This is a genomic window from Martinezella lusitana (genome assembly GCF_010668395.1).
GTDB lineage: Bacteria > Pseudomonadota > Alphaproteobacteria > Rhizobiales > Rhizobiaceae > Rhizobium > Rhizobium lusitanum_A.
Genome location: NZ_WUEY01000001.1, coordinates 394914 through 615187, shown reverse-complemented (window position 1 = coordinate 615187; position 220274 = coordinate 394914). Strand labels below are relative to the sequence as shown.

The 220274-nt window shown below is 62.1% G+C and carries 227 protein-coding genes, 3 tRNA genes, 1 pseudogene and 1 riboswitch (2 of these 232 cut by a window edge); of the genes and pseudogenes, 122 read left to right on the top strand and 109 right to left on the bottom strand.

Features of this window, described 5'->3' with window-relative positions; genetic code table 11:
- A protein-coding gene (locus tag GR212_RS03040) for a hypothetical protein (protein ID WP_163984964.1) crosses the window boundary here: on the top strand, window positions 1-177 show its end. 264 nt of this gene lie to the left of the window's left edge; only the last 177 of its 441 coding nucleotides appear in the window; its start codon lies beyond the left edge, outside the window; its stop codon occupies window positions 175-177.
- Between the two features lie 92 nt (window positions 178-269).
- Here the strand turns inward: GR212_RS03040 and guaA are convergent, their stop codons facing one another.
- From guaA to GR212_RS03025, 3 genes are all read right to left on the bottom strand, one after another.
- Window positions 270-1832, bottom strand: a complete 1563-nt coding sequence (gene guaA, locus GR212_RS03035; RefSeq protein ID WP_163984963.1) for a glutamine-hydrolyzing GMP synthase — start codon at window positions 1830-1832, stop codon at window positions 270-272.
- Window positions 1833-1935: 103 nt separating this feature from the next.
- A complete protein-coding gene (locus tag GR212_RS03030; protein WP_163984962.1) occupies window positions 1936-2577 on the bottom strand; it encodes a 5'-methylthioadenosine/S-adenosylhomocysteine nucleosidase in 642 nt (213 codons plus the stop codon).
- The gene (locus GR212_RS03025) at window positions 2574-3035 is read right to left on the bottom strand and encodes a PaaI family thioesterase (protein WP_163984961.1); all 462 of its coding nucleotides are present in this window, start codon (window positions 3033-3035) and stop codon (window positions 2574-2576) included. Before GR212_RS03025 ends, GR212_RS03030 begins: the two co-directional genes overlap by 4 nt.
- A gap of 163 nt (window positions 3036-3198) precedes the next feature.
- On the opposite strand from GR212_RS03025, the gene GR212_RS03020 reads away from it, so the two are divergent.
- Complete coding sequence (locus GR212_RS03020; RefSeq protein ID WP_163984960.1) at window positions 3199-4275, top strand: DUF2252 family protein; 1077 nt, start codon at window positions 3199-3201, stop codon at window positions 4273-4275.
- A 16-nt stretch (window positions 4276-4291) separates the two neighbouring features.
- Here GR212_RS03020 and GR212_RS03015 read toward each other — a convergent pair whose 3' ends face one another.
- Entirely contained in the window at window positions 4292-5089 is a 798-nt protein-coding gene (locus GR212_RS03015) for an alpha/beta fold hydrolase (RefSeq protein WP_163984959.1), read from the bottom strand.
- On the opposite strand from GR212_RS03015, the gene GR212_RS03010 reads away from it, so the two are divergent.
- Together GR212_RS03010 and GR212_RS03005 are read left to right on the top strand one after the other, a co-directional pair.
- Complete coding sequence (locus GR212_RS03010) at window positions 5013-5438, top strand: hypothetical protein (protein WP_163984419.1); 426 nt, start codon at window positions 5013-5015, stop codon at window positions 5436-5438. The genes GR212_RS03015 and GR212_RS03010 overlap by 77 nt on opposite strands.
- Window positions 5419-6099, top strand: coding sequence for a GntR family transcriptional regulator (locus tag GR212_RS03005; RefSeq protein ID WP_163984958.1), 681 nt, complete (start codon window positions 5419-5421; stop codon window positions 6097-6099). The genes GR212_RS03010 and GR212_RS03005 overlap by 20 nt, the downstream gene beginning before the upstream one ends.
- A 115-nt stretch (window positions 6100-6214) precedes the next feature.
- Here GR212_RS03005 and GR212_RS03000 read toward each other — a convergent pair whose 3' ends face one another.
- The 9 genes from GR212_RS03000 to GR212_RS02960 all read right to left on the bottom strand — a co-directional run bounded on the left by GR212_RS03000 (window position 6215) and on the right by GR212_RS02960 (window position 16602).
- Complete coding sequence (locus GR212_RS03000; protein WP_163984957.1) at window positions 6215-7300, bottom strand: DUF1513 domain-containing protein; 1086 nt, start codon at window positions 7298-7300, stop codon at window positions 6215-6217.
- 5 nt (window positions 7301-7305) lie between these two features.
- Window positions 7306-8415: an imelysin family protein gene (locus GR212_RS02995; protein WP_163984956.1), complete on the bottom strand. Its 1110-nt coding sequence runs from the start codon at window positions 8413-8415 to the stop codon at window positions 7306-7308.
- Complete coding sequence (locus tag GR212_RS02990; protein WP_163984955.1) at window positions 8415-9974, bottom strand: di-heme oxidoredictase family protein; 1560 nt, start codon at window positions 9972-9974, stop codon at window positions 8415-8417. The genes GR212_RS02995 and GR212_RS02990 overlap by 1 nt, the downstream gene beginning before the upstream one ends.
- A 45-nt stretch (window positions 9975-10019) precedes the next feature.
- Window positions 10020-11309: an imelysin family protein gene (locus GR212_RS02985; protein ID WP_163984954.1), complete on the bottom strand. Its 1290-nt coding sequence runs from the start codon at window positions 11307-11309 to the stop codon at window positions 10020-10022.
- 196 nt (window positions 11310-11505) lie between these two features.
- The gene (locus GR212_RS02980) at window positions 11506-12795 is read right to left on the bottom strand and encodes an RsmB/NOP family class I SAM-dependent RNA methyltransferase (protein WP_163984953.1); all 1290 of its coding nucleotides are present in this window, start codon (window positions 12793-12795) and stop codon (window positions 11506-11508) included.
- A gap of 207 nt (window positions 12796-13002) precedes the next feature.
- Window positions 13003-13371 (bottom strand): septal ring lytic transglycosylase RlpA family protein, encoded by a 369-nt coding sequence (locus GR212_RS02975; protein WP_163984952.1) that lies wholly within the window; start codon window positions 13369-13371, stop codon window positions 13003-13005.
- A 398-nt stretch (window positions 13372-13769) separates the two neighbouring features.
- Window positions 13770-14642: an SDR family oxidoreductase gene (locus tag GR212_RS02970; protein ID WP_163984951.1), complete on the bottom strand. Its 873-nt coding sequence runs from the start codon at window positions 14640-14642 to the stop codon at window positions 13770-13772.
- Complete coding sequence (queG, locus tag GR212_RS02965) at window positions 14642-15799, bottom strand: tRNA epoxyqueuosine(34) reductase QueG (protein ID WP_163984950.1); 1158 nt, start codon at window positions 15797-15799, stop codon at window positions 14642-14644. The genes GR212_RS02970 and queG overlap by 1 nt, the downstream gene beginning before the upstream one ends.
- Window positions 15800-15909: 110 nt before the next feature.
- Window positions 15910-16602: a glutathione S-transferase family protein gene (locus GR212_RS02960; RefSeq protein WP_163984949.1), complete on the bottom strand. Its 693-nt coding sequence runs from the start codon at window positions 16600-16602 to the stop codon at window positions 15910-15912.
- 150 nt (window positions 16603-16752) lie between these two features.
- Here GR212_RS02960 and GR212_RS02955 point away from each other — a divergent pair, with 150 nt between their 5' ends.
- Complete coding sequence (locus GR212_RS02955) at window positions 16753-17550, top strand: undecaprenyl-diphosphate phosphatase (protein WP_163984948.1); 798 nt, start codon at window positions 16753-16755, stop codon at window positions 17548-17550.
- A 538-nt stretch (window positions 17551-18088) separates the two neighbouring features.
- Here the strand turns inward: GR212_RS02955 and GR212_RS02950 are convergent.
- The 6 genes from GR212_RS02950 to dnaN all read right to left on the bottom strand — a co-directional run bounded on the left by GR212_RS02950 (window position 18089) and on the right by dnaN (window position 22770).
- A complete protein-coding gene (locus tag GR212_RS02950) occupies window positions 18089-19069 on the bottom strand; it encodes a complex I NDUFA9 subunit family protein (RefSeq protein WP_163984947.1) in 981 nt (326 codons plus the stop codon).
- A gap of 112 nt (window positions 19070-19181) precedes the next feature.
- Complete coding sequence (locus GR212_RS02945) at window positions 19182-19469, bottom strand: DUF1330 domain-containing protein (protein ID WP_015338538.1); 288 nt, start codon at window positions 19467-19469, stop codon at window positions 19182-19184.
- Between the two features lie 27 nt (window positions 19470-19496).
- A complete protein-coding gene (pyrF, locus tag GR212_RS02940) occupies window positions 19497-20189 on the bottom strand; it encodes an orotidine-5'-phosphate decarboxylase (protein WP_069611075.1) in 693 nt (230 codons plus the stop codon).
- A 1-nt stretch (window position 20190) separates the two neighbouring features.
- Window positions 20191-20778: a histidine phosphatase family protein gene (locus tag GR212_RS02935; protein WP_163984946.1), complete on the bottom strand. Its 588-nt coding sequence runs from the start codon at window positions 20776-20778 to the stop codon at window positions 20191-20193.
- 8 nt (window positions 20779-20786) lie between these two features.
- Entirely contained in the window at window positions 20787-21380 is a 594-nt protein-coding gene (gene pmtA / locus GR212_RS02930; RefSeq protein WP_163984945.1) for a phospholipid N-methyltransferase PmtA, read from the bottom strand.
- 271 nt (window positions 21381-21651) lie between these two features.
- The gene (gene dnaN, locus GR212_RS02925; protein ID WP_163984944.1) at window positions 21652-22770 is read right to left on the bottom strand and encodes a DNA polymerase III subunit beta; all 1119 of its coding nucleotides are present in this window, start codon (window positions 22768-22770) and stop codon (window positions 21652-21654) included.
- Window positions 22771-23022: 252 nt separating this feature from the next.
- On the opposite strand from dnaN, the gene rsmI reads away from it, so the two are divergent.
- From rsmI to gshB, 5 genes are all read left to right on the top strand, one after another.
- Window positions 23023-23931, top strand: a complete 909-nt coding sequence (gene rsmI, locus GR212_RS02920) for a 16S rRNA (cytidine(1402)-2'-O)-methyltransferase (RefSeq protein ID WP_163984943.1) — start codon at window positions 23023-23025, stop codon at window positions 23929-23931.
- Window positions 23924-24304: a YraN family protein gene (locus GR212_RS02915; protein ID WP_163984942.1), complete on the top strand. Its 381-nt coding sequence runs from the start codon at window positions 23924-23926 to the stop codon at window positions 24302-24304. Before rsmI ends, GR212_RS02915 begins: the two co-directional genes overlap by 8 nt.
- A 102-nt stretch (window positions 24305-24406) precedes the next feature.
- On the top strand, window positions 24407-25402 hold the full coding sequence (locus tag GR212_RS02910) for an endonuclease/exonuclease/phosphatase family protein (RefSeq protein WP_163984941.1): 996 nt from the start codon (window positions 24407-24409) through the stop codon (window positions 25400-25402).
- A 96-nt stretch (window positions 25403-25498) separates the two neighbouring features.
- Window positions 25499-26005: a cupin domain-containing protein gene (locus tag GR212_RS02905; RefSeq protein ID WP_204326227.1), complete on the top strand. Its 507-nt coding sequence runs from the start codon at window positions 25499-25501 to the stop codon at window positions 26003-26005.
- Between the two features lie 93 nt (window positions 26006-26098).
- Entirely contained in the window at window positions 26099-27046 is a 948-nt protein-coding gene (gene gshB / locus GR212_RS02900; RefSeq protein WP_163984939.1) for a glutathione synthase, read from the top strand.
- Window positions 27047-27101: 55 nt separating this feature from the next.
- Here gshB and GR212_RS02895 read toward each other — a convergent pair whose 3' ends face one another.
- Window positions 27102-27503, bottom strand: a complete 402-nt coding sequence (locus GR212_RS02895) for a hypothetical protein (RefSeq protein WP_163984938.1) — start codon at window positions 27501-27503, stop codon at window positions 27102-27104.
- Between the two features lie 136 nt (window positions 27504-27639).
- On the opposite strand from GR212_RS02895, the gene GR212_RS02890 reads away from it, so the two are divergent.
- Together GR212_RS02890 and GR212_RS02885 are read left to right on the top strand one after the other, a co-directional pair.
- A complete protein-coding gene (locus tag GR212_RS02890; RefSeq protein ID WP_163984937.1) occupies window positions 27640-29172 on the top strand; it encodes a YifB family Mg chelatase-like AAA ATPase in 1533 nt (510 codons plus the stop codon).
- 93 nt (window positions 29173-29265) lie between these two features.
- A complete protein-coding gene (locus GR212_RS02885) occupies window positions 29266-29718 on the top strand; it encodes a hypothetical protein (protein WP_163984936.1) in 453 nt (150 codons plus the stop codon).
- A gap of 66 nt (window positions 29719-29784) precedes the next feature.
- Here GR212_RS02885 and cysK read toward each other — a convergent pair whose 3' ends face one another.
- Window positions 29785-30753 (bottom strand): cysteine synthase A, encoded by a 969-nt coding sequence (cysK, locus tag GR212_RS02880; protein WP_163984935.1) that lies wholly within the window; start codon window positions 30751-30753, stop codon window positions 29785-29787.
- Between the two features lie 136 nt (window positions 30754-30889).
- Complete coding sequence (locus tag GR212_RS02875) at window positions 30890-31507, bottom strand: LysE family translocator (protein ID WP_163984934.1); 618 nt, start codon at window positions 31505-31507, stop codon at window positions 30890-30892.
- Window positions 31508-31636: 129 nt separating this feature from the next.
- On the opposite strand from GR212_RS02875, the gene GR212_RS02870 reads away from it, so the two are divergent.
- The 3 genes from GR212_RS02870 to GR212_RS02860 are packed head-to-tail and all read left to right on the top strand — an operon-like array spanning window position 31637 to window position 33484.
- Window positions 31637-32194, top strand: a complete 558-nt coding sequence (locus GR212_RS02870; RefSeq protein WP_163984933.1) for a cysteine hydrolase family protein — start codon at window positions 31637-31639, stop codon at window positions 32192-32194.
- Window positions 32195-32216: 22 nt separating this feature from the next.
- Window positions 32217-32849: a LysE family translocator gene (locus GR212_RS02865; RefSeq protein WP_163984932.1), complete on the top strand. Its 633-nt coding sequence runs from the start codon at window positions 32217-32219 to the stop codon at window positions 32847-32849.
- A complete protein-coding gene (locus GR212_RS02860) occupies window positions 32849-33484 on the top strand; it encodes a hypothetical protein (protein WP_163984931.1) in 636 nt (211 codons plus the stop codon). The genes GR212_RS02865 and GR212_RS02860 overlap by 1 nt, the downstream gene beginning before the upstream one ends.
- Before the next feature lie 3 nt (window positions 33485-33487).
- On the opposite strand, the gene GR212_RS02855 is transcribed toward GR212_RS02860, so the two are convergent.
- Window positions 33488-33790 (bottom strand): NIPSNAP family protein, encoded by a 303-nt coding sequence (locus tag GR212_RS02855; protein WP_163984930.1) that lies wholly within the window; start codon window positions 33788-33790, stop codon window positions 33488-33490.
- Entirely contained in the window at window positions 33787-34701 is a 915-nt protein-coding gene (locus GR212_RS02850) for a DMT family transporter (protein WP_163984929.1), read from the bottom strand. Before GR212_RS02850 ends, GR212_RS02855 begins: the two co-directional genes overlap by 4 nt.
- Window positions 34702-34809: 108 nt before the next feature.
- On the opposite strand from GR212_RS02850, the gene GR212_RS02845 reads away from it, so the two are divergent.
- Window positions 34810-35274: an Lrp/AsnC family transcriptional regulator gene (locus GR212_RS02845; protein ID WP_163984928.1), complete on the top strand. Its 465-nt coding sequence runs from the start codon at window positions 34810-34812 to the stop codon at window positions 35272-35274.
- 98 nt (window positions 35275-35372) lie between these two features.
- Here GR212_RS02845 and GR212_RS02840 read toward each other — a convergent pair whose 3' ends face one another.
- A complete protein-coding gene (locus GR212_RS02840) occupies window positions 35373-36266 on the bottom strand; it encodes a GNAT family N-acetyltransferase (RefSeq protein ID WP_163984927.1) in 894 nt (297 codons plus the stop codon).
- Window positions 36266-36736, bottom strand: coding sequence for a dUTP diphosphatase (dut, locus tag GR212_RS02835; protein ID WP_163984926.1), 471 nt, complete (start codon window positions 36734-36736; stop codon window positions 36266-36268). The genes GR212_RS02840 and dut overlap by 1 nt, the downstream gene beginning before the upstream one ends.
- A gap of 90 nt (window positions 36737-36826) precedes the next feature.
- Between dut and GR212_RS02830 the strand changes: the two genes are divergently transcribed.
- From GR212_RS02830 to tsaA, 3 genes are all read left to right on the top strand, one after another.
- Entirely contained in the window at window positions 36827-38410 is a 1584-nt protein-coding gene (locus GR212_RS02830) for a peptide chain release factor 3 (RefSeq protein WP_163984925.1), read from the top strand.
- 111 nt (window positions 38411-38521) lie between these two features.
- Window positions 38522-39547, top strand: coding sequence for an iron ABC transporter substrate-binding protein (locus GR212_RS02825; protein ID WP_163984924.1), 1026 nt, complete (start codon window positions 38522-38524; stop codon window positions 39545-39547).
- 23 nt (window positions 39548-39570) lie between these two features.
- Window positions 39571-40095 carry a tRNA (N6-threonylcarbamoyladenosine(37)-N6)-methyltransferase TrmO gene (tsaA, locus tag GR212_RS02820; protein WP_163984923.1) on the top strand — a complete coding sequence of 175 codons (525 nt, stop codon included), beginning with the start codon at window positions 39571-39573 and terminating at the stop codon, window positions 40093-40095.
- Between the two features lie 57 nt (window positions 40096-40152).
- On the opposite strand, the gene GR212_RS02815 is transcribed toward tsaA, so the two are convergent.
- From GR212_RS02815 to GR212_RS37485, 3 genes are all read right to left on the bottom strand, one after another.
- The gene (locus GR212_RS02815) at window positions 40153-40362 is read right to left on the bottom strand and encodes a TOBE domain-containing protein (protein WP_004108310.1); all 210 of its coding nucleotides are present in this window, start codon (window positions 40360-40362) and stop codon (window positions 40153-40155) included.
- A gap of 74 nt (window positions 40363-40436) precedes the next feature.
- Complete coding sequence (betC, locus tag GR212_RS02810; protein WP_163984922.1) at window positions 40437-41951, bottom strand: choline-sulfatase; 1515 nt, start codon at window positions 41949-41951, stop codon at window positions 40437-40439.
- Window positions 41952-41971: 20 nt separating this feature from the next.
- Window positions 41972-42100, bottom strand: a complete 129-nt coding sequence (locus GR212_RS37485) for a hypothetical protein (protein ID WP_281411015.1) — start codon at window positions 42098-42100, stop codon at window positions 41972-41974.
- A gap of 99 nt (window positions 42101-42199) precedes the next feature.
- On the opposite strand from GR212_RS37485, the gene GR212_RS02805 reads away from it, so the two are divergent.
- Complete coding sequence (locus GR212_RS02805) at window positions 42200-43126, top strand: choline sulfate utilization transcriptional regulator (RefSeq protein WP_163984921.1); 927 nt, start codon at window positions 42200-42202, stop codon at window positions 43124-43126.
- Here the strand turns inward: GR212_RS02805 and otsA are convergent.
- Together otsA and otsB are read right to left on the bottom strand one after the other, a co-directional pair.
- Window positions 43113-44489, bottom strand: coding sequence for an alpha,alpha-trehalose-phosphate synthase (UDP-forming) (otsA, locus tag GR212_RS02800; RefSeq protein WP_163984920.1), 1377 nt, complete (start codon window positions 44487-44489; stop codon window positions 43113-43115). The two genes, GR212_RS02805 and otsA, sit on opposite strands and share 14 nt — an antisense overlap.
- A 49-nt stretch (window positions 44490-44538) precedes the next feature.
- A complete protein-coding gene (gene otsB / locus GR212_RS02795) occupies window positions 44539-45333 on the bottom strand; it encodes a trehalose-phosphatase (protein ID WP_163984919.1) in 795 nt (264 codons plus the stop codon).
- Window positions 45334-45944: 611 nt separating this feature from the next.
- Between otsB and GR212_RS02790 the strand changes: the two genes are divergently transcribed.
- A complete protein-coding gene (locus tag GR212_RS02790; RefSeq protein WP_163984918.1) occupies window positions 45945-46760 on the top strand; it encodes a class II glutamine amidotransferase in 816 nt (271 codons plus the stop codon).
- Here the strand turns inward: GR212_RS02790 and coaBC are convergent.
- On the bottom strand, window positions 46747-47958 hold the full coding sequence (gene coaBC / locus GR212_RS02785; RefSeq protein ID WP_163984917.1) for a bifunctional phosphopantothenoylcysteine decarboxylase/phosphopantothenate--cysteine ligase CoaBC: 1212 nt from the start codon (window positions 47956-47958) through the stop codon (window positions 46747-46749). The two genes, GR212_RS02790 and coaBC, sit on opposite strands and share 14 nt — an antisense overlap.
- Window positions 47959-48194: 236 nt before the next feature.
- Between coaBC and GR212_RS02780 the strand changes: the two genes are divergently transcribed.
- Window positions 48195-48641 carry a nuclear transport factor 2 family protein gene (locus GR212_RS02780; protein ID WP_204326255.1) on the top strand — a complete coding sequence of 149 codons (447 nt, stop codon included), beginning with the start codon at window positions 48195-48197 and terminating at the stop codon, window positions 48639-48641.
- A gap of 88 nt (window positions 48642-48729) precedes the next feature.
- Here the strand turns inward: GR212_RS02780 and GR212_RS02775 are convergent, their stop codons facing one another.
- A complete protein-coding gene (locus GR212_RS02775) occupies window positions 48730-49479 on the bottom strand; it encodes an SDR family oxidoreductase (protein ID WP_163984915.1) in 750 nt (249 codons plus the stop codon).
- A gap of 124 nt (window positions 49480-49603) precedes the next feature.
- Here GR212_RS02775 and GR212_RS02770 point away from each other — a divergent pair, with 124 nt between their 5' ends.
- Window positions 49604-50506 (top strand): LysR family transcriptional regulator, encoded by a 903-nt coding sequence (locus GR212_RS02770; protein ID WP_163984914.1) that lies wholly within the window; start codon window positions 49604-49606, stop codon window positions 50504-50506.
- Window positions 50507-50567: 61 nt separating this feature from the next.
- Here GR212_RS02770 and GR212_RS02765 read toward each other — a convergent pair whose 3' ends face one another.
- Window positions 50568-51443 carry a LysR family transcriptional regulator gene (locus tag GR212_RS02765; RefSeq protein ID WP_163984913.1) on the bottom strand — a complete coding sequence of 292 codons (876 nt, stop codon included), beginning with the start codon at window positions 51441-51443 and terminating at the stop codon, window positions 50568-50570.
- 97 nt (window positions 51444-51540) lie between these two features.
- Here GR212_RS02765 and GR212_RS02760 point away from each other — a divergent pair, with 97 nt between their 5' ends.
- From GR212_RS02760 to GR212_RS02740, 5 genes are all read left to right on the top strand, one after another.
- Window positions 51541-52824, top strand: coding sequence for an MFS transporter (locus GR212_RS02760; protein WP_163984912.1), 1284 nt, complete (start codon window positions 51541-51543; stop codon window positions 52822-52824).
- Between the two features lie 14 nt (window positions 52825-52838).
- Window positions 52839-53225 carry a VOC family protein gene (locus GR212_RS02755; protein WP_163984911.1) on the top strand — a complete coding sequence of 129 codons (387 nt, stop codon included), beginning with the start codon at window positions 52839-52841 and terminating at the stop codon, window positions 53223-53225.
- Between the two features lie 125 nt (window positions 53226-53350).
- On the top strand, window positions 53351-53692 hold the full coding sequence (locus tag GR212_RS02750; RefSeq protein ID WP_163984910.1) for an ArsR/SmtB family transcription factor: 342 nt from the start codon (window positions 53351-53353) through the stop codon (window positions 53690-53692).
- Window positions 53676-54158, top strand: a complete 483-nt coding sequence (locus GR212_RS02745) for an SRPBCC family protein (protein WP_163984909.1) — start codon at window positions 53676-53678, stop codon at window positions 54156-54158. Before GR212_RS02750 ends, GR212_RS02745 begins: the two co-directional genes overlap by 17 nt.
- 5 nt (window positions 54159-54163) lie before the next feature.
- On the top strand, window positions 54164-54568 hold the full coding sequence (locus tag GR212_RS02740; protein ID WP_163984908.1) for a GFA family protein: 405 nt from the start codon (window positions 54164-54166) through the stop codon (window positions 54566-54568).
- On the opposite strand, the gene GR212_RS02735 is transcribed toward GR212_RS02740, so the two are convergent.
- From GR212_RS02735 to ubiE, 11 genes are all read right to left on the bottom strand, one after another.
- A complete protein-coding gene (locus tag GR212_RS02735; RefSeq protein WP_163984907.1) occupies window positions 54565-54969 on the bottom strand; it encodes a PIN domain-containing protein in 405 nt (134 codons plus the stop codon). The two genes, GR212_RS02740 and GR212_RS02735, sit on opposite strands and share 4 nt — an antisense overlap.
- Window positions 54966-55208, bottom strand: coding sequence for an antitoxin (locus GR212_RS02730; protein ID WP_163984906.1), 243 nt, complete (start codon window positions 55206-55208; stop codon window positions 54966-54968). Before GR212_RS02730 ends, GR212_RS02735 begins: the two co-directional genes overlap by 4 nt.
- A gap of 65 nt (window positions 55209-55273) precedes the next feature.
- Window positions 55274-55948 (bottom strand): hypothetical protein, encoded by a 675-nt coding sequence (locus GR212_RS02725; RefSeq protein ID WP_163984905.1) that lies wholly within the window; start codon window positions 55946-55948, stop codon window positions 55274-55276.
- A 126-nt stretch (window positions 55949-56074) separates the two neighbouring features.
- The gene (locus tag GR212_RS02720; protein WP_163984904.1) at window positions 56075-57736 is read right to left on the bottom strand and encodes a urocanate hydratase; all 1662 of its coding nucleotides are present in this window, start codon (window positions 57734-57736) and stop codon (window positions 56075-56077) included.
- Between the two features lie 169 nt (window positions 57737-57905).
- The gene (locus GR212_RS02715; RefSeq protein WP_163984903.1) at window positions 57906-58235 is read right to left on the bottom strand and encodes a TfoX/Sxy family protein; all 330 of its coding nucleotides are present in this window, start codon (window positions 58233-58235) and stop codon (window positions 57906-57908) included.
- Between the two features lie 18 nt (window positions 58236-58253).
- Window positions 58254-59354 (bottom strand): DUF917 domain-containing protein, encoded by a 1101-nt coding sequence (locus tag GR212_RS02710; protein ID WP_163984902.1) that lies wholly within the window; start codon window positions 59352-59354, stop codon window positions 58254-58256.
- A gap of 3 nt (window positions 59355-59357) precedes the next feature.
- Window positions 59358-60632 (bottom strand): Zn-dependent hydrolase, encoded by a 1275-nt coding sequence (locus GR212_RS02705; RefSeq protein ID WP_163984901.1) that lies wholly within the window; start codon window positions 60630-60632, stop codon window positions 59358-59360.
- The gene (locus tag GR212_RS02700; protein WP_163984900.1) at window positions 60632-62014 is read right to left on the bottom strand and encodes a dihydroorotase; all 1383 of its coding nucleotides are present in this window, start codon (window positions 62012-62014) and stop codon (window positions 60632-60634) included. The genes GR212_RS02705 and GR212_RS02700 overlap by 1 nt, the downstream gene beginning before the upstream one ends.
- 27 nt (window positions 62015-62041) lie before the next feature.
- Complete coding sequence (locus GR212_RS02695) at window positions 62042-63625, bottom strand: aromatic amino acid lyase (RefSeq protein WP_163984899.1); 1584 nt, start codon at window positions 63623-63625, stop codon at window positions 62042-62044.
- 239 nt (window positions 63626-63864) lie between these two features.
- Complete coding sequence (ubiB, locus tag GR212_RS02690; RefSeq protein ID WP_163984898.1) at window positions 63865-65439, bottom strand: 2-polyprenylphenol 6-hydroxylase; 1575 nt, start codon at window positions 65437-65439, stop codon at window positions 63865-63867.
- Window positions 65440-65501: 62 nt separating this feature from the next.
- On the bottom strand, window positions 65502-66278 hold the full coding sequence (gene ubiE, locus GR212_RS02685) for a bifunctional demethylmenaquinone methyltransferase/2-methoxy-6-polyprenyl-1,4-benzoquinol methylase UbiE (protein WP_163984897.1): 777 nt from the start codon (window positions 66276-66278) through the stop codon (window positions 65502-65504).
- A 247-nt stretch (window positions 66279-66525) separates the two neighbouring features.
- On the opposite strand from ubiE, the gene mutM reads away from it, so the two are divergent.
- The 4 genes from mutM to dnaA all read left to right on the top strand — a co-directional run bounded on the left by mutM (window position 66526) and on the right by dnaA (window position 71100).
- A complete protein-coding gene (mutM, locus tag GR212_RS02680) occupies window positions 66526-67416 on the top strand; it encodes a bifunctional DNA-formamidopyrimidine glycosylase/DNA-(apurinic or apyrimidinic site) lyase (RefSeq protein WP_163984896.1) in 891 nt (296 codons plus the stop codon).
- Window positions 67417-67432: 16 nt separating this feature from the next.
- Window positions 67433-68206 carry an enoyl-CoA hydratase gene (locus tag GR212_RS02675; protein WP_163984895.1) on the top strand — a complete coding sequence of 258 codons (774 nt, stop codon included), beginning with the start codon at window positions 67433-67435 and terminating at the stop codon, window positions 68204-68206.
- A 193-nt stretch (window positions 68207-68399) separates the two neighbouring features.
- Complete coding sequence (rpsT, locus tag GR212_RS02670; protein WP_163984894.1) at window positions 68400-68675, top strand: 30S ribosomal protein S20; 276 nt, start codon at window positions 68400-68402, stop codon at window positions 68673-68675.
- A gap of 874 nt (window positions 68676-69549) precedes the next feature.
- Window positions 69550-71100 carry a chromosomal replication initiator protein DnaA gene (gene dnaA, locus GR212_RS02665; protein ID WP_163984893.1) on the top strand — a complete coding sequence of 517 codons (1551 nt, stop codon included), beginning with the start codon at window positions 69550-69552 and terminating at the stop codon, window positions 71098-71100.
- Between the two features lie 134 nt (window positions 71101-71234).
- Here dnaA and gcvA read toward each other — a convergent pair whose 3' ends face one another.
- Complete coding sequence (gene gcvA / locus GR212_RS02660; RefSeq protein WP_204326225.1) at window positions 71235-72131, bottom strand: transcriptional regulator GcvA; 897 nt, start codon at window positions 72129-72131, stop codon at window positions 71235-71237.
- 156 nt (window positions 72132-72287) lie between these two features.
- Between gcvA and GR212_RS02655 the strand changes: the two genes are divergently transcribed.
- Window positions 72288-73211, top strand: coding sequence for a DMT family transporter (locus GR212_RS02655; RefSeq protein ID WP_163984892.1), 924 nt, complete (start codon window positions 72288-72290; stop codon window positions 73209-73211).
- A 14-nt stretch (window positions 73212-73225) separates the two neighbouring features.
- Here the strand turns inward: GR212_RS02655 and hemW are convergent, their stop codons facing one another.
- The 4 genes from hemW to rph are packed head-to-tail and all read right to left on the bottom strand — an operon-like array spanning window position 73226 to window position 76239.
- A complete protein-coding gene (hemW, locus tag GR212_RS02650; RefSeq protein ID WP_163985168.1) occupies window positions 73226-74401 on the bottom strand; it encodes a radical SAM family heme chaperone HemW in 1176 nt (391 codons plus the stop codon).
- 36 nt (window positions 74402-74437) lie between these two features.
- Entirely contained in the window at window positions 74438-75082 is a 645-nt protein-coding gene (gene rdgB / locus GR212_RS02645) for an RdgB/HAM1 family non-canonical purine NTP pyrophosphatase (RefSeq protein WP_163984891.1), read from the bottom strand.
- Window positions 75083-75093: 11 nt separating this feature from the next.
- A complete protein-coding gene (locus tag GR212_RS02640) occupies window positions 75094-75510 on the bottom strand; it encodes a VOC family protein (protein WP_163984890.1) in 417 nt (138 codons plus the stop codon).
- A gap of 12 nt (window positions 75511-75522) precedes the next feature.
- A complete protein-coding gene (gene rph, locus GR212_RS02635; RefSeq protein WP_163984889.1) occupies window positions 75523-76239 on the bottom strand; it encodes a ribonuclease PH in 717 nt (238 codons plus the stop codon).
- A 172-nt stretch (window positions 76240-76411) separates the two neighbouring features.
- Here rph and hrcA point away from each other — a divergent pair, with 172 nt between their 5' ends.
- Window positions 76412-77500, top strand: a complete 1089-nt coding sequence (gene hrcA / locus GR212_RS02630; protein ID WP_163984888.1) for a heat-inducible transcriptional repressor HrcA — start codon at window positions 76412-76414, stop codon at window positions 77498-77500.
- Window positions 77501-77644: 144 nt separating this feature from the next.
- Complete coding sequence (gene grpE / locus GR212_RS02625) at window positions 77645-78286, top strand: nucleotide exchange factor GrpE (RefSeq protein WP_163984887.1); 642 nt, start codon at window positions 77645-77647, stop codon at window positions 78284-78286.
- A 167-nt stretch (window positions 78287-78453) separates the two neighbouring features.
- Here grpE and ptsN read toward each other — a convergent pair whose 3' ends face one another.
- The 6 genes from ptsN to lptC all read right to left on the bottom strand — a co-directional run bounded on the left by ptsN (window position 78454) and on the right by lptC (window position 83748).
- Window positions 78454-78918: a PTS IIA-like nitrogen regulatory protein PtsN gene (gene ptsN / locus GR212_RS02620; RefSeq protein WP_015338601.1), complete on the bottom strand. Its 465-nt coding sequence runs from the start codon at window positions 78916-78918 to the stop codon at window positions 78454-78456.
- Between the two features lie 88 nt (window positions 78919-79006).
- A complete protein-coding gene (gene hpf, locus GR212_RS02615; RefSeq protein ID WP_163984886.1) occupies window positions 79007-79582 on the bottom strand; it encodes a ribosome hibernation-promoting factor, HPF/YfiA family in 576 nt (191 codons plus the stop codon).
- A 250-nt stretch (window positions 79583-79832) separates the two neighbouring features.
- On the bottom strand, window positions 79833-81392 hold the full coding sequence (gene rpoN / locus GR212_RS02610; RefSeq protein WP_163984885.1) for an RNA polymerase factor sigma-54: 1560 nt from the start codon (window positions 81390-81392) through the stop codon (window positions 79833-79835).
- A 193-nt stretch (window positions 81393-81585) separates the two neighbouring features.
- Complete coding sequence (gene lptB / locus GR212_RS02605) at window positions 81586-82365, bottom strand: LPS export ABC transporter ATP-binding protein (protein WP_163985167.1); 780 nt, start codon at window positions 82363-82365, stop codon at window positions 81586-81588.
- A 46-nt stretch (window positions 82366-82411) separates the two neighbouring features.
- Window positions 82412-83065, bottom strand: coding sequence for an LptA/OstA family protein (locus GR212_RS02600; protein ID WP_163984884.1), 654 nt, complete (start codon window positions 83063-83065; stop codon window positions 82412-82414).
- Window positions 83062-83748, bottom strand: a complete 687-nt coding sequence (gene lptC / locus GR212_RS02595) for an LPS export ABC transporter periplasmic protein LptC (protein ID WP_163984883.1) — start codon at window positions 83746-83748, stop codon at window positions 83062-83064. The genes GR212_RS02600 and lptC overlap by 4 nt, the downstream gene beginning before the upstream one ends.
- A gap of 325 nt (window positions 83749-84073) precedes the next feature.
- On the opposite strand from lptC, the gene sppA reads away from it, so the two are divergent.
- The 3 genes from sppA to GR212_RS02580 all read left to right on the top strand — a co-directional run bounded on the left by sppA (window position 84074) and on the right by GR212_RS02580 (window position 85862).
- Window positions 84074-85030, top strand: coding sequence for a signal peptide peptidase SppA (gene sppA, locus GR212_RS02590; protein ID WP_163984882.1), 957 nt, complete (start codon window positions 84074-84076; stop codon window positions 85028-85030).
- Window positions 85031-85056: 26 nt separating this feature from the next.
- The gene (locus GR212_RS02585) at window positions 85057-85362 is read left to right on the top strand and encodes an integration host factor subunit beta (RefSeq protein ID WP_004120746.1); all 306 of its coding nucleotides are present in this window, start codon (window positions 85057-85059) and stop codon (window positions 85360-85362) included.
- A 167-nt stretch (window positions 85363-85529) separates the two neighbouring features.
- Window positions 85530-85862, top strand: coding sequence for a LapA family protein (locus GR212_RS02580; RefSeq protein WP_163984881.1), 333 nt, complete (start codon window positions 85530-85532; stop codon window positions 85860-85862).
- On the opposite strand, the gene GR212_RS02575 is transcribed toward GR212_RS02580, so the two are convergent.
- Together GR212_RS02575 and GR212_RS02570 are read right to left on the bottom strand one after the other, a co-directional pair.
- Entirely contained in the window at window positions 85854-86312 is a 459-nt protein-coding gene (locus GR212_RS02575) for a GNAT family N-acetyltransferase (RefSeq protein WP_163984880.1), read from the bottom strand. The genes GR212_RS02580 and GR212_RS02575 overlap by 9 nt on opposite strands.
- Before the next feature lie 35 nt (window positions 86313-86347).
- Complete coding sequence (locus GR212_RS02570; RefSeq protein WP_163984879.1) at window positions 86348-86800, bottom strand: SRPBCC family protein; 453 nt, start codon at window positions 86798-86800, stop codon at window positions 86348-86350.
- A gap of 115 nt (window positions 86801-86915) precedes the next feature.
- On the opposite strand from GR212_RS02570, the gene GR212_RS02565 reads away from it, so the two are divergent.
- The 5 genes from GR212_RS02565 to GR212_RS02545 all read left to right on the top strand — a co-directional run bounded on the left by GR212_RS02565 (window position 86916) and on the right by GR212_RS02545 (window position 92862).
- The gene (locus GR212_RS02565; protein WP_348643436.1) at window positions 86916-88037 is read left to right on the top strand and encodes a class I SAM-dependent methyltransferase; all 1122 of its coding nucleotides are present in this window, start codon (window positions 86916-86918) and stop codon (window positions 88035-88037) included.
- Window positions 88034-88885, top strand: coding sequence for a TrmH family RNA methyltransferase (locus GR212_RS02560; RefSeq protein WP_163984877.1), 852 nt, complete (start codon window positions 88034-88036; stop codon window positions 88883-88885). The genes GR212_RS02565 and GR212_RS02560 overlap by 4 nt, the downstream gene beginning before the upstream one ends.
- A 9-nt stretch (window positions 88886-88894) precedes the next feature.
- Entirely contained in the window at window positions 88895-89413 is a 519-nt protein-coding gene (gene lspA, locus GR212_RS02555; RefSeq protein ID WP_163984876.1) for a signal peptidase II, read from the top strand.
- 55 nt (window positions 89414-89468) lie between these two features.
- On the top strand, window positions 89469-91754 hold the full coding sequence (locus tag GR212_RS02550) for a hybrid sensor histidine kinase/response regulator (RefSeq protein ID WP_163984875.1): 2286 nt from the start codon (window positions 89469-89471) through the stop codon (window positions 91752-91754).
- Between the two features lie 229 nt (window positions 91755-91983).
- Window positions 91984-92862 carry a GNAT family N-acetyltransferase gene (locus tag GR212_RS02545; protein ID WP_163984874.1) on the top strand — a complete coding sequence of 293 codons (879 nt, stop codon included), beginning with the start codon at window positions 91984-91986 and terminating at the stop codon, window positions 92860-92862.
- A 6-nt stretch (window positions 92863-92868) separates the two neighbouring features.
- Here the strand turns inward: GR212_RS02545 and GR212_RS02540 are convergent, their stop codons facing one another.
- Window positions 92869-94278, bottom strand: coding sequence for an adenylate/guanylate cyclase domain-containing protein (locus GR212_RS02540; protein WP_163984873.1), 1410 nt, complete (start codon window positions 94276-94278; stop codon window positions 92869-92871).
- A gap of 70 nt (window positions 94279-94348) precedes the next feature.
- A complete protein-coding gene (locus GR212_RS02535; protein WP_163984872.1) occupies window positions 94349-96637 on the bottom strand; it encodes an NADP-dependent malic enzyme in 2289 nt (762 codons plus the stop codon).
- 197 nt (window positions 96638-96834) lie between these two features.
- Between GR212_RS02535 and mutS the strand changes: the two genes are divergently transcribed.
- The 20 genes from mutS to trmB all read left to right on the top strand — a co-directional run bounded on the left by mutS (window position 96835) and on the right by trmB (window position 118508).
- Window positions 96835-99498 carry a DNA mismatch repair protein MutS gene (mutS, locus tag GR212_RS02530; protein ID WP_204326253.1) on the top strand — a complete coding sequence of 888 codons (2664 nt, stop codon included), beginning with the start codon at window positions 96835-96837 and terminating at the stop codon, window positions 99496-99498.
- Window positions 99499-99517: 19 nt separating this feature from the next.
- Complete coding sequence (locus GR212_RS02525) at window positions 99518-99814, top strand: hypothetical protein (protein ID WP_246725662.1); 297 nt, start codon at window positions 99518-99520, stop codon at window positions 99812-99814.
- Between the two features lie 159 nt (window positions 99815-99973).
- Window positions 99974-102889 (top strand): [protein-PII] uridylyltransferase, encoded by a 2916-nt coding sequence (locus GR212_RS02520; protein ID WP_163984870.1) that lies wholly within the window; start codon window positions 99974-99976, stop codon window positions 102887-102889.
- Window positions 102886-104487, top strand: a complete 1602-nt coding sequence (gene murJ / locus GR212_RS02515; protein WP_163984869.1) for a murein biosynthesis integral membrane protein MurJ — start codon at window positions 102886-102888, stop codon at window positions 104485-104487. The genes GR212_RS02520 and murJ overlap by 4 nt, the downstream gene beginning before the upstream one ends.
- 66 nt (window positions 104488-104553) lie before the next feature.
- Complete coding sequence (locus GR212_RS02510; RefSeq protein WP_163984868.1) at window positions 104554-104946, top strand: VOC family protein; 393 nt, start codon at window positions 104554-104556, stop codon at window positions 104944-104946.
- A 111-nt stretch (window positions 104947-105057) separates the two neighbouring features.
- Entirely contained in the window at window positions 105058-106122 is a 1065-nt protein-coding gene (trpS, locus tag GR212_RS02505; RefSeq protein ID WP_163984867.1) for a tryptophan--tRNA ligase, read from the top strand.
- Window positions 106123-106197: 75 nt separating this feature from the next.
- Window positions 106198-106689, top strand: a complete 492-nt coding sequence (locus GR212_RS02500) for a universal stress protein (protein WP_163984866.1) — start codon at window positions 106198-106200, stop codon at window positions 106687-106689.
- A 117-nt stretch (window positions 106690-106806) separates the two neighbouring features.
- On the top strand, window positions 106807-107373 hold the full coding sequence (locus GR212_RS02495) for a NifU family protein (protein WP_163984865.1): 567 nt from the start codon (window positions 106807-106809) through the stop codon (window positions 107371-107373).
- 24 nt (window positions 107374-107397) lie between these two features.
- Complete coding sequence (gene tsaB / locus GR212_RS02490) at window positions 107398-108054, top strand: tRNA (adenosine(37)-N6)-threonylcarbamoyltransferase complex dimerization subunit type 1 TsaB (RefSeq protein ID WP_163984864.1); 657 nt, start codon at window positions 107398-107400, stop codon at window positions 108052-108054.
- Between the two features lie 2 nt (window positions 108055-108056).
- The gene (locus tag GR212_RS02485; protein WP_163984863.1) at window positions 108057-108551 is read left to right on the top strand and encodes a GNAT family N-acetyltransferase; all 495 of its coding nucleotides are present in this window, start codon (window positions 108057-108059) and stop codon (window positions 108549-108551) included.
- Between the two features lie 39 nt (window positions 108552-108590).
- Window positions 108591-109019, top strand: a complete 429-nt coding sequence (locus tag GR212_RS02480; RefSeq protein ID WP_163984862.1) for a Fur family transcriptional regulator — start codon at window positions 108591-108593, stop codon at window positions 109017-109019.
- A gap of 30 nt (window positions 109020-109049) precedes the next feature.
- Window positions 109050-109847, top strand: a complete 798-nt coding sequence (locus GR212_RS02475; protein ID WP_163984861.1) for a lysophospholipid acyltransferase family protein — start codon at window positions 109050-109052, stop codon at window positions 109845-109847.
- Between the two features lie 60 nt (window positions 109848-109907).
- Window positions 109908-111320, top strand: coding sequence for a tRNA (N6-isopentenyl adenosine(37)-C2)-methylthiotransferase MiaB (miaB, locus tag GR212_RS02470; protein WP_163984860.1), 1413 nt, complete (start codon window positions 109908-109910; stop codon window positions 111318-111320).
- 30 nt (window positions 111321-111350) lie between these two features.
- On the top strand, window positions 111351-112403 hold the full coding sequence (locus GR212_RS02465; protein ID WP_163984859.1) for a PhoH family protein: 1053 nt from the start codon (window positions 111351-111353) through the stop codon (window positions 112401-112403).
- A gap of 18 nt (window positions 112404-112421) precedes the next feature.
- Window positions 112422-112928: an rRNA maturation RNase YbeY gene (gene ybeY, locus GR212_RS02460; RefSeq protein WP_163984858.1), complete on the top strand. Its 507-nt coding sequence runs from the start codon at window positions 112422-112424 to the stop codon at window positions 112926-112928.
- A 25-nt stretch (window positions 112929-112953) separates the two neighbouring features.
- On the top strand, window positions 112954-114120 hold the full coding sequence (locus GR212_RS02455; protein ID WP_163984857.1) for a hemolysin family protein: 1167 nt from the start codon (window positions 112954-112956) through the stop codon (window positions 114118-114120).
- A 78-nt stretch (window positions 114121-114198) separates the two neighbouring features.
- Window positions 114199-115800 (top strand): apolipoprotein N-acyltransferase, encoded by a 1602-nt coding sequence (gene lnt / locus GR212_RS02450; RefSeq protein ID WP_163984856.1) that lies wholly within the window; start codon window positions 114199-114201, stop codon window positions 115798-115800.
- Between the two features lie 151 nt (window positions 115801-115951).
- Window positions 115952-116368, top strand: a complete 417-nt coding sequence (locus tag GR212_RS02445) for a helix-turn-helix domain-containing protein (RefSeq protein WP_163984855.1) — start codon at window positions 115952-115954, stop codon at window positions 116366-116368.
- 188 nt (window positions 116369-116556) lie between these two features.
- Complete coding sequence (gene metK, locus GR212_RS02440; RefSeq protein ID WP_163984854.1) at window positions 116557-117810, top strand: methionine adenosyltransferase; 1254 nt, start codon at window positions 116557-116559, stop codon at window positions 117808-117810.
- On the top strand, window positions 117807-118508 hold the full coding sequence (gene trmB / locus GR212_RS02435; protein WP_163984853.1) for a tRNA (guanine(46)-N(7))-methyltransferase TrmB: 702 nt from the start codon (window positions 117807-117809) through the stop codon (window positions 118506-118508). The genes metK and trmB overlap by 4 nt, the downstream gene beginning before the upstream one ends.
- 163 nt (window positions 118509-118671) lie before the next feature.
- On the opposite strand, the gene GR212_RS02430 is transcribed toward trmB, so the two are convergent.
- Window positions 118672-118929: a DUF1150 family protein gene (locus GR212_RS02430; protein ID WP_163984852.1), complete on the bottom strand. Its 258-nt coding sequence runs from the start codon at window positions 118927-118929 to the stop codon at window positions 118672-118674.
- Between the two features lie 45 nt (window positions 118930-118974).
- The gene (locus tag GR212_RS02425; RefSeq protein WP_163984851.1) at window positions 118975-119406 is read right to left on the bottom strand and encodes an Hsp20 family protein; all 432 of its coding nucleotides are present in this window, start codon (window positions 119404-119406) and stop codon (window positions 118975-118977) included.
- A 228-nt stretch (window positions 119407-119634) separates the two neighbouring features.
- Between GR212_RS02425 and GR212_RS02420 the strand changes: the two genes are divergently transcribed.
- Complete coding sequence (locus GR212_RS02420; RefSeq protein WP_163984850.1) at window positions 119635-120579, top strand: nucleoside hydrolase; 945 nt, start codon at window positions 119635-119637, stop codon at window positions 120577-120579.
- Window positions 120580-120645: 66 nt separating this feature from the next.
- On the opposite strand, the gene GR212_RS02415 is transcribed toward GR212_RS02420, so the two are convergent.
- The 3 genes from GR212_RS02415 to GR212_RS02405 form a co-directional block, all read right to left on the bottom strand.
- Complete coding sequence (locus GR212_RS02415) at window positions 120646-122991, bottom strand: methyl-accepting chemotaxis protein (RefSeq protein WP_163985165.1); 2346 nt, start codon at window positions 122989-122991, stop codon at window positions 120646-120648.
- A 194-nt stretch (window positions 122992-123185) separates the two neighbouring features.
- Entirely contained in the window at window positions 123186-124085 is a 900-nt protein-coding gene (locus tag GR212_RS02410; protein WP_163984849.1) for a ribokinase, read from the bottom strand.
- A gap of 102 nt (window positions 124086-124187) precedes the next feature.
- On the bottom strand, window positions 124188-125366 hold the full coding sequence (locus GR212_RS02405) for a DNA recombination protein RmuC (RefSeq protein WP_163984848.1): 1179 nt from the start codon (window positions 125364-125366) through the stop codon (window positions 124188-124190).
- Between the two features lie 186 nt (window positions 125367-125552).
- Between GR212_RS02405 and def the strand changes: the two genes are divergently transcribed.
- The 6 genes and pseudogenes from def to GR212_RS02375 form a co-directional block, all read left to right on the top strand.
- On the top strand, window positions 125553-126068 hold the full coding sequence (def, locus tag GR212_RS02400) for a peptide deformylase (RefSeq protein ID WP_163984847.1): 516 nt from the start codon (window positions 125553-125555) through the stop codon (window positions 126066-126068).
- A gap of 65 nt (window positions 126069-126133) precedes the next feature.
- On the top strand, window positions 126134-126424 hold the full coding sequence (locus GR212_RS02395) for a FitA-like ribbon-helix-helix domain-containing protein (protein ID WP_163985164.1): 291 nt from the start codon (window positions 126134-126136) through the stop codon (window positions 126422-126424).
- On the top strand, window positions 126421-126840 hold the full coding sequence (locus tag GR212_RS02390; RefSeq protein ID WP_163984846.1) for a type II toxin-antitoxin system VapC family toxin: 420 nt from the start codon (window positions 126421-126423) through the stop codon (window positions 126838-126840). The genes GR212_RS02395 and GR212_RS02390 overlap by 4 nt, the downstream gene beginning before the upstream one ends.
- A 61-nt stretch (window positions 126841-126901) precedes the next feature.
- The gene (fmt, locus tag GR212_RS02385) at window positions 126902-127849 is read left to right on the top strand and encodes a methionyl-tRNA formyltransferase (protein WP_163984845.1); all 948 of its coding nucleotides are present in this window, start codon (window positions 126902-126904) and stop codon (window positions 127847-127849) included.
- A complete protein-coding gene (gene truA / locus GR212_RS02380) occupies window positions 127849-128655 on the top strand; it encodes a tRNA pseudouridine(38-40) synthase TruA (protein ID WP_163984844.1) in 807 nt (268 codons plus the stop codon). The genes fmt and truA overlap by 1 nt, the downstream gene beginning before the upstream one ends.
- Window positions 128633-128749 (top strand): annotated as a pseudogene (locus tag GR212_RS02375) (arsenate reductase (glutaredoxin)); the annotation flags it as partial. The gene truA and the pseudogene GR212_RS02375, both read left to right, overlap by 23 nt.
- 57 nt (window positions 128750-128806) lie before the next feature.
- Here GR212_RS02375 and GR212_RS02370 read toward each other — a convergent pair.
- The 3 genes from GR212_RS02370 to dapD all read right to left on the bottom strand — a co-directional run bounded on the left by GR212_RS02370 (window position 128807) and on the right by dapD (window position 131600).
- The gene (locus tag GR212_RS02370) at window positions 128807-129406 is read right to left on the bottom strand and encodes a hypothetical protein (protein WP_163984843.1); all 600 of its coding nucleotides are present in this window, start codon (window positions 129404-129406) and stop codon (window positions 128807-128809) included.
- Window positions 129393-130586, bottom strand: coding sequence for a succinyl-diaminopimelate desuccinylase (dapE, locus tag GR212_RS02365; RefSeq protein ID WP_163984842.1), 1194 nt, complete (start codon window positions 130584-130586; stop codon window positions 129393-129395). Before dapE ends, GR212_RS02370 begins: the two co-directional genes overlap by 14 nt.
- A 156-nt stretch (window positions 130587-130742) precedes the next feature.
- Window positions 130743-131600 carry a 2,3,4,5-tetrahydropyridine-2,6-dicarboxylate N-succinyltransferase gene (gene dapD / locus GR212_RS02360; protein ID WP_163984841.1) on the bottom strand — a complete coding sequence of 286 codons (858 nt, stop codon included), beginning with the start codon at window positions 131598-131600 and terminating at the stop codon, window positions 130743-130745.
- Window positions 131601-131813: 213 nt separating this feature from the next.
- Between dapD and GR212_RS02355 the strand changes: the two genes are divergently transcribed.
- Window positions 131814-132686 (top strand): LOG family protein, encoded by an 873-nt coding sequence (locus tag GR212_RS02355; protein ID WP_163984840.1) that lies wholly within the window; start codon window positions 131814-131816, stop codon window positions 132684-132686.
- Window positions 132687-132804: 118 nt separating this feature from the next.
- Here GR212_RS02355 and GR212_RS02350 read toward each other — a convergent pair whose 3' ends face one another.
- Together GR212_RS02350 and GR212_RS02345 are read right to left on the bottom strand one after the other, a co-directional pair.
- Window positions 132805-133437, bottom strand: a complete 633-nt coding sequence (locus GR212_RS02350; RefSeq protein ID WP_163984839.1) for an EF-hand domain-containing protein — start codon at window positions 133435-133437, stop codon at window positions 132805-132807.
- Between the two features lie 113 nt (window positions 133438-133550).
- Window positions 133551-134255 carry a pyrimidine 5'-nucleotidase gene (locus GR212_RS02345; RefSeq protein WP_163984838.1) on the bottom strand — a complete coding sequence of 235 codons (705 nt, stop codon included), beginning with the start codon at window positions 134253-134255 and terminating at the stop codon, window positions 133551-133553.
- Window positions 134256-134471: 216 nt separating this feature from the next.
- On the opposite strand from GR212_RS02345, the gene GR212_RS02340 reads away from it, so the two are divergent.
- Entirely contained in the window at window positions 134472-135242 is a 771-nt protein-coding gene (locus GR212_RS02340) for an isocitrate lyase/PEP mutase family protein (RefSeq protein ID WP_163984837.1), read from the top strand.
- Between the two features lie 73 nt (window positions 135243-135315).
- Window positions 135316-135741 carry a lipocalin-like domain-containing protein gene (locus GR212_RS02335; protein ID WP_163984836.1) on the top strand — a complete coding sequence of 142 codons (426 nt, stop codon included), beginning with the start codon at window positions 135316-135318 and terminating at the stop codon, window positions 135739-135741.
- A gap of 160 nt (window positions 135742-135901) precedes the next feature.
- On the opposite strand, the gene argB is transcribed toward GR212_RS02335, so the two are convergent.
- Entirely contained in the window at window positions 135902-136789 is an 888-nt protein-coding gene (gene argB / locus GR212_RS02330; RefSeq protein WP_163984835.1) for an acetylglutamate kinase, read from the bottom strand.
- A gap of 180 nt (window positions 136790-136969) precedes the next feature.
- Between argB and GR212_RS02325 the strand changes: the two genes are divergently transcribed.
- The 3 genes from GR212_RS02325 to GR212_RS02315 all read left to right on the top strand — a co-directional run bounded on the left by GR212_RS02325 (window position 136970) and on the right by GR212_RS02315 (window position 138886).
- Entirely contained in the window at window positions 136970-137509 is a 540-nt protein-coding gene (locus GR212_RS02325; protein ID WP_163984834.1) for a sigma-70 family RNA polymerase sigma factor, read from the top strand.
- Entirely contained in the window at window positions 137506-138219 is a 714-nt protein-coding gene (locus GR212_RS02320) for an anti-sigma factor (RefSeq protein WP_163984833.1), read from the top strand. Before GR212_RS02325 ends, GR212_RS02320 begins: the two co-directional genes overlap by 4 nt.
- A 109-nt stretch (window positions 138220-138328) precedes the next feature.
- A complete protein-coding gene (locus tag GR212_RS02315; RefSeq protein WP_163984832.1) occupies window positions 138329-138886 on the top strand; it encodes a fasciclin domain-containing protein in 558 nt (185 codons plus the stop codon).
- A gap of 74 nt (window positions 138887-138960) precedes the next feature.
- Here GR212_RS02315 and yihA read toward each other — a convergent pair whose 3' ends face one another.
- The 4 genes from yihA to rpmH form a co-directional block, all read right to left on the bottom strand.
- Entirely contained in the window at window positions 138961-139620 is a 660-nt protein-coding gene (yihA, locus tag GR212_RS02310) for a ribosome biogenesis GTP-binding protein YihA/YsxC (RefSeq protein ID WP_163984831.1), read from the bottom strand.
- Window positions 139621-139811: 191 nt separating this feature from the next.
- The gene (yidC, locus tag GR212_RS02305) at window positions 139812-141614 is read right to left on the bottom strand and encodes a membrane protein insertase YidC (protein WP_163985163.1); all 1803 of its coding nucleotides are present in this window, start codon (window positions 141612-141614) and stop codon (window positions 139812-139814) included.
- Complete coding sequence (gene rnpA / locus GR212_RS02300) at window positions 141614-142015, bottom strand: ribonuclease P protein component (RefSeq protein ID WP_163984830.1); 402 nt, start codon at window positions 142013-142015, stop codon at window positions 141614-141616. Before rnpA ends, yidC begins: the two co-directional genes overlap by 1 nt.
- A 25-nt stretch (window positions 142016-142040) precedes the next feature.
- Window positions 142041-142175 carry a 50S ribosomal protein L34 gene (gene rpmH, locus GR212_RS02295; protein WP_041677194.1) on the bottom strand — a complete coding sequence of 45 codons (135 nt, stop codon included), beginning with the start codon at window positions 142173-142175 and terminating at the stop codon, window positions 142041-142043.
- A 407-nt stretch (window positions 142176-142582) separates the two neighbouring features.
- On the opposite strand from rpmH, the gene GR212_RS02290 reads away from it, so the two are divergent.
- From GR212_RS02290 to GR212_RS02275, 4 genes are all read left to right on the top strand, one after another.
- Window positions 142583-144589: a methyl-accepting chemotaxis protein gene (locus GR212_RS02290; RefSeq protein WP_163984829.1), complete on the top strand. Its 2007-nt coding sequence runs from the start codon at window positions 142583-142585 to the stop codon at window positions 144587-144589.
- Between the two features lie 157 nt (window positions 144590-144746).
- Window positions 144747-146267, top strand: a complete 1521-nt coding sequence (locus tag GR212_RS02285) for a sensor histidine kinase (RefSeq protein ID WP_163984828.1) — start codon at window positions 144747-144749, stop codon at window positions 146265-146267.
- Window positions 146268-146391: 124 nt separating this feature from the next.
- Window positions 146392-146468: transfer RNA gene (locus GR212_RS02280), tRNA-Arg, on the top strand.
- Between the two features lie 82 nt (window positions 146469-146550).
- Window positions 146551-146868 (top strand): hypothetical protein, encoded by a 318-nt coding sequence (locus GR212_RS02275; protein WP_163984827.1) that lies wholly within the window; start codon window positions 146551-146553, stop codon window positions 146866-146868.
- Window positions 146869-146875: 7 nt separating this feature from the next.
- Here the strand turns inward: GR212_RS02275 and GR212_RS02270 are convergent, their stop codons facing one another.
- Window positions 146876-147910 carry an aldo/keto reductase gene (locus GR212_RS02270; RefSeq protein ID WP_163984826.1) on the bottom strand — a complete coding sequence of 345 codons (1035 nt, stop codon included), beginning with the start codon at window positions 147908-147910 and terminating at the stop codon, window positions 146876-146878.
- Between the two features lie 84 nt (window positions 147911-147994).
- Between GR212_RS02270 and GR212_RS02265 the strand changes: the two genes are divergently transcribed.
- A complete protein-coding gene (locus GR212_RS02265; protein WP_163984825.1) occupies window positions 147995-148549 on the top strand; it encodes a TetR/AcrR family transcriptional regulator in 555 nt (184 codons plus the stop codon).
- A 31-nt stretch (window positions 148550-148580) separates the two neighbouring features.
- On the opposite strand, the gene GR212_RS02260 is transcribed toward GR212_RS02265, so the two are convergent.
- The gene (locus GR212_RS02260; RefSeq protein ID WP_163984824.1) at window positions 148581-150137 is read right to left on the bottom strand and encodes an MDR family MFS transporter; all 1557 of its coding nucleotides are present in this window, start codon (window positions 150135-150137) and stop codon (window positions 148581-148583) included.
- The gene (locus GR212_RS02255) at window positions 150134-150583 is read right to left on the bottom strand and encodes a MarR family transcriptional regulator (RefSeq protein WP_163984823.1); all 450 of its coding nucleotides are present in this window, start codon (window positions 150581-150583) and stop codon (window positions 150134-150136) included. The genes GR212_RS02260 and GR212_RS02255 overlap by 4 nt, the downstream gene beginning before the upstream one ends.
- 147 nt (window positions 150584-150730) lie before the next feature.
- Here GR212_RS02255 and GR212_RS02250 point away from each other — a divergent pair, with 147 nt between their 5' ends.
- Entirely contained in the window at window positions 150731-151207 is a 477-nt protein-coding gene (locus tag GR212_RS02250; protein ID WP_432444349.1) for a BA14K family protein, read from the top strand.
- 75 nt (window positions 151208-151282) lie between these two features.
- Here the strand turns inward: GR212_RS02250 and GR212_RS02245 are convergent, their stop codons facing one another.
- Window positions 151283-152206 carry an oxidoreductase gene (locus GR212_RS02245; protein ID WP_163984821.1) on the bottom strand — a complete coding sequence of 308 codons (924 nt, stop codon included), beginning with the start codon at window positions 152204-152206 and terminating at the stop codon, window positions 151283-151285.
- 210 nt (window positions 152207-152416) lie between these two features.
- Here GR212_RS02245 and GR212_RS02240 point away from each other — a divergent pair, with 210 nt between their 5' ends.
- From GR212_RS02240 to GR212_RS02215, 6 genes are all read left to right on the top strand, one after another.
- Window positions 152417-153064, top strand: a complete 648-nt coding sequence (locus GR212_RS02240) for a class I SAM-dependent methyltransferase (RefSeq protein WP_163984820.1) — start codon at window positions 152417-152419, stop codon at window positions 153062-153064.
- A gap of 61 nt (window positions 153065-153125) precedes the next feature.
- Entirely contained in the window at window positions 153126-153779 is a 654-nt protein-coding gene (locus GR212_RS02235) for a TetR family transcriptional regulator (RefSeq protein WP_163984819.1), read from the top strand.
- A 240-nt stretch (window positions 153780-154019) separates the two neighbouring features.
- On the top strand, window positions 154020-154901 hold the full coding sequence (locus GR212_RS02230) for an aldo/keto reductase (protein ID WP_163984818.1): 882 nt from the start codon (window positions 154020-154022) through the stop codon (window positions 154899-154901).
- Between the two features lie 546 nt (window positions 154902-155447).
- A complete protein-coding gene (locus tag GR212_RS02225) occupies window positions 155448-156752 on the top strand; it encodes an alpha/beta hydrolase (RefSeq protein ID WP_163984817.1) in 1305 nt (434 codons plus the stop codon).
- Between the two features lie 229 nt (window positions 156753-156981).
- A complete protein-coding gene (locus GR212_RS02220) occupies window positions 156982-157692 on the top strand; it encodes an SDR family oxidoreductase (RefSeq protein ID WP_163984816.1) in 711 nt (236 codons plus the stop codon).
- Between the two features lie 14 nt (window positions 157693-157706).
- Window positions 157707-158744, top strand: a complete 1038-nt coding sequence (locus GR212_RS02215) for a 4-hydroxyproline epimerase (RefSeq protein ID WP_163984815.1) — start codon at window positions 157707-157709, stop codon at window positions 158742-158744.
- 200 nt (window positions 158745-158944) lie between these two features.
- On the opposite strand, the gene GR212_RS02210 is transcribed toward GR212_RS02215, so the two are convergent.
- Together GR212_RS02210 and GR212_RS02205 are read right to left on the bottom strand one after the other, a co-directional pair.
- The gene (locus GR212_RS02210; RefSeq protein WP_163984814.1) at window positions 158945-159379 is read right to left on the bottom strand and encodes an RbsD/FucU family protein; all 435 of its coding nucleotides are present in this window, start codon (window positions 159377-159379) and stop codon (window positions 158945-158947) included.
- The gene (locus GR212_RS02205) at window positions 159363-160610 is read right to left on the bottom strand and encodes an ROK family transcriptional regulator (RefSeq protein ID WP_163984813.1); all 1248 of its coding nucleotides are present in this window, start codon (window positions 160608-160610) and stop codon (window positions 159363-159365) included. The genes GR212_RS02210 and GR212_RS02205 overlap by 17 nt, the downstream gene beginning before the upstream one ends.
- A 248-nt stretch (window positions 160611-160858) precedes the next feature.
- Here GR212_RS02205 and GR212_RS02200 point away from each other — a divergent pair, with 248 nt between their 5' ends.
- The 6 genes from GR212_RS02200 (at window position 160859) to GR212_RS02175 (ending at window position 167071) form a co-directional block, all read left to right on the top strand.
- On the top strand, window positions 160859-161884 hold the full coding sequence (locus tag GR212_RS02200; RefSeq protein WP_163984812.1) for a sugar ABC transporter substrate-binding protein: 1026 nt from the start codon (window positions 160859-160861) through the stop codon (window positions 161882-161884).
- Window positions 161885-162057: 173 nt separating this feature from the next.
- Window positions 162058-163122 carry an ABC transporter permease gene (locus GR212_RS02195; RefSeq protein WP_163984811.1) on the top strand — a complete coding sequence of 355 codons (1065 nt, stop codon included), beginning with the start codon at window positions 162058-162060 and terminating at the stop codon, window positions 163120-163122.
- The gene (locus GR212_RS02190; protein WP_204326223.1) at window positions 163098-163907 is read left to right on the top strand and encodes an ATP-binding cassette domain-containing protein; all 810 of its coding nucleotides are present in this window, start codon (window positions 163098-163100) and stop codon (window positions 163905-163907) included. The genes GR212_RS02195 and GR212_RS02190 overlap by 25 nt, the downstream gene beginning before the upstream one ends.
- Window positions 163904-164536: a nucleoside triphosphate hydrolase gene (locus GR212_RS02185; protein WP_163984810.1), complete on the top strand. Its 633-nt coding sequence runs from the start codon at window positions 163904-163906 to the stop codon at window positions 164534-164536. The genes GR212_RS02190 and GR212_RS02185 overlap by 4 nt, the downstream gene beginning before the upstream one ends.
- Before the next feature lie 145 nt (window positions 164537-164681).
- A complete protein-coding gene (gene pyrC / locus GR212_RS02180; protein ID WP_163985161.1) occupies window positions 164682-165722 on the top strand; it encodes a dihydroorotase in 1041 nt (346 codons plus the stop codon).
- A gap of 197 nt (window positions 165723-165919) precedes the next feature.
- Window positions 165920-167071 carry a GGDEF domain-containing protein gene (locus tag GR212_RS02175; RefSeq protein ID WP_163985160.1) on the top strand — a complete coding sequence of 384 codons (1152 nt, stop codon included), beginning with the start codon at window positions 165920-165922 and terminating at the stop codon, window positions 167069-167071.
- A gap of 41 nt (window positions 167072-167112) precedes the next feature.
- Here GR212_RS02175 and GR212_RS02170 read toward each other — a convergent pair whose 3' ends face one another.
- Both GR212_RS02170 and GR212_RS02165 read right to left on the bottom strand, forming a co-directional pair.
- Window positions 167113-167592: a DUF1772 domain-containing protein gene (locus tag GR212_RS02170; RefSeq protein ID WP_163984809.1), complete on the bottom strand. Its 480-nt coding sequence runs from the start codon at window positions 167590-167592 to the stop codon at window positions 167113-167115.
- A complete protein-coding gene (locus tag GR212_RS02165; protein WP_163984808.1) occupies window positions 167589-168419 on the bottom strand; it encodes an SDR family oxidoreductase in 831 nt (276 codons plus the stop codon). The genes GR212_RS02170 and GR212_RS02165 overlap by 4 nt, the downstream gene beginning before the upstream one ends.
- A 98-nt stretch (window positions 168420-168517) precedes the next feature.
- Here GR212_RS02165 and GR212_RS02160 point away from each other — a divergent pair, with 98 nt between their 5' ends.
- The 3 genes from GR212_RS02160 (at window position 168518) to GR212_RS02150 (ending at window position 170997) form a co-directional block, all read left to right on the top strand.
- Window positions 168518-169168, top strand: a complete 651-nt coding sequence (locus GR212_RS02160) for a TetR/AcrR family transcriptional regulator (protein WP_163984807.1) — start codon at window positions 168518-168520, stop codon at window positions 169166-169168.
- 129 nt (window positions 169169-169297) lie between these two features.
- On the top strand, window positions 169298-169993 hold the full coding sequence (locus tag GR212_RS02155) for an orotate phosphoribosyltransferase (protein WP_163984806.1): 696 nt from the start codon (window positions 169298-169300) through the stop codon (window positions 169991-169993).
- Between the two features lie 77 nt (window positions 169994-170070).
- Window positions 170071-170997 (top strand): carbohydrate kinase family protein, encoded by a 927-nt coding sequence (locus tag GR212_RS02150; protein WP_163984805.1) that lies wholly within the window; start codon window positions 170071-170073, stop codon window positions 170995-170997.
- A 283-nt stretch (window positions 170998-171280) separates the two neighbouring features.
- Here GR212_RS02150 and pgi read toward each other — a convergent pair whose 3' ends face one another.
- Together pgi and GR212_RS02140 are read right to left on the bottom strand one after the other, a co-directional pair.
- On the bottom strand, window positions 171281-172906 hold the full coding sequence (gene pgi / locus GR212_RS02145; RefSeq protein WP_163984804.1) for a glucose-6-phosphate isomerase: 1626 nt from the start codon (window positions 172904-172906) through the stop codon (window positions 171281-171283).
- Window positions 172907-173079: 173 nt separating this feature from the next.
- Window positions 173080-174777, bottom strand: coding sequence for a long-chain fatty acid--CoA ligase (locus tag GR212_RS02140; RefSeq protein ID WP_163984803.1), 1698 nt, complete (start codon window positions 174775-174777; stop codon window positions 173080-173082).
- A 348-nt stretch (window positions 174778-175125) separates the two neighbouring features.
- Between GR212_RS02140 and GR212_RS02135 the strand changes: the two genes are divergently transcribed.
- Complete coding sequence (locus GR212_RS02135) at window positions 175126-175518, top strand: PRC-barrel domain-containing protein (RefSeq protein ID WP_163984802.1); 393 nt, start codon at window positions 175126-175128, stop codon at window positions 175516-175518.
- Between the two features lie 60 nt (window positions 175519-175578).
- Here GR212_RS02135 and GR212_RS02130 read toward each other — a convergent pair whose 3' ends face one another.
- A complete protein-coding gene (locus GR212_RS02130) occupies window positions 175579-175974 on the bottom strand; it encodes a VOC family protein (RefSeq protein WP_163984801.1) in 396 nt (131 codons plus the stop codon).
- 178 nt (window positions 175975-176152) lie between these two features.
- Between GR212_RS02130 and GR212_RS02125 the strand changes: the two genes are divergently transcribed.
- Window positions 176153-176536, top strand: a complete 384-nt coding sequence (locus tag GR212_RS02125; RefSeq protein WP_163984800.1) for a YciI family protein — start codon at window positions 176153-176155, stop codon at window positions 176534-176536.
- Window positions 176537-176592: 56 nt separating this feature from the next.
- On the opposite strand, the gene GR212_RS02120 is transcribed toward GR212_RS02125, so the two are convergent.
- The 4 genes from GR212_RS02120 to osmF all read right to left on the bottom strand — a co-directional run bounded on the left by GR212_RS02120 (window position 176593) and on the right by osmF (window position 180481).
- Window positions 176593-177342, bottom strand: coding sequence for an ABC transporter permease (locus GR212_RS02120; RefSeq protein WP_163984799.1), 750 nt, complete (start codon window positions 177340-177342; stop codon window positions 176593-176595).
- Window positions 177339-178286 (bottom strand): ABC transporter ATP-binding protein, encoded by a 948-nt coding sequence (locus GR212_RS02115; RefSeq protein WP_163984798.1) that lies wholly within the window; start codon window positions 178284-178286, stop codon window positions 177339-177341. The genes GR212_RS02120 and GR212_RS02115 overlap by 4 nt, the downstream gene beginning before the upstream one ends.
- The gene (locus GR212_RS02110; protein WP_163984797.1) at window positions 178283-179449 is read right to left on the bottom strand and encodes an ABC transporter permease; all 1167 of its coding nucleotides are present in this window, start codon (window positions 179447-179449) and stop codon (window positions 178283-178285) included. Before GR212_RS02110 ends, GR212_RS02115 begins: the two co-directional genes overlap by 4 nt.
- A 123-nt stretch (window positions 179450-179572) precedes the next feature.
- Entirely contained in the window at window positions 179573-180481 is a 909-nt protein-coding gene (gene osmF, locus GR212_RS02105) for a glycine betaine ABC transporter substrate-binding protein OsmF (protein WP_163984796.1), read from the bottom strand.
- Window positions 180482-180923: 442 nt separating this feature from the next.
- Between osmF and GR212_RS02100 the strand changes: the two genes are divergently transcribed.
- The 3 genes from GR212_RS02100 (at window position 180924) to GR212_RS02090 (ending at window position 183185) form a co-directional block, all read left to right on the top strand.
- Window positions 180924-182150 carry a LysR family transcriptional regulator gene (locus tag GR212_RS02100; RefSeq protein WP_163984795.1) on the top strand — a complete coding sequence of 409 codons (1227 nt, stop codon included), beginning with the start codon at window positions 180924-180926 and terminating at the stop codon, window positions 182148-182150.
- Between the two features lie 93 nt (window positions 182151-182243).
- Window positions 182244-182453 carry a hypothetical protein gene (locus GR212_RS02095; RefSeq protein ID WP_163984794.1) on the top strand — a complete coding sequence of 70 codons (210 nt, stop codon included), beginning with the start codon at window positions 182244-182246 and terminating at the stop codon, window positions 182451-182453.
- A 369-nt stretch (window positions 182454-182822) separates the two neighbouring features.
- Entirely contained in the window at window positions 182823-183185 is a 363-nt protein-coding gene (locus GR212_RS02090) for a hypothetical protein (RefSeq protein WP_163984793.1), read from the top strand.
- Window positions 183186-183252: 67 nt separating this feature from the next.
- On the opposite strand, the gene GR212_RS02085 is transcribed toward GR212_RS02090, so the two are convergent.
- Together GR212_RS02085 and GR212_RS02080 are read right to left on the bottom strand one after the other, a co-directional pair.
- Window positions 183253-183552, bottom strand: coding sequence for a putative quinol monooxygenase (locus tag GR212_RS02085; RefSeq protein ID WP_163984792.1), 300 nt, complete (start codon window positions 183550-183552; stop codon window positions 183253-183255).
- 155 nt (window positions 183553-183707) lie between these two features.
- Window positions 183708-184586: a glycosyltransferase family 2 protein gene (locus GR212_RS02080; protein WP_163984791.1), complete on the bottom strand. Its 879-nt coding sequence runs from the start codon at window positions 184584-184586 to the stop codon at window positions 183708-183710.
- Window positions 184587-184903: 317 nt separating this feature from the next.
- Between GR212_RS02080 and GR212_RS02075 the strand changes: the two genes are divergently transcribed.
- Window positions 184904-185509, top strand: a complete 606-nt coding sequence (locus GR212_RS02075) for a class I SAM-dependent methyltransferase (RefSeq protein WP_163984790.1) — start codon at window positions 184904-184906, stop codon at window positions 185507-185509.
- A gap of 99 nt (window positions 185510-185608) precedes the next feature.
- On the opposite strand, the gene GR212_RS02070 is transcribed toward GR212_RS02075, so the two are convergent.
- The 6 genes from GR212_RS02070 to GR212_RS02045 all read right to left on the bottom strand — a co-directional run bounded on the left by GR212_RS02070 (window position 185609) and on the right by GR212_RS02045 (window position 189601).
- Window positions 185609-185860: a DUF982 domain-containing protein gene (locus GR212_RS02070; protein WP_163984789.1), complete on the bottom strand. Its 252-nt coding sequence runs from the start codon at window positions 185858-185860 to the stop codon at window positions 185609-185611.
- 75 nt (window positions 185861-185935) lie between these two features.
- Window positions 185936-186184 carry a DUF982 domain-containing protein gene (locus GR212_RS02065; RefSeq protein ID WP_163984788.1) on the bottom strand — a complete coding sequence of 83 codons (249 nt, stop codon included), beginning with the start codon at window positions 186182-186184 and terminating at the stop codon, window positions 185936-185938.
- Between the two features lie 170 nt (window positions 186185-186354).
- Entirely contained in the window at window positions 186355-187158 is an 804-nt protein-coding gene (locus GR212_RS02060; protein WP_163984787.1) for a hypothetical protein, read from the bottom strand.
- 315 nt (window positions 187159-187473) lie between these two features.
- Window positions 187474-188175, bottom strand: coding sequence for a hypothetical protein (locus tag GR212_RS02055; RefSeq protein ID WP_163984786.1), 702 nt, complete (start codon window positions 188173-188175; stop codon window positions 187474-187476).
- 252 nt (window positions 188176-188427) lie between these two features.
- A tRNA-Thr gene (locus tag GR212_RS02050) sits at window positions 188428-188503 on the bottom strand.
- A 138-nt stretch (window positions 188504-188641) separates the two neighbouring features.
- On the bottom strand, window positions 188642-189601 hold the full coding sequence (locus tag GR212_RS02045) for an NAD(P)H-dependent flavin oxidoreductase (RefSeq protein ID WP_163984785.1): 960 nt from the start codon (window positions 189599-189601) through the stop codon (window positions 188642-188644).
- A 299-nt stretch (window positions 189602-189900) separates the two neighbouring features.
- Here GR212_RS02045 and GR212_RS02040 point away from each other — a divergent pair, with 299 nt between their 5' ends.
- Window positions 189901-191148: a hypothetical protein gene (locus GR212_RS02040; protein ID WP_163984784.1), complete on the top strand. Its 1248-nt coding sequence runs from the start codon at window positions 189901-189903 to the stop codon at window positions 191146-191148.
- A gap of 17 nt (window positions 191149-191165) precedes the next feature.
- Here GR212_RS02040 and ppk2 read toward each other — a convergent pair whose 3' ends face one another.
- On the bottom strand, window positions 191166-192047 hold the full coding sequence (gene ppk2 / locus GR212_RS02035) for a polyphosphate kinase 2 (RefSeq protein ID WP_163984783.1): 882 nt from the start codon (window positions 192045-192047) through the stop codon (window positions 191166-191168).
- Window positions 192048-192322: 275 nt separating this feature from the next.
- Here ppk2 and phoR point away from each other — a divergent pair, with 275 nt between their 5' ends.
- The 7 genes from phoR (at window position 192323) to phoB (ending at window position 199954) form a co-directional block, all read left to right on the top strand.
- Entirely contained in the window at window positions 192323-193549 is a 1227-nt protein-coding gene (gene phoR, locus GR212_RS02030) for a phosphate regulon sensor histidine kinase PhoR (protein ID WP_348643427.1), read from the top strand.
- Between the two features lie 186 nt (window positions 193550-193735).
- Window positions 193736-194770 (top strand): PstS family phosphate ABC transporter substrate-binding protein, encoded by a 1035-nt coding sequence (locus GR212_RS02025; protein WP_163984781.1) that lies wholly within the window; start codon window positions 193736-193738, stop codon window positions 194768-194770.
- Between the two features lie 62 nt (window positions 194771-194832).
- Entirely contained in the window at window positions 194833-196314 is a 1482-nt protein-coding gene (gene pstC, locus GR212_RS02020; RefSeq protein ID WP_163984780.1) for a phosphate ABC transporter permease subunit PstC, read from the top strand.
- Window positions 196311-197645 carry a phosphate ABC transporter permease PstA gene (gene pstA / locus GR212_RS02015; RefSeq protein ID WP_163984779.1) on the top strand — a complete coding sequence of 445 codons (1335 nt, stop codon included), beginning with the start codon at window positions 196311-196313 and terminating at the stop codon, window positions 197643-197645. The genes pstC and pstA overlap by 4 nt, the downstream gene beginning before the upstream one ends.
- A 14-nt stretch (window positions 197646-197659) precedes the next feature.
- Window positions 197660-198475, top strand: coding sequence for a phosphate ABC transporter ATP-binding protein PstB (pstB, locus tag GR212_RS02010; RefSeq protein WP_163984778.1), 816 nt, complete (start codon window positions 197660-197662; stop codon window positions 198473-198475).
- Window positions 198476-198526: 51 nt separating this feature from the next.
- On the top strand, window positions 198527-199240 hold the full coding sequence (gene phoU / locus GR212_RS02005; RefSeq protein ID WP_163984777.1) for a phosphate signaling complex protein PhoU: 714 nt from the start codon (window positions 198527-198529) through the stop codon (window positions 199238-199240).
- Window positions 199241-199270: 30 nt separating this feature from the next.
- Window positions 199271-199954, top strand: a complete 684-nt coding sequence (phoB, locus tag GR212_RS02000) for a phosphate regulon transcriptional regulator PhoB (RefSeq protein WP_004128368.1) — start codon at window positions 199271-199273, stop codon at window positions 199952-199954.
- Between the two features lie 90 nt (window positions 199955-200044).
- Here phoB and GR212_RS01995 read toward each other — a convergent pair whose 3' ends face one another.
- On the bottom strand, window positions 200045-200581 hold the full coding sequence (locus GR212_RS01995; RefSeq protein ID WP_163984776.1) for a GcrA family cell cycle regulator: 537 nt from the start codon (window positions 200579-200581) through the stop codon (window positions 200045-200047).
- 425 nt (window positions 200582-201006) lie between these two features.
- On the opposite strand from GR212_RS01995, the gene GR212_RS01990 reads away from it, so the two are divergent.
- The 3 genes from GR212_RS01990 (at window position 201007) to GR212_RS01980 (ending at window position 204234) form a co-directional block, all read left to right on the top strand.
- The gene (locus GR212_RS01990; protein WP_163984775.1) at window positions 201007-202206 is read left to right on the top strand and encodes an aspartate aminotransferase family protein; all 1200 of its coding nucleotides are present in this window, start codon (window positions 201007-201009) and stop codon (window positions 202204-202206) included.
- Between the two features lie 73 nt (window positions 202207-202279).
- A complete protein-coding gene (gene argF / locus GR212_RS01985) occupies window positions 202280-203197 on the top strand; it encodes an ornithine carbamoyltransferase (protein WP_163984774.1) in 918 nt (305 codons plus the stop codon).
- Between the two features lie 47 nt (window positions 203198-203244).
- On the top strand, window positions 203245-204234 hold the full coding sequence (locus tag GR212_RS01980) for an Hsp33 family molecular chaperone (protein WP_163984773.1): 990 nt from the start codon (window positions 203245-203247) through the stop codon (window positions 204232-204234).
- A 109-nt stretch (window positions 204235-204343) separates the two neighbouring features.
- Here GR212_RS01980 and apaG read toward each other — a convergent pair whose 3' ends face one another.
- Window positions 204344-204736 carry a Co2+/Mg2+ efflux protein ApaG gene (gene apaG / locus GR212_RS01975; protein ID WP_163985159.1) on the bottom strand — a complete coding sequence of 131 codons (393 nt, stop codon included), beginning with the start codon at window positions 204734-204736 and terminating at the stop codon, window positions 204344-204346.
- Between the two features lie 613 nt (window positions 204737-205349).
- On the opposite strand from apaG, the gene GR212_RS01970 reads away from it, so the two are divergent.
- Complete coding sequence (locus GR212_RS01970) at window positions 205350-206063, top strand: DNA helicase (protein WP_163984772.1); 714 nt, start codon at window positions 205350-205352, stop codon at window positions 206061-206063.
- 80 nt (window positions 206064-206143) lie between these two features.
- Here GR212_RS01970 and GR212_RS01965 read toward each other — a convergent pair whose 3' ends face one another.
- Window positions 206144-207331, bottom strand: a complete 1188-nt coding sequence (locus GR212_RS01965; protein WP_163984771.1) for an O-succinylhomoserine sulfhydrylase — start codon at window positions 207329-207331, stop codon at window positions 206144-206146.
- 43 nt (window positions 207332-207374) lie between these two features.
- Window positions 207375-207453, bottom strand: a riboswitch (SAM riboswitch).
- A 171-nt stretch (window positions 207454-207624) separates the two neighbouring features.
- Here GR212_RS01965 and GR212_RS01960 point away from each other — a divergent pair.
- Together GR212_RS01960 and GR212_RS01955 are read left to right on the top strand one after the other, a co-directional pair.
- Window positions 207625-208719 (top strand): 2'-deoxycytidine 5'-triphosphate deaminase, encoded by a 1095-nt coding sequence (locus GR212_RS01960; RefSeq protein ID WP_163984770.1) that lies wholly within the window; start codon window positions 207625-207627, stop codon window positions 208717-208719.
- Between the two features lie 53 nt (window positions 208720-208772).
- Window positions 208773-208846, top strand: a tRNA-Gly gene (locus tag GR212_RS01955).
- Window positions 208847-208852: 6 nt separating this feature from the next.
- Here the strand turns inward: GR212_RS01955 and GR212_RS01950 are convergent.
- A complete protein-coding gene (locus tag GR212_RS01950) occupies window positions 208853-209761 on the bottom strand; it encodes a LysR family transcriptional regulator (RefSeq protein ID WP_163984769.1) in 909 nt (302 codons plus the stop codon).
- A 101-nt stretch (window positions 209762-209862) separates the two neighbouring features.
- Here GR212_RS01950 and GR212_RS01945 point away from each other — a divergent pair, with 101 nt between their 5' ends.
- Together GR212_RS01945 and GR212_RS01940 are read left to right on the top strand one after the other, a co-directional pair.
- Complete coding sequence (locus GR212_RS01945; RefSeq protein WP_163984768.1) at window positions 209863-211089, top strand: MFS transporter; 1227 nt, start codon at window positions 209863-209865, stop codon at window positions 211087-211089.
- Window positions 211090-211203: 114 nt separating this feature from the next.
- A complete protein-coding gene (locus GR212_RS01940) occupies window positions 211204-211779 on the top strand; it encodes an acyltransferase (protein WP_163984767.1) in 576 nt (191 codons plus the stop codon).
- Between the two features lie 94 nt (window positions 211780-211873).
- On the opposite strand, the gene GR212_RS01935 is transcribed toward GR212_RS01940, so the two are convergent.
- On the bottom strand, window positions 211874-213883 hold the full coding sequence (locus GR212_RS01935) for a methyl-accepting chemotaxis protein (protein ID WP_163984766.1): 2010 nt from the start codon (window positions 213881-213883) through the stop codon (window positions 211874-211876).
- A gap of 428 nt (window positions 213884-214311) precedes the next feature.
- Here GR212_RS01935 and GR212_RS01930 point away from each other — a divergent pair, with 428 nt between their 5' ends.
- Window positions 214312-215187 (top strand): transporter substrate-binding domain-containing protein, encoded by an 876-nt coding sequence (locus GR212_RS01930; RefSeq protein WP_163984765.1) that lies wholly within the window; start codon window positions 214312-214314, stop codon window positions 215185-215187.
- Here GR212_RS01930 and GR212_RS01925 read toward each other — a convergent pair whose 3' ends face one another.
- The 4 genes from GR212_RS01925 to GR212_RS01910 all read right to left on the bottom strand — a co-directional run bounded on the left by GR212_RS01925 (window position 215188) and on the right by GR212_RS01910 (window position 218103).
- Window positions 215188-215601 (bottom strand): tellurite resistance TerB family protein, encoded by a 414-nt coding sequence (locus GR212_RS01925; RefSeq protein ID WP_163984764.1) that lies wholly within the window; start codon window positions 215599-215601, stop codon window positions 215188-215190.
- A gap of 78 nt (window positions 215602-215679) precedes the next feature.
- A complete protein-coding gene (locus GR212_RS01920; RefSeq protein WP_163984763.1) occupies window positions 215680-216855 on the bottom strand; it encodes a thermonuclease family protein in 1176 nt (391 codons plus the stop codon).
- Window positions 216856-216870: 15 nt separating this feature from the next.
- Window positions 216871-217536, bottom strand: a complete 666-nt coding sequence (locus tag GR212_RS01915; protein ID WP_163984762.1) for a S24 family peptidase — start codon at window positions 217534-217536, stop codon at window positions 216871-216873.
- 138 nt (window positions 217537-217674) lie between these two features.
- Window positions 217675-218103 (bottom strand): hypothetical protein, encoded by a 429-nt coding sequence (locus GR212_RS01910; protein ID WP_163984761.1) that lies wholly within the window; start codon window positions 218101-218103, stop codon window positions 217675-217677.
- 105 nt (window positions 218104-218208) lie between these two features.
- Between GR212_RS01910 and GR212_RS01905 the strand changes: the two genes are divergently transcribed.
- Together GR212_RS01905 and GR212_RS01900 are read left to right on the top strand one after the other, a co-directional pair.
- Complete coding sequence (locus GR212_RS01905) at window positions 218209-218565, top strand: DUF952 domain-containing protein (RefSeq protein ID WP_163985158.1); 357 nt, start codon at window positions 218209-218211, stop codon at window positions 218563-218565.
- Window positions 218562-219650: a quinone-dependent dihydroorotate dehydrogenase gene (locus GR212_RS01900; protein ID WP_163984760.1), complete on the top strand. Its 1089-nt coding sequence runs from the start codon at window positions 218562-218564 to the stop codon at window positions 219648-219650. Before GR212_RS01905 ends, GR212_RS01900 begins: the two co-directional genes overlap by 4 nt.
- Here the strand turns inward: GR212_RS01900 and GR212_RS01895 are convergent.
- Window positions 219626-220274 carry the final stretch of an MATE family efflux transporter gene (locus GR212_RS01895; RefSeq protein WP_163984759.1) on the bottom strand. Its footprint extends 701 nt past the window's final position, so 649 of the gene's 1350 nt are visible here — the last part of the coding sequence; the start codon falls outside the window, past its right edge; the stop codon is at window positions 219626-219628. The two genes, GR212_RS01900 and GR212_RS01895, sit on opposite strands and share 25 nt — an antisense overlap.

Here is a 220274-nt window from a genome sequence, read left to right as displayed (position 1 = left end):
CGCGCCCGGGATGTCAGCGGCGTATACGGCGCTGCCGGCGGTGGCGGCGCGATTGGCAAGGGTGCTCAGATGATTGTCATGACCAATGACAAGGGTGCCCAGCTCGAACTCACGGGCAAGCAGGTCGGTCTTCAGGTCAATGCCGATATCAGCGGCTTGAGCGTCACGGTGAAGTAAGGGCGCAATTCCGCCGTCGTAATTTCCTGAGGGGCCTGATTTGCGGAATTCTCGATCAGGCCCTTCTCCTGTCCGGAAAGGGCGGTTCGCCCTTATTCCCACTCGATCGTGCCGGGCGGCTTCGACGTGACGTCGTAGACCACGCGGTTGATGCCGCGGACTTCGTTGATGATGCGGGTTGCGGCGCGGCCGAGGAATTCCATGTCGTAGTGATAGAAATCCGCCGTCATGCCGTCGACGGAAGTGACGGCGCGTAGCGCGCAGACGAATTCGTAGGTGCGGCCGTCGCCCATGACGCCGACGGTCTGGACCGGCAGCAATACGGCGAATGCCTGCCAGATGGCGTCGTAGAGGCCCGCCTTGCGGATTTCGTCGAGATAGATGGCGTCGGCTTCGCGCAGGATCTCCAGCTTTTCGCGGGTGATGCCGCCGGGGCAGCGGATCGCGAGGCCGGGGCCGGGGAAGGGGTGGCGGCCGATGAAGCTGTCGGGCAGGCCGAGCTCCTTGCCGAGCGCGCGCACTTCGTCCTTGAAAAGTTCGCGCAGCGGCTCGACGAGCTGCATCTTCATGCGCTCCGGCAGGCCGCCGACATTGTGGTGCGACTTGATGGTGACCGAGGGGCCGCCGGTGAAGGAAACGCTCTCGATCACGTCGGGATAGAGCGTGCCCTGGCCGAGGAAGTCGGCGCCGCCGAGCTTCTTGGCCTCTTCCTCGAAGGTCTCGATGAAGAGCCGGCCGATGATCTTGCGCTTGGTCTCGGGGTCGGAAACACCCTCCAGCTCGCCGATGAAGCGGTCCGAAGCGTCCACATGCAGCAGATGCAGGTTGTAGTGCTCGCGGAACATGGCGACGACGTTGGCCGCCTCGTCCTTGCGCATCAGGCCGTGGTCGACGAGGATGCAGGTCAGCTGGTCGCCGACGGCCTCGTGGATCAGCAGCGCGGCGACGGAAGAGTCGACGCCGCCGGAGAGCGCGCAGATGACGCGCTTGTCGCCGACCTGGTCGCGGATCGCCTGCACGGCCTTGGCGCGATAGGCCGACATCGACCAGTCGCCCTTGATGCCGGCGATGTTATGAATGAAGTTGCCGATCAGCTTGGCGCCATCGGGCGTATGCACGACTTCCGGATGGAACTGCACGCCGTAATATTTGCGCTTCTCGTCGGCGATGAAGGCGTAGGGCGCGTTCGAGGAGGTGGCGACCACTTCGAAGCCTTCGGGCAGCGCGGTCACGCGGTCGCCGTGGCTCATCCACACCTGATGGCGCGAACCGTTCGACCACAGCCCTTCGAAGAGGGCGCAATCCTTGTCGACTTCCAGGAAGGCGCGGCCGAATTCGCGGTGATGGCCGCTCTCGACCTTGCCGCCGAGCTGCATGCACATCGTCTGCTGGCCGTAGCAGATGCCGAACACCGGGATGCCGCTGTCGAAGACGATCTGCGGCGCGCGCGGCGAGCCTTCGTCCACGGTCGAGGCCGGGCTGCCCGAAAGGATCACGGCCTTCGGCTGCAGCCGCTTGAAGCCGGCTTCGGCGGATTGGAAGGGAACGATTTCACAGTAGACGCCTGCTTCGCGCACACGTCGCGCGATGAGCTGCGTCACCTGGCTGCCAAAATCGACGATGAGAACGGTGTCTGGATGTGCTGTCTGGGTCATGGCGAGCCTTTAATGAAAAGCGCTTTCCCTGGCAATCGGGCAAATCAGGCCGGAGCCGATTTTATTGTCCCGATTGTCCTCGATTCTCGTGCTTCCGGGTCGATCAGAACCAGAATACGCCGTCTTCCAGCGCCGTAAACAGCCCGTCGACGGCGTAGGACAGTTTGCGGTCGATCACATGCAGATATTCCGTCCAGTCGGAAATGCGCTGCAGTTCGACCTGACCGTCGGAAATGCCGCGCAGTCCGATGAGCGGCAGGCCGTAGATCTGGCAGGCGCGCAGCACCGCGAAGGTTTCCATGTCGACCATGTCGGTGCCGATGCGCTCGTAGGCATCCGAGCCGGACACGATGTTGGCGCCCGTCGAAAGGCTGCCCTCGGCAATGGTGGGGATGCGCAGCGGCAGCTCGATCGTCGCCGGCAGGTCGAGGAAGGGCGTGCGGCCCCTTTCGAAGCCCAGCGGCGAGGCGTCCATGTCGCGATAGGAAACGGAGGTGACCTGATAGACTTCCGTCTGTTCCAGCCTGGAAGAGCCTGCCGAGCCGAGCGACACCACGAGATCGGGCAGGTCGTCCTGCGCTTCGAGGTGGGCCAGGGCGCGGGTGAGCGCGATCGATGCTTCCACGGGGCCGACGCCCGTCATCAGCGGATCGATGCGCGAGCGCAGGAAGGGCCCGTATTCGGCCTCGGCCGCCATTACGAACAGGATCGATTTGCCCGATACGCGCTTCAGTTCGAATTTCATCCGCTAATTCCCTCTCTGCCCCGGATGACCATCATCGTTCCCGTCATCGAGGCAATCAGCTTGGCCGGTCCGTCGCCGATGGCGTAGCCGCGGCCGTCGGCGACGATGATCGTCGTGCCGGGCTTGGTGACGTCGCCGCGAAACAGGAAGCGTTCGCCGCGCCCCGGCGACATCAGGTTGATCTTGAATTCGATGGTGAGGATGGATGCGGAGGGATCGATGACGCTGTAGGCGGCAAACCCGCAGGCCGAATCCAGCGCCGCGGCGATGATGCCTGCATGCAGGATGCCATGCTGCTGCGTCAGCTTCACGTCGAACGGCAGCTCGATCTCGACCGTACCATGCTCGACGCGCGTCAACTCCGCGCCGATCGTCGCCATCGCCGCCTGCCGGTCGAAGCTCGTCTTGATGCGGGTCCTGAAATCGCCGCTGGTCCCCGTCTCGCTTGCCCCTGTCATGCCATCCCCTTTCGCGGGTGCGAAATTGGCACGGAGAGGCGCTTTGGACAAGGGTTATCCGGTGGAAAAGGCGATGCTCCGCGGCCTCGTTTGCCGACATCGAATTTCCTCAATGGCGGTGCCATGTTATCCGAAACGACAGATCCCACGACGAGGTGCCGGAATGACGACGATCCTGCAATCGGTAGCGGCCTACGAGACCTGGATGCGGGCGCAGCTTGGTGCGGATCTGGTCGAGGCCGGCCTGATAAAAAAACACAAGCTGATGAAGCGCGACAGCTTCTCCTTTCTGCGCGGAACCTACTGGCGCTGGGCTGAAATCATTCTCGACATCTGCCCCGACCTCAAGACCGCCCCGCGGCTATTGGCGATCGGCGACACGCATCTCGAAAATTTCGGCACCTGGCGCGATGAGGAGGGGCGGCTCGTCTGGGGCGCCAATGATTTCGACGAGGCGGCCGTCATGCCCTATGCGCTCGATCTCGTTCGTCTCACGACCAGCGCTGTCCTGGCACGCGCCGATGGCGGCCCTACGCCGCGCGCCGTTGCCGATGCCATCCTGGCGGGTTATCGCCGAGGCTTGCAGCAGCCGTCTCCCGTCATTCTGGAGCGCGACTATAAGTGGCTGCGCAACGCCGTGCTGCTGCCGAATGCCGAGCGCAAGGCTTTCTGGGAAAAATATCGCACCCTGCCGCCTGCAACTGATCCCGTGGCCAATCGCTATCTCAAGGCGTTGCACAAGGCTCTGCCGGATCCGGCGACGACGTTCGAGCCGAAACCGCGCCTGGCCGGCACCGGCAGCCTCGGCCGTCCGCGCTTCGTCGCCTATGTCGAATGGCGTGGCGGCCCGGTCCTGCGCGAGGTGAAGGCGCTCCTGCAGTCGGGCTGGTCGCTCAAGCATGATCCGTCGGACCAGACGATCCGGACGGGGATCATCGCGACGGGCCGGGCGCGTTCGCCCGATCCGCGCTACAAGGTGGATGGAACCTTGCTGGTTCGCCGCCTGTCGCCGAACAGCCGCAAGATCGAGGTCCTGGGCGATGCCGACGTGCTCCTGTCGCCCGATATGCTGGATCTGATGGGTTTCGAAATCGGCAATTGCCATGTCAACGACGCCTCGCTCGTTCCCGGCATTCTTGCCGATCTCGATGCGCGCGGCCCGGACTGGCTGCGCGCGGCCGCCAAGGCCGCCACCGTCGCAGTCATCGCCGAACAGGCGGAATTTGCCAGGAAAAGCTAGGCCGGCGGGATATCGGTCAATGCCCGGCGGCTTCCAGGATCAGTTGGGCGATCCTATCGGGATGCGAGATCAGCGAGAGATGGCTGGCCTTTACTTCGATGGTCCTGGCGCCCATGCGTTTGGCCATGAAGCGTTCCAGATCCGGATTGATCGTCCTGTCCTCGGTGGAGACCGCATACCAGCTGGGCTTGCTGCGCCAGGCGGCCTGGGTCGTCTTGCCGGTCAGCAGGGCCTTCTGGAAGGGCTGCTGCACGGCGTAAAGCACCTCTGCCTTGGCTTTGGGCAGGTCGCCGGCGAAGTCGCGCAGGAAGGCTTCCTCCGTCAGCCGCCCCTCGTCGCCGTCGAAGACGATCCCTGCCGATGCCGGCGGCGTCGGATATGTCTTGGCGAGCGCGGTATAATCCTCACCTGCATCCGGTGCGCGGGCCGCGACATAGACGAGCGAGGAAACCTTCGGATGAACGCCGGCCTCGGTGACGATCATGCCGGAGAAGGAATGGCCGACGAGGACGGTCGGTCCGTCTTGCCGGTCGAGAACGCGCTGGGTTGCCGCCACGGCCTCGGGCAGCGTCGTCAGCGGATTCTGTACCGCCGTGCAATTCATCCCCTTTGCCTGCAGCCGCGCAATGACGTCCGTCCAGCAGGAGCCGTCTGCGAAAAGACCATGCGCAAGGACGACGTTGCGGGCCTTTGGCGGGGCTGAGGCTGCCGAGCCGGCGGCCGGGCTGCTGGCTGCCATGCTGTGGGTGGACATGAGGGAGGCGGCCGCGCCCGCAACAATGGCGGTCGAGAAATTCCGTCGGGTTATCATCATCGTCGTGTTCCTTGTTTTGAAAGGGAGGAGACGGCAGGAGACCGTTCGCCCGGATGCCGGGACGCTGAGCTTCCTGCCGTTGTCGTATTTCTCGGATAGGCACCTGCCCGACCTTGCCCGGATCAAACATGCCCCGTTTTGCATTCCGATTTGTCATCCAGGCCGCCTTGTGTATGCAAAAGCAGCCTCAATGACGGGCTTTGTATTCTTTATATCGGATAGAGTCAATTATTGGATGCGTAACGGTTGCGTGATGGCGGATTTGCATGCAAAATCGGCAAATGAGATTGTGGCTGCATACAGCAGGCAACGGATAACGGAGATCTTGGATGACGGATGGATTGGATGACACGATCGAGGATCGCGGTTTGCTCTCCGATCGAATCCGCAACGCCCTGGCGGACGAGATCGCGACCGGGAGGCTGGAGGCGGGCGCGGCGCTGGACGAGCAGCAGCTTGCCGATCGCTTTGGCGCCTCGCGCACTCCTGTCCGCGAGGCGTTGCGGCAACTGGCGGCAAGCGGCCTTGTCGAAGTACGGGCGCGGCGTGGGGTCGTCGTCGCCCGCATGACGCCTGAGCGCATCATGGACATGTTCGAAACGGTTGCCGAAATCGAAGCGATGTGCGCCAGGCTTGCCACCTATCGCATGACGCCGCTCGAGCGCAGCCATCTGATCGAACTGCACGATGCTTCAGAAACGCTTGTAAAAAAGGGTGATTTCGATGCCTACGATACGTTCAACCGTGCTTTCCACGAGGCGATCTATCACGCCACCCACAACAGCTTTCTGGCCGAACAGGCAATCGCGATCCGCAGCCGCCTGACAGCCTTCCGCCGCGCGCAACTGCAGCAGGAGCAGCGCCTCGATCGATCCCGAGCGGAGCATGAGGCCATCATGCAGGCAATCGCCGAGGGCGACGGCGAGATGGCGTCGCGGCGCATGCGGGCACACATGCTGAATGCGGCGACGGCATTGCGGCGCTTCATCGAAGCCAGCAAGCTTGCCTGAAGCAGGTCGCGCAAAACGTTCAGCGGTTTTGTGGCACCGACATGCTAACGATCAAGAACCCGAAGCGCGGGAAGCGAATCCTTGAGATCGCGATGCGCTTTGGACCGCAGTCGGATCAGCTTCGGGCGATGCGGACGATGTGCTGGTCCCAGGCGACGTCGCTGTGCTCTCCCAGGAAATCGCCGTCATAGGACGAAACGGCGAAGCCTTGGCGGGCCTGGGCGATGCCTGCCGCATCGGCGATGCTCTCCACCTTCAGCACCTTGCCCGTCGCCGCATCGAGCGTCACCGACGTCCCCTCGACCGGCGAGGTGACGCCGACGAGGTTTTCGGCGCGATTGACGGCAATGGCGCCCACATAGTTTCCGAGCGCTCGCGTCGTATCGTCGGGCAGGGTGACGAAGGTCAGGTCCTCGCCCTTCGCGAAGTGGCCGACAAGCGGCGGCAGGTCGTTGCGGTGGCCTTCGTACTGGCAGGCAAACCACACCCGGCCGCTTGCATCGATATCGACATGGCGGGTCGAGACCCGGGCATATTGCGGCGGCAGCGTGTGTTTCTCGATCAGCTGGCCGCTCGCCGCGTCGATCAGCGTCAGCGACGGCTGCATATGGTCGAGGTTGAGCTTGGTGCGGCCGAAATCCGGATGCGTCTCGATGCCGCCGTTGGCGACGATCAGGAGCCTGCCGTCGTCGGAGACCGTCATGTCGTGCGGGCCGACGCCATAGGTCTCGTATTCGCCGATACGGGCAAAGCGGTTGCGGGCATCGTAAAGCCCGATAATGCCGCGATTGTTGTCGAAATCGTTCTCACTGGAGTAGAGCAGCCTGCCGTCGGGCGAAAACGTGCCGTGCCCGTAGAAATGCCGCCCCTCTTTGGCAGAGATGACGATCGGCTCGGCCTTGTTCCACGGATCGAAGATCATGGCATAGGTGCCGGGCCGGCGGGCGAAGGCAACGGTCTTGCCGGTCGCCTTCGAAAAAGCCATGCCATGGGCGCGGGCGGGCAGGGCGACCTGGTCGACGATGCGGCCCTGTTCTGTCACCGTCGCCACGGCAAACGAGCCGTCGGCGGCGCGGATGCCGGAAGCATAGACGGCATCCGCCCGCTCCAGCGCCATCAATGCGCCGGGCCTCAGGGCCGCAAGGAAGGTCAGCCCCGCAGCCTTGACGAAAGCTCTCCGATCGATGAGGCCGCTGCGCATGGCGCTTAGTCTCCGTCCGCGAAGGAGAAGCCGGCCGAAAGCCCGATGGCGCCGCCATATTCATCGCTGAAGCTGGTGGCGAGGTCGCGGCTGACGGAAAGCAGCTTGTCGATCTTGGCGCGTTCCGCGTCGCTGCCGATCGCAGCCTCGATATCCGGATTGATCGTCGGCGCGATTGTCGCAAGCTCGTTCAGCAATCCATCGATCTTGGTGGCGGTAGCACGCTTGTCCGCCGGCAGCAGGCTTGCCATATCGGCCTTTTCCCAGAGCGTCTTCAGGCCCTCGACATTGCCGGTGAACGACGTCCAGGTGTTTGCCGAGCGCCAGTAGATCGCCATCTTCGGCCGTGCCGCGGCCGGATCGCCCTTGTAGAAGGTTTCCAGCCGCTGGTCGCGCACATTGGCCGCCCCATGCACGAGGATGCCGAGCAGCGCCGTGACGGCTTCCTTGTTGTCCATGAAATCGTTGCTGGACTTGCCGGGGAATTTCCAGGATTTCTGCACGCCGTCGGGCGCATCCCATTCGTCGGCGATTTCCTTGGCCGTGTTTTCGATATTGCCGGCGACGGCCGCGCCATAGCGGCACCGGAAGCCCTGCTTGTCCTTGCCGAGCACATCCGAACCGTTGCCGTAGAGCACGTATTCCAGCGCCGTCATGCTCATGAGCGCCACGCTCTTGCCGGCAACGGCCTCGACGGTCGTGTCCTGCTCGTCCGCCTTGGCGATCAGCGCCTGTACCTGCTTGAGGCCGACGCCCTTGCGGTCGGGGTAGAACAGGATGTGCTCGAAACGGTTCTTTTCGATGATCGGGCCGGTATCGACGATTTCGATGCGCGACCAGCTCTTCACCGTGTCGCCGAACGCCGATTTGGCGCCTGCAAGCGTGGCGTCCGTGGGATCGGCGCAAAGCGCCTTCATCGCCACCGTCAGCTTCGAGGCGGAATCGTGCATGGCGCGATAGCCGGGACGAATGACGTCATCCACCGCCTTCTGCAGCGTGGCCGGCACCGCCGCCTCGTTCAGGCCGGCGCCGTTGGTCGTCGCGTCCTCGGCATGGGCAGGCAAGGCCGCAACGGTGAGGAGAAGGCTGGCAGCAAGGCGTTTCCAGTGGTGCATCAGAGTGACTCCAGAAAGTTGATGAGGGCTTGCCGATCGTCCTTCGAAAGGTCGGCGAATGCGTTGCGGGCTTTTTCAGCCTCTCCTCCATGCCAGAGGATGGCTTCGGTCAATGTGCGGGCGCGGCCGTCATGCAGATAGGCCTGCTGGCCGCTGACGGTCTGTGTCAGGCCTATACCCCAGAGCGGCGGCGTGCGCCAATCGCGACCGGATGCCACGCCCACCTGCTGCCCATCCGAGAGACCTTCGCCCATGTCGTGGAGCAGAAAATCGGAATAGGGCCAGATCAGCTGGAACGCCTGCGGCGAATCCTTGCCGTCCTTGTCCTTCATGCCGTCGCGGGTGACGAATTTCGGGGTGTGGCAGGCCGCGCAGCCGGAGCGGTAGAACATCTCCTTGCCGTGCAGCACGGCGGGAAGGCTAGCCTTACGGCGAGCCGGTACGGCGAGGTTTTCGGAATAGAAGGTGACGAGAGGCAGGATCGGGTCCGGTGCTTCCGTGTCGCCCAGACGCTTCTGCACGCCGGTCGGCATGGCGAGGCAGTGTGCTTCGTTCGGGGTGCAGTCGCCGTGAGCATTCGGCCGGTCGGGTGTCGAAATGCCGATATCCACCGAGAAGGCATCGGCCACCTGGTCGCGCACGGTCGCATTCTGCGCTTTCCAGCCGAAGCGGCCGAGTGCGATCTGGCCGGTGCGATGGTCGCGAACGATGGCGGGGCGGCCACGGATGCCGGTGCCTTTCTTGCCATCCGGGTCCGCGTTGGCCAGGATATCGGCATCCGGAATGGCTTCGATCAGGCCGAGGCCGATCATGGGCGGCGCGATACGCGGCGAAAGCGTGGTGGCCGGATCCAGTGGCCCATAGGCAAGATCGGATATGCCGTAGCTGGGCCTGCGCAGCGTCACGGTCTCTCCACCGGCAAGCGTCACCGCTTCCTCGCTATAGCCGACCGTCACCTTGCCTTCGGCGGCAAGGCCGGGCACGGCAAGATCCTGCAGCTGCACGCCGTAGGTCGGATCAGGGAAATTCAGCACATGAAAATCCTTGACGGCCTGTTCCTCGTCCGCAGTGACGGCCGTACGAGCCAGACGCAATACCATCGAGGTCGCAACCGCCCCGCCAGCCTCCGGCGGGTGGCCGCGGCCGTCGCGGATATGGCAGCTCTGGCAGGAACGGGCATTGAACAACGGGCCGAGCCCGTCGGATGCCTGGGTGGACGAGGGAGCCGAGACCCAGAGCTTGCGGAAGAGGGCGTTGCCGAGATGAAAATCCTGCCCGCCTTCATCGCTCAGATTGGCGGAAGGCCGGGAGAAAATATCGCGATTGACGGGATCGATCGAGGTGGCCGCACCGCCCTGCATCGTCTCATAAGGCTCGGCCTTGGAGAAATTCGTCGTTGCGCGGGTAACGTCGCTGACCCGCTTCAACTGTTCGGGAGAGAGGTCAGTGCGGACGGCCGGAAAATCGAGGATACCGGCGACGGCGAGGGTGATGGAAAAAACCAAAAAACCCGCAGCGATGGCGGGCAAAAGGGCACGGTTGGCCGGGATATGCATCATGGGTATCGGGGCGGCAGCGCTCTGTCGCGCTGCCGCTCTCCCTCATTACTTCTTCGTGAAGACGGCGTTCGGATTGTCCAGGCTGTCCGAACCTTCGAGCTTGATCGTGCCGAGATCGAGCGCAGCGATGACGCGCTGGATGCTCTTCGTCTGGTCGAGCAGGCCGTCGATGGCCTTCTGCACGGTGGCGTTGCCTTCCTTGTTGCCTTCGCCGATCATCTGGTCGTATTTTTCGACCGTCTCGCCGCGATGCACCAGGGCCTTCATGGCTGCAAGCGTGGTGTTGAGCTTGCCTTCCATTTCCTTGTCGAGCGCCGGATCCTTGGCCTTGACCAGATCGTGCAGCGACGGGCCCTTCAGCTTCGTGCCGTCGATGCGGGTGTAGTTGCCGGTGTAGGAGGCGGCGATGCCGATGGCGTCGCCATTGTGCTCGTTATAGGTATTGTCGGAGAAGCAATCCTGCTCTTCTTCCGGATCGTGCAGCAGCAGGCCGAGCTTCATGCGTTCGCCGGCGAGTTCGCCGTAGGAGAGCGAGCCCATGCCGGTCAGGATGGCGGTAAGGCCGGCCTTCGGATCAGCTTCGATATGCTTGGTGGCTTCGCCTTCCGGCGCCCACTTGTCGGTCATGTCCTGCAGGTCGGAAACGAGGAGCGTCGAGGCGGACCTCAGATATTCGGCGCGGCGGTCGCAATTGCCGTGCGTGCAATTCTTCAGATCGTAGTCCGTGGCGGGGCGTTCGCCGGCGCCCGGTCCGGTGCCGTGCAGGTCCTGGCCCCACAGCAGGAATTCGATGGCGTGATAGCCGGTCGCGACGTTGGCTTCGACACCGCCCGCCTGATGCAGCGTGCCCGACAGGAATTCCGGAGTCAGATGCGAGGCATCGACATCCTTGCCGTTGATCTTGATCGTCTTGTTGGCGATGACGTTGGCGACGTAGAGCGCATTCTCGTCGCTTTCGGTGCCGTAGGAGGCGTCGACATAGTCGATCAGGCCTTCATCCAGCGGCCAGGAGTTTACCTTGCCTTCCCAGTCGTCGACGATCGAGTTGCCGAAGCGGTAGGCTTCCGTCTGCGCATAGGGAACGCGGGCCTTGATCCAGGCTGCGCGCGCCGCCTTCAGCGTCTTGTCGCTGGGGTTGGCGAGCAAAGCGTCGATGGCCTTGTCGAGTGCCTTCGCCGTCGTCAGCGAGTCCTGATATTTGGCGTGTGCCAGCTCGGCGTAATGCTTGATGACGGCGGCCGGCTCAGGAGCGGCTGCGAGAGCCGGCAGGCTGTATGCGGCAGACGTGACAACGGCCACCGCAAGCGCGGCGCCAATATTGATCTTCAGTTTCATGTTCCTCTCCTATGACAGCCGGGGCACCGTCAAAACTTGGCATTTTGTGTCATGTATGAAAAACAAACTTGTGTCAAATGCTCTAGTTTAGAATAATTATAAGACACGGAGTTATTGGCTTTGACCTTGGGAGCGGAACGGTTTTGCTTGAAAAAGCAGGAATGCAGATCAAAAAGGCGGGCGAATGGATTCCGCCCTATCTTCTGCGCTGCAGGCGGCAGAAGAAGAAGCCATCCGTATCGGTGGAGGCCGGCGTCAGCGTAATGGTCTTGCCGTCCGAGGAGCGGGGCAGCGGCGCGTCCTTGCCGAACAGCTTTTCCCAGGAGCTCAGGGTTTCGGTGATCTCGAAGTCCGGATTTTGCGCGGCAAAGCGGTTCACCTGCACTTCGTTCTCTTCCGGCAGAACCGAGCAGGTGACGTAAAGCAGCGCGCCGCCCGGCCGGACGAATTCGCCGGCCTGCGCCAAGGCTTCCTGCTGCTGGCTGGTGCGCTCGTCGAGGTTCTTCTGCGTCAGCCGCCATTTCGTGTCGGGCCGACGCCGCCAGGTGCCGGTGCCGGTGCAGGGCGCATCGACCAGCACCTTGTCGAACCTGCCACGCAGCTGAAGCAGGCCGTTGCGTTCGTCATGGACCTGGACATTTCGGGTGCCCGCACGCTTCAGCCGCTCGATGATCGGCGCCAGCCGCCGCCGGTCGCTGTCATAGGCGTGAACCTGGCCCTTATTGTGCATGGCAGCCGACATGGCGAGCGTCTTGCCGCCGCCGCCGGCGCAATAGTCGAGAACCTGATCGCCCTCCTCGGGCAGCACGAGATCGGCGACGATCTGCGAGCCCTCGTCCTGTACTTCGAACCAGCCCTTCTGGAACGAAAGTTCGGCAGTGACGTTAGGAAGACGGGATGCGCCTTCTCCGGCGGGGATGCGGATGCCGAAACGGGCGATTTTAGAGGCCTGCGCGCCCGCGCGCTCCAACGCCTTTACGACTTTGGCGCGGTCGGCTTTCAAGGCATTGGCGCGAAGGTCGAGCGTCGGGCGTTCGGAGAGGGCCTGCGCTTCGGAAAGCCAGCCATCGCCGAATGCATGTTGGAAGGAAGGCTCGACCCATTCGGGGATATCGCCCTGGACATAACGCGGCGCGTCTTTGAGCTTGCGGGCGGCAAAGGCGGCCAGTGCTTCGGCGCTCGGCGCTTCGGGGGCGAATTTATCGCCGTCGAGTTCGGCAGCCAGCGCCTCGGGCGTCAGGCCCCATTGGCGAAAGAGGACGGCATGGGCAAGCGCGGACGGACTGTCGTCTCCCATCAGCCAAGCATGGGAAAGTCGCATGCGCAGGGCGTCATAAACGATGTTGCCGATCGCGGCCCTGTCGCCGGAACCGGCGAAGCGATGGGCAAGGCCCCAATCCTTCAGGGCATCGGCCACCGGTCGCTTGCGCGCTTCAATATCGGCAAGAACTTCGATGGCCCCCTGCAATCGGCCGCCCAGACGCATTCACCACTCTCCCGCTTGCGCATGACCCCGAACCCATTCGGTGTACCAGGAAGTCCGCGCCCTACAAAAATCGCTGACAGCTCATCAATCCGCTCGAATAAAGCACATGGCGGCGGATTGTTGAGACGTCTCAACCGCGTGGTAGCCGCGATTGACGGAGAGAGCAAGCGTCATGCCGATTTGCCGGTCGTTCCGGCCGGTCGGCCGTTACTTCGAGGCGATGACCTCGTAACAGACGCTGGCCGTACCGGAGGCGACCATGCCGATGTTCTGTGCGGCGGCGCGGGAGAGGTCGAGAACGCGTCCGCGAATGAAAGGACCACGGTCGTTGATGCGAACGACGACGCTGCGGCCGTTATGCTTGTTGGTGACCCTCAGACGCGTGCCGAAGGCAAGCGAACGATGGGCTGCAGTAAGATTTCCGGAACTCATACGTTCCCCTGAAGCAGTTCGGGAGCTTCCTCCGTACCATGAAGCACCTCCGCAGCCAGCGGATGCAGACGCCGGCGTCGAAACGACAGCAAAGGAGGCGGATATAGTTGCGGCGATCGCCAAAGAACGTGCGATTTTCTTCAAACCGATTTTTCCCTCAAGCTATTGAACTTGCGCCTTGGGTAGGCGGCGGAGGCTTAAATCGGGCCAAAAATGGCGAAAAAGTGCCACGCTTAATCACGGAATGTTACAGTCTGTAACATTTGTGATCCGGTGCAAATACTATGGCTAATCAGCGAGTTTGCTTGATTGTGGAAAAAACCTAATAAAATCAGTTAAAAATGGAACGATTTTTCTCACCGGCACGAGGCAACGCGAAGGATCACAAAAACCGGGAAAATAATTTTCCAGCTTTGCCATAATTGCTGCCGCATTTGTGCAAATTTAGAGGTCGTTAACCTTAAATGCGGAGTAAAATGAACTAGGGCATCCGGTTAAGTAGGAATTTTCGTGCGATTTCGCTTGGCGTGGATGCCGCTTTGTCAGCCGCGCCACCGCCCTGAGGACCAGAGTTCGGCAAGCGACATCGGGTACTCAGGGTAGCGGAAGGGGAAGCCGAGCGCCCGCAATTTCGCGTTCGAAACGCGCTTGTTCTCGCCGTAGAAGGAGCGTGCCATTGGGGTGAGCTCCGCGGTTTCGAAAGGTTGCTCGGGCGGAGGCTCGATGCCCATCAGACGGGCGGCTTCGGTGACGACATCCTGCGGCGGAGCGGGCTCGTCATCGGTGACATTATATATGCCGCCGAGCCTGCGATCGGACAGGAAACGGGCGCAGCCGCCGATATCCTCGACACGGATGCGGTTGAACACCTGGTTCGCCTTGATGAGCCGGCGGGCCGTTCCCTTTTCCAGATTGCAGAAGGCGTTTCGGCCCGGGCCGTAAATGCCGGAAAGCCGCAGCACGGCGACGGGAAGATCGAGCCTGATGCCGACGCGCAGCCAGCCGTCCTCAGCCTCGACCCGCTCGACCGAGCGATCGGCGATCGGATGCAGCGACGTCTGCTCGCTGATCCAGGCGCCCTTGTGGTCGCCATAGACGCCGACGGTCGAGAGGTAGCAGATCCATTCCAGCTTCGGCATCAGCGCCCGCAGATTGAGCTGCGCCAGCCGCAGCAGCGGATCGCCGGACTTGCCCGGCGCGATCGATTGCACCAGATGCGTTGCCGATGTCATCGCCGCGGCCAAAGCCGGATCGAGCGTCTCGCCGTCGAAGACGAAGGATTCGATGCCTTCCTTCCTCAGCAATTCCGCCTTGTCGGCCGAGCGGGTCGTTCCCGTGATGCGAATGCCGGAGCCGGCGAAAGCCTTGGCGATGGCTGTTCCCGAATAGCCGCAGCCGAAAATCATCACATGCATTATAGAACTCCCGCCAATGTCCATTCCGCGCGAACCCCTTCGTCCGCTTCCTCATGCCTTTGTGCCGCAAATGCTCGGAACTCGCCAGCCGTCATCAGCCGCGACAGCGCCCAGACGGCCATGCCGCGCACGACAGGCGAGGGATCTCCCGCCAGTTCGCGGCTTCTTTCCACAAGGGACCGGTCGCCGGAATTGCCGGCCGCGATCAGCACGTTGCGAATGAAGCGGTCGCGCCCGATGCGCTTGACCGGTGAGCCGCTGAAGAAAGTGCGGAACGTCGCATCGTCGAGATCAAGCAGAAAGGCGATCGACGGCTCCTTGAGATCCTCCCGCGCGACCAGCTTCATTTCCGAGGCGGCGCTTGCGAACTTGTTCCAGGGGCAGGCGGCAAGGCAATCGTCGCAGCCGTAGATGCGGTTGCCGATCAGCGGCCGGAGCTGCGGATCGATCGGCCCCTTGTGCTCGATGGTCAGATAGGAAATGCAGCGGCGCGCATCGAGCTGATAGGGGGCGGGGAAGGCCGACGTCGGGCAGGCGTCGAGACAGGCCCGGCAGGAGCCGCAATGGTCGATCTCCGGCTGATCCGGCTCGAGATCCGCCGTCGTGAACATCGAGCCGAGAAAGAGCCAGGATCCGAAGGCGCGGCTGACGAGGTTCGTATGTTTGCCCTGCCAGCCGAGGCCTGCGGCACCCGCCAGCGGCTTCTCCATCACCGGCGCCGTATCGACGAAGACCTTGACGTCTTCCTTCGAGCGCGCCGCGAAACGGGTGGCGATCTCCTTCAGCCGCCCCTTGATGACGTCGTGATAGTCGCGGTTTCGCGCATAGACGGATATCGCCGCCTTGTCCTTCTTCTCCAGGATGCCGCGCGGATCTTCGTCAGGACCGTAATTGAGGCCGAAGACGACGATGGAGCGGGTTTCGCTCCAGAGCACGCGCGGATCGCCTCTGCGGTCGCGCGTCTCCTCCATCCAGCTCATGGTGCCGTGATAGTCATGGTCGAGAAACTGGCCGAGCCGGACGGCGGCCTCGGGAATGGCGTCCGGCCTCGTGATGCGACAGAGATCGAAGCCCTGAGCGCGCGCTTCCTCGCGCAGGAAGGCGGTCAACGTATGTCGTCGCTTCAGAGCTTTTTCCGCTTCATGATCATCGGGCATATCGAGCCCTCGTCAGAGCAATTCCAGGAAAAGTGCGTTAGCGGTTTTCCGTCCGGAATTGTGTGAAAAAAAGATAGAGCGCTTTCGCTGTTCGAAGAAGCGAACGCGCTCTAGAAATCCAGATCGGCGTAGTGCGAAACCGGCGTGACGCCACGCACGCGCTCCGCCAGGATCGGCCGGAAGGAGGGGCGCGATTTCAGGCGCTGATACCACTCCTTGGCGATCGGCGATTCCGTCCAGTCGATCTCGCCGAGATAGTCGAGCACGGAAATCGAAGCCGCCGCCGCGAGATCGGCATAGCTCAGCCGCTCGCCGGCAAGCCACTGCCGCGAGCCCGCCAGCCAGGAGAGATACTTCATGTGCTGGCGGATATTGCTGCGCGCCATGCGCATCACCTTGGAATCGGGCGCGCCGCCGCCCTGGTCGGCGGTCATCTGCAGCTTGAAGACACGCTCGCGCGTCAGAGGCCGCGTCACGTCCTGTTCCATCTTCTGCATGAACCATTCTGTCAGCCGGCGGATTTCGGCGCGCTGGAACGGATCTTCGGCCAGAAGCCGGCGGTCGCGCTTCAGGACCCCGTGCGTTTCGTCGAGATATTCGGAGATGACAGTCGCACCACAGAGAGCCCGCATGCTGTCGTCAACGTAGACAGGCAGGGTTCCGGCGGGATTGAGCGCCAGGAAGTCGCGGCGCTTCTCCCAGGTCTGCTCCTCTATCAGTTCCGTCTGATAACCGTACTCGGTCAGGATCAGACGAACGAACCGTGAGGAAGATGACATCGGGTGGTGATACAGCGTCGGCATTGGTACTCGGGTGTTTCTGATGGGTGTTACGGAGTTTTTGGGGTCGCTATTCTGCGGCCCTAGTCATTTGTCATCGGTTGAAGCTATAGGATCTTGGCCTAGTTTGCACAAGCGAATCGGGCCGCCCTGCCGTTTGACAAAGGACACGATATGGCTGAACAAATTATTATCGCGCTGGTTTTGGGCCTTGTGGAGGGGCTTACGGAGTTCATTCCCGTCTCTTCCACCGGCCATCTGATATTGCTCGGACATTTTCTCGGCTTCAAGGAAGCCGCCACTTTCGACGTTCTGATCCAGCTCGGTGCGATTCTCGCCATCCTGCTTGTCTATTTCAATCGCCTCGTTCAGATCGCCAAGGCGCTCCCCGTCAGCGTCAAGGCTCGCCACTTCGTTCTGGCTGTCCTGTTCGGCTTCCTGCCGGCTGCCGTGATCGGCGCGCTGGCGCATGATTTCATCAAGACGGTGCTGTTCGATTCGCCGAAGGTCATCTGTGTCTCGCTGATCCTCGGCGGCATCGTCCTGCTCGTCATCGACAGGATCCAGTTCAAGCCGAAATATACCAGCGCCTATGAATTCTCCTGGCCGATGGCGATCAAGATCGGCTTCTTCCAGTGCCTGGCGATGATCCCCGGAACGTCGCGTTCCGGCTCCACCATCGTCGGCGCCCTGCTGCTCGGAGCCGACAAGCGCTCGGCTGCCGAGTTCTCCTTCTTCCTCGCCATGCCGACGATGGCGGGCGCCTTTGCGCTGGATCTCTGGAAGAGCCGTCACGACCTCAGCATGGATCAGGGCCTGCTGATCGTCATCGGCTTCGTCATGGCTTTCATCTCGGCATTGCTAGTGGTGCGCGCGTTGCTCGACTTTGTGTCCCGTCGTGGCTACGCCCCCTTTGCGTGGTGGCGTATTGCCGTCGGCACGGTCGGCCTGATCGCACTTTATTTCGGCTGACGCGGATCGCCCTGATGCGACGTGCTTAACGTCGCAATCGCCGATAGAATGAAGGCCGGTGAAAACCGGCCTTTTTCATGCTCGATCAATTCGAGGAGGAAGCGTCGATAGAGCCGGTCGTGCAGGGGTCGACGCCATAGGTCGGCGCACATTCGCCCTTTACCGAGGCGATGCTGCCGCGGGCTACAAAAGAGCCAGCGAGAATCACCAGTGCCGCGCACGCAAACAAAAGCGCGATAGACTTGCCCATCGAAGAATGCCTTTCCGCAGAAGTGTGAAGCGCGCCGCGGACCGGTTCATTGTCCAAGCCTGAGACGCGCGGCTGTGTTAGTCAGTGGAATGAGCAATAGCAATAAATGTTCATATTAAATTTGACGTTAATGCTACTATTTCCGCAGTGCGTCTTTTGAGCAACGCTGAGCTGTGAATGGCGGGGCTTTGCCAGCGTCTTGAAGCGCCATTCCCGTTCCCGAGAAGCAATAAAAAACGCCGCTCGGCAGGGCCGGGCGGCGTCTGGTCTGCGCAAGCGACCGAATCGTTATGCGGCCTTGCCCGAGCCGGTGAACTGACCCTGCGGGCGATAGCGCACGAGATAGGACGGCAGCACCGAGACGAGCAGTGTCGGCAGCAGGCCGATGCCCTTCAGGGTGCGTCCTTCGGCTTCCGCCTGCTTGGAAACGACGTTGTCGCTCTTCAGCAGGGTGACCTGGTCCGCGGTGATCGGCCGCTTGACGAGAGGCACCAGCGAAGCAATGGAGCCGATCAGCGAGGCAAGGCCGAAAGGAATGGAGACGAGCGCCTTCTTGCGGTTGATGACCGAAAGCGTGGTCTCGAGACATTCGCGGAAGGACAGCACTTCCGGGCCGCCGAGCTCATAGGTCGTGCCGGCCTTCAGCTTGCCGTCGACGCTGCGCGCAACCGCCTCGGCGATGTCTTCGACATAGACGGGCTGGAACTTCGTGTTGCCGCCGCCGATCAGCGGCAGGAACGGCGCCGTGCGGGACATGTCGGCAAACTTGTTGAAGAACTCGTCTTCCGGTCCGAAGACGATCGAGGGGCGCAGGATGATGGCATCCGGCTTGATCGAGTGGATCGCCGCTTCGGCGCGGGCCTTGGTGCGGGCATAGGTCGAAGGGGAATTGGCATCGGCGCCGAGCGCCGAAATATGCGTCAGCGACGCGCCGACGCCGCGTGCGGCTTCCGCGATGGCCCTGGCGCCGAATTCCTGCACGGCTTCGAAGGTGTTGCGACCGCTTGCGGTCAGGATGCCGACGCAGTTGACGACGTGCTGCGCCCCTTCAACGGCGCGGTCGATGGAGTTGCGGTAGCGCACATTGGCCTGAACGATCGAAATCTGGCCGAGATTGCCGAGCGGTTGCAGAAAACCGGCAAGATCGGGACGGCGTACGGCGACACGGATGCGATAACCGCGCTTGGCGAGCGAACGCACGACGTGCCGCCCGATGAAACCTGATCCCCCAAACACGGTCACGAGCGGCGGGAGGTTGGACAGGGTCATGGCAGGCTCCTCGAAAGGCTTTGATTGGGCTGATCTGGTTTCGTCTTAGCCGATCCGCGCGCCGAGGTGAAGTGCTATCGCGCTGCGTTGCAGCGTCGCGTTTTCGAAGGGTTCAAACCCCCTCGACGACGACCATTTCCGCGTCGGCCACCTGCTGGCGGATTTTGGCGGCGATCTGGTATTCCGGCGAGTTGTAGCAATCGACGGCGTGCTGCAGCGACGGAAACTCGATGACGACGTTACGGCCGCGCGCCTGTCCCTCGAGCGGCGTGAACGCACCGCCCCGGGCGAGGAAGTTCGCGCCGTATTTCTCGAAGGCCGGCTTGGCGGCGGCAACGTAGTCCTTGTAGCGCTCCGGGTCGCGGACATCCACGCGCGCGATCCAATATCCCTTTGCCATATCTGCCTCCCTGCTGTTGTGGTCGTTTTAGAGTGCGGCGTCCATCTCGGCGAGGATGGCGCGTGCGGCTTGTCTCGGATCGGCTGCCTTGACGATCGGCCGGGCGACGACGAGATGGCTGGAGCCGGCTTTGATGGCGGCGGCGGGCGTCATCACCCGCTTCTGGTCGCCCTTGTCGCTGCCGGCCGGCCGGATGCCGGGGGTCACCAGCGCCATGTCGGGGCCGATGATCTTGCGGACCGCGGCGGATTCCTCCGCCGAGCAGACGATGCCGCCCATGCCGGCAAGATGCGCCTGTTCGGCCCGGCGCAGCACCAGCGTATGCGGATCGTATTCATAGCCGGCGGCGATCAGGTCGCCTTCGTCCATCGACGTCAGCACGGTGACGCCGAGCAGGCAGAGGTCCGACCCCTTGGCGGCTTCGACAGCCGCTTTCATCGCTTTCGGATAGGCGTGCAGCGTCAGCATCGACATGCCCATCTTGACGATGTTCTCCACGCCTGAGGCCACGGTATTGTCGATGTCGAGCAGCTTCATGTCGAGAAAGATCTTCTTGCCGCTGGCGGCGAGATCGCGGGCGAACTCCAGGCCGCCGGCAAAGGCGAGCTGATAGCCGATCTTGTAATAGAGGATATCGTCACCGAGGGCGCCGACCACTTTTTCGGCCTCCTGAAGGTTTGGAACATCCAGTCCAACGATCAAGCGGTCGCGTGCGGTCATATCAAGCCCATCCCATCCAGTCTTCCATGGGTGTCCAGTCGCATGAGACGGCACGCTTCGCAAGATCGAAACAGAAAAGATTGCCGCCGCCGGGCGGTTGATCGCCCTGCCGCGCGATCGGCTTTCCCTCAAGATGGCACTTCAAGAGCGTGCCGACGCCGCCATGGCCGACGAAGGCGATCGGCGTTTCGGGATCGTGTCGCGAGAGCACGGCCTCGACATGGGAAACGATCCTTGCCTGTGCGTCGATGGCGCGTTCCCAGCCCTTGAAGCTTTCATGCGGGTTGGCAAAGAACCAGTCCGCCGCCTTCTCGAATTCCGGCGGGGCCAGGAAGCCCGTGGCGCTGCGGTCGTTTTCGTGCATGGCCTCGATGACGTCGATCGGCGTGCCGCTCGTGGCCGCCAGGATTTCCGCCGTCTCTATCGCCTTGCGCTCGCCGCTCGATACGATCAGGCCAAGCTGGCGCGCCCATGGGGTCAAGGCGGCCACGCGCGCCCTTGCGGCGCCGATCTCGGAAAGCCCCCATTCCGGCACGGGGACGTCCGGATCGATGCGCACCTGCGGGTGCGTAATATAAAGAGCGTACATGGATTGTCTCAGCCGCGGCTGTAGACCCAGAGCTGGGCCGGCGGAATATTGCGGACAATGAAATCGAAGTGGCGGATATGGTAGCGATCCGGCCGGGCGATGATCGGCGAAACCGGGCCGTAGGAAATCTGCACGACCGGCCGGCCGGGCGGCATACGGTCCAGCAGGCTTTCCAGCAGTGCCACGCGCGCTTTCATCGGGAAATTAAGGAGGGGGATGCCGGAGATGACGGAATCGAACGTCTGCCCGCGCAGCACGCCGAGCGTCTTGTCGAGATCGAAGGCGTCGCCGTTGATGAAGTGGACGCCGGGGTAAAGCTTGCCGAGGTGATTGTAAAAATCGGTGGAATATTCGATGGCGACCAGATTTTGCGGTTCGACGCCGCGCGCCAGGATCGCCTTGGTGATCGCTCCCGTTCCCGGCCCGAGCTCCAGCACCGGCAGGCCGGATTGCATGTTGATGACGCTCGCCATCTTGCGGGCCGTTATGGACGAGGTGGGAACGATCGACCCAACCGTCTTCGGTCCCTGCATCATGCCCTTGAAGAAACGGATCTCTTCGTCGAATTTCTTGCCTAGCCGTTCCTTGAGACGCAGCGCCATGCTTTCCCCCACCAGATGTTACGGTCGCGACTTACATATCGCTTCTCTAAGATCTTGCAATGTGATGACGCAATAACAAGAGAAAATGTCGCAATCGACAAAGGACCAAATAAAAGCGCCCTCGCGTTGAATTAACGCATGAAAGGGCGCTTTGGTTTCGCCAGAGCCGGATGATTTCAAGTCTGCCCGACCTGAAATCATCCGGCTCTCAAATCAATAAAGTAGAGCATGATGCCGTCCGAAAACCGCTCACGCTTTTCGGCATCATGCTTTAGACGCGCATCGGCATCAGGACATAAAGGGCATCGTCGCCGGCCGTGTCGCGGATAAGCGTCGGCGAGCCGGCATCCGCCAGCAGGAACACGGCCGCATCGCCGGAGAGCTGCGCGGTGATGTCGAGCAGGTACTTGGCATTGAACCCGATTTCCATCGGATCCATCTCGTAGCCGACGGCGACTTCTTCCGTTGCGCTGCCCGAATCCGGGTTGTTGACCGTCAGCAGCAGCTGCCCGTCCGACAGAGCCAGCTTCACGGCGCGTCCGCGCTCCGACGAGATCGTCGATACGCGGTCGACGGCCTGCGCGAACGTCTGGCAATCGACCCGCATTTCCTTGTCGTTGTTGGTCGGGATGACGCGCTGATAGTCCGGGAACGTCCCGTCGATCAGCTTCGAGGTCATGACGATGGAGCCGATCGTCAGGCGAATCTTCGCATCGGAAACCTCGACGGTCACGATCGTATCCGGCGAATCCACCAGCTTCTGCAGTTCACCCACCGTCTTGCGCGGGATGATGATGCCAGGCATGCCTTCGGAGCCCGCAGGCGCGCTGACGTCGGCGCGGGCGAGGCGATGCCCGTCCGTGGCGACGGCGCGCAGCTTCAGGTCGCCATCGCTTTCGATCGTGTGGAAGAAGATGCCGTTGAGATAATAGCGCGTTTCCTCGGTGGAAATCGCAAACTGCGTGCGGTCGATCAGCATCTTCAGATCCGCCGCCTTCAGCTTGAAGGAATGGCTGAAGCTGCCGGCGGTGAGATCCGGGAAATCCGATTCCGGCAGGCACTGCAGCGAGAACTTGGAGCGGCCCGAAGCAACCGTCATCGAGCTGCCGTCCGTGTTCGTGGCAAGCAGCACTTCCGATCCGTCGGACAGCTTGCGCACGATGTCGTAGAGCAGATGCGCCGGTACGGTGGTGGCGCCGGCCTGCTCGACATTGGCGGGCGTCGCCTCGGTGATTTCGAGGTCGAGGTCGGTCGCCTTCATGTCGAGGCTCGTGCCATCGGCCTTCAGCAGCACGTTGGACAGGATCGGGATCGTGTTGCGACGCTCGACCACGCGGTGGACGTGGTTCAGCGATTTCAGGAGGTTCGACCGCTCAATTGTAATACGCATGGATGCTACCGCTTTCGACCGTGACTTGCCGGGCGGCCCGAGGCGCCCGAGCGACATGTTTTCGGACGAGGCCCGAAAGATTGGACGGGCAACTTGGCAGACTTCTCCATCCGAATGCAAGAGGCTTAGGCGATTTGCCAAGCGGCAATTCGACATTTGGGTGACAATGCTCCACAGGAATTGCGCCGCTCTTGCCGTCGGCCCGTGCCTCGCCCATAAAGGCGGTGAATCCGAAGTGAATTCAGGACCGGCATGAACGAAGACCAATCCAGCGGCGGGGCGCGCAGCTTCCGTCTGCATAACAACCAGATTCCGGCCCGTCCCCTCGAACCGGCTCTCTACCTCGTCGCCACGCCGATCGGCAATCTCGGCGACATCACCTTGAGGGCGCTGGAGACGCTGGCCGGTGCGGACGTTCTCGCCTGCGAGGACACCCGCGTCACCCGCGTCCTGCTCGATCGCTACGGCATCCAGAACAAGCCCTATGCCTATCATGAGCACAATGCCGACGAGGCAGGCCCTCGGCTGCTGCAGGCGCTGGAAGCCGGCCGTTCGGTGGCGCTGGTGTCGGATGCCGGCACGCCGCTCGTCTCCGATCCCGGCTACCGGCTGGCGACGCAGGCGATCGAGGCGGGATACAAGGTCGTTCCCATTCCCGGCGCTTCGGCACCGCTGGCAGCCCTCGTCGGTTCCGGGTTGCCGAACGACGCCTTCTTTTTCGCCGGTTTCCTGCCCGCCAAGGACAAGGGCCGGCGCGACAGGCTGGCCGAGCTCGCGGGCATCCCCGCAACCCTCATCTTCTTTGAATCGCCGCATCGCATCGCCGCCACGCTTGCCGCCGCCGCCGATGTGCTTGGCGGCGAGCGAGCCGGCGCCGTCTGCCGCGAGCTGACGAAGACCTTCGAGGAGTTCCGCCGCGGCACGCTTTCCGAACTCGCCGCGTTCTATGACGCCGTTGACAATGTGAAGGGCGAGATCGTCTGGCTCGTCGGCCAGCCGGCGGAAAGCGTTGCAACCGAGGCCGATGTCGACGCTGTTCTGGCCGATCTTGCGGGGACGATGCCGACCGCCAAGGCCGCAGCCGAAGCCGCGCGCCTGACCGGTCTGCCACGCAAGGAGCTTTACCAGCGCCTGCTCGACATGAAGGAGCGCCATGGCTGATACGAAGCCTGACGCGGGCGCAAGGCTGAAGCGGCAAAAGGCATGGCGGCGTGGCCATGTCGCCGAATATCTCGCCGCGGCCTTCCTGATGTTCAAAGGCTACCGCATACTGGCCATCCGCCATCGCACAAAGCTCGGCGAAATCGATATCGTCGCCCGCAAGGGCGATCTCGCCGTCTTCGTGGAAGTCAAATCGCGACGGGATGCGCAGGAGGCGATCGACGCCGTTTCCTTTTCCTCGCAGAGACGCATTCGTGCCGCCAGCGACCTGTGGCTCGCCCGGCAACCGGACTTTGCCCGCCTGTCGCAACGCTATGACATCGTCGCCATGCTGCCCGGCCGCTGGCCGCGGCATTTTCCGGACGCGTTTTGAGCGCGGCGTTACAGGGCCGTCACAAAATCAGCCTATTGCCGGGCGACCCGCGCTTACGATTTTTCCACCGGCGCTCATAATCTCGTTTCGACAGGCCGCATCATGATCCGCAATACCGTTTCCGCCTTCGCCATTCCCTCGCAGGACGAGCGCAAAAGCTTCGTTTCGCTTGAAAAGACCCCGGCCATTCATGCCGAGACGCTGGCGGCGCTCGCCTGCATGAATACGGTGCGCATCGGCGGGGCCGAAGCCAAGACGGAGGCCTTGACCTTCCCCTTCACGGTCGCTGCCTGGAATCTCGAGCGCTGCCTGTTCCCCGAGGAAAGTGCCTCCAAGCTGCGCGCGACCGCTGCGCCGCTGGTGCTGCTGTCGGAAATGGATGAAGGCATGGCCCGCACCGAGCAGCGCGATCCGACTGCCGTCATCGCCGCCGAGCTCGATATGAACTATGCCTATGGCGTCGAGTTCCTCGAGCTGAGTCTCGGTTCGGAAATCGAGCATTCCTTCTGCCGCGACGATTTCAACGAAAAGGGCTTTCACGGCAATGCGCTCATGGCCTCCGTTGCGCTGAGAGATGCTTTCCTTTTCCGTCTGCCGGGCAACGCTGTCTGGTTCAACGACAGCAACGAACAGCCGCGCATCGGCGATCGTTGCGCCGTCGGCGCCATCGTCGAGACCGAAGCCGGTCCTTTCGTTGCCGTCTCGGTTCACCTTGAGAGCGTTGCGACCGCTGCCTATCGCGAGCGGCAGATGTCGGCATTGATCGACGCTGTGGAAGCCTTCGCGCCGGGTCTGCCGATCCTGATCGGCGGCGACCTCAATACCGGCAACCACACGGGCGGCGATTTCTCGACCGATACGCTGTTTGCGATGGCCGAGGGCCGCGGCTTCGAATGCCACGGCGGCCCGCTCGATCAGACGAGCACGCGCCCGAGCCTGATCACGCGCTTTCCCGATCGCGCCATGAAGCTCGACTGGTTTGTGAGCCGCGGCTTGAAGATCGGCGAAAGCCACCTCGTTTCCTCTCTGAATGAAGAGGACGAGCCGCTGTCGGATCACGACATGGTCGTCTGCACAATCGACGGTTTTTCCGCCTGATTTTTGCAATCGTTAAAATGCGCCGGATTTCATGAACCGTGCCGTTACCCCTTCCATGCGATGAGATCGCAGACGCGCATGGAATTGGGGGATTGCATGGTCTTGAAAGTAATGTTGGCGAGCATGGCGGCCTTTGCCGCGCGTGCCGTCCCGGTCGTCGTCGCGATGCCGCAGTCGAAAAGCTTCGTGGCCGGCGCCAGCGACGAAATGGAAATGAAGCCGTCGCCTATCGAACCGTCCTGGATCCTGTCAGGCGATCCTGTTGCCCGCATCGCCGAGCATTCGCGCGGGCAGGACGATGCCGCGATGACCGCGCTATGGGATTGCACGGCGGGCGAGTTTCGCTGGTATTTCGGCTGGGACGAAACGGTGATGATCCTCGAAGGCGAGGTGCATATCACCACGGAAGACGGTGTCGAACGCACGCTCAGCGCCGGCGACGTCGCCTATTTCGCCGGGGGCACCTGGGCGACATGGCGCATCGATCGCTACCTGCGCAAGGTCGCCTTCTGCCGCAAGCCTTTCCCGAAGCCTCTGACCATCGCTTATCGCCTGCGCGATCTTGTCCGACAGGGCAGCGGCAGCCAGGGTCTCGCCGCCTGAGTGCGGCATGGCCCCGCGGACGCTGTTGAATAGCCGTTGCGTTTGAAGGCGGGCCGACCTACATCTGTCCGCAAATTCGAGCGAGGGCTGACTATGGCTGGTATCAAGAATGTTGCGGTCCAGATGGACCATGTCCGGGGCATCAACATTGCGGGCGACTCGACTTTCGCCATGAGCCTCGAGGCCCAGAACCGCGGCTACAAGCTCTTCCACTATACGCCGGAGCGGCTGAGCATGCGCGACGGCAAGGTCTATGCCTCCGTCGAGCCGATGATCCTGCGCGACGTCAAGGGCGACCACTTCGAACTCGGCGAGCCCGAGCGCGTCGATCTCTCGACCATGGATGTGGTGCTGCTGCGTCAGGACCCGCCCTTCGACATGGCCTACATCACCTCGACGCACCTTCTGGAGCGCATCCACCCGAAGACGCTTGTCGTCAACGATCCGGCCTGGGTGCGCAATTCGCCGGAAAAGATCTTCGTCACCGAATTCGCCGATCTGATGCCGAAGACGCTGATTACCCGCGATGCCGGCGAAATCCGCCGCTTCCGCGAGGAGATGGGCGATATCATCCTGAAGCCGCTCTACGGCAATGGCGGCGCCGGCGTCTTCCATTCGACGCGCGACGACCGCAATCTCTCGTCCCTGCTCGAAATGTTCGGCCAGCTCTTCCGCGAGCCCTTCATTGCCCAGCAATATCTGCCTGACGTGCGCAAGGGCGACAAGCGCATCATCCTCGTCGATGGCAAGGCCGTCGGCGCGATCAACCGCGTGCCGGCCGAACATGATGCCCGCTCCAACATGCATGTCGGCGGCCGTGCGGAAGCCACCGAGCTGACGGCGCGCGAGCAGGAAATCTGCGCCCGCATCGGTCCGGCCCTGAAGGAGCGCGGCTTCCTGCTTGTCGGCATCGACGTCATCGGCGACTACATGACCGAGATCAACGTGACGTCACCGACCGGCATTCGCGAAGTCAAGCGCTTCGGCGGCGCCGACATCGCAAGTCTGCTCTGGGATGCGATCGAGTCCAAGCGAGCCTGAAGGCTGTCTTCGCTATAGATCGGCGAGGGGTCGTTTGCTCTCGCCGTAACCCAAATCATATCACTATGCCCATGCGGCGGCAGGTCAGGATTACCGCTGACTGCCCCGTCGCACTGTCGTCCGCGATGACGATCGGCACGAAGCCGAAAAGCGGCTTCACGTTGACCATCATGCCGACGTAAGGCCGCTTGTTTGCGATGCCGCCATAGCCGCCCATGGCGGTGATGGTGCCGCAGACGCTGACATGGCCCTTGCTGTTCTTGGAAGCCGCCATAGGCCCAAAAAGCAGAAGGCCTTCGTAAGGAAGCTGTTGGCGCAAACCCTTTTCCACCGCAGCCGTTTCCTTGGCGCTCAATTGATAGGGGATGCCCTTTTCCAGATTATCCGCGCCATCGATCGACTGGCAGCCGCCGAGAAAGACGGCCATCGGAAGGGATAGCGATATCGCAAGTCTCATAATTTGCTCCCAAATGTGAAAATCGCCCCTTTGTTCTTTTATTGTTCTTGTTTCATTTCATTTTTTCTGCCACGTTGCAACCCATGGTCTGCTGTGAAGAATTAATAGCGGCAAACGCGTTGGATGAGGGTACGGGATGGTAGCGCGCGTCAGCACGGTTGCGTTTCAAGGCATTGAGGGCGTGCCCGTCGAAGTGCAGGTGATGATCGCACCCGGCAAGGTGCTGATGCATATCGTCGGCCTGCCGGACAAGGCTGTTGCCGAAAGCCGGGAGCGGGTTCAGGCAGCGCTTCATGCCTCCGGTCTCGCCTTGCCGCCGAAGAAAGTCACGGTCAATCTCGCGCCGGCGGATCTGCCCAAGGAAGGCAGTCATTTCGATCTTGCGATCGCGCTCGGCCTGATGGCGGCACTCGGCGCGATTCCCGCCGATGCTTTGTCGTCCTACACCGTCATCGGCGAACTCAATCTCGACGGCACGATCGCGCCCGTTGCCGGAGCGCTGCCTGCGGCGATTGCCGCCAATGCCATGGGCAAGGGGTTGATCTGCCCGGCCGAAAGCGGGCCGGAAGCCGCCTGGGCCGGCAAGGAGATCGATATTCTGGCGCCGCGCAGCCTGATTGCGCTCGCCAATCATTTTCGCGGCACGCAGGTCCTGTCACGGCCGGAGCCATCAGTCCGCGCCAATGCCGCCAATTTGCCGGATCTTGCCGATATCAAGGGGCAGGAAAGCGCCAAGCGGGCCTTGGAAGTGGCGGCGGCCGGTGGTCACAATCTGCTTTTCGTCGGACCGCCCGGTTCCGGCAAGTCGATGCTCGCCTCGCGCCTGCCGTCGATCCTGCCGCCCTTGTCGACCAACGAACTGCTGGAGGTGTCGATGATCCATTCGATTGCCGGCCAGCTTTCCGGCGGCAAACTCTCTGATCGGCGCCCCTATCGCGCACCGCATCACTCCGCCACCATGGCAGCCTTGGTCGGCGGCGGCCTGCGTGCCAGGCCGGGAGAAGCTTCGCTCGCCCATCACGGCATTCTGTTTCTCGACGAACTGCCCGAGTTTTCGCCGCAGGCGCTCGATGCGCTGCGCCAGCCGCTGGAAACAGGCGAATGCGTTATCGCCAGGGCAAACCACCGCGTTTCCTACCCGGCCGGCATCCAGCTCGTGGCGGCGATGAACCCGTGCCGCTGCGGCATGGCCGGCGAACCGGGTCATACCTGCGCCCGCGGGCCACGCTGCGCCTCCGACTATCAGGGCCGCATTTCCGGTCCCTTGCTGGATCGCATCGATATCCGCATCGACGTGCCGGCCGTATCCGCCGCCGACCTCATCCGGCCAGCCACGGCGGAAAAGAGCGCCGATGTGGCTCTGCGCGTCGCCCGTGCCCGCGAAAGGCAGCGCGAGCGTTTCGAAAGCGCCGGCATGAAGGACATCACCACCAACGCCCGCTGCTCGACCGCGATGATCGAAACCATCGCCGAGCCGGATGCCGCCGGCCTGCAATTGCTGCGGGACGCGGCCGAGAAGATGAAGTTCTCCGCCCGAGGCTATCACCGCATTCTCAAGGTGGCGCGCACCCTTGCCGATTTGGACGACAAGCCGACGGTCGGGCGCATCCATCTTGCCGAAGCCATTTCCTACCGCGTAGCCGGCGAACGCTTGGCTGCGCATGCCTGAACTCTATCCATCGTCAGGTCTCCGGCTTGCCTGCCGGCACCAGAGCCGGCAAGCTTGCGAGGCTGTCGATCGAATCGGAACGCCGCTCACCGCATGACTGCAGAACTGACCATCGATCCCGCCAGTGGCGCGATATGTATCGGTGACAGGCTTCGCCTCGTGGCGTTACACGAAAAATCGAATATCGAGGCGCTCGCTTCGCAATGGCTGGGCGGCTCGCGCGATCTGCAGAACGGCTACGAGTGGCTGCAGCTTCGTGGCCTGACCTTCGGAAAACAGCCCGCCGGACTTTCGCTGTGCCTTTACGAGCGGAAACTGGTCAGCGCCCATTGGGGTGTCTCCCTGCCGGGCGCGACCATGGAGGAGGGCTGGCCGACGCAGCAGGCGATCAACCAGGAGATCAAATTCGTGCGCCGCATTCTGGTCGCCATGTTCCAGACCGAGTTGACGGACGGCGGACTTGTGTTTCCCTGGGGCGGGGTCTGGAGCAGGTTCGATCCGAAAGGCTTCTGCGCCAGCCACGGTTTGAGCTATCGTCGGACCTGAACCGCGCCCGAATGAAAAAGGGGCGCCGCAGCACCCCTTTCCAAGTCAAATCGGTGGTCGGCAGCCTCAGCCGCCCAGACCCTCGAACAACGCCGTCGAAAGATAGCGTTCGGCGAAGGACGGGATGATGACGACAATGGTCTTGCCTTCATTCTCCGGGCGCTGGCCGACCTTGATCGCCGCCGTCAGCGCGGCACCCGAGGAGATACCGACAGGTACGCCTTCGAGCTTGGCCACGAGCCGCGCCTGCTGGAATGCCTCTTCATTGCTGACGGTGACCACCTCGTCATAGACATGGGTGTCGAGGATCTTCGGTGCGAAGCCGGCGCCGATGCCCTGGATCTTGTGCGGGCCGGGATTGCCGCCGGAAAGCACGGGCGAGTCCGTCGGCTCGACGGCGATGACCTTGACGTCGGGATTGCGGGCCTTCAGCACCTGGCCGACGCCGGTGATCGTGCCGCCCGTGCCGATGCCGGCAACGAAGATATCGACCTTGCCGTTGGTGTCGTTCCAGATTTCCTCCGCCGTCGTCTTGCGGTGGATTTCCGGATTGGCCGGGTTTTCGAACTGCTGCGGAATGATGGCGTCCGGCAGCGTCGAGGCCAGTTCCTCCGCCTTGGCGATGGCGCCCTTCATGCCTTTCGGCCCTTCGGTCAGCACCAGCTCGGCGCCGAGCAGCGCCAGCATCTTGCGGCGCTCGATCGACATGGTCTCCGGCATGGTGAGGATCAGCCGGTAGCCCTTGGCCGCGGCGGCGAAGGCAAGCGCGATGCCGGTATTGCCCGAGGTCGGCTCGATCAGCACGGTTCTGCCGGGCGCGATCTTGCCCTGGGATTCAAGGCTCTCGATCATGGCGACGCCGATACGGTCCTTCACGGAGGCGATCGGGTTGAAGAACTCGAGCTTTGCCAGGAGGTTGGCCTTGACGCCCTTCTCCTTCGCCAGCTTGTCGAGGCGGACGATCGGCGTATCGCCGATGGTCTCGGTGATCGAGGCATAGACGCGGCCGCGGCCGGGTTTGCGGGTGTCGGACATGGGTAGCTCTCCCTACATTTGAATTGTGCGGTGACAATAGGATCAAATGCTTGCGGAAACCAGAGTGCACGCACATTCCCCACTTGCAGCGCGTGAGAAAAGAATCTCTCGAAAGGCTGCTTTGGGGAAGTTTTTTTCAGGCCGCGCGCGCCGCGATGAAGGCGGCCGTGGCGGCGAGGATGCTGGCCGCGACCCGGTTCAGGATCTGCAGCGCTTTCGGCTTCTTGAGCAAGGTTCGAGCCCGGGCGGCGAGCAGCATATAGGGGACAAGAACGATCAGGAGAATGACGAAGGTCGCCGCCACCAGGGTGGCATATTCGCGCAGGCCGATGCTGCCGATATCGATCAGCGTCGGCACGAGCGCGACATAGAAAAGCATGGTTTTGGGGTTGCCGAGCGTTACCAGCAGGCCGGAGAGAAAGGACATGCCGGCGCTCTTCGATTTCTTCGCGGCGATATCGGCCGCCAGCAAACCCGCGGTCCAGAGCTTCCAGGCGATATAGCCGAGATAGAGCGCGCCGGCGATCTTGATGACGATAAACACTTCGGTAAAGGCCTGCGCCACGAAGGCAAGGCCGAGGATGACGGCCGTCAGATAGATGGTGTCGCCGAGCACGAGGCCGAGGCCCATGAAGAAGGTCTCGCGAAAGCCGGAGCCAAGGGCGCGCGCCACAATTGCCGTGACGCCTGGGCCGGGAATGGCGGCTGCGATGAAGAGGGCGCCGCAATAGGCGAGCAGCGTCGCGAGCGTCATGAAGAATTCCTCCACAGATGGTGCTTGCTCTATCGCACCACCTTTGCGTTTTCAAGCGATTGCGCCGGCACCGGGAACATATTACCAAGGTGTTAACGGCGCGTCGAAACTGCTTTGCCCAAGGATATCATGACTTCTGCATTGCTCCTGATCGATCTTCAGAACTCTATCCTGACGGGCCTCGGCACGCCGGATCGCCAGCCGGCGATCGATGCCGCGCTGGAGACGGTCGTTGCCAAGCTCGCGGCGCTGAAGCACAGCGCCCGCGCCGCCGGGGTTCCGGCCTTCATCGTCCAGCATGACGGCAATCCGGGGCACCGTCTGGTCAAGCGCAGCGAAGGCTGGCAGCTCCGCCGGGAAATCGCGCCCGAGGCCGGCGATGTCGTGGTGCACAAGACGAGCTGCGATTCCTTCTTCGAGACGGATCTGGAGGCGCGGCTGCGGGCCCGCGGTGTCACCCATCTTTTCGTCGGTGGCTGCATGACGCAATTCTGCGTCGATACGACCGTGCGCCGCGCCGTTTCGCTCGGTTTCGACGTGACGCTGATTTCCGACGGGCACACCACGGCCGACATGGGCAGGCTGAGCTTCGAGGAGATTGTCACCCATCACAATATGCTGCTTGACGGTTTCGATGCCGGGCCCCATGAAATCAGGATCGCTGTTTCCAGCGAGATTGCGTTCTGATCTTCCCGCCGCCGGAGGCTTTATGCCGCATCTGACCAGCATGATCGCCTTCGCCCTGATCGCACTCGGCATGGTGCTGACACCCGGCCCGAACATGATCTATCTGGTGTCGCGATCGATCTCGCAGGGTCCCGCGGCCGGGCTGATTTCTCTCGGCGGCGTCGCCTGCGGCTTCGTCTTCTACATGCTGTCGGCTGCCCTCGGCATCACCGCCTTCGTCCTCGCCGTGCCCTTCGCCTATGACGCCTTGCGGCTGGCGGGTGCCGCCTATCTGGCCTGGCTGGCCTGGAATGCGCTGAAGCCTGGCGGCCGTTCCGCCTTCCAGGTGCGCGAGCTGCCGAAGGACAGCAAGCGCCGGCTCTTCTCCATGGGGCTCGTCACCAGCCTGCTCAATCCGAAGGTCGCCGTGCTTTATCTCTCACTGCTGCCGCAGTTCATCGATCCTGCCGCCGGCAGCGTTTTCACGCAGTCCGTCATCTTCGGCTTCGTCCATATCGCCGTGAGCCTGACCTTCAATGCGATTTTTGCGCTGACGGCCGGTTCCGTCGCGCTGTTTTTCGTGCGCCGGCCGTCCTTCGCGCTGGTGCAGCGCTGGCTGATGGGCACGGTGCTGGCCGGGCTTGCCGTCCGCATGGCTTTCGAGGCGCAGCGTTGATGGGAAGCGTTTCGCAGGCGCTCGCCGCCAGCCTTCTGGCATTCGCCTCCCTTTCGAGCCTGGCGCCGATCGCTTCGGCGGCTGAAACCGGTGCGCGCACGATCGTTTTCCTGCGCCATGGAGAGAAGCCGGAAGCAGGGCTCGGTCAGCTCAGCTGCCAGGGCCTCAATCGCGCTCTGGCCCTGCCGCCGGTGCTGACGCGGCTGTTCGGCAGCCCGGCGGCTATTTTCGCGCCGGATCCATCGAAGCGAAAGAAGGATTCCGGGGTTTCCTACGACTACATCCGCCCGCTTGCGACCATCGAACCCACAGCCATCGCGCTGGGGCTGCCGGTCGATACCAGCTTTGGCTACGACGACATCGATGATCTGAAAGCCGAGCTGAAGAAGCCGGATTATGCCGGCAAGCTGATCTTCGTCGCCTGGGAGCACAAGCAGATCGTCGATCTCGCCCGCCAGCTGATGAGCGAGAATGGCGGCGATGCCAAGGCGGTGCCGAAGTGGCATGGCAAGGATTTCGACAGCCTCTATGTGCTGCGTATCGGCGGTAGCAAAGCCGGGTCGGGAGCGACGTTCGAAAGGATGGCCGAAGGTCTCGACGGCCGGTCCGAGGCCTGTCCGAACCCGGCCAAGTAGGTTTCAGAAGACCGGCCGCATGAAGCTGCGTTCGTAGCTCACGATGCAGCGCGTCTCCTCGCCATAGGCAAACGCGGCGCGGCATTCCGCATCGTCGGCCATTTTCTTTCGATAGTCTTCATAGGCGGCAAGGCTTGGAAAGCTGAAGAGCGCCAATGCGATGTTGTTGGCGCCTTCATGCGGCAGGAAATAGCCGTGATGCGTGCCGCCCAGCCGGTTGACCAGCGGAATCCAGAGCTTGGCGTAGTGCTCGAACTCGGCAAGCTTGTAGGGGTCGATGACATAACGCAGGTAGCAGGTGATCATTCGGCGGTTCCCTTGGAAAGATGGCCGTTCTTATGCCGGGGCAGCGAGATCGTCCAGCCGAGATTCATCCCCGCCGCGGCCGCCAGGATGATGACGGCGCCGGCGATCTGCGCGATGCCGAGCACATGGCCGAAGGCCAAGCGATCGACCACGATGGCGGCGATCGGATAGATGAAGGACAGCGCGCCGGTCAGATGCGTCGGCAGCTTCTGGATGGCGCCGTAGAGCAGCACATACATCAGGCCCGTATGCACGACGCCCATGGTGACGAGGATCGACCACCCGCCGGCATCCTGCGGGGCCGCCGAGAAATTGGTAAAGGGCGCGAGCATCAGGATGCCCGTCGAAACCTGGATGAGCGCGATCAGATGCGGCGGCGTGCCCTTCAGCCACTTCGCGGCTATGGCCGCCAGCGCATAGAAGAAGGCGGCGCCGAGCGAAAGCAGGATGCCGGTCGCATAGCTTCCGGCGCCCGCCGCCTCGGCCGGTTTGCCTTCCACGATGACCGCCATGCCGGCAAAGGCAAGACCCAGCCAGAAGAGCTTGGTGAGAGTGATCCGCTCGCCGAGGAACAGCGCGCCGAGCCCCAGCAGCATGAAAGGCTGCGTATTGTAGACGGTCGTGGCGATGGAGATGGAGGCGTGCGAATAGGCTGCGAAAAGCAGCAGCCAGTTGAGGACGATGGCAATGCCGCCGCCGACCGCGATGGAGAATGTCCTGATGTTGAGGATGCCGGGGCGCAGCACGCCCATGGCCGCACAAACGACGAGCAGCGTCAGCGCGCCGAAGAAGCAGCGCCAGAAGACAACGCCTGTCACGGCCTGTCCCGACATCAGCACGAACCAGCCGATCGTGCCTGAAATCAGCATCGCCGCGGTCATTTCCACCGTGCCGCGTCTTGTCTCGTTCATTGCCTTGGCTCCCATCCGTCGAAGCCAATCATATTGCGGCGTCATATGCAGTGATATAGGTTTAGTGAGGCAATATGATTTTGCGACCTAATTAAATGAGGTTGAAATATGGGTGTCCCTAATGCGCCCCTGGGGCTGGATGAGATCGATCAAAGGATGCTGGAGGCATTGGCGCGCAATGCCAGAATATCGCTGAAGGAACTGGCGGAAGCGGCGGGCCTGTCGTCGCCGAGCGCGGCGGAACGGCTCCGCCGGCTGGAAGAGCGCGGCATCATCTCCGGCTTTACGGTCGATATTGCGCCCGAGGCGATCGGTTATCCCCTGCAGGCGATCGTTCGCGTCCGCCCTCTGCCCGGCCAGCTTCATGTCGTCGAGCGGATCATTCAGGAGACGCCGGAATTCATCGAATGCGATAAGGTCACGGGCGACGATTGCTTCATCGGCCGCCTGGTGGTGCGCTCCATGGGCGAACTCGATGGCATTTTGGACAAGATCACCGAGCGCGCCGAGACGAATACGTCGATGATAAAGGCGACACCGGTCAAGCGCCGGCTGCCGCCGCTGTCGCGTTAGCGCAGTTTCAGGAAAAATGCACAGCGGTTTTCCGTCTGGAATTGCTTGAAAACAACGGCCTGGAGTCGTGAAGCAAATCCATGAGCCGCCAGGCGGCCCTAGAATTCCGCCATCGGCGACAGCATGAGCGGCCCGGCGATCTCGTCCGCCGCTTTGCCGCGCGCCATCAGCACCGTGTAACCTTCATAGGGCTGCAGCGATACGTCGCAATCCAGTCGATCCGGCGAAAAGCAGATCTCGATACGATCGGGTTCGACATCGAGCGCGGACAGGATGGTCGCCAGGGGCGGAATAGTCGTTCCCGCTATATCGAGAAGCCACAAGGTCTCGCCATCGAACGTCCATGCAATGACCGCGTTGTCCGAGAGTGCGGTCAGGCGGATCGCGGAATTGAAGCAGGCGTTCAGCAGAAACATTTCCATCTGCCTGACAACGGCAAATTGGGCGGAGACCGGCTGCCGGTTTTGCAGCAGTGCCCGGACCAGGCGCAGATCGTCCGGCGCCTCCAAGGAGAGCTGCCGGGCGGTTGAGCCGGATTTCTGCAGGGTTGGCATCCGCGCGACGAAGACATGCTGCGGCAGGCTGCGAAAGCCGTAGCGCTCATACAATGCAGGCTTGTCGGTGAGCAGGATATCGAGCTCGTAGCCCTCGGTTGCGGTTCGCGCAAAGGCGCGCTGCATGAGGTCGCGGTAAAGGCCGCGTCCGCGCCACTCCGGCCGCACAGCGCCGGATTGATAGCCTGCCGCCTTGATGACGCGGCCGTTGACGATCAGTGGCATTGAAAAGGCGCTGAAATTGGCGACGCAGCGGCCGTCGCCATCGAAATAGCCGAACGGCATGCTGGTGGGATCCGGACCGCCAAATCGATCCTGAATGGCGACGTCGATCGAGAACGTGTCCTGCAGCAGGTCGACAAGGCCCTTCCATGCAGCGGAGTCGCCGAAATAATCCTGGCGCAGGGTCAGCTCATGCGCTTGGACAAGCCCCGGCATCACACGCCGGTCGAGCCAAAACCGCCTGCTCCACGCTTGGTCTCGCTTGCCTCGGTCGTCTCGAAGATGCGGACCTGAATTGAAGGGGCGACGACCATCTGCGCGATGCGCATGCCGCGGGTGATCTCGAACGGTTCCTCACCGAGGTTGATCAGCAGCACCTTTACTTCGCCGCGATAGTCGCTGTCGATCGTGCCGGGCGAATTCAGGCAGGTGACGCCGTGCTTGAAGGCGAGGCCGGAGCGTGGACGGATCTGCGCTTCGTAGCCCTCCGGAACCTCGAAGATGAAGCCGGTGGGAACGAGATCCCGCTTGCCGGGAAGGATCGTCAGCGGCGCATCGTCGTCGACTGCGGCGCACAGGTCCATGCCGGCAGCGCCCCTGGTCTGGTAGGCGGGCAGCTCTAATCCTTCGCCATGCGGCAGGCGGATGAGATTCAGGGGCGGTCGCGGATCGGTGTGAATGGTCATGCTTCAATAGTTTGCGCCCGAACGCCGGAGTCAATTGCAATTGAGTGTTTAAATCGCTAGATACGGCCGCAATTCACAGGATTCACATGCATGGCCGAAAGTCTCGCCGAGGCGGTTTCCCGCCGCCGTACATTTGCTATTATCGCCCACCCGGATGCGGGCAAGACGACGCTCACCGAAAAGCTGCTGCTGTTCGGTGGCGCCATTCAGCTTGCCGGCGAGGTCAAGGCGAAGAAGGATCGCATGCAGACGCGCTCCGACTGGATGAAGATCGAGCGCGAGCGCGGCATCTCGGTCGTGACTTCGGTCATGACCTTCGAATATGAAGGCAACGTCTTCAACATTCTCGACACGCCCGGCCACGAAGACTTCGCCGACGACACCTATCGCACGCTGACGGCTGTCGACGCCGCCGTCATGGTCATCGACGCCGCCAAGGGCATCGAGCCGCGGACGCTGAAACTGTTCGAAGTCTGCCGCATGCGCGATATCCCGATCATCACCTTCATCAACAAGATGGACCGCGAAAGCCGTGATCCTTTCGAGATCCTCGATGAGGTGGAAGAGAAGCTGGCGCTCGACACCGCGCCGATTACCTGGCCGATCGGCCGTTCCAAGACCTTCTGCGGCTCCTATCATCTGGCCTCCAATACCGTTCGCGGCTCCGACACCGAGGTCAACGCGACGCCGGTGAATGGCCCGCAGAGCGTTGCCGACAGGCTGCCGGAAAACGAGCGCAAGGCCTTCATCGACGAGACGGAGCTTGCGATCGAGGCCTGCCGTCCCTTCGACAGGGAGTCCTTCCTCGAAGGTCATATGACGCCGGTCTTCTTCGGTTCCGCGCTGCGCAACTTCGGCGTCCGCGATCTCATCAACGCGCTCGGCGAATTCGCGCCGCCGCCGCGTGACCAGGTCGCCGATGTCAGGACTGTTCACGCCACCGACGACAAGATGACGGCCTTCGTTTTCAAGATCCAGGCCAACATGGACCCGAACCATCGCGACCGCATCGCTTTCGCGCGCATCTGCTCCGGCAAGCTGGAGCGCGGCATGAAGGCGCGGCTGTCGCGCACCGGCAAGCAGCTCGGCCTGACCGCGCCGCAGTTCTTCTTCGCCTCGCAGCGCCAGCTTGCCGATACCGCCTATGCCGGCGACGTTGTCGGCATTCCGAACCACGGTACGCTGCGCATCGGCGACACGCTGACCGAAGGCGAATCGCTCGTCTTCCAGGGTGTGCCGAACTTCTCGCCGGAAATTCTCCGCCGCGTGCGGCTCGAGGATGCCATGAAGGCGAAGAAGCTCAAGGAAGCTTTGCAGCAGATGGCGGAAGAGGGCGTCGTGCAGCTGTTTTCGCCGGAAGACGGCTCGCCCGCCATCGTCGGCGTGGTCGGCGCCCTCCAGCTCGACGTGCTGAAGGAGCGGCTGATGGCCGAATACGGCCTGCCGGTTTCCTTCGAAATGTCGCGCTTCTCCGTTTGCCGCTGGATTTCGGCCGATCAGACCGCCGACCTCGAAAAGTTCGTCACCGCCCGGCGCGGCGATATCGCCCGCGACCTTGACGGCGATCCGGTCTTCCTCGCGCAGGACGGCTTCTCGCTGCGCTACGAGGCGGAACGTTATCCGGCTATCAAGATGGTCGCGATCAAGGAATATCACGCCGTCAAGGCGGCGTGATCGTTTCGGCTACGTTTCGTTTCGGAATAGTGCCTTCGTGATGTTCCATCCAATATAGCGCTATGCCATAGTGCCACCCCGAGATCCATTGGGTGATAGCGGGCGGCTTTCATGATGAAATTTCTTGCGGTTCTTGCTCTGGCGTTCGCCGGGCTTCTGCCGGTATCGACCGAGGCGCGAATCATCACCGATGCGGCGGGACGCACGGTGTCGGTGCCGGACAAGATCAACCGCATATTGGTCGCCGGCCCGCCCGCCACCGTGCTGGTCTATGTGCTGGCGCCCGAAAAGCTTGTGGGCTGGGTCCATGCTCCCGACGATGCCGCCAAGGCCTATCTGATGCCGTGGGTGCGGGCGCTGCCGACCATCGGACGCCTGACCGGCAAGGACGGAACGATCGGTTCGCAGGCGGTCACGGATGCCAAGCCCGATATCATCCTCGATGCCGGCACGGTCGATCCCACCTACAAGGCTTTGGCCGACAAGGTTCAGGCCGAAACGCATATTCCTTACGTTCTTGTCGATGGCAGCTTTGCCCGCACCGCCGATACGCTTCGCGACGTCGGCGCGCTGATCGGTGTCGAGGACCGCGCCAACAAACTTGCGGATTATGCCGATTCGGCAATCAAGGATCTGAACGACAAGCTGGCGACCCTGCCGAACGATCCGCGTCCGCGCGTCTATTACGGCCGTGGTGCCGACGGGCTGGAAACGGGCCTTTCCGGCTCGATCAATCTGGAAATCCTCGATGCCGTCGGCACGATGAACGTCGCCGCTGCAGCCGGCAAGGGCGGGCTGACGAAGGTGACGCCGCAGCAGGTCGTCGGCTGGAACCCGGATATCATCATTGCCGATAGCCCCGCTTTCGCCGCCTCGGTGAGGAGCGATCCGCAATGGGCAGGCATCAAGGCCGTCAAGGACGGCAAGATCTTCGTGCCGCCGTCGCTGCCCTTCGGCTGGTTCGATTCTCCGCCCGGCGTCAACCGGCTGCTCGGCGTGCGCTGGATGGAGAAGCTGCTCTATCCAAAGCTCTTCCGCAGCGATTTCGCCGAGGATGTGAAGGAATTCTACAAGCTGTTCTATCAGGTCGATCTGACCGATGATCAGCTGGCGGCACTGCTGAAGGGCATGAAGTAACCGCGCTGACAAGGAAGGCACTCATGGTTCGGGAAAACGAAATTCGCGAAAACGAAGTGGCGGTCGAGCCGCCCTCGGCTTCGGATGCCGGCCTTGTCTTCATCGGCCGTATCTCGACGCCCTGGACCTCGCGCATGGAAACGCCGCGCCAGGGCCGGCATGACGGCCCGATCTGCCGCATCGAGATTTTTGATCCCTGGGTCCTGGCATTGACTGGGGTCGAGGCTTTCGAGCGGCTGGAGATTCTTTATTGGCTGGACCGCTCCCGCCGGGATCTCGTGCTGCAGAGCCCGGCCCGCAACGGCAAGGTACACGGCACATTCTCGCTGCGGTCGCCGGTGCGGCCCAACCCCATCGGCACATCCATCGTCAAGCTGGAAGCCGTCGAGGGGAATGTATTGCTCGTCCGAGGCCTCGATTGCCTGGACGGTACGCCGTTGCTCGATCTCAAGCCGGACCGCACGCTGTTCAAGCCGATCGCGCCGCCGCAGTCCGGGGATTTCCAGACCGGCGACGGCGACACGGCGCATTATTGCCAGAAGGCATAGGGCAATTCGAGGATTGCTCCGGGCACTCCCTCGACAGGGATCATGCCCGCTCGAAGATCAGTCGACCGCAACCATGACGTCGGACGCCTTGATGACGGCATAGGCGGAGGCGCCGACCGTCAGGCCGAGTTCGTCCACCGCCTCGTTGGTGATCGAGGAGGTGACGATCGAGCCGTTTCCGATGTCGATGCGGACATGCGCGGTCGTCGCACCCTTGGTGATTTCGACGACCTTGCCCTTGAGGCGGTTTCTTGCGCTGATTTTCATGGATATTTCTCCCTTGTGACCGGCGCGACAATACCGCCTCAACCGGCGATGGGCTACCGAAATCCTGTTCGCCGCTATTCGCCTCGCGGAAAACGCTGGTTCTCCTCCAGCACGTTGAGGTCCATGTGGTTGCGCATGTACCGCTCCGAGGCTTTCTGCAGCGGCTGATAGTCCCAGGGATAGTAGGCACCGTTGCGCAGGGCCGTGTAGACGACCCACCGCCGCGCCTGGCTCTCGCGCACGGCGGCGTCGAAGCTTTCGAGGTTCCAGCGCTCCTTGGCCTGCGCCGTCAGCCGGCGCAGGGTTTCGGCATGGGCCGGGTCGCCAGCCAGATTGGTCAGCTCCTTCGGATCCTGTTCGATGTCGAAGAGCATGGGCGGGTCCTTCTCGCAAAGGGTCAGCTTGTAACGGCCGTCGCGCAGGCCCACGAGCGGCGCTTCGGAGCCTTCGGCGGCGTATTCCATCGGCACCGGGCTGCGGCTTCCTGTGCCGAGAGCCAGAGGCCCCAAATCCTCGCCGTCGGTCCAGCGTCGCAGCGATGCGATGTCGATGCCGGCAAGCGCCGCCAGCGTCGGCGTCACGTCGAGCGTCGAGACCGGCTGGTCGATCCGCTTCGGCTGCCAGCCGGGGGCCGATATCATCAGCGGCACGCGGGCGGAGCCTTCGAAGAAGTTCATCTTGAACCAGAGGCCGCGCTCGCCGAGCATGTCGCCATGGTCCGAAACGAAGAGGATGATGGTGTTGTCGGCCATGCGGCCGCGCTCGAGCGTTTCGAGAATCTCGCCGATCTTTTCGTCGACATAGGAGATATTGGCGAAATAGCCGCGCCGTGCCCGGCGGATCTGCTCCGGGGTGATATCGAAGGCGGTGTGATCGCACGCTTTCATCAGCCGTTGCGAATGCGGGTCCTGCTGATCGAAGGGAATTTCGCCAACCTGCGGGTCGAGCGCCGGGCAATCCTCATAGAGATCCCAGAAGCGGCGGCGTGCGACATAAGGGTCGTGCGGATGCGTGAAGCTGACCGTCAGGCACCAGGGCCGCTCGTCCTGCCCGCGGGAAAGATCGTAAAGCTTGCGGACGGCGTGATAGGCGACCTCGTCGTCATATTCCATCTGGTTGGTGATCTCGGCGGTGCCGGCCCCGGTCACCGAGCCGAGATTGTGATACCACCAGTCGATGCGCTCGCCAGGCTTCGTATAGTCGGGCGTCCAGCCGAAATCGGCGGGATAGATGTCGGTCGTCAGCCGCTCCTCGAAGCCGTGCAGCTGGTCCGGGCCGACGAAATGCATCTTGCCCGACAGCGCCGTCTGGTAGCCGGCGGCGCGCAGGTGATGGGCGAAGGTCGGGATGTCGGAGGAGAATTCCGCCGCGTTGTCGTAGACGCGCGTGCGGCTCGGCAGCTGTCCGGACATGAAGGAGGCCCGCGCCGGCGCGCAGAGCGGGCTTGCCGTATAGCTGTTGGCAAAGCGTACCGAGCGCTTCGCCAGAGCCTTCAGGACCGGCGCATGCAGGAAATCGGCCGGGCCGTCGGGAAACAGCGTCCCGTTGAACTGATCGACCATGAGGATGAGGATATTCGGGCGGGACATGGGATGGTTTTCCTTGGAGATCAGAGGTCGATGGCGGCTTTGCCGTGCATAGTGGTGACGCCGGCGGGCCAGGGCGTCAAGGCGTCCGGCATGCGGATGGTCTTGCGGCCGTCGCCGTCGGCCAGCGGACCCATTGCAGACATGCGCATGATGAAAGCCCCCTCTTGCTATTGCATTATTTTATTGAACATCACTAGAGTTCGCGCTGTGAAGCAGGCATTTTTCGATGGCTGCCAAAAGGAAATTTTATGGCTGAACGTGTTGTCGATCTTGGCTGGCTGCGGATCTTTCTGGAGGTGGGTCGCTCCGGCAGCCTGTCTGCCGCCGCATCGGCGCTCGGCTTGACCCAACCGGCCGTCAGTTATCAGATCCGCCGCATCGAAGAGCAGATGGGCGTGCCCCTGTTTCGCCGCCAGCATCGCGGCGTCCAGCTCTCGCCGGAGGGCCGGCGCCTGTTCGAGATCGTCGAGAAGGCGGTCGGGGGCGTCGATACGCTGGTGCGCAGCTTCCGCGTCGAGGCGGCGCGCCCCTCGGTCCGACTCAGAACGGACTATGCCTTCTCCGCTCTCTGGCTAATCCCCCGCATGCATGCGTTCCGGCTGCTCCATCCGGAAGTGGATATCCAGATCGTCGCCACGCAACGGCTGGATCGTGGCGCGCCGGAAGGCGGCGACATTGCCGTTTTCTTCGGGGCGCGAGACGAATTCGGTCCAGGAGCAACGTTGCTGTTGCCGGAAAAGGTCGTGCCGATCTGCACCAGGGGTTTTGCCGAGCGCCATGGCCCGTTCATCGACCCATCGCAGCTGGCGCGCGCCACGCTCATCCATCTCGATTCCGAGATGTCGTCGCCGTGGTTCGACTGGGAAAGCTATCTTGGGACATTCGGCATTGCCCGCGACAGCTATGCCGGCCATGGCGACCTGCGCTTCAATACCTATTCCCTGGTCGTGCAGGCAGCGCTCGGCGAGCAAGGCGTGGCGCTCGGCTGGATGGGGCTCGTCGATTCGCTTCTCACGGCACGTACGCTGGTGACGGCAGGTCCGATGCTGGAGGCACCGGAGCGCGGCTACTGGCTCCTGCCGCCGGCAGCGCCGAGCCCGCACGCGGAGCGCCTGGCTCAATGGCTGTTGGCGGAAGCGGCCATCGCCCGGCCGCAATCGCCTACTTCGCCGTGAGATCTGCGAGAAACGTCTCGCACCAGTGCAGGACGTCGTGCTCCAGCAGATAGTCCATCATGCCGCGCCAGCGTTCCTGCCGCTCCTGCAGCGGCATGTTGACGGCGCGGGCCAACGCGTTGGCGGTCCCATCGACGTCATAGGGATTGACCAGCAGGGCGCCGTGCAGCTTGCGCGCCGCGCCGGCAAACTGCGACAGCACCAGCACGCCGGGATCGTCCGGATCCTGCGCCGCGACATATTCCTTGGCGACGAGGTTCATGCCGTCGCGCAGCGGCGTCACCAGGCCAACCTTGGCGAGCCTGTAGAGACCGGCCAGGATCGGCCGGCTGATCGAGCGGTTGATATAGCGGATCGGCACCCAGTCGACCGTGCCGATGGCGCCGTTGACCCGGCCGGCCTGCTCGGCGACGGCATGCTGCATGGCCTCGTATTCCGGCACTTCCGAGCGCGATTTCGGGGTGATCTGCAGATAGGTGACGCTGCGCTGGTGGGCGGGGTTGTTGGTGATGAAACGCTCGAAGGCGTCGATGCGCTGCGTGATGCCCTTGGAGTAGTCGAGCCGGTCGACGCCGAGAATGAGGTCGCGGCCCTCGATGCTCTTCCGCGCCTTGTGAACCATGCTGTGCGATGCGGCCTTGCGGGCGAAGGCGGCGAAGGCCGCCGTTTCGATGCCGATCGAATAGGCGCCGCCGCGGAAATCGTGGCCGTGAGCACTGAAATGTCCGGGGCTCTTCTCGATGCCCATGCCCTCGCGCTTCAGGCAACCCGCGAAGTTCTCAAGGTCATGGTCGGTCTGGAAGCCGAGCAGATCATAGGAGGAAAGGCCGCGCATGATTTCCTCATGCACCGGCATGGCCCGCACGACGTCGGCCGGCGGCCAGGGAATGTGCAGGAAGAAGCCGATCCGGTTCTTCAGTCCCATCTGCCGCAGTTCCGCCGCCAGCGGAATGAGATGATAGTCATGCACCCAGATGATGTCGTCCGGCTCGATCAATGGCGCGAGCCGATGGGCAAAAAAGCGGTTGACGCGGAAATAGCCGGTCATTTCCTTGCGCGCATATTCGGCAAGGTCGAGCCTGTAGTGGCAGATCGGCCAGAGCACGCGGTTGGCAAAGCCCTGATAGTATTCTTCGACATCGGTCTGCGTCAGGTCGGTCAGGGCGTAGGTGATATTGCCGTCCTGCGTCATCTCCAGCGGCTCCGGTTCGGCCTCGCCGCTGGATTTGCCGGACCAGCCCATCCAGATGCCGCCACGCTCGGCAAGGGCGGCCTGCAGCGCCACGGCAAGGCCGCCGGCGGCTGCAGCGCCCTTGTGATCGGGCACGGAAACGCGATTGGAAACAATGATGAGACGACTCACGGATTCTTCCTTTCGAGAAGGCTGGGCGGGCGCTGAACTGATCGACGGATTACTTGACGAGCGTTCCCAGCACGTCTCTTAAACGCGCAGGCGAGCCAATGGATGCACGCGCCAGCGTTTTTCCATTGGCATCGCCGATGCGCACGGATTGGCCCCCGAGACGGTTGGCGGCGGCGAACATCGTCTCGTCGGTCACGTCGTCGCCGATTGCGATCGGACGTCGCCCCTCGAAGGGCGCTTCGGCAAGGAATGCCTCGACGGCATGTCCCTTGCTGGCGTGGGCAGGGCAGATTTCAATCACCATCTTGCCGCGCTGAAGGCTCCAGTCGGGCCCCGCGTCCTCCAGATGGCGCTGCATGGCTTCGCCGATTTCGGCCTCGTTTGCGGGCGCATGCCGAAAGTGGACCGCGACCGCGGCCCCCTTGTCCTCGACGATGGCGCCGGGCCAGGCCAGAGCTTCGCGCCGGATGACCTGCTTCATCTCCTGGAAGGCGGGTGGAACATGCGCGCGCCGCAGTCTTCCGCCCGCATCGCGCCGCTCCGCGCCATGCAGGCCGGCGACGGGAAAGCGGAAAGGGGCAAAGAGCGGATCGACGAACTCGATGGCGCGACCGGTCACCAGAGCCAGGGCGCCGCCGAGCTGGCGGGAGAGCGCATGAAGCGCGCCGGGCAGATAGTCGGGTACGACGATCGCCTCCGGCCGTTCGGCAAGATCGAGCAGGGTCCCGTCGATATCGAGGAACAGGGCCCAATCCTGGGGATACAAGGAGAGTGCCGTGAGTGCCGGTTCGTTCAGCGGCCTCGGTTTGGCGTCACCCTGCTCGGGCTTTTCCTGAGAAGACATGCAGGGGTAGTTAAGGCGCTCTTCCCGTTCGGCAAGGAAAAAAACGAAATTGCCATGGAGAGGATGAGCGGCGCTCCTCTGGAGCCGCCGGCATATTGGCGGCCACGGACTCTAGGAATGCAAAAGGGGCCGCCTTAAGCGACCCCCCATGAGTTTTGGCCCGTAACTGGCCTGAAGCGGTAAACGCTTCGGGAAGGTGTTGATCAGAGCGAGGGCTGCCTCGCAACGTTCACGACCATTTCCATGCCGTATACAAAGACCGAAATCTCACTAGACATTGGATCACCTTCCTTTCGTTACGTTTCAGACAAGATAAACGTAGCTCAAATTCGACTCGATGCAAGAGCTTCGACGTCAGGAAGTTTCACACTTCTTGTCGCAGCGAAATGCTCGGCTTTGCCATATCTGTGCGCAAGGCCCTGTCCTTGCGGGCTCACGAAGAAAATACTGCGATGTCAAACGTGATCGGACGAAGCGTCGCATATCTGTCATTTTGCGCGCTGCGGGATGGAAAATTAAGACTTTATTACCCATTCCGCATAAACAATCGTCCAAGATTTGCCATTCTCCCGCGGGACTGGAAGACAGCGGGAAATCGGAGTGAAAGACGCATGTGTCGCTGGGCAGCCTATCGTGGAGACCCCCTCTATCTGGAGGAGCTCGTGTCTTCGCCCGCCCACTCCCTGATCGAGCAATCCCATTGCGCCACGCGCGCCAAGACGGCGACCAACGGCGACGGCTTCGGCATCGCCTGGTACGGCGACCGGCCGGAGCCCGGCCGCTATCGCGATATCCTGCCGGCCTGGTCCGACTGCAATCTCAAGAGCCTGGCGCGGCAGATCCGCTCGCCGCTCTTCCTCGCCCATGTCCGCGCGGCCACCGGCGGCGGCACGCGACGCGACAACTGCCATCCCTTCGTCTTCGAGAACTGGTCGTTCCAGCACAATGGCCAGATTTCCAATTTCGACCGCCTGCGCCGACCGATGGAAGCCATGCTCGACGACGGGCTCTTCCATGCCCGCAGTGGCACGACCGATTCGGAACTTCTTTTCCTGCTCGCTCTGCAATTCGGCATGGCGGCCAATCCGATTGCCGCTATGGCGGAAACCATCGGCTTCGTCGAAGGTCTTTCGCTCCATCTGACCGGATCGGTGCTGGTGCGCTTCACCGCCGCCTTTTCCGACGGCAAGTCGCTCTACGCCATACGATACGCGACAGACCGCAAGGCGCCGACGCTCTATGCCTCGCCCGTCGGGTCAGGCAATTGCCTGGTTTCCGAACCGTTGAACGACGACGTCGATGCCTGGCGCGAAATTCCCGATGGCAGCGCCGTCATGATCGACGACACCGGCGTCCATGTCTCGCCCTTCCAGCCGGAGGAGCGTGCGCGCGTCGAGCGCCAGCCGGCAACCGCTATCCCTGCTTGAATTGCTCGGCGATGAGGGCGGCGAGCCGTACCGCCACTTCATCCTTGTCGAGGTCGGGCCACTGCTCGACGCCGTGATGGCTGATGATCTTCACGCGGTTTCGCGTACCGCCCATGATGCCGGTCGCGGGTGAGACGTCATTGGCGACGATGAAGTCGGCGCCCTTGCGCTCCAGCTTCGCGCGGGCATTGCTCTCGACATCCTGCGTTTCGGCGGCAAAGCCGACGACGAGCTTCGGCCGTTGCGTATGATGGCCGACGGTTTTCAATATGTCCGGGTTTTCCGTGAGCGCCAGCGTCGGGATCGACTCGCCCGGATGTTTCTTGATCTTCTGGTCCGATGCGGAGGCGACGCGCCAGTCGGCAACCGCAGCCACCATCACGGCGATATCAGCCGGAAGGGCCGCAAGCACGGCGTCGCGCATTTCGTCCGCCCGTTCGACATGGACGACATTCAGGCCGGCCGGATCGGGTATTGTGACGGGACCGGAAACGAGGGTGACGTCGGCGCCGAGGGCCGCAAGTGCGGCCGCGATGGCATGGCCCTGCCGTCCCGACGAGCGGTTGGCGATGTAGCGCACGGGGTCGATCGGCTCGTGCGTCGGCCCAGAGGTGACGATGGCCTTCTTGCCGGCAAGCGGCTTGGCGCCGTCATCCAGCCGCAATTCGGCGGCGGCGACGATGTCGAGCGGTTCGGCCATGCGGCCCGCGCCGGCCTCGCCACTTTCGGCCATTTCGCCTTTCATCGGCCCGATGAAGGCAATGCCATCGCCGCGCAGCGTCTCGATGTTCCGCCTGGTTGCCGGATGCGCCCACATTTTCGGGTTCATGGCCGGTGCCGCCAGAACGGGCCGATCCGTGGCGAGCAATATGGTCGAGGCGAGATCGTCGGCCAGCCCGTTTGCCATCTTGGCGAGCAGGTCGGCCGTTGCCGGCGCGATCAGAACCAGGTCGCAGTCTCGCGCCAGCCGGATATGGCCGACATCCTGCTCGTCCTGCCGTGAAAACAGATCGGTGAACACATGATCGGCGGCAAGCGCGCCGACGGCAAGCGGCGTGATGAACTGCTGCGCGCCAGCCGTCATGACGGGCCGCACGCTCGCGCCGCGCTCGCGCAGCCGGCGGATGAGATCGAGGCTCTTATAGGCCGCGATGCCACCGGAGATGATGAGAAGGATGCGCTTGCCTGCGAGAACCATGCCTGAACCCGTCGCCTGTACTTTTGGCCGCAAGCCTAAGCCTTTGGCGGATAATAGGCAATCGCGGCATGTGTCCTTCGCGGCCGGCGTGTCGTTGCGTACAGCACAAATGGCCCGTCGCGCCGGTATTTCCATGGGCTCATCACATCGGCATCAACTACTTGTCATTTGCGGGAACCTTCGGTCTCGACAAAAGTGAACACGTTAACAATCGAAGGAGTAACGCCTTGAAACTGATGAAAGTCGCGATGATCGCCCTGCCAATCATGGCCGCCGCCATGCCGGCTTTTGCCGAGCGCGCCTATTCGCCGCAAGAGCAGAAGAACAAGGAGATCGTTCTGGATTTCTACCAGAAGGCGCTGAACGACAAGGATTTCGACGCGGCCTCCAAATATCTCGGCAAATACACCCAGCACAATCCGATGGCGGCCGATGGCCCCGAAGGGCTGCGCGGCTTCATCGAATACCTGAAGAAGAATTATCCGCAGTCGAAGAGCGAGATCAAGCGCGTGATGGTCGATGGCGACTACGTGATCCTGCGCGTCCATGCCGTTCGCCAGCCGGGCGACCGTGGCAGCGCCATCGTCGATATCTTCCGCGTCGAGGACAACAAGATCCAGGAGCATTGGGACTCGGTGCAGCCGATCCCCGAGACATCGAAGAACAACAATACGATGTTCTGAGTGCCCATTGTTTCAGGGAGGAGGGGCCTCTCTCCTCCCTGAAAGATCGTTCCGCAACGGCGCTCACGCTTGCGGGCAAGCTTTGTGCTTAGAGCGTGCTCATGCCGCCGTCGATAATCAGTTCGCTGCCGACGGTGAAGGTGGATTCATCGGAGGCGAGGAAGACGATTGCCTTGGCGACCTCGCTCGAATTGCCAAAACGGCCGGCAGGGATCTGGCTCTGGATCTGGGCGCCCATCGCCTTGGCATCGGCTTCCGAAAGACCGAACTTGCTGTGGAGCGGCGTTGCGATCGGGCCGGGGCTGACCGCGTTGACGCGAATACCGCGTCCGATCAACTCACCCGAAAGCGTCTTGGCGAGCGTCAGCAAGGCACCCTTGGTCAGTGCGTAGACGCTCGAATTCGGCATGCCGACATGGGCGTTGATCGAGGTGTTGAGAACGATCGAGGCCGGATTGGAGAGGATGGGCAGCAGGGCCTGAACCAGGAAGAACGGGCCTTTCACGTTGACGGCGATGGACTTGTCGAACGCGGCCTCACTCCATTGTTCGAGCGGGCCGAACTCCGCAATGCCGGCATTGACGAAGAGAATGTCGAGATGGCCGAAGGCTTTCTTGACGGCTTCCGCCACGGCCTTCTGGCCTTCTGCATTGCCGGCGTCGGCCTGGATGACGAGCGCCTTGTCGCCAAGCTCCTTGCGGGCGGCTTCGATGCCGGCGGCGCTGCTGCCGGTGACTGCGACGCGCGCGCCCTCGGCGATGAATTGGCGGGCCGTTTCCAGGCCGATGCCGCTGGTGCCGCCGGTGATGAGTGCGGTCTTGTTCTGCAGGCGTGACATGATCTTGTTCCTCAAGGGTTGGGAGGACGGTGCCTCCGTTGTTTCCGTTGAGAAACATATGGCCTGAATTCATCGTTCGGATTAGTCTGTGAATGATGGAATTCGAATTCGGAGTTTCCGAACGATGTTGAAGATTGACGGGATTGTCGCTTTCGTGGCCGTCGCCGAGGCGGGATCGATCAGCGAGGCGGCGCGACGGCTACGCCTGTCGAAATCCGTCGTCAGCGAGCGGCTGTCGGAACTGGAAAAGACGCTGGGGGCTATCCTGCTGCATCGCACCACCCGCAAGCTGACCCTGACGGAAGATGGCACGGCGTTTCTGGAGCGGGCAATCCGTATCGCGCAGGAGGTTCGCGAGGCCGCAGCCGATCTCGCCGAGCGGCGCGGCACGCTGATGGGGCCGCTGCGCATTGCGGCACCCGTCACCTTCGGCCGCATGCATCTCGGGCCTGCCCTCTATCCGTTTCTCGCCGATCATCCGGATATCGAACTGACGCTCGATCTCGACGATCGTCGCGTCGATGCCGCATCGGATGGCTATGATGCGATCATCCGTCATGGCCTGATTGCCGACTCGCGCCTTGTCGCATGGAAGCTCGCCCGCAGCCGCCGCTTTCTTGTGGCATCGTCGGATTATCTGAGCCGCCACGGCATGCCCGCTTCCCTATCCGATCTCGAGAACCATCGCGGTATTTTCTACACCAATCGCGGCGTGGCGGATTGGCGGTTCCAGGGGCCGGACGGCGCCGTCGTCATCAGGGGGAAACTGGCATTCGGCGTCAACAATGGCGATGTCATTCACGACGCGGCCCTTGCCGGTCTGGGGATCGCATTGCTGCCGGCCTTCATCGCGGGGCCTTCGGTGAGGGAAGGGCGGCTTGTCGAGATCGATGTCGGCTACCGGCCGGAGCCGGAGTTCATCTTCATGGCCCATCCCGAGGGGCGCAATCCCTCCGCAAAGCTCAGAGCCATCGCCGACCATCTGAAGAAGGCATTCGGCGACCCGCCCTATTGGGAGCGGGCGTAATTCCAGCAAAAGCGTGACATGGTTTGCGCCCGGAATTGCGTGAAAACGGATAGCTGTGCGACTACGCAATGAGGCTCATCAGATTGGCGATGACGGGCGACCGCTGCGCCTTGAGGCTGGCAAGGCCGAGACGCGCCACGACCGGCGGCCCGTCGATCGGCCGATAGGCCACGCCGTCGAGCTTGATCTGCGCGATGGACGCCGGAACGATGGAAACGCCGAGATTGGCTGCGACGAGATTGACGACGGAGGGGATCTGCGGCGCCTCCTGCGTCACCACGAGCTCGAAGCCCGCGTCGCGGCAAGCCCCGACGATATCGTCATAGAGGCTGAGCCCGACCATGCGCGGGAAGAGAATGAAGGGCTCGCCGGCCAATGCCGCGATCGGCACGCGCTCCTTCTTCGCCAACGCATGATGCGCCGGCAGCGCTATCAGCATCGGCTCGTCGGCAAAGCGCTTCAGGCGCACGTCGCGCGGATCTTCCAGGCCGGGCCGGATGAAGGCTGCGTCGATCTCGCCGCGCACCAGCTGTTCCATCAGCGCATTGGTGTTCATCTCGGTGAGTGAAAGCCGCACTTCGGGCCAGTGACCGCGAAACTCGCGGATGGTCGCCGTGACGATGGTGTTGAAGGCGGAGGACGCAGTGAAGCCGAGCGACAGGCGGCCGATCTCGCCGTGATTGGCGCGCTGGGCGGCCAGTTTTGCCTTTTCCGCGGCATCGACGGCGGTTCTTGCCTCGGCGAGAAAGGCCTCGCCGGCCGCCGTCAGCTCCGCTCCGTGCGGTACGCGGTGAAACAGTTGCGCGCCCACCTCGTTTTCCAGATCACGGATCTGTTGGCTGAGCGGCGGCTGGCCGATACCGAGATTGGCGGCGGCACGGGTGAAATTTCCTTCTTCCGCAAGCGCCAGAAAATAGCGGATATGACGCAGCTCCATCGCTATCTCCAAAAGCTATCAAGATCGCCTGTTCCATATATTGGACTAATGAGGCTGACCTGACTAGATTTCAAGGCAAGAAAGGTTGGATGCCCCGATGTTCCGCGCCGCCAGCAAGCAGCAAACCACTGCTTCCGAAGTCCCCTCCCGTCCCGAACTGACGCTCGTCAGGAACGAGCCGCCGGCCGAGCCTCGCCAGTTCCTCACGCGCGGCACGCCTGCCTTTCGCCGCGCGACCATAGCGCTGTTCCTCTCGGGCTTTGCCACCTTCTCGCTGCTCTATTGCGTGCAGCCGCTGATGCCGATCTTCGCCGAGGATTTCGGTGTTACGCCCGCCGCAAGTTCGCTGTCGCTCTCGCTTTCGACCGGCTTCCTGGCTTTTGCGATCTTCGGGGCGGCCGCCGTTTCCGAAAGTCTCGGCCGCCGCAGCCTGATGTTCATCTCGCTGCTGGGCGCGGCCATCTGTACGCTCGTCTGCTCGGTGTCGCCGAGCTGGCACATGCTGCTCGTCGTCCGCGCGCTCGAAGGATTCCTTTTGGGCGGCGTGCCGGCCGTTGCCATGACCTATCTGGCCGAGGAGATCGAGCCGCGCGGCCTTGGCGGCGCCATGGGTCTCTATATCGCCGGCAATGCCTTCGGCGGCATGGCCGGGCGTGTCGTGACGGGCACGATCGCCGAATCCTTAAGCTGGCGGCCGGCGCTGGCCGCCGTCGGCATTCTCGGCCTGATCGCCGCCATCGGCTTCCTCTATCTTCTGCCGCCGTCGCGCAACTTTACCCCGCGCAAGGGCTTCGATGCCGCCTTCCATGCGAAGGCCTGGGGCGGCCATTTCGGCAATGCGGCGCTGCCTCTGCTGTTTGCCATCGGCTTTCTCGTCATGGGCTCCTTCGTCACGGTCTATAACTATGCCGGCTTCCGTCTCGTTGCCGATCCCTATGACCTCAGCCAGAGCGAGCTTGGCCTGATCTTTACCGCCTATCTTTTCGGTATCGTCGCTTCCTGGGCCGCCGGTCTCCTCGGCGATCGCATCGGCCATTTCGTCGTGTTGCCGGTGGGTGTGCTGATCGCGGCGCTTGGCGCGGCGGTGACGCTTTCCAGTTCCCTGCCGCTCATCATTCTCGGCATCGTTCTGGTGACGATCGGCTTCTTCATGACCCATTCCGTCGCCAGCGCGCTGGTCGGACGGCTGGCCCATGGCTTCAAGGGCCATGCCTCCTCGCTCTATCTGCTCGCCTATTATCTCGGCTCCAGCATTGCCGGCTCGGTCGGCGGCTATTTCTGGCTCGCCGATGGCTGGAATGCCGTGGTTGCCTTCATCCTCGTCATGCTGGCACTGTGTCTCGTCAGCGCCCTTGCCGTTGCCCGGCTGGCGCGTCGTTGAGGCCGGAGGCCGCCATGATCCGCATCGACCGTCTCGATCATCTCGTGCTCACGGTTGCGAGCATCGACGAGAGCTGCGATTTCTACGCCCGCGTTCTCGGCATGGGCATCGAAACCTTCGGCGAAGGCCGCAAGGCTCTCACCTTCGGCAATCAGAAGATCAATCTGCATCGCGCCGGGCATGAGTTCGAGCCCAAGGCCGAGCGGCCGACGCCGGGCTCGGCCGATCTTTGCTTTATCAGTAGCACGCCGCTGGACGGTATCGTCGCCCATCTGCGGGCCGAGGGTGTCGCGATCGAGGAAGGCCCTGTCCGCCGCACCGGCGCGACCGGCCCCATTCTCTCGGTCTATTTCCGCGATCCGGACAGCAATCTGATCGAAGTCTCCAACATTGTCTCCTGAGACCACACCGTCCCGCTGCCAGATCGCGCCCTTTTAAGGCTTGGCCCCGAACAGGCTTCTTGACATGCAGCCCATCGATCTGTACTTAACCAGTAAGTTAATTAACTTCATGGTTTGTTATTCGCATGGACGCATTGAGCATGACCCTCTCGGCCCTGGCCGATCCGACCCGTCGAGCGATCCTGGCGCGGCTGGCGGGCGGCGAGGCGTCCGTCTCCGAGCTTGCCGAACCCTTCGACATGTCGCTGGTCGCCGTATCCAAGCACCTCAAGGTGCTGGAGAAGGCCGGTTTGATTTCAAAGGGCAGGGAGGCGCAGTGGCGGCCCTGTCGGTTGGAACCCAAGCCGCTCCGGCAGGTGGATGACTGGCTCGAAAGCTATCGCCAGTTCTGGAACGACAATCTCGATCGTCTGGAAGACTACGCGGCGCTATTGCAAAAGGGAGAGATGGATGAGCCAAGCAAATGACGATCGCAACATGCGCCTGCCGCGCGAAATCGTGCTGACCCGCGAGATTGCAGCGCCCCGCGCCTTGCTGTTTCGCCTTTGGACGGAGCCGGAGCACCTGATGCGCTGGTGGGGGCCGCAGAACATGACGGCGCCGTCCGTTTCGGTGGATCTGCGCGAAGGCGGCACCTGGCGGCACTGCATCCTCACGCCGGAAGGCAGGGAGTATTGGAGCCACGGACGCTATCTGGAGATCATCCCGCCCGAGCGCCTCGTCTTTTCCTTCGCCTGGGAAAACCCGGAGGGCAGGCCGGAGCATCCGATGCGGGTCACCGTGGAATTCCATGAGCTCGGCGAGAAGACGCGCCTCGTCTTCCGCAAGGTCGAACTACCCGACGATACCGAACTGAAGCTGCAGACCGGCGGCTGGGAACAGGCCCTCGACAAATATGCCGCCTATGCGGAAGCCTCCTCAAGGGAAGGATGAGCGAGATGAAGAAGACTTATCATGGAAGCTGCCATTGCGGCGCCGTCGCTTACGAAGCCGATCTCGACCTGCAGGGCGGCACCTTCAAATGCAATTGCTCGATCTGCAAGAAGAAGCGCAACTGGCTGGCAGTTGCCACACCGGCCGATTTCCGCCTGACCTCGGGTGAAGACAACATTGGCGAATATCAGTTCGGCACGCGCATCCTGCATCATCTCTTCTGCAGGAATTGCGGCATCAGTTCCTTCAACTGGGGTGAAAATCCGGCGCTCGGCGGCAAGTTCTATGCGATCAGCATCAGCTGCCTGGACGATGCCAGCGACGAGGAGCTTGCCACCCTTCCCATCGGCTATTTCGACGGCCGCGACGACCGCTTCGATCGTGCGCCGGAGGAAACACGGTATCTTTAGCCGTCCGGCAGCGACTCCCAGTCTTCGAAACGCAACCGGTGAACGAGCTCGAACTCTCTGACATTCCGCGTAATCAGGATCAGATCGCGGGCGACAGCTTGTCCCGCGATCAGAACGTCATAGGCGCCGATCGGCGTGCCGAGAGAAGCAAGAGATGCGCGAATCTCGCCAGCCCTGCGGGCATCTTCTCTATCGAAATCCAGCGTCTCGAATTGCAGAGCTTCCACGCGCGCAAGGTTTTCGGCAGTACGCTGTCCTTTATAGGCCCCATAGAATAATTCGTGGATGACGATAGAGGGAACCGCGAAATCCTGCGGCTTGTGTCTGCGAAGCTCGTTCACGAAGCCGGTATGTCCCTTCATCAAAGCGATAACGGCATTGCTGTCGAGCAGGTACTTCACTTGAAGATATCCAGCTCAAGGTGTTGCTGCTCGGCCGGCTCCTCCTCGGTGGCTTCTACGAAGTCTCGATCGACCGGCCCTGTAACAGCTTCCAGCCAATCCCAATCCTCGGCGATCGGCTCCAGAATGATTGCCTTCCCCTGCCGGCGGATGCGCACTTCCTCGCCATCGAGGCGGAACTCCTTCGGTAAGCGCACGGCCTGCGAGCGGCCGGACCAGAAAATCTTTGCAGTGTCCATGCCATGACTCCCTTGAGATATGACATTGATATATAGCAAGGGAGCAGTGATTTCAATTCGAGGCGTTATGATCCCGACTTTGTGGCGAGCCAGATGACGTGACGCGCGCCCGTCTTGCCGTTGGCGCGCGTATGGACCACCTCGGCGGCAAAGCCACTGTCGCGCAGGCGTTTCGTGAAACGCTCGTCGGGTCCTGACGACCACACCGCCAGCACACCGCCGGGGCGCAGTGCATCGCGCGCCGCCTTCAAGCCCTGATAATCGTAGAGGCCGTCATTGGCCTCCGACGTGATGCCGTCGGGACCGTTGTCGACGTCGAGCAGGATGGCGTCGTAGGTCGCCTTGTTCCCACGGATGAGCGGCCGGACATCGCCTTCGTGGATGGCAACGCGCGGATCATCAAGGCAGCCATCAAAGAGCGTTGCCATCGGCCCGCGCGCCCATGCGACGACGGCAGGAACCAGTTCCGCAACCGTCACCTTGGCGTCCGTAGCGAGTTCGCCGAGCGCCGCACGCAAGGTAAAGCCCATGCCGAGGCCGCCGATCAGGATATGCGGAGCCTTCCGGCCGTTGATCTTCTCGCAGGAAAGCGTCGCAAGCGCGCGCTCCGAGCCGCTCAGCCGGCTGTTCATCAGCTCGTTGGTGCCGAGCATGATGGAAAATTCCTGGCCGCGCTGCTTCAGGCGCAGCTCGCCGCCACCGGGGATTTTCGCAGTGTCGAGCAAGGTCCAGGGGATCACGGGCAATTCTCCAAAGCAATTCCAGGAAAGGCGTGTAGCGGTTTTCCGTCCGGAATTGCATGTAAAACAGGTCGTTACGAATTGCCCGGGACCATAGTCTTTCGATGTCGCGAATAACAGATGCGCCTATCCCAAACGGATATAGGGCACGTCTTTTTTCGCAACTTCATCCAGCGCCTCCTCATAGCCGGCGTCGGCATAGCGCATGACGCCGAGCGCGGTGTCGTTGGTGAGCGCATGGTCGAGCCGTTCGTCGGCGGCTCGCGTGCCGTCGGCGACCACGGTGACGCCGCAGCTCGTCATGTAGCCGGCATAGCCGCCACCGCCGGAATGAACGACGACGAGATCGGCCATCGACGAGCAGAGCATCATGGCGTCGATCAGCGGCCAGTCGGCGATGGCGTCGGAGCCGTCCTTCATGCCTTCGGTCATGATGTTCGGATGCGCCATGGCGCCGGCATCGAGGTGGTCGCGCGAAAACGCGATCGGGCCTTTAAGCTCGCCGGCCGCCACTAGCTCGTTGACGCGGCGGGCCAGCGCCGTGCGCTCGCCATGGCCGAGCCATGCGATACGCGCCGGCAGCCCCTCGAAAGGCACATGCTGGCGGGCGAGGCGGATCCAGTTGGTGATGATCTTGTTGTCGGGGAACATCTCCAGCAGCAGATCGTCGATGCGGGCGATATCGCTTTCCTCGCCCGAGAGAGCCATCCAGCGGAACGGGCCGATGGCGCGGCAGAAGAGCGGCCGCAGATAGGCTTCGGTGAAGATCGGTATATCGAAGGCGTTGGCGACGCCGCCTTCCTTCGCCTGGGTGCGGATGAGGTTGCCGTTGTCGAAGACTTCCGAACCCTTCTTCTGGAAGTCCAGCATGGCCTTCACATGCTCGACGATCGAGGCGCGGCTGGCGGCCATGAGCTGGCCCTGGCCGTCCTCGCGGAGATCCCTGACCTGTTGCAGGTTCATGCCCTTCGGCACATAGCCATAGACGAGATCGTGGGCCGAGGTTTGGTCTGTGACGATATCGGGCACGATGCCGCGTCGGGCAATCTCGGGGTAGATTTCGGCGGCATTGCCGACGAGGCCGATGGAAAGCGCCCGCTTTTCCTTGACGGCCGCATCGATCATCGCCAGCGCGGAATCGAGATCCGGGGCGATTTCCTGCAGATAGCCGATTTCCTGGCGCTTCCTGGCGCGCTCCGCATCGATATCGACGCAGAGGATCGCCGCACCGGCCATGCGGCCTGCGAGCGGCTGCGCGCCGCCCATGCCGCCGAGACCGGCCGTCAGCACGAAACGGCCGAAAAGATCGCCGCCGAACCGGCGTTCGGCGATGCGCATGAAGATTTCGTAGGTGCCCTGGATGACGCCCTGGCTGCCGATATATTGCCAGGCGCCGGCCGTCAGGCCGCCCCAGCAGATCAGGCCCTTGCGCTGCAGCTCGTAGAAGACCTCGGCCTTCGCCCACTGCCCGACGATGTTGCAGTTCGCCATGATAACAAGCGGCGCCTTGTCATGCGTGCGGATGAGGCCGATCGGCTTGCCGGACTGGATGAGCAGGGTCTGGTTCTCATCCATCTCGGTCAGAGCCTTGACGATGCCCTTGTGCGCCGCCCAGTTGCGCGCCGCCTTGCCGAGGGCCGCGTAGACGACGAGATTATCCGGGTCTTCGCCGACGGAGAGCACGTTTTCGAGCAGGCGCAGCAGAGCTTCCTGCCGCCAGCCCTTGGCGCGCAGCTCCGGGCCGCCCGGAATCGGGAATTTCGGATGACGTGGATTGGCTTTCGGCATGGAAATTCCCTTCCCTGTTTTCTTTGTTGGTGGTTCCAAGGGGCCGGATGAGGGGGGCGCGGCACATGCCCGTCTTCGCTTTCGCTCAGCCGCTCGCTCTTTTGTCGCTCGGCCCCCTCATCTGTCCTTCGGACATCTTCTCCTCGCTGGGGAGAAGAGGAATACTCGTTCATTTCGGCGGCAGGCCTTCGACGAAGTCCAGCGCGGCCAGAAGCAGCCGCTTGCGCAGCATGTCGTTGCCATAGGCCCCCGGTCCGGCGCGGACCCAGCCCTGTATTTCGCGGCTGCCCGACAGCATGGGTTTGATATCGGGCAGTTCCAGCGCCCAGGTATCGTTGCCCTTGCCGAGGCGGATCAGCATCCCGTCGTCACGGGCGCCGCATAGGAGATGACCGTTGAGCAGAAAGGCCCAGCCGCCGAACATCGCTTTCTCGCTGAGTCCGGGGCGTTCCCTAAGCTCTTCTCGCAGCAATTCCTCGAGTCCGGCGTCGCGGCCCATTCAAGCCTCCTGCGCCCCTTAGCTCTTCTTGCCGGCCAGAGCGTATTTGGCGATCTCGATCCCCATGGCCTTCTCGACGGAGGGATAGACCGTGGGGTCGAGCACGCTGGCAGACAACGGAATGATGTCCATCGGCACATGCAGGATGAAAACCTTCATGCCCTCGTGCAACTGGCCGACGCTCAAGGGCTCGCCCTCCGGCGAGAGCGTGGTGATGACGGAGGGGAAGGTCGCGAGACGCTTGCCGCCGGCATCTTCCACGGCCATGTACTCGTTCATCACATGCATGACGACGGCCTTGTCGCCGCTGCCGACCGTGATGGTGCCGATATCGAAGGCTTCCTTCGTGTAGACGACATCCTTTTTGGTGATCGTCCCCTCGGCCAGGATATGGCCGCCGGTCGTCTTGCAGATGGCGTCGATGACGGCGCTGCCGCCCTTCTTTTCCGCCTCGATGATCGCTTCGCCGAGGGCGAGCGCCATGGAGATGCCGCCGAGCGCCGCATGCGTGCGGACGTAAGAAGCCCGCAGCGGGTTGCGACAGGAGGCAATGAAACCGCCGGACTGGTCGGATGCCGCGCGCAGGATCGGCGAAATCTTCGCCGTCGCACCCTTCACGACCAGCTCGATATAACGGTTCTCGGCGCGATTACCGCCGACTGCGGTCTGGATCATCTGTTCGGGCGAGCCGGCCATGCCGATCGAGCCCATGTCGCCGGTCGGATGGGCGCGGATATCGCCGACCGCGTCCACGACCTTCGTTCCAAGGATGGCCGACGGCAGCCAGCCGTTCAGCGTCGAGGACTTGCCGTTCTGGCCGATGATGAGGCCGGAAAGCTTCTCGCCAAGCTCGTCCTGAAGCAGCTGCGCGGCTTTCACGTAGTCGATGCCCTGCATTTCCCAGGGGGTGGTGGAGGCCGGCGCTCCGATGGCGGCTGCCGTGGCGATCCAGTCGTTGTCGTTGAGCTCATCGATCGACACCAGCTCCGGTTTGCCGACATTGACGGCCGCATAGCCGAGCATGCGGCCGTGATCGGCCCAGCCGCCGCCGCCGGCGGCATAAACGGAGCCGCCCTTGACGGCCGCTTCCACATCCTTGGCAACGAGTACGCGTCCCATTGACTACTCCCGGTTCTGTTTGAGGTTTTTGTCCATGTCGCGCACCGCTTCGAAAAGAACGGCCGCACCCATGGCGATGTCGTCATTCTCGGCCCATTCCTCGGCGCAATGGCTGCGGCCTTCCTTGCAGGGCACGAAGATCATGGCGGCGGGTGCCACCTTGGCGATCCAGGCCGTGTCGTGGCCGGCGCCGGAAGCCATGCGGCGATGCTTGGCGCCGACCGTGTCGCAGGCGCGCTCAAGCGTTTCGAGCAGCACGGGAGCGCCCGGCGTCGGCATGTTGTCGGAGACGCGCACCGGCGGGTTGATCGTCACGCCATAGTCGGCGGCGATGGTCTTCACCTCGCCGTCGATCCAGGCCAGGAAATCCTCCATGTCGCTGCGGATTTCGGCGCGGCCGTCGATCAGCAGCACCACCTTGGATGGCACGACATTGGCGGCATTCGGCTCGATGCGGAATTCGCCGACGGTCGCGGCGAAATGGCCCGGCGTCTTTGCCTGTTCGGCGGCGCGGCTCCGGATGTCGAGCACCAGCTGCGACGCTGCCACCAGCGCATCCGCGCGCCGGTCCATCGGCGTCGTGCCGGCATGGTCGGCGCGGCCTTCGACGGTGATTTCGATGCGGGTAATGCCGGCGATGGCGGTCACGATGCCGACATCCTTGTTTTCGGCCTCGAGCACCGGACCCTGCTCGATATGCAGCTCCAGGAAACCGACGAGATCCGGGCGTTTCTGCGCGAGCAGCACGGAGGGGTCGCCGCCGACCTCGGCAATGCCCTGTGCAAGCGTGCGGTCGCCGCTCATGCGGGTAAGCCACGCCTCGGGGATCTGCCCGGTCATGCCGCGGCTGCCGATGCACGACACGCCGAAGATGCTGACTTCCTCGGCGAGGAAATCGACGATCTCCAGATCATGGTCGAGCTCGATGCCGCGATCCTTCAGGGAACGCGCGACTTCGAGCGCTGCAATCGTGCCGGCGATGCCGTCGAAACGACCGCCATCGGGAACGGTGTCGGAATGAGAGCCGACAAGAATCGTGCCGAGACCGGGCTTTGCGCCCGCGCGCCGGCCGATCAGATTGCCGGCGGCGTCCATGCGTGTGGTGAGCCCGGCCGCCTTCATGCGCGCCTCGATGTAGGCACGTCCTTCCAGGAAGAGCGGCGAGAAGGCGCGGCGTGTCCAGGGGTGGCCCGGATCGGTGATGCCGGCCAGGGCATCGATATCCTCGGCGATGCGGTCGGCGTTGACAGGCAGGTTATGGCGCTTGGGTTCGTTCATCAGGCTGCTCCTCCGGCAAGAACTTGGCGAGGCAAGGGGCGGACGAAGCTGCCGGAGCCGGGTTCGGCCAGCACCTTCTGTCCCTCGGTGATCTGCTTGCCTCTAAGGTAGGCGGCGGAAACCGTCCAGGGCAGGCGAATGCCGTTATACGGGCTCCAGCCGACGACGTTGTTGCCGCTTGCGGCTGCGTCATAGACCGTTTCGCGCGGTTCCAGCACGACGATGTCGGCGTCCTTGCCCGGGGTCAGCGCGCCCTTGATATGATCGAGGCGGAAGTGCCTGGCCGGATTTTCCGCCATCAGCTTCGCAGCCCAGGTGAGCGGCACGCCGCGCTCCAGGGCGCCTTTGACGAAGAGCGGCACCATGACCTCCAGTCCCGGCACGCCGGAAGAGTTCGCCAGCATGTCCGGATTGTTCTTGCGGCCTTCCGACCAGCTGACGTGGTCGGTCGAAACCAGCCAGACATTGCCTTCCGCCACCTTGCGCCACAAGGTTTCCACTTCGGCGCGCGGGCGGATCGGCGGATTAATTTTCGCCTTGCCGCCGAGACGCCGCACATCGTTTTCCTCGTCGAGCGTCAGATAGTGGATGCAGCATTCGACCGTCGCTTCGAACCCGTCGCGGCGATAGGCGCGGGCGATGTCGTAGCCGCGGCCGAGCGAGCAATGCACGACATGCGCCGGGCAGCCGGTATCCGCGCCCGTCTCGAAGATCGTGTGCATGGCGAGCAGCTCGGTGATCGGCGGACGCGAGAGGCCGTGAGCGCGGTAGTCGGTGACGCCGCTGGCCTTGACCTGCTCCATATAGGTGCGGACCGCTTCGTCATCCTCGTTGTGGACGCCCGCTGTCAGGCCCGTTGGTGCGATCGCGCCGAAGCAGGCGTCGAGCAGGGCGGGCGGAATGCGCGGAAAACGCTTGGGATCGGTGCCGAAGGTGGAGAATTTGAACGCCGAAACGCCGGCTTCCACCATCTCGGCGATGCGGGCCGGGCCTTCTTCCGGATCGATGGTGCCATAAAGGGCAAAATCGACGCGCGCCTGCGGGGCTGCATGGTCGATCTTCTTCTTAACCGCCGCTGCTGAGCAGACGAGATTGCCTTCGTCATAGGGCATGTCGACGATGGTGGTGACGCCGCCTGCCGCTGCCGAGCGCGTCGACCAGATGAAATCCTCCTGATCCTTCTGGGAGAGGGAGTGGACCTGCGCATCGATGGCGCCGGGCAGGATCAGCGCCTTGCCGAGCAGATGCCTCTCGCGCGCCGCCGGCGGCACGCCGATGCCGACCTCGGCGATCTTGCCGTCACGCACGGCGACGTAGCCGGCTTCCACGATGCGTTCAGGCAAAACCACGGTGCCTTGCAGAACAAGATCGAAATCGGCCATGTACAGTCTCTCCGCTCGTCGGTTGGTTCAGATAGCGATGGTGTCGTGATAGAGCCGCTCTTCGACCCGCTCCAGCGTGCCGAGCGCGAAGAAGTCATCATAGGCGAGGATCGGCTTGTGGGCGATCATTTCCGAGACGAAGGCCTCGGAAGCAAGTTCCTCTTCGATCGCCTCGACTTCGGCCGAAAGGGGCCGGTCGACGACATAGAAATCCGCATGCTTGCGCACGACGTCATAGAGCATGCGCGCCACGCCCTCCGGCTTGTCGCCGAGAATGTCGATCGCCTGGGCCGAAAGCAGGGCTTCCAGAGCCGCCAGACGCTTGAGTGCCCGCATCTGCCGCTCGAAGCGTTCGATGACAAGCGGCAGGAAGGCGGCTTCGTCCTCCATTCCCCCCGCGACGACCAGCGACTGCGCCGAGACCGGGTTGGACATGGAGAGCACGCGCGAGAAGATCTCGCCGGCAAGCTTGATGATCGGGCCGAAGCCCGTGGCGATCTTGCCTTCCGGCACGAGGTTGACGGGCAGGCCGCGCCGCTGGCCGTTGCCGAGCAAGACGCAGCGATTGAAGGCGTTGCGCGCGGCATGGGCCATGCAGATGACGGCGCCTTCCAGGAGCACCGTGACATCGAGCGGAAGAGACCCCCCGGACGTCATAACGCGGCCGTCGACGATGACGGGATTGTCGTCCGAGCGGCCGGTGGCGGCGAGAATCTTGTGCCCGGCCGTCAGGAGGTTCTCGATGACGGCGCCGAAAACCTGGGCCATCATGCGCAGGCTCAGCGGATCCTGCACATGGGTTGCGACCGGCCAGGGCCATTCTTCCGAGGCGTTGCAGAGCCAGGCGCCGATCAAGGCTTCGCGGGCGGTGCCGACATGGCGCACGGAAATCCAGGGATCGCGCGAGGCGCCGAGCGCGCCGGCGGCCATCATGCCGGTCGCCAGCAGCACGCGGATCGAGGAGGCGGCGTTGCGGGTGGTCTCGGCGGCGGCGGCGAAGCTGACGGCGTTGACGCTGAGCGAGGCCAGGCTGTCGCGGGGCAGCATCCGCACCGGGGCGATGCCGGCGGCGTCGAACGCATCGGCAGCCTGCATGCGGCGGCCACGATAGACGGCCTCGCCGACGCCGGTCAGGACCGCGCCGATCTGGCCCATCAGGCCGATATCCGCGCAGCCGATCGAGCCCGTGCGCCTTACGACGGGAATGACATCGGCGCCAAGCAGCTGCAGATAGGCTTCGATCAATTCCTGCGAGCAACCGACCTGACCGGTGAGGGCCGTATTGACGCGGATCGCCATGGCATTGCGCACGACAGACATGGAGAAGGGCGAGCCCGTGCCGAAATGATGGGCGCGCACGAGGCCGAGATTGAACGCATCGAGATCCTCAGGAGACCACTCGACATCCTTCATGGCGCCGACGCCCGTTGTGGAGCCGTAGACCGGCAGGCCGGACTGGATCGTGTTTTCGAGAATGCCCCGTGCTATCCGCACGCGCGCCATGCCGCTTTCCGACGCCGATGGCAGCGCGGCGCCCGCGCCGATCCGCACCAGGTCGCTGAACCCCAGGGGTTGCCCGGTCAGTTCGATGCCGGCTTTCTGACGCTCCATGTCTGTTGTTCTCCTTTTTCGCAAGGCTATGCGAGCCTTATCGCCAATGGGATATCCCAAATGGCGAACACCTTGACGGGTGGCGTGTGACGTGAATTCTGGGGCGAGTCAGGCCACGGCGCAACTCTGTGTTTGTCGGGTTATATAGCTTCGTGGAGGCGAAAGGCAGGCACGGCAAGGCGCCATGCATCGGCGGCGGCGGCACGCACGGATGCATGGGTGCGGGGAAGCTCTGCGGGTCAGCTCAAATGCCAGGCGATGTAGAGAAGCGCCAGCGCGATGATCCATAGCGCGAAACGGCCGGAGCGGCTGTGTTTGGCTTCGGCCCTGCCGATCGCCTCCGCCGTCTGCGGGTCGAATCGCAGGCCGTTTTCGCTCATGTGCAGCAGCTCGTGATGGAACTTTTCGGTCTTGGCGGCGATCTCTGGCGCTGCCTCGGCAAGCTTCACGGCCGCTTTCAAGCCATCGCGCAGATCGGTCATGATCCGCTTCGGCCCGAGGTTGGTGCGGATCCAGTCGCCGACGACCGGCTCCGAGGCCTTCCACATGTTGAAGCGCGGATTGAGCATCCGTGACACGCCTTCGACCACGACCATGGTCTTCTGCAGCATGACGAGCTCGGGCCGTGTTTCCATATCGAACAGTTCGGTCACTTCGAAGAGCAGGGTCAAAAGCTTGCCCATGGAGATGGTTTCGGCCGGCTGTCCGTGGATCGGCTCGCCGATCGCCCGGATGGCCTGGGCAAAACTCTCCGTATTGTGATGGGCAGGCACATAGCCGGCTTCGAAATGCACTTCGGCCACCCGGATATAGTCGCGGGTGATGAAGCCGTAGAGGATTTCGGCGAGGAAACGGCGTTCCTTGTTTCCAAGGCGGCCGACGATGCCCATGTCGACGGCGACGATCATGCCTGTTGGATCGACGAAGAGATTGCCGGGATGCATGTCGGCATGGAAGAAGCCGTCGCGCAGGGTGTGGCGAAGGAAGGACTGGATCAGCGTGTCGGCAAGCGCGTTGAGATCGTGCCCGGCGGCCTTCAGCCCCTCGACGTCGGACATCTTCACGCCGTCGATCCACTCCATGGTGATGACGTCGCGCCCCGTGCGTTCCCAGTCGACCTTTGGAACGCGGAAGCCCGGATCCTTCTCGGTATTTTCGGCGATCTCGGAGAGCGCGGCCGCTTCCAGCCGCAGATCCATCTCGACCTTCGTGGTCTGCTCGAGCGTCTTCGTCACTTCCACCGGTCGAAGGCGGCGGCTGGAGGGCATGAAGCGCTCCTGCATCCCCGCGACGAGATACATCGCCTTGATATCGTTGGAGAAGCGCTGACGCACGCCCGGCCGTACAACCTTGACGGCGACGCGTTTGCGGCCTTCGGCCGTATCGACTTCGGCCGGATGGACCTGTGCTATGGAAGCCGCGGCGATCGGCTCGCCAAATTTCACGTAGAGATCGTCGATCCGCCGGCCGAGCGAGGCTTCGATCGCCGCCGTCGCCGTCTCGTGCGGAAAGAAGGCCATGCGGTCCTGAAGCTGCGACAGGTCGTTGGCCATGTCGACGCCGACCACATCCGGGCGCGTCGCCAGGAACTGGCCGATCTTCACATAGGATGGTCCGAGCCGCTCGACCGCCTTGGCAAGCCGGTCGCTGCGGGCCTGGCTCTTCGCCTTTCTGCGCGCGAAGATGCTGACGAAGGATTTGGCCAGGCTGACGGAGGGCGGCAGCCCTTCGGACGGGAGCGCCGTGACCACGCCTTCGCGCACAAGCACCCAGCCGACCCGGACGAGGCCTAAATATGCACTGAAAGCACTCATAGCGTCTCAAGGTCTCGGGGAGCGGAGGCCGTCAGCCGCATCGGATGGCTCGATACCATGCTTCAGAGTTTCCAGCCGGAGTGAAGCGCAGCGATACCGCCGGTGTAGTTGGTGAAGCTCACGCGCGAGAAGCCGGCCTCGCGGATCATCGTTGCGAAGTCCTGCTGGTTCGGGAACTTGCGGATCGATTCCACCAGATACTGGTAGGGCTCGGCGTCGCCTGTGATCGCCTTGCCGAACTTCGGAATGGCGTTGAACGACCAGGAATCGTAGACGCGGTCGAGCAGCGGCAGGTCGACTTCGGAGAATTCGAGCACCAACAGCCGGCCTCCCCGCTTGAGAACCCGATAGGCTTCCTTCAGCGCGACGTCGATATGCGGCACGTTGCGGATGCCGAAGGCGATCGTATAGGCGTCGAACGAATTGGCCTCGAAGGGCAGCTCCTCGGCGTTGGCCTCGACGAAGGTCAGATTGTCGGAAAGCTTCTTCTTCGCTGCACGCTCGGCGCCGACGGCGAGCATCGAGCCGTTGATGTCGAGCACGGTCGCATGCGCCAGCCGGTTCGAGGCTTCGACGATGCGGAAGGCGATATCGCCCGTGCCGCCGGCGACATCGAGAGTCTTGTAAGACGGATCCTTGCGCGGATTGAGTGCCGATATCATCGCGTCCTTCCAGGCGCGATGCATGCCCATCGACATGACGTCGTTCATGACGTCGTAGCGCTTGGCGACCTTGTGGAACACCTCGTTGACGAGGCCTTGCTTTTCGCCATCGGCCACTTCGCGGAAGCCATAGGATGTTTCCATGCCGCCATCGGCGGAGGTGCGGCTGTCTGCCATCGGCTCAACTCCGTTACACGACAGCGCCGCGCGTCATAATGTGACGCGCAAAGGTCGCTGTAGCACTTTAAATCCGCTGCGTAATTTTATCCTTGGATCGTTTCCGATTTCAGGAATTACGCAGTATTCAGCGGCGGACCATAGCGAAATCACGTTTGCCACGCTATCTCATCAGCCAGATCACCAGCCGCAACGCCTTGGGCTATAGCTCAGATCATAAGCGGTTGAAACATAAAGATGGATAGCCATGCCGGAATTACCAGAGGTCGAAACCGTCAAGCGAGGATTGGCGCCTTCCATGGAGGGCGCTGTTCTGAGGGAGCTGGAGCTGCGCCGCAACGATCTGCGCTTCCCGTTCCCGGCCGATTTCGCCCGCATGGCCGCGGGGCGCGGCATCACGTCGCTGTCGCGCCGCGCCAAATACCTGCTGATCGATCTCGACGACGGCATGACGATCGTCTCGCATCTCGGCATGTCCGGTTCGTTCCGGGTCGAGGCCGGTCCGCCGGCGGGAACGCCGGGCGCCTTTCACTATCCTCGCTCGAAGGACGAAAAGCACGATCATGTCGTCTTTCATCTGGCGGGCGCGGGCGGTGACGCGCGCGTCATCTACAATGACCCGCGCCGCTTCGGCTTCATGGATATCGTCAGGCGGGCCGATATGGTTAGCCATCCCTTCTTTCGGGATCTTGGCCCCGAACCCACAGGCAACGAGCTCGACGCCGATTATCTGGCCAGGCGCTTTGCCGGCAAGGCGCAGCCGCTGAAGAGCGCTCTGCTGGATCAGAAGAACATCGCCGGTCTCGGCAACATATATGTTTGCGAGGCGCTGTGGCGCTCGCATCTGTCGCCGCTGCGCGCCGCCGGCACGCTGGTAGCCGATGGCGGCAAGCCGGCGGAGGCGCTGCTGAGACTGGTCGACGCCATACGCGAGGTGATTGCCGATGCGATCGCCGCAGGCGGCTCGTCGCTCCGCGACCATATCCAGACGGATGGCTCGCTCGGTTACTTCCAGCATTCCTTTTCCGTCTACGATCGCGAGGCGCAGCCTTGCGGCACGCCGGGTTGCGGCGGTACGGTCGGTCGCATCGTCCAGGCAGGGCGCTCTTCTTTCTATTGCGCCGCCTGCCAAAACTGATTGAAGGGAGAGACAAGTGGCTTACGAAACCCTCATCGTCGAAACACATGGGGCCGTCGCCCTCGTGCGGCTCAACCGGCCTCAGGCGCTGAACGCCCTGAATTCCACCGTGCTGGCCGAACTGAAGCAGGCCTATGCCGCCCTTCACCTCGATGACGCCATCGGCGCGATCGTGCTCACGGGCTCCGAGAAGGCCTTCGCCGCCGGCGCCGATATCAAGGAAATGCAGTCGCTCGATTTCGTCGATGCCTACAAGAATGATTTCTTCAGCGGCTGGGAAGAGATCGCCAAAGCGCGCAAGCCGGTCATCGCCGCGGTCAGCGGCTTTGCCCTCGGGGGTGGCTGCGAGCTGGCGATGATGTGCGATTTCATCATAGCCTCGGAGACGGCGAAGTTCGGCCAGCCGGAAATCACGCTCGGCGTCATTCCGGGCATGGGCGGCTCCCAGCGCCTGACGCGCGCCGTCGGCAAGGCGAAGGCGATGGATCTGGTGCTGACCGGCCGGATGATGGATGCGGCGGAGGCGGAACGTTCCGGCCTTGTGGCGCGCGTCGTGCCGGCCGACAAGCTGCTCGACGAGGCATTGGCCGCCGCCGCCAAGATTGCCTCCCATTCCCGCCCTTCCGTGCTTATGGCCAAGGAGGCGGTGCACCGCGCTCTGGAAACCACGCTCGAAGAAGGGCTGCGCTTCGAGCGCCGCCTGTTTCATAGCCTGTTCGCCACGGAGGATCAGAAGGAAGGCATGGCCGCCTTCGTCGAGAAGCGCAAGCCGTCTTTCAAGAACCGGTGAAGGCCAAGATTCCGGAATTACGCGGGCTTGGAGAGAATCCGCGTTGACGCCGCGGCTCATTCCGGTTATATGCCCGCCACAGTTTGGAAAGCCGCTCTGGTTTTCCGCAATTGCTCCCGCATTGCTGGATGAAGTGGCCGCAGGGCCCGCGCTGCAAAAGCGGAGTTATGTTCGAATTCTAAGAGAGGCATACATGGCCAATACTACCTCGGCGAAAAAAGCGACCCGCAAGATCGTCCGCCGCACCGAAGTCAACAAGGCTCGTCGCTCGCGCGTTCGCACTTTCGTCCGTCAGGTCGAAGAAGCCATCGCATCGGGTAATGCGGATCTTGCAAAGGCAGCTTTCCTCGCCGCACAGCCGGAACTGGCCCGCGCAGCGACCAAGGGCGTGCTTCACGCCAACACCGCTTCCCGCAAGGTTTCGCGCCTTGCCAAGCGTGTGAAGGCCCTTTCGGCCCCGACCGCATAATTTTCTATTAACGATTTAGTCGTTACTCTTAAGCCCGGCCTTGCGCCGGGCTTTTTGGATTCTGCCAAAAAATTGCCGCATTACCAAAAATGGCCGATCGATCATGTCAATGAAGTGACAGAAATATATGTATAAAAACAACGGGTTACGACAGGATATCTCAGCGGTTGGTTATCTGCGTGACGCATTGCCGGCTCACAACTGAGTCAAGGGTTTTTTTATTTTTTTTGTTTTGAAAGCTGTGGGAATCGCGTTCGACGGGAATCTCTTTGATTCAAAAGCGATTCTTTTTTGAAGGCCGTGTGACAGTCAAAAACGGCCTCCGGAGTCAATGGCCGCCTCTTAATTTTGTGTAAAATTCATCGTTGATATCTGCCCTCGATCCTGCCTAAATGCATTTCAACAAGGGGCGCGGATCTCACCTTAAACGGCTTCGGCAAAACACCGTCACTCAAGACGGCGTGGGTGGTTTTGCCTCTTGTGGCGGAGCAGTTCAGCTCCGTTTTTTCAAACAGTTGACGAGTTAAACCCGAAAGCGGCAACGCTTGCGGAGCGAGGAAGCTTGTCTGTCCTTTGCAGCCTAAGCCAATGGCGCGGCTGCGGGGAGGGGAGAAAAATTGACAGCCATCGGGGCAGCCAGTCGGAATACGAGGGCCGACTACTGCTCCAGTTGCAGATGCCAGGACGAAGACTGCTTTGAAGAGCGGTTTTCGCCATAGTGTTTCTGTAAAGCCCGTTGGCCGGGCGTGGCTGATGAACCGGTATGCGGCGCGGCTTGGGACAACGGGCGCGATTGTCATGCTATGGCGAAGAACCTAAGGGCGGTGGCGCAATGCTGCCCCGCTCCATAAGAGACTGCGGAAGGCGGCATTATATGCAGATACATACGAGGACGACGGGTGCGTTGGAGAATGGGGACAATGCGCAGGCGTTCAGTGCGGTTTGCGTAGAAGCGGCGGGGGAAAAGGCTGACGTGGCGCAAAATAATCTTTTCGAGCGCGTTAGCGCGCGCTTGAAGGCCCAGGTTGGCCCCGATGTCTACGCCAGCTGGTTTGCACGGCTCAAGCTTCATTCGGTATCCAAGAGCGTCGTTCGTCTCACGGTGCCGACGACCTTTCTGAAATCCTGGATCAACAATCGCTATCTCGATTTGATCACCGGTCTGTTCCAGGCCGAGGACGCCGAGATTCTGAAAGTCGAAATTCTGGTGCGCACCGCGACCCGGCAGGGCGCGAAGCCATCCACCGACGAGCGGCCCGTGGTGCCGGATCAGGCCGCTGTCGCGCCGATCCGCCGCCCTGCCGCGCAGCCCGCGGGTCAGGCGATCGCTCAGGCCGTGAGTGCGGCTGCCGCCGCGCGTCCGTCGACGGGTGGTACGCCGCTCTTCGGCTCTCCGCTCGATTCCCGCTTCACCTTCGATACCTTCGTCGAAGGCAGCTCGAACCGTGTCGGCCTGGCGGCGGCAAAGACCATTGCCGAAGCCGGCACCGGCGCCGTGCGTTTCAATCCGCTCTTCGTCCATGCGACCGTCGGTCTCGGCAAGACCCACCTTCTGCAGGCGATCGCCAATGCAGCCGTGCAGAACCCGCGCGGCCTGCGTGTCGTCTATCTGACGGCGGAGTATTTCATGTGGCGCTTCGCCACCGCGATCCGCGACAATGATGCGCTGACGCTCAAGGACTCGCTGCGCAACATCGACCTGCTCATCATCGACGACATGCAGTTCCTGCAGGGCAAGATGATCCAGCACGAATTCTGCCATCTGCTGAACATGCTGCTCGACAGCGCCAAGCAGGTCGTCGTCGCTGCAGATCGTGCTCCGTGGGAGCTGGAATCGCTCGACCCGCGCGTGCGTTCGCGCCTGCAGGGTGGTGTGGCGATCGAGGTCGAGGCGCCGGACTATGAAATGCGCCTTGAAATCCTCAAGCGTCGTCTGGACGCTGCCCGCCAGGACGATCCATCGCTGGAAATTCCGGCCGAGATCCTCTCGCATGTCGCTCGCAACGTGACGGCAAGCGGCCGCGAGCTGGAAGGAGCCTTCAACCAGCTCATCTTCCGTCGCTCCTTCGAGCCGAACCTGACGGTCGAACGGGTCGATGAATTGCTTGCCCATCTGGTCGGCTCCGGCGAGCCGCGTCGCGTCCGCATCGAAGACATCCAGCGCATCGTGGCGCGCCACTACAATGTCTCGCGCCAGGAACTGGTCTCGAACCGCCGCACCCGCGTCATCGTCAAGCCGCGTCAGATCGCCATGTATCTGTCGAAGACCTTGACGCCGCGTTCCTTCCCGGAAATCGGCCGTCGTTTCGGCGGTCGCGACCACACGACCGTCCTGCATGCGGTGCGCAAGATCGAGGAACTGGTTTCCGGCGACAGCAAGCTGTCGCACGAGATCGAGCTGCTTAAGCGCCTCATCAACGAGTAGGTTGCGCCACCAGCCATATGTTCCACGGCCGGCTTAACCGCCGGCCGTTTCTTTTGTGCGTTCTCCTTCGGCGGGATGCCGAGCTTCCCGCAATCGATCCGTCGTTGCTGTTTTCTCTGAGAGTACGGGCCGATCTACGTCGGCGGCGTTGTGCGGGACACCTCGGTAAACAGCCAGGCGCGCAGGGCCGCGATCGCCGGTCTTTCCACGGCGCCCGGCGGATAGACGAGGTGATAGGCAAACGCGCTTGCAAGCCCGATCGGGAAGGGTGCGATGAGCGTGCGGTCCGCCAGTTCCTGCTCGACGAAGGATCGGCGCATCAGGGCAATGCCGAACCCTGCCTTCATGGCGTGATAGGCGCCCATGCCGTCGGTGAAGACCGGCCCATGTGTGGCATCCACCCGCGTTGCGCCTGCAGCTTGCAGCCAGAGCTCCCAGTCCCGCCGATAGACGTCGTGGATGAGGGTCAGGGCGGCGAGATCGTCGACTGCGGGGGAGGGACCAAGTGAAACAGCCATTTCCGGCGTGCAGATCGGCACATATTCGTCGTCGAGCAGCTTTTCGCTCGCCAGCCCCTCGTAGCCGCCGAGGCCGTGGCGGATGGCGATGTCTATTCCATCCCGCTGGAAATCCATTACGCGATGGGAAGCGCTGATGCGCAGGTCGATATCCGGATGCGCCTCCTCGAAGCGTCGCAGCCGCGGCACCAGCCAGTGCGTGGCGAAGCCGGCGGTACACGTCACGGTCAACACCGTATCTTTCGAGCGCATCACCAAAGCCGCCGTCGCCTCGCGAATGAGCCGGAAAGCCGTTCGCATCGTCGCAAAATATTCGGCTCCATCGGCAGTCAGCGCAAGGCTGCGGGGCCGCCGCTCGAAAAGGCGAACGCCGAGCGCGCTTTCGAGGTCGCGGATCTGCAGGCTGATGGCGCCAGGGGTCACATGCAGTTCGTTTCCGGCCAGCGTCATGCTGAGATGCCGGGCCGAGGCTTCGAAGGCGCGGAGCGCCGAGAGAGAAGGCAGCTGATCCATGATGATTGAGTTTAGCTAAAGCATGATCCGAGAAAGACTCGTTTGTCCAAGCCTCGGTATTGCGAGAATATTACAGTAATTCGGATGGTTGGCAATGATGTCGCGCCACGCCTTCGATAAGCAAAACTCAATCGGCAAACTGCTGGAGATGATCGTATGTCGCAAAAATCCATGGGCGCAGTCGAATGGAGCATGTTGGTGGGCCTCTCCATCCTGTGGGGTGGCTCCTTCCTGTTCAACGGCATACTGGTGCGCGAACTTCCGCCCTTTACCATCGTCACCGCGCGCGTCGCGCTTGCCGCCGTCGCCCTGCACATCATCGTGCGCGCAACCGGGCACTCCATGCCGAGAGACCGTCAGACCTGGCTCGCTTTCTTCGGCATGGGCTTTCTCAACAATGTCATCCCGTTTCTGCTGATCGTCTGGGGCCAGACCCATATTGCCAGCGGTCTTGCCTCGATCCTCAATGCCACCACGCCGCTCTTCGCCGTCGTCGTCGCCCATTTCCTGACCGAGGATGAGAAGATGACCGGCAATCGCCTGATCGGCGTTATCGTCGGCTTTGCCGGGGTGGCCCTGATGATCGGCCCATCGGTGCTGGCAAGCCTCGGCTCCAACGTGCTGGCGCAGCTCGCCGTGCTGGGCGCCGCCTTCAGCTACTCGCTGGCCGGCATATTTGGCCGTCGCTTCCGCCGCATGGGGCTGGCGCCCATCATTCCCGCCGCCGGTCAGGTAACCGGCTCGGCCATATTGCTCCTGCCGATCGCGCTCTTTGTCGATCGGCCCTGGACGCTGGCAATGCCCTCCACCGAAACCTGGTTGGCGCTGGCGGGCCTGGCAATCCTGTCGACCGCCATCGCCTACGTGCTGTTCTTCCGCATCCTCGCCACCGCCGGCGCCACCAACCTGATGCTGGTGACGTTCCTCATTCCCGTCAGCGCGATCCTGCTTGGCGCGCTCGTTCTCGGCGAGAGCCTGCAGCCGAAGCATTTCATCGGCATGGCACTGATTGCAGTTGGTCTTGCCGCCATCGACGGCCGGTTGCTCGCCTTGGGGAAGCGGCGGGTCGCGGCGCAATAGCGCGCCGGGTCAGCTCAACAGGCGAGATCCGCAACGACGGAATCGAGAACCAGCATTCCCGCCGGCGTGCAGCGCAGGCGGGAATTGCCGATTCGCTCGATGAAACCGTGTTCCAGTAAAAACGCCTCGCGTTGCGGATCGGGGTCGCGGCCGGAAAGTTGCTGCCAGCGGGCGAGATCCACGCCCTCCCGCAGCCGCAGGCCCATCAGCAGCAATTCATCCGCCTGCTCGTCGAAGCCGAGCATTTCCTGGTCGACCATGCCGTGCCCGTCGCGCTCGACCATCTCGAGCCAGCTCTCCGGCTTGCGTTCGGTGGCCGTCGCCAGCTTCTGCGGGCCGCGCGTCAAGCGACCATGGGCGCCGGGGCCGATCCCGGCATAGTCGCCATAGCGCCAATAGGTGAGATTGTGCCGGCTCTCGGCGCCGGGGCGCGCATGGTTGGAGACCTCGTAGGCCGGCATGCCCTCGCGCTCGGTGATTTCCTGCGTGGCTTCGTAAAGCAGCGCCGATTGGTCTCCATCGGGCACGATCAGCTTGCCGGCCTTATGAAGGCCGTAGAAAGGCGTGCCTTCCTCGATCGTCAGCTGATAGAGCGAGAGGTGATCGACCGCATAGGAGATCGCTTGCCTCAGCTCGCGCTCCCATTCCTCGACGGTCTGGTTCGGGCGGGCATAGATGAGATCGAAGGACATGCGCGGGAAGATCTCGCGCGCCAGCCTGATCGCCTTCAGCGCATCGTCGACATTGTGTAGGCGTCCGAGGAATTTCAGGTCGCGGTCGTTCAGCGCCTGCACGCCCATGGAGACGCGATTGACGCCGGCGGCGCGATAGCCGCGAAAGCGCTCCGCCTCGACGCTCGACGGATTGGCTTCCATGGTGATCTCGATCCCGTCGGGCACATGCCAGGTCCTGGCAATGCCGTCGAGGACAGCGCCCACCGTCTCCGGCTTCATCAGCGAAGGCGTGCCGCCGCCGAGGAAGACGCTGGTTACCGTCTTCGGGCCGCTGATCATCCGCATCGTTGCCATTTCCTTCAGAAAGGCGGCGGCGAAACGCTCCTGATCGACCGGCTGATGGCGGACATGGCTGTTGAAATCGCAATAGGGACACTTGGCCGCGCAGAAAGGCCAATGCACATAGACCCCGAAACCGGGTTCTCCGGTATCGGGCAGCAATTGCGCCCCGCGCATCAGGTCCTGCGTATCGACGACTTCCACGGGGTTAGCCTATGCCTCCAGGCAGGTTTCGACAAAGATCTTGAAGGCGCGAGCGCGATGCGAGAGCGCCTGTTGATCGCCGGGCTTCCAGCCATGCTTCTGCTCGGCGCTCATTTCGCCGAAGGTGGTCTCGTATCCCTTGGGCTGGAAGACGGGGTCGTAGCCGAAGCCCTGGCCGCCGCGCGGCGGCCAGACGACAGCGCCTTCGACCTCGCCTCGGAAAAGTTCCGTATGCCCGTCCGGCCATGCAAGGCAAAGCACGCTGACGAAGCGTGCCGTGCGGCTTTCCGGTGAGGTGGCGCCGGCCTTTTCCAGGGCGGTCTCGACCTTCTGCATCGCCATAGCGAAGTCGCGCGTGCCGTCGGGCGTTTCAGCCCAGTTGGCCGTATAGACACCGGGATCGCCGCCGAGCGCATCGATCACCAGGCCGGAATCGTCCGAAAGCGCCGGCAGGCCGGACGCGTGCGCGGAGGCCAGCGCCTTGATCGTGGCATTTTCCTCGAAGGTGGTGCCGGTCTCGTCCGGTTCGATGAAATTGAGGTCGGCGGCCGACTTTGCCACGAAGCCAAGGGGACCGATCAGATCCTGTATTTCACGGATCTTGCCGGCGTTGTGGCTGGCGACGACGATGGTCTTGGTATCGAGCTTGCGCATGTGCTGTCCTGTCATAGGCCCCAGATGCGGGGTTCGGCGCATTCCAGGCTGTTGCCGGCCGGATCGCGAAAATAGATCGAGCGGCCGCCGTTCGGCCAATGAAAATCGGCTTCGATATCGACACCGGCGGCCTTCAGCTTCTGCGCCATGGCTTCGATGTCGTTATTATCGATGCGAAAGCAGACGTGACCGTGGCCCTTCGTCCCATGGGGAGGCACCGGCAGGGCGCCCGGTTCGCGCGGCTTGGCGGTTTCCTCGCTATTGAAGATCAAAAGCACGCCCGGCCCGCAGCGATAGAAAACGTGGCGATTGCCGCCGCGCGAGATCTTCTGCAACCCGAGAATGCCCCCATAAAAGGCCTCGACCGCATCGAGATCGTCCGCATAGAGAGCGGTTTCCAGTACGCTTGCGAGGGCCGGATCAGCCATTGCACGATGTCCTCAGGCGATGGCCTGCTTCTGCAAATCCACCAGTTCGGCAATGCCGTTCTTGGCGAGGCCCAGGAGCGTGGCGAATTCCTCTTCGCTGAAGGGAGCGCCCTCGGCCGTCCCCTGAATCTCGACGATGCCGCCCTTGCCCGTCATGACGAAGTTGGCGTCGGTTTCGGCCGAGGAATCCTCGATATAGTCGAGGTCGATGACCGGCTGGCTGGCGAAGATGCCGCAGGAAATGGCGGCGATATGGTCCTTCAGCACGCGGTCGACCTTGACCATGTTGCGGCTTTCCATCCACTTCAGGCAATCGTAGAGCGCAATCCAGCCACCGGTGATCGAGGCCGTGCGCGTGCCGCCATCGGCCTGGATGACGTCGCAGTCGACGGTGATCTGCCGCTCGCCCAGCTCTTTGAGATCGACGACGGCGCGCAGCGACCGGCCGATGAGGCGCTGGATTTCCTGCGTGCGGCCGCCCTGCTTGCCGGCGGCGGCTTCGCGCTTCATGCGCTCGCCGGTCGCGCGCGGCAACATGCCGTATTCGGCCGTGACCCAGCCCTTGCCGCTGTTGCGCAGCCACGGCGGGGTCTTGTCTTCCAGGCTTGCCGTGCAGAGCACATGCGTATCGCCGAACTTGACCAGGCACGAGCCTTCCGCATGCTTGGAAAAATTACGCTCGAACGACACCTTGCGCATCTGGTCGGTTTTTCTGCCTGAAGGCCGCATTCCACTCTCCTGAAAGTTCGTTGACCGCTTCTACGACCCACAGGCCGGTTTTGCAAAGGAAAAGCAGGCTGCGGGACGCCGGTGGGGCGATGCCGGCATTTTTCCCTTTTGCCATTGCTAACTGAATGATTATATTTTCGCCAAGGCTCAACGGAATGGATTTGACAGCGAAATGGTATTCACGACGTCGTCGGTTTCGGATGTCATTGCTGCATTGGACGAGCGCTCCAAGGAAGTTTTCCGCCGCATCGTCGAAGGCTATCTCGAAAATGGCGAGCCCCTTGGTTCGCGCAATCTCTCGCGCCTGCTACCCATGTCCTTGTCGCCGGCCTCGGTGCGCAATGTCATGAGCGATCTCGAGGAGCTTGGGCTGATCTATTCTCCCCATGTGAGCGCCGGCCGATTGCCGACCCAGGTGGGTCTGCGCTTTTTCGTCGATGCCTTCATGCAGGTCGGCGATCTCTCCGCCGAGGATCGGGCCAACATCGACCGGCAGGTGCGCGGCAGCAATCGCGACCAGCCGATGGAATCGATGATGTCTGAAGCGAGCCGCGTGCTGTCGGGCGTTTCGCGCGGCGCGGGTCTGGTGATCACGTCCAAGAACGACCCGGTGCTGAAGCATGTGGAATTCATTCGCCTGGAGCCCACAAAGGCGCTTGCCGTGCTCGTCGGCGATCACGATCAGGTCGAAAACCGCATCATCGAGTTGCCGGCCGGCACGACGTCGTCGCAGCTGACGGAGGCCGCCAACTTTCTCAACGCCCACATGACCGGGCAGACGCTGCCGGAACTGCGGCGACAGCTGCAGACCCTCAAGGAAAGCGTGCGCCAGGAGCTGGACAGTCTTTCTCATGAGCTGGTCGAGCGCGGCGTGGCCGTCTGGTCCGGCGGCAATGACGACGGCAAGCCGACACAGCTGATCGTGCGCGGCCACTCCAACCTCCTGGCCGAAATCGCCGGCGCCGAGGATCTGGATCGCCTGCGCCTGCTCTTCGACGACCTCGAGAAGAAGGACAGCCTCATCGAGATCCTCAATCTCGCTGAAAGCGGGCCAGGCGTGCGCATCTTCATCGGGTCGGAGAACAAGCTTTTCTCGCTGTCCGGGTCTTCGCTCATCGTTGCGCCCTATCGTGACGAAAACGATCGCATCGTCGGCGCCGTCGGCGTCATCGGCCCGACGCGGCTGAACTATGCGCGCATCGTGCCCATGGTCGACTATACGGCGCAGCTGATTTCGCGCCTGTCGCGGCCAGGGCTGTGACGCGCATGGGCAAATTCGCGTGACGATGATGGCGATAGCTGCGAAATGCCGGGAATTGGCCGTTCTTGTCGACAAAGCCTTGATTTTTTCCGGCCAAACCTCGATATCGGGCACATCCAAAGACCAAGCAATTCGGAGACCGTCATGACCGACGAAACAACAAAAAACGGACCTGACGCCACGGCGGCCGACATCTCGGCGGATTTCGCACAGGACGCAGCGGAAACCATTGATACGGCCGAGCCGTCTCAGCCTGATCCGGTTGAGCTGCTGAAGGCCGAGAACGGCGAACTGCGCGATCGCTATCTTCGCCTCGCCGCCGAGATGGACAACCTTCGCCGCCGCACGGAGCGCGATGTGAAGGATGCCAAGTCCTATTCCGTGGCAAGCTTCGCCCGCGACATGCTCTCGGTGGCAGACAACCTGCGCCGGACGCTGGATGCCATTCCGGTCGACGCGCTCGCCAATGCCGATGCCGGCCTGAAGACGCTGATCGAAGGCGTCGAGATGACCGAGCGTTCCATGCTCTCGGCCCTGGAGCGCCATGGCGTGCGCCAGCTCGAGCCGGTCGGGCAGAAGTTCGATCCCAATTTCCACCAGGCCATGTTCGAGGTGCCCAATCCCGATGTGCCGAACAACACGGTCGTCCAGGTCGTCCAGGCCGGTTTCGTCATCGGCGACCGCGTCCTGCGGCCGGCCATGGTCGGCGTTGCCAAGGGTGGACCGAAGATCGTCGAAAATGCCGAGCAGGGCGTCAACAGCCCGCTCGACGAAAAGGACGCCTGATCTTTCGTCCGGATGATTTTTTCGTCCGGAATGGGCAAAGACAAAGAAATGCGGCGGTTCGGGAATTCCATGAAGAGCTGAACCGCTGTCGCAGCAAAAGAAAAGAGCCGGATGATGTCAGATCATCCGGCTCTTATTTTTGCCTTGGTCCGATGCGATCCAATTCGTCAGGCGGCGTTGGATGCCTGTTCCTCGTTGAGGAATGCGTAAATGGCGGAGGCGGAATCGGTGGCGCGCAGTTTGGCGACCAGATCCTGGTCGCGCAGAACGCGGGCAATACGCGACAACGCCTTCAGGTGGTCAGCGCCGGCGCCCTCGGGCGCGAGCAGCAAGAAGACGAGATCGACAGGCTGATCGTCCAGGGCTTCGAAATCGACAGGCGCTTCAAGGCGCGCGAAAATGCCGGCGATGGACTTGATGCTGGCGAGTTTGCCGTGCGGAATGGCGATGCCGTTGCCGACGCCGGTCGAGCCCAGACGCTCGCGCTGCAATACGACATCGAAGATTTCTCGCTCCGGCAGTCCAGTCAGTTTGGAGGCTTTGGCGGCCAGCTCCTGAAGCAGTTGTTTTTTGGAATTTGCCTTCAAGGCGGGGATGATCGCATCTTGCTGTAGCAAATCTGCCAATGCCATTCTCTTTATCCTTCGTGTCGCCGAGAACCGATGACGAGCAAGCGGCGGCCGGCCGCCACTGGGCGCAGCCGCCGCTTATCTTCTATTCTCAGCCTTTGATATTGGCCGCGTCGATCCAGCCAATGTTACCGTCCTGACGACGGTAGACGATGTTCAAGTGGTCTTTGCCCGGGCTGCGGAAGAGCAGCAGCGGCTCGTCGGTCATGTCGAGCGCCATGACGGCAGTCGCAACCGACATGGTCTTCAATTGCTTCGTGCTCTCGGCGACGATTGCCGGTGCGAAATCGGCAGGAACCTCGTCTTCGTCGTCGGGAACACCATCCATGACGGTGTAGGCGACTTCGGCGTGGCCATTCGTGTGGTTGCCGGCCTGATGGTCCTTGAGTTTGCGCTTGTAGCGGCGCAGGCGCTTTTCGATGCGTTCGGATGCCGCGTCGAAAGCAAGCTGCGGGTCCATGGCTTCCCCGGCGGCATGCAACACCACGCCACTGTCGAGATGAAGCTTGCAATCGGCCGCGAAACGCGAGCTGGATTTCTGCACAATCACCTGGCCCGAATACCCCCCGTCGAAGTATTTCGTCACGGCCATACCGATTTGGTCTTCAATCCGCTGGCGGAAGGAGTCACCAATTTCCATATGTTTACCGGAGACACGCACACTCATGGAGTTTCCCTTCTTGTAGTGGTTATTGCGCGTATCAGTTTACGCCAAGCCTCAAGCTCATCCAAGCACTTCGCGCAGTCAAAGGCAAATTGCGTATATGGACCGCCTTTTGGATGGTGGGGATAAGTTTCATGGTCGTGCTGTCCTGCAGCGATTGCGGCGGGCTTCTAGCCTTGCCACATGGGAAAGTCAACTGCGTCTTAACGGACTGTTAGGAGTTCGGCAGCCTGCGGTTGAAAATGGACGACCGTCAGAAGCCGGAGACTTTGGCCAGGGCTCGCTTCTCCCGCCGCCGCTGCACGGAGGAGGGGATGTTCATGGCCTCGCGGTATTTTGCAACCGTGCGGCGAGCAAGCTCGATGCCGCCCTTCTTCAGCGTATCGACGATATCGTCGTCGGAGAGCACCGCATCCGGGCTCTCATTCGAGATCAGCAGGCGGATCCTGTGGCGCACGGCCTCCGCAGAATGGCCGTCGCCGCCTTCGACCGCGCTGATCGAAACGGTGAAGAAATATTTGAGCTCGAACAGGCCCCGCGGCGTCAGCATGTACTTGTTGGAGGTCACGCGGCTGACCGTGGACTCGTGCATCTTGATGGCGTCCGCCACGGTTTTCAGGTTGAGCGGGCGCAGATGATCGACCCCGTGCACCAGGAACGCATCCTGCTGGCGTACGATCTCGCTTGCCACCTTCATGATGGTCTTGGCGCGCTGGTCTAGGCTGCGGGTCAGCCAGTTGGCGTTCTGCAGGCACTCCGACAGGAAGGCATGGTCCTGGCTGGTCTTGGAAACGGATGCGAAATAGGACTGGCTGACGAGCACCCGTGGCAACGCATCGGGATTGAGCTCCACAAGCCAGCTCCCGTCCGAAGACGGGCGCACGACGATATCGGGCATGATGGCCTCGGATATGTCGGTCTCGAAGCCGCTGCCCGGCTTGGGATTGAGCTGGCGGATTTCCGCCATCATGTCGAGCAGATCCTCTTCGTCGACGCCGCAGAGCCGCTTCAGCGTCGCGAAATCGCGCCGCCCGAGCAGCTCCAGGTTCTGGATCAGTCGCTCCATGGCCGGGTCGAACCGGTCTTTCTGCCGGAGCTGGATCGCCAGGCACTCGCTGAGAGAGCGGGCGAAGACGCCGGCCGGGTCGAGTTGCTGCAAGGTATTCAGCACGCGTTCCACATCCGCCAAAGTCGTGCCGAGACGCTCGGCCGTTTCGTTCAGGTCGGAGCGCAGGTAGCCGGCATCGTCGAGCTGGTCGACGAGGTGCTGGCCGATCAGCCGGTCGCCCAACGCGGTAAGCGAGAAGGGAATCTGCTCGTTGAGATGATCACGCAGCGATACCTGGCCGGCGACGAAATCGTCCAGATCGTAACTCTCGCCGGCTTCGCCGCCGGGCATGGATTTCCACTGGCTCAGCAGTTCGGGCGCATCGGCGCGCTGCGGGCTGCCGTCATCGGGAAAGACGTCGCTGAAATTGGTATCGAGCTCGTCGCTCAGTCGATTGGCGTTGCCGGTATTGTCGCTTTCGTACCAGTCGCTCGCCAGATCTCCGGCATTGCGTTCGGAGCCGTCGTCGCCATGCGTCTCTTCCGGGGCTTCGAAGCGTTCGTCCCTTGTGTCGCGATCGCCGTTGCTGCCTATATCGTCGTCATTTGACGCAAATTCCAGCAGCGGGTTCTTCTCGACTTCCTGTGCGATGAATTGCGTCAGTTCAAAATGGGTCATCTGCAGCAACTGGATGGATTGCATCAGTTGCGGTGTCATCACCAGGCTCTGGCTTTGGCGCAGGAAAAGATTGGCCGATAATGCCATGGCGGACGCGGGACTCCCCTTGAACCTCGGGAATCCGCGCTTTTAATCCATAAAATCTTCGCGAAATTCCAACTGGCCCAAAAATTGCTTTTTTATCGGATTTGGTCAAGCGGAACTGTGAAGCAAAAGTAGATTTCGGGCCTGGCCCGGCATCCGGTAATATTGGCAAGCAAGGCACTGGAATTTCAGCCTGTCAGAGGCTGAAATTGTCGCCCAGATACAGCTTGCGTACTTCGGGATTGCTGACGATATCGTTCGCCCGCCCGTGGGTCAGCACCTCGCCCGCGTGGATGATGTAGGCGCGGTCGATGAGGCCGAGCGTCTCGCGAACATTGTGGTCCGTGATCAGCACGCCGATGCCGCGTGCCGTCAGGTGATGCACGAGGTTCTGAATGTCGGCGACCGAGATCGGGTCGACGCCCGCGAAGGGTTCGTCGAGGAGCATGAAAGTCGGGTCGGTCGCCAGCGCACGGGCGATTTCGAGGCGCCGCCGCTCGCCGCCCGAGAGCGCGATCGCCGGCACGGTGCGCAGATTGCGAATGTGGAATTCCTCCAGCAATTCGTCGATCTTGCGCTCCCGCTTGGTCTTGTCCTTTTCATGGACTTCGAGCACGGCGCGGATGTTTTCCTCCACCGTCAGGCCGCGGAAGATCGAGGCTTCCTGCGGCAGATAGCCGACGCCGAGCCGCGCGCGGCGGTACATCGGCATCGTCGTGACATTGTTGCCGTCGATCTCGATCGTGCCTTCATCGACGGGCACCAGCCCGGTGATCATGTAGAAACAGGTTGTCTTGCCCGCGCCGTTCGGCCCGAGCAAGCCCACCGCTTCGCCGCGCCGCACCACCAGCGAAACGCCGTTGACGACGCGCCGCCTGCCGTAGGTCTTGGTGAGACCGCGCGCGATCAGGGTGCCCTTATAGCGTGTCTTATCCGTGGCCGGTGCGCCCGATGCCGTGGAAGACGGCCCGGGCATGCCGGGCAAAGTGGAGGTGGTCGATGTCGTCACGAGGGGGCCGGTATCAATTCTTCTTTTGTTGTTGTTGCTGCACTTGCTGCGACTTCGGATCGAGCTGGATCTGGACGCGACCGCCACAGGAGTCCAGCTGCGCTTCGCCCGTTGCCATGTGCACGGTGAGCTGGCAGCCCGTGAAGACGTTCGGTCCATCGGTCAGAACGACCTTCTTGCCCTTGAGGATCGCAAGCTGGTTGGCCATGTCGAAGGAGCCGTCCTCGGCTGTCGCCGTCTGTGTGCCGGACACCAGATAAACCTTGTCGGTGACCAGAATGTGGTCGATGTTGGCATCGCCCGACACCAGCGACTGGTTCTGCTCCTTGGCGGCCTTGGCGACCGGATTGTCGGCCTGCTTTGCGTCGGCTGGCTGCTTCTTCTTATAGAAGACAGTCATCTTTCCCGCCTGCATCGTCGTGGTCCCCTGGACCACCTTGACGTTGCCGGTGAACACGGCCTGGCTTTCCTGATCGTGGATTTCGAGCTTGTCGCTTTCGATCTGGATCGGCTGATCGCTGGACAGGGCAAGGCCAGGCATGGAGCTGGTCGTCGATTGCGCGCCTGCTTCCGCTGCCGCGAAGAAGGCGAGTGCGCTGAAAGCACAGAGAAGGCCGGCCTTGCGCGCGCCGGAGTGGAAAATTGAATTTGACCAATACTTTATCATGAACCGCCCGGCTTTTGTTGGCTAGCTGAATTATGGATTGCGGAAGGCTCGATATGCATCCGCACCTCCCCGTCGAATTCGATTACGCTCCCCTTATCCGTCATCTTGAGTGAACGCGCAACAACCGACATGCCGCCTCGATAGATTGCAACCTGATCCTGGCTGGAAAGGTCGCCCTTCTTCACGTCGAGGAAGGCGGTCTTGAACTCGGCGCGCAGGCCGTTGTCCATCTGGATGGTGAAGGGCTCGGTGAGCTTGAGCGTATCGGCCTGGCGATCGAAATCCGCGCTCTGGGCCGTTACGTGGGCGATCACGTCGGTATTCACAGGCATGGATGCCTTGATGGTCTTGAGCGTGATCATGTTCGGATTCTTGATGTCCTGCAGCGCCTTTTCGGCGAGAAGGGAGTAATTGATGCCTTCCTTGTTGCGGCCGGCAATGGCAGGGCGCTCCATGACCACCTTGCCGTCCTCGATCTTGGCGCCCTCGATCTGTATTTCCTCGGGCAGATAGGCACGCACGACCGAGACAGCGATAAAGATGAGCGAGACGATGAAGGCGGCAAGCGGCAGCAACACCTTCAGCCGCTTCACGCGGGCTGAATGAAAGGTCGCTTCTTTGTATATATTCCGTTCCGGCACCGAGCGGATTGCCTCGCCGGGAGTCTCGATCGTATTCAGCATGCAACAGGTCCGTCTTTCATGGATCCGGAGAACCGCATTCACGCTATGCGAGGCTGTGCCAAAAAGCCTGTCGGATCGTTTCGCATTATTGCACTGGCTTGCCAATATGGATTTTTTTCTGCGGCTCAGGAATTTTGGCAGAAAAATATGGCATAAGCCGGTTTCATCGGGACTGGCGATGTCCTATCTGATGAACCGGCAGCGCGGTGTCACGCCGAGGACATCGAAAACGGGAAGAGCTTTTCTCTATGATTTGTGCCAGTTTCAAGATGTCATCTTCCGATTTGTTGCGCATTCGGTTTGTTGCAGGGAGAAATAAGGCGTGATGGACAGTTCTGCAATCGCGGACCGGCGACAAATGCGCCGAAAGCTTGGTTTCTGGCGTATTGTTGCCGTTTTGCTCCTTGTGGCGCTCGGTTTTGCGCTCTACCGCTTCATCGCGGCCGACCTGCCGGATGCGCGAGGTCCGCAAATTGCGCGCGTCACGATTTCCGGACTCATCCAGGACGATCCGGAACTTCTGGAGCGGTTGAAGAAGATCCGCGACAATGACCAGGTCAAGGCATTGATCGTTTCCATCTCGTCGACGGGCGGGACTACTTATGGTGGCGAGCGCATCTTCAAGGCGATCCGAGCCGTCGCGGCCAAGAAGCCCGTGGTATCGGACATCCGCACCGTCGCTGCCTCGGCCGGCTACATGATCGCCGCGGCCGGCGACAATATCGTTGCGGGCGATACCTCCATCACGGGGTCGATCGGCGTCATCTTCCAGTATCCGCAGGTCAAGGATCTGCTCGACAAGGTCGGCGTTTCGCTCGACGAGATCAAATCGGCGCCGCTGAAGGCCGAACCCTCGCCCTTTCATCCGGCGAGCGAAGACGCCAAGAACATGATCCGCAATATGGTCATGGACAGCTATGCCTGGTTCGTCGATCTGGTGGCGGATCGCCGCAGGCTGCCGCGCGACGAGGTGTTGAAGCTCGCCGACGGCAGCATCTTCACCGGCCGTCAGGCGCTCCAGAACAAGCTGATCGATACGCTTGGCGGCGAGGATGAAATTCTCGCCTATCTCGAAACGCGCAAGGTCAAGAAGGATCTGCCGATCGTCGACTGGAAGCCGCAGGACAAAACCTCATCCTTCTTTTGGCCGGGTGCTGCTTCCTGGTTGCTAAATCGTTTCGGTTATGATGATTTTATAAAAGGAGCGAGTCTCCAGAAAATCATGACCGATAAGTTGTTTCTTGACGGCCTGCTTTCTGTTTGGCAGGGTGCAGCCAATTGATAAATCAATGATTTAAGGGGATAGCCGTGATCAAGTCGGAATTGGTGCAGATTGTCGCCGCCCGCAACCCGCATCTCTATCACCGTGACGTCGAAAATATCGTCAACGCTGTCCTCGATGAGATCACCGATGCGCTTGCCGCCGGAAACCGGGTTGAACTTCGCGGCTTCGGCGCGTTCTCCGTCAAGAACCGGCCTTCGCGCTCCGGTCGCAATCCGCGCACCGGCGATACGGTCTTCGTCGAGGAAAAGTGGGTGCCCTTCTTCAAGACGGGCAAGGAGCTTCGCGAGCGCCTGAATCCGGGCGCAGGCGACGAGGAAGACGACAACTGATCAGCCTGATCGAGCCGTCCTTTTTCCGAAAATGCCGCGACGGGATGCCGTCGGACGTGATTGTGCCGCGACGCGGTGGCACTTGAATTCAGCCGCCTCTTTTCTATTCTGCGGCTGAAGGCGGCTTGGGTGCGAAGACGCATGTCCGCGAATGAAGGAGCTGCGCAATGGCCAAGAAGATCGTCAATCTGCTGATATTGCTGCCGATCGGCATCATCCTGATCATATTCTGCGTTGCCAACAGGCAATCCGTCACGCTGGCCCTCAATCCGTTCCGGCCGGACGACCAGGTGCTGTCGCTGCATGCGCCTCTGTTCGTGCTGCTGTTCGTGGCGCTCATCCTCGGCATGCTGGTGGGCGCTGCCGTCACATGGTTCAATCAGGGAAAGCATCGCAAGCGCGCCCGCAGCCAGTCGCTGGAGGCGGTTCGCTGGCAGGCCGAGGCGGACAAACACCGCACGCGCGCCGAACAGATTGCCGGACAGCTTCCGTCACGATGAGCGCTGGGCGTTGAGCAGCATTTCCTTGTAGTCGCCCTCGGGCGAGGCGCCGTCGCCGATCACCTCGAAGCCAAGCGTTCGATAGAACGCCATGGCGCGCGTGTTCTTGACCAGGCATTTCAGCCGGTAGCGGCGCGTTGGCCAACCCGGCAGGGCGGCAAGCAGGGCTTTGCCGGCACCGCGCGCCTGGAAGGCTGGCAGGATATAGAGCATATGGATGAAGTCGTCCGGCTCCCAGATCGCCGCGAAACCCGCAACCGCGCCATGCCCGTTTTCGCAAACGAACAGACGTTCGCCATTGGTGTGAACCTCGAAGTCTTCAAAGCTGAAGCGGCTGGGATCGACCCATAGGAATGTCTCTCGGCGGACACGGAGATAGATCTCCGCAAGATTGTGTCTGTCCTGCTCGCGCGCCGGCCGGATGGCCCAGGTCTCGGATTTCGTTATCATGACCAATTATATGGGTGCCGACATGTCCGCGGCAATCAGGCGCTGGCCTGACCGTTTATAGCGGCGGTGAAATCGGCAAAAAACTGTTGCGCGAGCTTCTTGGCGCTGGAATCGACCAGCCGTGAACCGAGCTGTGCGATCTTGCCGCCCACTTGCGCCTTGGCTTCGTATTGCAGGATCGTCTCGTTGCCGTCTTCCTTCAGCACGACGTCGGCGCCGCCCTTGGCAAAGCCGGCGATGCCGCCTTTTCCCTCGCCGGAGATCGTATAGCTTTCCGGCGCGTTGATGTTGGAAAGCGTGACCTCGCCGTTGAAGGAGGCCGAGACCGGCCCGATCTTCAGCTTCACCGTCGCGGTCAGCTCCGTCGGGGATACTCTCTCCAGGCTTTGACAGCCGGGGATGCATTGCTTGAGGATTTCAGGATTGTTCAGCGCAGCCCACACTGCGTCCCTGGGTGCCGCGATCCGCTCTTCGCCGGTCATGTCCATGCGCAATCCTCCCAATGTGACATTTTGTGCATGGATCATCGCAGATCGGAAAGCGCTTTGCCAAGTGGCGGCCAGATGCTATTTGCACGCACATATCAATTTCGAGACAAGCATGGTGAAACATAGGGAAAGCCGGCCCGGCCAGAAAACCGCGGGCGGTCTCGGGGCAAAACCCCGGCGTGACATGCCCGGCAAGCCGCCGGCAAAGCCCGCGCATGCCGCAAGGCCAGCCAAGCCTTCGCGCGATCAAAGCGAGCGCGTTGCCGAGCCGCGTGCGTCTGCGCCTGCCGCACCCGAGCGCTCGCTGACCGTGCGCAGCGGCGAGCGGCCGACTGAGCGCGTACCGGTCATCCTCGAGTCGCTGGGCGCCGGGGACTTTCACCTGATCGATAGCGGCAACGGGCTGAAGCTCGAGCAGTATGGACCCTATCGCATCGTCCGGCCGGAAGCGCAGGCGCTGTGGCCGCCGACGCTGCCCTCGCATGTCTGGGACAACGCCGAAGCGATCTTCACCGGCGATACGGACGAGGATGGCATGGGCCGCTGGCGCTTTCCGCGCGAAGCGCTCGGTGAGACCTGGCCGCTGCAATTGCTCGGCGTCGATTTCCTTGGCCGCTTCACCGCGTTCCGTCATGTCGGCGTCTTCCCCGAGCAGATCGTGCATTGGGCATGGATGAAGGAGCAGGTCGAGGCGGCGAAACGCCCGCTGAAGGTCCTGAACCTCTTCGGCTATACCGGCGTCGCTTCGCTGGTGGCCGCCGCAGCCGGCGCGGAAGTGACCCATGTCGACGCCTCCAAGAAGGCGATCGGCTGGGCGCGCGAAAACCAGGCCCTGGGTCGCATGGAAAAGCTGCCGATCCGCTGGATCTGCGAGGATGCGATGAAGTTCATCCTGCGCGAGGAACGACGCGGCAGCAAATACGATATTATCCTGACCGATCCGCCGAAGTTCGGCCGCGGCCCGAACGGCGAGGTCTGGCATCTGTTCGAACACCTGCCGCTGATGCTCGACATCTGCCGCGAGATCCTGTCGCCCAAGGCGCTGGGCCTCGTGCTGACGGCCTATTCGATCCGCGCCAGCTTCTATTCGATCCATGAGCTGATGCGCGAGACCATGCGCGGTGCCGGCGGCGTCGTCGAATCCGGCGAACTGGTTATCCGCGAAGCCGGCCTCGACGGCCGCACGCCGGGCAGGGCGCTTTCCACCTCTCTCTTCAGCCGCTGGGTGCCGCAATGAACCAGGATTTCCGTAACGACGGCCCGCGCAGGGTCGGACAGGTCAAGGAGGTCACCTCGCTTGCCAATCCGATTGTCAAGGACATCAAGGCGCTGACGGTCAAGAAGTCCCGCGAGGAAAGCGGCGCTTTCCTGGCCGAAGGGCTGAAGCTGGTCATCGACGCGCTGGAGCTCGGCTGGACGATCCGCACGCTGGTCTATGCCAAGGCCGCAAAGGGCAAGCCCCTGGTCGAGCAGGTCGCCGCGAAAACGGTCGCCGCCGGGGGGCTGGTGCTGGAGGTCAGCGAAAAGGTGATCGGCTCGATTACCCGCCGCGACAATCCGCAGATGGTGGTCGGCGTCTTCGAACAGCGCTGGCGGCCGCTTAGGGATGTCAAGCCGAAGGCGGGCGAGACCTGGGTGGCGCTCGACCGCGTGCGCGATCCCGGCAATCTCGGCACCATCATCCGCACCGCCGATGCGGCGGGTGCTTCCGGCGTCATCCTCGTCGGTGAGACGACCGATCCGTTTTCGCTGGAAACCGTGCGCGCCACCATGGGTTCGGTCTTCGCAGTGCCTGTCGTCAAGGCGACGCAGGAGGAGTTTGTCGGCTGGAAGAAGTCGGCGGGTGTCAGCGTCGTCGCCACCCACCTCGCCGGCGCCGTCGACTACCGCACCATCGACTACAAGAAGAAGCCTGTCGTGCTGCTGATGGGCAACGAGCAGTCCGGCCTGCCGGATGCCCTGGCGAAAGAGGCCGATGCGCTTGCCCGCATTCCGCAGGCCGGCCGCGCCGATAGCCTCAATCTGGCGGTGGCGACGGCAGTCATGCTGTTCGAGGCCCGCCGCCATATCCTGACACTTACCTAGCGAGACCCGATGACCGAAAGCGAGACCCACGGCCAGCCGACTGCAAAGCCGGCCCTGTTTTCACGGCCCCTGCCGATCCTGATCTTCATCGTGGTCGCCGTCATTCTCGACCAGGCCATCAAGATCATGGTGGATCGCTGGCTGCCGCTGCAGGAAATGGTGCCGGTCGTTCCGATGCTGGCGCTCTATCGCACTTATAATCTCGGCGTGGCGTTCTCGATGCTGTCCGGAATGGACGGCTGGTTCATCGTCGGCATGCGGCTCATCATCGTCGCTTTCGTGCTGTGGCTGTGGCGACGCACGCCCGGTCACCGCTGGCTTGCGCATACGGGCTTTGCCCTGATCATTGCCGGCGCGCTCGGCAACTTGCTCGACCGCTTTCTCTATGGGCATGTGATCGACTATGTCCTCTTCCACACGCAGACGTGGTCGTTTGCGGTGTTCAACCTTGCCGACAGCTTTATCACCATCGGGGCGGGCTGCGTCATTCTCGACGAGCTTCTGATGCCGAAAAAGGCAAAAGCTTAAAATTCTAGCGAATCCCTGAAGGCATCGGGAAGGTTGTGCATGATAGCCAGAGTCCATGAGCACTCTGGCAGACCTGCAGGAAAAGCTTGCCGCGGCGGCGGCTCGCAGCCAAACGGAACCGATCGAGGCACCGGCCGAAAACGAGTCGGCGCTCGCAAAGCCGATCGAGCCTTCTCACGATGCAGCCGGACAGGAGATTTCATCGGGTCCGTCACGGTGGTTGCAGAACTACTGGCTGGCTGGCGGCGGCCTGGTGGCGGGTGCTGTCCTTCTTGCGCTCGGCTATGCCGGGGGGGCGCTGACGCTGGCGGCCGCACTGGGCTTCCTGGCTGTCGCATTCGCCGCTACCGCCATCTTCAGGTTCCGGAGAGCGACACGCGAGCCCTCCATCGCCGTCACGGATTTCAGCGAGAGCGAGCACGATCGTCTTTGGGAGCACAGGGAAAGCGCCGGCCTGTTTGCCACCGTCCATGATGCGCTGGGCGACATTGCCGTCACGCGCAGCATCGACCGCCGGATTCTGCACGCCAATGCCACGTTTCGCAAGTTGACCGGCAAGGCGCATCCGGAAGGCCTGACGCTGGAAGAGGCCGGCCTCGTGTTTCGCACCGTGACCGATGCCAAGCATCAGGATGCCGAAATCGCCACGCCCGAGGGGCGACACATCTTTGCCTGGCATGATGTCATGTTCCGCGATCCGGCGACCGGGCAATTGTGCATACAGAGCGTCGCGCGCGACGTGACGGAGGAGCGGCAAGCTGCCCGCCAGCGCGAAGATGCGCGGCTGAAGGCCGAATACAACAGCGCCGCCAAGTCGCGGCTGCTCGCCACCGTCAGCCATGAGATCCGCACGCCGCTGTCGGGCATTCTCGGCATGAACCATCTGCTCGCCCAGACGCCGTTGACGCTGGAGCAGGCAAATTACCTGACCGGCATTCGCCAGTCGGGTCATGCGCTGGTGCAGCTGGTCGAAGACCTGCTCGATTTCTCCACGATCGAAGTGAGCCGCTTTCAGTTGCATCCGCGCAAGGAGGCCTTGCGTCCCCTTCTGGAAGGCGTCATCGAGATGCTTGCCCATCGCGCCCATGAAAAGGGCATCGAAATCGCCGCGAGCGTTGCGGCCGATGTTCCCGAGACGATGGAGTTCGATCCCGCCCGCCTGCGCCAGATCCTGTTCAATGTCATCGGCAACGCCGTGAAATTCACCCAGACCGGCGGCGTTCTCGTCCGCGTCGAGCTCCGGGCGCGGGATTTGACGATATCCGTGCAGGATAGCGGCCCCGGCATGACGGAAGAAGAACAGGCTCGTGTTTTCGGCGAGTTCGAACAGGCTGGCACCGTCGTCGAAAGAAGCGCCGGCACCGGACTTGGCCTTGCCATTTCCGCCCGCATCCTGCGCGAATTTGGGGGCAGGCTCAGCGTCGCCAGCGAGCGCGGCAGAGGCAGCGAGTTCATCATTTCCTTTCCGGTCGGCCTCGTCGCCGAGGATGGATACGACCGGCGCGATACCGTGCTCAAGGGATCGCGCGTCCTGCTGCTGGCTCCCGAAGGCGCGGCGAGCACCGCCATCATGCGAACCATCCAGACCCTCGGCGGTCATTGCAAGCTGATCGGCGCCCGCGACATGGACGACCTGCTGCGGTCCTTCCCGATGGGCGAGGAGGGGATCTGGACGGATCTCATCGTCGATCATCGCATGGCGCCCTGGTACTTCCGCGAGGGGAGCGCGCTTGCCGTGCCGATGCTGCGCAAGATCTTCCTGGTCAATCCCGAGGAACGCAACACCCATCCGCTCGATCTCTTCGACGCCTGGCTCATCCGGCCGCTGCGCGAACAGTCGCTGATCGATGTGCTGAGCGGCCGCATGCGCGGCATGGAAAAACGCGACGCCTTGATCGAGGCGGTCTCCGAGATCGGCATAACGACGCCGGAGGCCGAAGACCGCGCGCTGGACATCCTGCTTGGCGAGGATGATCCGGTCAACGCGATGCTGGTTCGGGCCATGCTCTCCAAGGCAGGCCACCGTGTTCGCCTCGTCGAGGACTTCGACGCCCTGCGCGCCCGGGCTGAAAATGCCGAAGCGCGGCCCGAAGTGCTGGTGACCGATTTCAACATGCCCGGCGGCACGGGTGCGGCCGTGCTCGCGGAATTGCGGGCCCACGAGCGCCGGCACGGCTTGCCGACGCTTCCGATCGTCGTGCTCACGGCGGATAGCCGCGACGCGATCCGCCGTCAGGCGCTGCTGGCCGGCGCCGATGCCGTCATCGTCAAGCCGGTCGACCCTGAAAGACTGGCGGCGACGCTGCAGAGCCTGTCCAGATCGGTTTTCGAACGCGCCTAGGGCTTTTCCATCTTCCGGCGAAGTTAACGGAAGCCGGCTCATCAATGCCCGATGGCGGCCGGCGTTCGAATTCAACCTGCGGCAATTGCCGTCGCTAAATTGGGGACGGTGCGCCCATTGCAAATTTTGCAATGGGCACGCTTCTTGCTTTTAGCCAGGCTGCGTGTCACTTTCCTGTCGCATGAATTTGGTTTATGGCGCTATATCGGCCCGCAGGGGGAGAATCGCCATGTCCATCGAAATCTTGAATCGCGAAGCTCAGGGCGAAATGGTTCAGTCTTCAAAGGCAACGGTTGAGCCGGTTGCCAGCGATGTGCTTGGACGCATCGGAAATCTAGAAACGCGCCTTGCCCGCACAGCGCGCGAGATCGATGCGGCTCAGGCCGTACGCTACCGTGTTTTCGTCGAGGAGATGAACGCGCAATTGCCGGCTGACGCCATGCGCCGCCAGCGCGATGTCGACAGCTGGGACGCTATTTGCGACCACCTTCTGGTGCTGGACCGTTCGCTCGAGGGTGATCCGGAAGATCAGATCGTCGGCACCTACCGTCTGCTGCGCCAGGAAGTCGCGATGGCCAATGGCGGCTTCTACTCCTCGTCGGAGTTCGACGTCGACGCTCTGCTCGCCCGCCATCCCGACAAGCGTTTCATGGAGCTTGGGCGTTCCTGCGTCCTGCCCGACTACCGCAACAAGCGCACCGTGGAACTGCTGTGGCAAGGCAATTGGGCCTATGCACTGAAGCATGGCATGGGCGCAATGTTCGGTTGCGCATCCTTCCCTGGCATCTTGCCGGAGCAGCACGCGTTGGCCCTGTCCTTCCTCTACCACAATGTCGTTGCCAAGGACGAATGGGCCGTGAGCGCGTTGCCGTCGCTTGCCCGCAACATGGACCTGATGCCGGTCGAGGCCGTCAATCCGAAGAAAGCGCTGATGGCGCTGCCGCCGCTGATCAAGGGCTATCTGCGCCTCGGTGCCATGGTCGGCTCGACCGCGGTCGTCGATCATGCCTTCAACACGACCGATGTGCTGATCGTTTTGCCGATCGCCAGCATCTCCAACCGTTATGTGAACTATTACGGCGCGGATGCCGGTCGTTTCGCCAGCTGACGGGTATCAGGGGATCGCAAAAATATCGATCGCATCGGTGATGCCTCGAAGCGCGACGTGATGGGATTGCGGCGTGAGGCCGCGCCTTGTCATCAATTCGACCGCGCGAGGGTTGTCGAGCACCGAGCTGGTCGCGAATATTTCGCGTGAGATGGCGAGATGCTGGACGCGGGACGCGATGTTGACCGTTTGCCCGAAATAGTCCTGCCTTTCATTCAGGCTCACGGCGATGCATGGCCCTTCGTGAATGCCGATTTTCAGCAGAAGATCGTCGCTGCCGCGCTCCTTGTTGAGGCTGAGCATGGCCTCGCGCATCCTCATCGCCGCGATGAGCGCCCGGTCCGGTGTCGGAAAGGTGGCCATGACGGCATCGCCGATGGTCTTGATGACCGCACCTGCTTCTGCCGCCACGATCTCGTGCAGGATACCGAAATGGGTCTTGACCAGATCGAAGGCCGCGAGATCGCCGACCCTTTCATAGAGCTCCGTCGAACCGCGCAGATCGGTGAAGAGAAAGGTGAGGCTGGTGATCTTGAGCCGCTGGTCGACGTCGATGGTGTCCGTGCGATGGATGTCCCGGAATGTCTGGTTGGAGAGCAGGCGCTTGGCGGTCAGGAACGGCCGGCGTTGACCGAGCAGGCTGTGAAGAGCGTCGTTGGCGACGCAGATCGAAGGCAGCACGCGAAGGTCCGTGTGGTTCTCCATCATGACGCGCAGGGGGCCGGGTCGCAGTTCGATGGCCTCGCTGTGCCGGTGCATGCGGTCGAAAACGAGCGACAGAGTTTGCCGCTCTTTCGATGGCTCTCCCTTGATATCGAGGAACTGCGCGGCATGGGTCACGGGCTCGAAGATGATGGTAAACTCCGCCGGCAACTGAAGCGATATGACAGCCTTCTCGCCGGGCGGCAGCTCCAGGGATTCCAGCACGAATTGATCGACTTTTTCCTCGTAGCCTTCCTCCGGAAGGTCGATTCCCGAGCCCCAATAGATCTGCCGGAAATATTCGAGCGGCGGCAGCTCATGCGGATTATGCGCTTCGATGTGGCGCACACGGGGACTGACGGTAAAGGTGACTTCGACCATCTCGTCGAGCGTCGGCTCGTAGCCGGCTGCGCAAAGCGTGCAGTTATAGGTTTCACTCTGGACTGTTTTCAGTGAGGTATTGGCATCCAGCACCCCGCCGCAGCCGGGGCAAAGGACATTCCATGACATTTCAAACAGGCCGAGGCGCGAGGCGTGCAGGAAAGCATTGATGGCTTGCTCCTCATCGAAGCCGTGCTTCGCAGCGAAGGCGAGCACATTGATGCGGTTAAGCGCGCGGTCGGGTGCCTCAAGGACCAGCCGCTCGATCGCATCGACGATTTCCTGCCGCGCTGAATGGCGCAGCACTCCGAATAGGGACTGAGCTTCACTCATGTCCCTATTCTACACCCATTTCATAGGGCAGCTATCATCTTTGTTCGGCCAACGGCATGGCTGACAAAAACTAGGCGCCGGCTCCGTAGGCTGCGATGGCGGCCATGTTGACGATGTCGGAATCCTTGGCGCCCATCGAGGTGATCTGCACCGGCTTGTCGAGCCCGACGAGCAACGGCCCGATCACGGTGGAGCCGCCGAGTTCCTGCAGCATCTTGGTGGAGATCGCCGCCGAGTGGAATGCCGGCATGACGAGCACATTCGCCGGTCCGGAAAGCCGCGAGAAGGGATAGAGACTTTCCATGGTCTTGCGGTTCAGCGCGACGTCGGCCGACATTTCGCCGTCGAATTCGAAGTTCACATGGCGCTTGTCGAGAATGCCGACGGCCTCGCGCACCCGCTCCGAGCGCTCGCCCGAGGGGTGGCCGAAGGTGGAATAGGCAAGCATGGCGACGCGCGGCTCATAGCCCATGCGGCGGGCAAAACCGGCTGCTTCCTCGGCGATATCGGCCAGCTCGACGGCGGTCGGCATGTCATGCACCGCGGTATCGGCAACGAAGACGGTGCGGCCGCGGGCCAGCACGATCGATATGCCGATGACGCGGTGCCCCGGCTTGTCGTCGAGACAACGGCGCACGTCCCCGAGCGCCGTCGAATAGTTGCGCGTGACGCCCGTCACCATGCCGTCGGCGTCGCCCAGCGCCACCATGCAGGCGGCGAAGTGATTGCGGTCGTTGTGGATCAGGCGCGTCACGTCGCGGTGCAGGTAGCCCTGGCGCTGCAGCCGGGCGTAGAGATAATCGATATAGGTGTCGCCCCGCTTGGAGATGCGGGCGTTGACGATTTCGAGGCCGGGGCGGTTGAGATCGATGCCGGCGCGCTCGGCGGTGGCCTCGATCAGGTCTTCGCGGCCGAGGAGGATGGCGGTGCCGAGCCCCTGGTTGGCATAGGAGAGGGCGGCGCGCATGACCTGCTCTTCTTCCGCCTCGGCAAAGACGATGCGCTTCTGGTGGCGGCGCACGCGCTCATAGAGCTGCGACAGCGTCGAGGCGATCGGATCGCGCCGGGCGGAAAGCTCGCGGGCATAGGCTTCCATGTCGGGCATGTCGCGGCGAGCGACACCGCTTTCGATCGCCGCCTTGGCGACGGCCACCGGAATGGCCGAAATCAGGCGTGGGTCGAAGGGCACGGGGATGATGTATTGCGCGCCGAAGCGCGGCCTTGCGCCCTGGTAGGCGGCCACGACGTCATCCGGCACGTCTTCGCGTGCAAGGCTTGCCAGCGCGTTGACGGCGGCGATCTTCATCTCGTCGTTGATGGTGGTGGCGCGCACGTCGAGCGCGCCGCGGAAGATGTAGGGGAAGCCAAGGACATTGTTGACCTGGTTCGGATAGTCCGAGCGCCCGGTCGCCATGATGGCGTCGTCGCGGATGCGCGCGACTTCCTCCGGCGTGATTTCAGGGTCGGGATTGGCCATGGCGAAGATGATCGGCTTGTCCGCCATGGAGCGGATCATGTCTTCGGAGAAGGCGCCCTTCTGCGACAGGCCGAGAACCACGTCGGCGCCCTGCATCGCTTCGGCCAGCGTGCGCTTGTCGGTCTTGACGGCATGAGCCGACTTCCACTGGTTCATGCCTTCGCTGCGGCCCTGGTAGATCACGCCCTTCGTGTCGCAAAGGATGATGTTCTCCGGGTTGAAGCCCATCGACTTGATCAGCTCCACGCAGGCGATCGCTGCCGCACCCGCGCCGTTGCAGACGAGCTTGGCGGTCTTGAGGTCCCGGCCCGTCAGCTCGAGGGCGTTGATGAGGCCTGCGGCGGCGATGATGGCGGTGCCGTGCTGGTCGTCATGGAATACGGGAATGTCCATGAGCTCGCGCAGCCGCTGCTCGATGATGAAACAATCAGGAGCCTTGATATCCTCAAGGTTGATGCCGCCGAAGGAGGGGCCGAGGTAACGCACGCAATTGATGAATTCGTCGACGTTCTCGGTGTCGATCTCGAGGTCGATCGAATCGACGTCCGCGAAACGCTTGAAGAGAACCGCCTTGCCTTCCATGACCGGCTTGGAGGCAAGAGCTCCGAGATTGCCCAGGCCGAGAATGGCCGTGCCGTTGGAGATGACGGCGACCATGTTGCCGCGCGAGGTATAGTCGTAGGCGGTGGCCGGATCGGCTGCGATTGCCTTCACGGGAACAGCGACGCCGGGAGAATAAGCAAGGGAAAGATCGCGTTGCGTCGCCATCGGCTTGGTTGGATTGATCTCAAGCTTGCCGGGGCGGCCCTGCTTGTGGAAGTCCAATGCCTCCTGATCGGTAATCCCCGTTCCCGGACGCGACTTACTCTTGCTGTCTGCCATTGTTCCTCCAAACCTCCTGTGGGCGACCGGTCCCTCTTGCCCGATAGCTGTTGTCTTCTATAGCGGTGCGCGGATAGGGTGGCACCTCATTTTTTTGGAAAAACTGCACCTCCGTGAACGAACGTATTACCGCCAGCATCGATGCTTTCTCGGCCGCCGAGCTTGCTTCGGAGGAAAGCCGCGCTGCGGCGACCCCGATGATGGAGCAGTATATCGAGATCAAGGCGAACAATCCCGGTTCGCTGCTGTTCTATCGCATGGGCGACTTCTACGAGTTGTTCTTCGAAGACGCTGTCGATGCCTCGCGCGCGCTTGGCATCACGCTGACGAAGCGCGGCCAGCACATGGGGCAGGATATCCCGATGTGCGGCGTGCCCGTTCACGCCGCCGACGACTATCTGCAGAAGCTGATCGGCCTCGGCTTCCGCGTTGCCGTCTGCGAGCAGGTGGAAGATCCGGCCGAAGCCAAGAAGCGCGGCGGCAAATCGGTGGTGCGGCGCGATGTCGTGCGCCTCGTCACGCCCGGCACGATCACCGAAGAGAAGCTGCTTTCGCCTTCGGAATCCAACTATCTCATGGCGCTCACCCGCATTCGCGGCGGAGCCGAGCCGCAGCTGGCGCTTGCCTGGATCGATATTTCCACGGGCGTCTTCCGCCTTGCCGAAACGGAGGCCTCGCGGCTGCTCGCCGATATCCTGCGCATCGATCCGCGCGAGCTGATTTTGCCGGATACCATGTTCCATGATCCCGAGCTGAAGCCGGTCTTCGACGTGCTCGGCCGCACGGCTGTCCCGCAGCCGGCGGTGCTGTTCGACAGCGCCAGCGCCGAGGGGCGGATTACCCGCTATTTCGGCGTCTCGACGCTCGACGGTTTCGGCACGTTCAGCCGTGCCGAGCTGGCTGCTGCCGCCGCCGCCGTTGCCTATGTCGAGAAGACGCAGATCGCCGAGCGGCCGCCGCTTGGCCTGCCGGAGCGCGAAAGCGGTGCCTCCACGCTGTTCATCGATCCCGCCACGCGCGCCAATCTCGAGCTGGTGCGCACGCTTTCCGGCGATCGCAACGGCTCGCTCCTGAAGGCGATCGACAGGACCGTGACCGGTGGCGGCGCCCGTCTTCTGGCCGAACGGCTGATGTCGCCGCTGACCGACCCCGCGCGCGTCAACGAGCGCCTGGATTCGATCGGCTTCCTGACGGAGGAGCCGTCGCTCTCGAGCGATCTGCGCTCGGCACTGAAGCATGTGCCGGATATGCCGCGCGCCTTGTCGCGGCTGGCGCTCGATCGCGGCGGTCCGCGCGATCTCTGGGCAATCCGGCAGGGACTGGCCGCGGCCGGCGATATCGCCCGTTTTCTCGACAGCGCCTTGCTGCCCGAAGAGCTTGCCGCGGCACTGGCCGGCCTGCAGGCCCTGCCCGCCGGTCTCGAAGCCATGCTCGCCGCGACGCTTGCCGACGAATTGCCCTTGCTGAAGCGGGACGGCGGCTTCCTGCGGGAGGGGGCGAATGCCGAGCTGGACGAGGTGCGCGCGCTGCGCGACCAGTCACGCCGCGTCATCGCCGGCCTGCAGCTGCAATATGCCGAGGAAACCGGCATCAAGTCGCTGAAGATCAAGCACAACAACGTGCTCGGCTATTTCATCGAAGTCACCGCCGGCAATGCCGGCCCGATGACGGATACGAGCGAAGCCAAGGCGCGCTTCATCCATCGACAGACCATGGCGAATGCCATGCGTTTCACCACGACCGAGCTTGCCGATCTCGAAAGCCGCATCGCCAATGCCGCCGACAAGGCGCTGGCCATCGAGCTTGAGGCTTTCGACCGTATGGTCGCGGCCGTTGTCGCCGCGGCCGAAGGGATCAAGGCCGGCGCCCGCGCGCTGTCGGTCATCGATGTCGGGGCAGGGCTTGCGCTGCTGGCCGAAGAGCAGGCCTATTGCCGGCCCGTCGTCGATGCGAGCCGCATGTTCGCCATCGAAGGCGGCCGCCATCCGGTGGTCGAGCAGGCGTTGCGTCGCCAGGCCGGCGGGCCGTTCGTCGCCAACAACTGCGATCTCTCCCCGAAGGCCGATGGCAAGGACGGCGCCATCTGGCTTCTGACCGGCCCGAACATGGGCGGTAAATCGACCTTTCTGCGCCAGAACGCATTGATCGCCATCCTCGCGCAGATGGGTGCCTTCGTGCCCGCCGCATCGGCGCATATCGGCATCGTCGACCGGCTGTTCTCGCGCGTCGGCGCCTCCGACGATCTGGCGCGCGGCCGTTCGACGTTCATGGTCGAGATGGTCGAGACGGCGGCGATCCTGAACCAGGCGACCGAACGTTCGCTCGTCATTCTCGACGAGATCGGCCGCGGCACCGCGACCTTCGACGGTCTTTCCATCGCCTGGGCCGCCGTCGAGCATCTGCATGAGGCCAACCGATGCCGCGGTCTCTTCGCCACGCATTTCCATGAACTGACCGTGCTTTCGGAAAAGCTCGGCCGGCTTTCGAATGCCACCATGCGCGTCAAGGAGTGGGATGGCGACGTCATCTTCCTGCACGAGGTCGGGCCGGGTGCTGCCGATCGCTCCTATGGCATTCAAGTGGCGCGTCTTGCCGGCCTGCCGGCCTCGGTGGTGGCGCGCGCCCGCGACGTTCTGACGCGGCTTGAAGACGCCGACCGCAAAAATCCAGCCAGCCAGCTCATCGACGACCTGCCGCTCTTTCAAGTGGCGGTCCGCCGGGAGGAGGCGACCGGTCGACGCGAGCCGTCGAAGGTCGAGGAGCGGCTGAAAACGCTCGATCTCGACGACCTGACGCCGCGAGCCGCTCTTGACGTGCTCTACGAACTGAAGAAAACCCTCACCAAGACCGGCTCACCATAGGCGATATTCCAAGGACAACATGATGTATCTCGAAGTTCTCCTCGCCGAGGTCCGTATTCTGGGCGAGCGCTTCTCTCCGATCGCGGCGCGCGGCAAGATCTGCGGCGAGGGCGAAGCCCCGGACTGTGAATCCGATCGCGGCCTGCTCGACATCACCCTGTCCTGCAGCCGGATTTCCGACATCTGCTCGAAGATCGCGAAGGCCGGCTATTGGGAATGTGAACGCGAGATGGTGACGCAGATCGGCGCCCAGTCACGAAACATATTGCATAGCTTGAACGAGCTCCGGCGGTCGCTCGAGCCGGCAATGCCCTAAAACTGCCGGCTTCTGTGTTGATTGCGCGTCACGCTTCGTCAACTTTGGCCCGATAAAAATCTTGAGGTTTGCCGATTCGACAGGGTCGGGTAAGGCTTGTGTCGAGGGATCCGGGCGTAGAATGCCTGTGTCAATCGCCTGTCAAAGAGGCTATAGCGCATGCAGACGAAAAGACAGGCGCCCCGGCAAGGGGCCGCGGTCAGCGAACAGAAAGCCGATCGGCAGAGCATGGAAACGCATCACATCGATTTCTCGACCATTCTCGACGTATCCGCGCTGAAAGTGGCGTGCGAGGCGCTCGCCAAACGGGGTCTGGACAAGAACGAGGAACGGTCCGCCCTGCTTGCGCTGTTGAAGAAGGCGAGCCAGGAGGGACGTGAGGAAGCGCGGCGGCTGCTGGTCGCGCGCGGCGGCGGCCTCGATTGCGCTCACCGGATTTCCTGGCTGCAGGACCAGATCATCACCGTCCTCTACGATTTCACCGTCCGCCATGTCTATCCGAAGCAGGCGGATGCGTTCTCCGTTACCGCTGTCGGCGGCTATGGCCGCGATACGCTGGCTCCGGGCTCCGACATCGATCTTCTCTTCCTCTTCCAGCCGAAGCCGGCAAGCGATACGCACAAGGCAGTGGAATTCATCCTCTATATGCTCTGGGACATGGGCTTCAAGGTTGGCCACGCCACGCGCACGGTCGAGGAATGCATCCAGCAGGCCAAATCGGACATGACGGTGCGGACCGCCGTCCTTGAGACCCGCTATATCTGCGGCAACGCGCCGTTGGCGCGTGAGCTGCAGGCTCGCTTCGACAAGGAAATCGTCACCAATACCGGCCCGGAATTCATCGCCGCCAAGCTTGCCGAGCGCGACGAGCGGCACCGCAAGGCCGGCGATACCCGCTATCTGGTCGAGCCCAACGTCAAGGAAGGCAAGGGCGGCCTGCGCGACCTGCACACGCTGTTCTGGATCTCGAAATATTACTACCACGTCCGCGATCCCGCCGAGCTGGTGAAGCTCGGGGTGCTTTCGAAGCAGGAATATCGCCTCTTCCAGAAGGCGGAGGATTTCCTGTGGGCCGTGCGCTGCCACATGCATTTCCTGACCGGCAAGGCGGAGGAGCGGCTTTCCTTCGATATTCAGCGCGATATCGCCGAGGCGCTTGGCTATCATGCCCGCCCTGGCCTTTCGGCGGTCGAGCGCTTCATGAAGCACTATTTCCTTGTCGCCAAGGATGTCGGCGATCTCACCCGCATCCTCTGCGCAGCCCTTGAGGACCAGCAGGCGAAGGCCACGCCGGGGCTTACCGGCGTCATCAGCCGCTTCGCCAATCGTTCGCGCAAGATCCCCGGCACCGTCGAATTCGTCGAGGATCGCGGCCGCATCGCGCTCGCCAACCCCGATGTCTTCAAGCGCGATCCCGTCAGCCTCATCAGGCTGTTCTTCGTCGCCGATATCAACGGCCTCGAATTCCACCCGGATGCCTTGAAGCGCGTCACCCGCTCCTTGAACCTGATCGACAACGATCTGCGCGAAAACGAGGAGGCAAACCGCCTCTTCCTCGCGATCCTGACGTCCAAGCGCGATCCGGCGCTGATCCTGCGCCGCATGAACGAGGCCGGCGTGCTCGGCCGCTTCATTCCGGAATTCGGCAAGATCGTCTCGATGATGCAGTTCAACATGTATCACCACTATACGGTGGACGAGCACCTGATCCGCGCCGTCGAGGTGCTGTCGGAGATCGACAAGGGCAAGGCGGAGGACATTCATCCGCTGACCAACAAGCTGATGCCGGGCATCGAGGATCGTGACGCGCTTTACGTCGCGGTGCTCCTGCACGATATCGCCAAGGGCCGCGAGGAGGATCACTCGGAAGCCGGCGCCAAGGTCGCGCGCAAGCTCTGCCCGCGTTTCGGCCTGTCGCCGAAGCAGACGGAGCTGGTTGTCTGGCTGATCGCCGAGCATCTGACCATGTCGATGGTTGCCCAGACGCGCGACCTGACCGATCGCAAGACCATCATCGATTTCGCCGACCGGGTGCAGTCGCTCGACCGGTTGAAGATGCTGCTGATCCTGACGGTGTGCGACATCCGCGCCGTCGGCCCCGGCGTCTGGAACGGCTGGAAGGGTCAGCTGCTGCGCACGCTCTATTATGAGACCGAGCTGCTGCTGGCCGGCGGTTTCTCCGAAGTATCGCGCAAGGAGCGGGCGGAAGCGGCCGCCCAGGCATTGGAGCACGCGCTTTCCGACTGGAACCAGAAGGACCGCAAGGCCTACGTCAAGCTGCACTACCAGCCCTATCTGCTGTCCGTGCCGCTGGAGGACCAGATCCGCCATACGCAGTTCATCCGCCAGGCGGACAAGGCAGGCAAGGTGCTCGCGACCATGGTGCGTACCGACAGTTTCCATGCCATTACCGAGATCACCGTGCTCTCGCCCGACCATCCGCGCCTGCTGACCGTGATCGCCGGCGCCTGCGCCGCCGCCGGCGCCAACATCGCGGACGCGCAGATCTTCACGACATCGGATGGCCGGGCCCTCGACACCATCCATGTCAGCCGCGAATTCGCCGACGATGCCGATGAATTGCGCCGTGCCGGGACTATCGGCAAGATGATCGAGGACGTGCTGGCCGGCCGCAAGCGCCTGCCGGAAGTCATTGCGACGCGGACGAAGAACCGCCGCAAGAACAAGGCTTTCGTCATCCCGCCGTCGGTCATCATCTCCAACAGCCTCTCCAACAAGTTCACGGTCATCGAGGTCGAATGCCTCGACCGCACCGGCCTGCTGTCGGAAATCACCGCCGTTCTTTCCGACCTGTCGCTCGATATCCAGTCGGCACGCATCACCACCTTCGGCGAAAAGGTCATCGACACCTTCTACGTCACCGACCTCGTCGGACAGAAGATTTCCAACGAGAACAAGCGGGCCTATATCACCGCGCGCTTGAAAGCGGTCATGGCGGGCGAGGAGGATGAAATGCGCGAGCGCATGCCTTCTGGCATTATCGCGCCCGCCGCCACGCGCGGCGTCGCCGTCGAAAAGTCAGACACAGAGAAGAAAGCCGGTTCCGCCGCATGAGCCTAGTCAAGAAATTCATCACCGTCGGTGGCGCGACGCTTGGCAGCCGCATCTTCGGCTTCGCGCGCGAAACGCTGATGGCGGCCGCCCTCGGCACCGGGCCGATGGCCGACGTTTTCTATGCCGCGTTCCGCTTTCCGAACCTCTTCCGCCGCCTGTTTGCCGAAGGCGCGTTCAACGCCGCCTTCGTGCCGCTCTTTGCCAAGGAAATCGAGGCACACGGCATCGAGGGCGCCAAGCGGTTTTCCGAGGAAGTCTTCGGCGTTCTCTTCTCGGTCCTGCTGCTGATTACCATCGTCATGGAACTGGCCATGCCGCTCCTCGTGCGTTGGGTCATCGCGCCTGGTTTCGCCGACGATGCCGAGAAATTCGACCTGACGGTCCGGTTGGCGGCCGTGATGTTCCCCTATCTCATGTCGATGTCGCTGACGGCGATGATGAGCGGCATGCTGAATTCGCTGCATCATTTCTTCGCCGCCGCCGTGGCCCCGATCTTCCTGAACCTGGTGATGATCAGCGCGCTGTTCTACGCGATCTATTACGGCGCCGATCCGCTGAGCACCGCCTGGTACCTGTCCTGGTCGGTGCTGGTGGCAGGCGTGCTGCAGCTGGCCGTCGTCTATATCGGCGTGCGACATGCCGGCATCAATATCGGCCTGCGCTTTCCGCGCTTCACGCCCAATGTCAAGCGGCTCCTGCTTCTGGCGATCCCAGCGGCCATCACCGGCGGCGTCACTCAGATCAATCTGGTGATCGGCCAGGCGATTGCCTCGGGCAAGGAAGGCGCGATCGCCGCCCTGCAATATGCAGACCGCATCTACCAGTTGCCGCTCGGCGTCGTCGGCGTCGCCGTCGGAATCGTGCTTCTGCCGGAACTGGCGCGTGCGCTGAAGTCGGGCCATATCAAGGAAGCCGCCAATATCCAGAACCGCTCGATCGAATTCGTGCTGTTCCTGACGCTGCCGGCCGCTGTCGCCCTGTGGCTGCTCTCCGACGATATCATCCGCGTGCTTTACGAGCGTGGCGCCTTCAACCCGAACAATACGGCGCTGGTCGGCTCCATCCTCGCCATCTTCGGCCTGGGACTGCCGGCTTTCGTGCTGATCAAGGCCTTGCAGCCCGGCTTTTATGCCCGCGAAGATACGAAATCGCCGATGCGCTACACGGCGGTCGCCGTCTTCGTCAATTCGGCGCTGTCCATCCTGCTTTTCCCGGTGCTGGCTGAGCGCGGCATTGCGCTTGCCGAGGCGGTCGCAGGATGGCTGAACGCTATACAGCTCTTCGTTACGCTCTATCGCCGCGGACACCTCGCCTGGGAGTGGTCGCTGGTGCGCCGCACCGTCATGTTGCTCGTCTCCTCCGCCGTCATGGGCGGCGTCATCGTATATTTGTCTCATCGTTGGGAGCCGCTTCTGGAGTCCAGCTCGACGCTGCTCACCAAGACCGGCGTCCTCGGCTTGCTCATATTGATTGCGATGGCGGTTTATTTCATTGTCGCCTTCCTGATCGGCGGCGTGGATTTGGGCATGGTACGCCGCAATTTGAAGCGCAAGCGGGCAGCGACTGCTCGAGATACCGAAGTGGTGAACGGGGAGTAGACAGCGAAGCCGGCTGTCGCGCACTCTCCGTATACCCGCAGTTTGTTTTGTTTCCGGAGCCTTCACATGTCTCAATCCCTCTTCCTCGTCGCCCTCGTCGTCGATGACTACGATCGCGCGAAAGCCTTCTACTGCGATGCTCTCGGCTTCGAGTGCCTGCAGGACGAGGTACAGCCGGAGGGCAAGCGCTGGGTCGTCATCAAGCCGCAAGGCGGGGAGGGGGCGGCGTTGCTGCTGGCCCAGGCTGCCGACGAAAGCCAGCGCGCCGCGATCGGCAACCAGACCGGCGGCCGCGTCGGCTTCTTCCTGAAGACGGACGATTTCGCGCGTGATCATACCGCGATGAAGGCAAAGGGCGTGCGGTTCATGGAGGAGCCCCGCCACGAGGTCTATGGCACGGTGGCGGTCTTTGCCGATCCCTATGGCAACACCTGGGATCTGATCCAGCACTCTTCCTGAGTGTCTGTCACATAGCCTCTTGATCCCCGTCGATCCCGCGTGCATAAGCCGCTCGAAACCAAGGGTCGAGCGCCGCTCGCCCGGGCCCTCCACAAGCCTTTTGAGGACGACATGACCGAATTCAAGCCGCTCGTATTCTCCGGCGTCCAGCCGACCGGCAATCTCCATCTCGGCAACTATCTCGGCGCGATCCGCAAGTTCGTGGCGCTGCAGGCCAACAACGACTGCATCTATTGCGTCGTCGACATGCATGCGCTGACGGCTCAGCTCGTGCATGAGGACATGCCGAACCAGACGCGCTCGATCACCGCGGCGTTTCTTGCCGCCGGCATCGACCCGGAAAAGCATATCGTCTTCAACCAGTCTGCCGTGCCGGCGCATGCCGAGCTCGCCTGGATCTTCAACTGTGTCGCCCGCATCGGCTGGATGAACCGCATGACGCAGTTCAAGGACAAGGCCGGCAAGGACCGCGAGCAGGCCTCGCTCGGCCTCTATGCCTATCCGAGCCTGATGGCCGCCGACATCCTGCTCTATCGCGCCACGCATGTTCCGGTCGGCGACGACCAGAAGCAGCATCTGGAGCTGACCCGCGACATCGCCATGAAGTTCAATCTGGACTACATGGAGCATATTCGCCGCACCGGCTACGGCATCGACATTACCGTCGGCGACGAGCCTGTGCATGCCTATTTCCCGATGGTCGAGCCGCTGATCGACGGCCCGGCGCCGCGCGTCATGTCGCTGCGGGACGGCACCAAGAAAATGTCGAAGTCCGACGCTTCCGACCTGTCGCGCATCAACCTGCTCGACGACGAGGAAAACATCTCGAAGAAGATCCGCAAGGCCAAGACCGATCCGGATGGCTTGCCGAGCGAAATCGCCGGTCTCGCAGGCCGCCCCGAAGCGGACAATCTGGTCGGCATCTATGCCGCGCTCGCCGACAAGTCGAAGGCCGATGTGCTTGCCGAATTCGGCGGCCAGCAGTTCTCCGTCTTCAAGCCGGCCCTGGTCGATCTCGCAGTCCATGTGCTCTCGCCGATCACCACGGAAATGCGCCGCCTGATGGCCGATCCCGGCCATATCGATACCGTCCTGCGCGATGGTGGCGCCCGTGCCCGTGCCCGTGCCGACGTCACGATGAAGCAGGTTCGCGACATTATCGGCTTTCTCTATTGATGATGTCGTGATGCAAGGCTCCCGTCGAAAAACGGGGGCTTGCAAAACGCGGTCTTCGGGTGTCAGAGTCCCCTTATGGTATCAAAACGTCTCTCACGCCTCGAAGGTCATCGCCGCAAGTTCATGGCGATCATCGACGGTACGCCGGAATGCCAGCGCGCCGTTCATTATGCCGGCCGGCGCGCCAAGAATTCCAATGGCGGCCTTGTGCTGCTCTATGTGATCCCCGAAGGCGACTTCCAGCAATGGCTTGGCGTCGAGGAGATCATGCGGGCGGAAGCGCGCGAGGAAGCCGAGGCGGTGACGGCAAAAGCGGCGCAGAGCATCCGTGAGAATGTCGGCATCGATGCGGAAATCGTCATTCGCGAAGGGTCGGCCGCCGAGCAGATCAATGCCGTCATCGAAGAGGATCGCGATATCGCGCTTCTGGTCCTTGCCGCCGGTTCTGCCAAGGAAGGCCCAGGCCCGCTCGTCTCGTCCATTGCCGGGCGCGCGGCAGCCTTTCCGATCCCGGTGACGGTGCTTCCGGACACGCTGAGCAACGAGGAAATCGACGCGCTGAGCTGATCGGCACATGCCATTTCTTGAGAAACACTCTCTTGAATAGAATGGCCAAAAGGCCTATTTTCTTTTGAAGTATTCTAAAGTCGGGACCGGGTGTTTGCCCGCCGCATGGAGATCAAGATGTTCATTCAGACCGAAGCGACGCCGAACCCCGCGACACTCAAGTTCCTGCCGGGCAAAGTGGTGATGGAAAACGGTACGGCCGAATTCCGCAGCGCCGAGGAAGCCGATGCTTCGCCGCTCGCGGCCCGTCTGTTCGAAATCCAGGGCGTGACCGGCGTTTATTTCGGCTATGACTTTATCTCGGTCTCCAAGGAAAGTCAGGAGTGGCAGCATCTGAAGCCCGCCATCCTCGGTTCCATCATGGAGCATTTCATGTCCGGCAAGCCGGTCATGGGGTCTTCTTCGGTTTCCTCGGAAGTGCAGGATGCCGGCGGCGAATTCTTTGACGAGGGCGACGAGGCGATCGTGCTGACCATCAAGGAGCTGCTGGAGACCCGCGTGCGTCCCGCCGTCGCCCAGGATGGCGGCGACATCACTTTCCGCGGCTTCCGCGACGGCAAGGTCTACCTCAACATGAAGGGATCCTGTGCCGGCTGCCCGTCCTCGACGGCGACGCTGAAGCATGGCGTGCAGAACCTGCTGCGCCATTTCGTCCCGGAAGTGCAGGAAGTCGAAGCCGTCTAATTCTGACGTTTCGGAAAAGTTGATATGATCGTCTTGGCGCTCGACACGGCAGGTGTGGATTGCGCTGCCGCTGTGTATGATAGCGGCAGTGATTCTGTGATGGGGGAGGTCACGGAAACGATTGGACGGGGGCATGCCGAGCATCTGATGCACGTTGTCGACGAAGCGCTGGCGAAAGCCAATGTCGCGCTCTCGGCGATCGAGCGTGTCGTCGTGACCGTCGGCCCCGGTTCCTTCACCGGCATCCGCATCGGCGTCGCAGCCGCGCGCGGCTTTGCACTCTCCCTCAACGTTCCCGCGGTTGGCGTCACGACCCTCGAGGTCATGGCGGCGGCCGCGCGAGAGCAGAATCCGGGCAAGTCGGTTCTGGCTGCCATCGATGCCAAGCGCGAGGAGATTTATCTCCAGAGCTTCGATGCCGATGGCGACCCGCTGGACGAGGCACGGGCCGTAACGATCGACGAAGCGCGGACGATTGCCGCCGCCTTCGATGGTATCGTTACAGGGACGGCTATCGCCCGGCTGAGCGACGCGCCGCCGGCGGAGCGGCCAGACGCATTTCCGATTGCCATCGTCGCCCGGCTGGGCGCTGGCAAACCTGCCGGCGAAAAGCCGAAGCCGCTTTATCTTCGCGGACCCGATGCCAGACCGCAGGCCGGATACGCAGTCGCCAGGCAATAGACATGCTCGAATCCTACCTTACCTTGAAAGCCGAATACGAAATCGTCCCGATGGAGATCAAGGATTGCGCCGAAGTGGCCCTCCTGCACGGTGAGCGGTTTCCGCGGATCTGGGACGAGACCGAATTCCAGGGCCTCCTCTCACAGCAGACCACATTCGGGTTTGTCGCCCGCCAGACCAATGCCATCCTGAGGAAGGCGCTTCCTGGCTTCGTGCTGGCGCGGCATGTGGCCGGCGAGGGCGAAATCCTCACCATTGCCGTCAACGCCAAGCTCGGGCGCTCCGGTCTCGGCTGGAGGCTGATGCAGGCAGCACTGCGCGAAACCCGCAATCGTGGCGGCGAGACCATGTTTCTGGAAGTCGACGGCGGCAATCAGCCCGCGCTCGGCCTCTACCGCAAGCTCGGCTTCGAAAAGGTCGGCGAGCGCAAGGCCTACTATCTCGGCGACGACGGCACGAAGTCGACGGCGCTTGTCATGCGCCGCGTTCTTCGCTAGTCCGTTGTCACAGTCCAAATAGACCGAAGACAGCAATCGATGGATGATGCCGTAAAATCCCTTGAGGAGCTTTGCGCCGAGCGCGGCATGCGAATGACGGAGCAGCGCCGGATCATCGCGCGCATCATCGAGAATTCCGGCGATCACCCGGATGTCGAGGAGCTCTACCGCCGTTCCGTTCAGGTGGATGCGAAGATCTCGATTTCCACGGTCTATCGCACCGTCAAGCTATTCGAGGATGCCGGCCTTCTTGCCCGCCACGACTTTCGCGATGGCCGTTCCCGCTACGAGACCGTGCCGGAAGAGCATCACGATCACCTGATCGACCTGAAGAGCGGCGTTGTGATCGAATTCCACTCGCCGGAAATCGAGGCGCTGCAGGAGCGCATTGCCCGCGAACACGGCTTCAAACTCGTCGACCACCGGCTGGAGCTCTACGGCATCCCGCTGAAGAAGGACGGAGGTTGACGTGAAGGCTTTCATGCAGGAGCGAATGATTTGATGACCTGGCTGCGCATCGGCTGTGCCGCCGTGGTCATCTGTGTCGTCAGCGCCGTGATGCTGCCGCTGCAGATCCTTTGCCTGCGCTTCGACTGGAAACTCAGGCGATACCTGCCGCGCTACTGGCATCGCATCGTCTGCTACTGGCTTGGCGTGCGCATCCATGTCATCGGCAAGCTCGAGACGAGCCGGCCTTTGATGCTGGCTTCCAACCATTCGTCCTGGCTCGACATTCTCGTTCTCTCGGCGGTCGCCGATGTCTCCTTCATCGCCAAGTCGGAAGTGAAGGACTGGCCGATCTTCGGCCTGTTCGCGCAATGGCAGAAGAGCGTGTTCATCGAGCGCGAGCAGAAGCGCAAGACGGGCGATCAGGTCAACGAGATTGCCGAGCGCATGGCCGACGGCGAAATCATGGTGCTGTTTCCGGAGGGGACCACCTCGGACGGCAATCGGCTGCTGGAGGTCAAGTCTTCGCTCTTCGGTGCCGCTGCCGCGGCCTTGCCGAAGACGCCGGATGCGGTCGTTCATGTGCAGCCGGTGGCGGTCGCCTATACCCGCATTCACGGTATCGCGATGGGCCGCTATTATCGCCCGATCGCCGCCTGGCCAGGTGATATCGAGCTGGTGCCGCACCTGAAGGATATCGTCGCCTGTGGTGCGATCGACGTCGACGTCTGCTTCGGCGAAGCGGTCGACTATCGCGCCGGCACCAACCGCAAGGAAGTCAGCGCCACCGTTGCGCGGCGTATCCGCGCGATGCTCGCCAGCCGCCTGCTTGGCCGCGAGATCGCCTGATTTCCAGGTGGTTTCAACTTTTTCATTTTCTCCGAAAGCAAAAGCCACTACATAGCGGCCATGACCAAGGACAGCCTGACCCTCGACGCCCCGGCGACCGATGCCCTGCAGCTCGGCCCCCGCGACGGCTCCAACAGCCGCAAGGTCTTCATCAAGACCTACGGTTGCCAGATGAACGTCTATGATTCCACGCGGATGAGCGATGCGCTCGCCCGCGACGGCTACGAGCCGACCGAGGACATGGAAGAGGCCGACCTTGTCCTGCTGAACACCTGTCATATCCGCGAGAAGGCGGCGGAAAAGGTCTATTCCGCGCTCGGCCGCCTGCGCGACATGAAGAAGCGCAAGGCTGCCGACGGCCGCGAGATGATGATCGGCGTCACCGGCTGCGTCGCCCAGGCGGAGGGCGAGGAGATTCTTCGCCGTGCGCCTGCCGTCGATGTGGTGATCGGTCCGCAGACCTATCACCGTCTGCCGGATGCGCTTCGCCGCGCCAAGGAAGGCCAGCGCGTCGTCGATACGGAATATGCGATCGAAGACAAGTTCGAGCATCTGCCGATCGCCGAAAAGACGAAGATCCGCGCCCGCGGCGTCACCGCATTCCTGACGGTGCAGGAAGGCTGCGACAAGTTCTGCACCTTCTGCGTCGTTCCCTATACGCGCGGCTCCGAAGTCTCGCGACCCGTCTCCCAGATCGTCGAGGAAGCCGAAAAGCTGGTGGATGGCGGCGTGCGCGAAATCACGCTGCTCGGCCAGAACGTCAATGCCTGGCATGGCGCCGGCCCCAGGGGCGAAGCCTGGAGCCTCGGCGACCTGCTTTATCGCCTGGCGGAGATTCCCGGCCTCGCGCGTCTGCGCTACACGACCAGCCACCCGCGCGACATGGACGAGCGCCTGATCGACGCGCATCGCGACCTGCGCACGCTGATGCCCTATCTGCATCTGCCCGTCCAGGCCGGTTCGGATCGCATCCTGAAGGCGATGAACCGGCGGCATACGGCTGCCGAATATCTTGCGCTCATCGAGAGGATCCGCACGGCACGCCCCGACATCGCCCTGTCGGGCGATTTCATCGTCGGCTTTCCGGGGGAGACAGATCAGGATTTTGAGGATACATTAAAGCTGATCGAGGAGGTGAACTATGCACAGGCCTTCTCGTTCAAATATTCGACTCGTCCCGGCACGCCCGGCGCGGATTTGAAGGATCAGGTGCCCGAAGAGATCAAGACGGAGCGGCTGGAGCGGTTGCAGGCGTTGTTGCTGCGGCAGCAGCATGCTTTTGCCGAGGCCTGCGTGGGCAAAACAGTGGATATCCTTCTGGAAAAGCCGGGCCGGATGCCCGGCCAGTTGATTGGACGCTCCCCTTGGCTGCAATCTGTGAATGTTGATGCAAAAGCATCGCAAATCGGTGACATTATCAACGTACGAATCACCGGAACCAGCACCAACAGCCTTTTTGCTGAATTGCTTTAGGTTCCGGACGGATTAAAGGAGCCGCACCGCTTGAACGGACAGGAATTGGTTTCTTCTTCATCGCGCCAGCCCCGCACCGCGAGCGACGCCAATCACTTCACCCTGACGTTCGAGAATAATCGGTTCGCCAGCGAACTTTTCGGACAATTCGATCAGAACCTGAAGCTGCTTGAAGAGCGTCTCGGCATCGATGCGCGGGCCCGCGGCAATTCCGTCGTAATCACCGGCGATGTGCTTGCCACCAATCAGGCGCGCCGCACGCTCGATTATCTCTATGACAAGCTGCAAAAAGGCGGCAATGTAGAGCGTTCCGACGTGGAAGGGGCAATCCGCATGGCGGTTGCCGCCGACGATCAATTGACGCTGCCGACTATGGAGAGAAAAGCCAAGTTGACGATGGCGCAGATTTCGACGCGCAAGAAGACGATCATTGCTCGCACGCCGACGCAAGACGCCTATATCCGCGCGCTGGAGCGTTCCGAGATGGTGTTCGGCGTCGGCCCGGCCGGCACGGGCAAGACCTATCTGGCCGTTGCGCACGCCGCCCAGCTTCTGGAGCGCGGCGCGGTGGAAAAGATCATCCTGTCGCGGCCGGCCGTCGAGGCCGGTGAGCGCCTTGGCTTCCTGCCGGGCGATATGAAGGAAAAGGTCGATCCCTATCTGCGTCCGCTCTATGACGCGCTCTATGACATGATGCCGGGCGACAAGGTAGAGCGTGCGATCACCGCGGGCGTCATCGAGATCGCGCCGCTCGCCTTCATGCGCGGCCGCACGCTTGCCAACGCCGCCGTCATCCTCGACGAAGCGCAGAACACGACGTCGATGCAGATGAAGATGTTCCTGACGCGTCTCGGCGAGAATTCGCGGATGATCATAACGGGCGATCCGAGCCAGATCGACTTGCCGCGCGGCGTCAAGTCCGGCCTGGTGGAAGCGCTGCAACTCCTGCACGGCGTCGAAGGCATCTCCATCGTTCGTTTCAAGGACACCGACGTCGTGCGTCACGCGCTGGTGGCGCGTATCGTTCGGGCCTATGATTCGACCTATGCCACCCAGGGCGAGGAAAGCGATCCGCAGATCTGATCTGCGGCCCAAAAGCTCATGGCCGAACTCGATATACAGATCAGCGTGGAGGAGGGCGATTGGCCCTCCGAAGAACAGTTGCAAGCCCTGGCCGAGCGGGTGCTCGGAACAGCGGCGGCCTATTTGAAGAAGCAGGAAAAGCAGCCGTTTCCCAAGATCGCGCCCGAACTGTCTCTGGTGTTCACCGACGACGCTTCCATCCGCCAGATCAACGCGGAATGGCGCTCACAGGACAAGGCGACGAACGTGCTGTCCTTCCCGGCCTTCCCGCTGCAGCCCGGCGGCAAGCCCGGCCCGATGCTCGGCGATATCATCATCGCCAGGGAAACGGTGGAGCGCGAAGCCACCGACCTCGAAAAGAGTTTTGACGACCATCTGACCCATTTGATGGTGCATGGTTTCTTGCATCTCTTCGGCTACGATCATATGAATAATGGCGAAGCCGAAAGAATGGAGGGGCTGGAGACTCGCATTTTGGCGGAGCTTGGCCTATCTGATCCCTATGCGGGACAAGATCCCATTTGATTTGAACCCTGTCTGACCAGGAACAATGAGCGACTTTACGACAAGATCGGCCCCCGAGGCCAAAGACGGAGCCGATGCGGCCTCCTCCGACGAGGTAGGCAGTAGTAGCAACGGCAAGCGATCCCACTCTTCATTCTGGTCGCGCGCTGCGCGCATCCTTCGCCCGGCCCAGGGTGCAGCCAGGCTGCGCGAGGATCTGGCCGATGCATTGATGACCAATGCGGCCGATGACGATGCTTTTTCCCCCGACGAACGCGCGATGCTGCACAACATCCTGCGCTTCCGCGAGGTGCGCGTCGAGGACGTCATGGTGCCGCGCGCCGACATCGAAGCCGTGGACCAGAACATCACCATCGGCGAGCTGATGATCCTGTTCGAGGAAAGCGGCCGCTCGCGCATGCCCGTCTATGCCGACACGCTGGATGATCCGCGCGGCATGGTGCATATCCGCGATCTTCTGTCCTATGTTGCCAAGCAGGCGCGCAATAAGCGCCGCGGCAGCGGCGTCAAGGCCGCCGCCGCAACGGGCGCGACCACAGCCGAGAAGCCGCCGCGCTCGGTCAAGCCGAACTTCGATCTGTCGCGCGTCGATCTGCAGAAGACGCTGGTCGAGGCCGGCATCATCCGCAAGATCCTCTTCGTGCCGCCCTCGATGCTGGCCTCCGATCTTCTGCGCCGCATGCAGGTCAACCGCACGCAGATGGCGCTTGTCATCGACGAGTATGGCGGCACCGACGGCCTGGCGTCGCATGAGGACATCGTCGAAATGGTCGTCGGCGATATCGACGACGAGCATGATGACGAAGAAGTGATGTTCAAGCGCGTCTCCGAGGACGTCTTCGTTGCCGATGCCCGCGTCGAGCTGGAAGAGATCGCCGCGGCGATCGGCCCGGATTTCGACATCATCGAGCAGGTGGACGAGGTGGATACGCTCGGCGGTCTGATCTTCTCCGCGCTCGGCCGCATTCCCGTGCGTGGCGAGGTCGTGCAGGCGCTACCGGGCTTCGAGTTTCATATTCTCGATGCCGATCCGCGTCGCATCAAGCGGGTTCGCATCACGCGCAAGCGTCATGCCGCGCGCCGTCGTCCGGCCAAGGCCGAGGGCGAGACGGGCGGGTCGGACCGTGGACTGCCGGCGCCGGATGCGATTGCTGAGGAAACTTCGGCCGAACCCAACGCCTCCAGCCATTAAGTGCCACTTCGGCGGGACAAACCGCTGCTTTTTTGAAAGACTGCGGCCAGTTGATTCGCAGGTGGACGGAGCTGGCGCATGGAGTGGCTTTCGGGCAGGGTGATCCTCGTCTGGGGTTTTAAACGTGCGTTGCTTGCGATACTGGCGGGTGCCATCGGCGTGCTGGCGCTGCCGCCTTTCGGCTTTTTCGCGGCGATGTTTATCTCCTTCACGCTGCTCGTCTGGCTGCTGGACGGCGTTGCCGCCGGCCCGGATAGCGGCTTGCTTGGGCGGCTGTGGCCGGCCTTCTTCACCGGCTGGCTGTTCGGCTTCGGCTATTTCGTCGCCGGCCTGTGGTGGCTTGGCCATGCGCTGCTGATCGATGCCGACGAGTTCGCCTGGGCCTTGCCCTTGGCAATTCTCGGGCTGCCGGCCTTTCTGGCCGTCTTCTATGGCATTGCGACCGTGCTTGCCCGCATCCTGTGGTCCGATGGCATGGGGCGCATCGCAGCGCTTGCCTTCAGCTTCGGTATCCTCGAATGGGTGCGCAGCTTTCTCTTTACCGGATTTCCCTGGAACGCCATCGGCTATGGCGCCATGCCCATTCCGCTGATGATGCAGTCGGCGCATGTCATCGGCGTGCTTGGCGTCACCGTGCTTGCCGTGTTCGTCTTCGCCGCTCCCGCACTCCTCGGCACCCGTCAGGGCCGGATACCGGGGATCGGCCTTGCCGTCGTCATCGCAGCCGCCCATTTCGGCTACGGCTACTACGCCCTGAATTTGCCGGAGGCGCCACGGGCGAACAGCACGACGGCGCCGGTCGTGCGCATCGTCCAGCCGTCCATCGACCAGGAGACCAAGATGGACACGGCGGCCGATCGCGCCGCCATCTTCGACAAGCACCTGGCGCTTTCGGTCCAGCCGCCGGCAAACGGCGGCAAGCGGCCTGATATCATCGTCTGGCCCGAAACAGCGGTGCCCTTCATCCTGACGGACAACCGGGATGCGCTCGCCCGCATCGCCGATCAGCTCGAGGATGACCAGATCCTCATCACCGGCGCCGTCCGCGTGGAAGACATGGGGCCGGGCGTCGAGCCGCGCTACTACAACTCGATCTACGTCATCGACGGCCGGGGCCAGATCATCGGCGCCTCCGACAAGACCCATCTGGTGCCCTTCGGCGAATATGTGCCCTTCGAGCATATTCTCAGCTATCTCGGCATCGAGAACGTCGTGGAACTGCCGGGCGGGTTTTCCGCCGCCGCGAAACGGCAGTTGCTGACCCTGCCCGATGGCATCAAGTTCTATCCGCTGATCTGCTACGAGATCATCTTCCCGAATGAAATGACGCCCGAGATCCGGCAGGCAGATGCCATCCTCAACGTCACCAACGACGGCTGGTTCGGCGATACGCCCGGCCCCTATCAGCATTTCCTGCAGGCAAGGGTGAGAGCGGTGGAGCAGGGGTTGCCGCTGATTCGCAGCGCCAATACCGGCATTTCGGCTTTCGTCGATCCGCATGGGCGTGTGCTTTCGGGCATCGATTATAACCAACAAGGTTTCATAGACACCACTTTAGGTGGCGCAACCGTATCGCGCATCGACGACAATGCCCGAAAAGTATACTTTTGGTTGATTGTCGGTGCGGTCGGTATGATCGCGTTGTTTTCACGCATGGGTTTTATTTCAAGGGTGAATTGACCAAAAAACCCTAAAATTGCATAGTGCTTCGTGTCCGCCTTTCGAACGTAGACTGGAGGCCTTGGGGGCGTCGGCTGCAACGTGGCGTTATAGGGGTGGTGAAGGGTACCGGGTGGCAGGTCCTGAATTCAACCTATGTTAGGGTAATATGATGATTGAAAACAAAAAGAAGCCGAACCCCATCGACATTCATGTCGGTAGCCGCATACGCCTCCGCCGCACGATGCTTGGCATGAGCCAGGAAAAGCTCGGCGAAAGCCTCGGAATTACGTTTCAGCAAATCCAGAAATACGAAAAAGGCACCAATCGCGTTGGCGCCAGCCGCCTCCAGAACATCTCCAGCATTCTCAATGTCCCGGTTTCCTTCTTCTTCGAGGATGCCCCGGGTGAACACTCGGCGGCCGGCGGCATGGCCGAGGCTTCCAGCTCCAACTACGTCGTCGACTTTCTGTCTTCCTCCGAAGGGCTGCAGCTCAATCGCGCCTTCGTGAAGATTTCAGATGGTAAGGTCCGCCGCAAGGTCGTCGAGCTGGTCAAGGCGCTCGCGGCCGAGGCGGACGCCGAGTAACCCTTCCGAAGCAAGGATGAAACGATAAAGTCGAGAGGCGGTCATTTTGGCCGCCTTTTCTGCATTTAGGGCAAAATTTTATCACTTTGGCGGGGATATAAAGATATATTTATGTCCTTGTTCGGCTTGTTTTTCGAGGCGGAGGCGAATATCAAAAGCATAGATTTGTTCTTTGAGGGGAATCCCGCATGCGCGCGAATTATCTGTTTACGAGTGAGTCTGTTGCCGAAGGTCACCCGGATAAAGTTTGTGACCGCATTTCTGATGAAATTGTCGATCTGGTTTACCGCGAGGCCACAAAGACCGGCGTGAACCCCTGGAGCGTGCGCATTGCCTGCGAGACTCTTGCCACCACCAATCGCGTCGTGATCGCCGGCGAAGTTCGCCTGCCGCCGAGCCTGATGAAGAAGGACAAGGATGGCAACGACGTCATCAACCCTTCGAAGTTCAAGGCCGCCGCCCGTCGCGCCATCAAGGACATCGGCTACGAACAGGACGGCTTCCACTGGAAGAAGGCGCGCATCGACGTGCTCCTGCATTCGCAGTCTGCCGATATCGCCCAGGGCGTCGACAATGCCGCCGACCAGCAGGGCGACGAAGGTGCCGGCGACCAGGGCATCATGTTCGGCTATGCCTGCCGCGAAACTCCGGATCTCATGCCGGCGCCGATCTACTATTCGCATAAGATCCTGCAGCTGCTCGCTGCCGCCCGCAAGAAGGGTGACGGCGACGTCGCCAAGCTCGGCCCGGATGCCAAGAGCCAGGTCACGGTGCGCTACGTCGACGGTAAGCCGGCGGAAGTGACCTCGATCGTGCTGTCCACCCAGCATCTCGACGAAAGCTGGGATTCGAACAAGGTTCGTGCCGTCGTCGAACCCTACATCCGCGAAGCGCTCGGCGACCTCAAGATCGCATCCGATTGCAAGTGGTACATCAACCCCACGGGCAAGTTCGTCATCGGCGGCCCGGATGGCGACGCCGGCCTGACCGGCCGCAAGATCATCGTCGATACCTACGGCGGCGCAGCCCCGCACGGCGGCGGTGCCTTCTCCGGCAAGGACACGACCAAGGTCGACCGTTCGGCAGCCTATGCGGCCCGCTATCTTGCAAAGAACGTCGTTGCCGCGGGTCTTTCCGACCGCTGCACGATCCAGCTTTCCTACGCTATCGGCGTTGCCCAGCCGCTGTCGATCTATGTCGACCTGCACGGCACGGGCAAGGGTGTTACCGAGGATCAGGTCGAAGCGGCCATCCGCAAGAACATGGACCTTTCGCCGACCGGCATCCGTCGTCACCTCGACCTCAACAAGCCGATCTATGCCAAGACCTCGGCCTATGGCCATTTCGGCCGCAAGGCTGGTCGTGACGGCTCCTTCTCCTGGGAGCGGACCGACCTGGTGAAGGCTCTCAAGGAAGCTGTGAAGATCCGGGAAGCCGCATGATCGATACCGAGCGCCGGTCGCGGGCGACGGAAGCATTCTTCGGCCGGCGCAAGGGTAAGGCCTTGCGCGGCCAGCAGGCTGAAAAGCTGGAAGCATTGCTGCCGCGGTATATCGTCGATCTTTCCGCCCCGGCGCCGCAGCCGCTGAACGATCTCTTCCCGGTGCCGACAGAACGTCTGCGCCTGGAGATCGGCTTCGGCGGTGGAGAGCATCTGATTCACAGGGCGCTGGAGCAGCCGAAGACCGGCTTCATCGGCGTGGAACCCTTCGTGAATTCCATGCAGAAGCTGCTTGCGCGCGTCGATGACGCCGGTGCGCACAATATCCGGGTCTACAATGACGACGCGACGCAGGTGCTGGATTGGCTGCCGGACGGCTGCCTCGACCAGATCGATCTGCTCTATCCCGATCCCTGGCCGAAGAAGAAACACTGGAAGCGCCGCTTCGTTTCGCAGGTCAATCTGGCCCGCTTCCATCGCGTCCTCAAGCCCGGCGCGCTCTTCTGCTTCGCCTCCGATATCGACACCTATGTCAATTGGACGCTGCAGCATTGCCAGGCGCATGGCGGCTTCGAGTGGACTGCCCGGAATGCCGCCGATTGGCTGACGCCCTACGAAGGCTGGCCGAGCACGCGCTATGAGGCGAAGGCCCGGCGCGAAGGACGCTCATCCGCCTATCTGACCTTCAGGAAGGTCTGATCGCTCGTTCTTGGGGCGAAAATTTGAGATATCAGTGATCGCATCATCTCGTCTGGACCGCCGTTCGAGGCGGTCTGGATCATGCGCATGCGTCGAAGAAGCAGAGGCCGGTCCGATGCGGTCCTTGCAAGCGGTGACGTTCACCGCTTGGCGACGCTTGTGGTCAGTGCAGACTGACCGTCTTCAATTCATCTTCGGCAGCACGATAGAAGGTGCTGGAACGATTGTCGGTCAGCAGGATCGGCGTGCCGTCGGCACCGAAGAGTGCCCAGAGATCGACATCGGGGTCGATGCTCGGCGCTTCCGGGAAGCAGCGGGATACTTCGGACCAATCCATTTTTCTGATATAGGCAACCTCGCCGGCGCCGATATTGGCGAGCTCGGATTCGGTTAGGCGGGCGGTGGCTTCTTTCAATAACATACTCGTACCTCCAGTATGAGGGACCAACGGCAGTAAGCCGTTGTCCTACTGTGAGACCGAAATGTTAATTTTCTTTACTATGCGATCCGGTTCCGGCCGAATGAGGTCGACGGAAAGCAAGCCGTTCTTCAATACGGCGCCGAGCACCTGCATGCCGTCGGCAAGAACGAAGACGCGCTGGAACTGGCGGGCGGCAATGCCGCGGTAAAGATAGTCGCGCTCGGCCTGTTCGATCTGGCGGCCGCGGATCAGGAGCTGGTTTTCTTCCGTCGTGATATCAAGCTCGTCTTCTGAAAAACCGGCCACGGCCAGCGTGATGCGCAGGCGTTCCGGCTCGCCGGACAGGCGGTCCGCACGCATCCGCTCGATATTGTAGGGAGGATAACCGTCACTGGCCTTGGAAATCCGCTCCAGTGTCTTTTCCATGGTGTCGAAGCCCAGAAGCAGCGGGCTGGCAAAGGGAGTCATCCGGCTCATCGTCTCAAGTCCTTGGCGTCAAGCGACCGTTCCGGACCTGATTTTCAGCACCCGGTTGTCGCTAATATGGGAGTACGCGCCTTTGAGTGCAAGGCGTCGCGTCTTCGCATTTGCGAGATCGAATCGTGCAAGGAAGAATCGTTTGGTGACATGACGCCCGAGCGCTTGACAAAGCCTGACCGGACTCGCGACAAAGCCTCTCGATCTGCACCGGAGGATATCACAGACATGACCGAACCCAGAAAAATCATCATCGATACCGACCCTGGTCAGGACGACGCCGCGGCGATCTTTCTCGCCTTCGGCAGCCGCGAGGAGATCGACGTGCTCGGCATCACGACGGTTGCCGGCAACGTGCCGCTGCGAATGACGAGCCGCAATGCCCGCATTGTCTGCGAACTCTGCAATCGGCGCGACGTCAAGGTTTTCGCCGGCGCGGATGCGCCGCTCAAGCGCAAGCTGGTCACCGCCGAGCATGTGCATGGCAAGACCGGCCTCGATGGTCCCGATCTGTCGGAACCGACCATGGAACTGCAGCCGGGCCACGCCGTCGACTTCATCATCGACACGCTGCGCAGCCAGCCGGAAGGCGCGGTCACGCTCTGCACGCTGGGGCCGCTGACCAATGTGGCGCTGGCCTTCCAGAAGGCGCCGGACATCGTCGCGCGCGTGCGCGAGCTGGTGATGATGGGTGGCGGCTTCTTCGAGGGCGGCAACATCACGCCGGCGGCCGAATTCAACATCTATGTCGACCCCGAAGCGGCCGATATCGTGTTCCGCTCCGGCGTGCCGATCGTCATGATGCCGCTCGACGTCACGCACAAGCTGCTGACGCGCAAGGATCGTGTCGCCCGTATCGCCGCTGTCGGCACCCCGCCTGCAAAGGCCATGGCCGAGATGCTGGAATTCTTCGAGCGCTTCGATATCGAGAAATATGGCTCCGACGGCGGCCCGCTGCATGACCCGACCGTGGTTGCCTATCTGCTGAAGCCTGAGCTTTTCAAGGGACGCGAGTGCAACGTCGAGATCGAGGTGACCTCGGAGCTGACCGTGGGGATGACCGTGGTCGACTGGTGGCATGTCACCGACCGCAAGCGGAACGCCAAGGTCATGCGCGATGTCGATGCCGATGGCTTCTTCGCGCTGCTGACCGAACGGTTCGCCCGCATCTGATCATGGCCAAGAAAAAGGCCGCCGGAGCAATCCGGCGGCCTTTTCATTCACTCAAGCCGGGTCGGCTCAGAATTCTTCCCAGTCGTCCTGTGCCAGGGCATTGGCGCCCTGGGTCTGGGGAATGGCCCTGCGTGCCGGCGCGGCCACGGGCGCTGCAGCCCTGCGGGGAGCCGCCGGAGCCCGCATCTGCTGGGCTGTCGCCCGCAATGCGCTGGCATTGTCCTGAATGGCGCCCGCGGTGCGGAAGCGCGCGACGAGCGTTCTCAGGGTCTGGGCTTCCTCGGCGAGCGCCACGCTGGAAGCGGTGGTCTCCTCGACCATCGCGGCGTTCTGCTGGGTCACCTGATCCATCTGGTTCATGGCCGAGTTGATTTCCTTCAGCCCGATTGCCTGCTCGCTTGCGGAAGCGGAGATCTGGCGGATCAATCCGTTGATCTCCATCACCTGCTGGGCGATCTTGTGCAGGGCATCGCCTGCGCGGCCGACCAGATCCACGCCTTCCTTGACCTGACCCGCCGAGGTATTGATCAGGGTCTTGATCTCCTTGGCGGCGTTGGCCGAGCGCTGGGCCAGTTCGCGCACTTCCTGCGCGACGACCGCAAAGCCCTTGCCAGCTTCACCGGCACGGGCGGCTTCGACGCCGGCGTTCAATGCAAGCAGGTTGGTCTGGAAGGCGATCTCGTCGATAACGCTGATGATGCGCGAAACTTCCTGCGACGATTGCTCGATGCCATGCATGGAGGCAATGGCCCTCTGGACGATCTCGCCGGAATGCTCGGCGTCCTCGGATGCGGCATTGACGCTGCTTGCCGCCGTGCGGGCATTCTCGGCGCTGGAATTGACCTGCGCGGTAAGCTCGTTGAGGGCTGCCGCAGTCTCTTCGAGGCTTGCCGCCTGCTGCTCGGTGCGGCGGGCGAGGTCCGACGCGCTGGTGCTGATTTCGCCGGTGCCGCTGCCGATGTTGCCAACGCTAACATTGACGGTGTGGACGGTCTCCTCGAGGCTGGCAAGCGCGGCATTGAAGTCCTGCTTGAGCTGGGCGTACTCGCCCGGGAAGTCGTCGGCTATCCGGTGGTTGAGGTTGCCCTTCGAGAGCTCGGCGAGGCTATGGCCGAGAATGCTGACGATATGACGTTGCAGCGTGACGCTCTCGTTGCGCTCGGTTTCCGAGCGGCGGCGTTCGCCCTCGGCAGCCAGACGCTGATCATTGGCTTCGCCTTCCAGACGCTTGGTGTCGGCGAGCGCGAAGCGGAAGCCTTCGAGCGCCTTGGCGACCGAACCGACTTCGTCGGCACGCGCCTGACCGGCGACCGGCTCGGCGTAGTTGCCGGCGCTGAGGCGGTTGACGCTCGCGATAAGGCCGGCGAGCGGCTTCTGCACGAAGCCGCGCACGGCGACGTAAAGAGCGAGCATGACGGCGCCCAGCACGAGGATGCCGGCGATAATCATCGTGTAGGTCTGATCCTGCACCGGTGCGGCGATCGCGCTGTGAGGAACGTCGATGAGGACGACCCAGGTCGCGTTGAGGCCGGGAACGGCGAAGGGGTAGACGACGCGGTCGAATTCTTCGCCGCCGTTTTCGGAAAGGTTCTTGAGGATGCTTGCGGAGGAGGAGCTCAGCGCCGCCTTGATGACGTCGGTGCCCGCGCCGTTATAATCCTTCATCAGCAGGTCGGCGGTCGGGGCGACCAGCCACTTGTTGTCCTGGGAGACCAGCAGCACGCGGCCCGAGCCGAATGGATGCAGCTTCTGGAGCTTCGTGTAGAGCGAGTTGAGAGAGATATCGACGCCTGCGACGCCGATCATCTTGCCGCCGGACATGACTGGGTAGGCGATCGAGCTCATGGTCGTCGGAACGTCGGTGCCCTGTGCCAGGTAGGGCGGCGTGATCGCGCCCTTGCCGCTGTCGGCGGCAAGCTTCCACCAGGCGGCCGTATAGTCGTTGTCGAAGGTCGAGAACTGGATGCCGCCGTCCTTCGTCTTGGACCAGTAGGGTGAAAAGGCACCCTTGTCGTTGACGCCTTCATCCTTGTTGTTGGCAAGTTCCGTCGTCTTGCCGTCCAGCGCGCCGAGCTGCTCGCAGAACCAGCTGCCGAAGGCAAAGGCGTTCTGTTCTACGTTCGCCTTGAGGATGTTGATGATACCCTTGCGATCGAAGGTATGCCCTTCGTGGCCGCGGCCGATGATGGCAGCCATGGAACGGGCAGCGCTGGCCATTTCGCCGAGATTGGCGGCGATCTCGTTTGAAATGGATTTGGCCTCGGTATTGGCCTGATCCATTGTCAGCGCTTCGACACGGTCGCGGGTCTGTGAAATCAGCAAAAAGTTGGAAACCAGCAAGACGAGCGCGATCGCCAGCCCGGTGACCAAGATCAGCTTGGCCGCAAGCGACTTCATACGAAAGATGAACATCATTTCCTCGAAAATGCGATGCGTCGGATAGACATTATCCGGATGCAAAGTCGGCACAGGATGGCCCTGTCATGGGGCCGCCGTGAAAATTCCTGCCGGAGCCGAAAGGCCGTGCACGTCAGGCCAGAGGAGAATGATACGGAAGCGCAAAAATTTAATTAATTGCGCTTCGCAATGCTTACGAAATTTTATCTTTAAAGCTTCTCGGCGACTTCGCTCGCGACCGGAATGGACGGTTGAGCACCCGGCTTCAGGCAGGCGAGCGAACCTGCCACGGCGGCCCTGCGCAGGCTGGCGTGAAAATCCAGGCCCTGATCGAGACTTGCGGCGAAGTAGCCGCAGAACGTGTCGCCGGCGCCGACCGTATCGACCGGCTCGATGACGAGACCCTTGGCGCGCGAAAGCTCGCCGTCGCGGATGGCGATGACGCCGTCGCCGCCGAGCGTCACGATCAGCGTCTGGCCGGTCTCTCCGTGCAGGCGGACGAGGGCTGCCTCTCGCTCGGATGCCGACATGTTGTCCTGGCCGGCCAGTCTTTCGAATTCGGTCTCGTTGGCGATGACGATCTCGGCAAGCCGGCCGAGGCGAGCGGCCTCCGGAATCAGCGGCGCGAGATTGAGCACCGTGCGCACACCCTTCGCCTTTGCGGCATTCAGTGCCGTTTCGACGGCGGCGACCGGGATTTCGAACTGCAGCATCAGCGTATCGCCCGGGTTCAGCGCGGCAACGGCGGCGGTGGCGTCGTCGCTCGTATTCGTGCCGTTGGCGCCGGGAACGACGGCAATCATGTTCTCGCCGTCGCCACCCACCAGGATGAGGGCCGTGCCGGTCGGCTCGGAGACGCGCCTGACGGCGGAAAGATCGGTGCCGGCTGCATCGAGCAGGGCAAGCGCGGGCTCGGCAAAGCCGTCATTGCCGACGGCGCCGCTGAGGCGGACCGTTGCGCCGGCGCGGCGCGCGGCCAGCGCCTGATTGGCGCCCTTGCCGCCCGCGGCGGTGGAAAAGCCGTTGCCGGCGACGGTTTCTCCCGGCTTCGGCAAGCGATCCGTTGTGGCGATGAGATCCATGTTGATGGAGCCGAAAATAGTGATCATGCGATATCCTGCCCTGGGCGTTGATCCTGCGTGATCCTGCCCGAAGGCTGCTCTCTGTCTTTTGGGATCATGCATCGATTGGGCGCGACACTGCCGAAGCGATCAGTCTTCGTCAACCACCCTCAGCTTGAGTTGGCTCGTGCGGTTATCGACCGGCTTTGGTTTCTCTTCGGCACGCGTCTTCGCAGGCTCTTTCGCGGCCTCGAACTCCAGCGCCTCGATCCTCTCGCCCCGCCTTGCCAGCTTGTCGGCCGAGGTGACGATCATGTCGACATCCTTCTGCGCCATGGCAAAATGGCCTTGGAGCTTGCGCACCCGCTCATCCAGCCGGGAAAGATCGTCCATCAGATGCGCGACTTCGCTTTGGATGACATGCGCCTGCTCGCGCATGCGCTGATCCTTCAGCACTGCCTGGATCACCTGGATCGACAGCATCAGCAGCGAAGGCGAGACGATGACGATGCGGGCGCGCTGCGCCTTCTGCACGATCGCCTCGAAGTTCTCGTGAATCTCGGCGAAGATGGATTCGGAGGGCACGAAGAGAAAGGCCGTGTCCTGCGTTTCGCTCGGGATGAGATATTTCTCCGAGATGTCGCGAATATGCAGTTCCAGATCCCGGCGGAACTGTTGGGCTGCGATCTTGCCATGTTCCGGGCTGGCGGCGCTGCGAATGGCGTTCCACGCTTCCAGCGGAAACTTGGCATCGATAACCAGCGGCGGCGAGCCGTTCGGCATGCGAATGGTGCAGTCCGGCCGCGAGCCGTTCGAAAGCGTCGGCTGGAAGGCATAGGCGCCCATCGGCAGTCCATCGGCGACGATGGTCTCCATGCGTGCCTGGCCGAAGGCGCCGCGCGTCTGCTTGTTGGAAAGGATGGCCTGCAGCCCGACGACATCCTTCGCCAGCGACTGGATATTGGTCTGCGCCGCATCGATGACGGCAAGCCTCTCCTGCAGCCGGCGCAGGTTTTCATGCGTCGAGCGCGTCTGCTCGCCGATCGTCGCCGTCACCCGTTGCGACATGCCGTCCAGACGCTGGCCGATCGCCTGGTTGAGCTCGGCCTGCCGCGAGCCGAACACTTCGGCCATGGCGGCGAGCCGGCCCTGCATCTCCGCCTGCGATCGAAGAAGCGCGGCCATGGTATGCTCGGCGTCGAGCATGTCGTCCTCCGCGCGCGCCCTGCTGCGGATGAAAAGGACGAGTACCGCGATAACAAGCAGGATGACGAGGCCGGTCAGGATCTGGACCGTGGAAATGGCTTGGCCGAAGAGGATGAAGGACATGAAACCTGGCGCGCTGGTGAAGTTCTAGATCGGCACCATAGCAAAATTGTTGCGAATATCCAGATCAAAACGTGAACAGAATTTCCGGGCCATTTGCTCCGGCTTTGACGCCGGTCGTTGAAAAAACACCGCTTCACCGCCTCTTGACGATTCCATCGCACAACAAGATGCGTTATGGGAAACGTCATGACGATCAAGCCACTTATCATTTTGCCCGATCCGCTGCTCCGCCAGGCTTCCAAGCCCATCGAGCAGATCGATACCGAAATTCAGCGCCTCGCCGACGACATGCTGGAAACCATGTACGACGCGCCGGGCATCGGCCTCGCGGCGATCCAGATCGGCGTTCCCCGCCGTATGCTTGTTATCGACGTCGCGCGCGAAGGTGAAGAGAAGACGCCGCTGGTTTTCATCAATCCGGAGATCGTCGCGTCGTCGGACGAGCGTTCGGTCTATGAGGAAGGCTGCCTTTCCATTCCGGATTACTATGCCGAAGTGGAGCGCCCTGCGCGCGTCACCGTCAAGCATCTGGACCGCAACGGCAAGGAACTGCTCACCGAGGCTGAGGGTTTGCTGGCGACCTGCGTACAGCATGAGATCGATCACCTGAACGGCGTGCTGTTTATCGACCACATCTCCCGTCTCAAGCGCGAGATGGTGATCAAGAAGTTCACCAAGGCCGCCAAGTCCAAGGCTCTGTGACCGGCCGCCATTGAAAGATCAGCTGCGGGCGCCTATGATATCATTGATATCAAATGGAGGCGCAGATGAGTGATCTTTTGATTCGCGATATTTCCGAGCCCATGAAGCAGGATATCGCAAGACGGGCAAGGCAAACCGGACGCAGCCTTTCGGAGGAGGCGAAAGAACTCTTACAGAGGGCCTTGATCGCGGAGAAAGCCGAAATGGAGACCCCTCGACCATCGGCTTGGGATCTTCTGAGACCGATCCTCTATGATGGCAATGACACCGCAGCAGCGGAGTATGCACGCATCATGGAAGAAATCGAGGCGGAGCGAAAGAAGGACTTCGGCCGTCCGGTCGAGGACTTTGAATGATCGTCCTCGATACGAATGTTATTTCTGAGCTGGAAAGACCTGTTCCGGATCAAAATGTAACTGTCTGGATGAAGGCTCGGTCAAGCACGGAATTCTATCTTTGCGATGTCGTGGTGATGGAGCAATCCTATGGCGCGGAGCGCTTCTTGCTTCGCACGCAGTCCGATCGCTACACGAAGATCTTCAATGCTTTGCTCGCGTCGTTCCACGGCAGGATCCTTCGCTTCGATCAAAATTCTGCCATTGAAACGGGTCGTATTCGTGCTCGTCGGGAGCGTTCGGGCCATCAGATTTCCGTGCAAGATGCCATGATCGCCGCAATCTGCCTCACGAACGGCGCGACATTGGCGACGCGCAACACAAAAGACTTCGAGGGGCTTGATCTCAAGCTCATAAACCCGTTTGAAGGCGGCTAGCATTTGACCCGGGTGGCGCTTGGGTCATTCGAAACTTGATAATCTCAGCCGGATGGATCGCATGTCGCTCAACATCATTTTCATGGGAACGCCCGAATTCTCCGTGCCGACGTTGCGGTCCCTGATCGATGCCGGGCACAAGGTTCGCGCCGTTTACACGCAGCCGCCGCGTCCCGGCGGCCGGCGCGGGCTCGACCTGCAGAAATCGCCGGTGCATCAGGCGGCCGAATTGCTCGGCCTGCCGGTGTTCACGCCGGTCAACTTCAAGGATCCCGACGAGCGCCAGCGCTTTCGCGATCTGGATGCAGATGTCGCCGTCGTCGTGGCATACGGCCTGCTGCTGCCGGAAGCGATCCTCACCGGTACGCGCCTTGGCTGCTACAACGGTCATGCGTCGCTGCTGCCGCGCTGGCGCGGGGCTGCCCCCATCCAGCGGGCGATCATGGCCGGCGATGCCAAGACCGGCATGATGGTGATGAAGATGGACAAGGGTCTCGATACCGGCCCGGTCGCGCTGACGCGCGAGGTCGAGATCGGCGACACAATGACATCGGGCGAGCTGCATGACAGGCTGATGCTCGTGGGCGCCAAGGCCATGGCCGAGGCGATGAACAAGCTGGAGCATGACGAGCTGCCGCTGACCGCCCAGCCGGCCGAGGGCGTTCTTTATGCCGCCAAGATCGACAAGGCCGAAACCCGCATCGATTTTGGCAAGCCGGCGACGGATGTGCACAATCATATTCGCGGCTTGTCGCCTTTTCCCGGCGCCTGGTTCGAAGCCGAAATCGCCGGCCGTCCCGAGCGCATCAAGGTGCTCGGCTCGGCGCTGGCCGAGGGCAATGGAGCCGCCGGCCACGTCCTGACGGACGATCTCGTCATTGCCTGCGCCTCCGGCGCCGTGCGTCTCACGAAGCTGCAGAAGGCCGGCGGCAAGCCGCTGGCGGCGGCCGATTTCGTGCGTGGCACGCCGATCTCGCCGGGCACCGTGCTTGCTTCGGGGCAGGGCTGATGCCGCGTTACAGAATGACCGTCGAATATGACGGCATCCCCTATGTCGGCTGGCAGCGCCAGGAAAACGGCCCCTCCGTGCAGGGCGCGATCGAAAGCGCCATCCTGTCGCTGACGGGTGAGACGGTTTCGATCCGCGGCGCGGGGCGTACGGATTCCGGCGTGCATGCCATGGGTCAGGTCATGCATGCCGACCTTTCCAAGGAGTGGAAGACCTATACGCTGCGCAATGCGCTCAATGCGCATCTGCGGCTTGCCGGAGATCGGGTCGCCATTCTCGATATCGTCGAGGTCGACCAAAGCTTCGATGCGCGCTTCTCGGCCATTCGCCGCCATTATCTCTATCGCATCATCGCCCGCCGCGCTCCCCTGGCGCTGGAGGCCGGGCGTGCCTGGTGGGTGCCGAAGGACATGGATCACGAGGTCATGCACGCCGCAGCGCAAACCCTTGTGGGACGGCATGATTTCACCACCTTCCGCTCGGCGCATTGCCAGGCGAACAGCCCGGTGCGCACGCTCGACCGGCTGGATGTGACGCGCAGCGGCGAATTGATCGAGATCCGCGCCACGGCGCAAAGCTTCCTGCATAATCAGATCCGTTCCTTCGCCGGCACGCTGAAGCTGGCGGGCGAGGGCAAATGGACGCCGGACGACGTGCGTGCAGCGCTCGAAGCCAAGGATCGCAAGGCCTGCGGTCCTGTCGCCCCGCCGGATGGGCTCTATTTCATGCAGGTGGATTATCGCGACGATGCCGGTTTGGCTTCCGGCGAGGGAGAGAACACCGATGACGGTGACGATCTATCATAATCCCGCTTGCGGCACCTCGCGCAACACGCGGGCTATGATCAGGCAGTCGGGAGAAGAGCCCCTCGTCATCGAATATCTGAAGACGCCGCCCAGCTGAACCCGGATATCGGTTCCTTCACCAAGGAAGACGGCGAAGTCGTTGGTCGCTAGCTCAGCCCGGCGGGTAGACCCCGAGGAAGCGCTGCAGGAAATCCGTCAGCAGCATGTTCGGAATGAGCAGCATCAGCGTCAACGCGCCGATGAAAAGCGGATGCGTGCCGCAGATCATCCTGAGAATGCGTGCCAGCGAGAAGATAGTCGCCATGGTCAGTATCAGCGATAGAAATCCCGCCAGAACCTTCGCGCCGGGGACAAAGATGATCAATGCAAACAGCAATGCATTCAGATAGTTGGCCGGCACGAAAAGCCAATTTACCGTCGCGACGATCGGCGGAAACTTGTCGCCGAAACGGAAGAGCAGAAGCAGCAGCCCGGCAAGGATCGGCGGCATGAGCCAGCCGGCCGCCTCGACCAGCGCGAGGCGCATGAAGAAGGCGATCCCGGTCGATGTTTCGGGAGGCATGGCCATGAGATAGGCCTGCTGCAGCCATAGCCAGGAAATGCCGATCGGTGGCAGGCTCCAGACAATGGCCCAGAAGGAGCGCAGCATGCCGCGATCCGTTGTATCCAGATACTGGAATCCGCGCGCATCCATACGTATCAGCAGCCACAGGCCGGACAGATAATATTGGACTTCCCTAAATGTCGGCATTCTCGAACCAGCGCTGGATGAAGGTCTGGTAGATCCCGGTCAGCGTTTCGAGATCCGACAGCGCCACACGCTCGTCGACCATATGCATGGTTTGGCCGACGAGGCCGAATTCGACGACGGGGCAATAGTCCTTGATGTAGCGGGCGTCGGAGGTGCCGCCGGTGGTCGAAAGCGCCGGCCTTTGGCCGGTGATGTTTTCGACGGCCGAAGAGAGCGAGGCGATCAGCGCATTGTTGCGCGTGAGGAAGACCTGGCTCGGGCGCTCGGACCAGGTGATGTCGTATTTCGCCGGCGGGCGTCCGGGGCGCAGCGTCTGGTCTGCGGCTGCCGCATCCAGGCGGGCGATGATTTCGGCCTTCAGCGTATCGGCGGTCCAGGTGTCGTTGAAGCGGATGTTGAAGGTCGCGGTCGCCTTGGCGGGGATGACGTTGGTGGCGGCATTGCCGACATCGATGGTCGTCACTTCGAGGTTGGACGGCTGGAAACTGTCCGTGCCGCTATCGAAAGGCGGGTCGAGCAGCGCTTCCGTCAGCTTGATGATGCTGCGCACGGGGTTGTCGGCGAGGTGCGGATAAGCCGCATGGCCCTGGACGCCATGGACGGTGATGAAGCCGGAAATCGAGCCGCGGCGGCCGATCTTGATCATGTCGCCGAGCCGGTCCGGGTTGGTCGGTTCGCCGACGAGCGACGCGTCCCAAGTCTCGCCGCGCTCGGCTGCCCATTGCAGCAGCTTGATCGTGCCGTTGATCGCCGGCCCTTCCTCGTCGCCGGTAATCAGGAAGGAGATCGAGCCGGCGGGCTTGCCGTGCTTCTCGATATGGCGCGCGACGGCGGCGACGAAACAGGCAATGCCACCCTTCATATCGACAGCGCCGCGGCCGAAAAGCTCGCCATTGGCGATCTCGGCGGCAAAGGGCGGGTGGCTCCAGGAGGCGGCATCGCCGACCGGCACGACGTCGGTGTGCCCGGCAAACATCAGATGCGGTCCATCCGCGCCGAGCCGCGCATAGAGGTTCTCGATATCGGGCGTTCCCGGCTCGCTCGCCGTCATGCGCTCGACCTTGAAGCCCAGCGGCAGCAGCATGTCGGCAAGCGCGGTCAGCGCACCGCCTTCGGCTGGTGTGACCGAGGCGCAGCGAATGAGGGTCTGCAGGTTGGTGACGGGATCGGTAACAGTCATCGGAGGCAACTTATCCGGCGGGAAATGGCAAAGCGATGGCAAAGGATCGGCGATGGCTCGAAAATCTTTGCCGCGATTCCAGCAATCGCACAGGCATGTTAACCCGGCAAGCACAAGGGAAGCGCGATATGGAACCGCGCTTCCGAAAATTCGCGATCAGTCGCGCAGCAGCTCGTTGATGCCGGTCTTCGAGCGGGTCTTTTCATCGACGCGCTTCACGATGACGGCGCAATAGAGGCTGGGGGCGGGCTGGCCGTTCGCCATGGTGTTGCCGCTCGGCAGGGCGCCGGCGACGACGACCGAGTAGGGCGGAACTTCGCCATAGGTGATCTCGCCGGTGGCGCGGTCGACGATCTTGGTCGATTTGCCGATGAAGACGCCCATGCCGAGCACCGAGCCTTCGCGGATGATGCAGCCCTCGACCACTTCCGAGCGGGCGCCGATGAAGCAATTGTCCTCGATGATCGTCGGGCCGGCCTGCATCGGCTCCAGCACGCCGCCGATGCCGACGCCGCCCGAAAGATGCACATGCTTGCCGATCTGCGCGCAGGAGCCGACGGTGGCCCAGGTATCGACCATGGTGCCTTCGCCGACATAGGCGCCGAGATTGACGAAGGACGGCATCAGGATGGCGTTCGGCGCGATATAGGCGGAATGACGCACGACGGCGTTCGGCACGGCGCGGAAGCCGGCTTCGCGGAAGCGGTTCTCACCCCAGCCTTCGAACTTCGAGGGAACCTTGTCCCACCAGGTGGCATTGCCCGGACCGCCTTCGACGATCTTCATGTCGTTCAGGCGGAAGGAGAGCAGAACCGCTTTCTTGAGCCACTGGTTGACGGTCCAGTTGCCGTCCGCACCGCGTTCGGCCACGCGCACTTCGCCGCTGTCGAGGAGATTGAGCGCCGTCTCGACGGCCTCGCGGACTTCGCCGCGCGTCGAGGTGTTCACATTGTCGCGATTGTCGAAAGCAGCCTCGATGGACTTTTCGAGGGAGGCGAGATCGTTAGCGCTCATGGGAATTCCTTAAAACGTCAGTGCCTATCGTGATTTCCGGAATGGTCCGGAAGCGGTCGATTGGTCCTATAGCATGGATGTCGAAAATGGAATGTCTTTTAAGCGCCGATTGAGCTTGGATTCAAGGCGTTGTAGGGGCATATGCAAGAGCTTGGCCATCCCTCTCCATGGGCGGGAACGGCCCGTCATGATCGATTCGAAAGGCATGAATAGATGAGCAAGGCGAAGAACGGCAGGCTGAGGCGCAAGGATGGGGTATGGGACCCCTTGAAGACGAGCTCGGCGGACAAGAAGCGGGCCGAATCCGTGCCGCGCACGCCGCAGTCGATGTCGCCTTCCTACCGGCTCGCCTATGCCGACGAGGACTTCCTGTGCCGTGAGGAACTGCGGCCGATCCGCCTGCAGCTCGAACTGCTGAAGACCGAAATGTCGCTGACCGAACGCGGCATCAAGTCGACTGTCGTGATGTTCGGCGGCGCGCGCATTCCGGCACCGGGCGCCAATGCATGGGCTGCCCGCAACGACGTGCAGCGCGCCAATCTCGAGGCCGCATCGGTCTATTACGAGGAGGCGCGCAAGTTCGCGCGGCTTTGCTCCCGCCATTCCGCCGGCTTCGACTTCCACGAATATGTCGTGGTGACCGGCGGCGGCCCGGGCGTGATGGAGGCGGGCAATCGCGGTGCGGCCGAAGAAGGGGCGCCGTCGATCGGCCTCAACATCGTCTTGCCGCACGAGCAGGCGCCGAACGCCTATGTCACGCCGGAGCTCAGCTTCAATTTCCATTATTTCGCGATCCGCAAGATGCACTTCATGGTGCGGGCCAAGGCGATCGCGGTATTTCCGGGTGGCTTCGGCACGCTCGACGAATTGTTCGAATGCCTGACGCTCATTCAGACCGGCCGCATGGAGCGCCTGCCGCTCATTCTCTTCGGCGAAAAATTCTGGCGCAACATCATCAATTTCGAAGCGCTCGCCGAATTCGGCACCATCGCGCCTGACGACGTCAACCTGATCAGCTTCGTGGACACTGCAGACGATGCCTGGAAGATCGTTCGCGATTTCTACGAGCACGACAACGGCCACTGACAACGAAAAGCCCGCCGTCGCGGAGGCGAGGGCGGGCTTTCGGTCATGGGAGTCCCGTTCAAGACGCGATCCATGCGGCGCGGGGGCTCGCCTGCAGGGTCGCGCTTGATGAGGAGGCCTACAGCAACGGCCGGTTCGGCATGTCGTCCAGCGAGATCACGCCGTCATGGTTGCGGTCCATACGGTCGAAGAACTTGTTGGCGGCGTCTTCGGCCTCCTGCTTGCTGATCTGGCCATTTTCATCCTTGTCGATGCGATGGAAGATCATCATGCCGCGCATCAAACCTGCTTCATGCATGAAGCGGCCGTGCGGCCTGTGATGGCGTTGGCCATGATTGCCCTTGTTGTCGGCTTGTGCCTGATCGCCCTTGCTCTGATCGTTCTGGGCCTGATTGTCGCCCTGATCGTCCTTTGCCTTGGCGTGCTCGGCTTTCCATTCCTTGAAGCGTTCCTGACGATAGGCGCGCAACTCGCCGGGCGTGATTTCGCCGTCGTGGTTGGTGTCGATCTGGTCGAAGATCTTGTCGACGCCGGCTTTCACCTCGTCACGGGTGATCTTGGTGTCGCCGGGCTGGCCGAATTGCTTCAGCATGCGCACATAGACGATTTCCGGTGAAAAGCGCGGTCCGTGCCAGCGTCCGCCATGATGACCGCCGTTTGCTTCATCCTGGGCAGCGAAGCTCGCCTGGGCGGCGGCGCCCACCAGAAGGGCTGCGGAAAGTCCCGCAAGAAGAATTTTTTTCCCGTTCATCGTTTTTCCTTTCGTGTCGAGGAATGGTTAAACGATAGGGCGGGTGGTCCAAAACGGCCAATTAAACCTCTGTAAGGCGGATGAAACTTTCGTAACCCCGCCCTAATGAATGGTTAAGCTAAGGCCTTGAGAAAGCTGGTGAGGTCGTCGGTCACATAGTCGATATGATCGTCCTCGCCGGTGGTGCGCTCCCACCATTCGACGACCGTCGTCTCGAGGTTCCGGGGCACCAGCAGCACGGTCTTCATGCCGAGCGCCTTGGGCACCGTGAGATTGCGCGGCAGATCCTCGAACATGGCGGCTCGCTTCGTGTCCACCCGGTTGAGGCTCGTGAATTTGTCGTAGGTCGTGCCGGCAGGTTTCGGCACGTAGTCGGCCGCAACGATGTCGAAAATGTCGTCGAAGCTGTCGAGAATGCCGAGCGCGCCGGCCGTCGCCTGGGCGTGTTTGACACTGCCGTTGGTGAAGATGAACTTGCGCCCCGGCAGCGCCCTGATGGCGGCAGCCAGCTCCGGCTGCGGTGTCAGCGCCGAATAGTCGATCGCATGGGCCTTTTCCAGGAAGTCGTCGGGATCGATGCCGTGATGGATCATCAATCCCTGCAACGTCGTGCCATGGTCGAGATAATATTGCTTCTGCAGCTTGCGCGCTTCGTCCCGCTCCATCTGCAGCAGCGCCGAGACATAAGCGGTCATGTTCTTGTCGATCTGCGCGAAGAGATCGACATGATGCGGATAGAGCGTGTTGTCGAGGTCGAACACCCAATCGCGGATGTTGGAGAAATCTGACGGCTCGGAGAGTGATTTTGTCTGGCTCATGGGGAGCTTATCGCATGCCCTCCTGCGAAAGGGGAGGGAAAATATTCATGCATGCGACATGCCGCCGTGTCGCGGGCATTGGCGGATAATCCAATGCCGGCTATGATTTTACTATTGATTTGCGGGGTTTTACTCTATTTTCAACCGGAGGGAAGGGCTTCCGCTCTTTCGGGTCGCGGAGAGGAATCCCCGGCCGGGCTTTTCGGAGGGGACGCGATGAGTCAGGTGGAAAAGGCGCAGGAGTTCGCGCGGCTGCACAAGAAGGGCGAGCCGCTGATCCTTTTCAATATTTGGGATGCAGGCTCTGCCAAGGCCGTAACGGAAGCCGGCGCGAAGGCGCTGGCGACGGGAAGCTGGTCGGTCGCCGCCGCCAACGGTTTCGGCGACGGTCAGGCGATCCCGCTATCGCTGCTGGCGGTCACCGCCAGGTTGATTTCGGTGACGAGCCCCTTGCCGCTCTCCGTCGATTTCGAGGGTGGCTATGCCGTCGAACCGGAGGAAGTTGCCGCCAACGTCGAAAAGATCATGGATCACGGCGCGGTCGGCATCAATTTCGAGGATCAGGTGATCGGCGGCGAGGGCGTTCATCCTGCCGAGATACAGGCGGCGCGCATCAGGGCCATCCGGGAAATGGCCGATCGCCGGGAAATGCCGTTGTTCATCAACGCCCGAACCGATCTTTTCCTGCAGGAAAGCGACACGGCCCATCACCATATCTTGCTGGACGACGCATACCGCCGCGCCGATGCATTCGCCGAGGCCGGGGCCAGCGGCTTCTTCGCGCCCGGCCTTGTCGAACCGGAACTGATCGGCGCCTTGTGCGAACGCTCGCCTCTGCCGGTCAACATCATGGTGCGCCCGGCAACACCCGACAACGAGACCATGGCAAAGCTCGGCGTCAGCCGCATAAGCTATGGGCCGGCTCCCTACCGATCGGTCATGGGAATGTTGAAAAGCGAGGCCGAAGCGATCTACCGGCCGACTTGAGCATAATAGAAGCCGGGATCCTCTACCTCTTCGGCAGGCGGATCCCTTTGGGCAAACGACGGCAGGAGTGAAAATGTCTGAGCGCGACACCGGGCTCCACGGTTGCTGGCGCTTGGTTTCTTTTGATACCGAGCTTCAGGATTCAAGGGAGCGCAGTCAACCGTGGGGCGACCACCCCAATGGGCGCCTTATGTTCGGCACTGATGGGCGAATGATGGTCCTGGTTACCGCAGGGGCGCGGGAGCCTGGGACTGCGGATGAGAAACTGCTGGGACTTTTCCGTACCATGATGGCCTACACCGGACGATATCGGATCGAGGGCGACAGGTTCATCACAAAGATTGACTCATCCTGGAACGAAGCCTGGAAAGGTAGCGAGCAGGAACGCTTCTACAAGCTTGATGGAGACACGCTCGAGGTCTTTACGGGCTGGATGCCCAATCCGTTGGTATCGGGAAATCCAATAGGAAGGGCTGTGCTCAGGTTTAGGCGCGATTAACCTCCGCTACGCTGGGTTCTCGCACGCCCTGCACCGATCATGCGGCAGGTGCTCTTTCACGCCAAGCCATAGTCATGTCCATTGGGCTTTGCAGCCCAATGGAATAACAACGGATTGAAATCAGCCAATTTTTCAGTCAGCCTTGAATGTGCCGCCGCCCCTACGGAACGATCAGCGTGCCGGCGCCGTGCTCGGTGAAGATTTCGAGCAGGACCGAATGGGCCGTCTTGCCGTTGAGGATGACGACGCCCTGAACACCGGCCTTGATGGCATCGATGCAGGTTTCGACCTTCGGGATCATGCCGCCGGAAATCGTGCCGTCGGCGATCAGCGCATGGGCCTGGGCCACGGAAAGTTCCTTGATGAGCTGGCCCTGCTTGTCGAGTACGCCCGGAACGTCCGTCAGGAACAGCAGGCGCGTGGCGCTGAGCGCGCCGGCGATCGCACCGGCGAAGGTGTCGGCGTTGATGTTGTAGGTCGCGCCGTCGCGCCCGGGAGCGACCGGTGCGATGACCGGGATCATCTCGGACTTGGCAAGCAGGTCGAGCAGCGTGCGGTCGACTTCGACCACTTCGCCGACGAAGCCCAGATCGAGCACGCGCTCGATGTTCGAATCCGGATCCTTGACGGTCTTGTGCGCCTTTTCGGCGAAGACCATGTTGCCGTCCTTGCCGCAAAGGCCGATCGCCCATTCGCCGGTCTGGTTGATCAGCGCGACGATTTCCTTGTTGATCGAGCCGGCGAGCACCATTTCGACGATCTCGACCGTCTTTTGGTCGGTGACGCGCAGGCCGCCTTCGAATTTCGATTCGATGCCCATCTTCGTCAGCATGGCGCCGATCTGAGGGCCGCCGCCGTGGACGACGATCGGGTTGACGCCCGACTGCTTCAGCAGGGCGATATCCGCCGCGAATGCTTTGCCGAGTTCGGCATTGCCCATGGCGTGGCCACCGTATTTCACGACGATGGTCTTGTTTTCGTAGCGCTGCATATAGGGCAGCGCCTGCGCGAGCAGGCTGGCTTGGAGTTCGCTTTGGGCTTCGGACATGGTGCACCCTTCGAAATTGTTCGCGGCCTTTTATCTCAAGTTTTTGACAGAGGGAATAATGATGTCGGGATTAGTTGACGGCACGCCCTATCGTCGTTGCAGAAATTGATCGCACTTGCGAGCTTGTCACCCGGTGCTTTTCTTCTAAAGATGGCGCAGGCGTCGCAACCGGGGAGTTGGATGGCGAGCGAGGAGATGGAAGCGCTGATCGGTCGTGTCGCCATGCGCGATCAGAAAGCCTTTGCCGCGCTCTATAAGCGCACCAGCCCGAAACTCCTTGGCGTTTGCTTGCGTATCGTTGGCAACAAGGCGGATGCGGAAGAAATTTTGCAGGAGGTCTATATCAAGATCTGGCAGCGGGCCGAGCAGTTTGCCGTTGCGGAGGGGCCGGCAATGCCATGGCTGGTCGTCATCGCGCGCAATCGGGCCATCGATTTCATCCGTGCCCGCAAGCCGGTAGCCGACGAAATAGACGCCGCCTACGATCTTGCCGACCTGGAACCCGACCCCGAAGAGCAAGCAATCGTGAAGGGAGAGGGGAGGCGGATTGACAGGTGCATGGAAGAGTTGGAAGCTGATCGCGCGCGGGCAGTTCGCAGCGCCTATGTCGAGGGCTTGAGCTACCAGGAGCTCGCCGATCAACACACGGTGCCATTGAATACTATGCGCACCTGGCTGCGTCGAAGCCTGATCAGACTGAGAGAGTGCATGGACCGATGAGTACGCCCGATCAAAGCAAGGGAGGCCGCTCCCGCGACGAAGTCCTGGCCGGAGAATACGTGCTTGGCGTGCTTTCATTGGAGGACCGGCAGAAGGTCGAGCGCCGCATGCGCAGCGATCGCCAGTTCGCCGCCATCGTCAGCCGCTGGGAGCAGAACCTCTCGGAATTCAACGAGGAATACGAAACGGTTACTCCGGCGGCCGCGGTGTTTCCGAAGATCGAGAAGCGGATTTTCGGCGAGACCGCGCTTGGCGCGAATCTCTGGAATTCGCTCACGCTCTGGCGCTCTGTCGCCTTCGGTTCGCTGTTTCTGGCCGCCGGCGTCCTGGTCTTTGCCATTACGAACGAGGGCAGTCTGCCTCCTTCCCCCGGCAAGCAGTTGACCGCCTCGCTTTCCGGCCACGACAGCCCCATCAATCTCCTCGCCAATTACGACGCCGCCAACGGGCGCCTGAGGGTGACGCCGGTCGCTGCCGGCAAGCCCGAGGAGAAGTCGCTCGAGCTCTGGCTGATTCGCGGCAGCGATCCGGCCGAGGCGCTGGGAGTCCTGCCGCAGACGGGTGACGGTGAAATTGTCCTTCCGCCGGAACTTCACGGCAAATTGACCGAGGGCGCCATCATCGCCGTCAGCGTCGAGCCCTTCGGCGGCTCGCCGACCGGCAAGCCCACAGGCGATGTGGTCGCCTCCGGCACGATCCACCTGCCCTGACGAACGTCGTCCCGCGAAAAGCAATCGCGGCTGAAACTCTTTGTCGGCGCGCTCCGTACTTTCTTTCGACCCCGGGTGATCGGGGCAATAGAGAGGAAGAGGAGACGTTATGATCAAGACCGCGTTTCGCGTTGCCGCTGTCGCTGCAATGCTGTCCGCCGCAACCAGCCTCGCCTACGCCAAGGACCCGATGGTGGGTGGCGCTGCGATGTATGCCAGCAAGAACATCGTCCAGAATGCCGTGAATTCGAAGGATCACACGACGCTTGTCGCGGCCGTCAAGGCTGCGGGCCTCGTCGATACGCTCGAAGGCAAGGGGCCCTTCACGGTCTTTGCTCCGACCAACGAGGCCTTCGAGAAGCTGCCGCCCGGCACGGTGGAGACGCTGCTGAAACCGGAAAACAAGGAGAAGCTGGTCAAAGTGCTGACGTGCCATGTTGTGGCCGGCGATGACATGGCCGCCGCGATCGGCAAGTGGGCGAAGAGCAAGGGTGGTGAATACGACCTGAAAACGGTCGGTGGATGCACGATCAAGGCCATGGACAAGGCCGGCAAGCTGACCTTGACCGACGAGACCGGCGGTACGGCTCACGTCACCATCGCCGATGTCAAACAGTCGAACGGTGTGATCCACGTCGTCGACAAGGTGCTGTTGCCGAAGATGTAATCCTCCGCGGCAACACGGCCGCCGTTCCCTGAAGCGGGGTCAGGAGCGGCGGCCTCAATCCGGATGTGCAGTATTCAGACCTGGATACCGACCGTCAGGCCAATAGCCTCGCGCAGCTCCTGAAGGCCCGCGCCTTTTTCCGAGGAGGTGGCGAGGATGCCGGGATAGGCGGCGGGGCGCTTGCGGATCTTCTCGGCGGTCTCGGCGAGCAGCTTCGGCAGGCCGGCTTCCTTGATCTTGTCGGTCTTGGTGAGCACGATCTGATAGGAAACAGCTGCCTTGTCGAGCAGATCCAGAACCTCCGCGTCGTTCTTCTTGATACCGTGGCGGCTGTCGATCAGCACGTAGACGCGCTTCAGCGTCGTGCGCCCGCGCAGATAGTCGAACACCAGCTTCGTCCAGGCGTCGACCTGATCCTTTGGTGCTTCGGCATAACCATAGCCGGGCATGTCGACCAATGCCATCGGCGGCAGGTCGCCGTTCTCGCCGGAAAAACCATCGGGAACGAAATAATTGAGCTCCTGCGTACGCCCCGGCGTATTCGAAGTGCGCGCAAGGCCCTTGTGTCCGACCAGCGCATTGATCAGCGACGACTTGCCGACGTTGGAGCGCCCGGCAAAAGCAATTTCCGGCGGCCCTTCCGGCGGCAGAAACTTCATTGCCGGCACGCCGCGAATGAATATCCACGGACGCCCGAAAAGCGGCTTGTCGTCTTTTGTCGTCTGGTCTGCCATTCTCTCGGTCTTTGCTTGATTTGATGGTCTGGCTTCGGGGTTTTGTCCGTGAAAGTCAAGTTTTGATCGGCAGGCGATCACGCGGCATCTCGGTCCAGGCCATGCGCCTTGAGCGGCGACGGCACGGCAATCCGATCTCGTAAAACAGATAAGCCGCAAACGAAAAGCCCCGCCGAAGCGGGGCTTTATACTTATTTCGATGGCGCCGGTTTTCGTTTGAAGAGGCCCTTCAGGTTGTTGAAGAGCTCCACCTTCACGCCATGGCGCTTCATGATGATCGACTGCTGGATGACCGAGAGCGTGTTGTTCCATGCCCAGTAGATCACGAGGCCGGCCGGGAAGCTCGACAGCATGAACATGAATACCAGCGGCATCCAGTTGAAGATCATCGCCTGGGTCGGATCCGGCGGTGTCGGGTTCATTCGCATCTGGAAGAACATGGTAATGCCCATGATCAGCGGCCAGACGCCGAGATGCAGGAAGGTCGGGGCTGCGAACGGCAGCAGGCCGAAGAGATTGACGATCGAGGTCGGGTCCGGCGCGGAAAGATCCTGGATCCAGCCGAAGAACGCCGCGTGGCGCATCTCGATGGTGATGTAGATCACCTTGTAGAGCGAGAAGAAGATCGGGATCTGCAAGAGCACCGGCCAGCAGCCCGCGATCGGATTGATCTTCTCTTCCTTGTAGAGCTGCATCGTCGCCTGCTGCAGACCCATGCGATCGTCGCCGAACTTGGCCTTGAGCTCTTCCATCTTCGGCTGCATGCGCTTCATGTTCGCCATCGAGGCATATTGCCGGCTGGCGAGCGGGAAGAAGAGCGCCTTGACGACGATGGTGGTGCAGAGGATGGCGACGCCGAAATTGCCGAAGAAGCGGAAGAAGAAGTCCATCAGCTTGAACATCGGCTTGGTGATGAAATAGAACCAGCCCCAGTCGATCAGGCGGTCGAAGCGCGGGATCGAGTAGCTCGTTTCATAGCGATCGATGACCGGAACTTCCTTGGCGCCGGCGAAGATGAGGTTCTTCAGCTCAAGCGACTGGCCTGGAGCGACCGTGACCGCATCTTCCTTGTAGTCGGCCTGATAGCGCGGCGTACCGTCGGTGAAGTGCGAGAAATGGGCATCGTAGGCCGTCGACTGCGGCGGCACGATCGTTGCGGCCCAATACTTGTCGGTAATGCCGAGCCATCCGCCGGTTGCCTTTGCCGGGTTTACGGCTTCCTTCTCCACGGCGGCATACTTGCTCTCGATCAGGCCATCGTCGCCGATGACACCGATGAAGCCTTCATGCAGAACGTAGGCGGACGGTGTTTCCGGCTTGTTGTAGCGCGTGACGCGGCCGTAGCTCGACAGCGAGACCGGTGCCTGGCCGCCATTGACGATCTTGTCGCTGATCGTAAACATGTAGCGATCGTCGACGGAGATGGTGCGGCTGAAGGTGATGCCCTTGTCGTTGGTGTAGGACAGCGTCACCGGCGTCTTGTCGGTCAGCTTGTCGCCGCTTGCCAGCGTCCATATGGTCGAGGGGCCGGGAACCGTGCCGGTCGTATCGCCGCCGAGATAGCCGAGTTCGGAAAAGTAGCCGTCCTTGGTGTCGGCCGGGCTGAACAGCGTGATGATCGGGCTGCTCTTGTCGACGGTCTCGTGGTAGCTCTTCAGCCTCAAATCGTCGAAACGAGCGCCTTCCAGGTTGATGGAACCGGCAAGTGCGGGCGTGTCGATGACAACGCGCGAAGAGGAGGTCTTGGCGACGGATTGGTCACGGGTCAGCACCGTCGGCGTCGTCTGGCCGTTTGCCGGCAAGGAACCGTTTACCGCCGTACCCGCAGCAGGCGACTGCGTCGTCTGAGCCTGCTGGGACTGCTGCTGCAGCTTGGCGGCCTGCTCGGCCTGGCGCTGCGCTTCGAGGCGGGGGTTCATATAGAAAAACTGCCAGCCGAGAACGATCAGCACGGACAGTGCAATTGCTATGAAGTAATTGCGGTTGTTTTCCATCATACTTTCCTGGAGCGGTCCGTTTCCGACCGCCGATGTTTCGGCCTGGTTTCGACGCGGCTTACGAGTTCGCTTGCCAGCTTTTCGAAAGGCGCGGTCAGCACCTCGCGTCGCGCGACAACCACATAGTCGTGTCCGGGCTGCATTGCAAATCCGGCGTGAAGCCGCACGGCTTCTTTCAGCCTGCGCCGCATGCGGTTGCGCTCCACCGCGTTTCCATGTTTTTTGGTAACGGTAAAACCAACGCGGGGCTCGGCGTCGGCAAGCTTGCGGTCCAGCATCTCTATGAGGAAGAACGCGCCTCTGCGCTTCTCGCCTTCGCGGACTGCAAGAAACTGCGGCCGGCTTTTCAGCCGCCCGACAGTCTTTTTTGGTCGTTCATTCGTCAATTTGCCCGCCATCCTGGATTATCGGGCACTTCGGCCCTTAGGCCGAAAGACGCTTGCGGCCGCGGTTACGGCGAGCGGAAAGAACTGCACGGCCGCCCTTGGTAGCCATGCGAGCACGGAAGCCGTGACGACGCTTGCGAACAAGCTTGGATGGTTGATAGGTACGCTTCATTTATTTAAACACCGCGGAGTGCGGCCCTTCTTGAGCTTTGCTTCAAAAGCAAGGAGCGTTGTTGATTATGGCGAACGGATGTGTCCCGCAAATGCAGGCTCCATGACCGGACGTGCGCGGGCTTATACGGATCGAGGCCCGAAGAGTCAATTATACCGCTGCAGATTCCTTGGATTGGCCGCAAATTCGGTCTGTCGGCAACCGCTTCAGGCTTTGCGTGCGATACCTCGCCATTGGCGGAGGCGATCGCCGGATTTAATATAAGAAACTTATTATATATACTAGAATCAACCCGCGTATAGGCGGAAAATACTTCAATGCAACATTAATGATTTTCATCGATATCTAAGTAAATGCCGGAAAACCCATCGATTTTTGGGGGATGGGATCGGCGCCGGAGGGATATTGTGAAAATTCGTGGTAAAATCAATCTGCTTGTGTCGGTCATGGCCGGGGCGGCCCTGTTGATCGGTGCAACTGCCCTCTATGCGTTGCATCAATACGATCAGAAACTGCAGAGCTACGAGCAGACGGCCGGCCGTGCCTACATGGGTGAGCACCTGAATCGCTATGTGACCGCAGCGGTCATGGAAGCGCGCGGCATCTATGCCGCAGCATCGGCAAAGGATTCCAAGACCTTCGCGGATGGGCTGATGGGCGACCTCGACGAAATCGACAAGGTATTGGCGAGCTGGGCGCCTCTGGTTCCCGATTCACAGAAGGCTGACTTCGCCAAATTGCAGTCTCGCGCCCAGGAGTTTCGGGTCTTCCGGACCGAGACCGCCAGGCTCGGCGTGACGGATGGGCCGGACGCCGCGAGCAAGCAGGGCAACAACGAAGCGAACCGCGCCAATCGCAAGGCATTCCAGGCTGAAATCGATGCGGTCGTGCACACCGACAAGGCGGAACTCGCAAGGGCCGAGGCGGATATTGCAAGCTTCCACAACAATGTCTTCTGGGTCGTCCTCGGCATCATGATCGCGGGGATTGGCGCCGGCATCGGTCTGGGCGCCTATATCGGCACCGTTCATCTCAGCACCCCGATCCGCAAGGTGACGGCCGCCATAAAGAGCGTTGCCGAAGGGCGTTTCGATATCGAGGTGCCGTTTGCCGGCCGTCGCGACGAGATCGGCGAGATGGCGGCAGCCGTGGACGTCTTCAAGGAAAACGGCAATGCAGTGCGCCGCATGAATGCCGAGGAAGCGGCCATGCGCGCCAAAAGCGACGAGCTTCAGTCGAGCATGTCCCTGGCGGTCTCGGCCGCGGCGGCCGGCGATTTCAGCCGCCGCATCGACAAGGACTATGGCGACGTCAACCTCAATCGTTTCGCGCGCAACGTCAACGAACTGCTGATCAGCGTCGATACCGGCATCGGCGAAGTGCGCCGCGTCATTGCGAGCCTGGCCGAAGGCGATCTCACGCAGGCCATGAAGGGCGAATTCCAGGGCGCCTTCGCCGAGCTGCAGCAGAACGTCAATACGACATTCGCGACGCTGAAGAGCACCATGCGCGAAGTGCGCCAGACGACCGGCTCGATCAACTCCAACACCAACGAACTGCGTCATGCCAGCGACGACCTCTCCAAGCGCACCGAGCAGCAGGCGGCAGCGCTCGAGGAGACCTCGGCAGCGCTCGACGAGATCACCTCCGTCGTGCAGAACTCGACCGAACGGGCGCGCGAGGCGAGCGTCATGGTCGGCGAAGCCAAGGACGATGCGGCCCGCTCCGGCACCGTCGTTCGCAATGCGATCGACGCCATGGGCCGCATCGAGCAGGCGTCGGGCGAGATCAGCCAGATCATCGGCGTGATCGACGATATCGCCTTCCAGACCAACCTGCTGGCGTTGAACGCCGGCGTCGAGGCCGCGCGTGCGGGCGAGGCGGGCAAGGGGTTCGCCGTCGTTGCCCAGGAGGTGCGGGAGCTCGCCCAGCGCTCCGCCACCGCGGCCAAGGACATCAAGGCGCTGATCAGCAAATCCGGCGATGAAGTGCAGGTCGGCGTCAAGCTCGTGCAGGCGACGGGCGAGGCGCTGTCCTCCATCGAAGCGCGCGTGCTCAAGATCAACGATCACATCCACTCGATCGCAACGGCGGCGCGCGAACAGGCAACGGGCCTGTCCGAGGTGAACAACGCCGTCAACCAGATGGATGAGGTCACGCAGCGCAATGCCGCCATGGTCGAGGAGACATCGGCTGCGACCCATCGTCTGGCCGGCGAAGCGGATGGCCTCGTCCATCTCGTCTCCCGCTTCAAGGTCGATTCCGCCAGCGCCCCCGCGCCGGTGGCAGCGCGCGCCGAGACGCATCGCCCCACGGCATCGCCGGCACGCCGGATGATCGACAGGGTCGCGACGGCATTCGGCGGCGGTGCGCTTGCACCGGCCGCGGCAGCCCAGAGCTGGGAAGAATTCTGACCCGTCGATCTAAGGCCGGCTGCGGTGCATGGGTGCCGTGGCCGGCCTTTACAATCGTCAAACTGCGGAGCCGATTGGAAAAAGGCCCGCAATCGCCTATTATCTAGTTTCGATTAAGTCGCATCAGGTCGCTTTCCAGCGAATCGGGACAATTGAAATGGACAGTGGGCAGGACAAGGACGCCGCAAAGGACGGCAAGGCCGACAAGGGTCGGCTGTCCCAGTTTTGCCGTCCCACCGGCATTTTCGGCGGTCTCTCCGGCAAGCTTCTCATCCTCACCGTCGTCTTCATCTCCTTGGCGGAAGTGCTCATCTTCGTGCCCTCCGTCGCCAATATGCGGCTGCGCTGGCTGGAGGATCGGTTGAACACGGCCGCCGCCGCCGCCATCGTCATCGATGGCCTGCAGCCGGCCGAGCTGCCCCGCGCCCTGCAGAAGGAAACCTTGATGGCCACGGGCACGCGCGCCATCGTTCTGCGCAAGGATGGCACCTCGCGCCTGCTGGCGACGGCCGAGATGCCGGCGTCCGTCGATGAGAAATACGATCTCAGCGATGTCTCGCAGTTGACGGCGATCAAGGATGCGCTCGACACGCTGCTGTTTGGCGGCAACCGCATCATCCGCGTCTTCGGTCCGGTCGGCGGCGACGACGGCACCGGCATCGAGGTGGTGCTCAAGGATACCCGCCTGCGCAACGCGATGCTCGCCTATTCCCGCAGCGTCTTCTTCGTATCCATCCTGATCTCGCTGTTTACGGCGACGCTGATCTTCTTTGCGATCAACCGCATGATGATCCGCCCCATCCGCCGCCTCACCGACAGCATGCAGGCCTATTCGGACGATCCGGAGGATCCCGGTCGCGTTCTCGAGCCGGAAAAGGGGCGCGACGAACTCGCCGTGGCCGGCCGGCATCTTGCCACCATGCAGTCGCAGCTGCAGAAAACGCTGAAGCAGCAAAAGAACCTGGCAGCTCTTGGCCTTGCCGTGTCGAAGATCAACCACGACATGCGCAACATCCTTTCGGCGGCGCAGCTGATGTCGGACCGTCTGGTCGATGTCGACGACCCCATGGTCAAGCGCTTCGCGCCGAAGCTGCTGCGCACCATCGACCGTGCCGTGGGGTATACGACTGAGGTCCTGTCCTATGGACAGACATCCGAATCGGCGCCGCGCCGCCGCAAGATTCGCTTGGTCGAGCTGATCGAGGAAGTTCGCGATATTCTCGCGATCGATCCGGAGAGCGGAATCGGATTCGTCGAGCAGCTCAGTCCGGACCTGGAGGTCGATGCCGACGGCGAGCAGCTGTTTCGCGTCATCCATAACCTTTGCCGCAACGCCCATCAGGCATTGATCGCATTCGGCGAGACGGAGGCGGACAGCATCCGGCGTATCACGGTGTCGGCGCATCGAATCGGCAGCGTCGTCAGCATCACCGTCGACGATACCGGGCCCGGCATGCCGCAGAAGGCGCGGGAAAACCTCTTCATGGCCTTCCGCGGTTCGGCCCGCTCCGGCGGCACCGGCCTTGGCCTGGCGATCGCCCGCGAACTCGTGCTTGCCCATGGGGGCACCATTGCGCTCGTGGAAAAACCGGCCGCCGGCACGCAGTTCCGCATCGAGATTCCAGACCGGCCCGTATCCCTTGATGACTATCGCAGCAAAAGCATGCAAGAAAACTGATTGTTTTCAGTGGCTTGACATCAACATGCACGAAAATTGCGATCTTTTTCACAAATCCACTTGCATTCCCTCCATGGACCCTTTAGAGAACCGCCCACGCCAACGGTTTCTTCCGTTTCGGCACGCACCCGTAGCTCAGCTGGATAGAGCACCAGACTACGAATCTGGGGGTCAGGAGTTCGAATCTCTTCGGGTGCGCCATTTTTCCTAACAGGATTTGAAGTTTTTTGGGTGGGCTCAAGAAACATTCGAGCACAGCTGATGCAGCCGTCCCGCGAGTCGCTTGCCGACGGGAAAGAAATGCACTGTCACCGTAATTGCCAAAGCCTTTCTGGCTGACAAAGCTTATGGTGGCGACGCCCTGATTGATTATCGCGACAAGCGCCAAATCAAACCTATGATACCGCTGAAAGCAAATCGCACCCAGCCGCGTCACACCGATTTCGCCCTCTGCTGCGAACGCAATCTGATCGACATTTTATTAAGCGATATCAAATCAATTAAGATCTATCGCCACCAGATACGACAAGCTCGCAAGCATCTTCCTTGCCGCTGTTCAGTTCGTCGCCTTTCATCAGCCTCGACTGACGACACGCCCTAAGCCGATCTCAGGCTGGCCTCATCCCGATTAAGGCGGAGATGCGGGCCCGTTCCTTGGGATCCGACACCCCCTGGGAATCGACGCGGGGCGTGTAGGGCGCCTCCAGCCGGGCGGCCTCTTCATCAGTCAATTTGATGGCCAGCGAAGCGACGGCGTCGTCGATATGCCTCGTCTTGCTCGCGCCGACGATAGGGGACACGACAACCGGATTGCGCCGCAGCCAGGCCAGAGCGATCTGCGCGGGGCCGACGCCGCGCTCCTCCGCAATCGCGCACAGGGTCTCCACGATGGCGCGATCGCTGTCCTCGGTCGCGTTATAGAGCACGCCTGCGAACGGATCGGATTCGGAGCGTGTGGTGGCCTCGCCCCAGGGCCGGGTAAGACGACCCCGCGCGAGCGGGCTCCAGACCATGGTCCCGACACCTTCATCCTTGCAGAGCGGCAGCATTTCCCGCTCCTCCTCACGGGCGAGGAGGTTGTAGTGATCCTGCATCGAGATGAAGCGCGCCCAGCCGTTCTCCTTCTGCAAGTGCAGCGCCTTGCTGAACTCCCAGGCCATCATCGAGGATGCGCCGATGTAGCGCGCCTTACCCGCTTTAACGACGTCGTGGAGCGCTTCCAGCGTCTCCTCCCAGGGGGTCGTCTGGTCGGCGCGGTGGATCTGGTAGAGGTCGACATAATCGGTGCCGAGGCGGCGCAGGCTGTGGTCGATCTCGGTCATGACCGCCTTGCGTGAGAGGCCTGCGCCATTAGGGCCCGAGCGCATCGGGTGACGCAGCTTGGTCGCGATCACCAGATCGTCGCGATCGCCGAAATCCTTGAGCGCACGCCCCAGGATCTCTTCGCTCGATCCCTGCGAATACATGTTGGCGGTATCGAAGAAATTGATGCCGGCCTCGATCGCGTGGCGGATCAATGGGCGGCTGGTCTCTTCGTCAAGCGACCATACCGGGTGCCCTCGCTTCGGGTCGCCATAGGTCATCGCCCCGATGCAGATCGGCGAGACATCAAGGCCAGTGCGGCCCAATTTGACATATTGCATGGGTTTATCCTCTCGACTACCTTACCGGAGATATCTCCGGTTAAAGCTATATGGAGAGGTCTCCGTTTAGTCAAGGTGGTCGCAATGAGTAATGTAGAGGCTGATCTGCGGGCCGACGCCCGCGCCAATCGGGACAAGATATTGGAGGTGGCGCGCGAGGCGCTCACAGCCGCGTCGGATGCGTCACTCAATTCGATTGCCAAAAGGGCGGGCGTCGGCCCTGGCACGCTTTACCGCCATTTCCCCACGCGGGAGGCGCTGGTGGCCGCGGTCTACCGCAAGGAGATCGACGGACTGGTGGCGCTGGCTCCCGAGTTGGTCGCTGCTCACTCGCCCATGCAGGCGTTCCGCCTTTGGTGTGATCGGCTTGCCCATTATGGGCGGATGAAACATGCCCTGGCCGATGTCCTGCACGCTGCGATGACGGCTGGAGATATGCAGGAAGGCTATCTTCCAATGGTGGGCGCGATCAATCATCTGCTGCGCGCCTGCGAAGCGTCGGGAGATTTTCTGCCGGGCGCGGACGCGGAAGACGTTCTTCTCGTGCTCGGCTTCCTGTGGCGTGTTCCCGCAGGCTCCCAAGGAGAGGCGCGCGCCGATCGTTTGGTCGATCTGATCATTCGCGGACTAGGCCGATAGACTATGATCCGACTGACCTGAGATTTTCCATTCAGCCCGAGCGCGTCGTTCCCTGCCCATGATCCGCTGCCAGCGGCAATTCCGGCAGAAACAGCAGCGCGATCAGCGCGACTGCCACGATGGCCGTTCCCGTTGCGAAGGTCATGGCGATTGCGTGGCGGTAGAGCGCTATCGCGGCGGCGTGGGCTTCGGGAGAGGAGGTGGCAAGCTGCTTCATCCCCGCCTCCGTCAGTGACGACACATGCACCCCATCCAGCAAACCGCCGGCATTCTGCACACGGTAGGCCAGTATTGCGCCGGAGCCTGTGACGCCGATCAGGCCGCCGAGCGAGCGGAAGAAGGCGAGCGTGGCCGTTCCGACGCCGCGATGGGCAAGCGGCAGGGCATTCTGCACGGCGATCGTCATGGTGGGCATGACCAGCCCGAGGCCCAGGCCGAGGGCGAAGACGGTCGGTTCGATGATCCAGAAGCCCTGGCTGGTAGCTGCCGCCCAGGCGAGCGTCGCGAAGGCAGCGGTCGCAAGACCGAGGCCGCAGAGCTGCGCCGGCTTGTAGCGCCCGAAACGGTGCAGCAGCACGCGCCCGTTGACCATGGACGAAATGACGACGCCGATCATCAAAGGGCCGGTCAGCAGGCCGGAATGCGAAGCGCTGACGCCCATGACCATCTGGAAGAACAGCGGAAAGAACAGGCTCGCCCCGAGCATGCCCATGAAGGTCAGCGCCAGCACGATGCAGGCGACGACGAACAGCCGGTTGCGGAAGAGATCGGGCGGTAGCACGGGCTCGGGTTCGCGGCGGATGTGAAGGATGAAAAGCACGAACAGGACGAGCGCGACGGCGGACAGGCCGAAGATCTGCGGCGAGTTCCAGGCCCATTCGTTGCCCCCGAGTGCGAGCACCAGCAGGAAGCTGGTCGTGCAGCTCGTCAGCAGAACCGCGCCGAGATAGTCGATGCGGCGGCTATGGGCATGGTGTGGCCGCTTGAGCGCGCGCCCGATCATGACGAGGGCGACGGCGCCGATCGGCAGATTGACGTAGAAGATCCAGTGCCAGGACAGCATATCGGTGATGATGCCGCCGGCAATCGGCCCGATGACGCTGCAGACTGCGAAGACGGCGGCGATCGAGCCCTGGTTGCGGCCGCGTCGGGCCGGCGGCACGATGTCGCCGATGATGATCTGCGCCAGCGGCAGCAATCCGCCGGCGCCGATGCCCTGGATCGCCCGGAAGATGATGAGCTGCAGCAGCGTCTGCGCCATGCCGCTCAGCACCGAGCCCAGAAGGAAGATGAGGATCGCCGCATAGATCATCGGCTTGCGGCCGTACTGGTCGCTGAGTTTGCCGTAGAGCGGCATCGTGCTGGTCGAGGCGAGCACATAGGCGCTGACGACCCAGGAGAGATGCGTCAGGCCGCCGAGATCGCTGACGATACGCGGCAGCGCGGTCGCGACGATGCTCTGGTCGATGGCGCCGAGGCCAAGAACGATCATCAGGCCGAGTATGACCGCCCGGATCTCGCGACGATCGGGCGGATCGCCTGCCGCCGGCGCGGATGGAGAAGCGGCAGTTGGACCTTCGGCGTTCATTGTCCGATCTCCATGAGCGGTTCTATCGCGGCGCGGATGGCGTCGCGCTGCTGAGGTGACAGTTTGACGAGTTCGGCGGCGAGCCAGTCGGTTCTGCGCTGTTTCAGGCCGCGGATGATCTCCTGGCCTTTCTCGGTGGCAACAAGGCCGTTGCGCCTACGATCGTTCGGGTCTGGCTCCGAGCGGGCGATAAGCCCATCCCGCTCCATCGCCTTCACATGTCCTGATATCGTCGGTCCGCGCAGCTTCTCCATCCGCGCCAGCTCGGCGACGCCGATGCCCGGTTGGCGGATGATGGCGGCGAGCAGCAGGCCGTGCAGCGGCGACAGCCCGGCATCGTCGCTCTCGCGGCGCAATTGCCGGTACAGGCGGTGGAGGGCGGGGCGCAGCGCTTCGGCGAGCGCATAGGCATCTTCGGTCAAACGATGGTGGTCGGCTTTGCTCACAGGGGTTCGCTCGCAAGTAGATAGGTAGGCTTCCTATCTATATAGGTATCGTGCCGCATGTACTTGCGCAAGCGATAATATTGTGAAACATTTTCAATCATGGCGCGTTATCAACCGATATTGCGACTCGCGAGGAGGAGAAGAGCTGTGAAACGTTTCCTGACAACCGTAACAGTGACCGCCCTGAGTGCCCTGCTTGCCGTTACTTCTTTCGACCCGGCCGCCGCTGCGCCGATCCAGCCTTTGATTCAGCCGGCGATCCAGCAGGCGGGTAGCCCGCCGGCCGGCGTGACCGAAGTGCAGTATCGCCATCACAACCGGCACTATCGCCCCCACAACCGGCCGCATTATCGACCGCACTACCGCCCGCATAACCGGCCGGGCTACTGGCATGGCCATCGCGGCTATCGCTACGCTCGCCCCGGCTATCGCCGCTATAACGATGGCTGGTGGTATCCGCTGGCAGCCTTCAGCGCCGGGGCGATCATCGGCGGTGCCGTCGCTCAGCCCCCGCGCGGCAGCGCCCATGTTCGTTGGTGCGCCAGCCGCTACAAGACCTATCGTGCCTCCGACAACACCTATCAGCCGACCAACGGTCCGCGCCGCCAGTGCGTCGGCCCGTAATGTGAAGCGCATTGAAAATCCCTCTCCGGTCTGCGGGGAGGGATTTGTTTTTCAGGCCGCTGCGGATAGCGCTGTCTACAATTCCGTCAACTGCTCCGAGACATCCCAAAGCCGCCGCCAGATGGCTTGATCGCGGGCGTGCGCAGCGATTTTCGCTAGCACCGGCGGGCCTTTGAGTTCGTAAAAGCCGCTTGGGCCATACATGGCGCCGCCCTCGGCCGTGGGCGAGGTGGCGGCAAAGAGTGTCGGCAGGGCGCCGGCCGCCGCCGATTGCGATAGAAACGGCTCCAGCAATTTCATCAGAAACTCGAAGCTGCCCGGTGCGTCGCGGCCCATGCGAGGGCCTGTGGTCTGCAATCCGGTGACGGCGTAGCCGGGATGGGCGGCAACGCTCTTCAGCGTCCAGCCTTCGGCGCGTGCTATCCGGTCAAGCTCCAGGCTGAACAGCAGCGTTGCAAGCTTCGACTGGCAATAGGCAGGCCAGGCCCGATAGCGCCTGCGCCACTGCAGGTCGTCGAAATTGATCCTGCCGCTGCGGTGCGCGAGGCTGCTGACCGTGACCACGCGTGGATTTTCCGCCGCCGATACCTTCGGCAGCAACCGCATCGTCCAGGCGAAATGGCCGATATAGTTGGCGCCCATCTGCATCTCGAAACCGTCTTCGGTCTCGTGCCGGTCAGGGATGGCCATGACGCCGGCATTGTTGATGAGCAGGTCGATATGCGGCAGCGTGCCGGCGATGCGGTCGGCGGCGCGGGCGACCGAAGCAAGGCTTGCAAGGTCGAGCGCCTCGAATGTCACGTCCGCCCCAGGCGTCGCGGCGCGGATCTTGGCGAGCGCCTCGTTGCCTTTCGCCTCGTTGCGCGAGGCAATGATGACTTTTGCGCCTGCGCCGGCCAGAGCCTTGGCGGCTTCGTAGCCGATACCGCTGTTGGCGCCGGTGATGACTGCGATGCGACCTGTCTGCGGCGGAATGTCTTTCACTGTCCAGTCTGGCATTGCGGGCTCCTGTGAAGAGGTTTGGCGTTGCCCATTGTATCTGGTAATTTTTACACTAAATGCAAGTTTGCAATAAATGAAAATAACGCCTTCGGATAGACTTGCCTTGCGTATCAATGATTTTCGACGGCCTGATGGCGCGACATGCCTTCGAATTGCCACGCTGCTCGGTCCTCATCGCGTCACATGGCCGAAGATTGGATTCGCGGAATGACGACAAAGACTTCATGCTCTGATTTTATGCAGTTTTTCCGCTCCTGGGTGAGCGATCCCATGCGGGTTGCCGCCGTCGCGCCGTCGGGCGAGCGGCTGGCCAGGCTGATGACGCAGGAGATCGAGCCGCTCGATGGACCGATCCTCGAACTCGGTCCGGGAACAGGCGTGTTCACCCGCGCGTTGCTGGCGCGCGGTATCCCGGAACACGCGCTAACGCTCGTGGAATTCGGCGAGGAGTTTGCCGCGCGCCTGCGCTTGCGCTTTCCCGAGGCGCGGGTCGTGCATATGGATGCGGCGCGGCTCGGCGAGTGCGGTCTTTTCGACGACGCGCCTTTCGGCGCCGTCGTCAGCGGCCTGCCGCTGCTGTCCATGCCGCCCTCGAAGGTTGCAGCCATTGTCGGCGGCGCCTTCGAAACGATGAAACCGGGTGGCGCCTTCTATCAGTTCACCTACGGTCCGCGATGCCCGGTGCAGAAGCCGATCCTCGCAAGTCTCGGGCTTAAGGGAACACGCATCGGCAGCACCGTCCGCAATATTCCGCCGGCCGGCGTCTACAGGATATCGCGGCAAAATCCGTTGGAACTCTCGATCACCGGCGCCAAATATCGTAGCACCGGAGACAGCGCCGGAATCAGCGCATAGGCGCCGGAGGCGGCAAGGCTGATATGGGGCGGCCCAAGCGAGTGCCGAGCAGGGATAGCGGATGGAGAAGAAGCCGGATGGCGATATCGCGGTGAAGGAAGGCCGGCGCGAGCGCAAGCGCCGCCAGACCCGCGAGCGTATCGAATCCGCGGCCCTGAAGCTTTTCCTTGAGCGCGGCTTCGATGCCACCACGATCGAGGATATCACCGAAGCGGCGGACGTCTCCAAGCGCAGCTTCTTCGACTACTTCCCCAGCAAGGAGGAGGTGGTCGCCGCCTGGCAGGACGGTTTCGCCGGCGAGCTGATCGACGCTGTCGCGGCGCAGCCGGGCGATGCCAGCCTTGTCGCGGTCATCGAGGCGGCGGTCGATGTCGCCCTTCGCGCCACCATCGCCGATCCGCAGCGGCTCGCATTGGCGGCGTTGATCCGCAATACGCCGGCGCTCTGCGCCCGCGATCAGTTGAAATACGCCAAGCTGGAGCGGAAGCTCGCCGATGCGCTGCATGCCCGCAGCGGGGGTGGAGAAGCCGAACGGTTCCGTCTGAGCGTGCTTGCCGCCGCCGTCGGCACGATGCTGCGCATCGGCGGTGAGCGCTGGATGGAATCCCCACGGGATATTTCGCTGGAGGAATTCGCCCGGGCCATGTTCGATGAGCTTTGGGCAGCGCTTGCCGATCTTGGCGAGCTCATAGGGCAAGGCAAACCGGGGCGGTGATTTCCGCCGACACGAGCCGTCACGGATCGCGGCCATAGTAGCAGCTTCGCCGGGAGTGCTGCGACCCGATATGTCAAGCATCGGCGCATTGCATATGTCGTCGTGCAAACCCATCTAGTATCGGGTCGCGACTTCAATTCCCTCCTCGCGAAACGCTCGATTTGCACGACAAATCCCGGCTCCTCCCCGGATGCCGAAAACGACAGATAGATTTCAGATCAGCAAAAAGGGACTACAACCATGTCAGAATTCGACGCAGCCAAGTCCGGTCAGTTCAAGATCGGCGGCGATCTCCCCGTTCATCGTCTCGGTTTCGGCGCCATGCGCATTACCGGTGCCGGCATATGGGGCGAGCCCGACGACCATGACGAAGCCGTCCGCACCTTGAGGCGCCTGCCGGAGCTCGGCATCAATTTCATCGATACGGCCGATTCCTATGGCCCGGATGTTTCCGAACGTCTGATCAAGGAGGCGCTCCACCCGTATGGCGCCGGTCTCGTCATCGCAACCAAGGGCGGGCTTACCCGGACCGGTCCGAATGTCTGGGTGCCAGTGGGTCGCCCTGAATACCTGATCCAGCAGGCCCACAAGAGCCTACGCAATCTCGGCGTCGACCGCATCGACCTCTGGCAGCTGCACCGCATCGATCCCAAGGTGCCGGCGGCCGAACAGTTCGATGCCGTGAAGTCGCTGCTGGATGACGGCATCGCCCGCCATGCCGGCCTGAGCGAGGTGTCGGTTGCCGACATCGAAGCCGCATCGAAGCATTTCAAGGTGGCGACGGTGCAGAACCGCTACAATCTGGTCGATCGCACCAGCGAGGACGTGCTCGACTATTGCGAAAAGCATGGCATCGGCTTCATTCCCTGGTTCCCGCTTGCTGCCGGCGATCTCGCCAAGGAAGGCTCGTTGCTCGATAGCATCGCGAAGAAGCACAATGCCGCTCCGAGCCAGATCGCGCTCGCCTGGGTGCTGAAGCGCAGTCCGGTTATGCTGCCGATTCCCGGCACCAGCAAGGTCAAGCATCTCGAGGAAAACACAGCGGCGGTCGATATCGTCCTTTCCGACGAGGAGTTTGCGGCGCTGGATGCCGAGGGCAAGAAGGCGTTCAAGGCGGCTTGAGCCCGGAATCTCCCGGCCGGTGAGGTGGCTCATCGGCCGGGAATGTCAGCGAACGGCAGTGCCAATGCAAAAACGCCGATCACGATCATGTGAATCCCAGGATTTCAGCGGATATCGACTGCAAAATAGGCGGTGAAGAGCCAGGATCGGCGGCTTTATGCGGGAATCTCGGCATATGACAATGAGAGCATTGCGTCTGATGCATTGCTGCATTGCGAAAGCCGGTCTGTTCATGCACCCCTCGGCGTTATATCTAATCCCTCGAAGGCAGCGCACCTCCTCCTCCCAGCGCTCCTTCAATGATTGGCAACACTCCTCCTCCCAGTTGCCAATCCGGATCAAGAGCCCGATGCATCCTCCTCCCGCATCGGGCTCTTTTTTATTCCGCCATCCTCTATCACTTCCCGGATGCACGAAGGCGTTGCGCCTTTGCAATGCCGCTGCGAATTAGTAGCGCATCATGTGGCCGGAGACCGCTGCAGTGGCTTGCGTCACAGGCGCCCATGCGTAGAGTGGCGCAGCATTCCGACGGTAAGGAAAGGTTGCATGATGCAGCGCATGGCGGGTTCGGGCCGATGGGGCAGAGTATTCTTCCGAACTGTTGCCGTGGTTGCGACGTTGTCGCTTGCGGCCTGCGGTCGCCCGGTCGGCGTCATGCAGCCGGTGGACGAAAACGTGCCCGGCACGTCGAAGGTCGATCTCCTCGTTGCCACCACGCGCCTGCCGGATAAGGATCCGGCGATCCTGTTTTCGGGCGAGCGCGGACCGGGGCTGAAGATAGATGCCGTCAGCATCTCCATCCCGCCGGAGGCTAATCGCAAGGTTGGCCAGGTTCAGTGGCCGAGCCGGCTGCCTGGCAACCCGTTGAAGAATTTCGTTACCCTGGCCGTCAAGCCGTTGCCGACCGAAGCGGACGGGCGTGGCTGGCTGCATGCGGAATTGCCGAAGAACAAGCGGGTGCTGATCTTCGTGCACGGTTTCAACAATCGCTATGAGGATGCGGTCTATCGCTTCGCGCAGATCGTTCACGATTCGCATGCCGATGTCGCGCCGATCGTGTTCACCTGGCCGTCTCGAGCCAGCATTTTCGACTACGCGTACGACAAGGAAAGCACCAACTATTCCCGCGATTCGCTCGAGGAACTGCTGCGTCGCGTCGCGGCGGATCCTTCCGTCGGCGACATCACCGTCATGGCGCATTCGATGGGCAGCTGGCTCGCAGTCGAATCGCTCCGGCAAATGGCGATCCGCAACGGCCGCGTCGCGCCGAAGATCAAGAACGTCATCCTGGCCTCGCCCGATCTGGACGTCGATGTCTTCGCGCGGCAGTTTGCCGCTCTCGGCAAGGACAAGCCGCACTTCACGCTGTTCGTCTCGCGCGATGACCGGGCTCTTTCCCTGTCGCGGCGCATTTCCGGCAATATCGACCGCCTTGGCCAGATCGATCCCGCAGCCGAACCCTATCGCAGCGCGCTGGAAAAGCAGGGCATTACCGTGCTGGATCTCACCAAGCTCAAGACCGGCGATGGCCTCAATCACGGCAAGTTCGCCGAGAGCCCGGAAGTGGTGAGGTTGATCGGCGCACGGCTCATCGAAGGCCAGACCATCACCGATTCCGATGTCGGCATCGGCGACGCGGTCGGCGCGGTGGCGCTCGGCGCCGCCCAGACGGTCGGCAGCGTGGCGGGAGCGGCCGTCAGTGCCCCGATTGCCATCTTCGATCCTCGCACGCGTCAGAACTACGGCGAACAATTGCGCCGTGTCGGCGCCTCCGCCGGCAATACCGTCGGTTCGCTTGGCGATAGCGTGGAGGCAACCGGCAGCAATGTCGGCGAAGCTCTGGGTCAATAAGTCATTCCCGATCTGATTTGCGGCGGCGGCCCTCATCGCCGCTGTAAAACGCCATAGCCATGTCGCTCAATCTGATATATCAGAGGATCGCGCCTGTCGGCGCGTGGCATATTTGCGGATGGCTTCGGACATCGGCGGCGACAGCCCGGCTGGCGGCCGATATGATGACCGGCATGAAGCGTCCGTTCACATGACGCCGTTCGCATCAACCGCTACCAGGAGGAAAACCATGTCCGATACCGAAAAGCCCGTTGCACTGATTACCGGTGGTGGCCGTGGCATGGGCGAAGCGATCGCCCGCGAACTGGCCGCCAACGGCTATCGGCTGGCGCTGATGTCGCCATCGGAAAGCTGCGAGACGCTGGCCGCCGAGCTCGGCGGTGTTGCCTCGCGCGGCGTGGCGGAGAAGGCCGAGGATATCCAGGCGATCTTCGATCTGACGATGAAAAGCTATGGCCGCATCGACGCCGTGGTCAATCACACCGGCCATCCGCCGAAGGGCGATCTGCTCGATATCTCGGACGAAAGCTGGACGCTCGGTTCCGACATGATGATCCTGTCGCTCGTGCGCATGGCGCGGCTGGTGACGCCGGTCATGCTGAAGCAGGGCAAGGGCGCCTTCGTCAACATCACCACCTTTGCCGCCTACGAGCCGTCGCTGGTCTTCCCGGTCTCCTGCACCTATCGCGCTGCCGCCGGCGCCTTCACCAAGCTCTATTCCGATCGCTACGCCGCCGACAACATCCGCATGAACTGCATCCTGCCCGGCTACATCGATAGCCTGAACCACAAGCCGGAAACCGCCGAGAAGGTGCCGATGAAGCGCATCGGCCTGATGAGCGAGATCGCCAAGACCGCAGCGTTCCTGTTGTCGGATGGCGCCGGCTACATCACCGGCCAGAATATCCGCGTCGATGGCGGCATTACGCGACACGTCTGATTGGAGTACATGAGATGAGATGGAAGCGCACGATCCAGCTGCTGGACGTTCATTGCGAAGGGGAAATCGGCAAGGTCGCCATCGGCGGCGTGCCGAAGATTCCCGGCAACAGCATTGCCGAGCAGCTGCATTGGCTGAACACCGATCCGAAGGGCCAGGAGCTGCGCCGCTTCCTCGTGCTGGAGCCGCGCGGCGCGCCGATCGGCTCCGTCAACCTGCTGCTGCCGGCCAAACATCCCGAGGCCGATGCCGGCTTCATCATCCTGCAGCCGGACCAGGCCCATGCAAGCTCAGGCTCCAACTCCATCTGCGTGACCACGGCATTGCTCGAATCCGGTATCGTCGAGATGAAGGAGCCGGAAACGGTCGTTACCCTCGATACGGCGGCGGGCCTCGTCCGCGCCACGGCGACCTGCCGCGATGGCCGCTGCGAGAAGGTGCGGCTGACCATGGTGCCGTCCTTCGTGCATGAGCTGGATGTCGAGCTCGACACGCCGCAATGGGGCAGGATCAAGCTCGACCTGTGCTATGGCGGCATCTTCTATGGGCTCGTCGATGTCGGCCAGATCGGCCTGACGATCGAAAAGGGCAATGCGGCAGCGCTCGTCCAGGCCGGGATGATTCTCAAGGATGCGATCAACCGGACGATGTCCGTGGTTCACCCGGAAATCCCGGCGATCTCCGGCGTCGCCTACGTCATGTTCCGCGATATCGATAGCGATGGCGCCATCCGCACCTGCACGACCATGTGGCCCGGCCGGGCCGACCGCTCGCCCTGCGGCACCGGAAATTCCGCCAACCTGGCGACGCTGCACGCGCGCGGCAAGGCCAAGGTCGGCGATGTCTTCAAGTCACGCTCGATCATCGGTTCGGAGTTCGAAGTCGGTCTGCAGGCGGTGACCGAGGTTGCCGGCAAGCCGGCCATCATCCCCACCATCACCGGCCGCGGCTTCACCTTCGGCCTCAGTCAGGTGGCGCTCGATCCCTTTGACCCCATGGCGGAAGGCTTTGCGATGACGGACGTCTGGGGGCCTTCGGCGGGGGAGATTTGAGGGCGGGTGAAGGCTCGGTTGTTCTAGGTCGGGCGGAGAGTTCAGCCCCTCACCCTAACCCTCTCCCCGCAGGCGGGGAGAGGGGACTACCTCTCAGTATCGTCTGAGCAATTGGCTGGAAAGAAGGCTGTGGGTGCCCCCATCTCCTTCGCCCCGCAAGCGGGGAGAAGGTGGCCGAAGGCCGGATGAGGGGCACTTTCCTATCCCTTGGGATAAATCACACCCTTGCGCAGGATGATATTGCCGTAGAGCCGCGGCTCGCTGGTCTGGACCAGCGCATGGGTTTGCTTCACCCGCTCATAGAACTCCGCTGGCAGCAGGGGAACGACCCTGATGTCCGGAACGTGCCGCGCGCAGCACTCGATCATTTCGGCATGAACGGGATCGACGGCGTCGCGGTCCTGACGGACGGTTGCCCGGAAAATCGCCTGCGGCACGAAATCGTCGATCGGCAGCACGCTCAGCACGGCATCGAGCACGGGGATGACGCCGTGGCCGTCGAGACGGATGAGGCGGCGTGCATGTTCGAGGCCGGGATAATTTCCATCGACAAGGGCGATTTCGTCGCCGTGGCCCATGGCGCGCAGCGTCGCCAGCAACTCCGGGCTCAACAGCGGGTCAATGCCCTTCAACATGCTCTATCTCCTTGAAAAGTACATTCTGGTCGATCAGGTAGCGCGCGAAGATCGGCAGGCTGGCGCCACCGATGGCCCGCGCCTGCGGTCCCACGGCGCCTTCGACGATCTCGGGCATGACGACACCCTGCAGATCCAGTTCGGCGGCGGCCTTGATGGTGGCGCGCACCACCCGTTCCCGCACCCAGTCGGGGAAGCCGCCGTCGATGACCGCGGCGCTGAAATCGATGACCGACGCGGAGGCGACGATCGCCTGCGCCAGGGCCTTGGCCGTATCCTGGATCCAGATTTCCAGCGGCTCACCGAAATCGATCCAGTTGTCGGCCGAGTACCAGAGGGGGCGCGGGTCGAAGCCGTGATCCCTCAAGAGATTTTCGAGCACGAAGATCGAGGCGATTTCCAGAAGCTGGCGGTTCTCGCCGTTGCGGCCGCGCACGGGCAGGGGACCGAGAGCGCCGGCCGTGCCGGTCCGGCCGACGAAAATCGACGAATTGAGGACGATGCCGCCGCCGAGGAAGGAGCCGATGAAGAAATAGACGAAATCCGGATAGTGCGAGCCGACGCCGAAGACCAGCTCCGCGCCGCAGGCACTGGTGGCGTCGTTCTGCAGGAAGACGGGATAGGCCACGCGCGAGGCGATTTCGGCGCGAAGGTCGAACCCGCGCCAGACATCCATCGCTCCGGGCGGCGCGCCCACCTGCTCGGCCCAGTTCCACAGCTCGAACGGCGCGGCGACGCCGATGCCGGCGAGCTTGCGGCGCTCCTCTTCGCTGAGGCGGCCCTCCAGTTCCCGGATCCCGGCCGTGACGAAGGCGATGATGTCCTGCGGCAGCGGGTAGGGATAGGTCTGATGGAGCTGCATCCTGATGCCGCCGATGAAATCCATCAGCACGAGATCGGCGCTGCGCCGGCCGATCTTGACACCGAAGGAGAGCACCGCGTCCGGGTTGAGCCGCATGGGAATGGATGGCTGCCCGACGCGGCCACGCACCGGCGCATCGCGCGACAGCAGGCCGTCCTTTTCCAGCTCCCGCATGATGACGGAAACGGTTTGCGCCGAAAGGCCGCTGCGCCGGGCGATATCGGCCTTGGACAGGGCGCTGTGACGGCGCACGAGCGACAGGACGAGCCGTTCGTTATGGGCGCGCACGCCGAGCTGATTTGCGCCCCCGCTGGGGTCGAGAATCGCTGGCGTTGTGGGTGTGTCCTCAGGGTCGTGCACAAGAGACATGAGCCTGCTCCTTCCACCATGGCCATGCCCTATTTTTTGGCAGAATGCCACATCCAATTAATAATTCAATCCGATTTATTTATTGACAGCCGGAAATCTTTAGGCTCAGATATGGACCGTCGGGGATGCATATATGGCCTTGGAGGAGGTCCGCCGGAAACAATCCGAGAGGCATTGCGTATCTCTACGCCGGGTTTTGGCCCGGGGGTTGCCGGAAGGTCCGGCCTTTCAAACATCGGGAGGATTGAATGAAGAAATCTGTTATTTCCACCGCGTTCGCCGCGCTGGCCATCGGCGTCGCCTTTGCCGCGCCGGCCAAGGCTGCCGACGTATCCGCCTGCCTCATCACCAAGACCGATACCAATCCCTTCTTCGTCAAGATGAAGGAAGGCGCGACCGCCAAGGCCAAGGAACTCGGCGTGACGCTGAAGTCCTATGCCGGCAAGATCGACGGCGACAGCGAAAGCCAGGTTGCCGCAATCGAAAGCTGCATCGCCGATGGCGCCAAGGGTATCCTGATCGCCGCTTCGGATACCAAGGGTATCGTTCCCACGGTCAAGAAGGCGCGGGATGCCGGTCTGCTTGTTATCGCGCTCGATACGCCGCTGGAGCCGGCTGATTCCGCTGACGCGACCTTCGCGACGGACAACCTGCTTGCCGGCAAGCTCGTCGGCCAATGGGCGAAGGAAACCCTGGGCGACAAGGCAAAGGATGCCAAGATCGGCTTCCTCGACCTGACGCCGTCGCAGCCGTCCGTCGACGTCCTGCGCGACCAGGGCTTCATGATGGGCTTCGGCATCGACACCAAGGATCCGAACAAGATCGGCGACGAAACCGATTCCCGCATCGTCGGCCATGACGTCACCAACGGCAACGAGGAAGGCGGCCGCAAGGCCATGGAAAACCTTCTGCAGAAAGACTCCAGCATCAACGTCATCCACACCATCAATGAACCGGCCGCAGTCGGTGCCTACCAGGCCCTGAAGGCCGTCGGCCTCGAAAAGCAGGTCCTGATCGTCTCCATCGACGGCGGTTGCCCGGGCGTGAAGTCGGTCACCGAAGGCGTGATCGGTGCGACCGCTCAGCAGTACCCGCTGATGATGGCGTCCCTCGGCGTCGAGGCCATCAAGAAGTTCGCCGACTCCGGCGAAAAGCCGAAGCCGACGGAAGGCAAGTCCTTCTTCGACACCGGCGTCTCCCTGGTGACGGACAAGCCGGTTTCCGGCGTCAAGTCCATCGACACCAAGGAAGGCCTCAACAAGTGCTGGGGCTAAGCCCCTCACGGATGTGATATAGTCCCTTGAGGAGCCGCGTCATGCGCCTGCTGGCGCGGCTCTTCTTATAGGGAGCAGACAATCGCAACAGTCACGTCGGCCGGGTTCATCTCCTGGCTGGCCCCCAACAGCCGGCGGTTCCCGTGCATGCGGCGCGGTGGCGGAGGAATAATATGTCCGGAGCACAGGAATTCGAACGTGTTCTCGACGGCAGCGACAAGAAAGTCGCCTCGTTCGAGCATCAAGATGTCTCTCTTCTCAAGCGCGTGCAGCACTTTTTGCATTCGACCCCGGCGGCTGTGCCGCTGATCGTGCTGGTGCTGGCGATTGTGATCTTCGGCATCGCCATCGGCGGCCGGTTCTTCTCCGCCTATACGCTGACGCTGATCCTGCAGCAGATCGCGATCGTCGGTATTCTCGGCGCGGCCCAGACGCTGGTCATCCTGACCGCCGGCATCGATCTGTCGATCGGTGTCATCATGGTCATTTCCTCCGTCGTCATGGGCAATGTCGCCGTGACATACGGGCTGCCGACGCCGATCGCCATTCTGGCCGGCATGGTTGCGGGCGGCCTTTGCGGCCTGCTCAACGGCTTCCTTGTCGCCAATATGAAGCTGCCGCCGTTTATCGTGACGCTCGGCACCTGGAACATCGTCATGGCGACGAATTTCATCTATTCGGCCAACGAGACCATTCGCGATACCGATGTCGACGAACAGGCGCCGCTGCTGCATTTCTTCGCTATCAGCTTCCGCCTCGGCGGCGCCGTGCTGACCCTTGGCGTCATCGCCATGGTGCTTCTGGTCATCGTCCTCTGGTACGTGCTCAACCACACCGCCTGGGGCCGCCATGTCTATGCCGTGGGCGACGATCCGGAGGCGGCGAAGCTTGCCGGTATCCAGACCAAGAAAGTGCTCCTTGCCGTCTACGGCGTTTCGGGACTGATCGCGGGCCTCGCAGCATGGGTCTCCATCGGCCGCAACGGCTCGGTTTCGCCATCCTCCGCAGTCACTGACTTCAATCTTCAGGCAATCACCGCGACGGTGATCGGCGGCATCTCGCTCTTTGGCGGCCGCGGCTCGATCCTCGGCACGCTCTTCGGCGCCATGATCGTCGGCGTCGTCTCCATGGGCCTCAACATGCTCGGGGCCGATCCGCAGTGGAAGGTGCTTCTGACCGGCGTTCTCATCATCGGCGCCGTCGCGATCGATCAATGGATCAGAAAGGTATCGGCATGACCCCGACCGGCGAACCCATTCTCACCGCCCGCGGCCTCGTCAAGCGCTATGGACGCGTCACCGCGCTCGACAATGCCGATTTCGATCTCTATCCCGGCGAGATCCTTGCCGTGATCGGCGACAACGGCGCCGGAAAATCCTCGCTGATCAAGGCGATTTCCGGCGCAGTTATTCCCGATGAGGGCGAGATCAAGCTGGAGGGAAAAACCGTCCAGTTCCGCTCGCCGATGGAAGCGCGCGAAGCCGGTATCGAGACGGTCTATCAGAACCTGGCCCTCTCGCCGGCGCTGTCGATCGCCGACAACATGTTCCTCGGCCGCGAGGTGCGCAAACCCGGCATTCTCGGCTCCGTGTTCCGTATGCTCGACCGGCCGGCGATGGAAAAGCGTGCCCGCGACAAACTGACCGAGCTTGGCCTGATGACGATCCAGAACATCAACCAGGCGGTGGAAACGCTCTCCGGCGGCCAGCGCCAGGGCGTGGCGGTGGCGCGCGCGGCAGCCTTCGGTTCCAAGGTCGTCATCATGGACGAGCCGACGGCGGCGCTCGGCGTCAAGGAAAGCCGCAAGGTCCTCGAACTCATCCTCGACGTGCGTGCCCGTGGCTTGCCGATCGTGTTGATTTCGCACAATATGCCGCACGTCTTCGAGGTGGCGGACCGCATCCACATCCATCGCCTCGGACGCCGTCTGACCGTCATCAATCCCAAGGAACATTCGATGTCCGATGCCGTTGCCTTCATGACCGGCGCCAAGGCTCCGCCGGTGGAGAATGTCGCCGCATGAGCGTATCTCTCGAGGAAATTGCCCGCGATATCGTCGCACGCGCCGGCGATGCGAAGCGGTTTCTGGTTGCGATCGCCGGACCACCCGGCGCCGGCAAGTCGACACTGGCTGATAATGTCGCCAAGGCGTTGAAGGCCAGGGGCGAGAGCGCCGAAGTCCTGCCGATGGATGGCTTCCACATGGATAATGCCGTCCTGATCGAGAAGGGGCTCCTGAAGCGGAAGGGCGTGCCTGAGAGTTTCGACGTTCGCGCCTTTCTCGATATCGTCAGGGCCGTGCGTGCCGCCGACCAGGAGGTGCTGGTGCCGGTCTTCGACCGCTCGCGCGAGATTGCCATTGCATCCGCCCGCATCGTGTCGCCCGATCACCGCTTCATCGTGGTCGAGGGGAACTACCTGCTGTTCAGCCAGGGCAAATGGGCGGAGCTGGAAGGCATGTTCGATTATTCGGTCATGCTCGCCCCGCCGATGGAGGTGCTGGAGGAGCGGCTGTGGGCACGCTGGAAGGGCTACGATCTGGATGACGAAGCCTCCCGCGCCAAGGTCTATGGCAACGATCTGCCGAACGGGCGGTTGATCCTGGAAAACCGCCGCCGCGCCGACGTCACCATCGATATCGTTCAAGACTGAGCATCTTGATGATTTAACCGCCGTCGCGGATTGTTTTGCGGGGGCGGTTGGTGCTATCGAAGCGCGATATCGAAAGAGTACGATGCCGAAGGGCCTGAGCCGGCTTTCGCGCAAGATCGCGCTCATATTTCCAGAGGTCGCGCCCATGCAAAAGCTCACCATCCGCCGTCCCGACGATTGGCATCTGCATCTGCGCGACGGAGCCATGCTGGAAGGCGTGATCGGCGACACCTCCAGGCATTTCGCCCGCGCCATCATCATGCCCAATCTCGTGCCGCCGGTCGTGACCACCGCCGACGCGACTGCCTATCGCGAGCGCATCCTGAAGGCACTGCCATCAGGCGACCGCTTCCAGCCGCTGATGACGCTCTATCTCACCGAGCACACCAGCCCCGACGATGTCGACGAAGGCAGGAAAAGCGGCCTGATCACCGCCGTGAAGCTCTATCCGGCGGGTGCGACGACGAACTCGCATGGCGGCGTGCGCAACCTCGACAACGCCATGCCCGTGCTGGAGCGCATGGCAAAGATCGGCCTGCCGCTCTGCGTCCATGGCGAGGTGACGACGCCGGAGGTGGATATTTTCGATCGCGAGGCCGTGTTCATCGAAACCGTGCTCGACCCGTTGCGGCAGCGACTGCCGGAACTGAAGGTCACGATGGAACATGTGACCACGTCCGACGGCGTGAACTATATCAAGTCGGCAAAGGCGAACCTCGCCGGCTCCATCACGACGCATCACCTCATCATCAACCGCAATGCCATCCTCGTCGGCGGCATTCGCCCGCATTATTACTGCCTGCCCGTCGCCAAGCGCGAGAGCCATCGCCTCGCGCTGCGCGCGGCTGCCACGAGCGGCGACACCAGGTTCTTCCTCGGCACGGATTCGGCTCCGCATGTGGATCCGCTGAAGGAGTGCGCCTGCGGCTGTGCCGGCATCTACACCTCGATCAACACCATGAGCTGCCTTGCTCACGTCTTCGAGGAAGAGGACGCTCTGGGCAGGCTCGAAGCGTTCGCGTCGCTGAACGGCCCGGCCTGGTATGGGCTGCCGGTCAACGAAGACAGCATCACTCTGGTTCGCCGTCCGGATGCCGTGGCCTTCCCGGCCAAGATCGAAACCGGCGCTGGTCCCGTTACCGTCTTCGATCCGATGTTCCCGTTGCATTGGGATGTCGAAATCTAATTTCGAACTTACTCATATAGACTATTGAAGAAACGGTGAGAAACGTCCTGCAAAACAATAGCGTTTTGCCGCAATATGGGACGTATATTTTGTTGAAATATATTTTCTTTATTATTTGCCGTAACGGATTTGATACCCTTGAGGCCTAGCGTGTCGGCGATCCCCCGCGGTAGCAATGAAACCGTCGAAAGAGCATGATGCTGGTCGATTACAACTCCCTTCTTCTGGCCCTCGGCGTTTCCGCATCGTGCCTTGCGGTTACCTTGGTCGGAAACTGGTTTTCTCGCCGGCCCGATACCTTTCTCCTGACGTGCTCCGCCGGTCTTGCCCCCCTCGTCGGCGGAATTTTCATCTATGGCTCCTACGTCGATACGCCGCGGCCTATTTTTGCCATCCTGACGTTCCTGCTTTTCTTCATCGGCTTCTCAACGATCTGGGTCGCCGGTTATCAGTTTCGCACGCGCCGTTTTTCCAAGGGGCGTCTCCTGCTTGGCTGCCTGATCGGCACTGCCGCGTCGGCTGTGCCGATGCTGGCTGGCTATGACGGTCTTGCGTTCATGGGCGAAAATGTCGTCATTGGCGTGCTTCTGCTTTTGACGGCGCGCGAATACTGGCTGAGCCGCCATGAGGCGCCGACACCGCTTTACGGCATTACCGCGCTTTATACATTGACCGCCGTTTCCTTTGCGCTTTGCGCTGGCGTCCTGATTGCGAATGGCAAGCTTGTGCTCGGCCATGCGCCGGACAATTGGGCCGAGGATCTCAGCCTTGCCATCTGCATTGCCGGAATGACCGGGATCGGGGCGCTTTCGCTTGCCCTGCACCAATGGCGCCAGGCCGCGCTGCATCGCCGCGAGGCGATCACCGATTCCCTGACGGGATTGCTGAACCGCCGCGCATTGTTCGATCTCTACGGTCACCGCTCCTTCGGCCCGTCGATGGCCGTCATCATCTTCGACATCGATCGCTTCAAGGCGATCAACGACCAGTACGGCCACGCCGCCGGCGATCTCGTGCTCAAGCTGTTCGGCCAGGAGCTTTCCGTTGGCTTGCGGTCTTCCGATACGGTCGCCCGCCTCGGCGGCGAAGAGTTTGCGCTGGTTCTCGACAACACGCTGCCGGGCCGGGCGGAGCAGGTCGCCGAGCGGGTGCGTGATGCCTTTGCGGCGCGGGCGATCACCGTCGACGACAAATCCATGGTCTGCACGGTCAGCGCCGGTGTCGCGACCGGTACCGTCAAGGGCCTTGGCTTCGATGATGTCCTTCGCGCCGCCGACAAGGCGCTCTATGAGGCCAAACGCAACGGCCGCAACCGTGTCGAGGTCGCGGCCTATCTGCACGCCGTCTAGCCCGTTCCTGCCGTCATGCTGACGACCGTCCTTCCAAGAGTTTAGAACAGCGCTCTCACGAAAGCGCATGCGCCCAGCAGAGAGGCGGCCGTGCGCACATGGTTCCACCGCGTCCAGTCGGCAAGATAGGTCGACCATACCTGCGCCGACTCCACGGAACGGCCGTCGAGCTTGTCGAGGGCGTCGTTCAAGGGCACGTTGAACACCATCGTCGAAAGAAAGCTGGCGACGAGATAGAGCGCCGCGCCCGTCAGCATCAGCACGCTGATGCTGCCCCGCCAATAGACAATTGCCATCACGGCGATGAAGACCGACAAGGCTGCCGTCAGCAGGAAAAGCACGATGAAGGGGGAGCGCACGATCGTCGTATTGATCGATTGCATGGCCGCGATCCCCTGATCGACGGGAAGGCGGGCAAAGGCCTGCATGATGAAGGTCGAGAAGGCGAAGTAGACGCCGGCCAGAAGGCCGCTGCCGAGCGCCGCCATGACAAGAGCGATATTCGTGATCGGGAAGGTCATGACCGGATACTCCAGAGGCCGGTTGCGGCGGTTTCACGAGCGTAATCGGAAAAGTCCTTGGCTGGCCTGCCAAGGATCCGGCTGATGCCATCCATCACAGGCGAATTGCGGCCATCGAGAACCTGCGTGAAAAGCTCATGCAGGATGCTGGTTGTCTCTTGCGGCAGGCCGTAAGCGGTCATCTCGGCAATGAAGGCATCGATCGACACCGTTTCGTAGTCGATGGCCCTGTCGGCGGCCGCTGCGATCTCGGAGACCGCTTGGCGAAATGTCAAAGCGCGCGGTCCCGTCAGCTCGTAGGTCCGGTTGCGATGGCGCGGATCGGTGAGGCATTCGACCGCGGCGTCGGCGATGTCGTCGGCATCGACGAAGGGCTCCGGCACGTCACCGGCCGGCAAAGCGAGCTTCCCTTGGAGAAGACCGTCCATGAAGGCGCCTTCGCTGAAATTCTGGCTGAACCAGCTGGCGCGCAGCACGGTGTAGTCCATGCCGGCGGCCTTGAGTTTCTCTTCGCTGCGGACGGCTCCGTCCTCGCCTCGGCCGGAAAGCAGGACGATATGCCCCATGCCGGCTTGCACGGCCGTTTTCGCAAAGGCTGAAATCGCCTCCGCCGCCCAGTCGACGGCGAGATCGGGCTGGAAGGTGACATAGGCGGCGGAAGCGCCTTCGAGTGCCTGATGCCATGTGCTGCGATCCTGCCAATCGAAACGAGGCGTCGTCGAGCGCGAGGCGGCGCGAATCTTGATGCCGCGCTCCGTCAGACGTCCGGCAACCCGGCCGCCGGTTTTTCCCAATCCGCCGATAATGGCGATCGGCGAGATCTGCATATCAAGCTCCTCCGATAAAAATGTGATAAATTCTCTCATTTGCGAAATGTGATAAACTCTCTTATATTGCTTGTCAACAATGACAGGCAGGCAATGACATGACGCAGGAACCCATCGCGAAACGCAGGCGCAGCAAGGACGAGGCGGGGACGCCGCGGCGCATACCCAGCCAGCAGCGCGGCCGCGAACGCGTGGAACGGATCCTTTCGGTGGCATCCGAGCTGATCGCGAAGAACGGCAGCGATGCGCTGCGCATGGGCGAGATTGTCGAAAAGGCGGGCGTGTCCTTCGGCTCGCTCTATCAGTATTTCCCGGACAAAACGGCGATCATCCGCGTGCTGGCCGAACGCTTCAACGAGCAGGGCCGTCAATGCGTCGAGGACGAGCTGCTGGCGATCAAGAGCGCCGACGAGCTCCAGGCTGCCCTTGGCCGCATCGTCGACGGCTACTATGCGATGTTTCTCGACGAGCCCGTCATGCGTGACATCTGGCACGCCACCCACGCCGACAAGCTGCTGCAGCAGATCGACGCCGAAGACATGGAATGGCATTCGCAGGCTTTTCTCACCGTCCTCGAACGCCTGTGGCCGAAGCGCGACCAATCCGAACTCGCACGGATCGCCCGACTGACCATGCAGCTGGTCGCGGCCGCGGTCCGCTATGCGATCTCGATCGAGCGGGAGGAGGGCGACAAGGTGATTGCGTTGTTCAAGGCCATGCTGCCCGCCGATCTCGGCATGGTCCGATAGGCAACTGCGGGCGGCGGAATGCCGGTTGCGCCCGCGACGGATGCCTGCAAAACCTCCCATGCGTCTGGAAACTCGGGCCGCTTGCTGCTATTGCCGCTGGAACATTAGCGCTGCGAAGGAGGCCCCCGCATGACCCAGATGACATTTACCGATCGCGCCGTCATGGCTGAGCTGGTGGCAAAGATGCTTTGGGAAATCAAGGCGGTCCATTTTAGCGCCGACAAGCCCTATAAATTCGCCTCCGGCATGGCGAGCCCGGTCTATATCGATTGCCGCAAGCTGATCTCCTATCCGCGCATCCGCTCCACGGTCATGGATTTCGCTGCAAGCATCATCGTGCGCAATGCGGGCTTCGAGCAGTTCGACTGCGTTGCCGGCGGCGAGACGGCGGGCATTCCTTTCGCCGCCTTCCTGGCCGAGCGCCTCGACCTGCCGATGATCTATGTCCGCAAGCAGCCGAAGGGTCATGGCCGCAACGCCCAGATCGAAGGCGATATGAAGGATGGCGCCCGCGTGCTCGTCATCGAGGACCTGACGACGGCCGGCGGCAGCATGTTCACCTTCATCGACGCCATCCGCGCGGCCGGCGGCATCGTCGATCACGGCATGGCGCTGTTCTACTACGGCATCTTCCCCGAGGCGGAAGAGCGTTTTGCCAATAGAAACGTCCGCCTGCATCACATCGCCACCTGGCGCGACGTGCTCGCCGTCGCCAAGGAGCAGAAGCTGTTTGACGAGAAGACGCTCGAAGAAGTCGAGGCCTTCCTCAATGCACCGCTCGCATGGTCCGGCTGGAACGGCGGCATTTCGGAGCTGCCCAAATGACGCTTTGCTTTTGCCGCGAATTTATCTAATCGATTTATGAGACTGGATAAGACAGACGCGCTCTTTAGGAGGCCGGAATGATATTGTGCTGTGGCGAAGCTTTGATCGACATGCTGCCGCGGGAGACGACGCAGGGCGAAAAGGGCTTTGCCCCCTATGCCGGCGGCGCGATCTTCAACACCGCGATAGCGCTTGGCCGTCTCGGCGTTCCCACAGGCTTCTTCACCGGCCTCGCCGATGACATGATGGGCGATATCCTGCGCGAAACGCTGTCTGCCTCCAAGGTCGATTTCAGCTATTGCGCCATCACGCCGCGCCCGAGCACGATCGCTTTCGTCAAGCTCGTCAACGGCCAGGCAACTTACGCCTTCTACGACGAAGGCACGGCTGGCCGCATGATCACCGAAGCCGATCTGCCGACACTCGGCGATGATTGCGAAGCCCTGCATTTCGGCGCGATCAGCCTGATCCCCAATCCGTGCGGCGCGACCTACGAGGCGCTGATGAAGCGCGAGCACCAGAGCCGCGTGATCTCGCTCGATCCGAACATTCGCCCGGGCTTCATCAAGGACAAGGCCGCTCACATGGCCCGCCTCAACCGCATGGTCGCCATGTCCGACATCCTGAAGTTCTCCGACGAGGATCTGGAATGGTTCGGCATCGCAGGCAACCACGATGAGCTGGCCGCGCACTGGCTGGGCCAGGGCGCCAAGCTCGTCGTCGTCACCAAGGGCGCCGAGGGTGCGACGGGCTATACGAAGTCGTTGAAAGTCTCGGTTCCGAGCGAACGTGTCACGGTCGTCGATACCGTCGGCGCCGGCGACACGTTCGATGCCGGCATCCTGGCGTCGCTGAAGATGAACAATCTGCTGACCAAGGCGCAGGTGGCCTCGCTCGACGAGAAGGCGTTGCAGGATGCGCTGGCTCTGGGCGCCAAGGCTGCCGCTGTCACGGTATCGCGCGCTGGCGCCAATCCGCCATGGGCAAGTGAGATCGGGCTGTAATCTTTCATCGGCCTTGCGGGTGCGGAGAGGCCGCCCCCCTCTGTCACTGTCGTGACATCTCCCCCACAAGGGGGGAGATCGTTGGGAGTTTGCCGCGCCTCTGCAAAGTCAACAGCCTCAGTCTCAGCAGACGCAATATTGGTTTTGGGCGGTGAAGTACCGCGCATTACCAATCTCCCCCCTTGTGGGGGAGATGTCCCGACAGGGACAGAGGGGGGTGTTCTTACAGCCCGCTCAGAGGACGAGAAGGGGCAGGATCACACCCGCCCTCATCGCCTAGAGCTTACTTCGCCCGGCTTGCCAGAGCAGCCACCAACCCTTGAGTCGAGGAATCGTGGCCAGCAGCGCTTTCCTTGCCTTCGATGACCGGAAGTAGGCCCGTTGCCAGTTCCTTGCCGAGCTCGACGCCCCACTGGTCGAAGGAATTGATGCGGAACAGCACGCCTTCGACGAAGACGCGATGTTCGTAGAGCGCGATCAGGCGGCCGAGCGCATAGGGCGTCAGCTTGTCGTAGACGAAGGTGATCGACGGGCGGTTGCCGGTAAAGACGCGGTGCGGCGCGATGAAATCGGCCTTCTTGTCGTCCATGCCCTTGGAGGTGAGCTGGGCCTTGGCTTCCTCGAAGGTGCGGCCCTTCATCAACGCTTCCGACTGCGCCACGCAATTGGCCATCAAAAGCTGATGCTGGTGGCGCAGGTTCGGCTCGAAGCCGTTGGCGGCGATCATGAACTCGGCCGGGATGACGCTCGTGCCCTGATGGATGAGCTGGTAGAAGGCGTGCTGGCCGTTGGTGCCGGGCTCGCCCCAGACGACCGGGCCGGAATTGCCTTCGACCGGCGTGCCGTCGATGGTGACGCCCTTGCCGTTCGATTCCATGTCGAGCTGCTGCAGATAGGCCGGGAAGCGCGACAGGCGCTGGTCATAGGGCAGGATCGCGCGCGTCGGATAGCCGAGCACGTTGCGATGATAGAAGCCGATGAGGCCGAGCAGCATCGGCAGGTTTTCCCTGAACGGCGCCTTGCGGAAATGGTTGTCCATCGCATGCGCGCCGTCGAGGAACTTGCCGAAGTTTTCCGGGCCGACGGCGATCATCAGCGGCAGGCCGATGGCCGACCAGATCGAGTAGCGGCCGCCGACCCAATCCCAGAAGCCGAAGACGCGCTCGCTGTCGATGCCGAAGGCGGCAACCTTGTCGAGCGCCGTCGAGACGGCGGCAAAGTGATGCTGCACGGCAGCCTCGCCGAGCGCGTCGGCGATGAACTTGCGCGCCGTCTGCGCGTTGGTCATCGTTTCGATCGTCGTGAAGGTCTTCGAGGCGATGATGAAGAGCGTCGTTTCCGGCTTCACGAGCTTCAGGATGTCGGCGATGTGCGCGCTGTCGATATTGGAGACGAAATGCGAGCGCGGGCCGTCGTGGAAGGGCGCCAGCGCCAGTGTCGCCATGACCGGGCCGAGATCGGAGCCGCCGATGCCGATGTTGATGACATCGGTGATCGCCTTGCCCGTCGAGCCCTTCAGCGCGCCGGAGCGGATGCCGTCGGCAAACTTGCCCATGGCGGCCAGCACGGCGTTGACGTCAGGCATGACATCCGTGCCGTCGACCAGCACAGGCGTGTTGGAGCGGTTGCGCAGGGCGGTGTGCAGTACGGCGCGGTTTTCGGTAAAGTTGATGGCGACGCCCGAGAACATTTCCTCGCGCTTGGCAGCGACGCCGCCCTCGGCTGCGAGCTTCTCGAGAAGGGCGAGAATGTCGTCGTTCACCGCCGTCTTGGAATAATCCATCAGAAGATCGTCGAACGAGGCGCTGAAGCGGGAAAAGCGTTTGGGATCAGCGGTGAAGGCGGCGCGAATATCGGTGGCCTTCGTTGCCGATGCGGTGCTCTTCAGTTGATCGACGAGGGCGTTCATGGAGGACTCCTTGCGGTTCGCGCCGCTTGCCGTCGGGAGAGGGCAGGGCACTCTGAGTTGGTCGCGGAAACTATTCCCTATGTAGGGCGTAAATCAAGTTCACGTATCATCCAAAACGAAAAAAGCCGCTCGCGAAAACGGGCGAGCGGCTTTCTGAATGACACGGAATTATGTCAGCCGCGCAACTCCTTGCGCAGGATCTTGCCGACATTCGATTTCGGCAGCTCGGTGCGGAATTCGATGAAGCGCGGGCGTTTGTAGTTGGTCAGGTTTGCAGCACAATGGGCCTTGACGTCGGCCTCGGTCAGGGCCGGGTCCTTCTTGACGATGAAGAGCTTCACCGCCTCGCCGGAATGCGGGTCCGGAACGCCGATCGCCGCCGCCTCCAGGACGCCCGGATGCATGACGGCGACTTCCTCGATCTCGTTCGGATAGACGTTGAAGCCCGAGACCAGGATCATGTCCTTCTTGCGGTCGACGATCTTGGTGTAGCCGCGCTCGTCCATGAAGCCCATGTCGCCGCTGCGGAAGAAACCGTCCGGCGTCATCACGCGTGCGGTTTCGGCCGGCTGCTTCCAGTAGCCGGCCATCACCTGCGGCCCGCGGATGCAGATCTCGCCGACTTCCCCGAGCGGCAGCGAGTTGCCGTTCTCGTCGCGAATGTCGAAATCGGTGCCTGTGATCGGCAGGCCGATGGTGCCGGAGAATTCGGAGCTGTCGAAGCGGTTGGCGCTTGCGACCGGCGAGGTCTCGGAAAGGCCGTAGCCCTCGGTGATCCAGGCCCCCGTCATCTTCTGCCAGCGCTCGGCCACCGGCCGCTGAACCGCCATGCCGCCGGCAAGCGTTGCGGTGTTGGAAAGATCGAGCTTGCTGAAATCGGGATTGTTCATCAGGGCGTTGAACAGCGTGTTCAGGCCGGGGAACATGTCGAACTTGTATTTGCCCAGCTCCTTGATGAAGGCCGGTATGTCGCGCGGGTTGGCAATGAGCACGTTGTGGCCGCCGAGCGACATGCCCATCAGCGAATTCACCGTCAGCGCGAAGATGTGGTAAAGCGGCAGCGCGCAGACGAACGTCAGCTGCTCGGGCCGCGGCTTGTTGATGTAGGCGGATTGCAGCCAGAGCAGCAGTTGCTGCTGGTTGGCGAGCAGATTGGAATGCGTGAGGATGGCGCCCTTGGCAACGCCGGTCGTGCCGCCGGTATATTGCAGGAAGGCGATATCGCTGCCGGTGAGCCCGGCCGGTCTCAGCGGCAGGCGCGCGCCCTCGGAGACCACGCCCTTGAAATTGCGATGCCCGGGAATGGACCATGCCGGCACGAGCTTCTTCACCTTGCGGACGATGAAGTTGACGATGTGGCCCTTGATGCCGAGCATGTCGCCGAGCGCGGTGACGACGACATGGCGCACATCCGTATGCGCCAGAACCTGCTCCACCGTATGGGCGAAGTTTTCAAGAACGAAGATCGCCTTGGCGCCGCAATCGCGCAGCTGGTGCTCGAGCTCGCGCGGCGTATAGAGCGGATTGACGTTGACGACGACTAGGCCGGCCCGAAGGATCCCATAGGTGGTGACCGGGTTTTGCAGCACGTTCGGCATCATGACGGCGACGCGGTCGCCCTTCTGAAGGCCGAGGCTCTGCAGCCAGGCTGCGATCTTGCGCGTCTGGGTGTCGAGGTCGCGATAGGTGATGGATTTGCCCATGCTGGTGAAGGCGACCCGGTCCGCATAGCGCGCGCAGCTTTCCTCCAGCAGTTCGACGAGTGACGCATGCTCCAGCGGCGGCAACTCGGCCGGTACGATGTCCGGATAGGAGGCAAGCCATATTTTCTTGACCTGCGGCCTATCCGATGGAGCGGAGACTGAATTCATGCGCACTTCCTCCTTTACGCATCATCACCACGCCCCGCCGTCTTGAGCGGCGGATATGTAAACTGTCACCGCCCGATCGAAAAGTCTCCCGCTTTTCGCATCGCCGCGGTTGTTGCTCTCAACTAAATCATCGAAGCGTGACAAATGCTACAATAACCTTGACGTAAACGTCAATAATTGTCGCGCGCTCACGTTTTTTTACAGTTTTGAAAAAAGTGCTGGAACTTTTGCGATAACGGAGCGTTAATAGGTCCATGGGCGTAAACCCATCGGAGCATCGTACTGCCCCAAAGAGCAGGTCGGACGCTCCATAGTTTATGTGACGCGTATCCAAAAGGAGGTGCGCATATGCATAAAGAGAGTGCCGATTTTTCGGGTCGTGACCTTTACATCAAGGACATGTCGATGCTGGTTGCCTGTGACCGCGTCGAAGGCTCCAGGGTATTCGGTTCGGACGGCAAGCAGATTGGTCATATTGAGCGCCTGATGCTCGAGAAAAGTGACGGACGCATCGCTTTCGTCATTTTGAGTTTCGGCGGCTTTTTCGGCATCGGCCAGGATCATTACCGGCTGCCGTGGGAAAAGCTGCGCTACGATGCCCGCATCGACGGCTATCGCGTCAGCATGACCAAGAACGACGTTGAAAAAGCACGCCGCTTCGCCAGCAAGGATGAACACGACCACAAGGATCATGGTCACAAGACCCATGATTATTTTGGCGTGCCTCCCTACTGGATGTGAGCGCACGGAGGGAGCCGCTAGGGTAAGCCCCGCCGGAGCGGGGCATTGCTTTGTTGGGCTCTATTGAAACCGCCCGTGTCTTTGCACGACCTCGATCTTGTAGCCATCGGGGTCGGTGACGAAGAAGAGCAGCGCGAAGAGCTTTCCATCTCGATTGAGTTCGACGATCTTGCCGGGATTGAGCCCCAGTTCCGTCATGCGCGCATGTTCGTCGCGCAGTTCCGCAACGGAGACCGCGAGGTGGCCGTAGGCGTCGCCAGGCGCGTAAGGCTCGGTGCGGCCCTGATTGACGGTCAATTCCAGTTCGAAGCCGGTCTCGGCATTGCTGAGATAGATCAGCGTGAAGGTTTCGAAAGCGACGCGGTCGGCCACTTTCAGCCCGAAAGCTCTGTCGTAGAATTCGGTCGAGCGCGCCTCGTCGAGCACGCGGATCATCGAGTGAATCATCTTGGCCATCGGCGTCTCCATCGATCGTCTGAACACATCATCGAAAGCAAATGCCATTGCCGGCCGAGCAAGGCAAGCGCACGTAAAATTGCTCCGTCCGTATTCAAGTGCAGATCGGAGGTTTCTGAATTCCGATCGATCTGCTTAACTCCCGGCGCTCAAGTTTGCAACCAAAGGGGGAGAAATCATGTACTACGCCATTTTGGCCTATCATGAGGAAGATATCGTGGAATCCTGGAGCGAGGAGGAGGACGCCGCGCTCATGAGCGAGCTGCTCGAGATCAACGACCGCATGGTTGCGCGGAGGTCGCTGGGCCCGGCGGTGCGTCTCGGCGCGACCCAGAATGCCGTCACCTTGCGCGGGAAGGGCGCGGGGCTGGTCATCGATGGGCCGTTTGCCGAAACCAAGGAACAGCTGCTAGGCTTTTACGTCGTCGATTTTCCGACCATCGAGGGAGCCATCGAAGCGGCGCGCGAATTGCGGCGCGCCAATCCTACCGCCGTTTATGAAATCAGGCCGGTCTCGCTCTACGTGCCCGGCGCATCGCTGCCCTATGGCGAGGGCAACTGACGCGCCGATTATCCGCGCTGCTAGCGGCCCGGAGAGGCTGCAACGGATCTCCGATCCTAATGGGATTGAAGGCCGATCTTGCTTGTGACGCCGCGCTCGATCGTCTCCATGGCGTCATAGATCAGCACCGCCATCAGGCCGACGATCAGGCCTCCCTGCAGGATGAAGGCGGTGTTGTCATTGATCAGCCCGGCGATGATGACCTCGCCCAGCCCCTTGGCGGCGACCGTAGAGCCGATCGTCGCCGTGCCGATATTGATGACGGTCGCGATTTTTAGTCCTTCGATAATCAAGGGCAGGGCGAGCGGCAGCTCGACGCGGAACAGGCGCTGCCAGCCGTTCATGCCCATGCCGTCGGCGGCATCGAGCACCGAGGCTGGCACCTGCTGCAACCCGGCGACCGTATTTTCAAAGATCGGCAACAGGGCGTAGAGGAAAAGTGCGATCAGCGTCGGCACTGCGCCGAAGCCGGTGGTCGAGATGGCGAGCGCCAGCACGGCGACAGGCGGAAAGGTCTGGCCGGCATTGGCGATTGCCCGCGACAGCGGCAGGAAATCGGCGCCGACCGGCCGCGTGACGAAGATGCCGCCGAGAACGGCCAGGATGCCGCTCGCGACGATCGAGACGAGGATCAGTTCGAGATGGCTGAGCGCGAGGCTCGGCAAACTGTTCTGCGTATAGATCGGCGACGCACCGAATTTGGTCAGCGGGGCGAGCACCGGCGTCAGCCATTCCGGGCGAAACAACATCACCAGCAGCAGCGCGAGCGCCAGAACACGGAAGAGGTTGGCGGCGACAAATCTCATGCTTTGCGGCCCAGTTCGATCAGATGCTGGATCGAGATCGAGCCGACGGGCATCTTGCGCTCGTCTTCGACGGTTGCCTCTTCCGCGCCCTGCCAGATCAGCTCCGCCAGGGCATCGCGCAGGTTGAGCGTCTGCGGCAGGCTGTAGCCGAGGCCGGTCCGCGGCGGCTGCATGCTCTCCTTGAGCGGCAGCAGCGACATCAGTTTCAAGGCCCGATCGGACGTGCCGGTCAGCTGCTGGACGAAGGGATCGGCGGGTTCCGTCAGGATCTTCTCGGGCTCGGAGCATTGCAGCAGCTTGCCGCCGCTCATGACGGCGATCCGGTCGCCCAGATGGAAGGCTTCGTCCATGTCGTGGGTGACGAGGATGACGGTCGTGCCGAACTGCTTCTGGATGGCGAGCAGGTCGTCCTGTGCCTTGCCGCGGATGACGGGATCGAGCGCGCCGAAGGGCTCGTCCATCAAAAGCACTTCCGGTTCGGCGGCAAGCGCGCGTGCAACGCCGACGCGCTGCTGCTGGCCGCCGGAAAGCTGGCTCGGATATTTGCCGGCAAAGGTGCCGGGGTCGAGATGAAAGAGATTGAGGAGTTCTTCGACACGTTGGGCGATACGCGCCTTTTCCCAGCCGAGCAGCTCGGGGACTGTGGCGATATTCTGCGCGACCGTGCGATGCGGAAACAGCCCGTGCCCCTGAATGGCATAGCCGATACGGCGGCGAAGCTCGGTCGCCGGCACGTTCATGACATCCTCGCCGCCGACGGAGATGTGGCCCTGCGATATCGGCACCAACCGGTTGATCATGCGCATCAGCGTCGACTTGCCGGAGCCGGACGTGCCGACGATGACGGTGATCGTGCCCTTTTCCATGCTCATGCTGACATTGTCGACCACGGTGGCGCTGCCATAGCGCTTGGTGACGCCCTTGAGCTCGATCATGTTGGTCATGCGCGTTGTCCCCGAATGCTGTCGATGACCGCATCGAGGATGACGGCCGATGAGAAAGCGAGAAAGACCGTCGGCACCGCGCCGAGCAGCACAAGGTCATTGGCCGTCTGGCCGATACCCTGGAAGATGAAGAGGCCGAAGCCGCCGCCGCCGATAAGCGCCGCCACGGTGACGAGCCCGATCGCCTGCACCAGGACGATGCGGATGCCGGTGAGGATTACCGGAAAGGCGAGGGGCAGGTCGATGCCGGTCAGGATCTGCCGGCGCGTCAGGCCCATGCCGGCGGCGGAATCGCGCACGGAGGGATCGACGCCGGCCAGGCCGACGACGGTATTGGCGACGACCGGCAGCAGCGAATAGATCACCAGCGCCACCAGCGCCGGCGCCACGCCGATGCCCTGGATGCCGATCTGGGCTGCAAAAGGCACATGGGCGGCAATATAGCCGAGCGGCAGCATCAGGATGCCGAACAGCGCCAGGCTCGGTATGGTCTGCACCAGGCTCAGCGCGCGCAGCACCACGGCGCGGGCCCTCGGCTGCCAGTAGCAGAAGATGCCGAGCGGCAGCGCAAGCACGATGGCGATCGCAACGGAGCCGAGGGAAAGGAAGACATGGCCGAGCGCCTCATGCCAGAACTTGTCGGCATTGTTGGCGTATTCCTTCATGATCGAGAGATTGTCGAGCAGGCCGGAACGCAGCACGGCGAACAGCAGGGCGGCATAGACCGCGAGTGCGGCGACCCGCAGCCAGGGCGTCAGCCGCAATTTTACCAGCGCATCCGAAATCATCAGTCCCACCACGGCAATCAAGACCCAGAAGCAGCCGCCGGGCGTAATGCGCGCGACTGTGCTGCCCGTCGGCGTCGCGGCGGTCGAAACCAGGCCGAGCGTGACGATGAGCATGGCGATCGCGAGCGTGGCGATGCCGAGGCGGATGACCTGGTTGTGAAGGAAAAGCGCGGCAAGCGCTGCGGCTACCAAGAGGACGACCAGGCATATCGCGGCCGGCTGGCCGAGAAGCTGGGTAAGCAGTTGAGGCTTGCCGGCGGCAATGCGGTTTGCCTTGACGATGATGAACGGCATCCAGGCCACGGCCAGCGCGCCGCCCGCCACCAGCACCACTCCGAGACGGTCCACTCTGCGGACCGCTAGCGCATCTTCCATTAGGCAAGCTCCGTCAGCGCATGAGCCCAAAATTTGAGGCGGGTTCGGACAAGACCATGCCCATTCGAATGCCCCGGCGGCCCCACTCTATCAAAATGGAGCCGCAGGAGCAGCGACAAAGCCTTACTTCAGGAAGCCATTGTCCTTGAGGTAGGATTCGGCAACAGCCTTGGCCGGCTCGCCGTCGACCTGGATGCGGCCGTTCAGCTTGCGCAGCACGTCGGCGGTCAGGCCCTTGAAGATCGGCGCCAGAACCTCTTCGATCTTCGGGTTGGCCTTCAGCACGGCCTCGCGGATGATCGGCGTCGGGGCGTAGACCGGCTGCACGCTCTTGTCGTCTTCGAGCACGGTCAGCTCGGCGGCTTCGATGGCGCCGTCGGTGCCGTAGACCATCGCGGTGTTGACACCGTTGGTCTGGTCGGCCGCGGCCTTGATCGTCGCTGCCGTATCGCCGCCCGAAAGCACGACTTCCTGATCCGGCTTCACCTTGAAGCTATAGGTCGTCTCGAAGGCCGGCAGGGCAGCCGGAGAGTTGACGAATTCGGACGAGGCGGCAAGCTTGACCGCACCGCCACCTGCAACCCACTTGCCGAAGTCGGACATGGACTTCAGCTTGGCCGGGCCGGCAACATCGTTGCGCACGGCGATCGCCCAGGTGTTGTTGGCCGGCGATGGCGTCAGCCAGACGATCTTGTTGGCGTCGTAGTCCAGCTTCTTGGCAAGGTCATAGCCCTGCTGCAGGTTCTTCCAGGCCGCATCGTCGGCCTTGTTGAAGAAGAAGCCGGCATTGCCGGTATATTCGGCATAGATGTCGATCTCGCCTGCGGTGATCGCCTTGCGAAGAACCGGCGTCGTGCCGAGCGCGATGCGATCCTGCGCCTTGATGCCGTTGGCATTCAGCGCGGCGAGGATGATGTTGCCGAGCAACGTGCCCTCGGTATCGATCTTGGAGGAGACGACGACGTCGGCGGCGTTGGCGCCGCTGGCAAGGAGAGCCGTCAGCGTGGCGGCAAGTGCAAGCTTCTTAAGCATGATGTTTCCCTTTGTACCCCGTTAAACCTTTGTTTTGCATGTTCGTGCCGCCTCAAGGCGCAGTCCGTACAGGCAAGCTTCGAGTGGGCCGGTGGCCCACAGGCGAATTGGTGGCCGCATCAGGCACGTAGCTCATCGCGAAAAATCGATGTCGCTTCGGATTCCCGTTGCAGTCGCGCGATTATGACGAGCGTACTCGACATTCGCGCGAAATTGGATTTCTTTTTTCGGGGGCAAGTGCGTTTGTTTTTGTTCCCCTTACCCGTTTGGCGCTCTTCCGATCTCATTTTTACCGTTGGATCAGTTAGGCGACCGGGAAACGATAGCGGCCGCTTTCAGGCTTAGGGATATCTTTTTTCGAGAACACGTCATATCGTCGGGATATCGTTGATATTGCTGCGGCCGCGACAGGACGCATGCTGCGGGCAAAAGGGATTGCGGTTTGTATCTCGGTGCATTGTTCATAGCCGACATGGTGTTTTCCGTCGGCTCGGTGCGGGAGACCGCGCGCCGGCTTTCTTTTTCGGCATCGACAGTCTCGAGCGCCCTGCGCCGGCTTGAAACCGAGCTTGCTCTGAAGCTTGTCGAGCGTGCGTCCGGCGAGCTTGCGACCCTGCTCGCAAGCTCGAAGGTACAGAAGGGGCTTCAGCCCATACTCGGCTGCATCCGCCGGCTTTCGGTCCTAGTGAAGGAGCCGCCGGCACCGCAGGACTATGATCAGTGGGCCGCGCGCCTGCCGTTGAAGATCGCCACCATCGAACGTTTTCTCGAGGTCGCCGATCAGGGCAGCATCAATCGCGCCGCCCGCCGCCTGCGGCTGGGCCAGCCGCAACTCTCGCTGCAGATCGCCAATCTGGAGGAGCTTTTCGGATGCCGTCTCTTCGTGCGGCAGGCGCAGGGCTCTGTGTTGACCGAAGCCGGGCAGGAGGTACACGCCATTCTCGCCGCCATCGCACAGGCCTGGGACGAGATGAAGGCGGCGGCGGATGAGCGCTTTCAGCGGACCGCGCGTGCGGTCCGCATCGGATCGATCATCCCGACGGGTTCGGAAAGCTGGGTCGCCCGCTCGCTTGCGAGCCTCGTGTCGCGCTGGAACATCGGCGGCAATCGCAACATGCTGTCGCTGATGCTGATGACGGCGGACGATCTGCGCGAGGCGCTCCGATCCGGCCGCATCGACGTCGCCATCGTCGATTCCGTCTTCGGTCTCGATGCGTTCGAACACATGGAGCTGGTGGCGACCGACATGGTGGCGATCGCACCGCTCGACAGCACGGAACAGACGCTTGCGGCCCTGGTGGAAAATCATCCGCTCTGCGTGCCGAGCCCGCGCACCGGCATCGGCAATGCCGCAACGGCCTTTGGCTACGATAGCCGCGATCGCCGCCGGTTTCGCGGGCGCGACATCACCTCGGCCGATTCCTTGCCCGTCATCGTCGATCTCGTCGCCAATCACGGCTACGTCTCGTTTCTCGGCCGTGTCAGCGCCCTGCCGATCGCCGACAAGGTTCGCATCGTCGATCCGGACGAGCTCCTGCCGCTCTCCTACTATCTCGCCCATAATGGCCGCAAAGCCTCGGTCGAGGCCTGCCGGCTCATCCAGCAGGCGGTGCGCGAATTGATGGGCGAAATGGGGATTGCGCAAAAGCGCTTGCCGTCCCGCGGCTAACGGAACTATCGTGAGTCGCTCGCGTTTAGGTGAGTTAGGTTAGTCCGGGCGTACGCAGCCGGGGGGCTCGTTCGGCACCCAAGGAGACCATAGATGAAAGTTCTTGCAACGGCGCTCGTCGCATTAGGCATTATTACTCTACCCGTTACCTACGCCGAGGCGCGTGATCATCATCACCGCTGGCATCACCACCAGTACCACCACCATCATTATCGTTCACACCATGGCTGGCATCACCACCATGGCTGGCACGGCTCGCACCATCATCGCCCGCACAGCAAGCCGCATTTCTCGCACGCATAGTTGAGAACGGCGGACAGGCATGGAAAACGGCGCCGCTGAGCGCCGTTTTTCTGCGTGACCGGCAAGCCGTTTCGCCCTCTCATGGCGATCCGCGGGCTTTTTGACGTCCTTGACCGGCTGCCCATCGGCAGGCGGGCTGGTGTTGTCGATCCGTGCCCGGCGGGGCTGAGCGTTGCGGCGGTAACTCCCGGCCGGACTGGTGCTCGTCCGATGCTGAGATGGCTCGCAAAGTAGAGATAGCAAAGCCGCGAAAACATCTGCTATCCTGCCGCGAGCGGAACTACGGGCGGCGCTACTGCGTTATTGTATGGTCCGGACGACGCGAATGATCCGAGTCGCGCTCGCGTCCGGCATTCAAGGAGGCTGGAAATGAAAATTCTGGCAACAGCGCTTGTGGCGCTAGGCATGCTCGCACTACCGGCAACCTATGCCGAGGCGCGTTCTCACCATCATGGACATCACCACCGGGTTGTCGTCCATCGTCACCATCATTATCACCATCACTACTATCGCCCGCATTATTACCGCCCCTATTATGGCTACTACCAGCCCTATTACGGTTATTACCAACCCTACTATTCCTTCGGCTGGATCGGCGGCTTCGGTGGATATCGCCACTATCATCGCGGCTGGTACGGCGGCCGCGGATACTATCGGGGTGGATATCACGGATGGCATGGCGGCCGCGGACACTGGCGGTATCACAGCCAGCCGCATTTCTCGCATAACTGACGATATCGGCCGGTAGCAAAACGGCGCCTTCCGGCGCCGTTCGTGACAAGATCCGGATGCAATCAGATCATGCCGGCTTGAGGACGTGAACGGCGCGAGCCGCCATCAGATGCTTCACCTTCTCGCCGTAGGCGGCCATATGCGCCGAAGCCGCATGAGCCTTCAGCGCCTCCGTGCTTGCCCATTTCTCGACCACGACGAACGTGTCGGCTCCAAAGGCCGGATCGGCGCCGTCGACATCCACGACGGCGGTATATTCGATGCAGCCGTCCTCGGCATGAACGGCCGGAACATTCGCCTGGAAAGCTTCGAGCACTTCGGCGCGCTTGCCGGGCAAGGCGGTGAGGATGGCGAGAACGTGAATCATGAGGATGTCCTTAAAACGATAGACAATAGGAATGGAGAATACCGGATGCCGCCAATGGCGCGGCCGGCTTCGATCATTATCATGGAAAGAGGCTAGCCGAGCGGCGAACTTCAACTTTATCGATCACCGCCGGATCCCTGCAAGATCGGCCGGGATCACATCCGGTTGATGTGTTTCGGATCCAGCGATCCGCTCAGCAGGTGGCTCACGGCAAGAAGGTTACCCTGCAGGCGGCCGCGCCGGTCGATATAGGGCGGCGGCTTGACGGAGCCGACGAGGTTCGAGGCGATATTGCCGCCCATCAGCTTCAGCGCCCATTTCAGCGACACGGAGCGCTTCTTGACGAGATAGAGCGGGTTGGCGACCTGCGAATATCCCAGACGCAGGCCCGACGTGCGGCCGGCCTTGACGCCGAGATGCACGCCGCGCAGGCGATTGAACTTGACGAGCTTGCCATAGGGGCGCAGCCGGCGGCACAGGTCCACATCCTCCTGCCAGGCGTAGAGCGGCAGATCTTCGTCGAAATAGATGCGATTGGCCACGATCGGCCGCAGGCGGAAAATCATGTTGCAGCCATAGGCGTTGTGCGCGGCCTCGATGACCGGAATGGGATCGGGGTCGGCATCGGCCGCCAGCGCCTCGTCCGCTTCGTCCACCGTCAGGCCCGGTCCGAGAATGCCGTCGCGGATGACCTCGCCGGTCGCAACGACAATCTCTTCGTCGGTCTCGAACAGCGCTTCCGTCTCGGCGAGATAATTTGCCGCCGGAAAGAAATCGTCATCGAAGAAGACAAGCACGTCCATGCCGGCGGCAGCGTCGATGATCGCATTGCGCTGCGGGCAGCTTCCCTGCAGCGACGAGACCACGGTCACCGGAAACGGCGCCGAACGCAGGCGCGCCATATCGATATCGTCTGCCTTGGCCGGGCAGAGGAACAGATGATCCGGCCTGCGCTCCTGCCTGGCCAGCCTGTCGATCATGGCGGCCAATATCGTCTTGCGACCGCATGTCGCCACCCCAACGGCAATCTTCATGATGCATCCCCCAGAATGTTATGCCGGAATGCACAAAACCATCGAAATCTGAATCTTTGGTTGTATTAATCGCGCGGATTCAACGCATTGCGCGCAAAGGCATCATGGAAGTCACAACCGGCATGGCTCCCTGGTCAAAGGAGGCTCGGAAAAGAGGCATGCGGTAGCGAACAAGGCCCTCGCGAACGCTCGGCCGTGTGCATAGGCCCGAATGCCTGACGCAAGCCATGAATGCCAAGACTGCCGGCATCCACGATTTCAAAACAGGCTGCCGATACGGCCCGGAGTGAAATCAGCCTCGAAGGTGCCAGCCGCAAATGCAGACGCGCGATTCAAGATTTCAGTACAAGACCGGGATGCCGCACACGCAGCTCGGTTTGCACCATACGGAAAATGCGCGGCTGCTGCCCAATCGCGGCGAACTCCTGTATCGCCTGCCGCATGGTGGCGTCTGCGCCGAGATCGGCGCGGCCTTCGGCGACTTCACCGGCGAGATCCTCGAAAAGAATGCGCCACGGGAGCTTTACCTGATCGATGCGTGGGATACGCCCCGCTATCAGGAGGGCCTGGAACAGATCAGGACGAAATTCAGGGGCGCGGTGGACAGCGGACGCCTGCGCATCGTCCAGGGCTATTCGACGGTCAGGCTTGCCGAGTTTCCCAACAGCTTCTTCGACTGGGTCTATATCGACACCAATCACAGCTATGAGACGACCCTGGAAGAGCTATCGATCAGCCACTTCAAGGTCAAGCAGGACGGCCGCATCACCGGCCACGACTTCTGCACCGGCAACGTCATCGACGCCATTCCCTACGGCGTGGTCGAAGCCTGCACCAAGTTCTGCAAGGATTTCCACTGGCAGTTCGAATACATGACCCTGGAATCCCACGGGCACTTTTCGTTTTCGCTGAAGCGGCTCTAAGCAGCTTCGTGCTCTTGCCTTCGCAAGCGTTGCAGCGCCAGCCTGTCGCGGGGGACCGCGCATCACCACGCTGAATGCCGCCCCCGACGTCAGCGATGCTCAGTTATCGAAGATGAATATGTCGCCTTCCTGCAAAGCTGCAACGAAAGCCTCTCTGGCTTTCTCCGCGTCGAGCTTGCCGTCATGAGCGTCCGACAGCGCCTTCCTGGCGGCGTTATAGGCCTGCCCATCTTCAAGCGTCGGCCACTCGCTCACCATGTATTCCGTGGCGCGTTCCGCATTCGAGATCACCAGCCGGTCGCCTGTCTTTCGGGTCTCGACGATGACAGGCTTGCTCCACCATTGGGCCATGAGTTTTCTCCTTCCCGCCGTCAACGTGCCGCCGGCCGGATTGTTCCCGAACGGGTCCTGGCGGAGACCGCATCGTCAGGACAGCAGGGGAACTCCCGCTTCGACGGCAGCGGCAATGAAGGCAACGCGCGCTTCCTCGGGTGGCCGCTCGCCGCGTTGAACGTCTATGCAGATGAGCAATGCCGACAGAAAGCAGTCGCCTTCCTCCGACGGCCAGTCATCGAGAAGCGTCTTCCAGACTTCGTCGGCCGTCCCGACGGATTTCGTTTCGCCGGAATGGCTGCGAATGACGCGGATTGGAGAAAAGCGCCGCACGGTGTTCATGGTCGAAGACTCCGCCAAAGCAGAGGCCGTTCTGAGCCTTTTGCCATGAAGGATGCATTTAACTTTTTTAATCCGCCGGCATGCTTTTGGGCATATGCGATCAAAACTCGCCGGCAAACCTGAAATATTCGATTTGAGGGCAGGGTGATGTCATCGACGAAACGTTGAAGCTAATTCATTCGAGCCGGCGTCACGATGTGCTGGTTGGGACAATCACGCCCGGTTTCGCCGGGGCCACATGGTTTCGGTCTCGGCTGCCGTGGCTTGGTGAAATCGTGAGGTTCAAACTTCACGGTTATGGTGTTGCCGCTCGTAGCCTTGAAGTCGCCACCTGCCGTAAGCCCGACATTTGTCAGCCCCACGTTTATCTCGCCGTTCGCGTCTTTTACGACGTTGATAGCCATTTTGAAGGTATTTCCGTCGCCTTCAGCGTTCTTCTTCAGGTGAAGGCAAACATCGCTTTGATCATCGCCCGACTGAAGCGCGGCGGCCCATAGGTTGATCATTGAAACCGCGAGCGGTGCGGAACGCAATTGACGCAGATCGAATGGCTGCGGGTAGGGGCTGGGTACGACCGTTTCTGCAATCTCAAATGTTTGGGTATCGGTGGTATCGACCGAAGCGCCGGCCTTTCCTCCTATTGTCGCATTCCCTGCGGCCGGTATAGGCGACAAAGAAAGTCCCACGCTGGCACTGCCTTCGGAGGTGGAGACAAGCTCCATTTGAACCGAGACGATGTCAAAGCCAATCAGGCCGTTTCCGCAGACCTTCGATTTGGAATTCCGTAGAATTCTCGAGTATCCGTACTTCGAGGATTGATATGATGTATATACACTTATCTGACGTTTTACCTCCGCTATCACTTTGTAGATATCGGATTGTGGTATTGCGTTCAGTTTCGCGAAAGAGCTACTGGCGCACCCGGTGAATAGTGACGCCACCACGAGCGATAATGCCAGCAGAATTCCCCTCATCGCCAGCCTCTTCCGGTTTGATTTCAAGTTCTATTATTATTCCATAGTAAATTATGGCGCGAGAAGCGCAATAGACTTGAATTTGCTGAAATAGACACTTCGAAGCCGGCTGAAATATCGCTGCGCAGGTTGCTTGGGCGCGTTCTTACCTCACAGAAATCAATACGAAATTCGCTTCGAGCGCGGACCGGATGCTTCGTTGGGCGTCGGGCCAAAAGGTCGAAGGCACGGGATGAATTTCAGACGGCACTTAAACGGCATCCGTCTCGGGGAGAGCCGTGCCTTTCGGCAGCGAGGCTTATGTCATCGGTCCTCTTATGAGTGATGATCAGATGATGCCTGGTCATCGGCGCTGCCACCGATCCCGAAGCCACCGCCCACGCCTCCACCCATGCCTCCGCCCATGCCCATGCCGCCGCTTCCCCCGCCTCCCCCTTGCTTTGAGCCCTCTTTCCCGCGCTCTCCCTTGCCGCGAGCGCCGGAAGCCGCCGGCCGTGCGGGCCCCTGCATGGGAATCGCAAGATCAGTTGGAATTGGGCCGATGTCCAATGCTTCACGAATGAAAGAGCGGAGCGAAACGACAAGATCACCTGTCTGAACCGGGCGTCCTGCAATCAACTCCCGCACGACATGTTCAGCCAGGCGGACCTGTTCTTCCGTCCCGAGGAGAATGATATCCGACAGAGCTGCCTCAACCTCGTCACGGATGCGCCGCCTGCGCTCGGATCCGGGAACGCTTTCGATCTCCACCTCGGGATCGGTTGGCGCTTCTCGGCGCAAATCACGCAAATGGGCCGGATCGACGGTCAGATCGCCGGTGAACGATCCGCCAAGTGTCTTGTAAGCAGCAATCAGCGTGCGCAGGCGCTCATTGATTTGGCGGTTCATGCGTTCGCGGCGCTGCTGGATTGTGACCATCATCAAAAGACGGACGCCGATGCTGATCAACGTGAACAGCGCCAAACCGACCAGCGTCAGGAGCAGGCTCTGCCATGAGCTGAAATCAAGATTGCGCACGCCATCCCTCCAATAGATCGGAGGATCATTATCAAAAGCAATGCGAAAAGCGAGTCCGGCAACTTGCCTGTAACTGCTGTTGATACGCCCTTGTCACGATCAACATGCCGATGAGTTCCGATAGGTTATCGGCACTCGGGAATGCGAGGGATTTTTGAACGCTATCGATGTGTGAAGGGTAGACAAAAAGGCGGCGCAGAAAATTAGAGTTATCTAATTTGAATTAATTTCCAAATTCTTGCTTGAAAATAGTGGTGCCGCTTACGTGACTCGAACACGTGACCCCATCATTACGAATGATGTGCTCTACCGACTGAGCTAAAGCGGCATTCTGCGGAGCATTCGGTTCGGCTCCGCGATTTGCATGGCGCTGATACAGTCTATGCGCCCAGATTTCAAGCGCTCAAATCGCCAATTGGCAAAAAAGCGAGAGGCCTGTGAAAAAAGAACCGTTCTCCGCCCCGCTCTAAAGTGCCAGCCGGGCGCGCGCCTGCCTGTATTCGGCCTCCAGCCTGTCGATGAGTGCGGAGACGGGCTGGATGGATTTGACGGCGCCGATGCCCTGGCCGGAGCCCCAGATATCCTTCCAGGCCTTCACGCCGGTCGTGGCGGCTTCGAAATCCATTTTCGAAGGGTCGGCTTCCGGCAGGTTGTCGGGATCCAGTCCGGCGGCGCGGATGGAGGGTTTCAGATAGTTGCCGTGGACGCCGGTGAAATAGTTGGAATAGACGATATCGCCGGCGCTTCCCTCGACGATCGCCTGCTTGTAGGCGTCCGCCGCGCGGGCTTCTTCCGTCGCGATGAAGGGAGAGCCGATATAGGCGAGGTCGGCGCCGGCTGCCTGGGCTGCGAGGATGGCGCCGCCGGTCGAAATCGCGCCCGCCAGCAGCAGCGGGCCATCGAACCATTCGCGGATTTCCTGGACGAGCGCGAAGGGCGAAAGCTGGCCCGCATGGCCGCCCGCACCGGCGGCCACGGCGATCAGCCCGTCCGCGCCCTTGCGGATTGCCGAGTTGGCATGGCGGTTGTTGATGATATCGTGCAGCACGATGCCGCCATAGGAATGCACGGCCGCATTCACCTCGGGCACGGCGCCAAGCGAGGAGATGACGATCGGCACCTTGTATTTCACGCAGAGCGTCAGATCGTGTTCCAGCCGCTTGTTCGACGCATGAACGATCTGATTGACCGCAAATGGCGCTGCCGGCCGCTCGGGATTTGCGGCATTATATGCGGCGAGATCCTCGGTGATCATGGCGAGCCATTCGTCGAGCTGGCTTTCGGGACGCGCGTTCAGGGCGGGAAAGGAGCCGACCACGCCGGCCTTGCATTGCGCCAGCGTCAGCGCCGGGTGCGAGATGATGAAAAGCGGCGAAGCCACGACCGGCAGGCGCAGATGCTCGGTGAGGATGGAGGGGAGGGCCATGAACATCATCCCTTTGACGTTTACGAAAACGTCAAAGGGATAGCAGATGCGCATCGCGAGGGGAAGTGGCGAGATGCCGAGCGGAGTTGCGGGCGCAGCGTCGGGGAAGAGCCGGCTCACCGCTATCGCAATTGCGTCGTCTTTGCTGTTTATCCCCTCCCGAGTGCCTGCGGCTCCTGCCGAAGACTTGCGTAATGCGAAACTCGGCGTTACCGAATCCGGTTAACGAATGCTAAAAATGTGGCTGTCCTGCCGGCAGAGTATGCGAGCATGTTGCGAGTGAGAGTAAAGGACCTGATGTGAGCGGATTAGAAACGGCTATCAGAAGCGCGTTGGACCGGTCCGATCGCGCCAATCCGGAAATCCGGGCTCGCATCTATCAGTCGGCACGGCAGGCGCTGGAAGCCGGCCTCCGCAAGCAGGACATTACCGATATCAACGTCGTCGCGGCCCAGCGCCAGCGGCTGGAAGCGACGATCCGCCAGATCGAGACCGAGGAGCGCGCCCGGCCCGCGCAGGCGGCGCCGAACTCGCCGGAGCCTGCCGCCCCGCAGGTTTCTCCTGCGGCATCCCGGCCGGAAGCCGTGCAGGCTTCACAGCGGCCGGAGCCGGTCATGAGCGTGCGTGGAGAGACGCGCGACCCGCCGATGTCGGCGCAGGCCGCCGCCCCAGTGGAACCGATATCGGTCGAGCCCTCGGGACGAAGTGACGATTTCGGCGACATGCACGCCGGCCCTGCCGATCATCTCGGCGCCGACAGCGATGTGCGCCCGATGGCCGAAGCGCCGGCTGCGGCGCGGTCGATGAACTTCAAGCCGGAGCGCGCCGCCGTGCGCCGCAAGCCGCGCAAGTTCTTCTCGCGCCTGCTGGTCTTCTGCATCCTGCTCGCCTTCCTCGGCGTCGGCGCATGGTGGATCAAGACCTCGGGCGTGCTGATGTCGGCGGCACAAAGGGATACGAGCGTGCCCAACCCGCCGGCCCATGTCGATTCCCAGGATTTCAGCGGCAACGGCAACGACGACGACACGTCGGATGAGGACGACAACAGCGGTCCGGTCAATCCGGGCCTGGCGACCATCGACCCGCAGAACAGCTTCTCCGAAGAGTGGATTGAGGTGCTGAAGCCCACGGACGCGCCGAAGGTGACGACAGGCCCGCAGTCGAAGGCCGAAAATGTCTCCGAGAACGAAGGGCCGGCCGTGCGGCTGACCTCGCTCAGCAGCGGCTCGGACGGCAACGGCTCGGTCGAGGTGCCGGCCAATGTGCTGCAGCAGATGGCAGGCAAGGCATCGACGATCGCGCTGACATTGCAGTCCACCTCGGATGCGCCGACGCAGATCACCGTGGAATGCGATTTCGGCTCGCTCGGCCGCTGCGGGCGTCATCGCTTCACGGTCAGCCGCCAGAAGACGGATGCGCTTTTCCAGGTCCAGTTCGATCGCTCGCTGGCGCCGACCAGCGCGGGCCATCTCATCATCAACAGCGATGTCGATGGCAAGGCCCGCGGCGTCAATGTCTACGCCATCCGCGTTCTGCCCGGACAATAAGCCCGGGCAGTGCGGAGTTAACTCAGAATATCCGATCCCTGGCCCAGGATTTTCTCGTCGATCTTGCCGATGGCGTTCTTGTCCTTGCCGTCATAATCGAGCGTCAGCAGAATGTGACGGATGAGGTTGAGGCGCGCTCGCCGCTTGTCGTTGGCGCGGACGACCGTCCAGGGCGCGTAGTCGGTATGCGTGTCCTTCAGCATGCGATCGCGCTTTTCGCTGTAGTCCTTCCATTTCGACAAAGCGGCGATATCCATCGAGGAAAGCTTCCAGACGGCGCGCGGATCGTGGCAGCGGTCATGGAAACGCTTCAGCTGCATCTCCCGGCCGATATCGAGGTAGAACTTGAAGAAATAGATGCCGTCCTGGACGATCAGCTTTTCCATCTGCGGCGCCTGCTTCAGGAATTGCTCGTACTGTTTCGGCGTGCAGAAGCCCATGACCGGCTCGACGCCGGCGCGGTTGTACCATGAACGGTCGAACAGCACGAACTCGCCCGCGGTCGGGAACCGGGCGACATAGCGCTGGAAATACCATTGCCCCGCCTCGCGGTCGGTCGGCTTCGTCAGCGCCACGACGCGCGCCAGACGAGGGTTCATATGGGCTGAGGTCGCGGCGATCGAGCCGCCCTTGCCGGCGGCGTCGCGGCCTTCGAATAGCGCCATCACCCGCTTGCCTGTCGCCTGCAACCAGAACTGCACTTTGATGAGCTCGATCTGCAGCGCCTTCAGCTCGTCCTGGTAATCGCCTTCCTTGAGCTTCTTCTTGTAGGGGTAGCCGCCGGAGGTCAGGGCCTCCTCGTCGATCCAGCCTGGCAGCACGGGATCGTCGACGTCGAATATGTGCTTGACGCCGTGGATATCCAGCTCCACCGCACGGCTTTCTGCTTGTGCTCCCATATATCGGCTCCTCGGCTGTTTACGCCCCGTTAACTCTGCCGCGCGGCCGCGACAAAAAGCTCATGAAGGAAATTGGAGCTTTTGTTCAATGGTTTCAACTCCTTTGTCGCCTTCCTCATTTGCCGGCTACATTTATTATTGTCAGTTACGCGCTTCTGTGGATAGAGCCGAATACTTCTGTCATGAATCGCGGATAAGACGCGGAATCCAGCATTCCATCATGGTAGGCGAAGGGACGGGCGCAGTTGGAAGACGAATGGTCATTTGTCAGGAAATTGGCAGTGCGGTTGCGGCAGGAGAGCGCCGTTCTGATCTTGGCGACGCTGATTGCCGCGCTCGCCCTCATCGAGGGCATCAACACCGGTGCCGTGTTCTGGATCTGGGCCATCGTCGTGATCGTAACGCTGCTTCGTCCGCCGCTGGTGGAGCGGGTGGTGGTGCCGTCGCGGGCCGAGCCGGCGCCCGTCGATCCGCAGGCTTTGCTGGGTACCGCTTTCGCGGGACTGGCGGCGCTTGACATGCCGGTGCTCATCATCGACCGCGAGGCATCCGTGCTGGTGCAGAATGCCGCTGTCGAAAAGGCCTTCGGCGCGTTTCCGATCGGCGCCCATATCTCTTCGAAGCTGCGCTCGCCCGGCCTTCTCGACATGGTGCGCGAGACCTTCGCCACCAATCTGCCGAATCAGATCGAGCATTCCGAGCGCCTGCCTTCGGAGCGGGTCTATATCGTCCGCATCGCGCCGATCGACCTTCCGCAGATCGAGAAGGAAGAGGATGCCCTTTTCCTGCTGTCGTTCCGGGACATATCGGAGCTGCGTCACATCGACCGCATGCGGTCCGATTTCGTCGCGAATGCCAGCCATGAATTGCGCACGCCGCTCGCATCGCTGCGCGGCTTCATCGAAACCATCCAGGGTCCCGCCAAGTCCGACGCGAAAGCGCAGCAGCGCTTTCTCGGCATCATGCTCGACCAGACGACGCGCATGAGCAGGCTGGTCGACGATCTGCTGTCGCTGTCCCGGCTGGAACTGAAATCGCACATCGCGCCGGATCAGAAGGTCGATCTCGTGCCCTTGCTCGGCCATGTCCGCGACTCGCTTCTGCCGCTCGCCGGCGATCTCGATGTCGCGATCGATCTGCATCTGCCGGCGGGCAAGGTCGAAGTGCTGGGCGATCGCGACGAGCTTGTGCAGGTCTTCGAAAACCTGATCGAGAATGCCTGCAAATATGGCCAGGAAGGCAAGGCGGTGGAGGTCTCGCTGCTGAACGAGCCGGGCCAGGCCGTCGAGGTCGTCATCTCCGACAAGGGCCCGGGGATTCCCGCAGAACATGTGCCGCGCCTGACCGAGCGCTTCTATCGCGTTAACGTTGAGGACAGCCGATCCAAGAAAGGGACCGGCCTCGGGCTTGCCATCGTCAAGCACATCCTGACCCGCCATCGCGCAAGACTGATCGTCAAGTCCGAAGTCGGCAAGGGAACGGACTTTACGGTGCGCTTCTGAAAGCCGTTGTGAATCGCCCATTTTGCTTGCGATTTATGCAAGCGATTTCAACCGGATGGACTGTCATAATTGTTTCACTCGCCTGACATAAAAGGGCGGTGCTTTGGCCGGTAAGAAAGAAGCGCTGAAACAGGCGGATGCGCCGCCCGTCATCGTGCTCTTAAAGCCCGTCAGGGAGGATTCTTCATGAACGCGTTGAAATTGTCTATTCTCGCGCTGGTCGCATCGGCTGCCTTCGGTGGCGCCGCCGTCGCCCGCGAGCAGATTCAGATTTCCGGTTCTTCCACTGTATTCCCCTATGCCAAGATCGTTGCCGAAACCTTCGGCGAGACCTACACCAACTTCAAGACGCCCATCGTCGAATCCGGCGGCTCCGGTGCCGGCCTCAAGGAGTTCTGCAAGGGCGTCGGCACGGATTCCATCGACATCGCCAATTCCTCGCGGCCGATCAAGAATAGCGAGATCGATGCCTGCAAGGCGGCGGGTGTCGCCGATATCCAGCAGGTCAAGATCGGCTATGACGGCATCGTCTTCGCTTTCGACAAAAGCAATCCGGACATAAAGTTCGTGCCTGCCGATCTCTACAAGGCGCTGGCCGCCGAGGTGGTGGTGGACGGCAAGCTGGTCGCCAATCCCTACAGGAAATGGTCCGAGATCAATCCGTCGCTGCCGGATTTCGAGATCGCGGCCTATATTCCGGGTGAGAAGCACGGCACGCGCGAGGTTTTCGAAGAGAAGGTGCTCGCTGCCGGCTGCAAAGATTCGGGCGCGCTCGATGTCATCAAGGCCAGCGTCCAGGATGCCGATCAGCAGACGAAGACATGCATTGCCGTGCGCAAGGATGGCCTGGCCGTCGATATCGACGGCGACTATCCCGAGACGCTGGCACGCATCAATGCCAACAAGCACGGCGTCGGCGTTTTCGGCCTGTATTTCTATCAGAACAACGCCGACAGGCTGAAGGTCGCCACGGTCAGCGGCATCGTGCCGTCGGGTCAGACGATCGCCGACGGCACCTATCCGGTGTCGCGGCCGCTGTTCTTCTACGTCAAGAAGGCCCATCTGGGTGTCATCCCGGGGCTCAAGGAATATGTCGATTTCTTCACGAGCGATCAGATGATCGGACCGGACAGCCCGCTGGCGGAATACGGCCTTGTGCCTGCTCCGGACGGCGAGCGCGACCAGATCCGCAAGGACTTCGCTGACGGGAAGATCATGTGAGTGCGTAAGGATTGAACGCCGGCGCAGCATCTTGCCGTGCCGGCGTTCGCCGGGGAATGGGAATGAGTATATCGCTGCTGCTGCTCTGCCTGTCGGTCATCGGCGCCCTTGCATTCGTGCTGGGGCGGGCGAGGGCGGCTGCGCTGTCGGGCGGCAGGCTCTCGTCCATGCATTCGCGGCTCGGCTATCACGGCGCCTATGCCGCCATCTGGGCGGTGCTTCCGGCGCTCGCCCTGGTCTGCGTCTGGCTGATCGTCAGTCCGGAAATCATCGACCGCCTGGTGGTGAAATCCTTCCCCGAAGAGGTGAAGTCCCTGCCGCCGGCCGAACTCAATCTCAGCTACGGCATGGTGCGCAGTATCGCCCACGGCATGCGCCTGCTCGATGACGAGGAGCTTGGCGAAGTTGCCGCCGGCACGGCCGATCTGCAATTGCTGCTGGTGCGCAAGGGTGTGCCGCTTGCCGTTCGCCCGACGGGCTATATGATCGACGCGGCCAACAAATATAATGGCATGCGCGAAGTCAGCCGGATGGTGATGTCCGCATCGGCGATCCTCCTGTCGTTGCTGTGCGCGGTTTACGGTTTGCGCGCCATCGCTCCGCGGTTTCGCGCTCGCAACCGTGTCGAACAGGTCATTCTCGGCGCCCTCGTCATCGCTTCGTCGATTGCCGTGCTGACGACGGTCGGGATCGTCATTTCGATGCTTTCGGAAGCGGCGCGCTTCTTCGGCGTGGTCCCTGCGAGCGAATTCTTTTTCGGCACGGTCTGGGATCCGCGCTTCGCCGCGGCCGGCGCTCAGACCTCCGGAACCTTCGGTCTCATCCCTCTGCTGGCCGGTACGATCTATATCGGCTTCGTCGCCATGCTTTTCGCCGTGCCCATCGGCTTGTTCGCCGCGATCTACATGGCCGAATATGCCTCGGCGCGGGTGCGTTCCGTCGCCAAGCCGATGCTGGAGGTTCTGGCCGGCATTCCGACGATCGTCTATGGCTTCTTTGCCCTCGTGACGGTCGGGCCTTTCCTGAGGGACATCTCGGCCGACATCAACGGCCTGGTGACGGGAAGCTATACGAGCTTCATCGAGGCGCAGAGCGTGCTGACGGCCGGCTTCGTCATGGGCGTCATGCTCATCCCTTACGTTTCCTCGCTGTCGGACGATATCATCATGGCCGTGCCGCGCTCGCTTCGCGACGGTTCGCTCGGCCTTGGCGCCACGCGCTCGGAGACGGTCAAGCGCGTCCTGTTGCCGGCAGCTCTTCCGGGCATCGTCGGCGCGCTGCTGATGACCGCCTCGCGAGCCATCGGCGAGACGATGATCGTGGTGCTGGCCGCCGGCGTCGCCGCCCGCATGCAGTTCGATCCCTTCGAGCCGATGACGACCGTGACCGTGAAGATCGTCAACCAGCTGACCGGCGACCTTGAGTTCACCTCGCCGCAGACGCTCGTCGCCTTCGCGCTCGGCATCACGCTGTTCTGCCTGACGCTGTGCCTTAACGTCTATGCCCTCTACATCGTCCGCCGCTACAGGGAGCAATACGAATGAGCGACGTCGTATCCTCCCCGTCGCAGAACATGCCGCGCGGGCTGACGCCGGGCGCTCCGGCGCGGCGCGATATCGGCATCAGGCGCCGCTATGCAGCCGAGCGCCGCTTTCGCGCCTACGGATTTACCGCCGTCATCTTCGGTCTGGTATTCCTTGCCATCCTCGTCTCGACGGTGGTCCGCAACGGCTACACCGCCTTCGTTCAAACCTCGATCACCCTGCCGATCGAATTCAGCGAGAAGACGATCGATCCGGCGGGTAAGCGCGCCAGCGATCCGAATGTGCTGATATCGGCCAACTATCCGGTCCTGGTGCGGGATGCCCTCGTAAAGGCGCTCGGTATCGATCCCGCCAATCGCGCGCTCGTGCGCGCGGCAACGGCAATGGTGTCCGACAACGCCAGGATCGTGCTTCGCGACAGGGTGGCGGCCAACCCGTCCATCATCGGAACGACGCAGAACGTCACCTTCCTTGCCAGCGCCAACATCGATTCCGCCAACAAGGGCCAGGTCGACCTGACCGTCGACGAGAAGGACCGCAAGGTGTCCGATCAACAGGTCGCCTGGATGAAGCAGCTCGGCGAAAGCGGCGCCCTCTACGAGGCTTTCAACAGCGGCCTCTTCCTGTCGGGCAATTCGAGCCGGCCCGAGGCCGCAGGCCTTGGCGTCGCTCTGATCGGCTCGCTCTATCTGATGCTGACCGTGCTCGCGCTCGCTCTGCCCGTCGGTGTCGCGGCCTCGATCTATCTGGAGGAATTCGCGCCGAAGAACCGGCTGACGGATCTGATCGAGGTCAACATCAACAACCTCGCCGCCGTGCCGTCGATCGTCTACGGCCTGCTGGGCCTCTCGGTCTTCATCAACACGATGGGGCTGCCGCGCTCGGCATCGCTGGTCGGCGGGCTGGTGCTCAGCCTGATGACGCTGCCGATGATCATCATCGCCACGCGCTCCGCATTGCGGGCCGTGCCGCCGTCGATCCGCAGCGCCGCGCTCGGCCTCGGCGCGTCGCGCATGCAGATGGTCTTCCATCACGTCCTGCCGCTTGCCATGCCCGGCATCCTGACGGGCACCATTCTCGGGCTTGCCCATGCGCTCGGCGAGACGGCGCCGCTGCTGCTGATCGGCATGGTCGCCTTCGTCGCCAACTATCCGACATCGCCTCTCGATCCTTCGACGGCGCTGCCGGTGCAGATCTACATGTGGGCGAGCGAAGCCGAGCGTGCCTTCGTCGAAAGAACGTCCGGGGCCATCATCGTCCTGCTCTTCTTCCTCGTCGCGATGAACATCGGCGCGATCCTGCTGCGCCGCCGCTTCGAGCGGCGTTGGTAAGGGAGGGCCGTGGGATGAACATGATGACGGAAGCCGCAAGCGAAAGAGCATTGACCAGGAAGATGACGATGATCCCTTACAAGATGATCGGCCAGGACGTTTCGGTCTTTTATGGCGACAAGCGCGCGCTCTTCGACGTCAACCTCAAGATCCGCGCCAATACGGTCACGGCCCTGATCGGCCCTTCCGGCTGCGGCAAGTCCACCTTCCTGCGTTGCCTCAACCGCATGAACGATACGATCGAAACCTGCCGCGTCACCGGCAAGATCACGCTCGACGATCAGGACGTCTATGACGACAGCATCGACGTGGTGGAATTGCGCGCCCGGGTCGGCATGGTTTTTCAGAAGCCCAACCCGTTTCCGAAGTCGATCTACGAAAACGTCGCCTACGGACCGCGCATCCATGGCCTGCACCGTTCCAAGGCCGATCTCGATCATATCGTCGAGACCAGCCTGCAGAAGGCGGGCCTGTGGGGCGAGGTCAAGGACAGGCTCTACGACGCCGGCACGAGCCTTTCGGGCGGGCAGCAGCAGCGCCTGTGCATCGCCCGCGCCGTTGCCGTCAGCCCGGAGGTCATCCTGATGGACGAGCCGTGTTCCGCGCTCGATCCAATCGCAACCGCAAAGGTCGAGGATCTCATTCATGAGCTGCGGGAAAATTTCACGATCGTCATCGTGACGCATTCCATGCAGCAGGCAGCCCGCGTTTCGCAACGCACCGCAATGTTCCATCTCGGCCACCTGGTTGAGGAGAACGATACCGATAAGATGTTCACCAATCCCGACGATTACCGCACGCAGGATTACATCATGGGCCGTTTTGGTTGATGATGCTGCGCGCGCGGCTCCTTTCACACAGTTCACCTTGAGGATAGAAAAATGGTCTCCACTCACATTCTCTCTGCCTATGACGAAGACCTGAAGTTCCTGACGCGCCGCATTGCCGAAATGGGCGGCCTAGCCGAGCAGATGGTCAGCGACAGCGTCCGCGCACTGGTCAACAGCGACGCCGCTCTTGCCCAGAAGGTCATCTCGGACGACGTCGTTCTCGACCATGCGGAGCGCGAGATCGGCGACAAGGCGATCGTCACCATCGCTCGCCGTCAGCCGATGGCCGCCGACCTGCGCGAGATCATGGGTTCGATCCGCATCGCCTCCGATCTGGAGCGCGTCGGCGACCTTGGCAAGAACACCGCCAAGCGCGTCATCGCCGTGCAGGGCACCGGCGTTCCGCGTCGTCTCGCCCGCGGCATCGAGCATCTCTCCGAACTGGCGCTGAGCCAGCTGAAGGAAGTTCTGGACGTCTATGCGACCCGTTCGCCCGACAAGGCCGTCTCGATCCGCGAGCGGGACGAGGAAATCGACGCCATGTACACCTCGCTCTTCCGCGAGATGCTGACCTACATGATGGAAGATCCGCGCAACATCACCACCTGCACGCATCTTCTCTTCTGCGCGAAGAACATCGAGCGCATCGGCGACCATGCCACCAACATCGCCGAGACGATCTACTACATGGCGACCGGTGCCCAGCCCGAAGGCGAGCGCCCGAAGGACGATACCGCCAATACCGTCGGCGCGGTGACGGAATAATCTGGAAGCGAAAAAGGAGACCACAGGCGCATGGTTCCGAGAGTTGCTGTTGTAGAAGACGAGGAAGCGCTGAGCGTTCTGCTGCGCTACAATCTCGAGGCCGAAGGCTTCGAGGTCGACACCATCCTCAGAGGCGATGAGGCCGAGCTGCGTCTCCAGGAGCGCATCCCCGATCTTCTGATCCTCGACTGGATGCTCCCCGGCGTGTCCGGCATCGAGCTCTGCCGCCGGCTGCGCATGCGGCCGGAGACGGAGCGCCTGCCGATCATCATGCTCACCGCCCGCGGCGAGGAAAGCGAGCGCGTGCGCGGCCTTTCCACCGGCGCGGACGATTACGTCGTCAAGCCGTTTTCGACGCCGGAGCTGATGGCTCGCGTCAAGGCGATGCTGCGGCGCGCCCGTCCGGAGGTTCTCTCCACGGTGCTGCGTTGCGGCGATATCGAGCTGGACCGCGAAACCCATCGCGTCCACCGCAAGAGCCGCGAAGTGCGGTTGGGGCCGACGGAATTCCGCCTGCTGGAATTCCTGATGTCCTCGCCGGGCCGCGTCTTCTCGCGCTCGCAGCTGCTGGACGGCGTATGGGGGCACGATATCTATGTCGACGAACGTACCGTCGACGTCCATGTCGGCCGCCTGCGCAAGGCGCTCAACTTCTCCAATATGCAGGATGTCATCCGCACCGTTCGCGGCGCGGGCTATTCCATGGAGGCCTGAGCGGCAAGGCCCGCTCAGGCATCGACATAGCGGCGGAAACAGAAAACGGGCCTCAAGGGCCCGTTTCTTTTGTCTCGGCGATGATAGATCTCAGCCGCGTGGTTGAGCCGGCCGACGCCGTTCGTGCACGGGCTGGTAGGCCAGGCGCTGATGATAGCCGCAATAGGGCGATGCATCCGGGCTCTCGTTGCCGCAGAAGTGGAAATCGTCCTTCAGCGGATCGCCGACCGGCCACTTGCAGGTGCGCTCCGTCAGCTCCGTCAGGCCGAGGCGACGGGAGATCGGGACGACGACGTTGGAAGCCGGGCGATATTGGATTTCATTGACCGTATCGACGTCGATCTCTTCCTTCAGCATGGTCGCGCCCTGCTGCCGGGCGACCACCGTGCGCGTCGCAACGCGCGAGCCGAAGCTGGCAGGGCGAGGTGCCGTGGCGTTGCGTTTCGGCGTGCGGGCAGCGGTCGCCGTGCCGCCAGCCTTCGCTCGGCCGGGGAGGTTCAGGCGGTGCACCTTGCCGATGACGGCATTACGGCTTACGCCACCAAGCTGCGCCGCGATCTGGCTGGCGCTCAAACCTTCGGACCATAGCTTTTTCAGCTTCTCGACGCGTTCGTCTGTCCAATTCATGCCCTGTCTCCGCTGCCGCGTTTCCGATGGCAGAATCCCTCACCATTGCCTCGCATGGGAACGAGACGCGAAACGCTCTAAAATTGTGGTGACTAGTTCCGCCGCATGCAGTCTAGCAATTGGTTTTTAACCTAGTGTGAGGCTGACTCCGTGACAAGAGTCGCGGGAATCTTGTGGAATCGATTTCGAGGTTTTCCCCAACTTGCTGTCCGGGCGTGGCATTTCTGCAATAGGCGCTGCAGAACCCATCTCTTTTGCCCGGCAGCGCTTTCTCGCACCTGCTAAACCGCCAGTTTTGTTGACATCGCGGTGCAAAACATCAATAGTGCGCAAGCCGCCGCAAGGCGGCATTTTTGATTTTTTCGGGTCCGTTTCATCAAACGGAAGCGATTGGTCCTTAAAGTTGTGATCGAGGAGAAATGGCCATGGCAGAGACCGCGCCGCTTTATGATACCTACATGCGTGCTCCGCTGCGGTTCGAGCGAGGCGAGGGCGTCTGGCTGGTGACCGAAAATGGCGAACGCTATCTCGATTTCGCGGCCGGCGTGGCGGTCAATTCGCTCGGTCATGCGCACCCCCATCTCGTCGCGGAATTGAAGGCGCAGGCCGACAAGGTCTGGCATCTCTCCAACCTCTATGAAGTGCCCGGCCAGGAGAAGCTGTCGAAGCGCCTGACGGAAGCCACGTTCGCCGACAAGGTGTTCTTCACCAACTCCGGCGCCGAGGCGCTGGAATGCGCCATCAAGACGGCGCGGCGCTATCATTTCGCCAAGGGGCATCCCGAAAAGTTCCATATCATCACCTTCGAGGGCGCCTTCCACGGCCGTACCATCGCGACGGTCGCCGCCGGTGGCCAGGAAAAATACATCGAAGGCTTCGGCCCGAAGGCTCCGGGCTTCGATCCGGTGCCCTTCGGCGACCTTGACGCCGTGCGCGCGGCCATCACCGATGCTACGGCCGCGATCCTGGTCGAGCCGGTGCAGGGCGAGGGCGGCATCCGCCCGGCGACGAACGAATTCATGCGCGGTCTCCGCCAGATCTGCGACGAGCACGGCCTGCTGCTGGTTCTCGACGAAGTCCAGTCCGGCGTCGGCCGTACCGGCAAGCTCTTTGCCTATGAGTGGGCCGGTATCAAGCCGGATATCATGGCCGTCGCCAAGGGTATCGGCGGTGGTTTCCCGCTCGGCGCCTGCCTTGCGACGGCGGAAGCCGCCTCGGGCATGAAGGCCGGCACGCACGGATCGACCTATGGCGGCAATCCGCTTGCCATGGCGGTCGGCAATGCGGTGCTCGATATCGTGCTGGCCGACGGCTTCCTTGAGCACGTGCGCGATGTCGCCTTGATCTTCCGCCAGGGCCTTGCCTCGCTCAAGGATCGCTTCCCGGATATCATCGAGGATATTCGCGGCGAAGGTCTCATGCTCGGCATCAAGGCCGCCATCCCGCAGGCGGACCTGCTGCAGGCGATCCGCGCCGAACATCTGCTTGGCGTTCCGGCCGGTGACAACGTCATTCGTCTGCTTCCGCCGCTGATCGTGACCGCCGAGGAGGCACGCGAAGGCCTCGCTCGCATCGAGCGCGCAGCAGAGCGCGCGCGCGCCGTTCGCGTCAAGAAATCGGCTTGAACTCAGCGCCCGCTGTTGGGGCGTTCTTGCCCCACGCGGGCGTTATTGTTTTTTCTGGAGTACAGGTAAGGACATGGCTTCTCCGAAACACTTTCTCGACCTCTCGGCCGTTGCGGCCGCTGAGCTGCGCAACATCATCGATGATGCGATCGTGCGAAAGAAGGCATTGAAGGCTGGCACGGCCGACAAGCCGCTTGCCGGCAAGATGCTGGCGATGATCTTCGAGAAGCCTTCCACCCGAACGCGCGTATCGTTCGATGTCGGCATGCGCCAGCTGGGCGGCGAGACGCTCTTCCTCTCCGGCACCGAAATGCAGCTCGGCCGCGCCGAGACGATCGGCGATACCGCGAAGGTCCTGTCGCGTTATGTCGATGCGATCATGATCCGCACGACGGATCACTCGCGCCTGCTGGAGCTGGCGGAACATGCGACCGTTCCGGTTATCAACGCGCTGACCGACGACACACATCCCTGCCAGATCATGGCTGACATCATGACCTTCGAGGAGCATCGCGGTCCGATCAAGGGCAAGTCCATCGCCTGGACGGGCGATGGCAACAACGTGCTGCATTCACTGATCGAAGGCGCTGCGCGTTTCGGCTATCGCATGAATATGGCGGTGCCTCTTGGTTCCGAGCCGAAGGATCACTATCTGAACTGGGCCCGCAATGAGGGCGCCGAAATCATGCTCACGCATGATGCAGACCGTGCGGTTGCCGGCGTCGATTGCGTGGTAACCGATACCTGGGTTTCCATGAATCAGGAACACCGGGCACGCGGTCACAACGTCTTCCAGCCCTATCAGGTCAACCAGGCTTTGATGGCACAGGCCGGCAAAGACGCGTTGTTCATGCATTGCCTGCCCGCCCATCGCGGGGAGGAAGTGACGGACGAAGTGATCGACGGTCCGCAATCCGTTGTTTTCGATGAGGCGGAAAACCGCCTTCATGCGCAAAAGTCGATTCTTGCTTGGTGCCTGGGCGCAATCTGAGGATATGAAGCCGTGTCTGAGGGCGCGGGCGCAGTAGGAGTAAAGCAATGGCCGAAAATGCCGCATCGCTGGGTCAATTCGATTTTGCCGGTGACGATCACGTCGTCCCCTTCCAGGTGGAAGGTTTGGACGTGCGCGGCCGTGCCGTGCAGCTCGGTCCGCTGCTGGACGCCATTCTTGCCCGGCATGACTATCCGACCCCGGTCGCGCGCCTCCTGGCCGAGGCCATCGTCCTGACGGTGCTTCTCGGGACGTCGTTGAAGTTCGAAGGCAAATTCACCGTGCAGACCAAGAGCGACGGTCCCGTCGATCTTCTGGTTGCCGATTTCTCGACGCCGGAAAATGTTCGCGCCTATGCTCGCTTCGACGAAGCGGCACTGACGAAGGCGGTGGCCGAAGGCCGCACCGAGCCGGAGCAACTGCTGGGCAAGGGCGTTCTCGCCTTCACCATCGACCAGGGTCGCTTCACGCAGCCCTATCAGGGCATTGTCGCTCTCGACGGCGCTTCGCTCGAGGAGATTGCCGGCACCTATTTCCGCCAGTCGGAACAGATCCCGACGCGCGTGCGCCTGGGTGCCGCCGAACTCTTCGACCGCGACGAGGAAGGCAAGCCGCGTCATCGCTGGCGGGCGGGCGGCCTGATTGCCCAGTTCCTGCCGGAGGCTCCCGAGCGCATGCGCCAGCCGGACCTGCATGGCGGCGACGGCGATACCGGCGTGCGTCATCATGTCGAGGACGATGCCTGGTCGGAAGCGCGCAGTCTGGTGGAAACCATCGATGCCGACGAGCTCACGGATCCGCAGGTCGGCACCGAGCGCCTTCTCTATCGCCTCTTTCACGAGCGCGGCGTGCGCGTCTACGAGCCGAAGGCCGTCTATGATCGCTGTTCGTGCTCGCGGGACAAGCTGAAGGGCGTCTTGAAGGGCTTTAGCGCCGAGGAGATCGAGGCCAGCCAGGACAATGGCGAAGTCGCCGTGACCTGCGAATTCTGCTCGACGACCTATCGCTTCGAAGTGTCCGAGATAGAAGCGGCCTGATGCCGCTTCCGAGCATTTCAGAGAAAAGTACGCAGCGGTTTTCCGTCCGGAGTGCATAAGAATGCAGGAAAATTGGGGGTTGCGCTTTTCGAGGAAAAGCGGGAACCGCCTAGTTCAGCGTGCGCAGCAGGTTCGGCGTATCCAGTGAGAAGGCGGGGATCTTGACATGGAAAAGCTCCCCGTCGTCCGTTTCCATCTGGTAGTGGCCGAACATCATTCCTGACGGCGTATCCAGAGGGCAGCCGGAAGAATATTCGTAGGTATCGCCGGGCTTCAGGTGCGGTTGTTCGCCGACGACACCGGGGCCCGTCACTTCATCCACGATGCCGTTCATGTCGGTGATGTGCCAGTAGCGCGTCACCAGCTTGACGGCTTCCTTGGAATGGTTGGAGATGACGATGCGATATCCCCAGACATAGCGATCGTCGTCCGGATCGGATTGCTCCTCCAGATAAAACGGTTCGACGACGACTTCAATGTCGCGTGTTAGGGCGCGATACATGCCTGATACCTTGCCACTGCCCTGAAACGTCGAGCGCTTCTTCAAGCCTCACCGCCGCTCCAGCATTTCCAAGTCTGCGGCATATTATCCGCTTTCCACCACTCCCGCAAAGTGCAGGATATCTAGCGGTATCCTATAACCGATCCATTCCGTCAAGGAACGGCGTGATGAAATCTCGCTCCTGGAGAGCGGAGCGTTATGAGTTTCAGCTATTACGGTTGATGAAAAAGGTTAGCATCTTGCTCTCAAAGTATCTCGTTCCGTTTGTCATTTAGTCTCGTCTACCACAATTCCCGGTACTGTCCGGCATGACGGGCAGATACGCTTGCTGCAATTGCAGGTTCACTTAAGTTCTATGTCAGGTCTTGCGACCTGCAGTCGAAACCTCTGAATCCTACAATACCTGATCTCATCTCATGTTCCGCCGGGAAATGCCGGCCAGAGATTTTCTGGCAAGGGAATTTCGGCTATCATCTGATTCTGGCATGGCCCGTGCCTCCCCCCTCCATTCGGGAAAGTATATTTCATGCGGGGCCGTCGATATCCAAACCGACTGTTTGAGCGCCGGGCATAAGGAGGGGTTGCGGTCATTGCTCGCAAATAGGAGGTTTATATGAGGCTTTCTGCCCCTGTATATCATTTGAAACGCAAGGCGAGGCTGTTGTCCCGCCAGCAGAAGATCCCCCTGCATGCCGCGCTGGATCGCATCGCGGCCGGCGAGGGTTTCGAAGGCTGGAGCTTGCTTGCGTCCAAAACGAATGCCGCTGTTTCCATCGGCGATCTGTATTCGCGGCTTGGCCCGGGTGATCTCGTGCTGATCGGCGCCCGGCCCGGCCATGGTAAAACGCTCATGAGCCTGAGGCTTGTCGTCGAAGCCATGAGGACCGGCAATCGTGGCGTCTTTTTCACGTTGGAGGACACGGAAAAGGTCGTTCAGGACCGCTTCCGGGTGATCGGCGCCGACTATGCCGAGTTTGCCGCATTGTTCGAATTCGACAGCTCCGACGCCATCAGCGCCGACTATATCGTCGAGAAGCTGGCCGCCGCGCCGCGCGGCACGCTGGCGGTGGTCGACTATCTGCAGCTGCTCGATCAGAAGCGGGAAAAGCCTGATGTGATGACCCAGGTTCAGGCGTTGAAGGCATTCGCGCGCGCGAAAGGCGTGATCGTCGTGTTTCTCTCGCAGATCGATCGTTCATACGATCCGACGCTGAAACCGTTGCCAGATCTTGAAGACGTCCGCCTGCCAAATCCTCTGGACCTGACGCTGTTCGACAAGATGTTCTTCCTGAACAACGGCCTGGTTCAGTTCAAGGCCGCCGGCTGACGGGCCACGATATCCTGCGACATTGCCCGATATGGGCAGATCGAGCCGCCCGGAGAAAAATCCGGGCGGCTCGAGCAATATCAGGCGGAAACCTGCGCCAGGGCGCGGGCGAAATCCTCGACCAGGTCTTCGCTGTCCTCGATACCGGCAGAGAAGCGCACGGTGCCCGGCGAAATGCCGAGCTCGGCACGGGCCTCGTCGGTGAGGTTTTTGTGCGTCGTGGTGGCCGGATGGGTAATCAGGCTCTTGCTGTCGCCGAGATTGTTGGAAATCTTCACGATTTCCAATGCGTTCTGCAGCTTGAAGGCTGCTTCCTTGCCGCCCTTCAGTTCGAAGGCGACGAGAGTGGAGCCGCCGCTCATCTGCTTTGCGATGATATCGGCCTGCGGATGATCCTTGCGGCCGGGATAGATCACGCGGGCGACCTTGCTGCCCTGCTCGGCGAGGAAATCGGCCACCTTGGCGGCGTTCACCGTCTGCTGCGCTACGCGAAGGGGCAGCGTCTCGATGCCCTTCAACAGCGTCCATGCGGTGAAAGGCGACATGGCCGGGCCGGTGTGGCGGAAATAGTCCTGCAGCTGCTCGTCGATCCACTGCTTGTCGGAAAGGATGACGCCGCCGAGCGAACGGCCCTGGCCGTCGATATGCTTGGTGGCGGAGTAGACGACGATATGGGCGCCGAGTTCCAGCGGCTTCTGGAAGAGCGGCGTGGCGAAGACGTTGTCGACCACCACCTTGGCGCCGATCTGGTTGGCGAGCTTGGCGACAGCGGTGATATCGACCACTTCCAGCGTCGGATTGGTCGGGCTTTCGAGGAAGAAGAGCTTGGTGTTCGGGCGAACAGCCTTTTCCCAGTTCTCCACGAAACGCCCGTCGACGAGCGTGCATTCGATGCCGTATCTCGGCGCGAGCGTCTCGACGACCCAGCGGCAGGAGCCGAAGAGGGCACGGGCTGCGACGATGTGGTCGCCGGCCTTCAGCTGGCAGAGGATGGCGGCGGAGACCGCGGCCATGCCGGAAGCGGTGGCGCGGGCATCTTCGGCGCCTTCCAGAGCGCACATGCGCTTTTCGAACATGTCGTTGGTCGGGCTGCCGTAACGGGCATAGATGAAACCGTCTGTCTCGCCCTTGAAGCGGGCTTCCGCCGCTTCCGAGGTATCATAGACGAAACCCTGGGTCAGATAGATTGCTTCGGACGTTTCGCCGAATTGCGAACGGAGCGTTCCGCCGTGAACGAGTTGGGTTGCGGGGCGCCAAGTCTTGCTCATGCCATCACCACTTTCAAAACAAAAAAACCGGCCGCAATTGCAGACCGGTTTCAACCCGGTCTTTTTAGCCACTTGTTTAACGTGGCTGCAAGCCGACCGGCCAAATCACCACGGGATAAGTTGCAATACTGCCGTTGACGGCTTGCGTCAATTCCCCGAGTTTGGTTTTGTCTGCGACAAATTACTGCCCGTGCGTCCGTCAGGATGCGCAAAGGTCGCAGTGGCATATTAAATCGGCGCATAACCCGGCTAGTTGGCTCTCGACTTGCCGGGTTATGCGCTGGGGATGAGGCATGATGGCTCGCAATACTGGAATTTTGGCCGATCGCGCCATCGCAGCGCTCTTTGACGCCGGGCGGCTGACGAGCGAGAAAGAGCTGGATGTCGATCAGATCCAGCCGGCAAGTCTTGATCTGAGGCTTGGCTCGCATGCCTTCCGCGTTCGCGCCAGCTTCATGCCGGGCCCATCCCACCTCGTTGCCGACAAGCTGGACCGGCTGAAGCTGCATGTGGTCGATCTCTCCGAAGGCGCGGTGCTGGAAACCGGCTGCGTCTACATCGTGCCGCTGATGGAGCGGCTGGACCTGCCGGCGGACATGTCGGCATCGGCCAATCCGAAGAGCTCGACGGGCCGTCTCGATATCTTCACCCGCGTCATCACCGACCGGGCCCAGGAGTTCGACAAGATTCCGGCCGGCTATTCCGGCCCGCTCTATCTCGAAATCAGCCCGCGTACCTTTCCGATCGTCGTGCGTCGCGGCTCGCGTCTGTCGCAGATCCGCTTCCGCGTCGGCCAGGCCCTGCTCACCGAGCCGGAATTGCTGGCGCTGCATGAAAGCGAGACGCTGGTCGCCAGTAAGAAGCCTAATATCACCGGCGGTGGCATCGCGCTGTCGATCGACCTTGCCGGCGACAAGGAAGGGCTGATCGGCTATCGTGGCAAGCATCACACGGCCGTCGTCGATGTCGACAAGAAGGCTCAGCACGATATCTTCGATTTCTGGGAGCCACTCTACAGCCGCGGCCGTACCGAGCTGATCCTCGATCCCGACGAATTCTACATCCTCGTGTCGCGCGAGGCGGTGCATGTGCCGCCGCATTTTGCCGCCGAAATGACGCCGTTCGATCCGCTGGTCGGCGAATTTCGCGTCCACTATGCTGGCTTCTTCGACCCCGGCTTCGGCCACGCGCCGGCCGGCGGCCGCGGCAGCCGCGCCGTGCTGGAGGTGCGCAGCCATGAAGTGCCCTTCATCCTTGAGGACAGCCAGATCGTCGGCCGCCTGATCTACGAACACATGCTGGAACAGCCGAGCAGCCTCTACGGCTCCGGCCTCGGTTCGAACTATCAGGCGCAGGGCCTGAAACTCTCGAAGCACTTCCGGCTTTGAACCGGCCCGGCCTTGACACAGGCCGTCAACTGTTGGACATCTCTGCGTGTCAGGCGGGTGTAGCTCAATGGTAGAGCAGCAGCTTCCCAAGCTGAATACGAGGGTTCGATTCCCTTCACCCGCTCCAGAATTTTCAAGTCAGAAATAGTCTTTTCGATTTCAGCGTCTCCATCAACGCCTCGCCGAAGGTTGCAATCGGGCGGGCCAGGCGTCCGGCCGGCGGGCGATGTACGAGCCAGTTGACGACTTTCGGGCTGAAATCCGGGGCCTCGATGATTTCGACGGCGTTGCGCCAGCGGTTGTCGGCCAGCGCCGCCGGCGTCAGGACGCCGATCCCGAGGCCGCGCGCAACCAGCGACATGCGCAGGTCGGCGCTCATGGCCTCCACCCCGACGTCGAAGGGCAGGCGTTCGGCTTCGAAGCGGTGTTGAATGAAGGCGCGGAAGCCGCAGCCGCTCTGGTTCATGATCCATGGGAAGCGGGAAAGCTCCTCGAGCCGAGGTTCCTTGGGAACGCCGAGCGACGGCGAGGCGACGAGGATGACGTTGTGGACTCCGAGCACATCGCCGACGACATTGTCCGGCGGCTGCACGCCCTCCGCCAGGCACACCGTCGCCGCATCGAGCTGGCTATGAGAGACCTGCTCGATAAGCTGTGGCGACCAGCTGGTGACGATGCGTAGCGTCAATTGCGGAAACTGGCTGCGCAGCTCATCGAGCGGCGCCGACAAGGCCGCCTCGGAAAGATAAGGCATGATGCCGAGACGGAATTCGCCGCCGATCATGCCGCCGGGCGAGACGCCGGCCTTCAGGTCATCGAGCGAGCGCAGGACACGGCGTCCGTGCTCGTAGGCCTCGCGTCCCGCCGCTGTCGGCTTCAGCGGCTTCGACTGCCTGTCGAGCAGGGCGATGCCGAGACTGTCTTCCAGGTTCTGTACGCGCCGTGTGATGCCCGGCTGCGTCAGATTGATGCGCGCGGCGGCAGCCACGATCGATCCGGTTTCCACCACGGCGACGAAAGCTTCCAGATCATGAATGTTCATGCCAAACTCGCATAATCATTATTATTTCATTTCAGTTGCCGCATTATGCAACAAGGCGATAAACATGGCTACCTTTATTATCAAAAATTATTGGAGAGCGCATGTCCCAGGTCCCCGAATGTTTGGCGAGCGAGCCGGAGGACGATGTGTCCACGGCGACAGCCGCTCCCTCGACGCTATTATTTGCCGTTGCCACCGGCGTAATCGTCATGAATCTCTTCGCACCGCAGACGCTGGTCGGCATCATCGGTCCATCGCTCGGCTTTTCTGAAAGCGGTGCGGGCCTGGTGGCCATGTCGTCCTTGCTCGGCTATGCGGCAGGCCTCTTTTTCCTCGTGCCGCTGGCGGATCTGCTGGAAAATCGCAAGCTGGTGCTGCGCATGCTCCTGTCGGCTTTGGCGATGGCGATCGCCGCCGCCCTGGCGCCGACCGGCTGGAGCCTGCTGATCTTCCTCTTCCTACTGGGTGCGGCCTGTTCGGCGATCCAGATCCTTGTGCCGATCGCTGCAGCCACGGCCCCGCCGGAACATCGTGGCCGGGTCATTGGCAACGTCATGAGCGGCTTGATGGTCGGCATCCTCGTGTCGCGCCCGCTGGCAAGCCTCTTCGCCGGTCTCTGGGGCTGGCGGAGCTTTTATGCTGTCAGCGCCGCCACGCTTGTGCTCCTGGCGGCCGCGCTGGCCATGCGCCTGCCTGAAAGGCGCCCGATGGTCAGCACGAGCTATGGAGCCTTGATTGGCTCGCTCTTTCAGTTGCTGCGCGAAGAGCCCGTGCTGCGGCTGCGCGCCTTTACCGCCGCCCTGATGATGGCGAGCTTCAGCCTCTTCTGGACCTCCGTCGCCCTGCGGCTGTCGCAGTCGCCGTTCTCGCTCGGCCAATCCGGTATCGCGCTGTTTGCGCTGGTGGGTGCCGGCGGCGCTGCCGCGACGTCTGTCTTCGGCCGCATGGGCGACCGGGGCTGGACGCGGATGGCGACACTAGTCTCGCATCTGATCGTGCTTGCCTCCATGGCCCTGGCCGCCTGGGCTGGCTCAATACGGTCCGGTGACTCTCTCACCCTCCTGGTCCTTCTGGGTGCCAGCGCCGTGATGCTCGATGTCGGCATCACCGGCGACCAGACCCTCGGACGTCGGGCCGTCAACCTGCTGAAACCGGAAGCGCGAGGCCGTATCAACGGTCTCTTTGTCGGCATCTTTTTCCTCGGCGGCGCGCTTGGCTCGGCGCTGGCCGGGATCGCCTGGGATTTTGGCGGCTGGACTGCCGTCTGCGCGGCTGCCGCGGGCTTCGGTGTGATAGCGTTGATCACGGACCTTGCCGCACGTAGGTGAACCACGCCGGGGGCGGGCCATAATGTGGCCCCTTTCCGCAAGCGATGTCTCTGCTCATTCAGGTGGGCGCCAGACAAGCATGGCAAAACGGGCGCCCACGATAGGAGCGTCCGGATGCGCGGTATTGCGTCATTGTATAGGTTGAGAGCGATCTTCGTGCGCGGCGTGCTCGCGATCGGCAGGGGCACCAGAATTCCCTTGGGAACGAAGATCATCTGGAGGCGCGGCAGCATCCATATCGGCGAAAGGGTACATTTCCGCCAGGGCGTCGTCCTCGATGCGCAAAAGGGCAGCATATCCATCGGCGATCATGTATCGTTCAACGAATATACAATTCTCCTGGGGCGGGGCGGCATATCCATCGGCAACGATGTGCGGATCGCCGCGCATGCGATGATCGTCTCCTTCGATCATAATTTTGATGATGTTTCACAGTTGATCCGCCTTCAGGGCGTGACGCCGAAGCCCGTCGTCATCGAAGACGATGTCTGGATCGGCGCGGGAGCAAAGATCCTCGGCGGGTCCCATGTCGCCAAGGGATGCGTCATCGGCGCGAACGCCGTCGTCAAGGGAAAGACCGAGCCCTACGGCATCTATGTCGGCGCGCCGGCAAGGTTGCTGAAGCGGCGTGGAGAAACGAACGACGCCAGATCGGGAAAAGTCGAGGTATTCGCCCTCCCAAAAAAATAGGCCGGTCGATCGCCGCAAGCGTCCCGGGATCGGCATTTCACATTGAAATAGGCCGCGGGCAGCTTTCTTGCCCGCGGCGTTTGCGTTGCCGGTTTCAAAATTCCGTCCAGTCTGCATCCTTGCTCGCGGATGCAGACGCCTGCGTGCCGCCGAAAGCGCTCATCAGCTTCTGGCCGAGCGCGCGGGCCGGAGAAGGGGCCGCCCGCACCTTGGCATCATCCACCGCCCGGATGCGCGGTGCCGCGGCCGGCCGCGACGCGGGCCGCGCGATGGGTCGCGGAGTGGCACTGGCGACGGGAGCCGCGGACACGCGGACAGCCTCGCCGCCGCTGGTGCGGAACTGGGCGAGCAGGTTTGCCAGGGAAGCCGCCTCCGTTGCCAGGCCATGGCTTGCGGCCGTGCTTTCCTCGACCATGGCGGCGTTCTGCTGCGTGCCGTGATCCATCGTGTTGACGGCGGTGTTGATCTCCTGCAGGCCTGCCGACTGCTCGCGCGAGGCCTCGGCGATCGCGTGCACATGCCGGTTGATTTCCTGCACGCCCGAAACGATGGCATCGAGCGCCTTGCCGGTTTCTCCGACGAGGCTGACGCCGGTGCGCACATGCGTTTCCGAAGTGGCGATCAGCGTCTTGATCTCCTTGGCCGCATTGGCGGAGCGCTGTGCGAGCTCGCGCACTTCCTGGGCGACGACGGCAAAGCCCTTGCCGGCGTCGCCTGCGCGGGCGGCCTCGACACCCGCGTTCAGCGCCAGAAGATTGGTCTGGAAGGCAATGTCGTCGATGACGCTGATGATGTTGTTGATCTCGCCCGAGGACTTTTCGATCTGCTGCATGGCGTCGATCGCGTTGCGGACGATCTCGCCGGACCGCTCCGCTCCGCTGCGCGTATGGGTGACAAGCTGGCTTGCTTCCTGCGCGCGCTTGGCGGCATCCTTGACCGTGGTGGTGATCTGCTCGAGGGCGGCGGCGGTTTCCTCGACGGATGCGGCCTGCTGCTCGGTGCGTTTGGAGAGTTCGTCGGCGGCGCTGCGGATTTCGTCGGCACCCGAGCTGATGGCGCGGGCATTGGAGCCGACGGCTTGCATTGTTTCGTTGAGCTTGTTCAGCGAGTTGTTGAAGTCCTGCCGCAACTGGTCGAGGTGCTCGACGAACTGGGTGTCTATGCGTGTGACGAGATCGCCTTCCGCAAGGCGTCTCAATCCGTCGCCGACCGCCTGGACGGCCTGCTGCAGATCTGCCGCCTCGGCAGCCTGTCTCGCATCGCGCTGCGCACGCTCGCTGTCGCTGAGCGTGCGGTCCGCTTCCGCCTGTGCCTCGAGACGCGTCCGTTCGACCGCATTGTCCCGGAAGACGGCGACGGCGGCCGCCATCTGGCCGATCTCGTCCCGGCGTTCGCGGCCTTCGATTTCGCCTGCCGTATCGCCGTTCGCAAGCGTCGTCATGCGGCGATGCAACCGCATCAGCGGCGCCGCGATGCTCTTCTGCGCGACATACATGCCGAGGATGATGGCGAGCAGCGTCAGGGCCGCAAGGGTGACGAGCGTGTAGTTCACGGAACTGTTGAGATCGGCCGACAGAGCATCGGCGCCGTCGTTCATCCTGTTCGTCAGAGCATCGTCATTGGCCTGCATGTTCGCGATCAGCGTCTGCAGCCTGGTGTTGACCAAGGCCATGGTCGCCCTGGCGCCTTCGGCATCGCCGCTCTTGCGCTGGTCGAGGGTCTTGTTCGTCAGTGTCTGCAATTCGTCGAGGCCGACAAGGATCTCGTCGACCGACTGTTTGGCGGCGGGAACGAGATTCTCGGCGTGGGTCAGCCTTTCCTTGGCCTCGGCGAAATAGTTGCTGCCGGCCGCGGCCGCCTTGTATGCATCGCTTGCCGGGTCGAAGTTCAGCATCAGGCTTGCCTGCAGCACCGAAGCGAGCGAGGCCGCGCTCGCACGCGCGGCTTCCGACGCCGCGACGGCTTCATTGTCGAGGAAGGCGCTGTAAGACCGATCCGCCTTGCGAAACTCGCCGGCGATCTGCAGCATGCCGACGAAGGAAATAATGCCGAGAAAAAGGATCACGGCAAGCATTTTGGTTTTGATTTTCAGATTCCTGAACATGGCGGTCCGCCTGCGAGTGCCGTGCCCTATCCAGGATGAATTCAATGGCCCGCTCGCCTGATATGGGCAGCGAGGGCACATTGCCTGGTATGCACGGGTGAAGTCGAATTTACGAAATACCTTGCGGAAAAGGTTCAGACGACCTGCATCATGCGATCCGCCTTCCAGCCGACGTCGTCGATGCCATGAGTACAATCAACAGAGCTTAATCGACTGCTAACATCCGCGTCTCCGAAGGCCGAATTCCCATGGAATTTGACGATCTTTCAAAGCCGCGCAACCGCCCGATGCGCGCGGTATCCGCCACTCATCCTGCGGACGCGCTGACGACCATTCCGGGGCGCGATATTCCCCCTGCCGCATGACTCTGCTACATCGTGTCGGTGAATCAGGAATGTGCATCCACGACCGGAGGCCGGATCAAGACCATGCGTGTTTGCCTTTCGTCGCCGATCTTCCTCGCCCGGCTTCTGGCGCATGCGGCGCTGATCGTCGTGTCCTGCGCCTTGCCGCTCGCTGCCCAGGAGGTCAAGCCGCAGAACCTGCCGATCCTGTTCGATGCGCGCGAGCGCCTGCCGAAACTCGACCTGTCCTCGCTGGTCCGGTTGCGGTTCTTGACCTCGATCGATTTCCCACCCTTCAACTTCCTGGATCAGAACGGCAAGCTTGCGGGCTTCCATGTCGAGCTTGCGCGCAAGATCTGCGACGAACTGGCAATAGCGGACAAATGCCAGATCCAGGCATTGCCGTTCGGTGAGTTGCAGGGGGCGCTTGCGGCCTCGCAGGGCGATGCGGTGATTGCCGGGGTCGCGGTCACGCCCGAGCTGCGCAAGACCTTTGCCTTCTCGCGCCCGTTCCTGATGTTGCCGGCCCGCTTCGTGCGCAATCTCAAGGCATCGATCGGCGGCACGACTGCGGCCTCGTTGGCCGGCCACTCCGTCGGCGTCGTGAAGGGCACGGTGCACGAGACGATGCTGGCGTCCTTCTTCCCGGCGATCAAACCGACGCCGTTCGATGACAAGGACGCACTGCTGGCGGCCGTCAAGGATGGCAAGGTCGACGCGGCTTTCGCCGATGGCCTGCAGCTTTCCTTCTGGGTCTCGTCGCCGGCCGCGGAAAAGTGCTGCGCCCTGTTTGACGGTCCCTATCTGTCGCAGCAGTATCTTGGCGAGGGCATGACCATCATGCTGCGGCAGCAGGATGCCGAGCTGACGGCCGCAATCAACCATGCCCTCGCGACGCTTTCGCGCGACGGCAGGCTGCAGGAGATCTATCTGCGCTACTTCCCTTACGGGCTATATTGATCAGGCCTTGCGATAGCGGGCGATGGCGCTGCGCTCGATGGCCGCACAGGTCAGCTTGTCCAGGCCGAGACGGTCGCGAAGCAGGCTGAGCAGGCGCAGTTCCTCCGCCTTGACCGAAAGGTCGGCAGAGGCGACTTCCACGGCAAGCGCATAGGCGGTGTCGTAGAGCCGGGCCGGCAGGGTATCGCGCACGGTTTCGAGAACGATGTCGAGACCTTCGCTGCCCGACAGCAGCTTGGCACAGTCGCGCGAGACCGAAATCAGCTTCTCGTCATCGAAGCCCTTGAAGACCGGCAGGGCGTGGATGAGTTCTCCGATCCGGCTGAGTTCCCGGTCGTTCATCGTGCGGTCGACGGCCGAGGCCAGTACCATGACGTAGATCAGGGCCTCGTGAGCAGAAAGCGGCTTGTTCATGACAGGCGAAGTCCTTTGAGTTTGGCAGACTGAAAAGTCGCGCGTCTCATGGCAAAAGCTGGTGGCGGAAGCAAGGCGTCAGATCGGATTGAGCGGATCTTCCTTGGGCGGCGGAGGCGCGAGCGTCGATTTTCCGTTCTTGCGCGGGTCATCGCCGTACATGCCGCGCTTTTTCTGCTTGGCTTCGTCCACAAGCGATGCCAGCGGCGAGCCGGGCTCGGGATCGGCCCAGCCGAAGCGGACCAGCCACGCACTGAGGTCGATGCGGACATAGCGGCATGCGCCCGTGACCGTCCCTTTCCAATTGGCATCAGGCACATCGCAATCGATCGAGCGCCCGCGCAGATACATGCGAAATGCCGTGCGCGCGGCCTGGCCGCAGGGCCAGCTCTTGCCGTTCGGGCCGGTGCACATCCGGTCGACGTCGGTCGGAATGACGCCGGTGAGCTGCACGTTCCTGCCCGCAAGGGTCAATATCCCCGCCTGATCCGCGAAGGGGCGGACAAGCTCGATGGTTGTCGTCTGTCCCTGCGGCTTGGACGCCGGATCGAGAGAGGCCTGTTCCGACTCGGGCTTCGGTTGGGGTTGCGGTTGCGGCTGCGATAGCGGCTGTGAGGGAAGGGTCTGGTGCGTGAGGGCCGCCATTTCCCTGTCGACCTGGTCGGCCGGTATCCGGTTGTCCGGAGCAGGATCGACCTTGGCCGGGCTGGCCGGAGTGGATTCCGCCGACGAGGCAGCGGTCTTGTCCGGCGCGGTGGTTTCGCCTGACTGCGGCGTCGGGGCAGGGACGGCGTCCGTGCCTTTCGGCGCGTCGGTTGCCGCTGCTGCCGGCTGCGCCTCTTCCGGTTTCGGCGACGCGTCGTTCGAGCGCGCCGGATCGGTTGGGACCTTGCTGTCCTGCGGCGATGGCGGCTCGGCGGTGGTCACCTTGCTCTGCTCGTTTTTAGTGCTGTCAGCGTCCGGCGTCTTAGCGGCATCGTCGGTCGCCGGCGCCGGCGTTGCCGCGGCTGGTGGGCTCGCACCGTCCTGCTTGGCCGTTTCGGCGGGTTTTGCCGCCTCGGTGGCCTTTTGCGGCGTCGGGTCGGCCTTGGCGGTCTCGGTCGGCGCGGGCGCGGGCTTGCTTTCCACCGTCATGTCGCTGTTACCCCGGCCGGGCAGGCTGAAACCATGCCCACCGAACTGGACCGCGATCAGGGTCAACCAAGAACCGACGACCGCGCCTGCCACACCTGCAAGCCAAATATCACGACGCATAACGAGAAAACTTTCCTATTGGCTGGCCCATATGATCCGGGCAATCCATTCCACATCCGTAAGGTCGAAGCTGCGGTTAGGGTGTTCGGGGTTGAGCGACAACAGTTCTATCGACTTCGCGCTCTGCCGCAGCAGAACCTTGGCCATGACTTCGCCCTCGCGTGTCTTCACCACCACACGGTCGTTTTTCCGGATCTGGGCGCCTGGCTCGACGATCAGAATATCGCCGTCGCGATAGAGCGGCAACATGCTTTCGCCCTGGACTTCAAGCGCATAGACGCCGGCTCTCTGCCCGGCCGCAACCGGAAATTCCACCATGTCCCAGCCCTGGCCGGCGGGAAACCCGCCGTCGTCGAAAAAGCCGCCGGCGCCAGCCTGGGCAAAACCGATCAGGGGGATGGAATTTCCGGCCGGCGAAATTCCATGTGACGCACCGGCATTAGGCAGTTCGCCCGGCCGGATGAAGCTCAGAAACTGCTCGAGGCTGGCTCCCGTCGCATCCAGGATCTTGGCGATCGATTCCGTCGACGGCCAGCGCAGCCGTCCATCCTGGCTCAGCCGCTTCGACTTGTTGAAGGAGGTGGCGTCAAGCCCGGCGCGGCGTGCGAGGCCGGAGGGCGTCAAGGCATGCCGCTCGGCAAGCCGGTCGATCGCACCCCATATCTGCTCGTGTGACAGCATCGCCGCTCAGCATCCGCGCGCCGGCTCGCCCGGCGCTCAATTCTTCAGAAAACGTTAACCGAGGCATTTTGGCGAGTAAAGACCGGCATAGGAATAGGATCCTTTATCCCCTTGCTTTCGCCGTGCAATTTGCCGGCTTCAGGTCTTCTGCGGCAAAGGCTTGGTTTCCTGCTCCTCGTTCTGGAACTCCTTCGCCATGCCCATGAAGCCGCGCATGAATTTCTGCATGATGCCGAGCGTGCGATCGACCTCGGCATCGTCAGGCAGGCTCGACCCGTTGTTCGCGGCGACCGTCTTTTCCAGTTTCGTTACGCGGTCGGCCAGCCGGTCCAGTTCGTCGTCATAGGCGCTGCGCTCGTCGGCGGCCATGCGGCAGACGAGATTGCCGGCTTGATCCTGGCAAATGGACATGGCGCCCGTCTGCCGGTCGAGGCGGATGAAGTGGTCGCCGCTGCGTTCCAGCTGAAAGCGCCCCGCATCAGGTTCGGCTGACAGAGCCGGTGTGGAGAGAAGAATAGCGGCGGGCAGAAGCATGGCCGCAAAGCCGATTTTCAGTTCCTTCGTCATGTCATCCTCCGGATTTTCTGCGTCAAACGCCGAATCCATCACGGAAACCGTGGACATCGGCGGATGTTTTCGTGCAAAGCCCTATCAGGGCAGCTTTACATAGGGATGATGATCGCCATGCCAGTGGTTTACAAGATCGTGCCGGACGCGCTCTGGCAGCAAGCCAGACAAACCGGCGTTTTTCATGGCGCACCGATCGATCTGACTGACGGCTTCATTCATTTCTCCACCGCGAAGCAGGCAAGGAAAACCGCAGAACTCTATTTCGCGGGCCAGGCCGGCCTGCTGCTCGTGGCGGTCGACGGCGACGCGCTTGGCGACAAGCTGGTCTTCGAACCCTCGCGTGGCGGCGATCTCTTCCCGCATCTCTATGCGCCGCTGCTGCTTTCGGCCGTGCTCTGGGAAAAGCCGCTGCCGCTCGGGTCCGACGGCGCTCACGTCTTTCCGGAGATGGCGGAATGATCGGCGCCTTTCGCGATCTCGGCCGGCGCGGCCTGTTCCTGTTCGATCCGGAAACCGCGCACGGCATGTCGATATCGGCGCTGAAGTCCGGCCTGGTGCCGGCCTGCCGCGTCAGTGCCGATTCCCGCCTGCGCCAGACCGTGGCCGGCCTCGATTTTGCCAATCCGATCGGCATGGCGGCCGGCTACGACAAGAATGCCGAAGTGCCGGAGGCGCTGCTGAAGCTCGGTTTCGGCTTCACGGAAATCGGCACGGTGACGCCGAAGGCGCAACCGGGCAATCCGCGCCCGCGCATCTTCCGCCTCGTCGAGGACGAAGGCGTCATCAACCGTCTCGGTTTTAACAACGAGGGTCACGAGGCGGCTTTCCAGCGGCTCAAGGCCATCCGCGGCAACGGCCTCATCGGCGTCAACATCGGCGCAAACAAGGACAGCGCCGACCGTATCGCCGACTACGTGGCCGGCATCCGCCGCTTCTATTCCGTGGCGCGGTATTTCACCGCCAACATTTCCTCGCCGAACACGCCCGGCCTGCGCGACCTGCAGGCGCGCGAAAGCCTGTCCGCCCTGTTGTCGGCCGTGCTTGCCGCGCGTGACGAGGAAGCGGCGCAGGCCGGCAAACGCATTCCCGTCTTCCTCAAGATCGCTCCCGATCTGACCGAGGAGGGCATGGACGACATCGCTGCCGAGACCTTGTCGCACGCGCTTGACGGTCTGATCGTCTCCAACACCACGCTTTCGCGCGATGGGCTGAAGGATCAGCGGCAGGCCAAGGAGGCGGGCGGCCTTTCCGGCAAGCCGGTCTTCGAGAAATCGACCGTCGTCCTGGCGAAGATGCGGCGTCGCGTCGGCGCCGCGCTGCCGATCGTCGGCGTCGGCGGGGTGTCGTCCGCCGAAACGGCGCTGGAGAAGATCAAGGCCGGCGCCGATCTCGTGCAGCTCTATTCCTGCATGGTCTACGAAGGGCCGGGATTGCCGGGCCGCATCGTCGCTGATCTCTCGAAGCTGGTCGATCGTGCGCGGGTGGCCTCGATCCGCGATCTCCGCGATACCAGCCTGGATTACTGGGCGAGCCGGAACGTCTGATCCGCGCGCTTCTTCAGGCCCATGGCGAGGAAGATGCCGCGGAACAGCAGGAAGGCGTTCATGGCCATCCAGAGGCCGTGATTGCCGAGCGTCGGCACGAAGACGGCAAGCGCCACGAGGTAGCCGCCGAAGGACATCAGCATCCGGTTGCGCATCTCGCGCGACCATGTGGCGCCGATGAAGACCCCATCCATCAGGAAGGCGAGCGCGCCGGTAAGCCCGGTGATCGCCGCCCAGGGCAGATAGGTTTCGGCGGCGACGCGAACGTCCTCCGAGGTCGTCAGCAGGCGGATCAGCGCCGGGCCGACGGTGAAGAAGAAGACGGCGGCTGCAAGCGCCAGCCCGAAGGACCAGAGCCCGGTCAGCTTCAGCCCGCGCTCGAAGGCCGGGCGATAATTGGCGCCGATGGAGCGGCCGGTGATCTGCTCGGCAGCGTTTGCCAGCCCGTCGAGATAGTAGCCCGATAGCAGAAAGAAGTTCATCAGCACCGCATTGGCGGCCAGCATGACGGCGCCGAAGCTGTTGCCGATGCGCGTCATCAGCGTGAAGGCGCCGATCAGCACGAAGGTGCGGATCAGGATATCGCGGTTGAGCGCGAACAGCTGCGTGAGCTTGGCGCGCGAC

Excerpts from the sequence above, each read along its gene's own strand:
- ubiE (WP_163984897.1), bottom strand. The coding sequence starts at position 66,278 with ATGGCAGACAGCCGCACCTCCGCCGATGGCGGCATGGAAACATCCTAT.
- GR212_RS02245 (WP_163984821.1), bottom strand. The coding sequence starts at position 152,206 with ATGCCAGACTGGACAGTGAAAGACATTCCGCCGCAGACAGGTCGCATC.
- GR212_RS02535 (WP_163984872.1), bottom strand. The coding sequence starts at position 96,637 with ATGGCAGACAGCAAGAGTAAGTCGCGTCCGGGAACGGGGATTACCGAT.
- lspA (WP_163984876.1), top strand. The coding sequence starts at position 88,895 with ATGACCGAAAGCGAGACCCACGGCCAGCCGACTGCAAAGCCGGCCCTG.
- metK (WP_163984854.1), top strand. The coding sequence starts at position 116,557 with ATGCGCGCGAATTATCTGTTTACGAGTGAGTCTGTTGCCGAAGGTCAC.
- mutM (WP_163984896.1), top strand. The coding sequence starts at position 66,526 with ATGCCGGAATTACCAGAGGTCGAAACCGTCAAGCGAGGATTGGCGCCT.
- tsaB (WP_163984864.1), top strand. The coding sequence starts at position 107,398 with ATGATCGTCTTGGCGCTCGACACGGCAGGTGTGGATTGCGCTGCCGCT.
- GR212_RS02705 (WP_163984901.1), bottom strand. The coding sequence starts at position 60,632 with ATGAACGAACCCAAGCGCCATAACCTGCCTGTCAACGCCGACCGCATC.
- GR212_RS02480 (WP_163984862.1), top strand. The coding sequence starts at position 108,591 with ATGGATGATGCCGTAAAATCCCTTGAGGAGCTTTGCGCCGAGCGCGGC.
- trmB (WP_163984853.1), top strand. The coding sequence starts at position 117,807 with ATGATCGATACCGAGCGCCGGTCGCGGGCGACGGAAGCATTCTTCGGC.
- rdgB (WP_163984891.1), bottom strand. The coding sequence starts at position 75,082 with ATGCGCAAGCTCGATACCAAGACCATCGTCGTCGCCAGCCACAACGCC.
- GR212_RS37485 (WP_281411015.1), bottom strand. The coding sequence starts at position 42,100 with ATGCGCATGTCTGCAATGGGTCCGCTGGCCGACGGCGACGGCCGCAAG.
- GR212_RS02980 (WP_163984953.1), bottom strand. The coding sequence starts at position 12,795 with ATGCGTCTGGGCGGCCGATTGCAGGGGGCCATCGAAGTTCTTGCCGAT.
- pgi (WP_163984804.1), bottom strand. The coding sequence starts at position 172,906 with ATGAACGCCCTCGTCGATCAACTGAAGAGCACCGCATCGGCAACGAAG.
- argB (WP_163984835.1), bottom strand. The coding sequence starts at position 136,789 with ATGTCCGAAGCCCAAAGCGAACTCCAAGCCAGCCTGCTCGCGCAGGCG.
- fmt (WP_163984845.1), top strand. The coding sequence starts at position 126,902 with ATGTCGCTCAACATCATTTTCATGGGAACGCCCGAATTCTCCGTGCCG.
- rpoN (WP_163984885.1), bottom strand. The coding sequence starts at position 81,392 with ATGGCATTATCGGCCAATCTTTTCCTGCGCCAAAGCCAGAGCCTGGTG.
- GR212_RS02200 (WP_163984812.1), top strand. The coding sequence starts at position 160,859 with ATGAAGAAATCTGTTATTTCCACCGCGTTCGCCGCGCTGGCCATCGGC.
- GR212_RS02185 (WP_163984810.1), top strand. The coding sequence starts at position 163,904 with ATGAGCGTATCTCTCGAGGAAATTGCCCGCGATATCGTCGCACGCGCC.
- GR212_RS02115 (WP_163984798.1), bottom strand. The coding sequence starts at position 178,286 with ATGACCAACATGATCGAGCTCAAGGGCGTCACCAAGCGCTATGGCAGC.
- GR212_RS03005 (WP_163984958.1), top strand. The coding sequence starts at position 5,419 with ATGACGGATGGATTGGATGACACGATCGAGGATCGCGGTTTGCTCTCC.
- phoU (WP_163984777.1), top strand. The coding sequence starts at position 198,527 with ATGGTCTCCACTCACATTCTCTCTGCCTATGACGAAGACCTGAAGTTC.
- GR212_RS03015 (WP_163984959.1), bottom strand. The coding sequence starts at position 5,089 with ATGATGATAACCCGACGGAATTTCTCGACCGCCATTGTTGCGGGCGCG.
- GR212_RS02775 (WP_163984915.1), bottom strand. The coding sequence starts at position 49,479 with ATGTCACGCCTGCAGAACAAGACCGCACTCATCACCGGCGGCACCAGC.
- GR212_RS02855 (WP_163984930.1), bottom strand. The coding sequence starts at position 33,790 with ATGATCACCTGCTACCTGCGTTATGTCATCGACCCCTACAAGCTTGCC.
- GR212_RS01900 (WP_163984760.1), top strand. The coding sequence starts at position 218,562 with ATGATCGGCGCCTTTCGCGATCTCGGCCGGCGCGGCCTGTTCCTGTTC.
- GR212_RS02830 (WP_163984925.1), top strand. The coding sequence starts at position 36,827 with ATGGCCGAAAGTCTCGCCGAGGCGGTTTCCCGCCGCCGTACATTTGCT.
- GR212_RS02805 (WP_163984921.1), top strand. The coding sequence starts at position 42,200 with ATGGCTGAACGTGTTGTCGATCTTGGCTGGCTGCGGATCTTTCTGGAG.
- GR212_RS01945 (WP_163984768.1), top strand. The coding sequence starts at position 209,863 with ATGTCCCAGGTCCCCGAATGTTTGGCGAGCGAGCCGGAGGACGATGTG.
- hrcA (WP_163984888.1), top strand. The coding sequence starts at position 76,412 with ATGGTATTCACGACGTCGTCGGTTTCGGATGTCATTGCTGCATTGGAC.
- GR212_RS02070 (WP_163984789.1), bottom strand. The coding sequence starts at position 185,860 with ATGGCCCAATGGTGGAGCAAGCCTGTCATCGTCGAGACCCGAAAGACA.
- GR212_RS02570 (WP_163984879.1), bottom strand. The coding sequence starts at position 86,800 with ATGGACATGACCGGCGAAGAGCGGATCGCGGCACCCAGGGACGCAGTG.
- GR212_RS02080 (WP_163984791.1), bottom strand. The coding sequence starts at position 184,586 with ATGAAGATTGCCGTTGGGGTGGCGACATGCGGTCGCAAGACGATATTG.
- GR212_RS02335 (WP_163984836.1), top strand. The coding sequence starts at position 135,316 with ATGTCTGAGCGCGACACCGGGCTCCACGGTTGCTGGCGCTTGGTTTCT.
- pyrC (WP_163985161.1), top strand. The coding sequence starts at position 164,682 with ATGCAAAAGCTCACCATCCGCCGTCCCGACGATTGGCATCTGCATCTG.
- hpf (WP_163984886.1), bottom strand. The coding sequence starts at position 79,582 with ATGAGTGTGCGTGTCTCCGGTAAACATATGGAAATTGGTGACTCCTTC.
- yidC (WP_163985163.1), bottom strand. The coding sequence starts at position 141,614 with ATGGAAAACAACCGCAATTACTTCATAGCAATTGCACTGTCCGTGCTG.
- GR212_RS02655 (WP_163984892.1), top strand. The coding sequence starts at position 72,288 with ATGTCGCAAAAATCCATGGGCGCAGTCGAATGGAGCATGTTGGTGGGC.
- GR212_RS03010 (WP_163984419.1), top strand. The coding sequence starts at position 5,013 with ATGCTGTGGGTGGACATGAGGGAGGCGGCCGCGCCCGCAACAATGGCG.
- GR212_RS02710 (WP_163984902.1), bottom strand. The coding sequence starts at position 59,354 with ATGGGACGCGTACTCGTTGCCAAGGATGTGGAAGCGGCCGTCAAGGGC.
- GR212_RS01950 (WP_163984769.1), bottom strand. The coding sequence starts at position 209,761 with ATGAACATTCATGATCTGGAAGCTTTCGTCGCCGTGGTGGAAACCGGA.
- GR212_RS02410 (WP_163984849.1), bottom strand. The coding sequence starts at position 124,085 with ATGATCACTATTTTCGGCTCCATCAACATGGATCTCATCGCCACAACG.
- GR212_RS02760 (WP_163984912.1), top strand. The coding sequence starts at position 51,541 with ATGTTCCGCGCCGCCAGCAAGCAGCAAACCACTGCTTCCGAAGTCCCC.
- GR212_RS02545 (WP_163984874.1), top strand. The coding sequence starts at position 91,984 with ATGTCCATCGAAATCTTGAATCGCGAAGCTCAGGGCGAAATGGTTCAG.
- GR212_RS02320 (WP_163984833.1), top strand. The coding sequence starts at position 137,506 with ATGAGTACGCCCGATCAAAGCAAGGGAGGCCGCTCCCGCGACGAAGTC.
- GR212_RS02120 (WP_163984799.1), bottom strand. The coding sequence starts at position 177,342 with ATGAGATTTGTCGCCGCCAACCTCTTCCGTGTTCTGGCGCTCGCGCTG.
- miaB (WP_163984860.1), top strand. The coding sequence starts at position 109,908 with ATGACCAAGGACAGCCTGACCCTCGACGCCCCGGCGACCGATGCCCTG.
- GR212_RS02750 (WP_163984910.1), top strand. The coding sequence starts at position 53,351 with ATGGACGCATTGAGCATGACCCTCTCGGCCCTGGCCGATCCGACCCGT.
- GR212_RS02640 (WP_163984890.1), bottom strand. The coding sequence starts at position 75,510 with ATGGCTGATCCGGCCCTCGCAAGCGTACTGGAAACCGCTCTCTATGCG.
- dapE (WP_163984842.1), bottom strand. The coding sequence starts at position 130,586 with ATGACTGTTACCGATCCCGTCACCAACCTGCAGACCCTCATTCGCTGC.
- GR212_RS02350 (WP_163984839.1), bottom strand. The coding sequence starts at position 133,437 with ATGAACGGGAAAAAAATTCTTCTTGCGGGACTTTCCGCAGCCCTTCTG.
- betC (WP_163984922.1), bottom strand. The coding sequence starts at position 41,951 with ATGTCCCGCCCGAATATCCTCATCCTCATGGTCGATCAGTTCAACGGG.
- GR212_RS02910 (WP_163984941.1), top strand. The coding sequence starts at position 24,407 with ATGATCCGCAATACCGTTTCCGCCTTCGCCATTCCCTCGCAGGACGAG.
- GR212_RS01965 (WP_163984771.1), bottom strand. The coding sequence starts at position 207,331 with ATGAGCAAGACTTGGCGCCCCGCAACCCAACTCGTTCACGGCGGAACG.
- pstB (WP_163984778.1), top strand. The coding sequence starts at position 197,660 with ATGAACATGATGACGGAAGCCGCAAGCGAAAGAGCATTGACCAGGAAG.
- GR212_RS02390 (WP_163984846.1), top strand. The coding sequence starts at position 126,421 with ATGATCGTCCTCGATACGAATGTTATTTCTGAGCTGGAAAGACCTGTT.
- GR212_RS02730 (WP_163984906.1), bottom strand. The coding sequence starts at position 55,208 with ATGGACACTGCAAAGATTTTCTGGTCCGGCCGCTCGCAGGCCGTGCGC.
- GR212_RS02575 (WP_163984880.1), bottom strand. The coding sequence starts at position 86,312 with ATGATAACGAAATCCGAGACCTGGGCCATCCGGCCGGCGCGCGAGCAG.
- GR212_RS02140 (WP_163984803.1), bottom strand. The coding sequence starts at position 174,777 with ATGAATTCAGTCTCCGCTCCATCGGATAGGCCGCAGGTCAAGAAAATA.
- rsmI (WP_163984943.1), top strand. The coding sequence starts at position 23,023 with ATGAACGAAGACCAATCCAGCGGCGGGGCGCGCAGCTTCCGTCTGCAT.
- pstC (WP_163984780.1), top strand. The coding sequence starts at position 194,833 with ATGAGTATATCGCTGCTGCTGCTCTGCCTGTCGGTCATCGGCGCCCTT.
- GR212_RS02175 (WP_163985160.1), top strand. The coding sequence starts at position 165,920 with ATGCTGGTCGATTACAACTCCCTTCTTCTGGCCCTCGGCGTTTCCGCA.
- GR212_RS02960 (WP_163984949.1), bottom strand. The coding sequence starts at position 16,602 with ATGCCGACGCTGTATCACCACCCGATGTCATCTTCCTCACGGTTCGTT.
- GR212_RS02060 (WP_163984787.1), bottom strand. The coding sequence starts at position 187,158 with ATGAGGGGAATTCTGCTGGCATTATCGCTCGTGGTGGCGTCACTATTC.
- GR212_RS03000 (WP_163984957.1), bottom strand. The coding sequence starts at position 7,300 with ATGCGCAGCGGCCTCATCGATCGGAGAGCTTTCGTCAAGGCTGCGGGG.
- grpE (WP_163984887.1), top strand. The coding sequence starts at position 77,645 with ATGACCGACGAAACAACAAAAAACGGACCTGACGCCACGGCGGCCGAC.
- GR212_RS02135 (WP_163984802.1), top strand. The coding sequence starts at position 175,126 with ATGCATAAAGAGAGTGCCGATTTTTCGGGTCGTGACCTTTACATCAAG.
- GR212_RS02415 (WP_163985165.1), bottom strand. The coding sequence starts at position 122,991 with ATGTTCATCTTTCGTATGAAGTCGCTTGCGGCCAAGCTGATCTTGGTC.
- cysK (WP_163984935.1), bottom strand. The coding sequence starts at position 30,753 with ATGTCCGACACCCGCAAACCCGGCCGCGGCCGCGTCTATGCCTCGATC.
- GR212_RS02870 (WP_163984933.1), top strand. The coding sequence starts at position 31,637 with ATGACTTCTGCATTGCTCCTGATCGATCTTCAGAACTCTATCCTGACG.
- GR212_RS01915 (WP_163984762.1), bottom strand. The coding sequence starts at position 217,536 with ATGCTGTCACACGAGCAGATATGGGGTGCGATCGACCGGCTTGCCGAG.
- GR212_RS02790 (WP_163984918.1), top strand. The coding sequence starts at position 45,945 with ATGTGTCGCTGGGCAGCCTATCGTGGAGACCCCCTCTATCTGGAGGAG.
- GR212_RS02095 (WP_163984794.1), top strand. The coding sequence starts at position 182,244 with ATGAAAGTTCTTGCAACGGCGCTCGTCGCATTAGGCATTATTACTCTA.
- GR212_RS01905 (WP_163985158.1), top strand. The coding sequence starts at position 218,209 with ATGATGATCGCCATGCCAGTGGTTTACAAGATCGTGCCGGACGCGCTC.
- GR212_RS03030 (WP_163984962.1), bottom strand. The coding sequence starts at position 2,577 with ATGAAATTCGAACTGAAGCGCGTATCGGGCAAATCGATCCTGTTCGTA.
- phoB (WP_004128368.1), top strand. The coding sequence starts at position 199,271 with ATGGTTCCGAGAGTTGCTGTTGTAGAAGACGAGGAAGCGCTGAGCGTT.
- pmtA (WP_163984945.1), bottom strand. The coding sequence starts at position 21,380 with ATGGCGCTGCGTCTCAAGGAACGGCTAGGCAAGAAATTCGACGAAGAG.
- GR212_RS02995 (WP_163984956.1), bottom strand. The coding sequence starts at position 8,415 with ATGCACCACTGGAAACGCCTTGCTGCCAGCCTTCTCCTCACCGTTGCG.
- GR212_RS02190 (WP_204326223.1), top strand. The coding sequence starts at position 163,098 with ATGGATCAGAAAGGTATCGGCATGACCCCGACCGGCGAACCCATTCTC.
- GR212_RS02160 (WP_163984807.1), top strand. The coding sequence starts at position 168,518 with ATGACGCAGGAACCCATCGCGAAACGCAGGCGCAGCAAGGACGAGGCG.
- GR212_RS02240 (WP_163984820.1), top strand. The coding sequence starts at position 152,417 with ATGACGACAAAGACTTCATGCTCTGATTTTATGCAGTTTTTCCGCTCC.
- truA (WP_163984844.1), top strand. The coding sequence starts at position 127,849 with ATGCCGCGTTACAGAATGACCGTCGAATATGACGGCATCCCCTATGTC.
- GR212_RS02325 (WP_163984834.1), top strand. The coding sequence starts at position 136,970 with ATGGCGAGCGAGGAGATGGAAGCGCTGATCGGTCGTGTCGCCATGCGC.
- GR212_RS02155 (WP_163984806.1), top strand. The coding sequence starts at position 169,298 with ATGACCCAGATGACATTTACCGATCGCGCCGTCATGGCTGAGCTGGTG.
- GR212_RS01960 (WP_163984770.1), top strand. The coding sequence starts at position 207,625 with ATGATGGCTCGCAATACTGGAATTTTGGCCGATCGCGCCATCGCAGCG.
- GR212_RS02165 (WP_163984808.1), bottom strand. The coding sequence starts at position 168,419 with ATGCAGATCTCGCCGATCGCCATTATCGGCGGATTGGGAAAAACCGGC.
- rpmH (WP_041677194.1), bottom strand. The coding sequence starts at position 142,175 with ATGAAGCGTACCTATCAACCATCCAAGCTTGTTCGCAAGCGTCGTCAC.
- GR212_RS02935 (WP_163984946.1), bottom strand. The coding sequence starts at position 20,778 with ATGTACGCTCTTTATATTACGCACCCGCAGGTGCGCATCGATCCGGAC.
- GR212_RS02500 (WP_163984866.1), top strand. The coding sequence starts at position 106,198 with ATGGTATCAAAACGTCTCTCACGCCTCGAAGGTCATCGCCGCAAGTTC.
- GR212_RS01930 (WP_163984765.1), top strand. The coding sequence starts at position 214,312 with ATGCGTGTTTGCCTTTCGTCGCCGATCTTCCTCGCCCGGCTTCTGGCG.
- GR212_RS02370 (WP_163984843.1), bottom strand. The coding sequence starts at position 129,406 with ATGCCGACATTTAGGGAAGTCCAATATTATCTGTCCGGCCTGTGGCTG.
- GR212_RS02840 (WP_163984927.1), bottom strand. The coding sequence starts at position 36,266 with ATGCCGGGGCTTGTCCAAGCGCATGAGCTGACCCTGCGCCAGGATTAT.
- GR212_RS02405 (WP_163984848.1), bottom strand. The coding sequence starts at position 125,366 with ATGTCCTTCATCCTCTTCGGCCAAGCCATTTCCACGGTCCAGATCCTG.
- GR212_RS02340 (WP_163984837.1), top strand. The coding sequence starts at position 134,472 with ATGAGTCAGGTGGAAAAGGCGCAGGAGTTCGCGCGGCTGCACAAGAAG.
- trpS (WP_163984867.1), top strand. The coding sequence starts at position 105,058 with ATGACCGAATTCAAGCCGCTCGTATTCTCCGGCGTCCAGCCGACCGGC.
- GR212_RS02600 (WP_163984884.1), bottom strand. The coding sequence starts at position 83,065 with ATGATAAAGTATTGGTCAAATTCAATTTTCCACTCCGGCGCGCGCAAG.
- GR212_RS02905 (WP_204326227.1), top strand. The coding sequence starts at position 25,499 with ATGGTCTTGAAAGTAATGTTGGCGAGCATGGCGGCCTTTGCCGCGCGT.
- gcvA (WP_204326225.1), bottom strand. The coding sequence starts at position 72,131 with ATGGATCAGCTGCCTTCTCTCTCGGCGCTCCGCGCCTTCGAAGCCTCG.
- apaG (WP_163985159.1), bottom strand. The coding sequence starts at position 204,736 with ATGTATCGCGCCCTAACACGCGACATTGAAGTCGTCGTCGAACCGTTT.
- dapD (WP_163984841.1), bottom strand. The coding sequence starts at position 131,600 with ATGAGCGCTAACGATCTCGCCTCCCTCGAAAAGTCCATCGAGGCTGCT.
- GR212_RS02025 (WP_163984781.1), top strand. The coding sequence starts at position 193,736 with ATGAACGCGTTGAAATTGTCTATTCTCGCGCTGGTCGCATCGGCTGCC.
- GR212_RS02550 (WP_163984875.1), top strand. The coding sequence starts at position 89,469 with ATGAGCACTCTGGCAGACCTGCAGGAAAAGCTTGCCGCGGCGGCGGCT.
- GR212_RS02860 (WP_163984931.1), top strand. The coding sequence starts at position 32,849 with ATGGGAAGCGTTTCGCAGGCGCTCGCCGCCAGCCTTCTGGCATTCGCC.
- GR212_RS02720 (WP_163984904.1), bottom strand. The coding sequence starts at position 57,736 with ATGCCGAAAGCCAATCCACGTCATCCGAAATTCCCGATTCCGGGCGGC.
- GR212_RS02265 (WP_163984825.1), top strand. The coding sequence starts at position 147,995 with ATGAGTAATGTAGAGGCTGATCTGCGGGCCGACGCCCGCGCCAATCGG.
- GR212_RS01990 (WP_163984775.1), top strand. The coding sequence starts at position 201,007 with ATGGCAGAGACCGCGCCGCTTTATGATACCTACATGCGTGCTCCGCTG.
- GR212_RS02520 (WP_163984870.1), top strand. The coding sequence starts at position 99,974 with ATGCAGACGAAAAGACAGGCGCCCCGGCAAGGGGCCGCGGTCAGCGAA.
- tsaA (WP_163984923.1), top strand. The coding sequence starts at position 39,571 with ATGGTTCGGGAAAACGAAATTCGCGAAAACGAAGTGGCGGTCGAGCCG.
- GR212_RS02495 (WP_163984865.1), top strand. The coding sequence starts at position 106,807 with ATGTTCATTCAGACCGAAGCGACGCCGAACCCCGCGACACTCAAGTTC.
- GR212_RS02420 (WP_163984850.1), top strand. The coding sequence starts at position 119,635 with ATGACCGAACCCAGAAAAATCATCATCGATACCGACCCTGGTCAGGAC.
- sppA (WP_163984882.1), top strand. The coding sequence starts at position 84,074 with ATGGACAGTTCTGCAATCGCGGACCGGCGACAAATGCGCCGAAAGCTT.
- GR212_RS02580 (WP_163984881.1), top strand. The coding sequence starts at position 85,530 with ATGGCCAAGAAGATCGTCAATCTGCTGATATTGCTGCCGATCGGCATC.
- GR212_RS02455 (WP_163984857.1), top strand. The coding sequence starts at position 112,954 with ATGAGCGACTTTACGACAAGATCGGCCCCCGAGGCCAAAGACGGAGCC.
- GR212_RS02355 (WP_163984840.1), top strand. The coding sequence starts at position 131,814 with ATGAGCAAGGCGAAGAACGGCAGGCTGAGGCGCAAGGATGGGGTATGG.
- GR212_RS02740 (WP_163984908.1), top strand. The coding sequence starts at position 54,164 with ATGAAGAAGACTTATCATGGAAGCTGCCATTGCGGCGCCGTCGCTTAC.
- GR212_RS01970 (WP_163984772.1), top strand. The coding sequence starts at position 205,350 with ATGAGGCTTTCTGCCCCTGTATATCATTTGAAACGCAAGGCGAGGCTG.
- GR212_RS02210 (WP_163984814.1), bottom strand. The coding sequence starts at position 159,379 with ATGTTGAAGGGCATTGACCCGCTGTTGAGCCCGGAGTTGCTGGCGACG.
- GR212_RS02770 (WP_163984914.1), top strand. The coding sequence starts at position 49,604 with ATGTTGAAGATTGACGGGATTGTCGCTTTCGTGGCCGTCGCCGAGGCG.
- GR212_RS02075 (WP_163984790.1), top strand. The coding sequence starts at position 184,904 with ATGCAGACGCGCGATTCAAGATTTCAGTACAAGACCGGGATGCCGCAC.
- GR212_RS02045 (WP_163984785.1), bottom strand. The coding sequence starts at position 189,601 with ATGGCCCTCCCCTCCATCCTCACCGAGCATCTGCGCCTGCCGGTCGTG.
- GR212_RS02745 (WP_163984909.1), top strand. The coding sequence starts at position 53,676 with ATGAGCCAAGCAAATGACGATCGCAACATGCGCCTGCCGCGCGAAATC.
- GR212_RS02890 (WP_163984937.1), top strand. The coding sequence starts at position 27,640 with ATGGTAGCGCGCGTCAGCACGGTTGCGTTTCAAGGCATTGAGGGCGTG.
- GR212_RS01925 (WP_163984764.1), bottom strand. The coding sequence starts at position 215,601 with ATGAACAAGCCGCTTTCTGCTCACGAGGCCCTGATCTACGTCATGGTA.
- GR212_RS02230 (WP_163984818.1), top strand. The coding sequence starts at position 154,020 with ATGTCAGAATTCGACGCAGCCAAGTCCGGTCAGTTCAAGATCGGCGGC.
- GR212_RS02945 (WP_015338538.1), bottom strand. The coding sequence starts at position 19,469 with ATGGCAAAGGGATATTGGATCGCGCGCGTGGATGTCCGCGACCCGGAG.
- otsB (WP_163984919.1), bottom strand. The coding sequence starts at position 45,333 with ATGTCTTCTCAGGAAAAGCCCGAGCAGGGTGACGCCAAACCGAGGCCG.
- ppk2 (WP_163984783.1), bottom strand. The coding sequence starts at position 192,047 with ATGGGAGCACAAGCAGAAAGCCGTGCGGTGGAGCTGGATATCCACGGC.
- ptsN (WP_015338601.1), bottom strand. The coding sequence starts at position 78,918 with ATGGCATTGGCAGATTTGCTACAGCAAGATGCGATCATCCCCGCCTTG.
- GR212_RS02990 (WP_163984955.1), bottom strand. The coding sequence starts at position 9,974 with ATGATGCATATCCCGGCCAACCGTGCCCTTTTGCCCGCCATCGCTGCG.
- GR212_RS02895 (WP_163984938.1), bottom strand. The coding sequence starts at position 27,503 with ATGAGACTTGCGATATCGCTATCCCTTCCGATGGCCGTCTTTCTCGGC.
- GR212_RS02915 (WP_163984942.1), top strand. The coding sequence starts at position 23,924 with ATGGCTGATACGAAGCCTGACGCGGGCGCAAGGCTGAAGCGGCAAAAG.
- GR212_RS02510 (WP_163984868.1), top strand. The coding sequence starts at position 104,554 with ATGTCTCAATCCCTCTTCCTCGTCGCCCTCGTCGTCGATGACTACGAT.
- GR212_RS02695 (WP_163984899.1), bottom strand. The coding sequence starts at position 63,625 with ATGGAGCGTCAGAAAGCCGGCATCGAACTGACCGGGCAACCCCTGGGG.
- dnaN (WP_163984944.1), bottom strand. The coding sequence starts at position 22,770 with ATGCGTATTACAATTGAGCGGTCGAACCTCCTGAAATCGCTGAACCAC.
- dnaA (WP_163984893.1), top strand. The coding sequence starts at position 69,550 with ATGCAGATACATACGAGGACGACGGGTGCGTTGGAGAATGGGGACAAT.
- GR212_RS02525 (WP_246725662.1), top strand. The coding sequence starts at position 99,518 with ATGATGTATCTCGAAGTTCTCCTCGCCGAGGTCCGTATTCTGGGCGAG.
- rnpA (WP_163984830.1), bottom strand. The coding sequence starts at position 142,015 with ATGGCGGGCAAATTGACGAATGAACGACCAAAAAAGACTGTCGGGCGG.
- GR212_RS02270 (WP_163984826.1), bottom strand. The coding sequence starts at position 147,910 with ATGCAATATGTCAAATTGGGCCGCACTGGCCTTGATGTCTCGCCGATC.
- GR212_RS02765 (WP_163984913.1), bottom strand. The coding sequence starts at position 51,443 with ATGGAGCTGCGTCATATCCGCTATTTTCTGGCGCTTGCGGAAGAAGGA.
- GR212_RS02150 (WP_163984805.1), top strand. The coding sequence starts at position 170,071 with ATGATATTGTGCTGTGGCGAAGCTTTGATCGACATGCTGCCGCGGGAG.
- GR212_RS02205 (WP_163984813.1), bottom strand. The coding sequence starts at position 160,610 with ATGTCTCTTGTGCACGACCCTGAGGACACACCCACAACGCCAGCGATT.
- ubiB (WP_163984898.1), bottom strand. The coding sequence starts at position 65,439 with ATGAGTGCTTTCAGTGCATATTTAGGCCTCGTCCGGGTCGGCTGGGTG.
- ybeY (WP_163984858.1), top strand. The coding sequence starts at position 112,422 with ATGGCCGAACTCGATATACAGATCAGCGTGGAGGAGGGCGATTGGCCC.
- GR212_RS02825 (WP_163984924.1), top strand. The coding sequence starts at position 38,522 with ATGATGAAATTTCTTGCGGTTCTTGCTCTGGCGTTCGCCGGGCTTCTG.
- GR212_RS01940 (WP_163984767.1), top strand. The coding sequence starts at position 211,204 with ATGCGCGGTATTGCGTCATTGTATAGGTTGAGAGCGATCTTCGTGCGC.
- GR212_RS02780 (WP_204326255.1), top strand. The coding sequence starts at position 48,195 with ATGAAAGTCGCGATGATCGCCCTGCCAATCATGGCCGCCGCCATGCCG.
- dut (WP_163984926.1), bottom strand. The coding sequence starts at position 36,736 with ATGACCATTCACACCGATCCGCGACCGCCCCTGAATCTCATCCGCCTG.
- GR212_RS02085 (WP_163984792.1), bottom strand. The coding sequence starts at position 183,552 with ATGATTCACGTTCTCGCCATCCTCACCGCCTTGCCCGGCAAGCGCGCC.
- GR212_RS02430 (WP_163984852.1), bottom strand. The coding sequence starts at position 118,929 with ATGTTATTGAAAGAAGCCACCGCCCGCCTAACCGAATCCGAGCTCGCC.
- queG (WP_163984950.1), bottom strand. The coding sequence starts at position 15,799 with ATGCCCGATGATCATGAAGCGGAAAAAGCTCTGAAGCGACGACATACG.
- GR212_RS02875 (WP_163984934.1), bottom strand. The coding sequence starts at position 31,507 with ATGACGCTCGCGACGCTGCTCGCCTATTGCGGCGCCCTCTTCATCGCA.
- GR212_RS02315 (WP_163984832.1), top strand. The coding sequence starts at position 138,329 with ATGATCAAGACCGCGTTTCGCGTTGCCGCTGTCGCTGCAATGCTGTCC.
- GR212_RS01980 (WP_163984773.1), top strand. The coding sequence starts at position 203,245 with ATGGCCGAAAATGCCGCATCGCTGGGTCAATTCGATTTTGCCGGTGAC.
- GR212_RS02215 (WP_163984815.1), top strand. The coding sequence starts at position 157,707 with ATGAGATGGAAGCGCACGATCCAGCTGCTGGACGTTCATTGCGAAGGG.
- GR212_RS02225 (WP_163984817.1), top strand. The coding sequence starts at position 155,448 with ATGATGCAGCGCATGGCGGGTTCGGGCCGATGGGGCAGAGTATTCTTC.
- GR212_RS02445 (WP_163984855.1), top strand. The coding sequence starts at position 115,952 with ATGATTGAAAACAAAAAGAAGCCGAACCCCATCGACATTCATGTCGGT.
- GR212_RS02540 (WP_163984873.1), bottom strand. The coding sequence starts at position 94,278 with ATGAGTGAAGCTCAGTCCCTATTCGGAGTGCTGCGCCATTCAGCGCGG.
- osmF (WP_163984796.1), bottom strand. The coding sequence starts at position 180,481 with ATGCTTAAGAAGCTTGCACTTGCCGCCACGCTGACGGCTCTCCTTGCC.
- lnt (WP_163984856.1), top strand. The coding sequence starts at position 114,199 with ATGGAGTGGCTTTCGGGCAGGGTGATCCTCGTCTGGGGTTTTAAACGT.
- GR212_RS01995 (WP_163984776.1), bottom strand. The coding sequence starts at position 200,581 with ATGAATTGGACAGACGAACGCGTCGAGAAGCTGAAAAAGCTATGGTCC.
- rpsT (WP_163984894.1), top strand. The coding sequence starts at position 68,400 with ATGGCCAATACTACCTCGGCGAAAAAAGCGACCCGCAAGATCGTCCGC.
- GR212_RS02110 (WP_163984797.1), bottom strand. The coding sequence starts at position 179,449 with ATGGAAGATGCGCTAGCGGTCCGCAGAGTGGACCGTCTCGGAGTGGTG.
- GR212_RS02970 (WP_163984951.1), bottom strand. The coding sequence starts at position 14,642 with ATGCATGTGATGATTTTCGGCTGCGGCTATTCGGGAACAGCCATCGCC.
- lptB (WP_163985167.1), bottom strand. The coding sequence starts at position 82,365 with ATGCCCGGGCCGTCTTCCACGGCATCGGGCGCACCGGCCACGGATAAG.
- GR212_RS02755 (WP_163984911.1), top strand. The coding sequence starts at position 52,839 with ATGATCCGCATCGACCGTCTCGATCATCTCGTGCTCACGGTTGCGAGC.
- GR212_RS02125 (WP_163984800.1), top strand. The coding sequence starts at position 176,153 with ATGTACTACGCCATTTTGGCCTATCATGAGGAAGATATCGTGGAATCC.
- GR212_RS02065 (WP_163984788.1), bottom strand. The coding sequence starts at position 186,184 with ATGAACACCGTGCGGCGCTTTTCTCCAATCCGCGTCATTCGCAGCCAT.
- def (WP_163984847.1), top strand. The coding sequence starts at position 125,553 with ATGACGATCAAGCCACTTATCATTTTGCCCGATCCGCTGCTCCGCCAG.
- GR212_RS02285 (WP_163984828.1), top strand. The coding sequence starts at position 144,747 with ATGGACAGTGGGCAGGACAAGGACGCCGCAAAGGACGGCAAGGCCGAC.
- GR212_RS02130 (WP_163984801.1), bottom strand. The coding sequence starts at position 175,974 with ATGGCCAAGATGATTCACTCGATGATCCGCGTGCTCGACGAGGCGCGC.
- GR212_RS02950 (WP_163984947.1), bottom strand. The coding sequence starts at position 19,069 with ATGACCCTGTCCAACCTCCCGCCGCTCGTGACCGTGTTTGGGGGATCA.
- GR212_RS02715 (WP_163984903.1), bottom strand. The coding sequence starts at position 58,235 with ATGGGCCGCGACGCCGGACTCGAGGAATTGCTGCGAGAAGAGCTTAGG.
- GR212_RS01910 (WP_163984761.1), bottom strand. The coding sequence starts at position 218,103 with ATGACGAAGGAACTGAAAATCGGCTTTGCGGCCATGCTTCTGCCCGCC.
- guaA (WP_163984963.1), bottom strand. The coding sequence starts at position 1,832 with ATGACCCAGACAGCACATCCAGACACCGTTCTCATCGTCGATTTTGGC.
- GR212_RS02955 (WP_163984948.1), top strand. The coding sequence starts at position 16,753 with ATGGCTGAACAAATTATTATCGCGCTGGTTTTGGGCCTTGTGGAGGGG.
- GR212_RS02395 (WP_163985164.1), top strand. The coding sequence starts at position 126,134 with ATGAGTGATCTTTTGATTCGCGATATTTCCGAGCCCATGAAGCAGGAT.
- GR212_RS02195 (WP_163984811.1), top strand. The coding sequence starts at position 162,058 with ATGTCCGGAGCACAGGAATTCGAACGTGTTCTCGACGGCAGCGACAAG.
- GR212_RS03020 (WP_163984960.1), top strand. The coding sequence starts at position 3,199 with ATGACGACGATCCTGCAATCGGTAGCGGCCTACGAGACCTGGATGCGG.
- GR212_RS02850 (WP_163984929.1), bottom strand. The coding sequence starts at position 34,701 with ATGAACGAGACAAGACGCGGCACGGTGGAAATGACCGCGGCGATGCTG.
- murJ (WP_163984869.1), top strand. The coding sequence starts at position 102,886 with ATGAGCCTAGTCAAGAAATTCATCACCGTCGGTGGCGCGACGCTTGGC.
- GR212_RS02885 (WP_163984936.1), top strand. The coding sequence starts at position 29,266 with ATGACTGCAGAACTGACCATCGATCCCGCCAGTGGCGCGATATGTATC.
- GR212_RS02700 (WP_163984900.1), bottom strand. The coding sequence starts at position 62,014 with ATGGCCGATTTCGATCTTGTTCTGCAAGGCACCGTGGTTTTGCCTGAA.
- GR212_RS02220 (WP_163984816.1), top strand. The coding sequence starts at position 156,982 with ATGTCCGATACCGAAAAGCCCGTTGCACTGATTACCGGTGGTGGCCGT.
- mutS (WP_204326253.1), top strand. The coding sequence starts at position 96,835 with ATGATGGAGCAGTATATCGAGATCAAGGCGAACAATCCCGGTTCGCTG.
- GR212_RS03025 (WP_163984961.1), bottom strand. The coding sequence starts at position 3,035 with ATGACAGGGGCAAGCGAGACGGGGACCAGCGGCGATTTCAGGACCCGC.
- rph (WP_163984889.1), bottom strand. The coding sequence starts at position 76,239 with ATGCGGCCTTCAGGCAGAAAAACCGACCAGATGCGCAAGGTGTCGTTC.
- gshB (WP_163984939.1), top strand. The coding sequence starts at position 26,099 with ATGGCTGGTATCAAGAATGTTGCGGTCCAGATGGACCATGTCCGGGGC.
- argF (WP_163984774.1), top strand. The coding sequence starts at position 202,280 with ATGGCTTCTCCGAAACACTTTCTCGACCTCTCGGCCGTTGCGGCCGCT.
- GR212_RS02985 (WP_163984954.1), bottom strand. The coding sequence starts at position 11,309 with ATGAAACTGAAGATCAATATTGGCGCCGCGCTTGCGGTGGCCGTTGTC.
- GR212_RS02425 (WP_163984851.1), bottom strand. The coding sequence starts at position 119,406 with ATGAGCCGGATGACTCCCTTTGCCAGCCCGCTGCTTCTGGGCTTCGAC.
- GR212_RS02235 (WP_163984819.1), top strand. The coding sequence starts at position 153,126 with ATGGAGAAGAAGCCGGATGGCGATATCGCGGTGAAGGAAGGCCGGCGC.
- GR212_RS02345 (WP_163984838.1), bottom strand. The coding sequence starts at position 134,255 with ATGAGCCAGACAAAATCACTCTCCGAGCCGTCAGATTTCTCCAACATC.
- yihA (WP_163984831.1), bottom strand. The coding sequence starts at position 139,620 with ATGGCAGACCAGACGACAAAAGACGACAAGCCGCTTTTCGGGCGTCCG.
- pstA (WP_163984779.1), top strand. The coding sequence starts at position 196,311 with ATGAGCGACGTCGTATCCTCCCCGTCGCAGAACATGCCGCGCGGGCTG.
- GR212_RS01920 (WP_163984763.1), bottom strand. The coding sequence starts at position 216,855 with ATGCGTCGTGATATTTGGCTTGCAGGTGTGGCAGGCGCGGTCGTCGGT.
- GR212_RS02815 (WP_004108310.1), bottom strand. The coding sequence starts at position 40,362 with ATGAAAATCAGCGCAAGAAACCGCCTCAAGGGCAAGGTCGTCGAAATC.
- lptC (WP_163984883.1), bottom strand. The coding sequence starts at position 83,748 with ATGCTGAATACGATCGAGACTCCCGGCGAGGCAATCCGCTCGGTGCCG.
- GR212_RS02260 (WP_163984824.1), bottom strand. The coding sequence starts at position 150,137 with ATGAACGCCGAAGGTCCAACTGCCGCTTCTCCATCCGCGCCGGCGGCA.
- GR212_RS02090 (WP_163984793.1), top strand. The coding sequence starts at position 182,823 with ATGAAAATTCTGGCAACAGCGCTTGTGGCGCTAGGCATGCTCGCACTA.
- GR212_RS01935 (WP_163984766.1), bottom strand. The coding sequence starts at position 213,883 with ATGTTCAGGAATCTGAAAATCAAAACCAAAATGCTTGCCGTGATCCTT.
- GR212_RS02865 (WP_163984932.1), top strand. The coding sequence starts at position 32,217 with ATGCCGCATCTGACCAGCATGATCGCCTTCGCCCTGATCGCACTCGGC.
- pyrF (WP_069611075.1), bottom strand. The coding sequence starts at position 20,189 with ATGACCGCACGCGACCGCTTGATCGTTGGACTGGATGTTCCAAACCTT.
- GR212_RS02485 (WP_163984863.1), top strand. The coding sequence starts at position 108,057 with ATGCTCGAATCCTACCTTACCTTGAAAGCCGAATACGAAATCGTCCCG.
- GR212_RS02845 (WP_163984928.1), top strand. The coding sequence starts at position 34,810 with ATGGGTGTCCCTAATGCGCCCCTGGGGCTGGATGAGATCGATCAAAGG.
- coaBC (WP_163984917.1), bottom strand. The coding sequence starts at position 47,958 with ATGGTTCTCGCAGGCAAGCGCATCCTTCTCATCATCTCCGGTGGCATC.
- hemW (WP_163985168.1), bottom strand. The coding sequence starts at position 74,401 with ATGCGCGGGGCGCAATTGCTGCCCGATACCGGAGAACCCGGTTTCGGG.
- GR212_RS02170 (WP_163984809.1), bottom strand. The coding sequence starts at position 167,592 with ATGACCTTCCCGATCACGAATATCGCTCTTGTCATGGCGGCGCTCGGC.
- GR212_RS02560 (WP_163984877.1), top strand. The coding sequence starts at position 88,034 with ATGAACCAGGATTTCCGTAACGACGGCCCGCGCAGGGTCGGACAGGTC.